Raw genomic sequence first — 230,686 nt, forward strand, 5'->3', positions numbered from 1 at the left:
TGTATTAGGTTTCCGTGCAGTAGATCAGCTTGCCGATGTATATGAGGGTCGCTTGCAACAGATGGATAAGCTCTACCTTGCAGGCATTTCTCAAACAATACGCTCCGTAGGAGCAGGTGTGCTTTTCTCAATAGTGCTGCTTTTTACTCGCAGTATGCCCGCTGCCTGCATTTCTATGATTGTTGCTGCAGTTATCTCTTTTGTACTGGTAACGCTGCCGCTTACGCTCTTTGAAACACAGCCAGCTCGTAAAGCCAGCATCGCAGAGATACGAGCCATCTTCGAAGAATGTTCCCCGCTCTTTGGTGCCATGTTTCTCTATGCTCTTATCGACTGCGTACCAAAACTCGTTATGCAATCAGTGCTTTCTTACGATAACCAGCTGTACTTTAATGCCATGTACTTCCCTACTCACTCAATCATTATGGTGGGTAGCATGCTCTATAAACCACAGCTTGTGCGTCTTGCTAACATTTGGTCAGAGCCCTCCAAACATCGCCGTTTCAGTCTGATTGTTTTTGCTTTGATCGGCGTAGTGGCACTGGTTTCGGTTGTCGTTGGTGTCTTTATGATGTGGCTCGGCATCCCCATTCTTGGTTTTATGTACGGGGTCGATTTCCAGCAATTTGCCTTCTTGATCCTGCTGATGGTGCTGGCAGGATTTCTTTCTGCTGCCGTTGATTTTCTTTATCAAATCATTACCGTTTTGCGCGCACAGGAAGGCGTAGTCACTATCTACTTCATCTCTTTCATTATTGCGCTGGTTATTTCTCTCGTACTCGTCAGCCTTTTCCAACTCACCGGCGCAGTTATCGCCTCAGCGGTTTCTATGGCGGTTCTCTTTGGTTTATTGCTTGTGAAGTACTTCTCAATTATGAAAACTGCCCGCTCATAGGCGGGCAGCTGCCATTTTTTAATCCAGCTCTTTTGCACCGGTCCAGAGCTGCCAATACTCGCCATGCTGTGCGAGCAATTCCTCGTGGGTGCCGCGCTCAATGATCCGTCCATGGTCCAACACCATAATGGCATCGGCATTGCGAACCGTGGAGAGGCGATGAGCAATAACAAAGGTTGTACGTCCCGCCATGAGAGCATCCATGCCCTTTTGGATAAGAGCTTCAGTGCGCGTATCAATACTGGACGTTGCTTCGTCCAAAATGAGTACGGGCGTATCGGCAATAACAGCGCGAGCAATTGCAATAAGCTGACGTTGTCCTTGGCTGAGGTTTGCCCCATCCGATACCACCGGTGTGTTGTAACCATGGGGCATACGCGTAATAAAACCATCAGCATTTGCAACACGGGCCGCTGCACGAACTTCTTCATCAGTAGCATCAAGCTTGCCAAACCGTATATTGTCTGCAATGGTCCCATTAAAGAGATGCATATCCTGCAAAACAATGCCGAGTGAGCGTCGCAGACTTTCTTTGGCAATATCGCGCACATCTATGCCATCGTAGGTAATAACCCCTCCGTTAACTTCGTAGAAACGAGTAATGAGATTGGTAATTGTGGTCTTGCCTGCTCCCGTAGAACCAACAAAAGCGATTTTTTGACCAGGCTTGGCATACAGTGTGAGATCAGAAAGTACCTTTTGTCCTTCGACATAGCCAAAATCAACATCATAGAAGCGCACGTCACCTTGAAGCGGCACCTGTTCGCCCGCAATTTTCCAAGCCCAGCCGGCAGCACCAGCTGCAGTGCGCAAATGATCAACACCTTCCAGTTGCCCATGAAGTCGATCGAGTGTAACAGGGCCTTCATCCACTTCAGGTTCCTCACGCATAACCGAAAAGATGCGTTCCGCTCCTGCAAGTGCCGTAAGCAAGAAGTTGCCCTGCTGGGTGAGCTGATTGAGTGGTGCAGCCGCTTGACGAACAAATACCAAGTAGCTTGCGAGTGATCCCACATCGGTAAGATTGTTCACGGCAAGCAACGCACCAGCTACGGTCACAATGGCAAAGCCAGCAAAAGTAACACATACCGTCATGGGTACCATCGTTGAAGCATATGATTGCGCCGCAGTTCCTATCACTCGTAACCTGTTATTGAGACCATTAAACTCTTTAAGGTTTTCCGGTTCACGATTGAATACCTTAACTACCTTTTGACCGGCAGTCATTTCCTGCACATACCCATCAACACGACCCAGCATATTTTGCTGGCGCGCAAAATATCGACTGCTTTTACCGCCAGAGAAGCGCACATAAAGCGCAATTATCACATCGCTTATTACCGTGATAATGGTAAGACGCCAATCGAGAATGAGCAGAAGCGCCACAGTACCCACAATCTGGATAAGTGCCTGCACTGCTGCAGCAAAACTGTTGTTGAGCGCCTCAGAAATAGTGTCCACATCGTTGGTGAAATAACTCATCACATCGCCCGAACGCGTGCGATCAAAAAAGGAAAGGGGAAGGCGTTCGATGTGGGCAAAGAGATCTCGACGAATATCAAACACCACACGTTGTGCAGCACGGACCATTACCTGGGTATAGCCCAAACTCGAAAGCACTCCCACGATATAGATAAGTGCTGTCAGCACCACCGCATGCAAAAACGCCTGATAGTCTCCCCCATCAACAGCATTTACGACGGGCTTAATCATATAGGTACCGAGCAGATTTGCTCCTCCGCTCAGAGTTACCAAGATTGCAACGCTCAAAAGGCTGAACTTTGCGTGACCCATGTAATGCAGCAAGGTGCGCAGCGTATGACGCAAATCCTTTGGACGAGCGGGTGCTGCAGATCCTCTAGCAGGCATAGTTAGACCGCCTCCCCGTGAATACCAGATCCGATTTGCGACTGATATAGCTCTTGATAGATAGGATCATGGGCAAGGAGATCGTCATGTGTTCCTGTAGCATGCACGCGACCCTCGTCGAGAATAACAATCTCGTCTGCCTGCATAACCGAAGCAACACGCTGAGCAATAACGATTTTGGTAATCTCGTCCAAGCTTTCGAGATTTTTACGAACACGTGCATCGGTTGCCATATCCAACGCACTGGTTGAATCGTCAAGAATGAGGACCTTTGGTCGCTTAAGCAGCGCACGTGCAATGCAAAGGCGTTGTTTTTGTCCGCCAGAAACATTGACGCCGCCCTGCCCAAGATCGCCATCAAGACCGCCTATGCGATCAAGAAATTCATCGGCACAAGCCAAATGGCAAGCATGGAGCATTTCTTCATCAGATGCATTTGGATTGCCCCACAGCAAATTGTCACGCACAGCGCCCGTAAACAAGACGTTGTTTTGGAGTACCACCCCTACCGCATCGCGAAGGTCGACAAGATCATAGTCGCGCACATCATGCCCGCCTACACACACCTTGCCAACACTAACGTCATAGAGACGTGCAATAAGCTGCACAAGCGTTGATTTGCCAGAACCCGTACCGCCTAAAATACCCACGGTAGCACCGGCTGGAATATCAAACGAGATATCGGTGAGCACGTTCTGCTCAGCATCCTGCCGATATTTAAACGATACGTTCTTAAATGAGACTGATCCATCAGGAACTTCTCTAAGGGCCTTTTCCGGCGATACAAGCGTTGGCTCCTCGGCAAGCACTTCTCCCACACGATGCACCGATGTAATTGCACGCGCCATAAGCAGAAAAACGTTGGAGATCATCATGAGGGAATTTACGATTTGGAAGACATAGGTCATAAAACCTGTGAGGGTACCAACCTCAAGCGTCCCTTCCAGGATCATATTGCCGCCAACCCAGAGAATACCCACGCAGGTTGCATACATACTGAGCTGAAAGATTGGAGTATTTAGCACAGCGCTGCGAAATGTGCGCGTTGCGGTTGTAGCTAAATCTCTGTTTACCTCATCAAAACGCTCAGCAACATAACCTTCTCGCACATAGGCTTTGACGGCACGAATCGCCGTAAGGTCCTCCTCAAGCGCATCGTTAAGACGATCCATAACACCCTGCAACACTTGATACAACGGTGCCACATGATGAACAACCAAAAACAGAGCAACTGCCATAAACGGCAAGCCTATACAGAATATGAGCGCCAGAGGAACACTCATAAAACAAGCAAGGAGCAGACCCATTACCAACAGAGAAGGTCCACGAAGCATAGGGCGAAATGATGCTACGAGCGCATTCTGGATGACCGTTACATCCGATGTCATGCGAGTCACAAGTGAGGATGTCTCAAAACTATCGAGATTGGAAAAGGAGAAACGCTGGACATATGCAAACTCAGCTTCACGAAGACTTGCTCCCAAACCCATCGCAGCTCTTGCTGTAGATCGGGCATAGCCCAGGCCAAATAAAAGGGCAAGGATTGCACAGGCAAACATGAGTGCACCACGCACAAAAATGAGCTGCATGTCTCTTTTCATAATGCCATCGTCGATAATGGACGACATGAGAATTGGAATAATGAGCTCAAGTGTTGTTTCAAGCAGAACAAACAAGGCGCCAACTGCCGCATCCTTTTTATAAGGACCAAAGTGATGAAGGAGAAGGCGAATATCATCCATTACGCCTCACCTCTTACGTAGTTTTCAAGATTCTCGCGTACACGCATGAGTAAGGTGGCAAAGCTCTTGCATTCGTCAGCAGAAAAGCCTTTGAGCATTGCCTCGTCGATCTCATCGCAACACGCATCCCACGCAGAACCAAGCACAACTCCACGCTGGGTAAGACGTATCTTTTTTTGTACGTCTATCACTTGCTGGTTCGGTAATAAGAAAACCACCTTGTTCAAACGCATCAAGTGCACGGCTTACCGCCGCTGGATCAACGAGAAAGTAATCTGCAAGCTCGCGCTGTGTTGCTGAACCATTGGCGGCAAGGTAAGAAAGGTATTTTGGTTGACCGCTCGCAAGACCCAGTTCTGTCATTGCAGACCTTAAACAGGAGCGTTGAGCATGAAATGCCCGATAAAGCAGCATATGAGGATCATGAAGTGAACGACCAAGCTCTTCGTTTTCCTCACGTGTCTCTTCGAATCTCTTTTGATTCATGACAAATCCTTGACTTAGCAATTATTGACGAGTCAAGGATATAGGTCTTAGTCGTGTCTCTGTCAAGCATGTTTACTGGGTAAGTACAGAGCGCATGAAAAGAGAACGAGACCCATGCTTAAAAAAAGACTGCCCGCACAGCGAGCAGTCTTTCTGAAACATATAAAGAAATAAACCTGGTTCAGAAGCGAAGACGCCTTAGAGCAGACGCAGGCCAACTTCCTTAAGCTGCTTTGAGGTAACCTCACCCGGCGCATCGCTCATGAGGTCGGAGCCGCTTGAAGTCTTGGGAAACGCCATAACTTCGCGAATGGAATCCTCACCAGCAAGCAGCATACATACACGGTCAAGACCGAGCGCAAAGCCACCCATAGGAGGCGCACCATACTCAAGGGCATCCATCAGGAAGCCAAACTTATCGCGAGCGTCTTCCTCGGTAAAGCCCATAAGCTCAAGCATCTCGAGCTGCATCTGAGCATTGTGGATACGCATACCACCACCGCCGGCCTCGTATCCATCCATAACGAAGTCATACGTCGCAGAGCCAGCTGCCAGCGGATCGGCCTTGATCTTCTCGACATCGGTCTCGGTAGGAAGCGTAAAGGGCTGATGCTCAGCTTCATAACGCTTGGTATCGTCGTCCCAATGGAACAGCGGGAAGTCTACTACCCACAGGAAATCGTGGCCCTCACGAGGCACATCTAAGGCATCGGCCATATGGCAACGCATGCCACCAAGAATTGTATCTGCCGTCAGACGATCTGCCACAGCAAACATAACGAGGTCGCCGGGGACAACATCCATCTCTTCGCGCAGGGCGGCCATTTCCTCATCTGAGAAGAACTTTACGATAGGGCTGTTAATCGAACCATCTTCTCTGAATGCAATCCAAGCGAGACCCTTGGCACCAAAGCCGGCTGCAACATCTGCGAGCTTATCAATCTGTGCACGAGGCCATGTACCAGCACCCTTTGCGTTGAGCGCTTTGACGTATTGCCCTTCGGTGGAGGCAGCACCTGCAAACAGCTTGAACTTTGAATCCGTGAAGATGGATGTTACTTCGTGCAGCTTCATGTCGTAGCGGGTGTCGGGCTTGTCGGTGCCATAGGTATCCATAGCATCCCAATAGCTCAGGCGACGAAGAGGCGTTGGCATATCCACGCCAACCTTTGCAAAAGCGCTTGCAAGAACATCCTCAAGCTCAGACATCACATCGTTTTGATCAACGAAGCTCATCTCAATATCGACCTGCGTAAACTCAGGCTGACGATCAGCGCGCAGATCCTCATCGCGGAAGCACTTAGCAACCTGGTAGTAACGCTCAACTCCGCCAACCATAAGCAGCTGCTTGAGAAGCTGAGGAGACTGCGGCAATGCATAGAAATGGCCCGGCTGCGTACGGCTTGGCACGAGGAAGTCTCGTGCGCCTTCAGGTGTTGACTTAAAGAGCGCAGGTGTTTCTACCTCCATAAACGCACGGTTATGGAGAGCATCGCGAATGGCAAACGTAAAATCGCTGCGCAGCTTGAGGTTGGACATCATATGAGGACGACGGATATCGAGATAGCGATAGCGCAAACGAACATCCTCTGCCGTATCCATATGGTCCTCAATCTGGAACGGCGGTGTTTTTGAGGTATTGAGAACCTCAATATGGTCGATAAGAACTTCGATATCGCCAGTTGCCAGCTTTGGATTGTTCATGCCTTCCGGACGCTCACGAACAACACCAGTTACCTTAAGCGGCCACTCAGGACGAATGGTCTCTGCGATATGAAATGCCTCGCCACCAGAATGTTCAGGGTCGAAAGAAATCTGTGTAACACCTTCACGATCACGAAGGTCTACAAAGATAAGACCGCCATGATCACGACGATGCCAAACCCAACCAGTAAGGGTAACTTCCTGACCAATTTGGTCGCGACGCAGCTCGCCGCAGGTGTGTGTATGCATACTGTGGGTCATGCCCATATGTATCCTCTCGTCTGTGTCACCCCGTGCCGTTACGGGCAACAAATCCGTCAGACGTTGCGGAGGTGTAGACGGCACCCATCCGCACGTAACCCCACATAGTAGCAGCTCTAAGTTGTTATTGAATGCCTCTTTGTAAAACCATTTATTTGTCGAAGCGCTCAACATGCTTTGCACACACTTGTGCTGGCTTTATTTTTGCTCTTTACCTGCACTTTTTTGGTTATCCGTTGAACTTCCGCGCAAGACACAAGCATCTTTTGAGAAATCGGATCCAAGTACCTGTGCGCAATAATCTTTTATCCACGGCAACGAAAAGTCCACTGAGCCATCAACGCCACGAATCCCGTTTGCCTGAGCAAGCTCATCGGTGTAGGCAGAGAGCGGATAGGTTGTTAGACCACTGCCAGAAAGACGTTGGGTTATCACCGGAACAAGTTCCCAAGATTCAATGGAGCTACCAAACTCGTCTTTAGCGAGCGTCACTTTTGCCATGCCGCCAACCATGGTTCCTGCGGTTGGTTGCGTAGAGACAAAGTTGCCGAGCGACCAAAAAACGAGAGTCTCTCCACCATCGGAGCGTGAAATCATCTCTACGGGCTGCAGGACATGCGGATGAGTGCCAATAACAACATCTACGCCATTATCAGCAAAAACCTGCGCCCAATGCTTTTGGCTCTCATTGGGGGCATTTTGATATTCTTCACCCCAATGTGGACAAGCAATCACAATGTCAGCACCTTGATCACGTGCGGCCTGAACATCATGAGCAATCTGACTCTCCGAAAGCATACTTACTGCGTTGGCGTTATTCTCAGGCAAAGGAATACCATTTGTTGAAAAGGTGTAGTTGAGCACTGCTATCTTCACGCCATTGCGCTCAATAACGCCCATAGAATTGAGTTGCTCACCCTGTTTTGCCACTCCAATTGCAGCTATATCAGGATGCTTTTCACGCCAATACACAAGCGCATTATCAATACCCGCCTGTCCTTTATCCAATGCATGGTTACTCGCTTGAAGAACCACATCAAAGCCCGCTGTTACTTCCGCATCGCCAATCTCCTGCGGGCTATTGAATGTTGGATACCCTGAAAATCCCAGATCAGCTCCACCTAAAACAGTTTCTTGATTAACAATTGCCACATCGGCAGAAGAAATATCAGGAGCCACCTGAGCAAAGAGGTGATCATAATTGCGAGTACCGTCGGAGTGCTCGCCACTTTCCCATACCCCTCGGTGGACAAGAACATCGCCAATCATCACAACCGAAACTTCCGTTTCTTGCGACTCTCGATCTAACACCACTGCGCCAGAATCAGAAGCATTGGCATTGTTTTCACTTACAGCAGCTGTGCTTTCGGCAGGATTTCCACCTGACAAGATGTTGGATGCTATGCCCGGAATTTGTTTGAAAAGTGTTGGCCCGCAAAAGATACAAACACAGACAAAGGCAACCGCAAAAAGTGCAGCAACAAATACTTTTCCGCGATGTTTAGGAAGAGCTTTTGCCGGTTGTGCCATATGGGACACCTGTTGGTGAGGTCTCTGTTTCACAGCTTGTCCCCCCAAAGGCTACATCAGCGCTAACACATAAGTACCACAATGAAATTAAGCATAACCTACCTGCCAATAATAGAATTTGTCTTTCCGTTCGCCGAACGATTTAGGCCCTGCATCCTTAGCTTCTCTGTCATTAGCAAAATGTAAGGGCAAAAAAGGGAAGGTAAGCAATAAACAAAGGTATGATGCCTTTATAGGAAGGTTCCCCTACGAGGAAAGGACGGGCCACCATGGGCAAGCGTGCAAACGAGGCTCTTGATTTGGATTACGACGGCCTGGTCGAGTACCTTCACAGTAATCACTCTGTGTACATGAAGGTTGGATCGGCCATGTACTATCTCACCGATGCAAATTTCCAAGCATGGCGAGCCCAAGATACCAGTAAGCGCAACCATAAAAATCACTATGTGGATTGCAGCGATCTCGTTCCCACACTTGATGAATTCTTAGCAATTCCTTTTGTAAACGGCAGCAAGATCAAGGATGTTTTCCCCTCTGCTACGTTTTATGCCTCAGTAAAAGGCGAAAAGACAGAATAGCAATTGCTTACATCTGCAATCAAAACCACCCGCACAGCGGGTGGTTTGCTCTTAGGGTATAACCCTAGGGTCCCAGGCCAGGGGCTCAAGCCCCCGGCCTGAACTGACGTTCAGGCCCGATAGCCCCTTGACTCGTGGCGGGCCGGTCAAACCGGCGGCGCGCCTAACCCTCCTTCTGCGGGCCCCTCGCGAAGGGATCCTCGTACTCCTTGACGCTCAGCCTGTCCTGGGCAATATCGGCGCGCTCCTGCTCGCGTATGTACTTCGCGATCGTGGCCTCGTTGAGGCCTACAGTGGAGACGTAGTAGCCCTCCGCCCAGAACTTCCTGTTCCCGAACTTGTACTTGAGGTTCGCGTGTCTGTCGAACATGAGTAGCGAACTCTTCCCTTTAAGGTAGCCCATAAAGCTCGACACGCTGATCTTGGGCGGGATGCTGACCAGCATGTGCACGTGGTCCGGCATCAGGTGCCCCTCTATGATCTCGACCCCCTTCCACTGGCACAGCTGCCTGAGAATCTCCCCCAGGTCCTTGCGGTATTGGTTGTAGATGACCTTCCTTCTATACTTTGGTGCGAACACGATGTGGTACTTGCAGAGCCACTTCGTGTGCGCAAGGCTGTTGGCCTTCTGGGCCACGGCAATCACCTTCCCCTCGGGGCCGGCGACCTGAACAATCACCATGCTAGAGGGGAAGGCATTTCGTTGCATAGCACCAAGTACTGTCCACCCGCACAGCGGGTGGTTTTCTATGCCGCGCGTACTGCGCGGCACGGACTAAAGTCCATGAAGAAAAAAGGCCTGAACAAACTGTTCAGGCCTTCAAACACGCTGTAACAAACACGCTATTTCGCAGCGTCATCCTTATGAGCCGTTCCCATAGCGTCTTCGGTTTCGGCGATCTCGTTGGCGCCAAGATTCTTGTAATCGTCTTCGCGCACAAGCTCAGGAATATTTCCCTCAAGACCGCTCTCATCTGCATGCTTGTGGGGAGAACGACGGGCATACATGCCAACCATTGCAGACGTCTTCTGAATGGGAGCAAGAGTACCGGCGCCGGCAATGCAGCCACCAGGACATGCCATGCCTTCCAGCAGGTAGCCGTTGAGTTTGCCCTTAGCAGCCGCCTTCATCATGACGCGACATTCCTCAAGGCCTTCCGCAGACTCAACGTTGACCTCACGATCGGGGTACTTGTCCTTAATGACATTTACAACAGCCTTGGCAACGCCACCAGAAACAGCAAAGCCACGACCATCGGCAGAGGCAACATCAAAGTCGGACTTATTGTCATCTTCAAGCTCAAGATATTCAATGTCCTTTGCAGCCATCATGCCCGCCATCTCTTCAAAGGTAAGAACAAAATCTACCTCTGAACGGACACTCTTACGCATGGCTTCAAGCTTCTTTGCCGCACAAGGGCCAACAAACACAATCTTGGCATTGGGGTGTTCACGGCGAATCATACGGGCCGTTAACGTCATTGGTGTAAGCGCCATCGAAACGCACTCTGCGTATTCAGGGAATTCCTTCTTTGCCATAACCGACCATGCGGGGCAGCAAGAAGTTGCCATGAAGGGCATCTTATCCGGCACTTCTTCTATGAAGTAATCGGCTTCCTGAACAGAGCACAAATCCGCTCCGAGCGCGACCTCTTCAACGCCAGAGAAACCAAGTAACTTGAAAGCTTCACGCAGCTTGCCCACATTGCCCTTGCCGCCAAACTGACCAACAAACGAAGGCGCTACAGCAGCAATAACCTCATCGCCCTGGTTGATGGCCTGAATGACCTGGAAGAGCTGGCTCTTATCAGCAATTGCACCAAAGGGGCAGTTAACAAGACACTGACCACAAGAGACGCACTTGTCGTAATCAATCGTGGCACGACCATGCTCATCCGAGCCAATAGCGTGCATGCCACAAGCTTTTGCACAGGGGCGCTCGTAGTGCTGAATTGCATGATAGGGACAAATAGCCATGCATCGACCACACTTAATGCACTTGCTCTGATCGATATAGGCCTTCTTGTTCACAAAGGTAATGGCACCCTTGGGGCAAATTTCACGACAAGGGTGAGCTAAGCAACCCTGGCATGCGTTGCTGACCTCATACACATTGTCTTTGCAGGCATTGCATGCAAAAGAAATGATATTGATAAGGGGCGGCTCATAGTAGGTCTCAGGTTTCCAGGCTTCTGTGAGACCTTCAGTGAGCTCAGCTGGCTTATCTACACCCTGCAAGGGCAGCCCCAGCGCCAGGCGAATACGCTCAGCAACAATTGCCCGCTCCAGAAAGACACTCTCACGGTACGTGGCGATTTCACCTGGGATAATCTCGTACGGCAGCTGTTCAAGACGTCTTGCATCATCCTCGTCGCCATAGGCAATCTCTGCAACGCCTCGGAATACTTTGCGGCGAATCTCGGTAAGATTCGTGTACACGCCGCGCATGGTGTTGCTCATCTATCCTCCTCCCAAGGCGGCCCCTCTCAGCCACCTCTCCTCTCGGATAGAGTATCAAACAAAGTAGTCCTCGTAGAAGCCCAAATGTTCGAAACGTTCTGGCCAAGCAGTTCTTATGGTAAGCGGCACGTGTGTAAGCGGATGCACAAACTCTTCACGCCAAGCATGCAACATAAGCGATTTATCGTCTGCGCAAACGCTGCCATGAGCCTTTTTCTGCTTTTGTCCTTTTCTTATCCGAGAAGATGCACTTTTCTCATTTTTGCCACTAACATCGCCAGTGCTATCTCCATAGAGCGTATCACCCAAAATGGGGTAACCCACCGATGCGAGATGCACTCGAATCTGATGGCGTCTGCCTGTTTCAATCTCAGCTTCCAGCAGTGTTAATCCATTGTGGTGAGCCAACACGCGCACATATGTCGACGCATATTTTCCCTGTCCAGGCGCACAGACACGCATGCGCTGCGCATGATGACGATCGCGTCCTATTCCAGCGGTAATATGACGCGTTTTCCACGAAGGCGTACCCCTAACTATCGCAAGATATCGTTTATGCATCGACCCCGAAGCCACCTGCTCATCCAAAGCAGGTTGAAACTCGCGCGCTGTCGAGAAGAGCACCAAACCCGTGGTAGGAACATCAATGCGTTGCACAGCCTGTGCGCGCCGATAAATACCTTGGGCTGCAAGATGAGCTTGAACTGCATCGGTAAGCGTTGCTGCAGTTTTCCCATCGCTGTGCACAAGAATGCCAGCCTGCTTGTCGCACGCAAGCACTATGCCATCTTCATACACCACCCGACACGCAGGGATCTCCGTATCGGATGGGCTTATCTCACTACACGCAAGCCTGAGTTCAAGCACCATTCCCGGTGAAACCAGATCATTGCGTTTGAGAATCCCTCCTGCACAAGTAAGGCGCTGCTCTTCAAAGATGGCATGAACCTCACGAGGCTTTATTCCAAAACCAAGCAAATAATTACGGGCGGATACCGTGTCATGTACCGGTATCTTGACGCAATTATCCTGCGCCAAAGCAACGTTTTTATGACTTGCCGTATACGACATGGCAGTGCTTCCGTACACAAGAGTATTGCCTCGATGAGGCCAACTCCTATACTTCGGCCAGGTTGGTCAAAATGTAGTTTACAAGCTCGTCTTTTGACACGCGCGTCTGCTCGTGTGTTGCCATGTTGCGCACCGTAACAACGCCCTCTGCAACCTCTTCGGCACCCACAACAACACAGAGTTTCGCCGCAAGACGATCGGCCTGCTTAAACTGGCTTTTGAGTGAACGTCCTTGGTAATCGGCTTCGGTATGAATACCGGCGTTACGAAGCATCAAACAGATATCAAACACAGCATCACGCTCTGTGACACCTGGCGTATGGGCTACATAGACGCAAGAAGACTTTTCTCCATAAGGATCAATACCCTTGGCCTGAAGCGCTAAAACGATACGCTCAAATCCAACTGCAAAGCCCAAACCAGGTGTTGGACGGCCTCCCTCAAGCTCCATAAGACCGTCGTAGCGACCGCCGCCGCCAATTGAGCCAATCCCCGCACCAAGTGCCTCAACCTCAAAAACGGTACGGGTGTAATAGTCGAGACCGCGAACAAGCGTTGGGTCTTCCACATATGCAACACCGGCAGCATCCAAATACTTCTTCACAGCATCGTAATGAGCTGCACATTCATCACAGAGATTATCGGGTGCAAGCGGTGCGGAAGCCATAATTTCACGGCAGTGATCATTTTTGCAGTCGAAGGCACGCAAGGGGTTGAGCTCTGCACGCTCACGACACTCTTCGCACATTTCATCGGCATGGTCGAGGATAAAATCGCGAACTTTGTTGCGATAAGCGGGACGGCATGCTGCATCGCCCATGGAGTTGATAGAAAGCTTTAGATCTGAATCACTAAATCCTAAGCGCTTGTAGAACTCCATAAGCATGATGATGCACTCAGCATCTGCAGCAGGATCAGAAGCTCCAAGCCACTCCACACCTATCTGATGGAACTGACGCAGACGGCCCTTCTGCGGACGCTCGCCGCGAAACATTGCTTCGGCATACCACAGTTTTGCAGGAGCAGCTCCCTGGGGCACAAAATTATGCTCAACAGCTGCGCGGACCACACCTGCAGTTCCTTCGGGACGCATAGCCATACGCTGACGCGGCTTGAGGTATTTCTCAGTACCTTTTTCAAGCATGCCTTCGAGCAGGGCGCCGGAGAACACACGGAACATTTCCTTACGCACGACATCGGTGGACTCACCAATACCGTGTACGAACGTATCAACCTGTTCAAGTGCAGGTGTTTCTATCATGTCGAAGCCGTAAGCTCCAAAGAGATCACGCGCTATATCACTCATGCGCTGCCATGCACGCATGTAATCGCCAAACAGATCTTCAGTTCCCTGCACCCTCTGCGCCATCTGTGCAATCCCTTCTCGCCAGCATACTCAACACGCAAGCACTAGCCGTCAAGTATACACAGCCCATACAGCCCAACGGGCTTTTATCTTTTGTCGCTATAAAAACAATGCGCCACGTAAACGTAGCGCATTGTAAATCTCATCGTTTCTTTGAACATCACCCTGTATTTTGCAGGCCCGCAGCAACACCAGAAACCGTGCAAAGAATAAGGTAAATGAAGCGCTCTTTTTCCTCGGACGTCAGCTTGTCGGTATGCGTACGAACGGCATCGAGTGCACGAACCTGCGCAATCGAAAGCACGTTTACAAAGGGCAGACGCATCTTAATAACCGGACCAAGCACACGGCGATGCTCAAGCGGCCAGTTATCGCCGGTAATCGCCAGAACCCACTTACGTGTGAGCTCCATTTCAGAGAGGACCTTCTCATCGAGATCGGGACGCTCTGCCAAGGCCAAGTACATACGCGCGATACGTTCGTCTGTCTTGGAGAGCGACATCTCTATGTTGTCGATAAACGTAGTGAACAGTGGCCACTCCGCATAGGCCTCACGCAAACGGTCGAGATCTCCAAAACGCTCACATGCCGTTCCCAGGCCATACCATGCGGCCAAATTGGAGCGCGCCTGCGACCACGAGAAAATCCAAGGAATGGTGCGCAGGTCATCAAGAGATTTTGCGCCCAAGCCACGCTTCGCAGGACGGCTACCAATAGGCATAAGACCAATCTCGTTGAGTGGTGTTACCTCGCTAAACCACTCTGGGAAGTTCTCGGTGTTGAGAAGATCGAGATAGCGTTCACGAGATGCCTCATCGAGCGCAGTGGCTACATCGGCAAATTTATCCATCGTCTCGGTATTAACCCACTCGATGGATGGCGCAGACTGCAGGAGCGTAGCACCTGCAACCGATTCGACATGGCGCCGCGCGAGGGTGGGATCTCCGTAGCGAGCAAAGATGACTTCGCCCTGCTCAGTAAGTTTGAAGCAGCAGTTAACCGAACCTTTCGGCTGTGAAAGCACCGCACGGTTAGCAGGGCCGCCGCCACGTCCAACAGCGCCACCACGTCCATGCATGAGCACCAAATCGATGTTGTTCTCATCGGCCCACTTTGCAATGGCTGCCTGCGCTGCATGCAGCACAAGCGTGGCAGAGGTCGGACCGGCATCTTTTGAAGAGTCCGAATAGCCAAGCATAACCTCAAGGCGACGCCCCGTCTCGGAAAGACGCTGCTGTACCTCAGGCAGAGCAATAATGCCATCAAGCGTTGTTACAGCATTTTCGAGGTCCTCTATCTGCTCAAAGAGCGGGATAACATCCAAGACAGGCACATCCTGCGCGTGAGCAAAGGCAAGGCGCGCCAACTCGTACACATTCGCAACGTCCTGTGCAGACTTTGTAAACGAAACGATATAGCGACGGGCGGCCTGAATGCCATTTTTACGCTGAATGGAGCCAATGGCACGGAACGTATCGAGCACCTCACGGGTCATGGGATCAAGTTCGCCGTGCTCGCCCCATCGCCCATGTTCGCGAATATCGGCTAAGGCACGCTCATGAACAACGGAATGCTGACGGAACTCCATCTCGACGAGATGGAAGCCAAAGGTCTGTGCCTGCCAAATGAGCTTTTGGACAGGACCATAAGCTGTGCGGACGGCACCAGCCTTTGCGAGTGAGCGCTGCACAACACGAAGGTCCTCAATATACTCATCAGCGTTGCGATACATCACGTCGGCAACGCGCGTAACGGTTGCTTCCAGGCGATTTGCAATAACGAGCATAACAGCACGATGACGCTCACTTGCAGAGATGCCTGCTGCACGATTGGTAAGCGTCTCGCTCATCTCAACCTGATGATTCCAGAGGTTTACCAACTCGTCAGACGGTTTGGTGTACTGAGCATCGAGCGTAAGGTTACGACCAGTAGTGCGTGTGCGCTCCGCCAATGCCTTCAGAACGTGGACACGATATTTCTCAGCAACTTGCCGTGATACTCGTGCGGTTACGTTGGGATTACCATCACGATCGGAGCCAATCCAAGAACCCGGGTGGAAAAACGCCGGACACATGGGCGGCACGCAGCCGGCCTTATCACCCTGCTCCCAATCGTCAAAACGACGGTATACCTCAGGCACCATATCGAAGAGGGTGTTATCGAAAATATCAATAACGGTCTCTGCTTCTTCAACAGGAGTTGGACGCTTCAAGGCAATCGGAGAAGTGCGGAACATCGCGTCAATCTCCTGCAACATACAGCGCTCATTCTCGGCCAGCGAAGCACCACCCAGGCGCGAACGCTCTTCGAGCAAATCTGATATGCGACGAATCTTGCCTTCAACCGCTTTACGGCGCGCCTCAGTGGGGTGAGCAGTAAAGACGGGACGGAACTCCAAGCGATTGAGCAAGGCAATTGCTTTGCCACGCCCGCACTCGTCAACCAAGCGATGATAGGCCACGGTGAGATCGTTGATAGGATCTTCAGGCTGATCGGTTGGCACGGTTGCCTCTCGATCGCGCAACGAAGTAACGCGATAGTTTTCTTCGCAAATATTGGCGAGATGGAAATAAACCGTAAAGGCACGCATCAGAATGGTGGCGCGCTCCACAGGCAAAGAATCGATAATACGTACCGCATCAGAAAATGCTTCACGTTCATCGTCTGTCTCGGTAGCATCTTCAGAGTTTGCACGAATTGCATCGGCGAGCAGTTCATCAAAGATCGATAACAACTCTGCGTCATATTCGTTTAATACTTTACGAACGAGTCGCAAAAACAGCAGCATATTGCCCTGAAGCTCTTCTGGAACTGCCAGAGATACCGCCTCTTCGGTAGCTGCAGCCGACGACAGGGAGTGCTCAGACAGAGAACTTACAGAGGGTTCTGACACAGTGCCTCCTTATGCGTCAACCCGCAAAGCGGGTGTACTCAACTGATATCACCATACCCCGGATGACACTAACGAAATAGATGATACCGTTTGCCGAAATATAAAATTCATTCTAGCGGAATTTAACAAGGCGACGTTTTTATCATCACGCCCCCGCATGCCACGCGATTGCCCAGGTAAACAACGGCAGATTGACCTGGCGTAGGAGCACGAACGGCAGATTCAAAGCACACTTCAAAAGTTGAAGCGCCTGTTCGTACTATGGATGCTTTATGACGGGCTCCGTGGTAGCACGTAACCACTTCTCCCTGAAACGACGCTTCAGGACACCCGGGGGCAAACACAGCATTGTCAACCGTCACACGCCTGACCATAAGTTGCTCTTCATCCCCCACGTACACGGTATTTGTTGCTGTGTCCTTGCCGACGACGTACACCCTTTTCCCTACAGAAACACCGAGACCCTTGCGCTGGCCCAGCGTAAAACGCTCGTGACCCATATGCCACCCCAGGCAGGTTCCATCCGTCGAAAGAATTTGTCCTTTATGAGGGCCAACTTTGGTGTTGCGCTCAACAAAGGCAGTGTAGTTGCCATCAGGCACAAAACAAATGTCCTGACTATCACTTTTATGCGCACTGGTGAGACCTGCTTGCTCTGCTATTGTGCGCACCCATGTTTTGTCAGGGGCTTCTCCAAGAGGTAAGACGAGATGCTCCAGCACCTCTTCAGGAACCGGATAGAGCACATAGCTCTGATCTTTTTCAACATCATCGGCCTCAACTATCCACGGGCGACCTTGGCTATCACGCTCTATCCTCGCGTAATGTCCTGTTGCAATAGCATCACAACCAAGCTCCTGAGCAACTTCCCAGAGCAGGCCAAACTTCACCAAGCGGTTGCATACAACACAAGGGTTGGGTGTAAGACCGTTAACATAATCATTTACGAAAGGCGCAACCACACGTCTTTCAAACGCATGACGCGCATCTATCACGCGATGCTCAATTCCCAGCGAACGACAAATTGAACGCGCATCTGCAACATCGGAAGGCTCGGGCACAGGAGCAAGCGGATGAGGAACCATGGGATCGGCAATGCTCCAGTCTTTATCATCCGCCGATAAAACCTCGGCAGATGGTAGCGAGCCCGTTGCTACAACATCCTCGGCAAGGAGCATGGTTGCACCGATGCATTCATACCCCTGACGCGCAAGCAAAAGAGCGGTAACTCCGGAGTCGACGCCTCCGCTCATGGCGATAAGAACACGCATCTCTACACCTCCTCGCACATTTCAAGTGTAAGTGTGCCAAGCGGAGCCTGCAGAGGATCTGCATCAAACACAGCCCTGCCTAAGCTTCCACACACGATTGGCATCGATGGAGGCAAATGTCCCAAATCGCTATCGAGAATAACGGGCACGTGGATACCAGCTTCAGAAAGTCCATCCAGAATGGCACGTTGCTGGGTAAGGCCCATTTCTTCATCATCGATGCGCAGCGGTCTACCAAAAATAAATCCTCGCGCCTGAGAAAACCACCCCGCCGCCGCCAGCTGGCAAATGGCGCGTCGTACTGAAAACGGACCAAGATCGCATGACTCAAGGAACCAGATAACGCCTTCAGATTGATAGCGCTCATTAAACTTCTGAGCACCATCAAGTGGTGTTCCACAAAGATTAGCAAGCACATCGAGGCAACCACCTATCAACCGACCGTTTAGCGTGAGATGCTCTGCTGGCTCAAATGTATTTCTTACTACATGCCATGCCGTTGTTCGAGGCTTCTCGGTCGTGTTGTAGGGAGCAAGCGGATGCTCTTCGTCTTTTAGAGCAACCAATTGCCAGGACTCATAACTCCCCACGGTAGGGGCAAAGTCATTTTTCTTACGGGGGTCCTTACCGCAGATAAGATCCCATGCATCATGGAGTGCCGGATGCCATGGCTCCATGCCAAAAGCAGGTGCACAGGGACCATAAATGCTTGCACTATCACAAAGACATGCAAGTGGAAACGTTAGATTCGTATTATCCGAGTACCCCATAAACCACTTGGGTGAAGCTGCTGCAAGCGCAGTAATATCAAGACGTTGCGCAACTTCACACATGAGCTCTCCTCCCCCACAGGAAAGCACAACATCGGAGGTGGGATCGAGCATTGCTTGCATCAGCTCATCAGCACAACGAGCTGGAGAGCTTGAGATACCAACACCATCGTCAGCGCGTACACATGGCCATTCTCGCACGGTATAACCAGCTTCTTTCCAGCGGCGTTCGGCATTGGCAAGAGCTGAACGATACGGCTCAGTCATGGCGCCAAACGCCGGAGCAACTATGTCTATTACACCGCCGGGAGCTAAAGGCTTGGGGTATCTCATATAACCTCTTCGCAACGATCCTTCAAATTCCTGAAAACATCTTTCTCGTCTAGAAAAGCAAATAAATTTGCCTATTATGATAGGTACTTTGGTAATTGTTCCCATATGCTGTAAGCGTGTGGGAAAGCTGACATTGTCAGCACAATATACACAAGGAGGAAGTAAGTGGCTGTCAATCGTTTCGTACTGAACAACATTTCTTATCACGGTGCCGGCGCCATCAAGGAGATCCCGGGAGAGATTACTCGCCGTGGCTACAAGAAGGCTTTTGTTTGCTCCGACCCCGACCTCGTAAAGTTTGGTGTTACTTCCAAGGTTACCGACCTGCTCGATGAGGCTGGCATTGCATGGAGCCTGTATTCTGAGATCAAGCCGAACCCCACCATCCAGAACGTCAAGGACGGCGTCGCCGCTTACAAGGAGTCCGGTGCAGATATGATCGTCACCATCGGTGGCGGCTCTTCTATGGACACCGCTAAGGGCATCGGCATTATCGTTGCCAACCCTGAGTTCGAGGATGTTGTTTCCCTCGAGGGTGTTGCCGACACCAAGAATCACGCAGTCTTCACCATCGCTGTTCCCACCACCGCTGGTACTGCTGCTGAGGTTACCATCAACTACGTCATCACCGACCCTGAGAAGGTCCGCAAGTTCGTGTGCGTAGACGTAAACGACATCCCCGAGGTTGCTGTTGTCGACTCCGATATGATGTCCACCATGCCTGCTGGCCTCACCGCCGCAACCGGCATGGACGCTCTCACTCACGCCATCGAGGGCTACACCACCGCTGGCGCTTGGGAGCTCTCCGACATGTTCCACATCAAGGCCATCGAGATTATCGCCAAGAACCTCCGCGACGCTGTTGCTGAGGCAAAGAGCGGCCAGCCCGGCAGCGGCCGTGAGGGCATGGCTCTTGGTCAGTACATTGCTGGCATGGGCTTCTCCAACGTTGGTCTTGGTATTGACCACGCTATGGCTCACACGCTCTCTGCTCACTATGACACTCCACACGGTGTTGCTTGCGCAATGCTGCTTCCTGTTGCCATGGAGTACAACAAGCCTGTCGTAACCAAGCGTCTTGCTGACGTTGCCGTTGCCATGGGTGTTGACACCACCGGCATGAGCGACGAAGAGGCTGCCGACGCCGCTATTGCTGCTGTTCGCCAGCTTTCCGCTGATGTAAACATCAAGCCGACCTGCGACGGCCTGGTTGAGGAGGACCTCGATCAGCTTGCAACCGACGCTATGAACGACGCTTGCTTCCCGGGCAACCCCCGCGAGGCTAACCATGACGACGTTGTGGAGCTCTTCCGCAAGATCATGGCCTAAGGTCAAAGCTACTGATAAAGCTTCGTTTGCTTTGATAAGGAAGAACCCCGGATTTGTTCCGGGGTTCTTTTTGTTTAGATATTGAGCTTTGGCGAGAGAATCTGTCTACTAACTCAGTCTGCAGATTGCTCAAATAGTTTCTAGTTATCAAGCTGGCGAGGATCTGGGGTCTGCCATACTCCATCGGCATAACGACCACCAGTAAGACCAGCATCGACAGGAATAATGGCACTTGTTATATACCGTGCCATATCGGATGCGAGGAAGAGCGCCATATAAGCAATGTCTTCAGGTTTGCCAAAGGAGTTATTTGGCACAATCGAAACACTGTAATCACGTTGCTCAGGGCTTAAATGTGAATATATCTCAGTATCAATCACACCAGGGCAAATGGCATTTACCGTAATATCGTGTTTGGCATAGTCCAAACCAGCAGTTTGTGTAAGACTTAATACCGCGCGTTTAGCAGCATCATAAAGAGCATAGTTTGCGCAGGTAACCATTCCATTTGCTGAAGATATATTAATCACTGCACAATTTGTAGACTTGGTATCCAACATAGTTTGAACGCCATATTTCATGCCCATGAATACACCGAGATAGTCGATGTCGCATACATGGCGAAAATCTTCAACTGAAAACTCGTGAATTGGATGCATGAGCGAACCGGCGCCAGCATTGTTTACTACCACGTTTAACTGACCGTAGGTATCAGCGGCAGTTTGCATAAGACGCTTAACATCTTCTTCAACAGAAACGTCGGTACGACAGAATATCGCCTCTCCGCCCTTTTCAAGAATCGCATTGACAATCTCATCGCCGCGTTCCTGTCGTCTACCAGCAAGTACAACTTTCATGCCATTATTGGCATACATCTCAGCAATGGCACGGCCAATGCCCGAAGTTGCACCAGTAACAACAGCTACTTTTCCCGCCACACTACTGAAGTCATTCATCTGACCCTCCACTCTGTACTAATTTGACCCATTATATGGAGGGATCTTCTAGTGAAATCTTTACATAATAGGGATATGTTGAAATACTAGACATATCTCTATTTTGTTATAAAACTGCAACATCTTTTGGACTATAGACTATGGCTCGGCATGAACGAACAAAACATTTATTGGCAAATACCCTGATGGATATGGCCAAAGATACGCCTATTCAAAAAATTCAGGTGAAAGATATCTGTAGCGCTTGCCGCGTTGAGCGAACAACCTTTTATTACCACTTCCACGATAAATATGAGCTTATAGCTTGGATTTTCAGTCAGTTCTACGAGCAGGAAGCAGCTCGTGCAGATAGTCCCAACAGCAAAGCTATGATCACTCGAATGCTTCAACATTTAGAGAATCATCGAGATTTCTTTCTTAATGCACTTGAAGATCCTTCGCAAAATAATTTACGTCAATATATGCTCGATTTTTATATTGAGTACGAGCGCAAAGCAGTGTGTCGTTACCTCATGATTACTGAGCTTGACGAAAAAACCGACTATATTTTGCGTCACTACTCATTTGGATGTATGGGCAACACCATCGACTGGCTCCTCGGGAAAACTCATTACACTCCAGAGCGGTTAGCCCAATATCAATACCAAGCCATGCCTGACGTACTTAAACTTGCTTGGAGCCAAAGGTGCTAGGATTTGCTACAATGCCCGCTTCTGACATGTAGTTACATCATTGAAAACTGTTAGAAGGTAATATACCTATGGCTCAAAATATCGTTCAAGAAGAGCGGCACATGAGTTTGGCAGACCTGCTCCCGCTTCTGTGCTTAGCTTTTACAGCCTTTATTTTCAATACATCAGAATTTATTCCTGTTGGCCTTCTCACCGATATAGCTTCCTCATTTGCTCTGACTGAGGCTCAAACAGGCATGATGATCTCCATCTACGCGTGGGGCGTTATGATTTTGTCAGTCCCACTTATGGTGTTCGCATCGCGCTACGATTACCGCCGCATCCTTCTTGGAGTGGTTGGGATTTTTCTCATAGGGCAAATTGGATCTGCTCTTGCACCAACATTTGCCCTTCTTATAGCAGCTCGCTTGATTGTGGCCAGTGCCCATGCCGTTTTCTGGTCTGTTGCAACTCCAGCCGCATCGCAAATTGCAGGGCCCAAGTACAGCTCATTGGCGCTCAGCATGGTTGCATCAGGTAGCTCCGTTGCAATGGTTCTTGGTATGCCATTGGGTCGTGCCATTGGCCTTGCGCTTGGTTGGCGCATGACGTTTACCAGTGTTGCCATTGCTTCGTTTGTTGCACTGATCGGACTCACCGCCACCGTTCCCAAAATGGAGAAAGGCGAACCATTTCGCGTTCGAGCGCTCCCGCAGCTCTTTCGCAACCCAGCACTCGCTGCACTGTATATCATGACCATACTTGGTGCTACCGGCTATTACGTTGGATATAGCTACATCGAGCCATTCTTACAGCAAATTGGAGGCCTTTCTGCCAATCTCATTACGATTGCACTCACTGTGTTTGGCTTAGCGGGTATTTGTGGAAGCATTCTATTCTCCCGCTGCTTCGACAGTCACCGTGTACGGTTTATTCATGTTGTGCTCGCGGGTCTTGCTGCAGCATTGCTCTTGCTTGCAACAGCATATTTTGGCTTTGTAGCTGCTCTTATTATCTGTGCACTTTGGGGCATCAGTGCAACTTGCTTCAATATATCTTTCCAGTCGGAAGTTATCCGAGACACACCACCAGATGTTTCAGCTGTTGCCATGGCTATCTTCTCAGGACTTTTTAACCTCGGTATAGGCTGCGGCAGCTTTATTGGTGGCCTTGTTACCACAGGTGTTGGCATTGGCGCTGTGGGATTTGTTGGTGCGCTCTTCGCCTTTTTCGCTTTTGTAGTGAGTTGCTTCACCATTTCGGATACGAAGGTACAGCCAACTCAGCTGAGCTAGCCTCTACCCACGAGCAAAAAGCGCACCTGTCTCTTTTCAGTTGTTACTACCCCAGTTTGCCTGCAGCTATAAGATCCCGAACTTCGCCAAGATCATGACAGCAAGCGGTATAGAGCTGAGAAATCTCTTCGTCGGGCTGAACCATATCGGGAACCATAACAGTAATAAATCCTCCGGCAGCACCAGCTCGAACACCGGCGTAGCTGTCTTCAAGCACCAACGTCTGAGCAGGATCTGTACCCAATGCCTCAGCGGCCTTGAGGAAAATCTCAGGATGCGGCTTGGAGTGCTCCATATTCATACCGCTCAATGTTGCCTCGAACTTATCGTCAATACCTGCTTCATGCAGGCAAGTTGTAATAAGTTGCGGTGTGCTGGAAGAAGCAACTGCGCAAGGAACTCCCTGCTCAGACAGGTAGTTAAGAATCTCATCGAGACAGGGTTTCTTTCTGACATCACCGGCAATCATATCCTGCGCCAAACGACGAAGGGTATTCATAATTTCTTGTCCTGGCGTATCGTCACCATAGAAGCGCTTTAACGTTGCCACACACGATTCATCCGAAGAACCACGGCAAGCATCGGCAAGCCCTTCTTTTATCTCCAGACCAAATTCGGCAAGAGCGGGAACCCAAGCCTCCGTCCAAATTGGTTCAGTATCGAACATGAGGCCGTCCATATCAAAAATTGCACCTTGGATCATTGGGTTTTTACTCCTATCGAATTGAATTCACAGACCTGAACTAGTGTATGCGATAGCTCCACTCTCGACAGCATGAAGTATGGAACAAATCGTCATCATTGCTGTAAGGGGCGTATAAAACTTTTCCTGCAGCAGCTTACTGCATAAACGAGGGCAGTCTTCCGGCCAAAGAGGCTTCTGCAATTTCGAAAAGAGCATCCGCTACAGCGTCATCCGCACTTGCTCCAATATGCCACCGAGCCGCTTTAGCTGCAGATGGCATTGAGTTTGCAACTGCAACTGAATTGGGAACTGCTTTGAGCATAGGAACATCGTTTTCCGAATCACCAAATACGCAAACCTCATCAAGAGATATGCCCATGAGGTCGCAAAGATGCTGCAGTGCCGTTGCTTTATTCCAGCCCACTGGCACCACATCGTATACTCCGGTCGTTGGTGAGAGAAGCTCAAAGTTTGGGCAGAGCTCAGCTAGATCAGAAACTATCTGTTTGTTCTTTTCTTCGTCACCCATGCATACAACGGTACACGCAACAATATCTGCTTCAGGAACTTCCTCTAAATCGGGGGTATTCTCATCGAGCACTCCCCCTTCTACCAGCTTATTCAACACGTCTGGATGAGCAGAGTAGGTATAGTCTGTTTCATTTGCGCGTAAGAGTGCAAATGAATCCTCAAAGGGATGTAGGTACTCACACAGCCGCTCTACACCCGCATGATCCAAGTAGTTCGCCTTAACCAATTCACCGTTGAGATAAACGAGCTTTCCATTAGAGATAAGACCTGTTGCATAACAATCTGCATCTCCACGGAAGAAACGCTCCATGCCATCTAAGTCGCGGCCTGTTGCAGGACCAAAATGTATTCCAGCATCAAGCAAGGCATGAACACCTGCAATAGCGTGCTCAGTTGCGCTCTCATTTCCTAGGGGCACGAGCGTATTATCAATATCGGTTAACACGAGTTTGATCATAATGTCTCTCGCCCTCATTTCTCACTTCAAGCACATTACCTGCACTGTTTACGAGTTAGCCTAGCAATCAACGGTACTGTACCAAAGCGTTTATAAATATACGAGTACAATACTTTTCTATACCACATAAAGGATGGTAATAAGCGGTAGACGGTTATGCGCCTCTACAAAAGAGCCGGACGAGAATCCAATAATTCCCGTCCGGCGTACGTAAACTATTTTCGTAAAAACTATTAGATATTAGAAATTCGCACCGTTCCAACCGAAATCAGGCGTACTTCCATAACGAATATACACTCGTGCAGGATCTATGCCCAATACACGCTTAAGCTCGTCACAAATTGATGCGGTAAGCGCCTCCCAGGCTTCACGAGCAACAGGTTCTGTTGCATAAACATCTACTGTTACAAACGCAGCTGGAGCATCATCGGTTCCGCCATGGTAGATAGCAACTTCATCCTCAAATAGACACATAAGCCATTTCTCAGTCTTTCCAGGAACTGCTTCGATAGCCTTTCCAAAAGCAGACTTGAGCTCTTCTTGTTGTTCTGAAGAGATGGGAGTAGAGGTGTAGGTATGAATTACAGGCATAGCAACTTCCTTTCCAGATACTCCTAGCAGGTTTACAGCCTTTTCTTAAAAGAGCATTAGAACCTAAGAGAGAGACAAGTAATACTGCCATCAATCTTACGGAACTCGCTCATTTCTACTTCTATAACCTTATAACCCCATGCATCGAGTTGTGTTCGAACGGCAGGATATCCGGCAGCCATAATTACGTAATCGTTAATACGCACGCAGTCTGCTCCATATGCCTCTTCATCAGGAACTTCAAATACATTAAAGCGGCCATCACGATACTGTGCGCAAGTCTTGAATTCGCCACTTACAAGAAGATTGCCATCTTCTACATAAGTGCCACCTGTCTTCAAATGCAAGATATGCTCAACAGGAACTTGTTCGGTGGTATAGCCCCATTCAGAAAGTGCCTCAGTGAATTGACGAAAGCCCTCATCATTCGTACGGCTCGAACGTCCAACGAAATAATGATCGTCAACCATCATTACGTCTCCACCTTCAAGCGTACCCGGATCTGTAATGAAGCGAATTTGATCCTCTGAGAAAAACTCACGAAGTGTAGGGAGCATCAGCTCTGCCTCATTGCGACGTGAATCTGTCGCAGGACGATCTACAACAACACCACGAGGGGTTATAACCGCTGTATCCTCCACAAACACGCTATCGGGATACTCTTCTAAAGCAGGCAAAACAGTTACTTCCACACCTGCAGTTTTGAGCGCCTCAATATAGGCATCGTGCTGTTTGCAAGCAAGTTCATAATCGGGCTTTCCAAGCTCAGGCGAGCCGGTAATTCCGTCAATAACAGAATGAGATGGGCGACGCACAATTGCATGTGTAAAGTTACTAGCCATAAAGCCTCCTCAAAAACAGACTGGTACGGAAGCCTCTTGCATTTATCGACTCCCACAAAGCTCTTATATTTTAGCGTCTGGAAGACACCGCTCGCCTTTCTCTAACAAGCTGTTGACAGTTGCCATGAATAAAAGCAACTAGCATAAGTGCGGTTCTTCAGACTGCAAAATATATGGTAAAAGCCATGATCCAATTGACTATACACACGCTATAGGGAGGCATATATGCAATACCAAATTATGGGCGGCTCATTTCCTGTAGTTTCTTGCCAGCTTACCGATGGAGAACAGATGATTACTGAGCGCGGCTCAATGGTATGGATGACTCCCAACATGGAAATGACCACCCGCGGAGGCGGCGTGGGCAAAATGTTTTCGAAAGCCCTTTCAGGCGAAAGTATGTTCCAAAACATATATACATCTCATGGCCAAGGTATGATTACCTTCGGATCCAGCTTCCCCGGAAAAATTGTTCCGATTCAAATTACACCTGGTAAAGGTTGGGTTTTGCAGAAGCGAGCATTTTTGGCTTCTGAGATAGGTGTAGAGCTGAGTATTCACTTCAATAAGCGAGTTGCCGCAGGATTTTTTGGCGGGGAAGGCTTCATCATGCAGCGTTTAAGTGGCCAAGGTCTGGCTTTTGCAGAAATTGACGGTGACCTTATTGAATATCAGCTGCAGGCCGGACAGCAGATGGTAGTCGATACTGGCAATGTTGCAGGCTTTGAAGAAACTGTCACTATTGAAGCAAAAACGGTTCATGGAGCTAAGAACGTAGTATTTGGCGGAGAAGGTCTGTTTCATACCATTCTTACAGGACCCGGAAGAATTTGGCTCCAAACGATGCCCTTATCCAGTATTGCAGCAGCACTTACCCCAGCCGGAAGCGCATAAATATTTCAACGAGGGTACGTTCAGATTAAATTTCACGCCCTTAGTACATCTGTCGACCATTTATATGCCAAATCAAGGTATAGTCGCCAACGTAAGTGGGATGCTTTTGCTCATTCAGAGCAGACCTCATAGGTCTAAGCTCCTTTCGTTATGTGCCGTTTGCCAAATGCGGCAATTGTTCAAGGAGGACACATGGGCACCATTTCCAGGCGTGGTTTTATTGAAGCAACAGGTGCAGGACTGCTTTCGTTGGGCGCTCTTGGAATTGTAGGTTGCTCCAGTTCAGAATCGTCTGGCGGCGGAGAGTGGGGCGAGGGTTCTACCCTTCGTGTAGGCTCTGACTGCGCCTATGCACCACATAGCTGGGTGCAATCTGATGACTCCAATGGGGCTCTTCCTCTCCAGGATGGCTCAGGCTATGTCGGCGGCTATGACACCAAGGTCGCTAAAATGATCGGTGATGAATACGGCTGGGATGTTGTATTCGTACGTACTGACTGGGACGGTCTTATCAACGCTTTGAATGCAGGTACCTTCGACTGCATTATCGATGGTATGGGCGTTACTGAAGAGCGTAAGCAGGCCGTAGACTTCTCCAACTACTACTGGTCAAGCGACCAGGGCATTTTACTGCTTTCCAGCTCCCCTTATGCCAATGGCACCACGCTTGAAGACTTCGCTGGCGCTAAGGTAGCTGCTCAGATTGGTTCAATCTGGGAGCCCATGGTCGATCAGATTCCTGGCGTTGATAAGCAAGACTCCATGGTTGACGTCAATACCATTCTCGCAGCTCTTCAGTCCGGCACCATCGATGCCACCATCATGGGCGAGACCGAGGCCATGAGCTGCATGATGTCCAACCCCGATCTCAAGTACATTCGCTTCCCTGAAGGCGAAGGCTTTGAGGTTGATCTGTCCGAGTGCTCTGCTGGCATTGCTGTTAAGAAGGGCAACACCGTCCTTCTCGACAAGATAAATGCTGTTGTTGACAAGATTACACGCGAAGATCAGGAAACCATGATGCAGGAAGCCTTTGACGAGCAGCCGCTTTCTGTTACCGAGGGCACCGAGTAATTACCTTAGCTAGATGTAGTCAACCGGCCGGGAGGCGTATGTGAAGGCCCTCCCGGCCGCATTTGAGAGGTATCGCATGGAATATCCGACAACCTTTGGCGGCTGGGTAGCCTTCCTCTTAGAGATGTATGGCCCCCAGTTTGTTCAGGGAACTATCACCACACTTGAACTCGCCCTTATTGGCACCATTCTAGGTTGTCTACTGGGCTTTATTGTTGGCATTATCCAGAGCCTCCACGTAGACCGCCATGCATCCATTGTTTCTCGCGTAGTTACAAAAATACTTAAAGCTGTCGTGGCGGTGTACGTTGAGGTTTTCCGCGGCACACCTATGATGGTTCAGGCCATGGTTATCTACTATGGCTCGGCTCAAATGTTCGGTCTGTACTTCAATACCTTTGCCGCCGGCATCTTGGTGTTGAGCATTAATACAGGCGCTTATATGGCAGAGTCTGTTCGTGGTGCCATTACCGGTATCGATCCTGGTCAGCTTGAAGGTGCCTATGCTATCGGATTCACACACCTGCAGGCTATGGTGCGCGTTATTATTCCTCAGGCCTTCCGCAACCTCATTCCTCAGATTGGAAATACCTTTATTTCCGCTATTAAGGATACGTCGGTGCTGAACGTTATTTCTGTTACCGAGCTTTACTTCATTGGTCGCGGTATCACCGGCACCTACTACCGATTCTTCGAGACATTCTTCATCATTTCGATGATCTATCTGTTCCTCACGTTTGTCACATCGCGTCTGCTCAAACTACTCGAGCGTAAGCTTGACGGTTCTAAGAGCTACGACCTCGTTGTCGATGACGCCGATGCCGCTCAGGAGGTGGCCTAATCATGAGTGAGAACGCATCCTCCGGTGGCGCAATTCTTCGCGTCGAACACCTTGGAAAATCTTTTGGCTCACATGAAGTCCTGAGGGATATTGATTTCTCGGTCTACAAAGGTGAAGTTATCAGCATTATTGGCGCGTCCGGCTCCGGCAAATCAACGCTTTTACGCTGCATCAATCTGCTAGAAGAGCCAAGCGCTGGCACCATCTATTTCAAAGGCAAGCCCGTATCCTACGCACCAAAGGATAAGAGCGCCCTACGCACAGAAATGGGCATGGTCTTTCAGAGCTTCAATCTCTTTAACAACATGACCGTGCTTAAAAACTGCATGATTGGCGTCCAAGTAGTAAAGAAGCGTCCTGCAGCAGAAGCTCGCGAACTCGCAGAGAAGTACCTGCGCCAGGTTGGCATGTATGCCTATCAAAATGCCAAACCCGCCCAGCTCTCCGGTGGCCAAAAACAGCGTGTGGCCATCGCACGCGCTCTCTGCATGCGCCCCGAGGTAATTCTTTTCGACGAGCCTACAAGTGCTCTTGACCCCGAGATGGTTGGCGAAGTCCTTGAGGTTATTCGACAGCTTGCCAACGAGGGCATGACCATGGTGATCGTTACTCACGAGATGATGTTCGCCCGCGATATTTCTACCCGCGTTGTCTTTATGGACGAAGGCGTCATCGTAGAAGAGGGATCCCCTGAGCAGCTCTTCTCGCACCCAGAGCACCAGCGTACGGCCGACTTCCTCAGCCGTTATCGCCAGGGCTAATGAGCCTTATACTTTGGGATAAAAAAGATCGCAATTTGTATACGATTTGATACAACGACCGTTTACAAACGATACAGGGAGGATTGATGGAAGCACGGGAAGCTGTTGCAAAGGCGATTGAGGGACACGGTCCAATTGAACAGGTCTATTGGATTGGTTGCGGCGGATCAATGATCGACCTGATGCCTGCCGACTACATGCTTCAGGCTGAATCCGCCAAAGTGGAGAGCCACGTTTATACAGCTCGTGAGTTTACGGTAGCTCCCCCGCGTAAGCTGGGTTCCCATAGCATGGTAGTTGCTCTTTCTCACTCAGGCGGTACGCCCGAGGTTGTAGAGGCATGCAAACTTGCACAGGAGCGCGGTGCTTATATCTTTACTATGACTTCCACTGCTGGCTCCATTGTGGACGCCCCTGAATGGGACACCTTTGTATACGACTGGCAAGATGACACGCCGCAGCGTGAGCTTGACGCCGCTCAGTCAATTCTTGTTGTTGCCGAGCTTCTCAAGGCACAGGAGGGTTACGACGCCTACGATGCTCTTCAAGCTGGCATTGACGAACTTGATCGCATCATCCCTGCCGCTAAGAAAAAGGTGAACGAAGAGCTTTGCAATCGCTTTGCCGAGCTCTGCCAGAAGCATGACTTCCTTTATATTCTTGGCTCTGGTGCCTGCTTTGCACAGACCTATGGTTTTGCAATTTGCTCGCTCATGGAAATGCAGTGGCAGAACTGCTGCTACATTCATTCTGCCGAGTACTTCCATGGCCCCTTTGAATGCACCGAGCCAGGTGTGTTCTATTTCTTGCAGATGAGCTCCGGTCCTTCTCGTGTTGAGGACGAGCGCGCTCTTGCATTCCTCAACACCCATACCGACACCCTTATGGTTCTCGATGCTCTCGAGTATGGTATGGATGCAGTGGATGAGCGTGTCCGCGCTTATCTGGAGCCCATCATGATGTACTACATGAACGTAGAGCTCAGAGCTGCTCGCGGTCGTGTCTTTGACCACGATCCTTCGGTACGCCGCTATATGGGCATTGAGAAGTACTAAGCAATTGTTTTGTACGCAACGCCGAGGGGATTTCCTCTCGGCGTTTACTTTTTGAGACCAGGAGTTTTCCTATGACCACTTCGGCTGAGATGCCTTTGGATGCGTTTGATACTTCTTGTGTGAGTGTTTTAGGTTTTGGTGACAATACTGCTGATGTCTATGATCACACCAACACAATGTATCCGGGCGGCAATGCCGTAAACTTTGCCGTCGCATGCAAACGCCTTGGTGTTGGTCGCAGTGCATATATGGGTATTTTTGGCAATGATCGTCCTGGTGAGCACATCATTTCATCTTTGCAGGAAGAAAATATTGAGCTTGTGAAATGCCGCCAAGTTATTGGACCTAATGGCGCATGTCATGTAACGCTCGTTGATGGCGACCGAGTTTTTGTTTCCTCCAACGAAGGTGGCATTCGTGGCGAATCACGCTATGTGCTCGATCGCTTTGATCTGGAATATGTCAAACAATTTGATGTAGTACATACCGGCAACTACTGCTTTACCGAGCGTCAGCTTCCCAAGCTTGCCAGCACGGGCGTTCCGGTATCTTTTGATTTTTCTGACGATTCGTCCGATGCCTACATCGAAGAACTTGCTCCCTACGTAGACTTTGCCTTTATGTCATGCGGGGCCTTGAGCAAGCAAGATGCAGAAGCGCGCATGCGCTGGGTTGCCGAACAAGGTCCACAAGTAGTTGTCGCCACCATGGGCTCTGAAGGCTCTCTTGCTTTTGACGGCGAACGTATTTGGCATCAGGGCATTAAGCCGGTAGAACATCTCGTGGATACCATGGCAGCAGGAGATACCTTCCTTTCCGGCTTTGTTGTCTCTTGGATTACCTCCACTAAAAGCGGCGTTACAGGCTGTGAGCGCATGGAGAGCGCACTCGATTTTGCTGCAAGTGCAGCTGCTCAGGCGTGCGGCTGGTCTGGCTCCTGGGGACATGGCGTACCCTTTTCTGTAAACACCTAGGCCTTCTTTTTAACCTACTGGGCCACATAGACGACATACAATATCGTTTGGCACAACTTGCTTTTCGACAGACGGAGTTCCTCGAACTTCGTCTGTCCTTTTGTTGTAAAGGATGAACGGTATGCCCGAAGCTACACTTGGACAACTTATCCCTTGGCCCGACGACGAATCCTACGCCAATATTCCACCAGAAGATGCACTCGATCTTTTTCTTTCTTGGGTTGAATCGCAAGGCATTGAACCGTGGCCTCACCAGGAAGAAGCGCTCCTCGACCTTGCTGCGGGTGATCACGTTATTCTTGGTACTCCCACTGGTTCTGGTAAGTCCCTCGTAGCATTGGGCATGTGCTTTTGTGCAGTTTGCACAAATAGACGTGCGTTTTATACAGCACCCATAAAAGCTTTAGTATCCGAAAAGTTCTTCGATCTTGTGCACGTGTTTGGTCGCGATAACGTGGGCATGATAACGGGCGATGCATCCATCAATGCAGGCGCCCCTATCATTTGCTGTACAGCTGAAATTCTCGCCAATGATGCTCTTCGAGAAGGCAAAAACGCAGATATAGGCTGCGTAGCTATGGATGAGTTTCACTTCTATGCCGATCCAGACCGTGGCTGGGCATGGCAAGTTCCCCTCTTAGCGCTCCCCAATGTTCAGTTTTTGCTGATGAGCGCTACACTCGGAGACATCTCAGACATTGCTCACTCACTGGAACAGCGCACCGGACGCACCGTAGACTCCATCACCGATGCACCCCGACCGGTGCCACTTACCTATCGATTTGTAGACACGTCACTTGAAGGAACCGTAGAGCTCTCACTCCGCAATGGGGAAGCACCTATCTACGTTGTGCATTTTGCACAAGACGCTGCGTTAACCAGCGCGCAGGCTCTTGCGAGTTACGGTGTCTCCACGAAAGAGCAGCGCGAAGCTATCAAAGAAGCGATTAAAGGCACGCGCTTCACCACAGGTTTTGGCAAAACGTTGAAACGGCTTCTTGGTTGTGGCGTTGGCGTACATCATGCCGGCATGCTCCCCCGCTATCGACTTCTTGTTGAGAAACTCGCGCAGCAGGGACTCCTTCCTGTCATTTGCGGAACCGACACGCTTGGTGTTGGTATTAACGTGCCAATTCATACCGTTCTGTTTACCGCACTTTCAAAGTTTGACGGCAAACGCATGCGTCACCTCAACGCCCGAGAATTTCATCAAGTTGCAGGGCGCGCTGGTCGCTCTGGTTTTGATGATGAGGGCGTCGTTCTCGCAGAAGCCACACCCTACGATATTGAAAATGCCAAAGCCCTTGCAAAAGCAGGAGGCGATCCTAAACGCGCCCGGAAAATACATACGAAGAAACCTCCTGCAGGTTATGTTGGATGGAATCAGCAAACCTTTGAGCGTCTCGTAGCGGCTACGCCAGAGAAACTTCGTTCTCGAATGCGTATTACGCACGCCATGGTGCTTGCCGAAGTTGAACAAGGTGGCGATGCTTGGTCTCGTGTCCATGAACTTATCGATGCTTCTGCACAACCAGAGGAAGAAAAAATCCAACTCTCGAGTCGTGCAGATGAAATTTTTGCCACCCTTTTGGATGCGGGTGTCATTGTGAAAACTGAAGCTGAAGATGGCACAACACAGTGGTCGTGCACTGTAGATTTGCCAGATGATTTTGCACTAGACCAGCCTTTATCACCATTCTTATTAGCGGCACTTGAATTGCTTGATCCAGAATCAGATTCCTATGCACTCGATCTCATTTCTATGATCGAGGCAACATTGGAAGACCCATGGCAAATTTTGCGAGCACAAGAGCGTGAAGCACGCGATAAAGCCATGGCGAGTATGAAAGCTGAGGGTATAGATTACGAGGAGCGGTTGGAGCGTATTCAAGAGGTAACGTATCCCAAACCGCTCGAAGAACTCCTCGATGCAGCTTTTGAACGTTACTGCGCTGAAGTACCTTGGGCAAACGATTATGAGCTCAGTCCCAAATCGGTGCTGCGCGACATGATTGAGACTGCCTCCGATTTTAAGGAATACATTCGCCGCTATGGCATTGCTCGCTCTGAAGGTACCTTGCTGCGCTATCTTTCCGATGCATGGCGCGTGTTGGATAGAACCATTCCAACAAGCAAGTACGATGAGCGCCTTGAAGATATTGCCGCATGGCTTGGTCTGATGGTACGCACAGTAGACTCCAGCCTGGTGGATGAATGGAGCGGTACTACCTCCGAAGAAATAGATGCCGGCGCTGCCCCACAAGCTACCAACCAAGTAGTAAAAGACCGTCGAGGTCTTACGCTTCTGGTGAGAAATGCTCTTTTTTTGCGAGTACGCCTGGCAGCTTTGGGACGTACCGAAGACTTAGGCCAACTTGATGCTGACTGGGGCTGGCGAGAAGGTGCGTGGAAGCGTGCGCTTGATGCATTCTACGAAGTACATGACGAAATCTTGCTCGATGGAGATGCTCGCTCGAGCGCATTTCTCCAAATTGATGAAACAGCCGAGACGTCTGCTCACATTTGGCATGTACATCAAATCTTCCATGATGCCGATGGTGATGGCGACTTTGGCATTTGGGCCGATGTAGATCTGGATGCCACCCAAGATGAAGGAGAAGCACGTTTCTCAACGTATCACGTAGGCTTCGTCGAAGATGTTCTATAAGAAGATGTTTTTAAACAAAAAAATCGCCCCGTCAGGACGGCGAGGCGACTGGAGTTGGGAGCTATGTTAGTTCTTGAACTGCTTTAGTTGAAACTATGCAGTTGCAAGCTTCTCGTTGCGCTTCTTGAAGAACTTCATCAGTGCAACGAACAGGACAACCCAAACGATGAAGCAAATAATGCCAGGCAGGTGACCGGAAAGTGCGTTGGCAACAGACCAACGGAAGTCCGGAGTTTCGAGCGTAGCCCAGGTGATCATTGCGTTCTGATCGATACCCGCAAGGGAGTCCGGCGAGAACGTACGAGCAAGCTCAGTCAGATACGGTGCGAAGCTTGAAGAAGCCAGCAGGTAGACCGGAGTGACGATAATACCCTCGATAAGCATCTTTGTGAGGTTGCCACCGGTCATCATCAGCAGCACTGGTGCGAGGCAGATGTTGACGATACCAGCGAACGGCAGCACGGTGTTGCCAAGCGGGGTAAGCAGGAAGGCAAATACGAGCTCGAACGGGATGAGCAGAACGGTGGTAACCCAAAGCTCGTTGGAACCAGCAAGAATAGGCCAGTCAAGACCAATGATGAGCTGCTTGCCGGCGAAACGCTTCTTCATGAAGTCGCCCACTGCATCGGAGATGGGGGAAAGTGCCTGCATGAAGAGCTTAGAAACCATCGGGAAGAGCGTAAGAGCAGTAGCAGCCTGAATAGCAAGGGTCAGAGCAGCCTGAAGCTCACGATAAGCAACAGCACCAAGCAGAAGGCCGATGATGAAGCCCATGACAGAGTTCTCACCGAAGATACCAATCTTGCTGCGGAGCCATTTAGCGTCAACCTTGTTGTTCTCAATAGCAGGAATACGCTGAAGAATGAGCTCAAAAGGAAGCACGATGGTGCAGGTGAGCATCAGAGCATGCGGAACCGTAACGCCAGGAATGCCGGTAACATTCTCAATGGTGGGCTGAATAGCGTCACCAATCTTGAGCTCAGCGATGATCTGAATTGCAGCAGCAATGAAGCCCATAGCAATTGCAAGACCCTCAGCCATACCAGCAGAGCTGCAGAGATAGTACGTAATAACGCAGGTGCACAGCTTGGTCCAAGCGTTCCAAAGGTCAACGTTCAGAACGTTGGTGGTGTTCGTTGTCAGCATGATTGCATTGATGGCAATGAGCAGCGGGAAGCACAGAACACCATAGGGCCATGCCCAAGCAATAGCAGAAAGTGCAGGCCAGCCCACGTCAACTGTCGGCAGAGCAATGCCGGTTGCATCGGCAAGACCCTGTGCAGCCGGAGTAATGGCACCAGTCATGAAGTTAATAACAACATTCATGCCAGTAAAAGCAATGCCCAGCGTCAGTGCTGCAATGAATGCATCCGCAAACTTCATGCGGCAGAGCAGACCGATGATGAGCATAATGAGCGGCACGAATACCGCTGCGCCGAAGCCCAGAATGTACTGGACGACGTTATAGAGGACATCCATCCTTACGCTCTCTCCTTCCATGTCCTAAAAGCGAATCACGAAACAAACATAGCTACAGAATCTTCATCAGACCAGTCAAATGTTCTTCACGCTTCTATGAAAGAAATTGCGCTAACCGACTAAAACTTCCCTTCACCGAAAGTAAGTTGCGTGTAAAAGCCACTGATATTTCGGTCAACAAGTGTTTAATTAGGCAGTGTTTTATAGAGAGCTTGTAAGGTCATTCAGAGCACTCAGCAGTTAAGAAAAATGTTGCAAAACAATTGTGCGCACCTTTTCAAGAAGGGGATCTGAAGCGCCAACTCGCTGTTCTATCACCGGCATCAATTCATTCAGGAGTGCTTCTCCATCATCATGGTGATTACTTTGGCCTTGTCCTACAACATGCTTTTGAGATGCAGCCGTTATACTCCAACCAATGCCCATCTCATCAAGTTTTTGAGCAATGAGCGCAAGATCTCGTTCATCTAACACGGGATGAACAACGGCAAGGGGAATCTTACAATTTGTAAGTGGTGTCGTACTCACTACGAGATCTGCCGATGTTGTATCAATCGATTTTGCCTCATGTACACGCAGCAGTTTCACTACGCGCACACCAAATCTTCTGCGCAGTTGTTCTGCCATAAGATGCGCTGTGGTATCACCACCCGAACACACCACTACTACCCTTGGATAGCCTCGAACAACTTTCCAACGCTCAATAGCAGCACAGAAACAAAGGGTAATACCAGCAGCTTCATCATCTCCAAGAGGGCGTCCAATAATCGGTTCCACAAAAGTGAGTTCACTTTGAACTGCCTCTAAAATCCACGATTGATTTTGAGCAATTCCTCCTGCAATTGGATCATCAGCTTTGAGGGGTTCTGCAGAAACAAAGATCATGCCAAAATAGTTTGAGAGTTGTCCTAGAAGTTCCATATCGCCTTCTAAGCCAACTTCCAATCGCTGAGAAACCCCTCGAATAAAATTCTGAGCAATCTGGGTCACATTTGCTTTATCAACTTTTATTGCGCTCTTGTTGTGATAACGAAAGGTCTGAGCAACTGCCGTAAAGAAGAGTTCATCATCACTCGAAAGACTTACGTTACATTGCTGAGCCATGAGACTCATTATCTCGTGTTCATAAGGACCTACAAACTCGCGAGAACATCCTAAAAACTCGTCCTCTAAGCCATCAAGCGAGACGCCATTTTCAACACGAATAATCGTAATGATCAGAACGCACACTGCTGTTTGATAGTTCATATCAGGAAGCGAAATGCCAAACTTTTGTGAAGCTTCCTCTAAGACTTTTTGAGCAAGACGGGTCGCTTTTTGTATCTGCAGTTTTTCAGCCGAAGAAAGCCACAAACTCGAGACTGGATCCTTGCGCACTAACAGATCAACAAGAAACAAACGACGAGCGCTCTCAGGACCAATCGCTCGCATTCCTTTTCCTGCTTTCGATTCAACTTGGAGACCCGCAGTTACCACCGCTTGTTTGATGTCGGGCAAATCGTTTAAGACGGTAGTTCTGCTCACAGAAAAGATCTTTGCCAGTTCGTTGGTTGTAAGGTAATCACGACTGGCAATAAGAAGTGCAGCGCCAAAGACAGCACGCTCTTCGGATGAAAGCCTATAGGACACTGTGTCTGAAACATGCAAAGCCTTTTGTGCATGAGAAAAATCTGGGGGCAGAACGATTGCGCCACCTAAATCAAAGGTAAGCTCACCAATCCCTGCCTGTTTGAGCATGGCATTGAGCTGAGTTATATCGTTGCGTATGGTCCGCTCTGACACTCCATAACGCTTGGAAAGTTCTGACAAGCTTAGCGTATCAACAGAGTGGGCTAGGTCTTTCAAAATGAAAGCTATCCTTCTGTTCATCGCATACCACCACTTCACAACAAGAGCCGGCCCCAGGCGCATGTACTCACCAAGGAATTCCGGCTAAATTAAGATGTATTTCCTTTAGGGATAGGCATAATAGCCTATAGGTATACTACCCTGCACTTTGTAAGTCTTGCGAAATAGGAAGTTCGGATTTGCTTTGAGCAAACGGTTGATAGAAAGGTCTACTTTCATGGCAATTAACTACCAGAAGGCCCAATTTATTGCCTCCTACGGTACTATCGACCAGCTTCCCAAACCCAATGCACCAGAAATAGCGCTCGCCGGCCGTTCCAACGTTGGCAAGTCATCGCTGCTCAACGGTCTTGTTGGCCGCAAAGCTTTAGCCAAAGTCTCGTCGCAGCCAGGGAAAACAGCAAATATCAATTTCTTCCAGGTGGATCGAATTCACCTTGTGGATCTTCCTGGCTATGGTTTTGCACGTGTCAACCAAACCGAACGTCAGCGATGGGCAGATCTTATCTCTGGTTACTTTGAATCCGATCGCCCTCTTAAGCTCGTTTGTGTTTTGGTAGATATACGCCATGAGGCGCAAAAGCTCGATATTCAAATGCTTTCCTACATTGCAGAATTACAACTGCCGCATGTTATTGTTCTGACCAAAGCAGATAAGCTCACTCGCTCCAAACAGCAAAGACAAGCCTCAGTACTTGCTCGCTCTTTTGGACTTGAGCCAGAGGATATGGTTATTACCTCATCTGCAACACATCAGGGAATTGATGAACTTAAGCAACGAATAGAACTGGCCTGTTTGTAAGAACGCTTTTGCGCTACGATGGTATGTCCATTTTTCTGCTATTGGAGGTCTCATGGACAGCCATCCCTCAGCTGTTTCTGAATCATCTGTTGTATCTGACAATGAACAGAAAGATCTTTCGACCGATCCTGTCTATAGAGAAGAACAGGCGTACCTTTCTGAGGTATATGCAAAACTTGAACGCATGCGTGACGAGATCGGCGAGGAGCTCGAAACTGGTCATGCCGGCGCTGCTCAAGACCTCAAAGACTTGAGCGAAGAGATTCGCATCGACTTTGGCGGTGCAGATGAAACTATGGAAACACTGGCTGCCATCGAGACGCTCAACAGCGTTATTGATGCGTATAACCAGTATCACGACTTTACAACCGATAAGCTCCGCCGCGTTCTTCTGCTCTTACAGCGTCCTTATTTCGCTAAGGTTCGCCTTCGTATGAGGCCAGGACGTCCCCCGCGCGATATTTATATCGGTGCTGTTGGTATTACCGATGAGAAACGCCGTCCGCTTATTGTCGACTGGCGAAGCCCCGTTGCTGAAACCTATTACAACCAGGAGATGGGTGATACCTCATATGAGGTAGATGGTCGTACACGTCACGTTACGCTTGAGCTCAGACGTCAGTTTGAGATTACCCGCGACCATCTTGACATGTACTTCGATACCACCGTAGCTATTCAAGACTCGTTACTTCTCGAGAGTCTTCGTCGGCACCACACCGAAAAGCTCCAGGCCATTACAGCAACGATTCAGCGTGAGCAGAACGAAGTTATTCGTCATAAAGATATTGACGTTCTTATCGTTAATGGTGTTGCTGGTTCCGGTAAAACCTCAGTAATGCTGCAGCGCATTGCATACCTGCTCTATCGTGAGCGAGAAACACTCAGCCCTGACCAGGTGTTTCTCTTCACTCCCAACGATGTCTTCGAGAGCTATATCGATACTGTTCTCCCCTCTTTGGGAGAAGCAAATCCACAGGTGCGTACCTGGCGTTCCTTCTTGACCGAGCTCGGTCTTTCTGAACGAGGAACGGGTGCTGATGACAATCCTCAGATATTGCTTGATCTCGATCAAGGCTTGAAAGATTTGGTACTTGAGCCCGACGACTTCCATGAAATCGCTGTTGATGGTCGCGTATTGCTTAAAACGTCCCAAGTGGTAAGTGCCGCAGAGAAATTCGAACGCTTTGGTGTATGCCCTCGCTTCTCATCGCTTGTCAAAGATGATCTGCATGAGCGTTTGGAGCGGCGCCTTACTTCATTGTCGAAAGATGCCGATCTCCAGGAAGAAGTGCTCAGCCTCAATATCGACGAACAAATCGAAGCTTTTGGTGAAACCATCAACCCGCTCGATGAGGACGAAACTATCCGTTGGACAAGGGCCTATCTCACCCCTCAATTTGAACGTGCACACGAGCTTGTTGAGCGGGGCGATTGGCTCAGGGTAGATCGTATTGGTATGCGCATCCTGGGAACACGCGGCTTATCGGCAGCAGCATGGCTGTATCTTAAGATCGCAATTACGGGAAATAGCGCTAAGAACGTTCGCTATGTCCTTATTGACGAGGTGCAAGATTACACTGAAACGCAACTGCTTGTTCTTGCACGGTATTTCTCACAAGCACACTTTATGCTCCTCGGTGATGAGTTCCAGGCAATTCGTGAAGGCACTGCATCCTTCCCCCAAATCCGTAACGTTTTTGCTGCAGATGGCAAACGCGAGGTCGAAGAAGTAGAACTGCTCACAAGCTACCGTTCTTCACCTGAGATTACCGACTTATTTGCAAGTCTTCTGCCTCAGGATAAGCAGGTGCGTCTTACCTCGGTTCATCCTTCCGGTATTGCGCCTGTTATCTCTGAGTTTGTTGATGGTTCTATCAGCGATGAAGGGCGCGCGAAATATCTGAGTGCCCTTCGCGAAGAAGTTGCTAACGCTTCAGATCAAGAAGGACTCACGGCAATTATTACGCTCGATCGAGGACGTATGGGGTGGTTGGCAAAGCAGCTCGGAGATACCGTTCGAGTAATGCACCGTGACGACACGCTTCCAGCAGATGGAGTGGTCCTGCTCGATCTCACCCTTGCTAAAGGCCTCGAGTTCGACGGAGTTATTATTCCCGATGCACAAGCAGATGTGTATCCAGATGAGCCACTCGCACGTCGACGTCTTTATACCGCCATCTCTCGCGCTATGCACCGTGTAACCATTCTTTCTCAAGGAAAGATAACGCCGCTGCTTTCTTTGTAGTTCAAAATCTATTTACAGAGCTAAGCAAGCCTGCTATTTACAATCAAAAACTTGCTACAAAAAGAGCCCGCCGATTTCTCGACGGGCTCTCATTCTTAATGCAGCTATGTGCACATACACAGACTATTCGTCAGCGTAAAGATCCTTGAGCTTGATCAGGTGTGCATAGCGTGCCATTGCGGCTTCCTCATTCTCGGCGAAGAGTTCCTTAGCGCGCTCGGGGAAGGAGCGGGTAAGCGAAGCATAGCGAGCCTCGTTCATCAGGAAGTCCTGATAGCCCTCTTTCGGCTCCTTGGAATCGAGCGAGAACTTCTTGCCGTCTGGAGCAGCCGGGTTGAAGCGGAAGAGGTTCCAGTAGCCGCACTCGACAGCCTTCTTCATCTCGGCCTGGCAGTTCTGCATACCACCCTTCTTGATGGAGTGCATCTCGCAGGGGCTGTAGCCTATGATGAGGGAAGGACCATCGTAAGCCTCGGCCTCATGGATTGCCTTGAGCGTCTGAGCGGGGTTGGCGCCCATAGCAACCTGAGCTACGTATACATAGCCATAGGTCATAGCAATCTCAGCAAGGCTCTTCTTCTTCGTGGTCTTACCAGCTGCAGCAAACTGTGCAACCTGGCCAAGGTTGGAGGACTTGGAAGCCTGGCCGCCGGTGTTGGAGTAAACCTCGGTGTCAAAGACGAAGACGTTTACATCGTTACCGGAAGCAAGAACGTGGTCGAGACCACCGAAGCCGATGTCATAAGCCCAGCCGTCGCCACCGAAGATCCAGAAGGACTTCTTGGTGAGATAAGCCTTGTCGGCCAGAACAGCCTTGGCCTTCTTGCAATCAGACTTCTCGAGCTCAGCAACGTATGCTTCGGCTGCAGCCTTGCTGGCCTTGGCGTCCTTGCGGACCTCAAGCCAAGCAGTTGCGGCGGTCTTCAGCTCATCGGAAGCCTTATCGCACTGCAGAATCTCCTCGGTCTCAGCAACAATCTTGTCCTGGACGGCCTGATAACCAAGGGCGAGACCAAGACCGTGCTCAGCGTTGTCCTCGAACAGCGAGTTATTCCATGCAGGGCCATGGCCGCAGGCATTAACGGTAAACGGTGAAGTTGCTGCTGGGTTGCCCCAAATTGAAGAGCAGCCAGTAGCGTTGGAGATAAACATACGGTCGCCGCAGACCTGTGTGATGAGACGTGCATAAGCGGTCTCAGCGCAGCCGGCGCAAGAGCCGGAGAACTCGAGATAGGGCTTAGCATACTGGCTGCCCTTAACGTTGGCAGCAACAAGCTCGCTCTTCTCGGAGACCTTGTTAACGGCGTAATCCCAAACAGGTGCCTGATCGAGCTCGGACTCCTGCGGAACCATGGTAAGGGCGTCCTTCGGGCAGACCTTGGTGCAGTTGGTGCAGCCCATGCAGTCGAGCGGGCTTACAGCCATGGTGAAGGTGTAGCCGGTGCCCTTGGGGATCGTAAGGTCGATACGACGCATGTTCTCGGGTGCAGCAGCCTGCTCCTCGGCGTTCATAACGATCGGGCGAATCGTGGCGTGCGGGCACACGAATGAGCACTGGTTGCACTGGATGCACTTGGTCTCATCCCAATGCGGAACCATAACGGCAACGCCGCGCTTCTCGTACTGAGAAGCACCGAGCTCCCACTGGCCGTCTGCGTAATCAACAAACTTGGAGACAGGCAGGGAGTCGCCGTCCATACGGTTAATGGGCTCCATGAGCTCACGGACCTGCTTGATGATTGCCTCACGGCCCTCAAGCGTAAGCTTCTTGGGCTCGTCGGTGGCGTCTGCCCAGTCTGCAGGAACTTCGAACTCACGGAATGCAGTTGCGCCAGCGTCAATAGCCTTCCAGTTGGCCTCGACGATGCTCTGGCCCTTCTTGGCGTAGGACTTCTCAGCAGCATCCTTCATGTACTGGATAGCATCCTCAGCGGGAAGCACCTGTGCCAGGGAGAAGAATGCGGACTGGAGCACCGTGTTGGTGCGCTTGCCCATGCCGACCTTCTCTGCCAGGTCAATAGCATCGATGAGGTACACCTTGATGTTGTTCTGAGCGATATAACGCTTAGCAACAGCTGGCAGGTGAGAAGCAAACTCTTCGTCAGACCACTGGCAGTTTACCAGGAAGGTACCGCCCGGCTTGACATCGCGGACCATGGGGAAGCCCTTGATGATGTAAGAGGGGTTGTGGCAAGCAACGAAGTTGGCCTTGTTGATGTAGTACGGCGAACGAATGGGGGAATCACCAAAGCGCAGGTGCGAAATGGTTACGCCGCCCGTCTTCTTTGAGTCGTACTGGAAGTAAGCCTGAACGTACTTGTCGGTATGGTCGCCGATGATCTTGATGGAGTTCTTGTTGGCACCAACGGTACCATCGCCACCAAGACCCCAGAACTTGCACTCAATGGTGCTCGGATCGGCAGTATTGGGAGCGTCAGGATCCATGGGCAGGGAGAGGTTGGTAACGTCATCCTCGATGCCGATGGTGAACTCACGCTTGGGCTCGTCAGCCTCAAGCTCCTTGTATACAGCAAAGGCTGCTGCAGGAGGCTCGTCCTTAGAACCAAGACCATAACGGCCACCAACAACGGTAATGCCGGTCTTACCACTCTCATACAGAGCAGTAATAACGTCCTCGTAGAGCGGCTCGCCAATGGAACCCGGCTCCTTGGTGCGGTCGAGAACAGCAATCTTCTTGACGGTCTCAGGAAGAGCAGCGACGAAGTCCTCAATGGACCACGGACGATACAGACGGACCTTGACCAGGCCGACCTTCTCACCATGAGCGTTGAGGTAATCGATAACCTCTTCAAGGGTGTCGCAGAACGAACCCATGCACACGACGACGCGATCAGCGTCGTCAGCGCCATAGTAGTCGAACAGGTGATAGCTGGTGCCAAGCTTCTCGTTGATCTTGTCCATGTAGGACTGAACAACGGCGGGCAGAGCGTCATAGGCCTTGTTGCAAGCCTCACGATGCTGGAAGAAGATGTCGCCGTTCTCATGGGAGCCGCGTGCATGCGGATGCTCCGGATTGAGGGCGTGATCGCGGAACGCCTGGACAGCGTCCATGTCGAGCATGTCCTTCAGATCGTCGAAGTCCCAAACAGCAACCTTCTGAATCTCGTGAGAAGTGCGGAAGCCGTCAAAGAAGTTCAGGAACGGAACCTTGCCCTCAATAGCTGCAAGGTGAGCAACGGGTGCGAGATCCATTACTTCCTGGACATTGCCCTCAGCGAGCATGGCAAAGCCGGTCTGACGGCAAGCCATAACATCGGAGTGATCGCCGAAAATGTTAAGCGCGTGGGAGGCAACCGTACGAGCCGACACATGGAAAACGCCCGGCAGGCCCTCGCCAGCGATCTTATACATATTCGGGATCATGAGGAGCAGACCCTGCGACGCTGTATAGGTGGTCGTAAGAGCACCAGCGCCAAGTGAGCCGTGAACGGTGCCAGCGGCGCCCGCCTCAGACTCCATCTCGACAACCTTTACCGGTGTGCCAAAGACGTTCTTCATGCCCTGGGCTGCCCACTGATCAACGTGGTCGGCCATGGGGCTGGATGGGGTGATCGGGTAGATGCCCGCCACCTCAGTGAACGCATACGAGACGTACGCCGCCGCCTCGTTGCCGTCCATGGACTTAAATTTCCTCTCCATTATCCCCTCTCCTTCAACGCAAGGCGTTACCGCCAGTCGGCAACTGCCCCTCGCAATGGTTTATCGACCGCCAGACACCGTTACCCTCAACGATGGATCGATCGTATACATATGTAACACGATTGTACCGCGTTCGATTGTCTCAACAACGGCAGTTCGTAAGCTTTATTGTCTGTAAGCACGATTGTCCGTTGAGGACTCACATTATTATCCCTGTTCGTTGACAAAATTCGTTACCTTTCAAAAGCGTAACCATGTCGTAAGACAATTCGATGGCTGTTGAGAAGAGCGGGCGCGAGGATATAAACGTACTGCTCACACGGGTCACACATTGACCCTGAAAGGAGGCTGTTATGTCCAACCATTTCGCACCCAGTCCGGCACAGGGGGCATCCTACGCGCCGGAATCTGGGGCTGGTTCTTCTCAACATTTACATGTCGTACCTACGAGTTCTACATCACACCAACAAAAAGCTGCAGAGCCCCCAATTCTTTCGGTAAGTCACCTTGAGAAGATCTATGGTGGCCGTGGAAATATCACCCATGCCCTTACGGATGTTTCATTCAATGTGTGCCGCGGAGAGTTTATTGCCATTATGGGAGCATCGGGATCAGGAAAATCCACCTTGCTCAACTGCATTTCTACGATTGATACGGCAACCAGTGGTCATGTTTGGCTTAACGGGGCCGATGTGACTGCTCTCAAAAGTCGACAGCTTGCAAGATTCCGTCGTGAACAGCTCGGGTTTGTCTTTCAAGACTCAAACCTTCTCGACACCCTTACAGCGCGTGAGAATATAGCGCTTCCCCTTACCATTGGTCATGTTCCTGCTGCTCAATGCCTTGAGCGCGTCAACGCAGTTGCACGGCGGCTCAATATAGAAAATACCCTTGATAAATTCCCCTATCAGTTATCCGGTGGACAGCAGCAACGTGTTTCGGCGGCGCGCGCCCTTGTTACCGACCCTGCCATAATTATGGCAGACGAGCCAACTGGAGCTTTAGATTCGAAAAACGCTCGCTTGCTCTTGGAGTGCTTCGAAACGCTCAACACGCGTGATAATGCTACGGTTCTTATGGTGACACACGACTCTTTTGCCGCCAGCTATGCTCAGCGAGTCATTTTTATTCGTGACGGTAAGATTTTCACTGAGATCCGTCGTGGAGATACTCCCAGACGCACATTCTTCGATCGCATTATCGAGGTCGTTGCCATGATGGGTGGTGAAGGCTCCGATGCTCTTTAGGATTGCACTTTCTAACATCCGTCGAGCAGGCCGCGATTATCTGGTGTATTTCCTCACCCTCGCCCTTGCTGTAACGGTGTTTTACGCTTTTAATACCATTTCTTTCCAGGTTGATATTGCCGGTGTGGGCAGTAAAAATCCCGGTATGGGCACGCTTTTAGGCTCTATTATTTCTGGCCTCACCATATTTCTCGCTTTTGTAATGGGTTTTCTGTTGGTCTATGCCAACAACTACATCATGAGAAGGCGTAAGCGCGAATTTGGCTTATATCAAGTCTTAGGTATGAGTCGTGGACAAGTTGCTCGCATCATGACACTTGAAACAATCTTCGTTTCTTTTGCAGCACTGATTGTGGGCATCGTTTTAGGTATTGCTCTTTCGCAGATAATGGTGTTTTTCACCGCCTCGATCTTTAAAACTCAAATAGCAAACTTTCACTTCTTCATCTCCTTTCAAGCGCTTATCACCACAGTTGGATGCATGATTGCGATTTTTCTTGTTACGCTCGTTTTTAATTTGCGCGTTGTAAGGAAAGCCAAAGTCATCGATCTTATGAGCGCAGATCGCAGAAACGAAACTATTAAGGTTCGTAATGCTTGGGTTTCTGCAGTTATTTTTATTATTGGTGCTGTGGCAATAGGAATTGCCTACGCGCGCTTACTCAAAGATGGACTCCCGGTAAATGGCGCAGCCGAAGAAATGAATGCGTTTTTCCTTACTACCGGCATTGTGGTTGTTGGCACCATTCTGTTCTTCTACGGCTTTTCGGGGTTTCTTCTCAAAGCACTTCAGGCAACAAAGGGGCTGTATTGGCGTGGTCTCAATATGGTCACCCTGCGGCAGCTGTCAGCTCGTGTGAACACCGTCAGCCTCTCTATGGCCGTTATCTCTATGATTCTCTTTTTGGCACTCACAGCAGTAAGCACCGGCATGTCTCTGGCAGACGTGATGAATAACTCTGTTGAGAGAGGCACGCCCGTAGACTATTCTCGTACGCTCGTTTATCTCGGCGATGATTCGGCTGCAGAAATGAATGAAATGGCAGCCGCAGATCCCGATGGATCCCCAACCTATGCAGTTGCCAACACTCCCATAGATATGATGGAAGCCAGCAAGAACGACGTAGTCAATCCCGACACACCGGATGCCCATCCGTTTGATCTTTCAAAAATTGTCGGAAGCTATGTACAAGTAAATGCCTATGACTCCACGCCTCGCGGTGCCACTATGCCTCTCATTACCCTTAAAGATCTCTGCGATATGACAGGTTCTCCTCTGCCAGCAGGAACAGAGAGTTCTGATGTCACATCACTTGGCTTGATGGTCGTGAAAGAGAGTAACTACAACGAGTATTTGCGCTTCCGCGGAATGGACGAGATTAACCTCCACGGCAATGGCTATCTCATTCTTTCTGACATGGGAGGGGATCTCCAAAACATATATAACAAGATCTTGAGCCAGCATACTGAGCTCACCCTAGGTGGACATACGCTTACACCCATTGCGGATAGCGTACCTGCAGAGGCCAGCGTTTTTATCAATGCCATGATGGGCATGAACTCAGGAACTATCGTATTGCCCGATGCCTTAGTGGACGATCTCAATCTCCCTCTCTATAACAGCTATTTGCTGCTCAACTACGCCGATAACGTTTCCACTGAAGAGGGCGACGAATATATATCTGAATATCGGGACTACGGCGAAGGTGTCAAAGACACATCTGGCAACGTTGTTGGAACATGGGGAACAGAAGCCAGCCGCACACAAACCTATGAGAGCGTAGACTCCATGAATGGTCTTATCAGCTACCTGGCAATTTATATTGGATTTGTCCTGGTTCTTGCATGCGCAGCAATTCTAACCATTCAGCAACTTTCTGGCGTTGCAGAAGCGAGCTCCAATTATCGCATCCTTGCAGAATTGGGAACTGCAACATCTCAGATGCATCACTCAATCTTTGCTCAGCAAACCATTTTCTTCCTTTTCCCACTTGTTATCGGAGCAGCTCACAGTGCCATTGCTCTATCGGTAATTGTTAAGTTAGTTTCGCTGTTTGGCGGACTCACTATTGCCGGATCCGCCGGCATGACCGTTGCGATTTTCTTGGTTGCTTACGGCGGATACTTCCTGCTCACCTATGCAATGAGCAAAGGCATCGTCCGTGATGCTGTGCACCTGCGGCATAGCCTGTAGTAACAACTGCTAAATAAGGCGCAAGTCTTTTCAAAGAGACCTGCGCCTTTCTTTTTACTCTTCGAAGTAATGCATCTTATTTGTTGGGAACTCAATCGTGACGCTGAAACCCTCACCTTCAACTGAATGAGCACGTACCCCTAAGCCCATCTTGTTACATAAACGAGCAACTAACCAAAGCCCTAATCCAGTAGAGCGCTTATGTGTTCGACCATTCTCGCCGGTAAAACCTCGCTCGAACACACGTGAGAGATCTGCTGGAGAAGTTCCGCATCCATTATCTGCAATCGTAAGATCAACACGCTCAGAAGCAGTCCCCTCCCCGAGCAAGCAAGCCGAAAAACTAATGTATGGCCCCTCGGGAGTATCTGGCTCAGCATAACGAACACTATTCTGCAGCACCTGTCCGATGATAAATTCGAGCCACTTATCATCGCAAAAGACCGCCAGATCAAGACCGTCTTCGAGCTTGGGTGTTATGTGAGCTGTTATCAACTCGTGAGCATTGGTACGCAAAGCTGATGACACAATATCGCGCAGCACATATCGTCTCACCAAATAATCGCGTTCAACTGACTCTGACCGTGCATAATACAGTGCCTGCTCAACGTAGTTCTCTACACGGGAAAGTTCATCTTTAAGGGCAATCAAACGATCTGGATCCTCGGCTGCAAGCAGCGGATCATCGTGCAAGTTATCAACCATAAGATGCGCAGCGGCCAACGGTGACTTTGCCTCATGAACCCATGTCTCAACATATGAGCGATAGTCTTCGATTTGCCGACGAACTTCTGCGGCTTCATCACTTGTTACTTTTGCCATTGCATTCAACGCTTCGAGCGCAATACGACCTTCGGGAAAATCGGGTTCCTCAATGAGCGTTGGAATCATACGCGGATTATCGAGCAGTCGTCTCATATCTACTAAGTCATCGTAAAAACGCCGTTCACGAGCGTATTCGATACCTAATAAGCAACACCATGCTGCACCAATAAGCAAACAAATAAAAACAACAAGCTGATCATTCGCGCCTATTGCGCATAGCACCAGCACTACCAACGCTTCCAGTAGTGCAAGGAGCATTAAAGCCCATAAACGAGAACGAAGGTACTCAGTGATACTCATGGACACACCTGCAGTCGATAGTTACACGGAATAACCCATACCACGATGTGTAGTAAGAAACCCCTGCAACCCAATTTTAGTAAGCGTATTGCGCAGTCGATTTACATTGACCGTAAGGGTATTGTCATCAATAAAGACGTCGGAATCCCAAAGATCTCTCATAAGCTCTTCTCGAGAAACAATCGCACCTGCGCGTTTCATAAGCAACGATAAGATCTTCAGTTCATTTTTTGTAAGCTCAACCGTTGCGCCATTGAAAGACACCTCGGAACGAGAGAGATTGAGACGCACACCCTTATATTCCACAGTTGCCTTAGCCAAAGCTGCGCCAGAGCGACGCAAAGCTGCGCTGATGTGTGCAAGTAAGACGCGGGAGCTATATGGCTTCGCAATAAAGTCATCGGCTCCCAGCGTCATACTCATGACCTCATCAACTTCAGTTGTACGAGAAGTAAGTACGATGATTGGCACCTCAGAAGACTGGCGTATTTCTCGGCAAATAAGCTGACCATCGGTTTGTGGCAGCGATAAGTCCAGCAGGACAAGATCACTAGCCGAGGCAAGTGCCTCGGCTGCGGCGTTATCAAATGACTCACACCAAGCCACCTCATATCCCTCACGGTTAAGTAAGGTGATGAGTTCGCCTCTAATTGCTTCGTCATCTTCAACAATGTAAATACGCGCCAAAAGGAGTTCTCCTACTCGCTACAAGAAAAGCCAACCGCTCCTTCAAGAAAAGCTTTTGCTACCAGGACAACAACTCGCATCCCTTATCGGTTACCACGAGCTGAACCTCCCACTGAGCGGAGTCTGATCCATCAGCTGTGCGAACGGTCCATCCATTGGGATCGCTCATATCAATTGACGCTCCACCAGCATTGACCATAGGCTCAATCGTAAAGCACATGCCTGGAACAAGCACGACGCCGGTATCTGGCTCACCAACAAAACCAACAAAGGGCTCTTCGTGGAATTCAAGACCAATGCCGTGTCCGCCAAACTCACGTACGACGTTATATCCATGGGACTCGACTACCGTTTGCACCGCATGGGCAACATCACCCATATGGCCCCATGGACGCACTGCATCAATACCTGCTTGCATTGCCTCACGGGTTACCTCGACCAGCCGACGCCGCTCTTCAGAAACTTCGCCGATGCAAAACATGCGCGATGAGTCTGAATAGAAGCCATCTAGGATGGTCGAACAGTCCACATTTACAATATCGCCCTCACGAAGGACTACCTCAGACGATGGAATGCCATGGCACACCTCATCGTTTACCGACGTACACACACTCTTTGGATAGCCTTCGTAATTCAAATCTGCAGGGACACCGCCATGTTCAACGGTGTAGTCGTAAATCCATTGGTCAATCTCAGCTGTGGTAACGCCAGGTCCAATTTTCTCTCCCACATAATCCAGCACGCCAATATTGATAGCAGCACTGCGCTTAATACTCTCAATATCTGCAGCCGTTTTGAGTAGGCTTCTGTGTGGCACTTCCTCACCCTGCTCAAAGAGCTCTTGCAGACGCTCGTCACACGCCCAATGACACTTCTTATACTTCTTGCCACTGCCACACCAACATGGATCATTACGTCCAGGTTCTGGTCCGCCATCATACATAGTCATGAAAAAGTGCCTCTTTCCGAAAAGAAATTATCCCTCTATGGCATCAATAGCACGAATGAAAGCCGACCGCATACCAGCCGCTTCCAGCTCGGCAACACCTTTTATTGTCGTACCCCCCGGAGAACATACGGCATCCTTCATAACGCCTGGATGACGCCCTGTTTCCAGCTGCAGCTTTGCTGTTCCTACAAATACCTGACTCACCATACGATAGGCTGTTGCACGAGGAATACCATGCTTTACCGCCGCATCTGCCAAAGCTTCAATTGCCATAGCCACAAATGCCGGTGAACAGCCACCAACGGTACCTGCCACCGAAAGCAATGAGCTATCAACCTCTACCACTTCGCCCAATGTGCTGAGAAGAGCATGGATAGAACCTCTCTCATCATCTGTAAGCGTATCTTGTGTCTCGCAAGCCACCACACCTTCGCAAATTGCCACAGGTGTATTAGGTACTGTTGAAATATGATGAGCCCCCGGAACAATACGTTCATAATCTGCACAAGACCAGCCAGCAGCAACAGACAGGATGATCTTATCTGACAGCTCGGACGCAAGTGGAGCGATTACCCCTTCAATAACATGCGGTTTTATCGCCACTACGACTACATCAACCGCATCTATAAGCTCAGCAGCTGTTGCATGGGCTTGCATGCCTCGCGCACTGGTACGCTCGACAAGTGAATCAAAGTGAGCCGCACATGCATGCATATGATCCGATGGAATTGCTTTGGCGCGAAGCCAACCATCCGCCATCGCTTGGGCCATATTCCCAAAACCAATAAACCCAACATGTTTATTTCCAAGCATGCAGGCTCCTCTCTTCTTACACCACGCGCCATCGTCCTCTTCATCAGTTTCGCCAAAAGACAGGACGTAGCTTCATACAGATTATTGTATGTACCCTTTTAAAGTACATGAACCGCGTACGACATTGTTTAATGAAGCTGGTATTCCTTTAACAAACCAGCGGTATACTTTTATTGTGCTGAAGCAGGCCATACATGAGATGGTAATTTCAGCTTGTGATATCGATACTGCTCTTTGTTGTCGACAAACCGGAAGGGGTTATTGTGGCACTTCTTACTGTCGATTACTTTTCTCCGTCACTCATGAGAACCACCACGCTCGAAGTCATCCTTCCTTTTGACTCAGTGGGCGATGCCATGGCAACGGATTCAGCTCTTGTCCACGATCCGGAACATGGCTGGGAACAACATCCCTATCCCGCAGGGCAATCAGCCTTCAAGACGCTCTACTTACTCCATGGCATCTCTGGTAATCATGGCGATTGGATAAGTGAATCGCGCATTCGTTCTTGGGCCGAAGAACGCCATCTCGCCGTTGTTATGCCATCGGGCTACAACGCCTTCTACCTCGATAACCCTGATTCGCACAACTACTATGGTCGATTTGTAGGCAAAGAATTGGTTGCCGTTACCCGTCGGATGTTTCCCCTTTCCCACCGCCGCGAGGATACCTTTATTGGCGGCATCTCGATGGGAGCCTACGGTGCCATGAGAAACGGTCTTAAGTATTGCGAGACATTTGGCAACATCATTTCGCTCTCCACGGCTATGGCCATAGATAATCTCGAATACCTTGTTTCCGATAACCTCTTTTTCTTAAGAAGATCGTTTTTGGAAAGCAATTTTGGTGACTTACACAAAGTTGCAAACAGCGATAAAGACCCTGTGCGTCTTGCTGCAGATCTTGTTTACTGTGACCGACCGCGGCCTCGCCTCTATGTTGCCTGCGGCAATCAAGATCCCCTCCTCGAAGCCAACCGTATCATGGTAGATAGAATCCGTGGTATTGGGCTTGATGTAACGTATTCCGAGGATCAGGGCGGACACGACTGGAACTACTGGAATGAAGCGCTTCCACGCGCATTAGATTGGCTTCCGAAAGACTAGCAAGGGCACGGAGGTGTGAACCTCATGGCACTCCTCAGAATTGACTTCCACTCCAATTACCTCGATCGCAATGTGATTGTCACAGCGGTGATCCCTGCAGATAAAATGGATGGCGATCGCCTGGCCAAAGGGAGACGAGGGCCGTATCGCACGGTCTACCTTCTCCATGGGCTGTTCGGGCAGGACTACGACTGGATTGATAAAACCCATGTCGTAGAAACGGCAGAAGCCCGCGATATCGCTCTTATTATGCCTTCGGGTGAAGACGGCCTTTATCTCAACAAGCCCGAGATAGATGAGTACCATGGCAAATTTATCTCAGAAGAGCTCGTCGACTTTACACGCCGCCTGCTGCCGCTTTCCTCTAAACGACAAGATACTGCGCTTGCAGGCATTTCTATTGGTGCATACACCGCTGTAATAAACGGCCTGCTCAGGCCCGATCGTTTTGGCAGTATCATCGCGCTTTCCGGTGCATTTATGCGCGACAGAGTCCTGGAGGCAGTAGAATCGCACTCCCCTCACAAGAAACGCTATTACGAGCGATTCTTTGGAGACATCGATACTGTTTTGGGCTCGGAGAAAGATTATGCCGCTATGGCAGAACGCTTCCGCGAAGACCCCGACTTACCCAAGCCCAATTTTTACGTTGCGTGTGGCGCACATGACAGCCTCTGCCAATGCAATCGCGACTTTGTAGAGCTGCTTCGTAGTTGCAACTTCGATGTCACCTACTGGGAGCCTGACATTGGAGCACACGAATGGCCCTTCTGGAATGCTTGGATTGATTGTGCGTTGGATTGGTTTGCTCCTGGTGAGATGAAACCCTCTACCGCCCCTGTGGACTATAGTGCACTCACAAGCCTGCGTTTCCCACAGAAACAGTAAACACCTCAGATGTTTTAGGTTGTACAACAAAACCCACCGCACGCCTTTCAACGTGTGGTGGGTTTTATCTTGCCTGTATACTCTTGGCGCCCTTTGTTCTACTCGCGTTCATCACCCATAAAGAACAGCGCAACAGTACCCGGACCAGTATGGGAACCAATAACCGTTCCAATATCGTTAATAAGGACCTTGTCCTTAAGAGCTGGGAACTGCTCTTCGATCATGTCGCGCACATCTTCGGCATCGGAGCGGCAGTCGCTCTGTGAAATAGCGCACTTACCGCTATAGCCTGTGCCGTTCTGGGCATGTTCAACCATGCGCGCAAGCATTTCTTTTTCGACTCTTTTTTTCGTACGAATCTTCTCGCGCGGCACCAACTTGCCCTCTCTATCCACGCTGAGCAGCGGGCAAATTTTGAGCGCAGTACCGAAGAAGCCGCTCACTTTTGAAACACGACCGCCGCGAATAAAGCTGGTAAGATCGGTCGAGAAGAACCAATGGTGCACCTTAAGGCGGTTCTCATACACCCAAGCTTCCGCCTCTTCGAGCGTTGCCCCTGCATCGCGCATGTCGGCAACATAATCCACAAGCAGGCCAAAACCAGCACTTGCAGCAAGCGAGTCGATAACCACTACTTTACGATCGGGGAACTCTTGAGCCATCTCTTGTGCCGCAAGAACCGCACTGCCATAAGTGCCCGAAATGCCGCTCGAAAGAGTGAGATGTAAAATATCGGAGCCGTTTTCAAGCATCGGACGCCAAAGGGCGACATACTCACCGATACCCACCTGTGAGGTAGTTGGCATTGCACCAGCAGAAATATTTGCAAAGAACTCTTCGGGCGAAATGGATTGATAGAGATCATCCAGATGATCTACGCCCGACTCATTCCAATGAAAACATGCGTAACCGATCTGACGCTCATCGAAGAAGGACTTTGGGTAATCTGCTGTCGAACAGCAGGTAAGGGCAAAGTTTGCCATAGACATTCCCCTTTCAACCAACCGATAGGAATGCATAAGCAGCCTATCGATCGCGAGATGTTGGTTCCAAACCTTTTTGATTGTAGCTTTTGAAACCCTGCTCACAGCAAGAGCTATGGGTTAGCGGATTTATTTTCTTAGCGAGAAAGTGCCTTGCTCGGGTGGTTGCTCTGTCCGGTCATGGTTATCCCATAAGCCCGGTTATCACGCTCGCCAACGCGATAATGACGCCAACGATTGATTCTCCACCCAAGACACCTGAAGCGACAACGACGCCTGTTTCTTCAGCGGAGTCTTTCTCAACACCGCGAGCTGCGGCAATACGGTCGTATGCAAATCGAATAAGCGCACCTAAGGCCGTGGAAAAAGTCATATAAAACGGCAGATAAACACCGAGGCCCAACATCATAGATGGAATACCCAGGCAATAGAGAACCATGCCTACAACAAGACCAATGATAAACGCTGGGACGCTTGGAATACCGGACACCATTGTTGCCACAACATTTGCTTGCGCAGAAACAAAGAGCGCATCGGGACCAAAGGCATCAGGACCGTAGGCGGCAAGCAGTGCTACAAGCACCACAACTGATACTACCGTTCCAAGAAAGGCACCAATGACCTGGCCAATCCACATCATTCTTGGAGGGGTTCCGATTATTTCGCCCGTTTTGAAGTCGCTCATTACGTCGCCCGCAAGACCACAAGCAACCGCGATAATGCCTGCCACGTAAAACAACCTCACCTGTGAGACATCTGAGAAAGCGGCTACAAAGAGCAGCACGATAAGACCGAATATCTCCATCGGGTCGATGCCAGACTGGCCCACCGATTGGGCACTCATCACAGCTGTTACAAAAGAGAGCACCACAATAACTATGCTCACGGCAGGGCCCAAATTCAGCCATATGCAAGCAATCAGAGCCGCTGCAGCGGTCATAAGAGCCAAAACGCCCGCATCAAAACGGGAGGTAATATCGGCAAAGAAACCTTTTTTCTGCGTGGTGCTTTTCTCATGAGAAGAACTCAGACGTTTGAAAACTGGAATCGCAATATCGCGTACCACAACGCCCGCGCCAGATCCCATCATCAGGCCCATACCCAAGCTACTCACAATACCTTGCGCGGTAGAAACATCCCAAACACCTAACAGGGATCCACCAAACACCAGGCCAAACCAACCAAGCAGAGCACCTGCCATCCAATAGATCATCGAGCGGCGACCAGCGAGAAAACCCACCGCGAGTCGCATAGGTGAATTTTGAATTGCGAACGCAACGCCTGGAATGGGCAGTGAACACACAAGGGAAGGCATGAGACCAAAAACATCTCTTACAACACACCAAAGACCAGCAAGTCCCATGGCACCAAAGAGCCTTTGGCCAGTGCGTCCACGCTCACGACTTGCAAGGAGTGTTTCAGCTGCCGCCGTACCAATGGGATATTCGAGATCAGATTCCTCTACAAAACGATGGCGGATAAGCGCCGTGCATACCAAGCCAAGCAACGTTCCTGCAAGGGCAACACCTAGCATTTCTATCCAGGAAACCTCTTCGGTCATTCCCAGAATCCAAATACCGGGAATAGTAAACGCCAGACCGCCAGCGACCATCGATCCGGCAGACATAATTACCTGTGTAACATTTGCCTCGTTAAGACTTGTGCGCCCAAAAGCACGAAGTAACACAAGCGCAGTAATAGAGGTGAAGATGGTAGGCCACGGCAATGAACCCATTTTAAGAGCGGTATACACCGATGATGCCGTGATAATGACGCAGCCTATACAGCCGATAAGAATACCGGCACCAGAAAGCTGGCCACGTAAAGCCGTAGGCTTGCTTGCATGATTCATATAGTTGCCCCTTCGTATATCCGCTCCCTCTTTAAGCCCAACAAAACGTGGCTTAGGGAGTCGGGTTACGCCTTGAGTAGGAAAAGTATAATTCAAAAAGAAAGCATTGTAGGGACGATTAAGTGTAAAAAAATCAGTTCATCGGGAGGCACACTGTGCAGCAACAGCAATCTGCCACAGCCAACGCACAGACGATACTCGCCGTTGACGTGGGAAACACTATTACACGCTTCGGTGTGCTCACCATACAACATGCCACAACAACACAGCAGATAAAGCCTCTTCTACAAGGCTCTTGTGAGCTTTCCACTCCTTCCCGCCTCACAGCAGATGATGCGAGAATCCAACTTCAACAAGCTCTGTCTCTACTGCCCGGCAACGCACTGGCTGGCTGCATACTCTCTTGCGTTGTGCCAACGCTTGCCCAACCATGGCGCACCGCACTTGCTCAGATAAGTCCCACGCGACCTTTAGTGGTTGGCCCTGGTCTTAAATCGGGAATACGCATGCGCTTTGATGATCCTTCCGAAGTCGGAGCCGACCGTGTTGCCGATGTCGTAGCTGCACGCCATTCCTACCAAACCCCTGTTGTCGTAGTTGATCTTGGTACGACAACCAACTTGGAAGTCATTGATAAAAACGGCACTTTTATAGGCGGTGTTATCGCCCCTGGTATTGAACTTGGAGCCCGTTCACTCTCGCAAGCAGCTGCCCGTCTCCCCGAAATTGAACTTCAAGCTCCTCAAGAAGTTATAGGGCGCAATACGCAAGCTGCCATGCGATCTGGTGTCGTTTTAGGTGAAGCCGCGCGAGTCGACGGATTGCTCGAGGCTGTTATTGCCGAATTGGGGAACACTGATACTGTCACTATTGTTGTAACCGGAACATATGCCCAAGAGATGGCATGCCTTGTGCATCATGATGTCATTGTTGATGAGACACTCATTCTTCGAGGCTTGGCTTTGCTCTGGCATAACAATCGGCCAAAACGCAGGGAGGACTCATGTCCGACATCTTCAATATGATTCAAGAAATCCTTGCCAAGCCCTGGGTACGCACCCTCATATGGTTTGTCATCCTTGTTCTCGCAACAAAGATACTTGCAAACCTGGTTGCTAAACTTCTACGTCACATGCTGAGAAGTGAAGAGAATCCGCTGCCATCCTCTTCAATCATTGTCAATATCGCCCGCGGAACGGTATGGGCCCTTGGAGCTAGTGTTATTTTGGACACCTGCTTCAACGTAAATGTCAGCGCTTTTATTGCAGCTCTTGGCGTTGGCGGTATCGCTCTTTCGCTTGGTTTTCAGGATACGCTCTCAAATCTTATTGGTGGCCTGCAGCTCACGTTTATGCGTGTGGTTGTTCCCGGAGATCTTATTGAGGTAGGAAACGCAAAGGGACGCGTACACGATGTTGGTTGGCGCCACACCACTATTGACACCGCAACAGACGGTACGGTCATAATCCCAAACTCAGTTCTCTCAAAGACATCTTTTTCTAAGCTTTCTGACGACGCTGCTGTAAGCGTTCCCATCGCAGGAACTTTTGCGGATGAAACCCTCGACACCTACGCCAAATCAATCGAGGGGTCTGCACAAAAGGCCGCTGAAAGCATATGTGCCATTACCTCAAATCCAAAAGTACAAGTTCGGTTTACAGAAATAACCGAATCAGGATTTAAGGGACAAATCGACCTGCGCGTCGCCGACCCTCAGGCGGTTTCTGCTGTTACCGACAGCATTGTGCGTGCTGTTGCTCCCTTCACGCGCGCATAAGCTACTCGTCTCCTATTTTGTCGTCCTCATTCAATTCCCTTATCACACGACAAGGATTTCCAAAGGCTATTACACCTTCCGGAATAGAACGGGTAATAAGACTGCCTGCACCAATAACACTTCCACGTCCAATAGAAACGCCTGCGAGCACTTTGACGTCGGCGCCTATCCATACGTCATCGCCAATTTCAATAGGGTGCGCAATCTCGAGACCGCGATTGCGATCCTGAGCAAGAAGCGGATGTTGCGCAGTATATGCGCCAAAATTTGGGCCGATAAATACATGGGAACCAATGGTGATGGACGCACCATCCATCAGATACGCTCCATGGTTGATGAACGACCAATCGCCAACAGAAACGTTATAGCCATAATCCACGAAAAAAGGTGTCAGTATTTCTACGTGCTCACCAAGGGAGCCAAGTAATTGTTTGAGCAAGGCATTGCGACGCTCGGCATCTTGTGGTGCCGTTCTGTTGAGTTCAAAAGTAAGTTCTTCAGCATCGAGACGCTCTTTTACAAGACTCTCATCATAATTTGCGTCATACCAAAGACCTGTATCACGGCGCTGTCGCTCATTCATAGACACTTCCCTTCATGCGGTAGAACTATTCGAACATACCTACAATGATTGTATTGGTCATTTGCCAAGAAGGAGTAAGACCATGCCTACCATTGCTATTGTTACAGGTGCTTCTTCAGGACTTGGAGCGGCATTTACCCATCAACTCGATAAAGGCGCCTTTGGACGTCTGGATGAAATTTGGGCCGTTGCTCGCCATGCCGACAAACTCGAAGCGCTTGCCCAGTCTCTGTCAACACCTCTCCGTCCTTTTGCGCTTGACCTAACACAAGAAGATGCCTGCGAGCAGATTGCTCATGCACTCGCACAAGAAACAAACCTCACGGTAGCACTCCTCATTAACAACGCAGGTTTTGGTGCTTTTGGCAGGTTTTCATCTGTCCCCTTAGAGCACAATGCCGCAATGGTACGTCTTCTTGCACTTGCTCCAGTGGAGCTTTCTTATCACGTGCTCCCCTACATGCTGGCTGGCTCACGCATATTAAACGTTTCAAGCGCAGCTGCTTTTATGCCGCAGCCCCGTCTTTCGGTCTACTCAGCTGCTAAACGTTTCATATTGGATTTTTCTCGTGCCCTTGATGCTGAACTTGGAGGTGTTGGCATTCATGTAACTGCTGTGTGCCCCCGCTTTATGCAGACAGCATTTCTCGACCACACCCTCGATTCTGCTGAAGCAATGCGCATGGCCCGTCTAACAGGATTTGAAAAACCAGAAAGGGTTGCCGCAAAAGCCTTGAGAGCCGCACGGCTTGGACGTGCGCTTTGTATACCTTCCCCGTATATGCGCACTCTTTATGCAGCAACAAAGATCCTGCCCTATCCCATCGCTTTGAGCCTTGAGCAAGCTGTTATGGGAAGAAGTAATTCATAAGGCTTTTGCTCACTCTTTATACTGGCCTATCATACAGAATGCATTTGCAATACACAGAGCATCCAACGCGTGTGAGAAGAGAGGTTTATGTCTGATACAACTCCCCAGCATAAACAGCCTGCCACCAACACATCAAACAATGTAGAAGGGCAAACAGCTCCTTTTGAATATGATTTTCACGTTCGCTACAGCGAGGTAGATCATCGTGGCCTTATGACGCTTCCTGCTGTTGTAAATGCTTTCCAAGACTGCAGTACATTTCAATCTGAGGTGCTCGGCGTCGGAATGCGATGGCTTAAACAAGAACGTCATGCATGGGTGCTTACTCACTGGCACATTGCAATCGATCGCTATCCAGCCCTTTGTGAACATATAACTGTAGGTACGTTTGCAAGCCGTTTTCGAGGTGTTACAGCAGAGCGCTTCTTTTATCTGCGCGACGATGAGGATAATTTCGTCGCAAAAGGCAAATCATCCTGGGTTTTTCTCAATATGGAAACTGGAAAACCAGCGCGAATTGAACCGCGTTTTGTAGAGCCATATGGCACGCATGAGCCTTTACCCATGCCGCCGGAGTCAAGGCGTGTTGTGATTCCTGAGTCGCGAGAATTCCGCGATCCTCTTACCATTCGTCGTGGGCAAATAGATACGAACGAGCATGTTAATAATGCCGAGTATGTTCAAATGGCATTAGAACAGCTCGATCGTGAGATCGATCCACACGTCCTTCGTGTGGATTATCGCCGCGCTGCCGTTTTGGGAGATTTAGTTCGCCCGGGTATTGGTCGAAATAAAGAAGGCAACCTCGTTATTACACTCGACGATACAAACGACACGATGTTTGCTTCTATTGAACTCATATAAACTGCTTCAGTCGGCGGATGTTTTATGCAATTCACCGATGAACTGTAAAGATTCTGAAAAGCAGATCTTGAGATTGGGCATTCTCATCTCACCCGTTTTAGCAACTGTTTACAAATAAACAGCAGTTACCTCGATGAAAAGGAGCCCGACATGAGATCTGCTTTACGCCGTTCCCGCGTCCAGCTCATAAGCTCCATGCTTCTCATAGGAGCCCTCGCTCTTGTTGGCTGCTCAAATCCGAGTGATCAACAGCGCATAGAAGAACTGGAAGAACAGGTTGCTGAGCTACAAGCAACGCAAGGGAACACCTCAACCGAAAACCAACAGTCATCGCAAAACAAACAGGACGCTACGCAGGATTCGTCTACAACTGATACTTCTCAGCAAGCTTCCTCAGATGATCTTGCAGACTTCGAAGCACGCATCAGTGAATTGGAAACAACCTTCCAAAACACCACTGCTTCAGGCGACTACGAAGCAGATTATCAGACCTACCTCGATATTCAGAGCCAGCTTGATGCCCTTGATCGTGAGATTGATGCCTTTGAAAATGCCCGTGAACGCGAGGCACGTGACGGCACTATAACGCGTGAAGAATTCCGCGAAATTGACCGCGAGACCGATCGCTTAGAAGACCGTCTTGATCATGCTGAGGAAACCCTTGAATACAATTTAAGAATCGACGACTAAAAATCGTTTGGCGGTTACCGAAGCAATATGATCGTCGTACTATAAGGCCGATATACTCATGTTTTACGAGTATATCGGCCTTTGACGCTTGTATTACTTTGAACTGGAGAAGCAATGGCACGACGAGGCACCAGGCGCTCCGAGCAAGACGAAAAAGTTATAGATCCCTTTAATGCACCGGACCCCATCATGCCCCATGATGAACCAGACCTTGCCAGTGTTTATGATCCTATTGTTTCGCCTGATGAAGATACGGACAATGCGTTTAGGTCCTCCAAAGATCGTACCGTTGGCACCAAAAAAGATACGCACACCTGGCATGATCCTTCATATACCGCGCCTACCTATGAAGCGCCAGAAGTTCAAGAAACGCCCGCTTCCAAACCTTTACCTCGACGTCGTCACCGTAAAAGGTATGCAAATCCTTCTCCTGTGCCACAACATCGGAGAAAAACAGCCAACCGCATCTTAGGTCTGTTCTTCATCATCATTGTGATATCACAAGCCTTAACAATTATTCCTTCGTGTATAGATTCGATCTCATCGTCGTTTTCCGACGATGACGAGTATGACTACACATTCGACTATGCATATATCGATCCATTTGAAGACTTGGATTACTCCTACACGCTCCAACCTGCTACGGCATCGATCGATCCTGCTCTTTCTTGGTACGACAACGAAACCACGGCCGATAACCTTGCTTCTGATGTATTGCGTACAGAAATGGATAAAATGGCTGCCGGCGAAAGCCCCTATTCAGAGCAAGCCTCGGCTGCTTTCTCCTATGAATTCACAGATTCCTGTGGCTTTGAGCTCGATGAAGTTGGTTTGGACAGCCAAACTATAAGCTCTGACATTACCTCAAAAATAACCTATAAAGTCTCAAGTGTAAGCATCTATACGTCGGGAGACGAAAGTTCTCAAGCAGGCTACGATGTATCCGGCATTATTTTCTTCTATGCGAACTGCCCCGATGTAGATTCCATTGCATGGGATCTAGCATCCTATATAACGTATGACCTCGACCTCGAACCAGGCGATGAGATTGATGATAAGGACCTTGATCTTATCGCAGAAGAATACAATCGCCTTATTGCTGAGACACCTATTCGCGAGTGCTTTGTAACAGCCGATGTTTCTGGTGAAGTTATCCCAGGTGGCTCGAATCTCACGCTTTCGCTTAATGAAACCACCTGGGATGATACGGTCCGAACTATTTTTGGAGCCTAAGCTTTCGTAGGTTGTTTAACTGTCTGTTCAGCGAGGCTTACCTCATCCTCAGTTTTCTTGTGGTGGAACGGGAGGAACATTTGCCTGCTCATTTGTTTCTTCTGCTGCCACCATCTGCTCAAAGACGGAGGCAGTTTCCTTAAAGCTTGCAGGCAAGACAACCGTTGAACTCTTTCCGGTGCGGGCAAACTCAGTCATCATCTCGGTCCACTGCGTATACATGAAGAGCTTATTTGCCTCATCATTAGTAACGCCTGTCTCCTGAATAGTTTCAAGAGAATCTTTGATGCCTACAGCGATGGCCTTACGCTGGTTTGCAATACCTTCGCCAGACTTCTCCATTGCTTCAGCTTCTGCCTGAGCCTCGGTAACACGACGAATGCGATCTGCTTCAGCCAAATCCTGAGCTGCTGCTTTTGTACGCTGAGCAGCGTTGATCTGATTCATGGAGTCCTCAACTTCGCGTGGCAAAGCAATACGCGTAATGAGTGTTGAAACGAGCGTAAAACCGTACGCAGCCATTTGTTCCGATACTGTCGCGTTTACATCTTTAGCAATATCGTCTTTTTTGGCAAAAACATCATCGAGCGTATAGACCGGAATAGAAGAACGCAAAGCGTCGGTAATAAAATCACGCATCTGTGCCACTGGCTGCTGAAGCATGTAATAGCTCTTGTAAACACCAGAGTCGGCGGGACCACGCCCCATTTCATAGGAAACATGATATTGAGCTGAGACTTCAAGACCGATGGTAACGTTATCCTCTGTCTTTGCATCAATATCAAACCCATTTTTCATCGTACGCAAGCTTACAGTAGCTGCCTTACGATCAATGATAGGAATTTTTGCATGCAAGCCCGATCCAACAATTTTTTGGAATCGACCCAGTCGCTCGATAATGACCGCATGCTGCTGCTTAACGACAAACAACGTGTTAAAGAGCACAACTACAACAATTACCACAAACACAATGAGCCAAAAGATAGGCACTAAAGAGCTCATCGTCCCTCCTCCTTCGCAGGCGAAATGGGGATATATTGCTACGAAGAATACCAGGTTTAAGGTAAAGAACAATCTAAACGTGCAAGCGGTCTAAATCAGGTCGTAAGGCATCTTGTGAGAAAACAGCCAAAAGATAATAAGGATCGGCCAAGCTATAGGAATGTAGAGCCATGACAGCATGAGTACTACTACACGCACGACATAGAAGATAAAGCGCTTCCCCGCCGTACGCTCGTGAGTCTCAAAGCTCATACGCACGAAGCCGCCACCTGGAGTAGAACCTTCATGAAACCACGGCATGATGACCTCTACCAGCACAAAAGCGGCTACCCCAATCCATGAAGAAAGCATCTGAGCTACTGCTGTTATCCACTGAGAGATTTCTGATACCGATGAAGGATCTGCAAATGCCCCTGAATCTAAAAGATTGGTAAGCGCCCAAACTCCCAGTTGCAAAAGGCCTTCAGCAACGATCGAGATAAGGCCTACAAGCAACATGTCGAGCCAGAACGCAACAGAGCGTCTCACAAATCCCGGTGTATGGGTAATCTCACCCTCTTCAGCAAGAGCCCCAGACGGCAAAATTTTATTCAGCAGCCTTGCTCCCAGCCACCCAAGCAAAGCACCAGAAGTGTTGTAAATAAGATCGTCGACATCGGCGGTTCTATAGGCAAATGGATAAATACCAAACAGGCCACTGCCCTGCGCGACTTCAATAAGGAGCGAGACGGCAAAACCCAACAAAAGAGACGGAACAAGGCGTAAACGCAACATCCGTCCAGCTATAAACCCTAATGGAACAAAGAAAATTACATTGAAAAGAATCTGTGGAATAGCAGCAAATCCTAAACGAGCAATGTCTGACAAGGGTGCCAGCGGGTTCAATTGCCACGGGATTCCGTATGTGATTCCCAGTCCCGATGACCCGCTGGGAAGTGGGTAGAGCGTAAAACAGCCAAGTCCAACAAGATATAAGACAGCGAGATACGTTGAAACAATTGATCCAAATTTCAGTCTTCCATCTCGGTGATAAAGGTACGCGAGAATAGGCAATGTCAGCACAATGGAAGCAATCGGCCAAAGATAGAGTGCCGCCATAAAATTGCCGCTATAGCCGCCAAGAGCTTTCAATAAGCGCCTCACAACCACCTTGTTTCTCCGCCCTTCTCCCTGTCGTTATCCTTACTAACTTGAAACTTTCCAAAGCATGACAAGAGCCACAACCGTTATTACCGTCATGATGGCAACGTAGGCAATGAGGCTCCCAAGCCCACGAAATGCTTCCCGCAAGCGATGACGCTGCGGTAACTGACGTGGTGCCGGCGTCCAAATACCATCCGAGTCGCCAGATGGTACATACCCACCCTTGTGCCGTGTCATAGTACCAACCTCAATCCCAGATGCCATTACGCTCACTCCTTTTCAACCAAACTCTGATGCTTTACCTGTTCTGTAAGACCATCCTCTCAAGTAAGAATTTGAAGTGCCATCGATTTGGCTTACGTGAACGTGACGCTTTGGTAAGGAAAGCAGGTCTGCACAAATAATGCGGTCTACCAGGTAAAACGATCTGAGTGATATGACGTAAAAACCTATTTATGAGGAAAGCACTGCAACACTTCACAAACTCTACGCTTACGAAGAGCGCCTCATACATGCTAGGGTCATTGAGGATTTTGGATAGATCCACTCTGGCGTTGCCGCGCGAAACGGCACGCCTTTTTTATGCACAAACCATCGTCGAGAAAGGCCTGAACTTCATGCCCCAGAACAAACGAGAAAGTCTTATCTTCACCATCATCATGTGTTTCTGCATGGTTCTCTGGATGTCCGTTTACAACGTTGCGCGCACGCATGGCTGGGCTTTTGACATGAATGTAATTGTGGAAGCTTGGGACGGGTTCCCACCGGCATATATTGTTGCAATGCTCTTAGATGTTTTTGTTGCGAGCCGTTTTGCCAAGTGGTTTGCCTTCCGCTTCCTCGTAACACCAAAGAAAAGCTCTCGACTCGCAATTACGCTCTCCATTAGCACCATGATGGTATTCCCCATGGTATTTTTCATGTCGCTCTATGGTGCTGTTGAAGCTGCTTTCCATATCGGCTCTCCCGCTGCCATTCCCATGATGTGGATGGCAAATATTCCTTGGAACTTTATTGCAGCACTTCCTTGGAACCTTCTTATTGCTGGACCTTTTTCACGGTGGATCTTCCGTCGTGTATTTCCTGAAGGAACAGTTCTTGAACAACCTATGGTGCAGGAAGCAGCCTAACACCACACTCCTTTATATGTAAAAATACGAACACAGAGCTCGGTTTTTACCCTACAAAAGGAGGAGCACATGGAGTGCCAAGCCGAACGTGATGCCGTAAGGTATTTTGATGAGTCAGGCAACATGCTCGCCGAGGTTACTTTTCCTCAGGTCGAGCCAGGCATCGTTGAGATTAATCACACATTTGTGGATGAGTCATTACGTGGCCAAGGTATAGCAAGTCAGCTCCTCACACGTGCTGTAAGCGTTATTGCTGCAAGCGGATTCCATGCACGTCCAACGTGCTCCTACGCTGTAAGCTGGTTCAAGAAGCACACTGAACACGCTGACCTTCTTGCATAGCTTCGCCTCACTACGTGCAGATATGGTGCTTATAAGAGCTCGTATCTGCACTTTTTTCATTTATCTCCAAACATTTGGCAAGCTGCCCTTTCTCGCAGGCTATCCTGATATTCATTAGTATCTGCGAGAGGAAATATCATGACAGCAAACCTCACCCAAGCTTTACTGTGGGCTGCACTCGGCTGTGGGTTTACTTGGCTTATGACAACCGCTGGTTCAGCTGTTGTCTTTTTCTTTAATACTTCGCGAAAGCTCATGCACCACATCTTTTTGGGCTTCGCGGCAGGCGTTATGGTTGCAGCAAGCGTATGGTCGCTGCTCAATCCTGCTATTGAACAAGCTGAAGCACAAAATATTCCTGGCTGGATTCCAGCAGCCGGCGGCTTTTTGCTTGGCGTGGCCTTTCTTATTGCACTGGACACTTTCCTACCTCACCTTCATGCAGGTGAAGATAATCCTGAAGGCATCTCTTCTAACTGGAAGCGCACAACACTACTTGTTTCTGCCGTAACCCTGCATAACATCCCCGAGGGTATGTCGGTAGGTCTTTTATTTGCTATGGCAGCACAGACGGCAGGCGCTGCGGGAGATACGTATTTAGGTTTGGCAATTGCCCTGGCCATGGGCATTGGCCTGCAAAACTTCCCCGAAGGAGCAGCTATCTCTCTGCCCCTTACCCGCGAAGGTATGTCTAAGAAACGTGCGTTTGTACTGGGCAGCCTTTCAGGCATTGTTGAGCCCATCTTTGGTATTGCAGTCGTGCTTATCAGCGCTTGGATTACACCCTTTATGCCGTGGCTTCTCGCTTTTGCTGCAGGAGCCATGATCTACGTTGTGGTAGAAGAGCTCATTCCTGAAGCACATCTTGGTGAACACTCCAACATTGGAACCCTGGGATTCATAGTTGGTTTTGTAATCATGATGGTTCTTGACGTGGCGTTAGGATGACGCACATACACAAGCAAGAAAGGCCTTAAGCCCAGGTGTGAGCAGCTTGCGGCGATGATGAATAACTAAAAGCTCACGATCGAGCTTAAGGCCAGGCACGTTAATGCATCGAATCTTATTGCGCCTGAGAGCCTCTTGCACGAGCGCCAATGGGAGCACGGACAGACCGAGTCCCGCTTCAACGGCAGCGATAAGAGCTTGGGTACTCACGCTCTCCCAAAGTGGTGTACAAGGAAGCCCTTGTGTCCGCAAGGCAGCTTCAAATAAATCGCGCACACCCGATCCTTGTTCTCGTAAAACCAAAGGCAGATGGGCTAGTTCAACGGGCGTAAGCGAGTTCTTGTCGCCCAATGCTGGTAAGCAAGACGCATCGTCTGGCGCTACAACGACCAATCTGTCACGAGCAAAGGCATGAGCAACGATGTCAGAACTCCGTATCATGCCTTCCACCAATCCAACATCGGCCTCACCAGCCACTACCGCACGCTCAACGCTGGCAGAATCTTCTATCATCACCTGAGCTTTAAGGCGTACTGCTTCAGAAAAATCATCGTCTACATGGCCTGTTATTTGCACAGGGGAAAATCCTTGCGAGAGCTTCCTGAGAAATTCCGGCAGATAACAGGTTCCTGTTGTAATGCTTGCAGCAATACGAAGTGTTTCGGTACCACCAGCTCGCATTTCCTGTTCAAGCGAACTAAAACCATCGAGTAACTCTCGTGCATGGGTAAGAAGCTTTCTTCCTGCATCTGTTGGAAGCATGCATCGAGGTCTGCGCTCAAACAGATCAGCATGAAAATGATGCTCTAAATCTCGAATCGCCTGGCTTACCGAGGGTTGTGCTACATGAAGGTGCTGTGCCGCAGCCGTACCCCCGCCATACTCGCACACTGCCACAAAGAGCTCTAGGTTGCGCAGGGTAAGACGATCAGACACTTTTATCCTCCGGTAATACATAGATAATTACCTATGGTTTTAATATCAATAATAATATTTTACATATGAATAGGAGTGGACTACGGTCGTTTTATGGCAGAACGTAGGTGAAACGGATGGTTATGGACACCCTATTCAATCAAGATTACAAAGGCCATCTTCAAACAGCAGGCCTTACGTCGGCAGAAGCGGCTCGGCGCCTGTTGCAATACGGTCCCAATGAAGTTGCAGAACCCAAGCATCATCCTTTCCTTGCATTCCTCAAACGATACTGGGGCCCCATGCCGTGGTTGCTTGAGATAGCCGCCGTACTTGCACTGCTTGTTGGACATATAACCGAAGCTCTTATCATCGTTGTTCTTCTCACCATCAATGCTGTTATAGGCAGTGTGCAATCGAATAGCGCTGCTCGATCAGTGCGCATGCTTAAACAGAACCTTCAGGTACAGCTTCCTGTTCTGAGGGATGGAGTTTGGCAAGATATTGCTGCTCGAGAACTTGTTCCGGGGGATGTCATTACCCTCTCTCTCGGCTGCATCGTCCCTGCTGACGCTTCTGTTTTGAAGGGAACCGGTGATGTTGATCTCTCTTCACTCACAGGTGAATCTCTCCCTAAAACAGTAGGTTCAGGAGATCTCGTACCTTCGGGCAGCGTGGTAGTTCGTGGCAAACTCCAAGCGCGCGTGGACGCAACCGGCGAAAACACTACCTACGGCAAAACCATCTCTCTTGTTCGCGATGCTCAACCACGCTCACACCAACAAGATCTACTTTTTGAGATCGTTCGAATCATGATGTATGTTGGCGTTGCAGCCTCTGGTGTCGTTGGTATTTATGCCCTCATTACTGGCAAGAGCTTGCTTTCTATAGCATCCCTTGTCGTAACGTTTTTAATGGGAGCAGTTCCTGTGGCGCTGCCAGCTGTTCTCTCCATTGTTCAAGCAGCCGGAGCTACCACACTTTCCCACGAAGGTGTGCTGGTTACGCGTCTAGACTCCGTCGAAGATGCCGCTTCAATTGATGTATTTTGCCTTGATAAAACCGGCACGCTCACCAAAAATCAGCTCGAAGTTCAAACACTAATTCCGCTTACGGCGGCATCTACTCCAGATGAGATAAAACAGCTTGCCGCAATCTCTTGCGATCAGACAGGTTCTGAACCTATCGATGCCGCCTGTCTAAAACTTGCAGTCTCTCAAGACCTCAACGCACATCAGATAGCTTTTTCTCCCTTTGACCCTGTCACCAAGTGCACCGAGGCGCGCGTACGCTTTTCAGACGGACAAGAACTTACGCTTGTTAAAGGTGCACCGCGCGTTATTCTTGCTCGCTGCACACAGCTCTCCCCCGACGAGCAAGCGCATATTCTTAACCTCGTTGGCAAGCTCTCACATAAAGGACTCCGCGCCATCCTCCTTGCGAGCAAAACAGGAACAACAATGCCTCTTCAGCCAGTCGGTTTGCTCGGTCTTGCCGATCCACCACGAGAAGATGCTTCGCGACTTATTGGACAACTTCAGGCGCTTCAGATTCGTTGTGTCATGCTCACCGGGGATGACAGAGCCATTGCACAAGAAATAGCCGCACAAGTTGGCATAGGTTCCACAATTATTCGTGCGAGTGATCTGCGTAAACTCTCGCATACCGAACAGCTCTCCACGGTTGAAACTGCCGATGGTTTTGCTGAGGTGCTTCCAGAAGACAAGCACCGTATTGTGAGCTTGCTGCAGGAAAATGGACATAGTGTTGGCATGACAGGCGATGGCGTTAACGACGCACCAGCTCTTCGCCAAGCAGAACTCGGGTGTGCTGTTGAAGGCGCAAGTGATATTGCCCGCTCTTCAGCCAGTGCAGTACTTACAACACCTGGACTTATCGGGCTTGTGCGAGCAGTAACAGAGAGCCGACGTGCCTACCAACGCATGCTCACATGGGTAATAAACAAAGTTACAAAAGTTATCGAGACGGTAGTTCTCTTTACGCTGGCTTACTTTCTTACAGGATCAATGCCTATTACCCTGCTTGGAATGTCGCTTTTGGTATTTGCTAATGACTTTGCCACAATGTCCATCGCAACTGACAATGTCAAAGCCACCAACTCCCCCAATGCGTGGCAACTACGCTCTCTTGTTGCAGCAGCAAGCGGCCTCGGTGCGCTCTTCGCACTTGAGGATCTTCTCATCTGGGTATTGTCCACAACGGTATTTGGTTTAGATCAGAATGCGGCCTGTACACTTGTCGTGTTTGCGCTTGTCGTAAATTCTCAAATACGTATTCTGTGCGTCAGAGAACGAAATCATTTTTGGGCTTCACGCCCCGGTATTGGCATGCTCGTCGTTGCTCTTCTCACAACTGCCTTGTTCTTAGGTATGGTTCTCTTTGGGTGGATTGTTCCCGCCGTAAGCTGTGGAGCAGTACTTACAACAGGCGTTATTTGCCTTGTGGGTGGCATAGGAATTGATTTTGCAAAAGTGGCTCTTTTCCATGCGTTCAGAGTAAAGTAGCAGCAATATTTCTTCGTGTTACAGGAGCTGACATGCGCGCATTTATTGCTCTTGAAATTCCACCGGCATTTTCGTTAGAGGTACTCAAGATTTCTCAGCACCTTCAGGAAAAGCTTAAAGGGCGCTTCGTGCCTCAAGCAAATTACCACCTTACGCTGGCGTTTTTAGGGGACATACCGGAAGAGCAGTTCCTGGTTGCACAAGATGCTTTGCAAACTGCCTGTGCCTCGTGTGGACAAGTCATGCTTAAACCCACCAAACTTGCCCACTTTGGCAACAAGAAGAGAGCAACCCTGGTACTCGCAATGGATGGAACAGCTCATAATCCTGCTTCATCAGCGTCAAGCTCTCCCAATGAGCTGGCACAGTCCGTGCGCTCTGCTCTCACACTCGCATCTCTTACCTTTGACGAGAAGGACTTTTATCCTCACATCACACTCGCACGCAAAGCGGCTTTGGAAGAGATTGATTGTGACACCTTGTCCACACCGCTTCCAAAAGCTTGTTGTGCCACAAAGGTCACACTCTTCCAGAGCCACCTATCCTCAACGGGAGCTCGCTACGAGCCGCGCTTCTCAGTTGCGCTTAACGAGGATCAATCTCAATGCTCTCCGCACCAGTAATGATCACATTTGCCGAAAGGAATGCCTCAAGAGCACGACGTGCAAACGCAACATCGCGTACGTCTGCGGTTTCACTAAACGAATGCATAGCAAGCTGGGGACAACCAACATCCACTGCATGCATGCTTGCCTGAATATTTGAGAGGTTACCCAGTGTAGAGCCGCCTGCCATATCAGATCGGTTAGCAAAGCTTTGATACGGAATACCAGCACGCTCAAGAATGGCAATAAGTGCTGCACGACTAAATGCATCGGTGCAGTAGTGTTGATTTGCCGCCTCTTTGATGACAATACCCTCATTCAGATGGCAGCGATTATGTGGATCGTACAGTCCTGAGCGATTGGGGTGCACCGCATGAGCATTGTCACAACTCACCAGCATTGAACATGCAAGTGCCCTCAGGTAGTCCTCTTTCGAAGCGCCCAAACTCAGGCTCAAGCGCTGGAGCGTATCAGCCAAAAACGTTGACATGGCACCTTGCTTGGTATTGGAACCTACCTCTTCATTATCAAAGCAACAGGTAACCAAAATGGCATTTGGATTTGTAGCAGCTAAAAATGCCTCAAGAGCCACATAGGCACACATCAAATCATCCAAACGAGGGCCTGAAATAAACTCATGCGCCATGCCCCATATCGATGCTTTTTCACTGCTCACCAAAAACAAATCGCGTGCGAGAATATCGTTCTCAGAAACTCCTGCCACATGTGCAAGACATGCCTCAAACGAACCAGGAGCACATAAACCGGCAGAAACTATCGGCATCAAGTCACGCTCACGATGGGGAGAAAAGCTCTCATTTTGAGAGCGATCCAGATGTATTGCTAAGCTCGGAATTCTTGCAACATGATCGAGTTGTACCAGACGGCTCGATACGCGATTCTCATGGCGAACAAGGAGCCTGCCAGCCACCGAGAGTGGCCTATCAAACCAGGTGTAGTCAAGCATGCCACCATATGGCTCAGCATCCAGTTGCACATACGATTCGCAGCCGGCAACCTCAGAGGTTGCCTTAAGTTTGAGCGCTGGCGAATCCCCATGCGCAGCAAGCACCTGAAAGTGATAGGGCTGCTCTTCGGATACCTGCGCTCCTACTTTAAACGCAATGATGCTGGAATTATTGCGTACGGTATAGCACTTCGATCCGGGCTCGACGTGCCATGCTGCACCCTCAGGGAGATACACAAACCCTGCGTTATCAAGACGTGCGCGTATAGAAGAGACACTATGAAATGCAGTGGGGCTGTCATTTACAAAATGGCAGAGCCCTTGAGCTTCTTCGATTTCTTCCGCTGTAGGAACCCTTTTACTATCTGCCTTCTCCTGCATGGATCCTCCGATATCATCCGGTGTTTATCCACGCTTAAATGTAGCCGATTTTTATCCCTCAGAGACGAGTTTCAGCCCTATCACGCATCCAACAAGCCCCACGATAAGAGCTATTCGAACAAAAGATACCGGTTCGGCACCCGTAATCATGCCCCAGATAACCGTAAGCGCTGCCCCAATACCAACCCAAACGGCATAAGCAGTTCCCGTAGGAAGCGTACGCACAGCAAACGAAAGACCTGCCATGCTGGCAAGTAAGCCAACAAAAAATACTATAGTGGGAAGTGGTTTACTAAAACCTTCGGAAGCACCAAGAGCTGTTGCCCAAACCGCTTCCATAGCACCTGAAACGATGAGTACTATCCAATCCATGAGGTTCCCTTTCTATGATGCGCCGTCTTTGCGATCCTGGTACGGCTGCCCTCGTCAGGGGCCCTCACGGGTCAAAGCGGAACTATATCAGTAATGTAGTATGAGTTCAATTTTTGTTCCCCTTGTGAAAGGAACACTATGTTGCATATTGGACACGGCTACGACGTACATCGCCTGGTAGAAGGACGTCCTTGCATCATCGGCGGTGTAACCATTCCTTATGAACGTGGTCTTTTGGGACACTCTGATGCAGATGTACTTGCTCATGCACTCACCGATGCTCTTCTCGGCGCTGCACGTCTCGATGATATTGGAAGCCTCTTTCCTGACACTGATCCAGCATTTGAAAACGCTAACTCTCTCATACTGCTCTCCCGCGTCATGGAGCTTGTACGCTCTCAGGGTTTTGAGCTCATAGATGCAGATTGCACCATTGCTTGTCAGGCTCCAAAAATTGGCCCACATCGTCAGGCCATGCGTGAAAACTTGGCTCATGCCATGGGAGTAACGGTTGCTCAAATTGGCGTTAAAGCAACCACCACAGAACGCTTAGGCTGGGAAGGTGAAGGAAAAGGCATTGGGGCTTGGGCCGTATGCCTTCTTACCACCACAGATAGCCCTGAACAAAATGCAGATAAAGCACTATAAGAACTTTGAAAAACGAGGGTGGAAGGGAGTTTTGACATTACGTATTGAGAACAGCATGGAAAGGACGACCTATGTTTTCCGTTAGTGCTCTTGGCGAGCTTTTAATTGATTTTACTGACGCAGGTATCTCTGCAAGTGGGCAGCGCCTCTTTGAACGCAACCCGGGAGGTGCACCAGCAAATGTTTTGGTAGCACTTGAACGTTTGGGTCACAAAACAGCTTTTCTTGGAAAAGTTGGATGCGATATGCACGGAGATTTTCTCCGCAAAACCCTTGAAGAGCAGGGCGTGGATACCACCGGCCTCATTTCTGATCCCGATACGTTTACCACCCTTGCCTTTGTCGCTCTCTCCGAAGATGGTGAGCGCACATTCTCATTTGCACGTAAACCCGGTGCCGACACACGCCTTACCACAGACGAACTCGCTTATAACGTCATCGAAGATTCCCACGTATTTCATGTGGGATCGCTCTCTCTTACCAACGAACCAGTACGCTCTGCAACACATGCTGCTCTGGCATATGCCCGCGACCATGACTGCGTTCTCTCGTATGACCCCAACTACCGTGCAAACCTGTGGTCATCAGTAGAAGAAGCCTGTGAGCAAATGCGCTCGGTCGTGCCCTACATGAACCTCATGAAGCTTTCAGATGAGGAGTGTGTCCTGCTCACCGATAAGAGCGACCCTCAGGAAGCAGCAGCAAGTCTGCTTGCGCAAGGTCCGTCTGTTGTGGCGGTTACCCTTGGCGAAGGCGGCGCCTATGTCTGCTGTGCCGATGGTGGTATGGAAGTTCCCGCTTTCCCAGCAGTTGCGGTTGATGCAACAGGAGCAGGCGACTCCTTCTGGGGAGGATTCCTTGCGGCGTTTTGCGAAAGCAGCAAGAAGCCTGAGGAGCTTACCCTGGATGATATTGCGCAGTTTGCACGTAAGGGCAATGCCGTCGCCTCGCTCTGTGTACGCAAACGTGGTGCTATTCCCGCAATGCCCACCCGCGCTGAGGTGGAAGAATTGCTCAACCAGTAGCACTTCACCTCTTGATGTTTAACTCCTCTGCGATATAACGTCCTGTAATACTTTCCGGGCACGCCGCTACCTCTTCCGGCGTGCCCGCACAAACAATGCGCCCACCGGCATCGCCACCACCAGGACCCATATCAATAACCCAATCGGCGTTGGCGATCATATCCAGATCATGTTCAATAACTACAACCGTTGCACCATTATCGATAAGACGCTGCAAAACTTGCAGCAGCACTTCAACATCAAGTGGGTGCAAACCAATAGTCGGTTCATCAAACACAAAGAGTGCATCGGCCTGATTACGTGTGAGCTCACTCGCCAGTTTTAACCGCTGTGCTTCTCCACCCGAGAGCGCCGGCGTTGCCTCTCCTAACGTCAGATATCCCAGGCCCAAATCAGAAAGTACCTGCAGTTTTGTCTTGGCAGACTTCAAGTTTGTATCGATAAGCACTTCTCGTGCTTCATCCACCGTACAGGCAAGCAACTCAGGCAAGCTCATGCCAGCAAGCACTATGTCGTAAGCACTTCGTGCATAACGCACACCGCCACAATCGGGACAAGGGATATCAACATCGGGCAAAAACTGTATGTCCAGCGAGATTTGCCCTGTGCCATCGCAGGTAGGACACCGCAATGATCCGGTGTTATAAGAAAAAGCCCCTGCTTTAAGACCTTGCTCTTTGGCCTCAGGTGTTTTTGCATAGGCACGACGTAAATCGTCCAGCACTCCCGAATATGTTCCCACCGTCGAACGAACATTAGCTCCGATAGGTGTTGCATCAATGAGGTTAACGCGACGAAGATCTGAAGAATCTACTGCATGAACATGCTGCGGAAGAGCAACCCCAGCAATTGCAGCTTTAAGACCAGGAATGAGACTCTCCAGCACCAGCGTTGTTTTACCCGAACCCGAAACACCTGTTACTGCGGTGAGACGTCCCCGGGGAATATCCACTGAGAGAGGCTGCACAGTATGGAGTGCGCCTGTATCAAGATGTATATGCCCCTGGTCAAAAACCTCGTTTTTATCTGACCGTTTTCTTACACGAACCTGGCATGTGCCCGTAAGAAAAGGACCGATCCTCGTAGCTGGATTCTTTTCCACCTCTTCAGGTGTGCCCTGACAGATTACTTCGCCCCCATGAGCACCAGATCCTGGACCTATCTCAATGAGATGATCGGCATGACGTAAAACACGCACATCGTGATCGACCAGCACCACTGAGTTTCCATCGGCAAGAAGATCATCAACAACGCCCAGCAAGCCTTCAACATTGGAAGGATGGAGTCCAATCGAAGGCTCATCCAACACATACAACACGCCACAGGTACGGTTGCGAACGGCACGGGCAAGCTGCACACGCTGACGCTCTCCTGTTGAAAGCGTAGCCGAAGCTCGATCAAGCGTGAGGTATCCCAAGCCCAATTGTTGCAAGCGCATACAAGGTTCAACCATCTCATTGCAGATAGTCTCTGCCATAGGACGCATATCATCTGGCATAAGAGCTGGTACGGTGGGCACCCATGAGGCAAGTTCATCAAGGGTAAGCGCTGTTGCATCAGCCAGTGTCATACCATCAATTACCGGGCCATGCGCTGCTGCTGATAAACGTGTGCCTCCACAATCGGGGCAAACAACCTCTCGCAGAAAGCGAGCTACGCGCGCAAGCCCCTTCTCATCTTTCGCTTTTGCCAAGGCATTTTTAACCGTATTAACTGCACTGTAATAGGTGAAATCCATCTCGGCAAAAGTGTCAGTCTTTTTGGCTTTATAGATGATATGACGCTTTTCCATTGGTCCATGGAAAACTATTTCACGCTCTTCAGGGGTTAATTCACAGAAGGGGACGTTGGTGCGTACACCCATCTCGCCGCAGACCTGTTTCATAAGATCCCACATCAGGGTACCCCATGGAAGCACGGCACCATCGTCTATTGAAAGAGATTCGTCAGGCACGAGCGTTGTCTCATCAACTGTACGCACCACTCCTGTACCACCACATGTTGGACAGGCACCACCGCTATTAAAAGCAAGGTCTTCTGCACCAGGGCCATAAAACTCTGCACCGCATATCGGACAGGTAGTTGGACGCATAAGAGCAACATCCATATTGGGTGGTACATGGTGGCCGTTGGGGCAAACATAACTCCCTAAACGTGAAAACATAAGGCGAAGATAATTAAGCAGCTCTGTAGAAGTACCAAAGGTGGAGTGAACATCGGGTACACCAGGTCGCTGACGAAGCGCCAATGCAGCAGGTACATGCAATACTTCGTCCACCGTCGCCCTACCGGTTTGTGCAATCCGACGGCGTGTATAAGTAGAGAGTGCATCGAGATACCGTCGGCTTCCCTCGGCATAGAGGGTGCCCAAGGCGAGCGAACTCTTTCCAGAACCCGATACACCAGCAATACCTACTAAACAACCCAACGGTATATCTATATCTATGTTTTTGAGATTATGAACACGAGCGCCACGAACTTGTATGCAACTGGGTCGATCGTATACCTGTGATGCCATCGTGTCATCCCTTCTATCTTCGCGTGAAAGGGCAAGATGATCCACCCGCTTACCCAATGTTTCTCGATATAAGGAAATCCTCTAAGCCCAATGGGTACCATAAGACAAATTTGCAGCATCGGATCGGCTGAACGCTGCTTAATCGGGATTGGAGCCCGTATGTCTACTGCTCCGCACGACCTTGCCAATAATCAAGACTCTTGTCCAACAGCCAACACGACTGCTGATAACAACTCCTCTGGTAATGGACAACAACCTCATGATGAGCGTAAAGCACGGCGTGAGAAACGCATACACTTCGTGCTGTGTCTCTATGGTTTGTACAACTTGATATCAGGGGTCTTTGTTCTTGGCATAGCCGCTTTCCTGGGATTTATTTTAGCGACCGACGGAAAGCATGTTCTCATCAGTTCGAATGATGTGACACTTACAACGGTTCTATCTGTCTTTCAAATTGTTCTACTTATTGTAAATGCAGCAATGGCCGTTGGTCTTGGTATAGCACTTATACGTAATAAGCGTCGTCATGCAGCACAGGCGGCCTATGCCCTTATTGCCCTTAATATTGCCTCACTTGTAGTCGACATTATGTTGCATGGTGCTGTGAATAATGTCCTGGCTTCCATGGTGCATTTTGCCATTCTCATCATTATTGCAACCACGATTGACCCCACCCTTATCTCAGAACGCCGCCTTCAAAGGCACTTGCGTGAGATGGAAACCGAACAGGAAGCTGAAGAGGGTACCTTAGGCAGAGCCAAAGGTGACAGGGGTTTCATTGAGCTCGACTTCTTCAATCTCTTTTGGGTGTTTGTTGTCTGTTGTTTCTTAGGCCTTGCTATCGAAACGATTTATCACTTTGTCATTGTTGATCCAGGACACTATCAGGATCGCGCCGGTCTGTTGTTTGGCCCCTTCTCCCCCATCTATGGGTTTGGTGCCGTTCTTATGACCGTTGCACTCAATCGTTTTTATAAGGCCAATCCCATCATTATCTTTTTAGTCTCCGCTGTCATTGGCGGAATGTTCGAAGCAGCAGTGTCTTGGTTTATGCAAGTAGGCTTTGGCGCTGTTGCCTGGAGCTATTCAGGCGCTAAAGTATTTGGTCTTTTCCCCGACCCCATCGCCCAGCTTACAGGGGGGAGAACCTGCATCAATTTTATGTGTATGTGGGGAGCATTGGGATTTGTTTGGATAAAAGCCTGCCTCCCGTGGCTCCTGCGGCTCATCAATAAAATCCCCTGGAAACTGCGGTACTCATTCACAACGTTTTGCGCCATTCTGATGATCATCGATGGTGTTATGACCCTACAAGCGCTTGAATGCTGGTACGACCGAGAAAGCGGCATACAGCCAAATTCTCCTATCGAAGAGTTTTATGCCGATCACTTTGATAATGAGTACATGGCACATCGCTTCCAGTCTATGACCATTACACCTTCTGATTCCGCACGTGTTCCATCACAGAAAGCATAGGCTGTTTTACGCAGCTGCTACGGGATACTCCACCTGAGCCAAGCGTGCCATGAGCTCACTCGGACTCATGTGGAGTACCGCCGCAATACTGCGGACCATTCGAATTTGTTGCTCGCGAATAAATGCCACTGAGGTACGGCGTTTTGATTCATCGCGCACATTTGCACGCGCCAGCATGCCAACCGTTCCGCCTACGGCGTATTCCAGCTGCGATATCACCTCATTGGGAAGTTCATTCGCATCGGGCTGCAATACACGGCACCAGAGATCTACCAACGCATCAAGTGAGACGTCGAACACAATGTTCATTCCGCCTCTATCAAGCAGCAAACACACACGACTAATGCTGCGTTTGAGCTCATGCGTTTCCTGGGGCAAAGCTGTTTTTGTTGCAAGAAGAAAGAACGGATGTCCCTGGCGATCGGAATCGAAGACTTCTCGCAATAAAGCCCAACGAACCAACGTATCTAGATCGGCGAAATGATAGTAAAACGAACCCCTGCTCACAGATGCCGCTTCAATAACATCGCCAACCGAAATGGTTGATAAACACTGTGTCTTCAGCAGACTCCAAAGAGCATCGGCCAGCTTGCTCTTCATATGGATGCCTGCCCGAGCATTTCGCGCACTCATCGTGACTCCCTGGCAGCACGACGAGAAACAACAGGTGTTGGTGCCATAGCCGCCACAGAAGCAGCCACATCATCCAAAGCGTGACCCGCATCATCAATTGCCTGACCAGCGTCGTCGAGCGCACGGCCAGCTGCATCAACCACCATCTTGCCCCAGCGATATACCGTTTCCTCAGAAGCACGCATGCTCTCATCTGTCTTTGAAACAGCCTCGGTATTCTCAGGCTCAACATCAGGGCGAGCATCCATGACGAGCATTTGTAAACGATTCTCAATGTTGGCAAAGCTGACATCAGGATCGTAGTCAAGCGGCAAAACTTGCGCATCAGGATAAAGCTCTTTAATACGTTTGATAATGCCACGTCCAACCACATGGTTCGGTAAGCACCCAAACGGTTGGAGCACCACAAAGTTACGCACGCCATGAGAGGCATGGTGCAAAATCTCGCCAGGGATAAGAACACCTTCACCCGCATCAAACGTGTGATGAATAATGGTGTCGCTCTTGCCAACCAACTCGGGCAACGTTGTTGCAGGTTCATGCAACGGGAAGTTGCGTGCAATGGTGTCGGTAAGAGCACAAGACGCCGAGAAAATCTCATCTGCCGTAGCATTCCAAGCGCGTTCTACCAGTGGGAGCGAAACATGGTATTCACGCGATTGCGCATGGCGGTTGAAATATATCTTGCGAATGACATCGGTCATGCGCGCTTCGATAATTTCTAGTCCATTATCTTCAAGATAGCGCTCGATCTCATGATTGGCGCCTGGATGGAAGTTAAGCAAATACTCGCCAACGATGAGAACGCGTGGGCGTCGAGGAGCATCAGACATCTCTACTGAAGACAACAGCTCCATACCATGACGGAATGCTACCGGAGCCGCCAGAGCACCATGCGAAGCAATAGCATCTATCAGCTCATCAAGCGCCTGTTCAAAGGCCTTATCGGCACTGCCCGGGTCGATTTCATACGGGCGAACACGCCTGAGCATTGCCTCCAGCTCATCAATCATCGGTAAGCCCGTAGCAATATCTATTGAAGCGCCCAGCCCCAAACGGAAACCGGGATGCATATTATGAGCATCCTCACCATCATTGGTAATTATCGGTACCTGAGCATAGCCAGCATCGTCCAATGCCTTACGTAAAAGGGCACCATAATGCGTAAGGCGACAATCACCCACGTACTTAGCCATCATAACGGCAGTGGTATTTAGGTCATATGTGCCGCTTTCCAGAGCAGCAAGGCACTCGCCAATGACCACCTGTGCCGGGAAACAAATGTCGTTATGAACGTATTGTTTTCCAAGTTCAATAGCACGATCACGGCCTATGGGGAGCGAGACCATCGTAAGGCCCTGGCGAGAGGCTGCCGCAGCCATCAAGCGACTAAATGCATGCGAGGTATTGGGCACCAAAACGGTGTAGCGGTTTTTATCGCCACGGCGGAACTTCTGTGGATATGGATCAGGTAGCTCGTGAGGCTCAGGAATCACGCCTTCTGCCAGCTCATGAGCACGACGCTCATGAACGGTTGCCACAAAGGAACGTACACGGATACTTAGAGGACCCGTAGCATCAGATTCGTCGAGCTTGAGAATAAGCGGGGCCTTCTCGCCTGTTTCGTGCATCAAACGAACAATCTCATCGGAGAGATAGGCATCGTGGCCGCACCCAAAGCTTACAAGCTGGACAAACTCCAGACGAGGATCGCGAGCGGCGATAAGAGCCGAGCCAAGCATGCGCTCGTGGAAGTTATTAACCACGTCAATACGACTGCGTGAAAGATCAACCTCGTGTACGCCAGGCACCGCATCGGCTGTGAGCACAGGAATTCCTGCTTGTGCAAACAGCGCAGGCAACCCATGGTTTACCAATTCATCAGTCTGGTATGGGCGTGCCGCCAGCACAACAGCCCAGCCCGACCCTTCAATCGAGTTGAGCACTTCGCGGCCACGACGTTGCATTGTCTGCTCAAAAGAATCCTGTGCAGCCTGCGCCTGATGTATGGCATCACGTGCCTGTGCGGTATCAAGCTGTGCCCATGAGCGTAAGAATTGTACGAGCTGCTCTTCTCGATCTTCATCGGAATACCAGTGGAACAGCGGTGCATCAAATGGAATGCCCCAGCGCTGAGAAGGGTCATCGGAATTGGCAACAACCAGCGGATAGCCCTTTACAACAGCACACATAGACTGACTCGTTTTGGCAGCATTGTCGGATGGGACCGTCGTAATGGAAGGCATAAGGATACGATCGACACCAGAGTCGGCCAAATCCCTCAGATGGCCATGGACAAGCTTGGCCGGAAAACAAACAGTATCCGAAGTAACTGCTGGTAAACCACGCTCATACATTGCACGCGTGCTCTTTCGTGAGAGCCTTACGCGATATCCCGCAGCGCGCACAAGCGTTGTCCAAAATGGCGCCCATTCCCATGCAGCCAGCACTCGAGGCAGACCAATAGTAGGAGCAGCATCGCCCAAATCACGAACTGGCTTTACTGGATAGCTCTTGAAGAGGAGCTTCTCACGCTCTTCAAACAAATTAGGAACAGCGGCTACACGTTTACGCACAGCAGCCACACGCTCACGAACAGCATCGTCTTTTGGATCGCCAACAACTTCACCGCGTGGACAACGATTGCCCGTTACCCATGATGCGCCATTGGAGAATGTCACACGGGTACGATTGCAATGGTTGGAACAGAAAGGACAGCGCAAGTTGTTTTCTGTTTGATATGAGAAGGCATCGAGTGCGTCAAAGCCGATAAAGGAGCTCACAGGCAACGGCTCTCCTGCGGTAACAGATGCTAGGGCATGTTCGCGGGTTAGCTGAGCAACGCCGATAGCTCCCATCAGCCCAGCATGAGGAGCGCGGGTAACGTTATGACCAACGCGTTGTTCAAAAGCGCGCAAAACAGCATCATTGAGGAAGGTACCGCCCTGCACCACGATTTTGTCACCGAGCACATCCATGCTGGGAATGCGAACAACTTTTGTAAAGACGTTTTCTATGATGGAACGGCACAGGCCTGCCATGATGTCGTCAGGCGACTTGCCGTTGCGCTGCTCTGTCACAATGCTGCTGGTCATAAAAACAGTGCAGCGGCTTCCCAGGCGAGCCGGTGCATCCGAGCGAAATGCCGCCTCGGCTATGCTCGTAACAGGAATTCCCAGTGTACGGGCAAACGTCTCGAGGAATGATCCGCAGCCAGATGAACATGCCTCGTTGACCACTACATCGGTAATAACACCGTGGTCAAGCCACATGGCCTTCATGTCCTGACCACCAATATCCAAGACAAATGTGGCATCGGGCACTACATTGCGCACCGCACGCGCATGCGACACAGTTTCCACGGCATGGTAATCGGCACCGAGGGCACTTGCGAACATGTTCTCACCGTAGCCCGTCGTGCCTACACCAAGTACCTCGAGTTTCTCACCGGCCGCCTCATGGCGATTGTACATTTCGCGGAGAGCAGCTACCGCTACATCCAGAGGCGCCCCCTCATTGGAGGCATAAAACGAATCGACAAGCACGCCATGTTCATCGAGCAGGGCAAATTTCGTGGTTGTACTTCCTGAATCTATGCCTAACCACACACGGCGAACCCCATCCACACAGGGCACTGGCTCGGGATCTTGAGACACCGTATGGCGCTGTGTAAATTCGGCACGCTCTTCCTCTGATGAGAAAAACGGTGGTGCCGGCTTTTCCTCTTCATGAGGGCGCTTCTCGTAAGCACGTAAGATCTCAGCAGCACGCGACACATCCATCGAACAGTCTCTGTCGGAGAAGAGCTCTTCGACCGATAATGCAGCACCAAGCGCCATCATGGTTTCTGCTCGCTCAGGCACAATAGTCTCATTGGCAGACAACCCCAAACGCTCACCAAACACGCGCACCAGCGTGGGGTCAAACGTAAGGGGACCACCCTCAAACACCACAGGCGCTTCGATGTCTAAGCCCTGAGCAAGACCGCCTATCGTCTGTTTTGCCACAGCATGCAGAGAAGAAAGTGCAATATCCTCTTTGGAAACACCCTGGTTTATGAGGGGCTGAATATCGGTTTTAGCGTATACGCCGCAGCGTCCTGAAATGTCATGCACAGCCGTGCCAGCGGCTGCAAGACCATCAAAATCTTCAGGCGCCACCTCAAGCAGAGAGGCAATTTCATCCAAAAATGCGCCGGTACCTCCTGCACACGATCCATTCATGCGCATATTTGAAACAGTAAGCTCACCGGTTCGCGGATCACGCTCAAAGAAAACAATCTTTGCGTCCTGTCCGCCCAACTCGATGGCAGTTTTTGCCTGTGGAAAAAGACGGCGTACTGCTATGGAGTTCGCAACAACTTCCTGAACAAAGGGAAGCTGCAATGCTTCTGCAAGCCCCGTAGCTCCAGAGCCCGTAAGTGCTGCATAAATAGTGCTTTGAGGGAAGGTTTGAGCAAGTTCTTCCAAAAGCTTTGCCGCTGTCTCTGCCTGACGAGCACCATGTCGTACATACCGAGAAATAAGCGGCTCGCACTCTTGAGACTGAACATCCAACGCAACCAGTTTTACGGTTGTAGAACCAACATCAATACCCACATACAACTCACGGGGCGCAGCTTGCGAACACACAGATTCTTCCACGCCATCCTGTGCATTCACCTGAATTTTGCTGTCGATACCCATCTTCATGTAGTTGTCTCCCGCTTCACACAGAACATCAAATACGCGTGATACCTTATATATCACCCTGGTTAGTCTAGCTATTTCAAGATGATTTTAGACAGTCTGTATAAAAAACTTACGAGAACTTGCAAAGCTCGAAACAACTTACAGCTGATCTATTGGTTGCTATGCAGCATGTCTCCCTGAGTTACCTCGCCAATTGTCCATTTCCTATACAAAGACAAATCGAATAAGCGCCATATAAAGAAAGGTGCCCACAGCAATAGAGATAAGCATATTGCGCCATTTCACATGCACACCAACAACCGCAAGCATCGCAATGGCTTCCGGCAAGCCATGAAAACCTGAGAGAATATCTACGTTTCGAAGGGCATAGATAACCAGCAATGCCATGGCAGCACCAGGTAAAACCTTACCGAGATACGTTACAAATGCAGGCGGTGTTTTTTTATCAGGAAACGCTATAAAGGGGAGAAAGCGTGTCACCATTGTCCCGGCAACAACTGCTGCAATGGTTATAGCCTGTTCAATTCCGGTCATGAGCGAGCACCCCTTTTCTGCTTACGAAACGAAAGAGGCACTTCAAAGCGCCACATAATAAAGAACGCAACAACCATGACAAGCATTGCAGGAATCATAAAGTTGTCAGGGCCAAAAAGAACAAGACAGATGAGTGCCAGTACCCCACCAACAACTGCAGGAACATGATCATGTGTAGCAAGCCACTGTTCCAAAAAGAGCACGATAAAGAGGGCGGTTAAGACAAAGTCCAGGCCCGTCGTATCAAAGGTAACAATATTGCCCAATATGCCACCCAGGGTGGCACCGCTTACCCACCACAACTGATTAAGCAGCGTTACAAAGAACATGAACCACCCGCGATCAACATCCTCGGGAGGTTCAACCGTGCTATTTATTGCGAAGCTTTCGTCACACATGCCAAAAATGAGATAAAGACGTTTAAGCCCCAGACCTCTAAAGCGATCAAGCATAACTATGCCGTAAAACAAATGGCGTGCATTCACAATGAGCGCCAACAAAAACGCTGCAAGCGGATTAAAGGGAGCAAGCAGCAAATTGACGGTTACAAACTCCATTGATCCAGCAAAAATGAACAGCGCCATAAGCATGGGATAGAAAAATGGGAAACCGCGTGTTCCCATCAGAAAGCCGTAGGAAATACCTAAAAAGAGAAAGCCTGCACAAATCGGCAAGGTATAGGGAAACGCGCACACAAATGCACGCCGCAGCACACCCTTTTTTGTCTCTTGCACGGAGTCTTGGTTGGACATAGACGATCTTCTCACTTCGAATGTATCCGAATATGCAAAAGATCATTGTAAAGAGATGTCACACCAACAGAATGAAGATGTTCATGAATTTTGTGGCAAGTATTTATGCCATATCACAAGCTTTGACAGGAATAATTTCGATGGTAAGGGTGGATTGGTCAAGCCAGGCTTGCACCTCGCCACCCATCGCATCAACAAGATGAGCAACAATAGCAAGGCCCAATCCAGACCCTTCACCAGATCGAGCAGTTTCAGCACGATAAAAACGGTCAAACAGTTTGTTGGTATCAAGTGCACTTGCATCAGGCACATCATTGGAAACGCACAGAGCGACTCTGTCTTCTTTTGTTTGAGAAACAATGCGTGGAGCAGATATGCCATAGCGCAAAGCATTTGTCATGAGGTTCTCAAGTACACGAGTAAGTGCACGTTCATCCGCCAACACCGCCACTGTTTCATCGTCAATACTGATGTGAGGTTCCCATTCACGAGCAATAAATCTCGGATACATGTCCGCGAGTACTTCCGATAAAACAGGCATAAGTGCCACCGGAACACACTCAGGGCTAAACGAGGGGTCAGTGGCTTGCGCATACTCAAACAACCCATCCACCAGGGTTCTCATAGAACTCAGCCGCTCCTCAGCACGGACAATATCATTGCTGTGCTCTTGAGCATTATCTGTCATACGAGCAAGCTGCAAATATCCTTGTGCTCCTGCTAGAGGGGTGCGAATATCATGCGAAAGTGCCGCGAGATCTTCTTGAAAAGCTTCACGAGAACGTCTATGAGCTATCGCACGCTCCTGCTCGGCTTCCAGCAGTGCATTTATTGCTTGTGCCAATGCTTCTAACGCTGGAGTGTGGACATGTAAAAGAATACGAGCATTACTTGCTATGTCATGGTTAAGCAACTCGCGCGCAATCCGAGAGACCTCACGTTCGCGCCGTGCCACGTCGACCAGCACCATAGCAAGCACGCCACCTACGCCGCAAAGCACAATTAGCAGTGCTGTTTCTAAAGACATGTCCACCTCCCACTCTCTCTTATAATGCCCTGCGCCTAAATATCACCATTGAGGCAATACCGCTCACAATAATCCAAGCAAGACAAACAAGAATGAAATGTTGCAGATCGAAGCTTTGTATAAATACATCCAAACCCCGGTCCATAAAAGCACATTGCGCTACAGGCAAGCATCCTGATATCGCATGAACAATCTCTGTGCTTCCTGGTAATACCAACGGGATGAGATTGAGGCCTGCCATTACAGCAGCACCAGCAAGACCGAGCACGAGCAACATATTGCACACCCATGCCATAGTCTCATTCGCAACTAAAATCGCGAAGAAGATGCAGATAGCGCTGTACATACTATTAACCAGTAGAGCGAGCACTCCCCAACCTATGATTTGTTGCACACGAGGGACTAACTCAAATTGAAGTCCAAAAACAATCGGCATAAAAGCGCTGCATACAAGCATAAAGATGATAACTACTGCGGACAAAAAGACAGAGAGAGCTAGCTTAGAAAGAATGTAGTCGCGACGAGCATGTGGAGTGGCAAACAAACTCTTAAACGAATGAGCTTTATAGTCGCTTGCAATAAGCCAAACGGCAAACCATGTTGTTGGAACTAAGAGCAAACCACTTGTAGAACCTATCGCGAGATAATCAAGAAACGATCGAGCTATTACTGATGATTCCGCAGGACTTAATCCAAACATCCCTTTAACAGTAATCCACTCAAACAGATAGCGCATAAGGAGAAAAGCGAAGCAAAAGAGCATCATGCCCCACAGTGTTCCTGACTTGCGCAAACGATACAGATCAGAGTGAACAAAATTCATCATCATCGTGCATCGCCACCTTTAACAAAATGATTTGGAATATGCCCTGAAGTACTTACATGAGCTGCTTGCTTAGAATCATCGCCGCCCATAAGTTGAACAAAGAAGTCCTCAATATCACCTTCGGTGCGGTGAAGCTCTTGTATGACAATGCCCTCTTCTGCAAGCACACATCCAACATCGCTTGCTTCAATATCGCCTGTAATATGTAAAGAGTTGTCAGGTAAAACTGAAGCGGTAAATTGCGGAAAACGCTCAGTAAGAATTGCAAAGGCACGTTCGGGCTCGAAACAGGACAGCGCAAGATAGCTGGCACATTCTTGTTCAACCTCTTGAGCTGTAAGTTCACGTACCATACGTCCGCCACAAATAACGCCATAACAGGTGCACATGCGCTCAAGTTGATCCAGCACATGCGAGCTCACCAACACAGTTATGCCACGATCTCTATTGAGACGCGAAAGAAGTTGCCGTATTTCACGTGCACCCTCGGGATCTAGGCCATTTAATGGCTCATCCAAAATGAGGATTTCAGGGTTTCCAAGCAATGCCATGGCAACACCAAGTCTTTGGCGCATACCCATTGAAAAGCCCTTGACACGTTTCTTACTCCCATCCAGTCCGACAAGATTTAAGAGTTCGCGACAACGTTGGGGTGCGTTAACAACTCCCAGAACAAGTGCTTTTGTCATCAAGTTGTCGAACGCAGAGAGGTTGGGATAGAGGCCAGGATTCTCAATAAGGGTTCCAAGCGCCGGATTGGCTTCGCAAGGCGTGAGCGTTTGTCCAAAGATACGAATCTGTCCAGCCTGTGGTGCAAGCAAACCAGCAATCATGCGCATGGTTGTTGATTTACCAGCCCCATTCCGCCCAATAAACCCGTATATTTCACCTTTACCAACATGCAAATTAAGACCATCAATTACACGGTGACCTCGAAAGCTGCGCTCAAGATCTGCCGTTTCTAGTGCATACATGACGCTCCTTCCGTACTCTGCTTTGTTTCTAAGAAGCACAATACGGAGCACACTTTTAGAAACTTCCAGGTAGGTTATAAGAAAGTTGCAAGATTTGAGAGTGAGGCACAGCCCCACCTATGACTGACTTGCACTATTCAACTTAAAGCCTATTCCCCATACGGTTTGAATCATGTTGTCGGTACCAGAGTCTTTGAGCTTTGCACGTAAGTTTGCAATATGTGTACTCACGGTCTTCTCATCGGCAAGCGTTACCCCCGATGCAGCTATATCAGCAATTTCTGTATCATGACAAGCTGCGAGATAGAGGTCGCGCTTTGTAAAGACACGGGTTGGCTGTCGCATCATTGCCGCCAACATATCAAACTCAGTTCTCGTGAGACGAAGGCTTCTTCCATTAACAATAAACTCGCGGGTTGCTGGGGAAAGCTTCCAAGGGCCGATGCAAAGCACCTGTTCTGAGCTTTCATGTTGTGGGCTTGCTGCTGTTTTATCAGAGTTATTTAACGGGGACTCGGCACGCAGACGTAACTGAACTTCAATTCGTGCCAGCAACTCTTCCAAATCAAAAGGTTTTACCAAATAGTCATCGGCTCCACAGCGCAAAAGAGCAATGCGCCTATCCACCTCACTACGTGCTGAAGTAACCAGCACTGGTATATTTCCCAATGATTCTCGTACTGCTGCCACAACCTCTTCTCCCGAAACGCCTGGGAGCATAAGGTCACAAATCACAACGTCAAAACGCCTCTGTGAAACGGTATTTCCGGTAGCTCTATCAGTCTTGTTTTCCGCACGATCCAGCAGGAGAAGTGCCTCAGAACCTGAGAAGGCTGGCGTGCATACCATCTGATGCTTTCCAAGAAATGTGCATACCACATCACTTAAAGAAGCATCATCTTCAACCACAAGCACACGTATATCTTGTTGAGTGCCAGTGTTCTGCATGCAACATTCCTCTCGCGTTTGAAGTTTCTATCAACGCAATGAGCCTACCGCATAACAGTACTGTTTTTACATGAGAGATCTACCGTTTTGCTGTATTCGAAAAGAACGCTGCATCAGCAGGCACATATGGACGAAGCTGTGCCTTATTGACCTGTGTGTGAGCATGCTCTGGAACATCGCGCCATTTTACGGTATGACCCGCACCGTGGCTACAAAAGACAGAGTCGGGTGTGTTAGAAAGATCCGCCTCAGGGTTATAAGCAATTTCCGTCATTACATCCTCGGCATTATGGCATGTACGATAACCCGCAAACTCGAGGGATAGTCTGCCTCGGCCAGCAGTGTAACGCGCAACCTCCAAGGCATATTCCCCCACCTCAGACGCTGGAACTACGCCAGTAATTCGTGCTGTCTCATCGGCAGTAGGAGCGGAGAACTCAGCAGCCATACGCTGGAGATCGGCAAGAGCACGGCCCAAACGATCTGCAGGTACCACCAAACAGAACTGGTACCAGGGCTCCAACAACATACATGCTCCTTGCTCTCGAGCATTCATAAGGGCTTGTCGCACAGCACGATACGTCGCCTGTCGAAAATCTCCACCCTCGGTATGTTTTACATGGGCACGACCCGCCAGAAGTGTGATGCGTACATCAGTCAGTGGAGCTCCCACAAGTACTCCAAGATGGTCTCGTTCCATTGCATTGGTAAGGATGAGGCGCTGCCAGTTAAGATCCAAATCATCCGTTGAACAACGTGTCCCAAACTCTACCCCGGAGCCGCAAGGTAAGGGCTCTACTAAAAGACGCACTTCAGCATAGTGACGAAGTGGTTCAAAATGACCAACACCTTCCACGGGTGTTGTTACTGTCTCTTTATAGAGAATACCTCCCGCACCAAAACTCACATCCATGCCATAGCGGTCGTGCAATAGTTCTCGCACGACATCCTGCTGAACCTCACCCATAAGCTGCACATGCACTTCTTGTAATTGTTCTTGCCAGTTCACCGCAAGCAGAGGATCTTCATCAGCAAGCTCACGCAACGCGCGCACAAGAGCAGAAATGTCAGTATTAGGAGCAGGAATCACTTGATAGGACAAAACAGGTGCAAGCCGAGGAGGCATCACACGCGGAGCTGCTCCTAAGCTGGTACCAGGCATCACATGGGTAAGGCCTGTTACCGCACAAATTTGTCCAGCCTTTACCTCTTGTACTGTCGTGTAATTTGCACCTTGGTACAGGCGCACCTCATTGATCTTCTCAGCCCAAGATTCACCGCGACCATCCACTCCTTCAAGCTGCATCTTTGCCTGTAGGGTGCCGCCAAGAATCTTGAGCCAGGAGAGTCGCTCACCCTTATCGCTTCTGCTGACGCGATATACCAGTGCTGCAAATTCATGTGGATACACCCGGTCGGGAGTTACGTTCGCCACCATATCAAGCAGATCTGCAATCCCGTCGTTGCGCAAAGCTGCACCAAAAAGTACCGGGAAGAAGGATCTATGAGAAAAGAGTTGCGAAATCGTGTCAGAAGCGAGCGCACCCGTTTCAAGATATTCCTCAAGAGCTGCCTCATCGGTGGAAGCCATATCTTCAAGTGCAGTTGCTTTGTCCGCCGACATGTCCACACAATTTGGCGAAAGTCGATCCTTCAGCTCAGTGAGCAGAGCATCATGGCCGGGATTTTCCAAATCGCACTTGTTGATAAAGACAAGGGTTGGAACGCCTTGGCGTTCAAGAAGATCCCAAAGCACTTCCGTATGACCCTGCACACCATCATTTGCACCTATTACGACAAGAGCCATATCGAGCGCCGCTATCGTGCGCTCTGCCTCTGCAGAAAAGTCCACGTGACCAGGGGTGTCCACCAACATAAGGTGGACACCATTCCAGTCTATCGACGCCTGTGATGAGAAAATCGTAATGCCGCGCTCGCGCTCCATTGAGTTGGTATCGAGATGCGAAGCCCCGTCATCGACACGACCAGCAGCGCGAATAGCACCTGAAGCTGCAAGCATTGCTTCAGCAAGCGTGGTTTTGCCCGCATCTACATGCGCTAAAAGACCCACAACTGCCTGTCGCACAGCACTCCTCTCATCGTTATATCCGTCGATCATTCTAACGATAGATAAGGACTGGTTCCTCAGAACAGCTGTCAATTACTCCATCTTTATGCAGCTTCTCACTGAGTTGTATGAGAGCAACACTGTCCCCTTATGCCACGCCTTGGGCCCACGAAGCAGCATTCTTGTTGTTGAGCAGGGCTCCAGACTGCCAATCAATTGCAGGATAAAGCTCACGTAAGCGCTTCTCTGCACCTGAAATACCACTGCTTCCCGAAGTGGCGAATGGAACCACCTTTACACCGGAAAGATCAACTGCATCAAGGAAGGTATCAATGATGCGCGGCTCCACATACCACCAGATTGGAAAACCAAAAAATACCGTGCTTACGCCAGAAAAGTCTGGCGTATCTTCTACCAATGCCGGACGGCTTGCCGGATCATCCATTTCAACAGAGCTGCGGCTCTTTTTATTTTGCCAATTTAAATCTGCTGAGGTATAGGGAGAAGCAGAACGAATTTCATACAGTTCCGCTCCCGTTGCCTCGGCAATTTCAGCTGCTTTACGAGCAGTAACACCACTTGCAGAAAAATACGCTACAACCGTCTGTGCCATGATTATTCCCTTCTCTCAAACTGTTGGAAAGATTCAAACGATTTGAATAACGTTATGTACGCAGGAATGAAGCATCCTTCAATTTCTCTTGCCATTTTGTTCGCACTCGTTGTGGCAAAAGAGTTACTCGTTCGTATATCTACTAGTCCTTAGATTAAGCGACGTTACGTATATTGTAAATAGATAAGTGACATGAGTTTTTTTATTTACGAGTTTAGTTGCGATATACTACAGGAAGTCAAACAACGGAGAGTACCATGCAGGAATTTATTCGAGCACGAAGTCCTGAACAAAAGGAACAGCGCTTAAGCCAGATAAAGGATGTTGTAAAACACCAATTTGCATCGCATCCTTATCATGAGATAACGCTCACCACCATTGCAGAAGAGCTTGGCTGGTCGCGCGCGAATCTTTATAAGTATGTAAGCACCAAAGAAGAAATCTTCTTACTGCTCACCGCAGATGAATGTAGCGCCTACTACGATGCTCTGCTCACTGCATTACCCATAGGATGCGAGTTCTCTATTCCCACTATTGCTGAGGTTTGGGCTGGCATTGCGAATGCCCACAAGGAATTTTTCCGTTTAAGCGACTTGCTTTCTACCATTATTGAGACAAACGTCACCGTAGAACGTCTCAAGGATTTCAAACGCTGTTACTACGATTGTTTGGCGAAGATGCAGGAGCGGCTGCCGCAAATCATGTCCCTCGAGCGTGATGCAGTCGAGCCACTTATGCTGGCAATTTATTACCATGCTATTGGTTATGTAAATGGCTTCTGCAGCAATCCGCTCGTCGCTGAAGCACTTGAGCAGCTGAATATTCAGCGCCCACAAATAGATTTTCGCTCCGAGATGGGCGACTTCATTAGCATGTGTCTTACTCATTACATAGAGTAACAATCATCTTGCAACGCACGGGAACACTCTCTGAAACACTCGGTTTGTAACCTTACATAGGTTACCGTCGTATTTTCAGAGAGCGAGGTTCCCATGGTCGATACCTCTGCCGAACATTTAGCTACTAACCTTGTTGGTTATCAAACAGCCATCAATCGTGAACTTGCACGCAACGGTGTGCGTTTTGGTGTTTATAAAGATGGAACCTATCAAGATCGACTCTTCCCCTACGATCCCATACCTCGCATTCTTACTTCCGACGACTTTGATCTGCTTGAAGCTGGCCTTAAGCAGCGTGTTGGCGCGCTCAATGCATTCTTACGCGACATCTATTCCGACAAGCGCATCATCCACGATGGTGTTATCCCTGAGGAATTTGTCTACAGCTCCTCAGGCTATCTCCCACAGGTTAATGGCGTAACTCCTCCAGCAGGAATCTACACGCATATTGCTGGCGAGGACTTGGTACAGGATAACGACGGTCGTTGGTGGGTCCTTGAAGATAATTTACGCATTCCTTCGGGTGCGAGCTATCCTCTTTTTGTTCGCGATATCGAACGACATGCTGATCCTCGCTTTTTTCGCGATCATTCCATTCGAGATAATCGCGATTATCCACGGTTATTGCGCAAAACCATGGATTTTGTCTCCACGCAAGGTGTTGCAGTGATTCTTTCACCTGGGCGTCTTAATTCAGCCTTCTTTGAACATGCGTATCTTGCAGAGAAAACAGGTGCCACGCTGGCATTTCCCGAAGACCTTGAAGTTGTAAACAATAAGGTTTACCTGCGCGATTATGCTGGAAATCCTCATCGAGTTGGAGTTATTTATCGGCGTTTATCCGATGAATATCTCGATCCATTTGCTTTTAACCCACAGTCTGTAATAGGCGTACCAGGTGTTTTAGCCGCATATCGATCAGGCAACGTTGCTATTGTAAACGCACCAGGAAATGGCATAGCGGACGACAAGGGCATTTATTATTTCGTGCCTGAAATGGTGCGCTATTATCTGCACGAAGAACCCCTGCTTCACAATGCGCCAACATACTTGCCTTATTTCAAAACAGATCGCAAGCTCGTGCTCGATAGACTTGGCGAATTGGTTATTAAGGACGTTTCAGAAGCAGGCGGTTACGGCGTTGTGTTTGGCTCATCCCTTTCCGCTACTGAGCGCGCCTCCCTGGCAGAGCGCATTACAGCAGAGCCACGACGCTTTATCGCGCAAGAAGTGATTAACTTTCGTGATATAGCGGTTGTTGACGGCAAAGAAGGCAAAACGAGCTTACGTAAATATGACTTACGAGCTTTTGTATTAACCGGTGCCCATACGCACGTATGGTACTCCGGCCTCACTCGTTACTCATCAGTTCCAGGAGAGATGATTGTGAACTCCTCTCAAGGAGGAGGATTTAAAGACACCTGGGTTTTGGCACCGGAAAATCGCGCTACCCGGGACACTACGCCTGGTCCCGTTTTGGGAGAAGCACTTCATTTGCGTTCTCATGCACTTTCTTTGGTAACAGCTTCTAAGGCAGATTATCTTTATTGGCTTGGACGTTACACCGAGCGTGTATACACCACGCTCAACTTTTTTGTTCCATATTACGATCGCATGATGGATGCTGGCCCTGATGCCTTTAGGCCGCTCGCACATGCGCTCGATCTTCCAGAAAACTTTGATAACCTCGATGAAATGGTTCACAACCTGCTCTATAACGAGCAGGATCCAGGGTCGGTCATAAGTGCGGTAAGGGCAGCATTTAATAATGCCACCATCCTGCGCCCTGAACTTGGCACCCGTCTTATGCAGTATCTCGAACTTGCCATGGCACACATTGAGGATGCAGCTCGACATAACGAAAATACAAGTGATAGATATAGCGATCTGTTTGATTATCGAGACATAAGCGATGATCTTCTTGCCTTCTGGGGTGGAATTGAAAACTCTCCAGCAGATCCGGCTTTTAAAGCGCTGCTCTTCTTAAGTAAGTATGTTGAGCGCATTGATTTGTACACACGCTTCGCTCTTTCAGAAGATTATCTCGACGCTCCTCTACGGAAGCTGGCAACGTATACCACCTCACTTGCAACAGCCACTTTACCCGAAAGTATTGCCGAAGGAATGCGCCAACTCGCAAGCGAACTTCCTCTGCGAGGCTATACCGCGGTCGAAGATCACCTCTGCCAGATTCTTGGTGAGCCGGGAGTATGATCTGTATATTCTGATCGTGAGATACTGATTGTGCTGCAAGGGTTTGTAGTTATAGAGACTGTTCATGCTGCTGAGGAGCCGTATTCATCGTGAGGAAATTATCGTTTAATTACGAAATGAAGCTCACTTTTAGTGGTCCTGTAACTGAGCATCGATTTCAATTACGTTGTATTCCTGCTACACGAGCACGCCAGCAAGTCATAGACGTTCTCCTTAAAGTAGAACCCACCTGCCACCTGGATATGATGGTTGACTCTTTTGGCTCAGTAGTTGCCACAGGATACTTGCCCGAGCCTCACAATTCATTTTCTTATTCAGTGACTGGCATCGCATTTGTTGATGTAGCAAATGCTAAATCTGATTCTTCTAAACCTCTGTACCGCTATGATACGGAGCTTACCTCTCCTGGCCCTTCTTTACATGCACTCATAAAGACCTGCAAAGAAAGAGTTGATGCTCTTGGCCCCAATGCACGTGTTTTAGCGCGTGCACAAGAAGTTATGCATTGCGTATTTGCTGCTTTTACTTATAAACCTGGAACTACCAGCATAGATACCACAGCCGAAGAAGCTTTGACGCAAGGTTGCGGCGTTTGTCAGGACTATGCCCACGTTATGCTTACTGTCTGCAGACATGTTGGACTTACAGCACGTTATATTGCAGGAATGCTCGACGGGGAGGGCGCGACCCATGCGTGGGTAGAAGTTTATGACGAACGCGGTGTTTGGGTTGGCTTAGATCCTACACATGATCGTTTAGCTGGTGATACGTACATTGTTATAGCCCATGGACGCGATTACCGGGATACTAAGATTGATATTGGAATCTTTACGGGAGCGGGCGTAAACCAAACTCAATGGGTTAATGCCTCTGTACACGAACTTGGAGAATAGTCTTGTCGTCTATACGCAGTGAACTCGCTACACTGGCAGATCCAACATATCGAGACTTTACCGCTCCGCTAGTTCCCACTGTGGACCCTCATCGGATTCTTGGTGTACGAACACCTGCATTAAGAAAATACGCACGCACACTTGTACGTAAAGACCCTGATGAAGCCCGTGCTTTTATCAGTGAGCCACTTCCCCATGACACCTACGATGAGATGAATCTTCATGGCATGCTCATTGGTCTTCTTGCACAAACACCTGAAGAAGCGTTTGAGATGCTTGAGGCATTTCTTCCTGCAATAGACAACTGGGCAACATGCGATCTTATTCGAGTACCCGTGTTAAAGCATGACCTCAGCTCCACGCTGTCGCATATCGAAAAATGGACATCTGCAGAACCGGAGTATATGGTTCGTTTTGCGGTTATTCAGCTCATGACACTCTTCTTAGACGAGGCATTTCATCCTGAGCAGTTAGAGACAGTAGCTCGCATCAACCGCCCTGAGTATTACATCAATATGGCACGAGCTTGGTACTTTGCTACCGCGTTGGCAAAACAGCCTCAAGCGACTCTGCCGCTGTTTGAAACAAAGCCGCCTATGCTGGATAACTGGACACACAACAAAGCCCTGCAAAAAGCTCGAGAAAGCAGACGCATTACCCCTGAGCAGAAGGCATATTTCCAGAGCCTCAAGGTTTAATAGTTATATGGGGGAGTTTATACTGCGCATAATGAAAAGAGGCTTACACAACCAATGTGCAAGCCTCTCACGCTACCTATAAGTTGATGTAACAGTTATTCCCCACCAAAGATCTCAAGAATATCGCTTAGAGCCGAAGCGGGACTCTTCTTGCGCCTACCCTTCTTATCGTAATCGTAGGCGCTTTCCCGATGTTCACGAGACTTTTGATCATAGCGATCATCACTTCTATGGGTATGAAATTCCTCGTCATAAGAATCTCGCACACCGCGTGCGCGATCCATTATTTTATCGAGCTCCCCTCGATCAAGCCAAATTCCACGACACTCTGGACAGTAGTCAATTTCAACGCCATTTTTTTCGCTCATGAGCAGCGTGACATCTTTGCATACAGGACACTTCAACGTGGCTCCTTTCATTGGGGTCAACGCTTGTTCTGTACCCTATTACAGCGCAAGAAAATGCATTGGCTAAGTAAAGACTCGACAAACGGAAGAAGCCTTTACATTTCTGCGTAGAACGCCTCCATGTCTTTGCTCATCTGTTTAAGTGTTGGCTCATCAACATATGCCATGTGTCCACAACTATACAGATGGAACGTTATGCGCTCTTTGAGCTCTGGCGGCAAGAACATGCATGAGAAATCATGTAGAGCGTTCCAATAGGTCGTTGCAGCATCGTAGCGACCTCCCAATACAGCAATTCGCATAGTGGGATTACGCTTTAAGGCAACGGCGATGTCATACGTTACATTTGGAGCTGGAACAACTTGGTCGATACCTGGCTCCATGTGTTGCCACTTCCAAGAGCGGTTAACAACTGCATAGTTTTGTGAAAGATATATCGGCGCGCCCTTATAACCAATCTCGTGCAAGAAGGCACGGAACGCAGTGGCCCAAACAGATTCCACCGCATCATCCGCTGGATCTTCGCTGGCAAAGAATCCTGCAGAATTCTGCACCGGAAGAGGTGCTGCTGTCGTAAATCGTGTATCCAAACGGCCCGCAACAAGCCCTTTATCAGCAACAATATTACGGCGGAACGTAACCAGATCGATGCGTAAGTTATGCTGCTCAATCAGCTCTGCAGGAAGTCCGATAAGCTCTGACATTTGCTCGGCAACCTCAGACTTTTTCTCAGCAGAAAGTCTATCGCCACGCAGCAGGGCCGTTGCATATACGGTCTCGGTAAACTCCATGGCATCGTTAAACCAGGTTTCTTCATCTACCTCTGCTCCAGCACGCCCAAAATACTTTGCTGTTGCAGCAAAGGTGGGCAGCATGCCCAAATAGTAGAGATCCTCACCGGGCAGTGTCTGTACCCAATCGAACAGAGCAGACAACATGACAACACCACGTACCGGGACGCCCTTTTCTCCTAAAAGGCGCATAAGAACAGAATTGCGGATGGTGCCATATGACTCACCAAACAGATAAACTGGAGAACCCCAGCGATTGTTTGCATCGAGCCAAGCAATAATGGCACGGCAAAATGCATCTGCATCCCCGTCGATATTCCACAGTGTGGCAGGATCTACGTCGCGCGCTATGGTCGAATACCCTGTTCCCAATGCATCGAGAAAGACAAGATCGCTCTGGCAAAGCAGCGTGAACGGGTTGTCTTCTGTTACAGCTGGCAGGCTCAGATGCTTGGTTCCATCAGTCTTTACTCGACGTGGTCCAATACCGCCAAAGTTAATAGGAACCGAAGAGCTACCCGGCCCTCCGTTATAGCAAAACGTTACGGGACGTTGCGCAACATCCTGAGGCCCACCGTCCTTCACATAGGCCACCGAAAACATTTTGCCGAGCAAGCTGCCCGTATCGCTCAAAACATCGATATGAGAAGCCGTAGCGGTATAGTTCATAGATTTTGAGCCAACACACCACGTCAAGTCTTTACTCGAAGGGGCGGGTGTCGCAAGGCAGGAGTCAGATGAATCCGAAATAGGAGAAACCTCAGGTGTCACACCCTGTTGAGCCTTTACGTTTGTCTCTTGAGCATCCATCGTTTTTCTCTCTCCTTGCATCTCGATCAACGCAATTTTTAATCAGCTTGCAGGCTTATGCTTCTGGCTCAAATTCATCAAGCGGTTGCCAATCAAGGGTAGCACGAGGAGCATTCTGAATCTCCTGAAACGCGGTCTGTGGATCTTCCTGAACAGACGGATCTGAATTCCACGAAAGGAATTCACCATCTTGCATATAAGCAGATCGATCTGGAGTAAGCTGGCCATTCACTACGGTATAAACGAGAAGATTGACGGTATAAACGAGAAGATTGTTATTAGATGCGCCATAAGATCCACTGTTGAGAATAGTCCCGTCATCGAGAACATACCACCATGACCGCGCCGTAATATCACCATTCATCAGAGATGTTGTGGTGGTCCCATCGGTTGAGAAGAGCCCTATTACCTGATAGTTCCCATCATCTTGCACAACACCAATTACCAGATCGAGCACACCATCATTGCCGAGGTCGGTATAGGCATAGCTAACTGTTCCACTCTCAAGCGTGTCGTAGCTAAGACCTGTATTCATATCTTGCTGCGTATCCACAATGAGACCGAGAGATGAGAGATCGGAAAGGCTAGACTCTGATGCATTTGACCATCCCTGTGCCTGCGAATCCTGGTATTCATTCAGAATCCCATCATAGACAGCGCGCTGTTCTTGCTCCTCCGATGTGGTATCAGGCTCCTCTGGTTCCTCTGCTGGCTCTTCCACCGGTTCTTCTGCTGTTTCGTTGTTTTCATCAGCCTCCGGCTCTACCTGAGCAGGCTGTTCTTCCTGGGCTGGAGCGATATAGGTGGTGTAGATGTAGACCGCAGCAAATGCAGCGCTGGCAAGAGCAAGCGTAACGAGGATGATGATGAGCACCATTGGCATGCGTCTACGACTGTGTTGTTTAGAACTGTTTACCTGCTCAGCAATGCCACCCAACATTGGAGTGGTGCTCGGCGCATCACTCGCAATCTGTTCGACGCTGGCACGAGATGTGGCGTTTGCTTCATTCGTGCCCACGCCCACAGCAGCGCCGCACCTGGGACAGAATTTCACATCATCAGATATTTGTTTCCCACATTGCTTGCAGTACATGAGCTCTCCTTGTTAGTTTGCTCATCTTTGTTGAACAGATGTGCGATTACTGGACGTTTCTCGGCATTTGTAATTGACTCGAACGTTGTTGCACTTCTCGCGTAACACGCTCCTGCGGACGTAAAGGATCTCCAGGTAACGCTTGCATTTCTAGAGCTTCCTTTGAACGTACGTCCTCGCCAACTACTTCAAGCTTTGCCCCACATACCGAGCAGAACGTGCAGTAATCTGGCGATACTTTACCGCAGATACTGCATTTCATAAAAGCCTCCACTTGCCTTTCAGTGCTACCCTGAGGTACACACCGTTCGTTGTATGATTGCGGTGTTTAAAGAGCGTCCAGGTGAAAGGTCAGAGCGTGGATCCATTCGCACAGACCAGAACATCACGTGGGAAAATACCCTGCTCGGCTGTAGTGCCCATATCAAACAACACGCCATGCCCGCTTGAATCCTGCACGGCTTTTCGCTTTGATCCTCTTCCTCCTACGGCAATCTCACTGTTTTCTGACGAGAACACCGCCAGTGAAGATGACCTTGATCTGCTTGGTCTAACCATGTGTGTCTCACAACAGCAGGGACGCATTGAGGTATTCCGTAACGCCCTTTTGGATTTCGCGCTAAAGTCTGGGCCACTCTTTGGGACATCAACTGTCGAATCTTTGTTTGCCTGGAGTTCGGCTGCCCTCATCGCAAACTTAGCACTGGTATTGCAGGAATTCGTAAATGGCAGCATGCCTGTGCAAGCATCGGTAGTGCTGGGGAATTTGGTAAAACGCACCGTATCAAACCCTCGAACTGGTGCAACATTCGACCTTCTCACCATCTCTCGCCTGGTTGAATCCCACTACGCAAAAGAGATGTGTGGTGCCGCCTTTGTACGTCGAGAAATCCGCGGTGGTCGCATCAACTATTCCTTCCTTATGTGTGATGACCTTGAAGATGGCTCCAGTGTGGTCGATCTTATCGTCGCCTCATTTGAACAAGAAATGTCTCTTTCGGACTATCTTTTACTTTCCCGTGTGCTTGAATTTGGCGAGGAAGTTGATGCTGAGGCCGCAGTGCGCTTTGGACTGTCACGTACGAGCACAGCAGAAAAAAGTGCCTACGAGTTTTCCTCTGATGTAGATCTTCTCAGCACCGAACAACCCATAGATGAAAATGACCTGCCTTCACTCGCCTCTGCTGTTCACACCCTCGTTGCTGCCCATCTGCAAAATGCACGTGTGGATGTTTTTGCCGCTGATGAGAAAACTGGCCATTTAAGCTTTGGTAATTATCTCAGTTGGCTTTGGTATGACTTCTCGTGCAAGCTCGATGTGGCACGTATTGGGTATTGTGCTCGTTGCCGTAAGCCTTTTTCGCTTGTAGGACACCGCGGCATCGACCGACGTTTTTGTAGCGAAGCATGCAAAACTGCAGCTAAAAATGAACGTTCTCGCCGTCGTCGTGATGCTTTGCGTCAGGACTTTCTATCGGGTGACGACGTTACTATCTTGGCCCATCGTTACTTTGAACAGGACACACCATCAACAGGACAGGCAAAGGTTCGCAGAGACCTTGAGTCTTGGCCAGCACTTAAACACACGGTTGATGATGCCATTGAGCAGGAGGGATGGCATGCTCAGCTGCTTATGCGCTGCAGAAAAGAAGGGCTGAATATTCAGAAACTTCTTACCGTTAAAAGGCGCGAGCAGCTCAAACAGATGGCTCAACAAAGGCACTAGACTCCAGATTTGTCTGCTTTGCAACGCCATCCCACATTTACGTTAGATAAAGGCTTTGCGCATCGGAATAGCAAAGAAAATGATAGAGATAATGGCAAATGACATGTTGGCCTGAGATAAACTGAAGAAGAGCAGGCAGATAAGCGAAAAGAGAATGCAGAGAAACGCTCCCAGTGGATTTCCTCCATTATGGACGCTGGATACAATGGCAAAAATACCTGCGACAAAGCCGAGACCAACCGCCATTAACACATTTCCAATAGCAGCGAATGAGGCACTGGAATCTCCGGATACAGCCGCTGCTTGGGGTGCAACTTGTGCAGCAACAAAGAAGGCAATAATCTCAAGAATGATAGGGATAGCAACAGAAACGATACGCTTATTCATTGTTTATCCTTTCCTCAAGGCAAGTTATGAGAACGATGTTGGAGCTACCAAAAACAGTTGAGGTGTTTTGCTCCTACTGGCACATGAGATCGCGTGCAATCTGAATCATTGCTTCGTAGAAGTTTTTCTCTTCCTCAAAGGCACGCTTATTTGCCAGAAGTTTGCGCTGAACAACACGCTGATAATTTCCTGATACGGGTCCATATTGGCAAATCTGGAAATCGCACACCCGACCCATAGGCTTAAACACCACGATAACTCGTGCATACTCCTTATGATCGTTGGAGCTTATGACTATGGTGGGCATCATGTTCTCTGACCCGTCGGATACCTTTGCAAGCTTCTTAAGTCCACCCATAAGTCCACCAGCGTCAATATCATCACGTCGAACCGTTATTGGAATGCCCCACTCCTCCTCAGCGATTCTGGGAATTTCCACGAGAAAACGTGCAACGAGTGATTCAACCATCTCAGGGGAACTACCAGTGAATTTTTGCTCAAAAAACTGGTATTCAGGCTTGAAATCGTATCTCATAGTCGGTCCTTTCTCATCTACACCCAGCTTGTAATTCCTTGTCTGAGCTGCTTTGCTCTTGGTGCCTTTCGACACTTTTGAGTATAGAAATTTGAATAATCCTAAATAGAGATTTTGAAGGGGTAAAAAAATTTGAGAAAGGCGTTAGGGTTTAGACTCTGAAGATAAGCAGACAATTTTGACGCTGAAATACGCCGCGGGTATCATACGGTCCAACAGAGAAGTCCCATTCCCGAATGGGACAACGCAAACGCGTGCAAGCCGACATCGTAGGGCATAGAAGATGGTCGGTATGCACGCGTTTTGCGTTTCTCAAGCTCCTCAAGGAATGCTGCATCGACTACAGGTCATATGCATAGAAAGGAACATCTCATGAAACAGTTCACTGCTGAGAATTCGTTCTGGCAGCTCTTTCCCGATGCTGCAATCGGCATCGTGGTAGCTGAAGGCATGAAACCCACAGATGAAGTGTCTCCAGAAGACGCTGCTGAGATAGAACAATTACTCGACCGCGCTAACGAACTTGCCAAGCGTCATCTTACGAGTGACACCATCTCCGAGAACGCACCGGTAAAAGCTTGGCGTGAGGCATACCGAAAATTCAAGACAAAGAAGAGCGTCCGAAGCTCTATCGAAAACCTCTTAAAGCGTGTGCTTAAGGGCAATCCTGTAGGTCACATTACGCCATCAGTTGATATCTATAACGCTGTCTCACTCAAGTATGCCCTCCCCGTGGGCGGAGAAGACATCGATACATTTGAGGGTGATTTGCGCCTGGGAATTACCGAAGGTGGCGACACCTTCTTGCCGCTCGGCGAGAACGAACATGATGATCCCACACTCCCTGGTGAGCTGTGTTATTGCGACAATGCTGGGGCAGTATGCCGTTGCTGGAACTGGCGCGATGGCGCACGAACAGCGCTCACGGACACTTCGAAGAATGCGTTGAACCGGAGCGTATAGAGGATTGCCAAGCCGCCATTGATGAGCTTGCAGATCTTGTAGAGCAGTATTTAGGTGCCACAATCACAGTAAAGCAGCTCATTACCTCTGAATCACGCTCAGCTGTTATTTCGGCTTAAGCGACTGTTGATACATGCAACAGTGAATGAAATAGAGACAGAAAATAGCCCTCGCACTTGCGAGGGCTATTGCGCGTTAATACCGTCGTCCTACGCTCCAAAATACGAAGCAATCTCGTGCATGCGAGCAACCTGATCCACACCAAAGGGGCACCGAGAATTGCAATGGCCACAACTTACGCAATCTCCGGCTTTGCGCTCCAGCTTTGCATAATGTTCCTGAGCGAGCACATCACCAGCAAGTGTAAGGTCGTAGTACTTGTTCACCAATCCAATATGTATCCCCTGCGGACAAGGTGCACAATGATTGCAGTACACGCATCTCCCAGCAGCGTTTTCTGGCGCAAGGTCCGATAAGACTGAGTAATCACGCTCTTTATCTGAAGCTTCAAAGAATCCGAGTAACTCATGTAAATCTTTTCTATCGCACACGCCAGGAACTACGCAAACAACACCAGGAGTATCGAGCGCGTACTGCAAGCACTGGTAGCGTGTAAGTGCCTGGTGGAATGGTGAACGTGTTGCATCAAGCAGCTGACCTCCAGCAAAGGCCTTCATAACCGAAATACCCACGCCCTCATCAACACACCGCTGATAAAGCGCTTGTCGCTCAGCAGACGTGCCCAAGCCATAGATGCCTTTGCCATAGTCATACACCGGATTGATACTAAACATCATGAGATCGATTATCCCAAGATCAAGCACACGATTCGCAAGCTCGGGATTGTGGATCGAAAGACCAATATGATGAATAATTCCCTGGTCATGTAGGGTGCGAACATAATCGAGTGCGCCTGAAGCAACGTATTGATTCAAATCTGATGTCTCATCAATGCAGTGAATGAGGCCGAAATCAATATAGACAGTTCCAAGTACCGATAATTCCCAATCTATTGAGCGCTTCATAGCGTCCAAATTGGTTGTCCAGCCGTATTCAACCTGAGGCGAAACATAGTTCGCGCCAAAATGCATCTGAAAATACAGCTGCTCACGAGCGGTAGGACCAACTTCACGCATTGCCTCAGCAAGTGCTGAAAACAGAGGAGCATGTCCAGCCGCCAAATCAACGAAGTTAATTCCCGATTGAAATGATTCCACATAGGTTGCTACTGCCTCATGATGCTCGGTTGCTCCCAGCTGAGCGCCACCAAGTCATAGAAGGTGGTCCGGCAAAATCTCTCGAACCACAACACAAAACTGTTCTGCCCAAGAGCGTTAGACTTACGATGCACTCGTGCCTGTACGTACTATCCGTTTATGCCGGATAAAATCTGGAGCCTCTCATGCGTTTTACCTCATCACAACTGCACGTTATTGTCACGCTTGGATTCTGCGGACTTGTTTCAGCAGCTGACAATTGGTTTGTATCACCAGCACTTCCTGCTATTGCCAGCGGGCTGAACGTTGCCGCCTCAGCTGCCGCCGTTATTCTCAGCGCATATCTTGTGCCATACGGTGTATTGCAGCCCGTATGCGGAACAATTGGAGATAGACTCGGTCGTCTGAGAGTATTACGCGTGATAGTTGCTGGTTTAGCTATTGGCACCTTTCTTTGCGCTCTCTGTCCAACACTCCCCTTTCTTATAGCTGCCAGAATTCTTACCGGCTGTTTTGCAGCAGGCATTATTTCTGTTGCGCAAGCTTTTGTGGGCAACGTTGTTGGTCATGAGAATCGCGGAGCTGCTGTTGGCTTACTGATGGGCATTACCTTTACGGGACAAGGACTCTCATCTGGCCTAGGTGGCATCATTACTGATCTTATTAGCTGGCGCGCTGCTTTTTGCTGCTTTGGTGTTCTAGCACTTATTGCCCTCGCCGGTCTTTTTACGCTGCGCGAACCTGTCCTGACGTTGAAAACTAAATCGCGGGATGCCCTCAACAACCCAACAATGCCCACCAAAAGTAGTTCTCACATTTCTGAAGCGCAGAAGCCTTTTCTCACTCGTGCGCTTCGACTCTTTTTTGGTCCCCATCGTGCAGTTTTTCTCACCGCCTGTACGACAGGCATTGCTTTTCTCGGCATCTACGGCTTTATGGGAACCTTTCTCTCTGAACGCTGCGGCCTCGGCTCCACCGAAGCTGGCCTTATCATGATGCTTTATGGCGTCATGTGCCTGGTGGGAGGCGCCCTTTCTGGAAAGATTGGAGCTTCTGGTGGACCATTGCGCGTTATTGCCGTGGGCGAAACTTCTGGCCTTATTGCTGTAGGAGCACTCATTGCGGTATCGCTCGTAGGAGCATGGCCCGTAGCACTACTCGCCGCCGGAGCACTTGGTATGGGCTATATCCTTGTCCAGCCCACCTTGGTGTCTCTCTCAATGGATGCTGATCCTACTCAGGCGGGACTCTGCACCGGACTTGTGGGTCTTGGTGTGTTTGCAGGAGGAGGCGTCGGTAGCTCGATTGGCAGCATCATTGTTGCCGCAGGTGGCTACCTGGGCCTTTGGATCGCCGGTGGCGTGTTAATGATTTTGCAAGTAGTCCTTGGCGGGATTGCACTCCGTCGGTTTATGCGTAAGAACTAGCTGCGCATATGGCTGCCACCACTGCTCGACTTCGTTCCTTTCTTAGGAGAAGAAGCCGCGCTGTGGCTGCCAGCGTTGCGACGACGAATATGGCGCCATACGCACAGCGATACCACCAAAACCACGAGCGCCACTACACCGCCTGCCACGCCAATCATCAAATTCCTGTTGGAGAGCACGCCGTGCAGTGTGTTTCGCACAAGCGCAATGGGAGAAATTTCCACATCGTTGCCAGCAACAAGATCAACTTCACCGAGCACCTCGTCGTTATATGTATAGGTGACTGTTCCTAAATAGGTGCCCTGCTCGATAGGGGCTACATATTCATCTGGGAGATCATACGTAGCGACAATATCGTCAGTATTGATATCTGACGGCAGAGGTTCTACGAGAGAATTATTAGCAACAATGCTCAGGGTCTGATTATCTGCAGAGTCAGTAACAAGCTGAACCTTAACCTCTTCGCCTTCCTCTACAACAGTTGTGTTTGCATAGTTGGCAAAGCCCCACTCCAAAAGGCGCTTAGATTCCGTCATGCTCGGAGGCGTTTCGCCGTAGGGCACATCTGCACAGCCCATAACGACCGAGTAGAGCTTCATATTGTCTGTTGCTGCTGAAGCAGCTAAGCATCTGCCAGCCTCATACGTGTTGCCACTTTTAATACCATTGGCAGAAGCCAGATACGCCGAAGATTCCTTGTCGAGAAGCTCATTGGAGTTTTTAATTTCTCGAGCTTGCTGAAGATTCGTTGCAGGCATGTTGTAAACCGGCGTAGCGACAATCTTTGCAAATGTCTCATTTTCCATAGCGGCAGACATAATGCGATAGAGGTCGCGAGCGGTCGTGTAATGATTTGGATCATGCAAACCGCACGGGTTAACAAAGTGTGTATGATCACAGCCGAGCTCTGCTGCTTTGTCATTCATCATCTGAACAAAGGTGTCTACAGAACCACCGCCCACATAGCGCGCAAGTGCGTATGATGCTTCATTGCCCGACGGCAAGAGCAGGCCATAGAGCAGCTCTTCAACCGTGAGCGTTTCTCCCGGCTCAAAACCTGCCATCGAACTATCCACAGGCAGACCTGCAAAATCAGCATCGGTCATAGTAACTTGGTCAGTGAGCTGTGCATTTTCAAGTACCACCAATGCTGTCATGATCTTTGTCATCGAGGCGGGATAGCGCTGCTCATCGGCATTTTTCTCATACAGCACCGTGCCTGTTTCAGGCTCGACTAACAAAGCCGCCGTGCCTTGAATTTGGGGGTCATCGGCTGCAAGTGCCGTAACGGGTAAGCAGAGGGCACATACCACAATCAACAGCGAGAAAAGCCACGGCAGAACCCGCGCATCAGCGCGCCGTTCCTTCAAAACAGTCTTGCTTGCGGGCGTAGAGTCCGAGACATGATGCTTGGCTATAGCCGTACGCCATTCCATAGTGCTCTCCCTGGTAAACCGCCTTGGGTCTAACGAAGTGTGATTAGTGTTCATTTATCTACGGCTCAAACCTGTGCGGCCGACCGAAGGTTCCTTCGAGAGTAACATCTCAGAACTCTTTTGGCAGGCGAGATAAACACATCGTTATAAAGATGAAGCATGATAAAAGAGTATTTGAGGCATGGTTATACAACACGTAAAGCAATTCATACCACCTGGCATGTCTGCCCTTTTAAGCTTGCAATGCATCAACAATTGGGCGATATGCTTCCACTAAATCGTCCAGCCGCATCCGTGCGTTTGCAGGGCTTGTAGAAGGAAGTGGCGTAGCGCTCATACCCACCCGCTGCTCACATAACTTTCGATAGAGATGGTACGCAGTCGTTCCTGTTGTAAAAATGTGCGCAATTGGCGCTTGCGAGACAATGCGCACAAGGTCATTTGGTTGTGGGTTGGCAATACTAGCATCAGAAGCACCAGCGATCTGGCATGCGTGCAATACATCCCAAAGCGCAATGTGATGTGCAAGCAAAAACTCACAACGAGCTTTGTTTTCTGATAATGCCTGATCCCTGAGAGAGAAAAGCTGCTCCATGACACGCCAAAAACGGTTTCGAGGATTGGCATAATAGAAGTGCTGTTCACGGGACTTTGGAGAGGGCATAGTGCCCAGAACAAGTACCCGTGAGTTGTTATCAAACACGGGATCTAACGTATGAATTACAAGCTCTGATTCCATAGTCCCTCTCTTGTGAGTTGGACAACTCATATGGGTAAAACATACTGCATTGTGTTAGCCACAGACCAACCTATCTTGTGAAAGGAGTGAAGCTCATGCATGCTACTCAGGTTGCCCTTACATGCATCGATGGTAAAGAGAGCCATAGGGCACTTCACTGGCTCCTTTCCGACTTTGTTGAGGCAACGCTTGCCTACTCCCAACTGGCTGCACAAACAATTAAGGGTGCTGAAATGCCACCTCCAGAGATACTCACCTTTAACTGGTCTGGCAAAGCCCCTGATAATACTACGAGCACTCAAACACTTCAAACATGTGACTGCCTTGTTGTGGGTTGCACCAACCAAGATATGCAAACAGCTTTTGACGATACAAACAGACAGTTCGCTTCACTTCTCGAACAGCTGCCGCCTCATGCTCGCGTCTATACCATTTGCAGCACCGATGGACCAGATCCCACCCTTGCCACACCTTATCTCGCCTCTTTAGCTCGTATTGCTCAGGAGCGTTGGATGGGCGGGGTTGCCATAGGCGGAGCAGAATTCACAACCTATCTCGCACATCAACCCCGCATGGGAATTCTTCGTCGCCCCATATCAGAAACGCTCGATACGCTTATTGCGGCTGTCAGATCTCAAACAGCACTCAAAGGACAAGCCGACTCACATCTTCTCTATGCACATCCTGGCATTCCCAAAGTGCTCTGGGGTTTAGCTTGTAAGTTGCTCTTGTCTTAAGCACTCGGTGAGGTCTGCTTGCTCACAACCTCATCTCGGGCAGGCAACCTCATATTCTTTACTGGCACATTCAGCATATTTGCTATACCGTACTGCCATAAATCACAATGTTTTATCTCATAAGGGGTTTTTGTTATGGCAATCGAGAAGGTCAGAACATTCATGGCAGAACGCGGTATGGCCGATCGTATTATGGAGTTCGAAACCTCAAGCGCAACCGTAGAACTTGCGGCTCAAGCCGTTGGCTGCGAGCCTGCTCGCATTGCAAAGACCCTTTCGTTTTATGTGGGCGATCGCGTAGCGTTAGTCGTTGCCGCAGGTGATGCACGCATTGATAACCCCAAGTTCAAAGCACAATTTCACACCAAGGCAAAAATGCTCAAAGCCGAAGATGCTGAGAAGCTCATTGGCCACGCGGTTGGAGGCGTTTGTCCCTTTGCTGTGAACGATGGATGCGATATCTATCTCGACGAATCCCTCAAACGCTTCCCAACGGTATATCCAGCCTGTGGCAGCTCCAACAGTGCCATTGAGCTCAGCTGTTCTGAACTCGAAGAACTTTGCGCTCCTTGTAGCTGGATTGATGTGTGCAAGCTTCCTCAGGCTGAGTAATAGCCCTCGTTTGGGTGCTTTTACGGTAAAAGCTGTGCTTCCCATTCTTTCTCACGGAAGCCAACCAAAACGAAGGTATCACCTACAACAAGCGGACGCTTTACCAACATGCCATCACTTGCGAGAAGCTCAAACGCTTCTTCGTCTGACATACCAGCATCCAACAGTGCCTTAACACCGAGCGCGCGATATTTTTGTCCACTCGTATTGAAGAAGCGGCGAAGAGGCAAACCAGAACGCTTCTGCCAAAGGGCTAGCTCCTCTGCGGAAGGGTTCTGCTCGACAATATGACGATCTTCATATGCAATGCCATGCTCATCGAGCCATGCTTTTGCTTTTTTGCACGTAGAACACTTGGGGTATTCAACAAAAAGCACTGTCATTGGTCTGCCTTTCCGTGAAAAGAGACTCTTATCAGCTCTTGCTCTGAGGTGAGAAAAGTCTAAGCTTTCTCACCTCAACAAAGAAGCGGCTAAAATGGCGCTCTTCCTTGTGCAAGAGCGCCATTACCTCACTGTGTGTTTTATTCAACCTCGAGAAGCTCGATATTGAAGTTAAGAGCCTTACCTGCCATCTCGTGATTGAGGTCGAACGTAATGTTTGTATCGTCCTTAGCGACGACTGAAGCAGGCAGTGGCTGACCCATTGGACCGGAAAGCATGACACGCTGGCCCACGGAAAGCTCTTCAGCACCGGGAAGCTGATCGAGCGGAATTGTCTGCACCAGACGCTCGTCTCGCTCACCGTAAGCCTCTGCAGGCTCGAGATGAACATCAACCACCTGGCCAACTTCCATATCGCGCACAGCCTCATCGAAGCCCTTAATCATCTGACCTGCCATGCAGGTAAATGCCAGTGGCTCACCGCGATCACGCGAAGAATCGAACTTTGTTCCGTCGTCGAGCGTGCCTACATAGTGGACTTTAACCTTCTTGCCCTCGTTACTCATATGATTTCCTTCGGTTGGGGTCTGTAATGTCTGATTGTGACAGATGGGACTAGCAGACGCATCCCTTAATGTTTACCCATGACACGTGTCATCCAGTCGAGATTATCCTTCACACCTGCGGTGTTGGCGTTGATTTGCTGTGCCTGATTGAGAATTCTGCCCTGCATAAACAAGTTGCCAATTTGCAGCATATTGCCAATGCGCTGTTGGTTGATCATCTGTTGCTGCCCAGCCTCCATGCGACGCTGATGCATCTCACTCTCATAGAGGTTAACCATCTCCTGAACGGTCGTCGCTCGGTGGTTGCGGACGGCGGAGAGAAAGAAATCAACGGCGGCGATATTGTCGTAGTCCATCGGATACCACGGAGCAACCTCATGTGCCCAACGACGTTGCACGGCAAATATTTGCTGTTTGGTTTGCTCGATATTTTGCGTGATAGCCTGGTTGTTAGCCTCTATACGAGCATTATTCCTATCGATATTTGCGTTTACCTGACTGCGGCTCTTATCAGCTGAGCGAGCAATGACACCATACAGCACAGCTCCAATAATGGCCGAAACACAGAGGTTGATGATATTCCACACGGTCACCTGGCTGCCCGTGCCTCCCATAGCAAAAAATGGGATGGTAAGAGGGTAGGTAATTACTTTGAGCGGCGTGCTGGTAATTGCCGTAAATGCAATCAAGAAACCGAGCACCGCATATAAAACGGGGTGTCTCTTTGTTTTTCTTTCTTCTTTAACTGCATAGCGCGAAGTCATCTGGTTAATACGATTTTGAAGTCCAACTATTTGATGCATTAAATCATGTGCGGTTGTAATTCCAGCAAGTAAATCTGTTGGCTGCGTTCCCATGTGTGCCACCTTCCCCTATTTACATGCACAGTGCTTGTTGGTACGTCTTTTGCAACGTGTTGCAGTGCCTGTGCATAGTTATGGCACGGGAAAATTACTTGAATAAGTGTTTTTGAATAGATAAAAAAATTTGCACTGCTTGTCTTTACAGTAGTTCGAACGACACAGCAATGAGATTGGCCAGAGTCATACCGTGCAACCCCCCAATGATACAAATTATGTAATCCTGCTCAGCGAGCTTTGCCATAGCTCAAGCGCGGAGCACCATGCTCACGCAAGTACTTGACGAGTGCATGAGCGGCAGGAGCAGCAGCAAGCAGAAGTACAAGCATAACAACAGAGCCAACACAAGAAATAACCCACATGGGAATAAACGACTGGAATGCGTCGAAGATAGCGCCGGAAAGCATCGTTCCAAACGCATATCCAAGCATTTCGAGACTTGTAAGCCAGCCGGTAATACGCCCTACATCCTTCGGACCATAGCAACGAACCGCCACCAGCGACGGAGCAACCGTACCCATGCAGGTTCCAAAGCCAAAGAAAATTGCCGAGACCACGGGTCCCCAATTTGTTGCCGCAAAGCACAAACCCACTGAACCGATAAGACACGCCGCACTTCCCACAATAATGCCTGTACGTACACCAAAACGGTCATACAGCCATCCCGTAAGAATCTTAGAAACAAGCACTACGATCATGTTGAAAGAATAAATGGCGCTTGCGAAGGACATGTCATGTCCGCCCGTAATAATCTGCTGTCCATCTACCGTAACGGCGGTCATGTTGGTAATGGAATTAGGAATAGCCGCACCATTAATAACGCCCATCACCATAAAGCCAGCAACCATAAGCCAGAATGATGGATGACGCCACACATGACTCCAATTCACTTCGATATCAACGGGCGTATCTTTCGCACGCTTACCCTTTGCTGAGTCCTGGTTGGCCATATCAGCGCCATAGGGGACAAGGCCCAAATCCGAAGGACGACTGTGAAACACAATGACCGTAATTGGAAATGCAATCACAAAGCACACAACGGCAAGCACCAAAAACGATGAGCGCCAACCAATGGAGGCAATGAGTGAACTTACAACTGGAGAGAAAATAGCCCCACCAAAGCCCGAACCACTGAGTGCTACTGCCACCGCCAGGCCTTGTTTAAGTGTGAACCAATTCGTTAGTACGATAGAAATAAGCAGGCGAGTTCCTGCAACGATAACCAAACCATCAATGGCAAACAGGACAAACAATTGCCACGCAGCAGATGTACTTGCAAAACCAACAAGAGCGGCTGCGGTAATAGCAACTGATAATCCACCCAAAATACGACCATCAACGTGGTCTACAACATTGCCAATTACAAGCGATCCCACAATTGAGACGAGTGTTGACATGGAATTTGCCAGGTTATAGGTGCCCACGGTAATGTCAAGATCCTGAACAATGTGAGGCTGGAAGAGCGACATGCCACTTACCATCGTGGTATAGCATGTCCCCATAATAAGAAAACCGGCAATAACAAGCAGCCAGCCATAGTAAGGTCGCCGCTGAGAAGCAGCTGGAGTAGTCGAAAACATTGAGGACTTCCCTTCTCTCTGGAGCGGCAATATATACACTCTCAAAAACTCAGTTGCTATGACAAGCAAGCCAAGAGACAGCAACTACAGCATGTAAAGCAGCGCCCATCCATAAGACGCTCTCATCGATCTTCATATGAGGATTGTGATGTGGCGCCCAATCGGGACCGCCAGCGCCCAAAATAGCAAAGAAGCTCGGCACCGCTTTAGATACATAGGAAAAGTCTTCGGTAGCTGCCATAGGCGCAGTTTCATGCACCTTCCCCGGTCCAGCAACAAACTCAAGCGCAGGCAAGACATTTGCAGCTAGCATAGGATCGGTAATAACACTCGGACAATTAAACATTGCTACTTTTGCCGAAGCGCGCCATGCATGTGCATAGGCATCAACAAGCTCCGGAATGCGCTTAAGCACATGTTCGCGAGCTGCCACATTGAGACTCCGTATTCCAAACTTAAGGTCAGCAGTATCAGGCAATATATTGGGAACTGTACCTGCCTGAAGTGCACCACAGGAAAGCGTTATTGCGGCTGCAGGATCAACTTCACGAGTCATCAGCAAATTAAGTGCCTGATAGATTTGGTTTGCTACCATAAGCGGATCAACACACTGCTGCGGTGCTGATGTGTGGCCACCGTGCCCCTGAATTGTCACCGTAAAGGTATCCAATGATGTGCTTGATACTCCGGGAGCATAAGAAATCTGACCAACTGGTTCGGTTGCCATAATATGCAGGCCAAAAGCAGCATCTACATGCGGGTTCTCTAAAAGGCCGTCTTCGATCATGGTGCGCGATCCAGCGCCAAGCTCCTCACCCGGCTGGAACATAAGTTTTACCGTACCCTGAAGCTCATTCTCATGTTGCTTGAGAATCTTCGCTGCCGCGAGCAGCATGGCTGTGTGTGCATCATGTCCGCACATATGACTACATGTACGATCAGAGCAAAACGGCAGGTCATTTTCCTCAACAATCGGAAGAGCATCCATATCGGCGCGAAGTAAGATGCAAGGACCAACATTGCCAATGGTGCCCACTACGCCCGTTGAAGTTGTTATATTTGGATACCCCAATGCCTCGTATACCTGCGTGAGCTCGGGTGCCACTTTACCGCAAGGAGTCCAAGGTATCTCCAGCTCATCCAGGCGTTGCTCAACATATGAAGCGGTCTCGGGTATATTCATGCCTACTTCAGGTTGCTGATGCAAACAGCGGCGGTCTGCCAGGATGTTTTCCTGCAAACTTCGAGCCTCGTCCAAAAGCTGCTGAGCAAGACGATGCACCTTGCTAATGCCGTCCGCGCTCATATGGTTTGCCTCCAAATCTTGGTTCGACCTCAGCGCACAGGATTTAATTCAATGAATCCTGTGCGCAATCTTGTCGTACTGTCCTTGCACGAATAGCCTATAAGCAAACTATAAGTGCAATACACCCTACCAGCTTCTTTGCACTGCCAAGAGCAATACACCGAGTTCTGTTTGAAAAATCAACTTTATGGCAACTACTTTGCAATATAGCGACAACCTCGGTGTACGGTATTCCATATAGAGTGCGTTATGCTGAACAACAGTACAAGAGAGTCCCAGGTACCGTTAAAAGAATCGAAGCAGCGCAACCATGCTATCGAATACTGCAAACGGTATGGAAGTTGGGGTTGGGAGGAATGATGACAAGCACGCATCATGACACAGATTCAAATCATTCAGTAACACGATTCGAACACGGTCGGTTTTGGACTGCCAATCCTTCCCAGCCAGAAGCAGATACCATGGTTGTGAACGAACAGGGTCGTATTGCCTGGATTGGGCAGGCTACCGAGCTTCCAGAGATTTATACGGGAAGTGCTTGTCGTGTTGTCAATCTTGAAGGTGCTCGTGTTATTCCAGGATTTGTAGATGCCCACATGCATGCTGTTATGCTCGCCAACTTTGCCCCGCAAATCTCAGCACTACCGCCAGCGGTAAACTCCATTGAAGATCTTGTTAATGCCATTGCCGCCCGCCGTGCCCAGCAGGGTCCTGATGCTTGGATTGAGGGTTGGGGCTATGACGAGGGGCTCTTTGCAGAGAAACGCTCTCCCACTCGTTGGGACTTAGACCGTGGATGTGCCGATGCACCCGTGTGCATAATGCGTACCTGTGGACATATTCGCTGTGTGAATAGCCGTGCGCTTGAGCTTGCTGGTATTACTCGCGATACACCCGATCCTGCTGGTGGTGAAATCGAACGTAATGCTAACGGTGAGCCAACAGGCGTTCTCAAGGAAACTGCTCGTAACCTTGTAACACCGGTAATTCCCAAGCCCAGCCGAGAAGACGCTGTACACAACATTGTGGCGCTTGGACAGCTTCTGGCATCGCAAGGCGTTGTTGCTGGTACAGATATGTGCAGCGTCGATGGTACCGATACTCACCCGCTTCTTGTCGATGCAGCACGCCATGGGCTGCCGCAAGATATTGCCAGCTACATGCTGTGGGACTATATCAAGGCAAATCCCGATGCATACATACTTGGTCCGGACGAAATGGATCGTTCGCAGCAGATATTCTCTGCTGGAATAAAAATTCTCACTGATGGCAGCGTTTCAGGTCGCACGGCATGGTTCTATGAGCCTTACCTTCCCTCTGACCGAGATCTTGGCGCAGAGAACTGCGGCATTCCTACCTGCACCGATGAAGATATTGATGCCGCCATTGCCTTTTGCCAAGCTCATCACTGCCAGCTCTCACTTCATGCTATGGGTACCCACGCTATCGATCGTGTACTCGATCGTGTCACGGCTGCCGGACTTTGGGACGCAGGTTCTGTACCGCCGGTGCGTGTGGAGCATGTAACAGCTCCCTCTGCCCACGCAATAAAAACTTTTGCTCAAACAGGCATTGCAGTTGTAACTCAACCCATCTTTCCTTACGCAGAAATTGATACGTACCGCACTAACCTCGGCGATACGCGCACCCGCAGTTGCTATCCTTTCCGCACTATGGCTGACGCTGGAGTACGAGTAGCTTTATCTACTGACGCTCCTGCCACTTCGTGGGCCGTACCATCCGACCCATTCCCCAACCTGAAGAGTGCCATTACACGCCGTGCACATACAGGCTTTGATTTTGGTCAAGATGAGCGCCTCAGTCGCGAGGAAGCGCTGAGCCGATACACACGTGAAGCTGCTTCAGTGGTTGGATTTGAGGGTCTTGGTATGCTTTGTGCGGGCTATAAGGCAAGCTTTGCTGTTCTTGACCGAGACTTGCTCACAATCCCCGAAGACGAGATTGATAAGGTGCAGGTTACTGCAACATATATTCGTGGCAAGAAGGTTTTTGAAGCTTAGACTTTGTGTGCCTCGCAAGCTATGAGCCTGACGTGATACCAAACTGACACTGAGTGAAAGAGAGGTGTAGCTAAATGGTCTCCACCAGCAAGGTTATGAGCGACGCTATGCGTACTGACTTTTCGAGCAACTGCCGTTAATGCCAGGAGTAAACTGTAGTGGTAAATTGTGTTTGTAATAGCGGTGGTAGCCTTCGGGCGACACCTAGAAGGACCCGACAGGCTCGGGTCCTTCTTTTTAATATGAGAAAGCCATTGTCAAGAGGCATGACGTTGCAGACTCAGGTTTTAATGCCCGAGTCTGCAACTATTTCTGGCCAGCTTCTGTCGCATTGATGATCGTTAGTCGTCGCTTGCCTGGCAAGCTAATATCCGCGGGCTTGTACGCTGTATACCAGCGGGTAGCTCAGATATATGTTTGAGATTGCGTACGTACCGCATTTCGATTCTCCGTCCGAGACCGTCATTCGAAAAAACCTATAGTCTTTCTTATCGGGTACTGCCTTTTGGTTGCCCATAAAAGCCTCGTAAACCGGTCTCGACAATGCGTCGATATGCAACTCTCACTGGCAAGAAATTTTTTGAGTAGTGTCGTCTAGCTGAGTGTTCCCTCAGCACGTCTACCAATTTCCCACACCCAACAAGCAAGCTCTCGTGCAACTGCTGTATTGGCAACACAAGTACGTTTGCCAGCTGATCTCAGTGCTTTGTGTCGATATACAAGACGGGCTGTAGCATCATCTGCTCTGCGTTTGATTCCTCGCGAAACATCAAAGCCATCAGGTATTGGCTTTGGTTTTGGAGAACATGTTATGTAGTGCCAAGCAGATTCGATAAGGGTACGGCGAGAAGCTGAATTGCCATTTTTGGTAATGCCTCCGTATATCTTCTTCTCACCACTTGAGTGTTCAGAAGGTGTGATACCAACCCAAGAGGCATACGATCTTGCTGTTGGAAAACGGCTGAAGACGCCGACTTCGGTAGCTAAGCAAAAAGCAGAGATGATATCGATACCCTTAATGGATGCAAGTGCTCCGACAACAGGGCTCCATCGTTGGGTTTGAGCCTCACAAAGAACTTGCTTTTCCAGCGCGCGTTTGTCCGACTCGGCACAGCGCACACAGGTAACGTAGTGATTAAACGCTGTTGCTGCTGCAACCTCATCTGGTCTCAATCCCTCAACCCATCTCCAAAATGAGCGTGTCCAGGCGCTTTTCCTACGCCCAAGTGCATCAACTTCATCAAATACATGTCCACGTTTTAGCAAAAACTTTGAGAGGCGCTGCCGGGCACGCTGCAAGTCTTCCCGCGCATCATCAAGTGCACGCGACAGATCACGGCTCGCTTCAACCTCAACAGGAGGAACCCATACCTCAACAATGTTGTGTGTTGCAAGCAAACGTGCAAGAAATGCTGCATCGCGCTTGTCATTCTTTTGTCTTCTATCACTGGCGGGTTTTTGCATCTTTGATACAGCTCCGACAACACAGTCTATGCCGTGAGCACGGAGTGTGCGACAAAGCGTAAAGCCAGTAGGTCCACTCTCATAGACAACCTTAGGGTCTTCAAAGTGGCAAATCCAGGAAGTTATTTCCTCTGTATTGGTGCCAAACGATTTCTGTATTATCTCTCCTGTGAAAGGATTGAACGCGCAGGCGGCAACCGAGCGAGCATGTACGTCGAGGCCGATGGAGGTAACATGTGACATGGGAAGCCTCCTCCCATACGTGCGGTATGGCGAGCACCGCAGGTTGACGATATACAGCCATTGTCCTCGCCCAGCCCGCGAGTAGGGTATGTCGCGGGGAGGCTTTCTTTCCAATGGCTTTCTCATATCGTCTTACTGAATTCCAGCCACTCCAACTGTTGAGAATCGAACACAAAGCAGACGGATAATCCCTGCTAGCCGCCATGACAACCAGTGGTTGTCAACTTATCCTAAAAAAGCAACTTGAAAGTGGTTGAGTCGTCGCCGGCCTCGAGCCAAAAATGATTTCAACGGATGCGGCTCAACGGGGCGAGGGGGTGTGCGATGTCCAACCTAAGGGAGAACCTGCTGTATCTGCGCGAGCAGAGGGGGATGAGCCAGTCCCAGCTAGCGGCACGGCTCGACGTAAGTCGTCAGTCAGTGGCAAAGTGGGAGGCCGAGAAAAGCTATCCAGAAATGGAAAAGCTAATAAAGATTTGCGACATATTCGGCTGCTCAATGGATGACTTGGTGAGGGGAGACCTGACAGCGTCGGCGGGCGAGGCAGCCGAGGAGGAGTACGTTGATGCCGCTTCCGGGGCTTCCGATCCGGAGCTTTCTCATCAGGATGATACCGCAAGGAGCGACTCTACTACACTTCCAATCGATGCGGCCAAGGAGGGGGTTACGCCCGTCTATGCCGTCGCGGGGTCTCCTGCTCCAAAGGCCGTTCATTGCCAACCGAAGACCGCGGCACAAGCTGAGGGCTGTTCTTGGGTGGACTTTGATGCGTATATGAAGAGGCGTGCACGCACGCTCTCGCTCTCTGCCCTTTTCCTCGCCGGTGGATTCTCGGCTGAGTTTTTCGCCGAGGCTGTTCAATTGGACTTGACGGGCGAGATCAACCAGCTTGGGCCAGTTTTGCTGATGATATGCGTTGCACTCTCAGCAGTGTTAGGGCTCGCTACGCATCGCTCCCGCGTGGCCTTTATCGCAAGGAACGGGAGTGTTCGGGATTCGGCGCCCGAGGAGGAAGCGCTACGCGGCCACCGGAGAAGGTCGGTTTATCTTTCCCTCTTGTTGACTGTCGCCATCGTGATAGCGCCGAGCTTTGTCCCTGGTCTGGACGGGAAATCAGCCTACGCATCTGCGGCATATTGGCTGGCCATCGCGGTTGCCGCCGGGCTACTCGTTAATAGCTTGGTCTGCGCCAGCGCGCTTGACACGGATCGATACAACAGAACAGCAAGGCGATTTTTGGCCAAAAAAGATAGAGGATACGGAAGGGAGACGTAATGGAGAGCAGCGAGGCTCAGGACGTCGTGTTTAGGGCATCGGGGCTCACCAAGAGATACGGGAGCTTCACCGTCCTTGACAAGTTGGACATGGAACTCCGACGTGGAAGGATTTACGGGTTCATTGGTGAGAATGGTGCGGGCAAGACGACCACAATGAGGATAATCGCCGGGCTCTCTAGGCCGACGGCGGGCGCTATTTCCCTGCTCGGGGAGAGCGGTGAGCGCGGTCTGCGCTCGGCTCGGGCGAAGACTGGGTTTCTCATCGAGGCTCCGGCGGTCTACGAGAGCATGACTGCCTCGCAGAACTTGGAGGTTCAGTGCCTGCTTCGAGGTCTTGACGCCGCCTCACATATCGGGGTGACGCTCGATCTGGTGGGGCTGCGTCCCGACGAAAGACGTTCGGTCAAGCATTACTCTCTCGGCATGAAGCAGCGACTGGGGTTGGCAGTAGCCTTGCTAGGAGATCCTGAGTTTCTGGTGCTGGATGAGCCGATAAACGGCCTCGATCCAGCAGGGGTACGCGAGATTAGGGGACTCCTTGAAACTCTGAATCGTGAGCGGGGGACGACGATTCTGATCTCGAGTCACATCCTGGCCGAGCTATCTCATACGGCAACCGACTACATCTTCCTGCGCCAAGGTCATGTGGCTGACCAATTCAGCAGGGAGGAGTTTTCTCGCCAGAGGGGACGAACTTTCCGAATCATCACAAGCGACCAGGGGACTGCGATTCGATTCCTCTCGGCCCGCTTCCCGGACGCGGTAATTGAGCGCGATGTCGAAGGCGCCATCGTTCTGAATGCCCGTCCGGCCCCCGCTGCTGACGAGGTGAGGGCGGAGGTTGAGTCGCGCGGTCTGGAGATTGACACGCTTGAGTATTCGGATGAGTCCCTAGAAGACTACTTTCTGGCTGCAGTGGAAGGCGGGCGATGATGTGATGGGGAGGTTGCTTCGCGCTGAGCTTGTGCGATATCTATACGATCGGACGTTCTGGATTGCGCTCCTTGTGATTGTCCTGGCGAATATGGTGGTCCTGACCGGGGGGCATCAGCTGGAGGCACCCGGTCGCGAGGTGTTGGGGAAGATTATGATGAAATCTGTTGCCACCATGATGATTGTCGGTGTCTACGCGGGACTAAGCTTCGGCGGAGACTTCGAAAGGGGGACGTTCTCCTATCCGATTCGATGCGGCTGGACGATGGGGAAGGCGCTTTTGTCCAAGATCCTGGTATTTGTTGTGTTCATGGCCTTTGCGATTATCCTTTTCCCCATTTGTGCGGTTGCCTGGTGCACGCTCACCAACGGCTGGGGGGCTTCATTCACGCCGGCCGAGGCGGCGAGTTTCTTTGTCATGTTGGTGTCTCTGATGGTGTTGGCAGCGTCGACGGCGATGGTGCCAGTCTTGGTCTCGGTAGCCACCCGGAGTTCTGCGGCTGCAATTGCCATTTCTCTGGGCGTGACTCTCCTGCAGATGCCCGTTCTCAACGGAGCGTCTGGCCTCGCTGCAGCGCACTTTCTTCCTTTCGGAGCAATGTGGTTCGTTGCAAAAGGAGACATGTCTCCATTATACGGCGTCATGCTCGGTGTCGTGTGGTCGATAGTGCTGTATGCGGTTTGTACGGCCATTCTTGAAAAGACTGACATGAAATAGACGGGCCACATCTCGGAGCGACTCTAAATGAGAAGAGGTGCAGTGGAAAAGTCGCGCCGAAAACGATAAATCCTTCATAAGGAAAGGAGTACTCATGGTTGACACAAGGGATGGCGTTGCGATCGAGGAGCAAATTGATTGCTTCGAGATGAAGGAGGTCGACCTCGAAGGCGTGGAGGAGCTGGAGAAGGCAATCGCTCCCGGTATTATCGGATTCGGCTGCGGCTGCAACGTGGGAAACATCGGAATCTTCTGCGGCTAGTCCTAGATTGGGAGTGTTCGGGTGAGTTGGAGCTGGCATGAGAATAGTTAAGGCCTCACTCTGGAGAATTGCGAGGGAGCGCGTTTACCTTGCGGCAATCGCCCTGTCTTGGGCACTTGCATTTGTCCTTGCTGTTCTAGTTCCGTCGGGCGATGCGTCTGCGGGTACCCTGGCAGTTATTTCAGAGAACATACCGGACTATATGGGGGTCTTTCTTCTCGTCTCGGTTCCTGCCTGCTCATATGTGTTTGGCAGGGGTCTGCAATCACGGACAGTAGGTGGCGAGATATGCGCTGGTAACAGCAGGTCGTCAGTGTTCACAGCCCATATCGCAGAGTTCCTTGTGATGGTGCTGTTTATCTGCCTAAGCTCGTCGGCCCTTGCGTGTTTTGGGCTACTTGGCTCCGAGCTCGGGCGTTTCGACGGATATGCGTGCAGGGTGATCGCGCTTGCCTGCGCGTGCGTGGCGATGGCCTCCCCGGCGTGTTTGGCCATTGTGCTGCTTCGAGATGTGCTTCGGGCCGTCACCGCATCCGCCTTAGTGATTTTCGCAGAACTCTGGAGCATGGCGCTGCTCGTTCACCCTTACATCTCCCCATCCGGGAATCTTGTCCAGGGACTTCCACCGCAGTTTCTTGTACATCCGGCGGTGGCGCTCAAGATGGCCGTTCTTCCAGGAGCGACGATGGGTCAGATGCTGCTCATTGTGTGCTCCTGCATCGGAGCTTCCGCGGTCGTTCTCCTGGTTGCGAAGGCGATTTGGAGCAGAGCGGAGCTTCGATAGAGGGCGGGTGAACAATCAATCTAGGAAGGACGATGGGAGGTGCGGGTAAAGGATAAGGAGAACGATTTCAGCCTGGAGATGAACGAGGTCAACGTTGACGACGTCGAAGAGCTCGAGGCTGCGGTTGCGCTCGGAGGCCTCGGCATTTTCTGTGGCTGCGGAGCAGGGAACTTCGGAATCTGGTGCGGCTAGCATGCTAGCCCATGGGGGCATCGAGTAACGATGCCCCCATGGGCTGTTTCTTTGCCATATTTAGTTGAATTCGGTGCGGCAAATTGATGGATATAGATGGGGCGAAGCCGATGACGAGAGTCCACGTATTACCGCTCGACGGTGAGCGCAAGATTGTTTATTGCCCGGATGCTATGCGCTTTTTTGTTGTGAAAGCGGGTCTGATTCCCCTCATTCGCCAAGTTGCGAATGGCGCCGATCTGGACGATCTGAATGCGAAGGGCTTCAGCATCACGGACCGGCAGCTAAATGGGCTGCGCGAAAAGCTGGGTGGCGTACACGTTCGCTCGGTTGGATGCCCGCCCGCCGGTCAGCTCCCACGTCTCGTTCTGAACATAAGCAACGATTGCAACATGCGCTGCAAGTACTGCTATGCAAACTGCGGGGATTACGGAGGCCAAAGAGGCTTGATGAGCGTGGATACGCTCACGCGCGCGCTAGATTATTTCTGCAGCAGATATCAGGAGATTGCCGTTATCCAATTGTTTGGCGGGGAGCCGACGCTGAACATGCCGGCAATCAGACTGGCCTGCGAGTACTTTATTGACAAGCGACAGAATCCTAAAATCGGATTCGTGACCAATGGCGTGATTGTCAACGACGAGCTCTTATCCCTGATAAAGAGATTCGACCTTAATGTGACCGTGAGTATTGACGGAAAATCCTTTCAGGACCGGTTGCGTCCATTTCCGGGGGACTCTGCGTCGTGGGATAGGGTCCACCACAACGTCTTGCGTCTCCTCGAAGCCACGGGGCAGCCTTCTCAATTTGAGCTGACGTATACCCAAGCACACGAGGATGAACAGTGCTCTATTGTCGAGCTGATTGAGAAGCTGAGAAAGGAATTCGGTGATATCCCCGTTTATGTTACCCCAGTTTGCTCGACCGACCCCCAGTTCGAGCTCAATTCTACACAGGCGTTCGTCGATGCAGTTGACGATGTATACGACGCGCGTAAGGATGGAAAGAATGACAGCTTTGCTCTTCTTGCGGGGCTTGAGTCATGTCTGAAATACAAGGTCGCCTCTGAATATCTGTGCAACGCAGGGTTCGGGACGCTGTCCGTCTCCACTTTTGGGGACATCTACCCCTGCTTCTACTTCACCGATCGAGCCGGCTATCGTGCCGCAAACGTGCACGACGAGTTCGATTCGATTGACCTCGCCCTGCGTAGAATGAGGGAGAAGTATTCCGCAATGAGGAAGAGGGCTCTCCCCGAGTGCGCCCGCTGTTTCGCAAACACGTGTGCCACAGCTGTTTAGGTGCGAATTTGGACACAACCGGCGATCCTTTCCGCAGTTCTGTTTCTAGCTGCGCAATGACAAGAAAAATGCTTGAGAGGCTGCTCGTTCGCCTCGCTCTGCGTGTCGAAAAAGAGGGATAGGCTTGCCAGACAATCCCAGAATAGACGGGGAGCTTGAGTGCCACCTGCTCTTTCGCAAAAGGTCAGGAGACATCTACTGTATTGGCTCCAAGGACAGCGATAGGTACATCGCCGTGCGGGCGGATGATGCTCCGGTTGTCTACAAAGCGCTTCTCCTCTTGGACGGAAGCAGGAGTGTCGAGGACGCCCAGAACAAGTTTGACAAGGAGCTGGCGTCCGGGCGCTCGTTGGACATCGGTCGGCTGTACGAAGTGGCGCGCAAGGCCGGCATTGTGAGCGATGGGTCGGAACGGGGTTTCGAAACGCATGACGAGACGGACTTGATGCTCGTAGACATTAAAACTGTCCGCCTCGACTACATAATGCCAGACTTAGAGTTTGTGGCGAGACATCTGCCAGCTTTGTCCATTGTGGGAATCCTCCTTGTGTCCTGTGCCATTTTCGTTGCCCCCCATGTGGATTACTCCCTCTTCTACTCCTTGTTTTCCGACTCCAAGGTGCTGATTTTCGCATGGATCGTTCAGGTGCCGTCGATTATCCTGCACGAGCTTTCTCACGCAGTGGTGGCGGTCAGAATGGGGGCGCGTCCCAAAGAGCTGTCGATTTGCTTCTTCTACTACGTGAGCCTCGCCTTGTACGTTAAAATTCCGGGAATATACTTCCTGCCACCACGGAGGCGAATTGCGATATGGTGTGCTGACGTCGTCGCTAACCTGCTCTTGTCCGCCGGCTTCTTAATCCTAAGTGTAGTCTGTCCTGCCGACCATCGCTTGTTTCTTCTTGTCGGTATGTTCGTTAATCTAATGATGGCTGTAAACAATCTCATGCCGTTCATGTATTCGGATGGATACTATGTGCTGTCAACCCTTCTTAAGATGCCCAACCTTAGAAAGAAATCGCTCTTTGGACTAAAGGACCTTATCGGGAAGGGCGTGACGGCTGAGACGCTTCCGTATTGGGCATACCTTCTCTCTATGGCGTGTGTCCTGGTTCTTGTGTTTGGCGGACAGCTGCTCCTGTTCTTACAGATGCTGACTAAGGATATTTCAGTGGGAGCACCAGTTATTGAAATGATTGACCATTATAAAAATATAATCATAATAATTATACTTGGCATCTCTCTCAAGTTAATCAAAGTGCGGAAGCGCGCGAAAAGAGAGGCGTAGTTTTTGCGTCTGCGCATATCGAACCACCAGATGCGTTTTCGAGCCCGAGGGCATGCCTGCGATTCGTGCCTTATTACCACCATAGATGTTGGGAAAGCATCATTATGACAATGCGCCACAACGGTCCTATTCTCCTGCGCCCGCGCTTTTTTGGTTCGGAGAGAAGGACGTTAAGCGACGCGCACGGTTAGTGCTGGCATCCCGTGCTTACGGCTCCGACGTCCGCGTAATAAAGCCTTTCAGCGAGACGGACATCATATGGGTGTTCCCGCCCGTATAGAGGAGGTCGGCACACCGCGCATTGGGCGCGGCCAAGAACGCGCTGGCCGCGCGCCTCTGCGCGGTATAGTTCGCCTATGCGACTGGCGTATCTCGCTCGGCCTCGATGAAGATTGGCATCTTCGGCATGAGTGTGGTGGCGGACGAGAAGCTCGAGGCGACAATCGAGAAAGTTTCGACTTGCGCTTGAGTAGATCGCACCTGCCACCACGGGAGGCTCCTCCAATTCCGCGGGGAGTTGTACGGGGTCCGCTACGCGTTCATGCGCGGCGGCCCAAAAGATGTTATTGGTCGACCGTTGTCTACGGGAGTGGGAGCGACAGCAGGGCCGTAGGGGGTGCCTCCGACATTTCCCGATCAGTCGCTTGTCGCCTCGGCCTGTTTTCAGTGGTATTATTCCCGGGTCTTCGCGCGGGGGTCTCTATGGTTTTGTCAACCATAGAGACACCTCCCCCGCTGCGATAGCCCGGGCTGTTGTCGGTCATGACGCCCTCGACGGGTGTGCCGAGCGCGCCGAAGAAGGAGGGGCGGCGTCCCGTGAGGGCCGCGCGGGTGTTGCCGAGCAGCGGCACCGGCGCCCCGGCCCTGAACGAGGCCGCGCACGCTGCGCTCACACGACCCTATCCGTCGCGCCGCTACTCCCAAATCCTCTTGGCTGCCTCGGCAACCCACGAGGTGAGCCCCCTCGACTCCTCCAGGAAGGTCTCCGCGTCCTCGTCGGTGAGGTTCCGCGCGAGGGCGGACAGGGTTTCGTCGCTCGCCCCGCCCCTCCCGAGCGCCTTGAGCGCCTGGACTATGGTGCGGGTGGCGGGCGAGCAGCCGAGGAGGTCGCGGTTTGCGCGGTGCCTCAGCTCGATCTCGTGCGGCCCGTAGGAATAGGTCTTGTAGGGGCCGCTGCTCACGTAGACGTGGCGCGCGGGGACCTGGGTGTCGAGCCCCAGCGCGTTGAGCGCCGCGTCCCCCGCCGACGTGACGACCCACTTGTTCGCGCGCGCCACCGCGCGGACCACCTCGTCCACGCTTGCGGGGACCTCGGCGCCGAGCAGCTCGCTTCTCTCCGGGACGTAGTAGACGCCGCGGAGGAGTTCTGGGCGCAGGCGGTCGCACGGGCCCGGCGGCAGGAACGCCGGAGGCAAGCGCGCTTGCATCCGGCGGGCGCGGACGCGAGAGAGGAGAACGAGATGCAGGAGAGACTCATCCCCGACGAGGTGGCGGTGACCATCCCCGCGCTGGGCGCGACGGAGGAGTGCGAGACGCCGCTCGCCGCCGTCCACCTGTTCCCCCCGGCGGGCCGGTCGGGGAGGCGTCGGGAGGTTGCATTTCGAATGTGGGAGGAAGGCCCCGCCAGTCGTCCCGCGGATCGCGCGGAGGGAGGGCGGTGGAGCCGAGATAACAAAAAAGTCAGAAGCGATTAGGCTTCTGACCTGGGCTTTTGGTCGCGGGGGCAGGATTTGAACCTACGACCTCCGGGTTATGAGCCCGGCGAGCTACCAGACTGCTCCACCCCGCAATATGTACGCGCCTTTGCGCAACTGAATACATTACAGATCTCAAACACTAAAGTCAACATGAACCTCAGAATGTGGAGAGATCTTCACATCAAACCAACATCAAACAAGTGTGCTCATACGCCTTGCATTAAAACGCACTATACGCGCTCCAACACATAGGTATCGGTAAACGTGGTATAGCCAAAGGGCAACAACCCATCACTTCCTGCAACACCACTCGTTATAATCACACGCCACACACCATCGGTATTACGGAATTGCACACGGTATGCTCCCTGAGAACGATCTCCCGTAGGCGGTGTCCACGAGCCTGTAAGAGTATCTGGATCAAGCATGATTGTCGCATCGGATATCTCTACCACAGCATCGCCATCGGTAGTATCTGCGTCTGATCCAAGCCCACCATGATTATGCGATACAAAGGAAAGATTGCATGTCATCTGACCGCTATCGGGATCAAAAGCCGTTACCTCTAAGGAAAGTGGAGTGCTACCCCCTGCCCAACAACGGCCTATATCCAGAATGAAATTGGATGTTTCAGTTGACTCCAGCGTTCCCTCCCAAGTTCCCAGGATGGAAGCTTGAGACCGAGCATAGGCGTTATCGCTCACATCAACCGACACAAGTTTCCAAGAGCCTGCATCACTTGAGGCTTTGCCTGGAACAAACTCAAAATGAGCTGTTAAGGTTCCAGAATACTTATAGAGTGACCGCACACGTTCAGCAGCAATCTCAACTGTCGATGTCGTTGTATCATCGCCCACATCAAGCGTGCTTTTATCAACAGTAAAAGATCCGCCCGTATAAATGCTTTCAAGTGTCACGCCATCCTGTGAGCCCGCGGCGGAGAGGATCGTATCTATATCTGCTAAAACCGCATCGTCATTTACTCCAGCAATGGGCGTGGCCTTTACTTCGGTAATAGTTGGCTGATGCTCCATCCAACTTCTGTCAGACAACTCATAGTCGATGATCGCAGATACCTCAACCTCAAAACTCTCATTTACAAAAGTGGCTTTAACGGTAGCAACGCGCGCTTCTGCACCATTGTTGCTTACAGAAACCACCTTTTCGTCCTTAAGGCGATAGCCAGTGTTAGAGGCATAAACAGAATTTGTGAGACCCTTAGCAGCAACTGATGGCGCATCAAAATCTGACAGGATCCGGTCCTGTGTAAGCGATGGCGGCAGCACAAGCGTAGCGACAATTGCGACAATTGCCACAACACCAATAAGCGTAAGGCCCGCTATTGGCACCCAATTCGGAAGACGCTCAAACAACGCCTTAATGCGATTGATTAGTTGGGCCGAGGCTGCTGGTTTTTCTTGAGCAGCTGCTTTATCTGCAGCAGCCGCCAATTTCTCTTCGTCTCCCAAAACTACTGTGGCGCGAGCCTGTGTATGACCAGGCTCGTCATCAACGCTTTCCTCAGGAACGGCCTCTTCCGCCTCAACTGAGGAGTCCTTCTCATCATGAAGGTCTTCTTCTACTGGATTTTGTCCCTCATCCAGATTGTTGTGCTCCTCAGTTGTCATGGGCAGCCTTTCCTGTTTTATCTTCCGTCAAACACGCTATGAGAGCGACTCCAGCAAGCGACGCATTTCTTGCTGAACACCATGTTCGACGTTTGTTCCAACAACACGGTTAGAGATTTGTCGGATCGCATAACGCGCATTACCCATGGCGCAAGCATCGCCCACCATACGAAGAATCTCGTAATCGTTCATGGCGTCACCAAATGCCATAACTTCGTCGGCAGTAATGTTATGCGCGTGCATTACTTGTTGGATGCCTGTTGCTTTTGTAACACCCAGCTGCATAACATCAATCCATTTAGAACCCGAAGGTGCAAACACAAACTTATCGGAAAGCTCGCGACTCAGCGCATATGCCATATCCATGGTCTTGTCATGGTCATCGCAATAGATAGAAGCCTTGAGAATATTAACTTCTGGACCAGGGGTTTTGTAGACACGGCATGCGCGTGGCAAGTCTTTATCAATCTCGCGCTCGTATATCTCAGTGTCATCAAACAAAAAGCTGCTGGTACGATCAAAAAGCACCAGGTGCAGGCAGTCGAAGAAGCGAATAATTTCTTCCAAGCGCAAAATGGCGCTATGGCTAAACACTTCTCGATCTACCATTCGTCCATCAACATACACTTGCGCGCCATTGGAGGCGACAAAATCCATCTGATCAATCACTGGAGCAAAGAACTCGCACAGTGTGTCATAACGACGTCCTGAACTCACAGCAAAACGAACACCATGCTCACGAAGGCCAAGAATAAGATCGTATGTCTCAGGTGGCACCTGAGAATGTTCGTCAAGAAGCGTACCGTCCATATCGGAAGCAATGAGTTTAATCACAGTTCCTCCTCTGAATGAAACCAAGTCTTATCGCATAAAACGTGGCATTGAACCTTCGGCAGCCGCAGCGGCAATTTCCTCCATGGCTTTTGCAACAGCATCATCAGAAGAAGCCCCTATATGATACCGAGCAGCAGCTGCCGCCTCAGGCACCGCATTGGATACAGCTACGGAATGAGGAACAAGCTGCAGCATTTCGAGATCATTGAGGTTGTCGCCAAAGACCACCACATCATCTAGCGATATACCCAATGATGCCGCCAAAGCACGCACACCGTTAGCCTTACTCCATCCTTTCGGCGCAACATCAAACCAATCATTGATGGACTTGCGCGGATCAAGATCGGGATAAACCGCTGCAAGAATTGCTTCCATCTCTTCGCGTGTTACATATGCTGCGTCATAGCAGAATGAGACTTTCGTCAAACGCCAATCATCTGGTATGTCATCCGAAACCTCATAGCCATAGGGAAAGACAAGCGAATTGTCCATGAGAGCACAGGGGACAGACCCCAAGCCAACCAAAACGGGCGGCGTCGCTTCATCGTCGGGATTCTCAACAACAAGTGCAGCTGAAGGCACATCACGCAAAGCTTCTACCGTTTTTTCAAGAATATCTCTATCAAATTCCCAGGCTGCTACCAGCTGCCCATCGGCATAAACTTCCAGACCATTTGAAGCCACTGCAGTTTGTGTGCACACATCATCAAATCGGAAGAAGCGTCGCAAGCTGCCCAAAGCCCTGCCGCTTGCTGGTCCAAATCGAATACCCTGATCGGCAAGCGCATGGATAGCCTGCATTCCACGATCGCTTACTTCCTCCGCTCCGAATGGCACAATGGTATTGTCGAGGTCAGTCAGAACGAGTTTTATCATGCTTCCTCCGTAGGTTAGCCTCGTGCTTGCTGCGGATTTTTACTGCTGTGGCACGGTGAACTTTGCTACCAGGTGTTCGAGAATATCGACGGTCTTCTCCAAGCTGGCAACCGGCACAAACTCCCGAACTGAATGAGCGTTATACCCACCGGTAGCAATATTGGGGCATGGAAGGCCGCGGAAAGTGAGGCGAGCACCATCAGTGCCGCCACGCACCGCCACGATAAACGGCTCAACGCCCACCTCGCGATTGGCTTCAAGTGCGTTTGTAATAAGAAACTCGCGATCCTTAAAATGGTTCCCCATGTTCCGGTACTGCTCGTGCAGTTCAATCTCAAACGTACCGGCACCATATTTGTTATTGAGAAACGCGACAACATCGCGCATTGTCTGCTGACGCTCTTCAAAGCGCTGGTCGTCAAAATCGCGAATGATATATGAGATGGTTGCCTCACCAGCGGTGCCATTAAGTTCGGTGGCGTGATAATACCCTTCACGCCCTTCTGTGTGCTCCGGACGCTCCCATTCTGGCAGCAACGAATCAAACTCTCTTAAAAGTGTGAGAGCATTTACCATAATATTCTTTGCGCTGCCCGGATGAACCATTGTTCCGTGAGCCGTTATCTGCGCAGATGCCGCAGAAAAACACTCATAGTTAAACTCACCCAACGCCTCGCCATCTACAGTGTATGCCCAAGGCGCACCAAAGCTGTCCAGATCGAGCAGGCTTGCACCATGACCAATCTCCTCGTCGGGCACAAAGGCAATCGCAAGCCGAGGATGCTTGAGCGAAGAGTCTTTCGCCAGTCGGGCGATAAGGGCAACAATGGCAGCAACGCCGGCCTTATCATCTGCTCCCAAGAGCGTCGATCCGTCTGAGCACACAATGTCCAAGCCAACAAACTGTTTGAGGTCTGGCACCTCTTCTGGTGTGGTTTGAATGGTTGTGCCATTTACCACACCTGCAACCAAAGGGCCTCCCTCATAGTGCACCACATGCGGGCGCACACCTGAGGCTGGAGCATCGGGCGAGGTATCTATGTGGGCACAGAGTCCAAGTGCCGGGAGATCTTCTAAACCTTCGCTTGCCGGAAAATGAGCAGTAACGTAGGCATGCTCATCTGCTTGTGCATCGGCGCAACCAAGATCGCGCAGCTCCTCTGCAAGTAGACGTGCCATATCATGCTGGCAAGCAGTTGAAGGTGTCTGATTTTCTTGGTGTTCATCAGATTGAGAATCCACCTGAACATACCGAAGGAATCTCTCTAAAACATCGCTTCTGGACCCATCTTCCATAGCTGCTGCCCTTTCGTATTGGGATTAATTGTCTATCACCCCGATGGTACCGCGATATATGCAGCATTCAAAAGATGGTTTTAAAGTTGTGTATATGCTTACAACTTATACGTATCGTTACAATTCTCGTCTTTCATACAGTTTGATAGAAACAGCAATAGAAAGCGTAAGAACAAGAGCTGCAATTACAATTGCTGCCACACACCACATAGCAAGACCCTGCGGTGTCTCCAAAAATGCAAAGAACTGCCTTAATGATTCCATTGAAATGGCACCGCTTTCGAACAAACCGCTTCCACCAAAGAGAAGAAACGGCGCGATAAAAAGCACAATAGTAATAAGCGGAACCCATTGCGTCGCTTTTGTCTGCCCAAAACGAACGTAAATGGGGGTTTCTACACTCGCAACAACAACCCCCATGAGCATGCAAAACATCATCGTGAATATCACCGTCATCACATGCTCTTGCGTAAGAGCAAACAATGACTGAATATCCAAAGATACGTTAAGAACGGAAACAACAATACTCAATCCAAGGGTGCCGATAAGCCCAACAAGCATCCCGGAAATGCCCAGGGTAACTATTACGGCATACCGACCAAGAATGACATCGCGGCGGCTGACCGGCAAGGTAAGCCGGTAAAGCCCCCAGTTGTTTTGCTCGTCATAGGCGGCCGTAGAGAGTGCCCCCATAATGAAATACAGCATGCAGAGAAGACCTGGTACAGCCACAATCGAGTGCATACCCACGCTAAGACAAATAGCAATAAATAAGCCAAGACCCAGCAGCTGACGAGCATAGTCGCGCAGAACAGTCATTTCAATCAAGTAGGCACGCCTCATTGACGCACACCACCTTTCAAGATGAATGTCATATATTCATCAATCGTCATACGATCACAGGGGATTTCTGGATAGCGCCGCAAAAAGTCGTATCTATGAGGAACACAGAGGTCAATACCGTAGTCTCGACGCAGATAGCGCACCTGCTCCCCTTCGTTTTGTGCTGCAAGCACGCGTTCAAAATCTGTAAGGCGACAATGAGCTATGCCCATCTCGTCGGTAATGGCGTCTTTTTCCATATCAAAAAGAATGCGGCCTTTATCAATACACACCACCCTATCTGCAATTCTTTCTAGATCGCTCGTTATGTGGCTGGAGAGAAGCACACCATGATCATCTTGGGCAACATACTCAAGGAGCAAGTCGAGTATTTCATCGCGAGCCATCGGATCGAGGCCCGCCGTTGCTTCATCGAGCACCAGCACGCGCGTTTGATGGCTCAGCGCACAAGCAAGGCTGAGCTTCATTCCCATTCCTCGGGACAGCTCTTTTACCGCTTTTGACTCATCCAGATCGAATAGCTTGGTAAACTCGGCAAACCTTTGCGCGTTCCAGTTGCTATAGGCACGAGAACAAACTCGACCGACATCCGATACTTTCAAATGTCCCGGCACCGAGACAGTATCAAATACAACGCCAACTTCCTCTTTTACCTGCGCGTTATTCTTTGAGAGTGTTGAGGAGTTACAACCAAGCAGTGTTGCCTTACCTCCATCAAGGGTGATAAGACCAAGTATCGCTTTAATAGTCGTGGACTTACCGGCGCCATTTTGCCCGATAAAACCTACAACTTCACCTTCATGAACCTCAAGCGAAACGCCATCCAACCGAAAGCCGTCATACTGTTTCGAAATATCGTGTGCTGAAATGAGCACCTCATCCCCAAAGGCAGCGACACTCATACTTACTCGCTTTCCATCATGGTAGATAACATCTCAAGAAGCTCTTCATCAGAAAGCCCAAGAGCACGGCCTTCGTTTACAGCCTGCTCCAAGAGCGCCTCCACTGCGCGCAAATGCTCTTCTCGTATGAGCTCTGCATTGCCACCTGCAACAAAACAACCCTTGCCGCGAACCGTCTCTATAAGACCCGCCGCTTCAAGATCGGCATAAGCACGCTTCGTGGTAATAACACTCACGCGCAAGCCATTTGCAAGGGCACGAATACTTGGCAGTTGCTCTCCCTCTTTAAGTTCACTCGAGAGGATAAGGGCTTTTATCTGCGAAGCTATTTGCTCATAAATGGGCTTATCGCTCGAATTTGAGATGACAATATCCACCCGACCATTTCCTCCTGCACTTATAAAATCATGCAAGCAAATTTGCTTTGAACCGGTAAGGCGTCCCTTATATCCGGCCTGGCTTCAGAGCGTCCTCCTCTGCTTAATCTGAGCATACTGTATATGCTGTATATACACAATATATTTTTTAAGATTTCTTATCTACTCGGTGGCTGGACATATTGAAAAAAAGCGCCTGTGCAGTTCTTTTGCACAGGCGCTTTCTTACTCAAATAGCAAAATGCTGGTATGGAGAACCCTACTTCTTGCTGTCTATAACTCCAGAAGCACGCTTGGCAGCAGCACGCTTAGCGGCCTCAATGCGAGCAAGCTGCTCATCAGAAAGATTGAGGGCAGGTTCCTCACCAGATCCACAGCCATGAGCAGAGCAGGATGTGCCTGCCCCTTCTTGGGCTGCAAAAGGCTCTTCAACGTACGGAGAAACTACGTGCAAGGTAGGATCGGCAGGGTTTTCGATACGGAAGCCATCATTGGGGTCTGCACCATATGCATTCAATTCGTTTGCAGATCGTGCATCGTCAGCAAAAGCCTCCGCAAGGCCCTTGCCGCCTCCCTGCTGCTCGTGCAAACGCCGGTAGTTTTCCTTCGCAACAGAGATCATCAGCTTAATACGGTTCAGCTGGTTTACCTCAGAGGCACCCGGGTCATAGTCAACAGCAACAATATTGCTCTCGGGATGCATCTGACGCAGACGCTTGATCACCGATTTGCCAACAACGTGGTTTGGCAAGCAGGCAAAGGGTGAGCAGCACACGATGTTGGGTGTTCCGTGCTCAATCAGATCGATCATCTCGGCAGTGAGCAACCAGCCCTCACCCATCGTGTTGCACAGCGAAAGCACGCGCTCGGCCTTCTCTGCCAATTCATGAATGGGCTCATAGGGCTCAAAACGCTCGCTCGCCTCGAGCATTTTGTCAATCGGTCGACGCATCGACTGGACAAGATCAATGCCCGCCTTGTGTGTCAGACGGCTTGTGAACTTAGTTCCCAGCTCGCGCTTCATATTTATCTGGTTGCTCATGCCAAACAGGAAGAAGTCGAGCAGTCCCGGAACATTGGCTTCGCAGCCTTCGGACTCAATAACCTGAACAGCCTGGTTGTTTGCGGTTGGATGGAACTTTACAAGGATCTCTCCAACAACACCAACGCGAGGCTTGGAACGGTCATTTACCAGCGGCAACGCATCAAATGCCTCAACGGTTTCACGGCAGAAGTTATAGAAGCCACTGCGCTCGACGGTGGGGAGCAAATCGCGTGCACGCGCCATGAAGGTGTCGTACAGAGCATTGGCTGAGCCCTCTTCTGCCTCGTACGGACGCACGCGATAGAGCAGCTGCATAATAAGGTCGCCATACAGCAAGGCATATACTGCGCGAAGGATAAGGCCCGGCTTCTTGATGTCAAAACCGGAGTTCTTCTCATCAAGCGTCTTTGCAACAGAAAGTGAAATAACCGGAATTTCGGGATGTCCAGAATCCTTTAAGGCCTTGCGGATAAGAGCAATGTAGTTGGTTGCACGGCATCCGCCACCCGTCTGAGAAATAATAACGGCAGTCTTGGAGAGATCGTATTTACCACTCTCGATAGCCTCCATAATCTGGCCGGTTACCAGAATAGACGGATAGCAAATATCGTTGTTTACATACTTCAGGCCCGCCTCAACTGCACCGTGGTCAACCGAAGGCAGCAACACCATGTTGTAGCCGTAGGCATGCATAATGGGCTCAACCAGGTCGAAGTGAATGGGTGCCATCTGCGGACAAAGGATGGTGTAGCCCTCTTCACGCATTGCCTCGGTAAACTCGACCTTATCCCACGCAGCGCTCTCGGATTCACGATACACCGGCACCTGAGCGTCTTCGCCAGGCTCGGACGCCGGACGCACATGCTCAAGCGAACCGTCAGCCATGCGCACATCAACCGGTGCAGCTTCGTGCAAACGGCCAGCTTTTGCCTCTTCCTCAAGCTCTTCGCGCTGCTCGTTTAAGGCTGCCATCAGAGAACGGATACGAATACGTGCTGCACCAAGGTTGGAAACCTCATCGATCTTGAGCACGGTATAAATCTTTCCAGAGGCCTCAAGAATCTCCTGTACCTGGTCGGTTGTCAGAGCATCGAGACCACAGCCAAACGAGTTGAGCTGGATAAGATCGAGGTCATTACGTGTGGCAACAAAACGTGCTGCACGATACAGGCGGGAATGATACATCCACTGGTCTACCACGCGAATAGGACGCTCGGGACGCATCTTATGCGCGACGGAATCCTCGGTAAGCACCGCAAAGCCGAACGAATTAACGAGCTCAGGAATGGCATGGTTAATTTCAGGATCGTTATGATATGGACGACCTGCAAGCACGATACCATGTGCATGGTGCTCTTCGATCCAAGCGAGTGTTTCGTCACCCTTCTCCTGCATGGTGCGCTTAAACTCGAGATCTGCTTCCCAGGCAATATTGACCGCGCGATCAACCTCGGCACGCGTAATGTGCTCGCCACGGAACCTACCGCGTCCCTTAGCTGCATCTTTCTCGCGGCGCACGCTTACCAACTCATAGAGACGACGCTTAAGCTCGCGTTTCTTGTCATAAGGAATGAACTCGTCGATAAACTCAACCGAAGGATCGGCAAGCTCGTCAACATTCAGACCAAGTGCCTGCGGATAGCTCATAACAATGGGGCAGTTGTAATGGTTGCCTGCAGTCTCATCCTCCTGGCGCTCCCAACGAATGCAGGGCATCCAGATAAAGTCAGGATCTTTTCCGAGCAGGTTCATAATGTGGCCGTGAGAGAGCTTGGCAGGATAGCACACACTCTCAGATGGCATGGACTCAATACCAGCCTCATAGGTCTTTTTGCTGGAATTGTCGGAAAGCACCACCGAGAAGCCAAGTTCCGTAAAGAATGCGTGCCAGAACGGATAGTTCTCGTACATGTTAAGGGCACGCGGAATACCCACCGTACCACGAGGAGCACTATCGGGATCAAGCACTGGTCTATCAAACAGCAGCTGATTCTTAAAGGCAAAGAGATTGGGTGCCTCAGTTTTACGACCCTTACTACCAGCGCCCTTCTCACAGCGGTTGCCGGTAATAAAGCGATGTCCGCCACCAAAGTCATTGATCGTGAGCAGGCAGTTGTTTGAGCAACGGCCGCAATGCACATTGGTGTGCTTAACTTTCAGATTGTCGATCTCTTCACGAGAGAGCAGTGTAGAGGTGCCATTTTCACCAGCACGATCACGAGCGAGCAGAGCTGCACCATACGCGCCCATGCAGCCAGCAATGTCTGGACGAATGACATCGCGGCCCGTAAGCAGCTCAAAAGCACGCAGTGTTGCATCAGACATAAACGTGCCGCCCTGTACAACAACATATTTGCCGATCTCGTCAAAGTCGCGCAGCTTAATAACCTTAAACAGGGCGTTCTTAATAACGGAATAGGAAAGTCCCGCAGCAATATCGCCGACGGTTGCTCCCTCTTTTTGCGCCTGCTTAACACGGCTGTTCATAAAGACCGTGCAGCGGCTGCCCAAATCAACCGGTTTGCGAGCATGCACGGCTTCTTTCGCAAATTCAATAACATCCATGTTCATGGACTTAGCAAAGCTCTCGATAAAGCTACCGCAGCCAGAAGAGCAGGCCTCATTGAGCATGATGTGTTCGATCACGCCATTGCGGACCTGCAAACACTTCATGTCCTGGCCACCAATATCCAGGATGAACTCAACATCTGGCACAAATGCCTTTGCACCACGCAGGTGCGCTACGGTTTCGATTTCTCCAGAGTCTGCACGAAGTGCCTCAATCAGCAGTGCTTCACCGTAGCCAGTTGTTGTTACATGGCCAATGGTGCAGCCTTCAGGAATGTGAACGTAAAAATCATCCATGATCACGCGCGCGGTGCCCAAAATGTCACCATTGTTTGAGCCATACCACGTGTGCAGAAGCTGGCCGTCTTCACCCACCATTGCAGCTTTCATAGTGGTAGAGCCAGCATCAATGCCGATAAACACGCGACCCTTATAGCCGGCAAGATCGCCTCTTGGTACCACCTGAGCGTTATGGCGCTCTTTAAACTCGTCATAGGCCTCAGCGTCTTCGAAAAGCGGCTGGAGACGCTCCACCTCAGAACCCTGGGTATCACCCAGATTCTCAAGAGCTTCAATAACACTTGCAAACGTCACGATCTTGTCAGACTCACCAGCAAGTGCCGCGCCAGTCGCTACAAACAAGTGGGCATTCTCAGGAACAATGCGGTGCTCTTCATCCAAATCAAGCGTCTCATAAAAACGATGGCGCAGCTCAGAGAGGTACTGTAACGGACCGCCGAGAAACGCGACATAGCCACGAATTGGGTGACCACAGGCAAGGCCGGAGACCGTCTGGTTAGCCACCGATTGGAAAATGGAAGCGGCAACATCTGCCGGTGCAGCGCCCTCATTCAGAAGAGGCTGGACGTCAGACTTTGCAAATACGCCGCAGCGGCTTGCAATGGGATAGATATGGGTTGCATTTTTCGCAAGCTCATTCAAACCGGAAGCATCGGTATGAAGCAGGGTTGCCATCTGATCGATAAACGCACCGGTACCACCTGCGCATGTGCCGTTCATGCGCTGCTCAATGCCATTATCAAAATAGATGATCTTGGCATCCTCGCCACCAAGCTCAATTGCACAATCGGTCTGAGGAATAATGGTTTCAACGGCTCGCTTAGACGCGATAACTTCCTGCACAAACTCAAGATCCAGCCATTTGGCCAGCAAAAGACCGCCAGAGCCAGTAATGGATACGCGCATGGGAGCATCGCCCAAAACACCGCGAGCTCGCTCAAACAGAGCCTTTGCGGTTGCACGAACATCGGTATGATGGCGCTCATAATTGGCGTAGACAAGATGATTTGCTTCATCAATAACAGCGAGCTTTACCGTTGTGGAACCAACATCAATTCCCAAACGCAGATGTGCATGGGAAAAATCAACGGGGTTGGCAGGTTTAAGCTCTGCGCCGTCAGCAACCAGCTTTAACGGGTGAGCAGCAGTTGATTGCTCCATATTTGAAAGTTTGTGGTTAGTCATCGGTTTCCTCCCTAGCGCCACGAAAGCAACGCTGTTCTCCGAATGGCCTTCGGTAAATTACAACGTGATAAAAGACAGGCGTTACTCGGGTTGCGGACGAGCACGTTCTGAACGATCGTGCTTTGCCCAAGGCGGACGAATTGAACGTCGGGCAAGTGCAAGCCCAATACCATGTACATCAAAATCAATGCTTTTCCCGTAGAGGTCGCCCGGTCGGACAAACATAAGCGCTGTCATAACGCGTGCCATTGTGCGAGCACTTTCACGTCTACCGGTTGTAAGCCATCGAACGAGAACGCCAACTTCGGCAGAAATGGCATACGTCAAGTAATAATCAAAGAACGCGCCAACAGCCTCTGAATCCAAACCTTCAAGCGCACGCGCAGAGACAACTTCGCGGACAAGAGCCTCTAAACGCTTGGCGAATGCCGGATCTCCCCCATCGCCCAGAAGCGGCCCCAGATACGAACCGCGCTCGCCCAAAAACTCAAGCAGTTCTACAGAACCAGGACAAGGCTCCAGATGACGGATAGCCCGACTCAACTCATCAAGATGTACGGCAGCAATTTGCGCCACGTAAGGACGAAGCGCTTCCACCGTTTCGTTTTCTACTTGTGAAACAAGATCAGGGATATCTCGAAAATGCGAATAAAACGTACGACGCGTGAGGCCAGCACGATCGCTTACCGCCGTAACGGTGACACGAGAAAGGTCCCCCGTTAAATCTATTTCCGCTGCAAGAGCATCTCGTAATAGCTCACGAGAACGAGCTGTTCTCGGGTCTATGTGCTCCGTAACGTGTGTACTTCCTTGCATGTACCTCCCTTTGCACACCCTGCCTCATGGCAACGTGTGACTTTCTACACAGCATGGGAAGTATTGCACAGTGTGAGAAAAACTTCAGCGAAAGTGGGTTGCAGACATGATTCTTCCTCATATCACCATGAATAAACAATGGCTCATAACAGGCACGCTGTTTTTTATTAACTTATATTTTTACTCAAATTATTACTTTTATTCAAAATCTATCTTATTTAATTCGAATTTTTGCAAAATTGAGTCATAAATGCGAAATGTATGTAACGAATTCACGTTTAGATACATACCGCTCTCTCAATTGGCACAAACTGCTTGGACATGTTTTGCCCAGATGACTTAGAACCACGAGTTATTGAAGCAAACATACATACCCTGCTATGGAGGTAATGGCAATAAGGATGGTGAGCCCCCATGAAACTAAAGCACATGAAAAAGGGTTTGTTAGGCAGTGTCGCTTTACTTGCTGCTCTTGGTATTGCGGCAGTACTCTCAATTTCAGGATGCTCAGACTCCACAACATCAAACTCAAACACTTCTGATGCATCCGGTTACAACCTGGTAGAAGATGGCAAACTTACTATGATTTCCAACTTCTACTTTCCTCCGTTTGTTTATATGGATGATCAAACCGGGCAACAGATGGGTTTTGACGTAGATCTGTACTACGCAATTTGCGACAAGCTTGGTCTCGAGCCCAATATTTTGCCAACCGTACAGTTTGACACCATTGTTCCCACCATCCGACAGGGCGGCAAAGCTGATGTATCCCTTGGTGCTATCACCATTACCGACGATCGTCTTGACGAAGTTAATATGAGTGACCCCTACATGGATTCCAATCAGGCAATCGTGGTACCTGCGTCCGCTGGTGACATTACCGCTGAGGATCTTAATGTTGCAGGTACTCAAATCGCTGTGCAGGCAGGAACAACTGGCGAGGCGTGGGCTCGTGAAAATCTTCCTAACGCTACCGTAGTTCCACTCGACGATATTATTCAGTGCCTCACAGGTGTTCAGACAGGCCTTTACACTGCTTCTGTTTGCGATCTGCCTGTTGCTCAGTATGAGATCCAGGTTGGTTACTCCGATTTGAAAGTCACGCAAGAAATTGCCACAGGCGAACAGTACGGCGTTGTTATTTCTAAGGACAATCCCGAACTCACCGCCGCCATCAATAAGGCCCTTCAGGAGCTCGAAGACGATGGCACCATCGACCAACTCGAACAGAAGTGGTTTGGCACGACGCTTTAAGATTTCATTCATCAGGAGATGGTTTTCGTGAAGATATCTAGCCCTCTTTCTCGTCGTGTCTTTCTTGGCACCTGCGGGCTCGGTATAGAAGCAACGCTTGCAGGTTGTTCGGGATCAAATCAAACAAGCGGCAACAGCTCCGCTGCCAGCGGCGATTCCTATTCGCTTGTCGAACCCGGTAAACTCACACTTGTATCAGAGTTTTACTACCCGCCGTTTGAAATGCTGAACGACGATAATCAGCCAGAAGGCTTTGATATAGATGTGTATGGCGCAATTTGCGACAAAATGGGTCTTGAGCAGAACATCCTGCCCAACATGAAGTTTGATGCCATTATTCCGACCATCAAACAGGGTGGTAAAGCAGATGTTGCACTGGGTTGCATCATTATTACCGACGAGCGCCTTGAGCAGGTGGACTTCTCCGACCCATATATGGATTCCAATCAGGCACTTGTGGTCCCCGCTACATCTGACATCTCTAATACAGAACAGATCGATGTTGAAAACAACAAAGTCGCTGTTCAGTCGGGTACTACAAGTGAGGCTTGGGCAGAGGAAAACATTTCTAAAGCCACTATCGTGCCGCTCGACGATATTGTTCAAGGTCTTACTGGTGTTCAAACCGGTCTTTACAATGGTATTTTGCTTGATCTTCCTGTAGCAAATTACGAGATTCGAATTGCCTATAACGACCTTAAAATTGCCCAGGAAATTCCCACTGGTGAACAGTGTGGTGTGGCTATTTCTAAAGATAACCCCAACCTCACCAAAGCAGTAAACAAAGCTATTGAAGAAATAAAGGCCGACGGAACGCTCGACCAACTCGAACAAAAGTGGTTTGGCACGACGCTTTAAGATCTCTTTTTTTACGACACTCCCGCATGGCGCTTCTCATAGTGCGCTATGTGGGAGTATTTTTTACAGCTACTTGCCATTTATTTGCAGTAAACCTCACATCAATTGCAATTTCTTGTCTATGGTTGTGTAATGCAGGGCCTACGATAGCCATACGATGTCGAATCAATCCCACGAAAGAGCAGCAATGAGCGAAGGCAAGCACGCAAGCACAGCATCACACCACTCAAACAAACACAATAAACGTGTACTTGTTATTTGTGGTCTCCTATTGGCTGCAGCTCTTGTATGTGTTATTGCATTTCCCGCCCCGCGCACCGCACTTCTCAGCGCATTCGGTATTTCCTCAAACAACAGTCAAACAGAAACCTCGCAAGACTCCAACGCACAAGATAATGCAGAGGTGCTTGACCGCACCAGCAATAACACCTCGAATGAGGCGGCTTCTGACAACCAAACTTCTACCAACAAGGATGCCGGGGATACCACCCCGCTCGATACCAGTGCTTCCGCCTCTGTAGTAACCGTCACTACACCGGAGCAAATAACCGTCAATGCACCTGATGGATTTGTAGAAACACCGAGCTATGCGCAGGTAGCGAGTGCACTTTCGGACATTCAAGCACAGAATTACAACCTCAGCTTTGTGATGCTCGATCTCTCCAGCGGCAGAAGCATGTCATACAACGCCGATGAACGTCTTTACCCTGCAAGTTCCATTAAGGCTGCCTATTGCACCATGGTGATGGAGAATAACGGCGGTTCGGCAGGCATGGCTTCAACTATTGAGGATTGCCTGGTCAATTCATCCAATGATGCGTTTCATACCCTCATAGACACCTTTGGACTTTCTTCCTACGGTGCTTGGCTCGAAGCACATGGCGCACCTCAAGCCGGAAGTGACGCCTATGTGTATTACTACCCCTGGATCTCTGCTAATGAGTTTTCTGCCATCTGGCAGGAGATATGGCGCTATGGCACATCCGAAGAAGCTGGAGGTGCTGAGCTTGGCTCATATTTAGCGCAAACCAACCATACTGCTATGGGAGATCTTCTTCGCGACTCGTATGAAGTGTGGAGCAAACCCGGTTGGTATCCCGCCGATGGCAACGGATTAGAAGCCACCGTGGATGCCGGCGTAGTCTTTTCCGACTGTGGCCCCTACGTTCTTATCGTCATGAGCAATGCAAGCGAAGATTTTGATGCTCTTTTGCCGCTTATTGATGCTCTCAATGCTGCTCATGGCAAAATGTGCGGGGGCAGTTCGGTACTCTTTATACGGTAGAATGCATGCGTTTGAAGGACAAACCCCTTTTACTGAGCATTTCTTGCAATGAGCTCTAAGCCTGAGGAGGTCTTGTGGCTATCACGTTTGAAGAGGTTACCGAGACACTAAGCATGGTGTCGCGTCAGCACCTCGATATTCGCACCATCACAATGGGAATCAATCTCTCGAGCTGTGCGGATTCTGATCTCTCCAAAATGTGCGACAAGGTATACGAGAAAATCGTCACTACCGCTAAAGACCTTGTTCCAGTAGCGGAAGCGCTTGAGCGCGAATACGGTATTCCTATCGTAAACAAGCGCATTTCAGTTACACCCATTGCTCAAATTGCTGCCGCATGCTCAGACAACGATCTCACACCGCTTGCGCATGCTATGGATCGTGCTGCCGAAACTTTGGGCATCGATTTTATGGGCGGTTTTTCCGCTCTTGTCCATAAAGGAATTGGCAATGCAGATAAACGCCTGATTGCGTGCATCCCTGAAGCATTGGCTTCCACCGATCGCGTTTGCTCCAGCGTAAATGTTGCAAGCTTGCGCGCAGGCATCAACATGGATGCCGTTTTGCTTATGGCCCAAACGGTGCGTAAGGCAGCAGAGCTCACTGTCGATCAGCAGTGTTACGGTGCAGCCAAACTCGTTGTTTTCTCGAACATGGTGGAAGATTCACCCTTTATGGCCGGAGCCATTCATGGAACTGGTGAAGCAGACGCCGTAATCAATGTTGGTGTTTCTGGCCCTGGTGTTATGGCAGCTGCTCTTGAAGATTTGCCAAAAACAGCCAACATGATGGAAGTTGCCGAGCGCATCAAACAAACAGCCTTTAAGATCACCCGCGCCGGTGAACTTATGAGCCGTGAAGCAGCTCGCCGTCTCAACGTTGAGAAAGGCATTGTCGATCTTTCGCTCGCCCCAACCCCTGCTGTCGGCGACTCCGTTGCACGCATTCTTGAAATAATGGGTGTGGGCGTTTGTGGAGGACCAGGCACTACCTGCGCGCTTGCCATGCTCAACGACGCTGTTAAAAAAGGCGGTGTCATGGCAAGCTCAAGTGTGGGTGGCCTTTCGGGTGCCTTTATCCCCGTTTCAGAAGATGCTGGTATGATTGCCGCTGCAGAATCGGGAGCGCTCTCACTTGAGAAGCTCGAAGCTATGACCTGTGTGTGCTCCGTGGGCCTCGATATGATCGCGGTTCCTGGCGATACCTCTGTGGAGACTTTGGCCGGCATTATTGCAGATGAGATGGCAATTGGTGTTATTAACAATAAGACCACGGCAGTTCGTCTGATTCCGGCTATTGGCCATGGAGAAGGCGAGATGTTGGAATTTGGCGGCCTTTTTGGTTCAGCTCCGGTTATGCATGTTAATCCAAATGCTGGTACCATACTTGCACATCGTGGAGGGCGTTTCCCTGCACCGCTCAATTCACTCAAAAATTAGCTTTCTGTGCCCGTAACGGGTACGAGAGCTTTCAAAAAAACACACCACTACAATGCCTCGTGAGGAGGTGACCTCAGTTTGAAGCAAAAGCGCAGCCATACACACAAAAACGAGCATCGCCTTGCCCGTCTTAGCAGCTCATCTCATGCTGCTTATTCCAAAATGAAGCATTCATTTACATCTGGATCACAGTCACAAAGGCTGCACGTACTTCATAACAAGAGGTCCCTGCGCATTGTCTTGGTCGTTTTTGGGTTTGTGCTCATACTGGGGATTATTCTCATTGTGCGCACGTGCACGAGCGCGCCTTCTCAGGCCACCGAAAGCAACAATGCTGCATCGGAGGAAAGTGCTTCCGACAGCTCCTCTGAAAACGAGATAGTTACGACAACCACACCTGAAGGTATTACCTTCACAGGTCCCGCATCGTTTCCCGACTCTGATGCGTATGCCACGTTAGTTGCAGCTATCGATACGTTCGAATCGAACGGTTTTTCGCTCGGGTTTACTCTTACGGATATCGATTCTGGCAATTCTATTTCATATAACGCTGATCAGACCTTCTATAGTGCCAGCACAATCAAAGCGCCTTATGTCATTGCGCTTTACGAGTCAAACGAGCACTCAATGAATTATCTTGGCTCAAGCGAAACCGTTCAGAACTGTTTGGTGTATTCAGATAATGAAGCCTACGAGTCTCTCCGCAATTCTTATGGCTCCACTTTTATGTACGACTGGCTCGTAGCTGCAGGTTTTTCTGAAGAGGACGCACAGGCACTTTATGGCAGGGGATATGCCGATATCACACCCAACCAACTGGCTGCTATGTGGCTCCATGCCTACGACTACCTCACCAGTGGATCTGCCAATGCATTACAGCTTCAAGAATATCTCGAAGTATCTGAGAACTCATGCATCCATGCACTTACAACAGATACCTATACTGCCTGGACAAAGCCCGGCTGGTATCCCAGCAGCGATTTAGCGGCTACCAACGATGCCGGTATTGTTCAATCAGATTCTGGTACCTACGTAGTGGCCATCATGTCAAATGCACCACAAGATTTTGCAGCTCTTATACCTGTCGTAGATGCGGTAAACATGGCCCATGGAGAGCTTACCGGTGGAAGCACCAGCTCACTCATAACACCACAAACACAGATCCCATCTGATAGTTAGCGCTTAAAACTCGCCCACAAAACGAACTTCCGGCTGCAAGCGCACGCCATTAAGGCGCTCTACCTCATCTTGTACATGCGTGATAACCGCGCGCACATCCGCTGCTGTGGCATTATCAACATTTACAACGAAACCGGCATGTTTTTGTGAGACTTCAGCGCCACCCACACGATAGCCCTGTAAGCCAGCATCAGAAATGAGTTTGCCCGCAAAGTAGCCCTCTGGACGCTTAAAGGTCGATCCCGCGCTTGGTAATTCCAAAGGCTGACGGTTTTCTCGACGAGCTGTTAAATCATCCATCCGAGCACGAATGGCTTCTTCGTCGCCACGGGTAAGGCGGAAGGTGGCAGAAAGCACCACAAGACCGTCGGTGTTAACACGGCTCGTGCGGTATCCAAGTTCAAGCTCATCATTCTTGAGATCGAGCACTTCGCCGTCGGGCGTAAGCACACGCGCCTCTTCAAGCACATCGGAAATTTGACCATCATAGGCCCCGGCATTCATAAAGACAGCACCACCAACAGTGCCAGGAATACCACAAGCAAACTCAAGCCCGGTAAGACTAAGGGCGCACGCCATCTCTGCAGCATCGGAAAGCGTAACCCCCGACTGGCATACCATGCGCTCGCCATCTACCAAAAGATCATCAAAGGCATCAGCCATGCAGATAATAACGCCTCGATAGCCCTTATCTCCCACAAGCAGATCTGAGCCGCGCCCTAAAATAAAATAAGGCACGCCTAAATCCCGGCATATGTTTACAGCCGAAACAACGCGGTCGGGTGAATCGGGCGTTACATAGACATCTGCAGGGCCACCAATTTTAAACGTGGTGTGATTGCACATAGGCTCATCGAGAAGTACATCGCCAGGCCCCATTGCACGTTCAAGCCGTGCCACAAGAGCAGAACGAGAAAGATCGGGCGTATCACTGCCATGGTCGTCGGCCATGATGAGGTTCACTCCTTCAATATCTGTGCAAGTGAAACTTTATAAGACGTATCGTTTCACTCCTTACATGCTCCATAAAGTATACCCGCCATGTCCACAAAGCTCATCTTTATCTACTTTCTGACATATAAGCGTGCTATAGTTCCGTATCAGTTTCAGGGCGGGGTGCAATTCCCCACTGGCGGTAACGGCACTAGAGCACAAGGCTCTACAAAGCCGAAGTCCGCGAGCCGCAAATGCGGTTGATCCGGTGAGATTCCGGAACCAACGGTAACAGTCCGGACGGAAGAAACGGAGGCCATGTATGGCAACCACTACCCCTATGCGGCACGACACTCATTCAACTACGGCTCAAGGCACCTGGTCGACCAAGCGCATTGCCGTAACAGCTCTTTTGTGTGCTGTTTCTCTTGTCTGCACCCTTATGCTGGAATTCCCCATTATTCCTGGCATCAATTGGTTGCAGTATGACCCATCGGCTATCATCGCCCTGCTCGCTGGATTTGCCTTTGGCCCAGCCACAGGAGCCGTCGTTTCCATTCTGCCTTACTTAGTACACCTGGCCACTATGAGCGGTGTATATGGAACCATCATGGCTATCTTGGCTACTTTTACACTCGTTATGCCAGCATCACTCATATACAGCCACAACAGAAGCCTGCGTGGCGCTATCTTAGGCCTTGTTGTGGGTGCTGTCGTATGCCTCGTAGCTTGTATCGTAGGCAATATCCTTATTACCCCGCTGTATATGGATATCTCTGTGCAGGGCGTGATTGACACAATCGTGCCTATACTTCTTCCTTTTAACCTTGCAAAAATTGCCATCAACTGCGTGGTAACTGTCCTGATCTACAAGCCTGTTACCAAGGTTCTTTCGGCATAAATCGCATCTAAAACTGTACTCCATACCATGACACACACTAAAAACGATAAACCCTTAGCACGTCTCTCACATATAAAGTTTCAATATGAGCATGGCACCATTGCATTGGATGATGTTTCTTTTGAGCTCATGCCTGGAGAGTGCGTCTGTATACTCGGCGCAAACGGGTCCGGTAAGTCTACGCTTGCTTCAGTGCTTACCGGGCTTGCTGCTCCCGATACGGGAACCGTAGAACTGGTTGGACAAACAGTCTGTAAAGACGGACAAGCCGATTTTGAGGCATATCGACAGGCACGAAAAGCGCTTGGTCTTGTCTTTCAAAACCCCGACGATCAGCTCGTAACGTCGGTGGTTGCAGACGATATAGCCTTTGGTCCAGAAAATCTCGGCGTTCCCCCCGAGGTTATTGGCGCTCGTGTTGAGCGTGAACTCAAACGCGTGGCTATGAGCGATTATGCTCAGGCCGACCCGGCGCATCTTTCCGGAGGACAAAAACAACGTGTTGCCATTGCAGGAGCACTTGCCATGGAGCCGCAACTTCTTGTTCTTGATGAGCCCGGTGCGTTGCTTGACGTACGCGGACGCAATTCAATCATGCGCGTCATTAAACGTCTGCATGACGCTGGTGTTGCAATTGTTCATGTAACGCATTTCATGGATGAAGCGCTTGCAGCCGACCGTGTGCTCGTTATGTCCCATGGCCATATTGTGCGCGAAGGTACCCCTCAAGAGGTTTTTTCTGAGCCTCTCAACTCTTTTGGTCTTGAGGCACCCTTCGCCGCACGCCTTGCCGAGCATTTGCAGCATAGAGGCCTTCCTGTTGCATGGACATGCAGAGAAGATGTTCTTGTTCAAGAGCTTGCTGGAATCGCCACTTTGCAGGCATCTACAGCAAATCCTATTCATAATCCAGTCTCATTGCCTATCTCTTCAAAGCGCGTCTCTTCAACGCCTGTGCAAAATAACACCAACACTGAAATGGCTATTCTTTGCGATCATGTCTCGTACTCATATGCCCCCCAGGGCAATCAGAATTACCACGTCGCACTTGATGATGTTTCTTTTGCTGTGCCCACAGGTACTACTTGCGCCATAGTGGGACAAACAGGCTCAGGAAAATCTACCCTCCTTCGCCTTTTGTGCGCACTTGAGAAACCGGATAAGGGCCATGTGGTAGTGCTCGGCATTGATACCGCACGCAAGCGAAATCGCCGTCAGCTCTATGGACGTATTGGCTATGTTATGCAGCGTCCTGAACGCCAACTCTTTGCTCAAACTGTCTTTGAAGATGTCGCTTTTGGCCCCAGCAACCTCAAGCTCACCCATGAAGAAGTTAGGCAAAAGACAGAACGCGCTCTTAAACTTGTTGGTCTCTCTGAGCGAAAAGATGCTTCACCCTTCGAGCTTTCGGGTGGACAAAAACGTCTCTGTGCACTTGCAGGCATCCTTGCGATGGAACCCACCATTCTGCTGCTTGACGAGCCAACTGCAGGACTTGATCCCCATGGTCGCCATGAGCTGGAAACTATTCTTAAACGCGTGCATGAGCAGGGCGTTACACTCATTACTGTCACCCATTCCATGGATGATGCCGCACAGGCAGATCAGGTCGTGGTACTCGATCGTTCACACATCCTTATGAACGGAACTCCAGAACAAGTCTTCTCGGTAGAGAATCGTGCGTTACTCAAAGACTCTGGATTGGGACTCCCCCACGCTCTAACCTACAATCTCGCTCTACAAGCCGCCGGCATACACAACCTGGGCAATCCGCTCGATATGGACACGCTGGTTACCCGCATTGTGAGCAATTATTCATACCAAGGGGTGAGCTAACGTGGCATTTCGTATCTCCCTTGGCCAATACTGTGCAGGTAATTCTTTTGTTCACCGACTGGATCCACGCGCCAAACTTGCTATTGCGCTTATTGGCATGATTTCGGTCTTTTTTATATCCAATACGGCTCAGCTGCTTTTTGCCTTCATTGTTTCGCTTGGCATTATTGTGGCCGCACAAGCAGAGCCGAGCAAAGTGCTCAGATCTATCCGCCCTGTGGTAATTATGCTGTTGGTCTTGAGCCTTTTTAATTTGCTTCTTGCTCGCGGCGGCCAGCCCCTCTGGACCTGCGGTCCGTTTGAAATTACTACTGGCAGCATACGCGCCGCACTTCTCTATCCTTTGAGGATGATTCCTGCCGTTATTATCATGGCAGTTCTGCTGCTCACAACAACGCCAACGCAGCTTACCGATGCTTTTGAAGCAGCACTCTCGCCCTTAACGCGCTTTGGGCTGCCAGGTCATGAGCTGGCACTAGTCTTTTCTCTTATGCTGCGCTTTGTTCCGCTGCTGGCTGACGAGACTCAAGCTATTATCGATGCTCAAACAGTGCGTGGTGCATCCTTTAAGCATGGCTCAAATCGGCTGCGCGCCATCAGTTCAATCCTCATCGCGCTGCTTGCAAGCTCTCTTCATCATGCCGATGGACTTTCTCGTGCACTTGACGCTCGTTGCTATGAGGGTGGTAGCGGAAGAACTCATTGGCATCCGTTGGCGTATACGCGCAGAGATTTCATCGCAGCCGTACTGTGCGCCACCTACCTTGTTCTTCTCGCGTTCTTATCAACGATAGGTATGCCAGGACCCTTAGGATAACTTCCCAAGGGTCCTGCGAAACTGTTATATATCTATGAAGCGACGCTTACAGGCGATCTGCGATCTCAAGCACAAGGCGCTCGGTCTTATCCCAGCCTAAGCAAGCATCGGTGATGGACTTGCCGTATACGCCACCATCAACGGGCTGATTGCCGTCCTCAATATACGACTCAACCATAAAGCCACGGAACAGGCGAGCGATTTTGCTTGAACGCGCCACACTATCGAGCACCTCGTTGCAAATACGCACCTGCTCCAAAGGACGCTTGCCCGAATTGTCGTGGTTGCAGTCGATAATAACCGCCGGGTTGGCATATTTCTCGGGCAGATAATTGTCGGCCAAGCGCTCAAGATACTCATAGTGATAGTTCGGGTAGTTAATACCATCCAAACCGACATAGCCTCTGAGCACTGCATGCGCAAGCTCGTTGCCCGAACTCTGGACTTCCCAGTTACGGAAAATGAACGTCTGTGGCTGCTGAGCTGCATAAATCGAATTGAGCATAACCGTTGCGCTGCCACCGGTTGGGTTCTTCATGCCAACTGGATAGGGAACACCACCTGCAACCAAGCGATGCTCTTGATTTTCTACTGATCGAGCACCCACTGCAATGTATGAAAGCAGATCGATAAGATATTGATAATTGTCGGGATACAGCATCTCATCGGCTGTAAAAAGCCCCGTTTCTTCCACCACACGAAGATGCATATGGCGAATAGCCTTAACGCCCTCAAGCAGATCGGGAGCTGCCTCAGGATCGGGATTGTGCAGCAAACCCTTATAGCCCGTACCGTTTGTGCGTGGTTTGTTTGTATACACCCTCGGAATAACAATGAGCTTGTCAGAAACACGCTCAGCCAGAGCTGCAAGGCGTGTTACATAGTCGAGCACCGAGTCTTCACGGTCTGCTGAGCACGGACCGATAATGAGAAGATGCTTGTCAGATTCGCCTTTGATAACTGCGGCTACCTCGGCATCAAATGCAGGCTTGCGAGCTGCCATCTCAGGGGAAAGCGGCATATCCTCACGTATCTCTTTTGGAATGGGCAGCTTTCTCTTGAAATCAAGTGACATACTTCTCCTTCCAGACGCACGGTATACTCGCAGTTACACCCGAGATTGCCAGAGCGTCTCTGTATCTTTTTCCTTGCACCAGCGCGGGGCAAGAAATTAAACGTGCCAAGTTGGAATCCTAGCATCTGTTGGCACTATCAATAACCCGCAATAAAACTGATAACAAATTGTCCTCACGCTATGGATAACTCGCGAGCAACACCTTAGGGTCGTATACTTTTCTGAGATGGGAGTAAATTCTCTCAGACGACGCATCCGCAAGGCGCAGAATTTCTCTTGCGCACTCCCAAAAGGAGGCATCATGTCTCAGAAAAAAGATCCGAAGGATACTTACGTACTTGTTACTGGTGGCGCTGGTTTTATTGGTAGCCACACGGTTGTTGAACTTTTGCAAAGCGGCTATCACGTTGTTATTGTCGACGACCTCTCTAATTCATCAGAGCGTGTTATCGACCGTATTGGCCAAATTGTCGGAGAAGAAGCCGCTTCTCGTCTCGCTTTCCGCAAGTTGGATGTAAACGATAAGGCGGCACTGGAAAAGGTATTCGAAGAGTTCCCCATTGATAGGGTTATTCATTTTGCAGGCTATAAAGCCGTCGGAGAATCGGTACAGAAGCCTATTGAGTACTACAGCAACAACTTGGGCAATACGCTCACCCTTGTTGATGTGATGCGCAATCACAATTGCAAATCGATTGTTTTCTCAAGCTCAGCCACGGTCTATGGAGATCCCGACTCGCTGCCTCTTACCGAGGAGAGCCCTAAAAAACCCGCAACGAATCCTTACGGCTGGACTAAATGGATGATTGAGCAGATTTTGTCCGATCTTACCGTTGCCGATGATGAGTGGAACGTTGTACTTCTGCGCTACTTCAACCCCATTGGAGCTCACCCCTCAGGCCTTATTGGCGAAGATCCAAAGGGTATTCCCAATAATCTCGTTCCATATGTTGCGCAAGTGGCTGTTGGAAAGCGCGATGCCGTACATGTGTATGGCGACGATTATGACACGCCCGATGGCACTGGTGTGCGCGACTACATTCACGTAATGGATCTCGCCTCTGGCCACGTGGCTGCACTGGCTTGGATGAATGGCCGCACCGGCGTAGAGATCTTTAACTTGGGTACCGGCAAAGGCAGCTCAGTGCTTGATATTATCAAGGCCTTCTCCGCTGCTTGTGGCCGTGATCTCCCCTACGTTATTGAGCCGCGTCGCGCTGGCGATGTAACGGCAAACTACGCCGATTGCTCCAAGGCTAAACGCGAGCTTGGCTGGGAGGCGCGTTACGACATTAACGATATGTGCCGCGATTCATGGAACTGGCAGTCTCACAACCCTAATGGCTACGAGGACTAGTGATGACAACATCTTCCCCCAAAACAGAGCAGAATCCTTTTGTTGTCTATTTGCATGAGAAACTGCCGCTTGTTGAGCAGGCACTTACTGATGCACAGACTCATCCTTTAACGGATTCTGCTTCTGCTGCCGATCTTGCGAACTATCTTTATAGTCCGCTTGCACGCTTTACCGCTTCTGGCGGCAAGCGCGTTCGACCTGTTCTCGCTCTCTTGGGTGCTGAGGCAGTTGGAGGTAAGGCTGAACAGGCACTCTCTGCAGCAGTCGCAATTGAATTGTTTCAGAGCGCCGCTCTTATCCATGACGACATTGCCGACGAAGGAGAGTTGCGTCGCGGTGAGCCCTGCCTGTACAGAACAGAAGGTATTGGACTTGCAATCAATGCTGGAGATCTAGCCCTTACCAACGTGATTGAAATCGTTCTTAACGATAACAGCCTCGATGAAGCGCATCGTCTCAACGTTGCCCAGGCACTTATCGAAATGGAACGACACACGTTGGAAGGGCAAGCGTTGGATCTTGGTTGGGTCCGTGATGGTCGCTGGGACCTTACAACACAGGATTATCTCTACATGGTCACGAGCAAAACAGCTTGGTATACCGCTGCAAGCCCTCTTTATATTGGCGCTCTTGCTGCTGGGGCCTCAAAAGAGGCAGCTCAGGGTCTTATTGAGGTGGGTCTTCCTGCGGGTATTGCCTTCCAGGTGCAAGATGACTTGCTTAATTTAATAGGTGATCCCACCAGCCAAGGGAAAGATTTTCGCTCGGATATTACCGAAGGTAAGCGCACGCTTGCAGTGGTATGGGCGCTCAGCCATTTGGGTTCTCCCGATCGCGAGGAGCTTATTACTATTCTTGAATCATCAACTAACGATTCAGAGCAGCTTGCGCGAGCTGTCGAGCTTATTGAGATCGGCGGCGGTATAGCATATTGTCAGGAAGTTGCTCAAAAAAATGTCGATAAGGCCATACAGGCAGCAGAAAGCCTTGCCCACAAGGGGCTTATTTCTGACACAGCATGCAAAATGCTTCAAGCTATGGCGGATTTTTTTGTTGAGCGAGCCAAGTAAGCATTTGGTTTGACTCACTTACGAGGAGGTACGATGGATCCCATTCGCGAAGGCGCGAGCGGAGTCGCAGTAGAAGATATACAGGATCGTTTGAAGAAGCTTGGATACGAAATATCCGAGGCAGAGCAGACGGCCTGCTCCTTTGGATCTTCCACAGCTGAAGCAGTCACACGCTTTAGGCTTGACCATGATTTGCCTTTAGGCTCTGAGATTGACTCCGCTACCTGGGCTGCCCTGGTTGATGAGTGCTATGAACTCGGTGACCGCACGCTCTATTTGCGCCTTCCCAATCTCCATGGCAACGATGTACGCGAATTGCAAACACGTCTCAATATTTTGGGTTTCTCCTGTGGTGTTGAAGATGGATATTATGGCGTTCATACCGAAGCTGCCGTAAAGCAGTTCCAAGAAAACGTTGGCGTTCTTGCTGATGGCATGGCCTTTGCAGATACGTTTGACGCCATTGATCGACTGCATCATGTATGGGGTGGCAAACCCGCGTCAGGCCCACACCCACAAGGGCCCATGGGCTATGCACGCGCCTCTGATGTACTCGAAGACATCCGCTTGGGATTTGCTGCAGATGATCCTATTTCACGCAACGTTGCTGGGCGTATATGGAATCTTGCCTACGCCACCACTGAGCGCGCAAGTGTGACACTTATCGACCGTCTTGAGGAAGCAAATACAGAAGACCGCATTGTCTTTCTCATCTCTCCTGGCGAGCGTCCTTCAGACTGCAAGCTTGCTAACGTCGAGATTGATGATCCTGACACACTGCCCCGTCGCATTCATACCGCATGTGAGGCCTCAATACCCAAACATGCACCCGTACGACTTGAGCTTCCTGTTGCGCATTCTTACGACGGAACCTTTTCCGCAAACGATGCGCAAACCTTGGCAGTCATGCTTCTCGATGCAATCTGCGGTGCATTTAGCGACCGTATCTAGTAGGCGGTTTCAAGTTTTTGTCCTGAAAGCCTGCTTACATTCTGAGCCTAGAATTAAGCAGGCTTAAATACGAGCGTATCGATTATTAGTGAATGCTGTAAGAAGAATTCTCTCAATCTCTGTGCAAATCCAGGCTCACCCTGATACAATCGGCAAGGCTTACTAAACCTGTTATACTTTGTTTCGGTTTAGTTTGTGCAATTGGGGCATCGTCCAATGGTTAGGACACGGGATTTTGGTTCCCGTGATGGGGGTTCGACTCCCTCTGCCCCAGCCACCTGAGAGTTAAGCGAACCCCTAGATTCGGTTTCCGAACTGGGGGTTTGTTCGTTTTCTAATGCCTCCAAAGAGTCGGACTACCCCTCACCATCCCATGAAACTCTGCCCTCAATATCAGCCCGAATAAGTTCCTTGATGTATTTGGCCTTGTTTGGCTGAGCATCAAGTTTTGCAAGGAGGACGCACTGCGCCATTTCCTCATCTTTTTGGAACTATACAATGTCCCCAGGCGCGTCAAACAGAACGCACACTCGATGAATATCTTCGTCTGTTGAAGGAGGCGAATTACGATAAAGGTGATTGATTGCAGCCATGTCGCAGGACTGACTCTCCTTGCGCTTTCGGAGGAGCTGCCAAAGAAGTCATGGCGGCACGTCATAATAGGCGGCAAGATCTACGAACCTCTAATTCCCATGTATGCAGGCGACATCTCCCGCGCAAAGAACAACTCGATCGGAATTCGCGGGGAGCACGACTTCATAGGTAAGGAAGTTGAATTCGTATAACAGGAGTAATGAGCCGCCTTCGGGCGGCTTTTTTCATATCCCCGTTTTAAGCGACATCTTATGTATCTTCTCTACATCGCCTGGACATGCGCAAAAGACCCACCTATCCCACGCAGAGAAAACGTTGTAGTCAAGCTACGCAAAGCAGATAAAGGTGGCAACCCAAACACCAACGACCGTGCATTGAATAGGCGGGACGAGGTCTTTACGAGTGCGAGCTTTAAACAATACGCCGGCACTGGGCGTGAGGATTGCGAAAGTTTATGAAACAGTGGGAAGACGGTACGCATGTCGAGGTATTTGTTGCGTGGTCTAAAACAGACAGTGCCCATGTGTTCGTTGCCGAGAATAGAGACAGGAAGAGTTAGCATATCGATCCTCAAACCAGCAGGGATGGCGTAAGTAGCTATTTCGATATGGCACGTGAAGATCGTACAATGATTGCAAGAATTAATAATCTTGATCCGTCTAGCCTCATAGACGGCTGTTGCACGTCCAGAAACGGAGCGGCATCATGAGCGTGGCGCTGGCGCAGGCATACGAGACCGCACTTCAGTCCATCGGAGACGACATGCACATCACGTCCGCCGCCGAGGGAGCCAACCATTGGTTCTTCGGCGTGGGCGACGTGCTCGTCGATGTAGTTCCCGGAGGCTCACCCATCGTCATAGACAAGCAGAGCGGCGAGGCGGACTACTCCATGCCGCCCATCCCATCCGACCTGCTCGGAATGGAGCTGCTGCCCATCGAAATCGAGGCGAGGGACGCAGTCGACGTACCGCTGCCCGCGTAGCAGAGCAACGCAAACAGAAAGCAGCAAGCCGCCTTCGGGTGGCTTTTTTCATAACCACGTTTCAAACAAGATCTTTTGCCCCTTCTCCATATTGCTTGGATATACACAAAAGCTCATCTGCCCTCGCAGAGAAACATGCAGATAAACCCAGATAAGGAGAAGGACATAACAAACAGGAAGTACAATTATCAGAATACGCTGGAAGATTGGATCTCAGAGAGCGGTGTGGGCTTCTAATGCTCGACTACAGAAAAATTGAAGAAACCGATACAACCGTGGAATACGAATACTCGATCGAAGGGGATCCCAACAATACTGGCCGCATTCGTCTAGATGTATCAACCGGCAACGGATATCCCATCAATCACACTGACTCCATTAACCACATTCGCTACGCCAGTAAGCTAATCTCCTATCTCGAAAAGTGCATCAGCTCAGGGTCTATCCCAGAATCAGGAACGTACATGTGGTACTAATTCGAAAATCGATACACGATGCCGTATAGCTATATACCAGTCGAAAACAGCACCAAGGGTTCAATTTTTATATGTTCACAATCTTTGTCCCATGAACTTCCGAAACACCCAACTCATTCGCCACAGCTTCGGCGTTTTTCCAAGTAATACCTCCTCCAGGAAGCACAATAATGCGCCCTGAAGCATAGGATACGTACTCTTGCAAGCGGCCAATGTTTTCCTCGATGGGCGTTCCAGCTGCCCCTCCATGGGTAAGAATGCGCTCTACACCCTCATGAGCCAGCCAATCGATAGCAACAAGCTGTTTGTCTGGATCAATCGCATCGAATGCCATATGAAACGTCACTGCTATCCCCTGTGGCGCCGTATCAGTTGGTTCATGAGCTAAACGGATAAGCTCACGTGTAAGCTCCTGATCAATTGAGGAATTATGTAAGCAACCAAAGACAACACCATGAACGCCCAAGTTTTTAGCGCAGAGCAAATCATCGCGCATCATGGCTGCCTCATCATTAGTATATGCAAAGTTGCCCCCGCGAGGCCGCACCATGCACATAACCTCAACCCCCTGTTCGCGCGCAAAGGCAACTGCTGCACGAATAACACCATAACTAGGAGTAGTGCCCCCTACCGCAAGGTTGTCGCAGAGTTCAATACGTTGCGCTCCGGCAGCCACAGCCTGAGCAACATGTTCCATGTTCTCCGCACAAAACTCCTTAATCAAAGCGTTTCATCCTTCCTTACTAATTCGTCACTCGTCACCAACAAACTTCTGAATCACAATGGAGTATGAAGGAAGAGAGGTATGTAATGGCGCGTATTCTGCTGGTTGAAGATGATCCTATTATCACATCTTCACTCTCAGAGCTTCTCGGAACAGAGGGGCATAGTGTACAGGCTTGCACCACACAAGATGAAGCGATTCAGCTCGCTTGTTCGTCTTCTGCCTCCAATCCCTATGACCTGGTGCTACTTGACATCGCCTTAGCTTCTGGCAATGGTTTTACCGTCTGTGGCGCAATTAAGCAAAAGCACCCTTCCCTACCAGTAATCTTTCTTACCGCATCGGGAGATGAATACAGCACCGTTGCTGGTCTTGGAATGGGTGCTGACGACTACATTGCCAAGCCCTTCCGCCCAAATGAGCTTTTAGCTCGTATTGGCGCAGCTCTTCGCCGATCTCATCCCGAACATCGTCTTGTACAGCTTGGATCGGTCTCCATAGATCCAGAGAGAGCCTACGTTTGTCGCGAAGGCAAAGAGCTTATCCTCTCAGCCTTGGAATATCGACTACTTCTCCTTCTTGCAACTCATAAAGGTCATCTGGTCACACGCGACATGATCCGTGAGGCCCTTTGGGATGATGCTGGTGCTTATATCGAAGAAAACACTATTAGCGTTTATATAAAGCGGCTCCGCAATAAGATTGAGAAAGATCCCGCTCATCCCCAGTGCATCGTTACTATTCGTGGTCTGGGCTACAAAATATATGGATAGGAACGTGGCTTCTTCCATCAACCACAAGTCCCTTGCTACATTTTCAACCTCTCAGGAGACAAACATGCTATTGAGAAATAACGAGCTGAAAATATCGCTCGGTATAGCAGGAGGCGTCGTTCTTGTCAGCACAGCTGGATTGGGAATCTATCTCTCACAGCTGACTTCTGCCTATGGGCTCGACAGTGGTTTAGTTACTACAGGTTGTGCCTGGTTACTTCTTACCTCAGCAATTCTTATAAGCATATTTGGTCTCTTTACCATCTGGCGCTACCGCCAACTGAGAAATCTCGCTGCCCGTATTGATGAAGCACTTCATTCTGATAGGTCAATTAGTTTTGCAAGCATGAGCGAAGGAGAGTTGGCGATTCTTGCCAACGAGATTGATAAAGCCTTCACGCGCCTACACAGGACAAACGAAACCCTCGCACAGGAGCGCACCTTCTTAGCCAATTCGCTTGCCGATATTTCCCACCAGCTCCGCACTCCTTTAACTTCGCTAGGCCTTATGCTTGCGTTGGCTCGCAAAGATCTCAAGGGGTTGTCGGAGACTTCGTGCACGCCTTCCCAGCTCGCACTGAACGCAAACCACACCTCAGAGGATTCCTGCTACTCCAACCTTGCCAAACATGTAAACATCGCGCGTCAGCTTGTTGATCAGATCCAATGGCTGGTGGAATCTTTACTCACCCTTGCGAGAACCGACGCAGGTGCTATTGCTTTACAGCATGAGCAGGTAAACGTTGAGGCGCTTGTTAAGGCAGCAGCGTCTCCGTTTGAAGTTGTTTGCGAGCTTTCTCAAATACAACTGGAATACAACATCGATCCAACCATACATTTTGTTGGTGATGAGAGATGGACCAGCGAGGCACTCAAGAACATTCTTAAAAATTGTCTGGAACACACGAAACCAGGTGGCTCGATATCGATACGTGCGTCGCAAGATACCCTTGCCTGCCGCCTGTGCATTACCGACACTGGATCCGGCTTTGATCCTGAAGACTTGCCACATATTTTTGAGCGATTCTATCGAGGCAAGCAGAGAAGTTCCTGTCAAACAACAGGAGAAACGTCTCAACCACATTCTGTTTCTATCGGTGTAGGCATTGGGCTTGCATTGGCACAAAGCCTTATTGTGGCCCAGGGTGGACGCATAACAGCTTCCAATAACACGAATCCCGACGGATCAGTAGCTGGGGCCCGTTTTGACATAACCTTTTTCAAAGCCATTGTTTGATCGCAAGCAATACACAGAGAATTGACCGTCTTTCAATCTGTATGACAGATCTGTCATATTGCCGACATGGCCGTGCAAGCTACGGTCCTCATCATCATGATTGGCATAGCCGCATGATAATGGAGGCGTTATGGATCTACTTACCACACGCAATTTAAGCAAAACGTATGGCTCGGGAAAGAGTGCAGTCCACGCAATCAGTGACATAAACCTCTCGATACAGGAGGGGGAATTCATTGCTATTGTCGGCTCATCGGGGTCGGGCAAATCAACCCTCATGCACCTATTAGGTGGCGTGGACCGTCCCACCGACGGCACGGTATATCTCAACGGGGAAGACATCTACGCTCGCTCTGACGAAAAACTTGCAGTATTTCGCCGCCGCGAGGTTGGTCTGGTCTATCAGTTTTACAACCTTATCCCCGTGCTTAACGTCGTAGAGAATATGACACTGCCCGTTCGGCTAGACGGCAGAGAGATAAACAAAGAACGGCTGGATGCCCTTATCCATGAACTGGGTCTCACTGGCCTTGAACAACACCTTCCCAACCAACTGTCTGGCGGTCAGCAACAGCGCGTCGCCATTGGACGAGCCCTCATGAATGCACCTGCCATTGTTCTTGCAGATGAACCAACAGGCAATCTCGACACACGCAACACTGCCGAGATTATGAATCTGCTGTGCGCATCAAATCGCAAATACGGCCAAACACTCGTTGTTATTACTCATGATGAGGATGTTGCCCTTATGGCCGACCGCGTTATCTCCATAGAAGACGGTCACATCGCTTCAGACGAGCGACAAACACCCTCAAAAACGAGCGACATCATCTCCTCTTTAGCCACCGAAACGCGCTAGGAGGAGACCATGGGCATTATTACAAGCTTTACTCTTCGCTCGCTTAAGCGCAATTCATTCCGCACGGTAGTTTCAATCATTGGCATTGCCCTTGCTTGCGCATTACTAACAGCCGTATGCACCAGCGTTGTCACCTTTCAAACCCTGTTGGAACAAAGAACACGCGCAGACGAAGGGTCTTGGCAGGTTCTCGTAGAAAATGTCACACCGGACCAGTTGCAGAAGCTTGCTGATTCTCCTCGTCTTGATACCGCTCAAACCGTAACTGAACTTGGAGCAGTTAAGCTTGGTGACAAAAACGCCAAGTACTACGGCGATTATCTCTATCTCAAAACATGGCCGGAAGAGCTCTCACGCCAATCAGACCAATCTTTTGAGCAAACCTCTTCAGCACTCGCTTTACCAGCGCTCGTAAGCGGACGAGCACCGCAATCCCCTAACGAAATTGTTCTGCCGAGCTATCTGGAGGATGTTGAACTCGCCCCCTGTGGCCTTTCGACCTCGGGGAAACTCTCACTTGGCAGTACCGTTACACTCAATCTTGGTACGCGTTTATCATTTGATATAACTAAGCCAAACGACACTCCAAAAACAATCGTTTCTTCACAAGGCACCTGGCTTCGTGAGCCCAGTGACGGTCAGCCTTATTCAGAGCAATTCTTGCCAGACTTAGGAACTCACACGTTCACTGTTGTTGGATTTGTGAGAGAAAATGCCCTCGGATCAAATCTTTTGCTCAGCCAATCTGCCTACACCTATGATCCAGATGCCCTTTTGTTGGCTGCAACAGATACCTCCGATGCAACACGCACATCGGTTGCCTTCTCTCTTGTCGATGCAAAGTCATACGACGACCTAACCGATTTCTCAACCAGTTTGTTTGGAGAGAAAAGCTCAGCTAATGATGGCTTGCAGGATGGCAATACCTACGACTTGCATAGCAGCTTGCTCCGTTGGCAGGGCATATTTGATAACCGCTCTATCTGGGATTCACTCTGGGGTCTCGCGCTTGTCCTTGGGATAGTCATTATTGTTGCGGGGTTATCAGTTATTTACAACGCTTTTGCCATTTCGGTAGCAGAAAGAACGCAGCAGTTTGGACTGTTGGCCTCGCTTGGCGCAAGCCGTCGTCAACTGAGAAGAGCAGTGCTCACTGAAGGAATGTTGTTGGGTTGCATCGCCATTCCTGTTGGATTGGTGTTAGGCATTGTTGGATGCGAGGTTGTATTTTCGACAAGTGCAGAAAGCATCCTTATTATTGTTGGCGCAGAAACGCTGCAAGGGGCCGCTGTTCATGCCATTATTTCGTGGCCAGTCCTTATTCTTACAGCCCTTGTTTCTTTGGCTGTCATATTAATAAGCGCCTGGATTCCCGCCATCCGCGCGAGCAGAGTCTCAGCTGTTGACGCTATTCGTCAAAACCAGACGTACCGCATTTCTCGTCGGGCACTTCGAAGGGGAGCAAAATCGCACGGCACGTACCACCAAAGTCTTATTGAAAAGCTGTTTGGAACACCGGGTTATATTGCACATTGCAATCTCACACGAGGAGCGAGCCGCCATCGTGTAGCAGTGGCTTCACTCTCGGTTTCGGTAGCTTTAATTGTTATTGCTGGTCTTCTTGCAATGTTGCTCACCTATGCGTCCAACGCAAGTGGAATCTCTGAGGGACGAGACGGAGAGATCTCTCAAGACATTATGGTGTCGCTTCCCACAAGCTCCTTTGAGGATAATGCCTCTGCTGCATCAGATACCATTCGTCAGCTTTATAGCGAAAGTTGCGACAAGACCGACCTTGAAGGACTTGGATGGAGTATTGGGCGCCTCAGCTATTGTGTCATTCCAAACGCTATGCTCAGCAGTAGCGCTCAAGACTACTTTGCCTCTTCTCACCAGCTGCAAAACAATACGTATAGCAGCGATATCTCAATACAGCTAGTAGACGAGACAACGTGGCATACCTATATCTCCTCGCTTGGCTTGGATGAAAGTCTCTTTTGCGATAAAAGCCATCCGCGTGGTGTTCTTATCAATACCTATCAAACCACCTATGATGGAAAATATGCAGAGGTAGAGCTTTTTTCAGGCATCGGGACCATACAAATTGCTGCTCCAAACACCTCAGATGATGCCTCCTCGCTCAACCCATTTGAGAGTGGTGAGCCCGTTAACACCCAAGCACTTGAAATTGGTGCACTTGAAAAAACATTACCTCCGTGTGTAAACCAGTCAGGCATACCACAGGTCATCTTGCCCGAATGGGCTTCTGACGTCGTCGCTGCAAGCACGTTGAGTAACATTTCCGCATCGTTTACCTGCAACAACAATGCCGAGATCGCCAACAAGGCAGTTGACTCACTCGAGAAAATCTACGAAGAGGACTTCGGCGACATAGCAGATGATATTGGAATCTATAACCTTGCAGACAGCCGAGCACAAACACGTTTAATAGCTCAAACAATGCAGCTCTTTATCTATTGCTTCGCTGTTATAACCGGTCTCATTGCTATTGCAAATGCCTTTAATACGCTCGTTAACTCACTCATACTCAGAAAGCGAGAGTTTGCCGTTTTGAAATCTGTGGGCATGGGTCCACGCGCATTCCGCGCCATGCTTATTTATGAGTGCATGAGCTATGCATTACGCGGGTTTGTTATTGGCCTCATACTTGCAGCACTTGCCGGATTTGGCATGTTTGTTGTTATGCAATCATCCTTTGTTGGTATGGATTTCTTGGGCCTTATACCATGGCAACAAATCGGACTAGCCGCTCTACTTGTGTTGTTTGTCATCGTAATTAGTGTGAGATTCGCATTACGAAGAAGTCGGTCTGAAAACATTGTAGAATCGCTCCGGGCAGACGCTTTGTAAGCGCACGGTAATCTCTGCGGTCACGAGCCGTCGGCGGCACTGCCGTCTACATCGCCCCGCAAGGCCTTACTCCTGCGCTATGATGGTACCGGTCCTTTATGGGCCAGCCATTATTTTGTGTTATGCCCATAGATATGGGTTAAACGCTATTCAGGAGGAGGCGTAAGCTTGCCATCCACTGCTATCGTCCTCGCAGCGGGCGAAGGGACGCGCATGAAATCAAATCATGCGAAAGTAGCCCACATAATTCTTGGCAAAGAAATGATTTGCTGGGTGGTAGACGCAGCAGCCGCTGGCGGTTGTGACCAAATCGTCGTAGTAGTTGGCAGCCATGCCGATGAAGTGCGCGCTATTATCAGCGACCATTATGGCACCCAAGCAAACAACGATTCATTCACCCCTCAGGTTATATGTGTAGAGCAAAAAGAGCGCCTCGGTACTGCACATGCAGTTCGCGTAGCGCTTGACGAACTAGGCTCCGTTAGCGGACCTGTTGTGGTGCTCAATGGAGATCTTCCCCTTATCGAGAGCGCCACAATTGCTCAGTTCGTGGAAGCAGTTGCAGATAAGTCGCATGCTGCTGCAGTTCTCACCATGGTGCCGCCTGATCCATTTGGATATGGGCGCGTGGAGCTTGCCGAAGACGGCAGCGTCCTGCGCATTATCGAGCAAAAGGACTGCACCGCCGAGCAGGCCGCCACACTTACCGAATGCAATGCCGGCTGCTACGCCTTTGATGGAGAGACTCTCACCGCTCATATTGGAGAAGTTGGCTGCAACAACGCTCAGAGCGAGTACTACTTGCCCGATATGGTGCAGATTCTTCGCAATGCCGGAGAGACTATCACCTCTGTTTGCTGCAAAGATTACCGCGAGGGACTTGGCATCAATAGCCGTGCGCAGCTTGCAGAACTCACAGCGCTTGCTCGAGATCGCATTAACCTGAGCCTTATGGATGAAGGGGTAACATTCCTCGATCCAACACAAGCTTGGATAGGCCCCGACTGCACGGTTGGTCGCGATACCATCATTTGGCCGCAAACACATCTTATTGGCTCCACCCACATTGGCGAAGATTGCCAGATTGGCCCTAACTCTCGCCTCACCGATACGTCTGTTGCAGATAATTGCAAAGTGGAAGAAACCGTTGCTCTCTCTGTTTGCATTGAAGAGGGTGTTACCGTTGGTCCCCGTGCATATCTGCGCCCCGGCACCCACCTATTGGCCGGTGCTCATGTGGGAACTCACGTAGAAATTAAGAACTCCACCATTGGTGAGGGGTCAAAAATACCACATTTGTCTTATATTGGCGATACTACCATGGGTTCAGGTGTTAACATTGGCGCAGGCTCCATTACCTGCAATTACGATGGTGTACACAAGCATCGCACCACCATTGGCAACGATGTCTTCGTGGGTTCTGACACCATGATGGTAGCGCCAGTTTCTATAGGCGATGGCGCATTGGTAGGCGCCAGCAGTTGCATTACAAAGGACATTCCCGCTGGGGCACTCGCTCTCGAGCGCTCAAACCAGCGGATCGTGGAGGGGTATGCAGCCAAGCGGCTGGAGCGACTAAAGAAAGGCCAGGAATAGATGTACGAGAACCTGAGCAAGCCCATCAACTACCAGAAGGAAATCAAACTCTATTCAGGAACAGGTAACCCTAAGCTCGCCCAGGAGATCGCCGATATTTTGCACCTGGAGCTCCAGGGTCTCAAAATTGAGAAGTTTGCCAACGGCGAACTCTATGCCCGCTTTGAGGAGTCCGTTCGCGGCGATGAAGTCTTCTTCGTTCAGACCCTTGCCGGTAAAAATCTGAACGACCTTATCATGGAAACGCTCATTGTTGCCGATGCCGCCAGCCGTGCATCCGCACAGAGCGTCACAGTTGTGCTGCCGCACTTCGCATATGCTCGCCAAGACCGCAAAGCAGCGTCTCGTGAGCCTATTACCGCTCGTCTTGTTGCTAACCTTCTTGAGGCCGCTGGCGTCGATCGCATTATTACGCTCGACCTCCATCAGGGACAAATTCAGGGCTTCTTTGATATTCCAGTAACGCATCTCACTGCCCTCTATTTGATTGGTGACTATTTCAAGGCTAAAAATTTTGACTGGTCAAACACCGTGGTTGTCTCCCCTGACATGGGTCGTGCAAAGCATGCAAAGAAGCTGGCCGATTATCTTGGGTGCGAGGTTGCCATTGCTCATAAGAGTCGCCCCAAGCACAATGCAGCAGAAGTCATGGGTATCATCGGCGACATTAAGGGAAAGACCTGTATTGTCAATGACGATATGATCGACACCGCCGGCACGCTTTGCAACTCCGTACGTAAGCTTAAGGAGATGGGCGCCGGCGATATTTATGTCTCTGCTACCCACGGCATTTTCTCAGAGCCCGCTATTCAACGTTTGCAGGAAGCACCGCTGGTTGAATGTGTCGTAACCGACGGCATTCCTTGTGAAGCAGCCAATAAGCCTGGCTCTAAGATCAAGACCATCTCCATTGCACAAGAAATGGCCGACGCTATCTATGCAGTCTATGCCAATAACTCTGTAAGTGATCTGTTTGGCGGAAGCGCCGAGCTGTAAAAAGCACGAATGCCGAGCAGTTCTATGGCTAAAGTAACTGGTCCTGCCCAGGTTCGCCTTGTGTGCGGCCTGGGCAATCCGGGCAATGAGTATGTTCACACCCGCCACAATGCAGGGTTTGCCTGTATAGATGCTCTTGCCGAAAGAGCGCGGGTTCATTATTGGAAAACCGATGCTGGTTGCTTAGTTGCACCTGCTCGCATTGGTTCTCATGAGGTACTTCTCGCTAAACCACAAGGTTATATGAATACAAGTGGCGGCCCTCTTTCCAAACTCATGCGTGCTCACGGAATTTCTCCTGCAGAAATTCTTGTCATTCATGACGAGGTCGATCTTCCCGCTGGAGAGGTGCGCACCAAGTTTGGCGGAGGCCTCAATGCCCATAATGGGCTTCGCTCGATAGCCAACAAGCTAGGTACTCGCGACTTTTCTCGTGTGCTCTGTGGTATCGGTCGACCGCCGGGAAAGATGTCGGTTGCCGATTGGGCTCTCCGTCAGCTCAAAGGCACATTTCTGGATGATTTTGAGCTGATGGTGCAAGATGCAGCATCCGTTGCTGAGCAGTGCATTATTTCAAATGCTTTTATTCAGTCCTCATCTAATCACAAGAAAGGCGCGAGAAGTCGCTAGAATAGAACAGTCTATGACCCCGCTCAGTAAAAGCGGTGCCACAAGGAGGGATTGTCGGAGGCGTCTCTGTACTCCGACACGACAGGGAGTAGCGGAGAGGAGATCGTTGTATGTACAAGATCCTCGAAAAAACGCAGTTCTCTGAGAAGGTGTTTAAGTTCCGCATTGAGGCCCCAGAGATGGCCAAGCATGCCCATGCTGGTCAGTTCCTGATGGTCCGTGCAAACGAAACAGGCGAGCGCGTGCCTTTCACCTTCGCAGATTGGAACGGCGAAGAGGGCTGGGTTGAGTTCATCTTCATGGTAATTGGTAAAACTACCACGATGCTCTCCACCTATGAGGTGGGCGACTATCTGCAGGATGTAACTGGTCCGCTCGGCCAGCCCACAGAGATGGGCGACGGTACCTGGGCAGTTATCGGCGGTGGCGTTGGTCTTGCTATCGCATTTCCTGTTGCACGCCAACTTGCAGCTACCGGCCATGAAGTTCACGCCATTATGGGTGCTCGCACCAAGGACCTGCTGCTGCTGGAAGATCAGTTCCGCGAGATTTTCCCGGAGGATCACATCCATATCACCACAGACGATGGTTCCTACGGTGAAAAAGGCGTCGTAACTGCACCGCTCGAGCGTCTGCTTCAGGACAAGGCTGTAGATCACGTCTTCTGCGTTGGTCCTGTTCCCATGATGAAGTTCGCTGCTCTCACTGCCGAGAAGTACGACACCCCCGTTATTGCATCGCTCAACCCCATCATGGTTGATGGCACAGGAATGTGCGGCTGCTGCCGTGTCGAGATCGATGGCGAGACCAAGTTCGCTTGTGTAGACGGCCCCGATTTCGATGCAACAAAGGTCAACTGGGACGACCTTCGTATGCGTCAGGCAGCCTATCGCACTGAAGAAGGTCAGGCTATGAAGGCTTACGAGGAGGCGACCTGCGCATGCCACAGGTAAACGGTAAGTACGTTCCCAACGCAAAGGCACCCCGCACGCCCGACAACGAAGAGCCGGCCGCTGAGCGCGCATGCGATTTCCGTCCGGTTGATAAGGGCTTCACTAAGGAGATGGCACTTGCTGAGGCCAATCGCTGCCTCGACTGCAAGAAGCCGCTCTGCGTAACGGGCTGCCCCGTAAACATTAAGATTCCTCAGTTCATTGAGGCCATTCGCGCTGAAGAGTTCGGTCGTGCACTGGATATTATCCGCGAGGATTCCATGCTGCCTGCCATCTGTGGTCGTGTTTGCCCACAGGAGAACCAGTGCGAAGGCAAGTGCATTTTGGGCAAGAAGGGCGATCCTATTGCCATTGGTCAGCTGGAGCGCTTCGTAGGCGACCAGCCCGAGCTTGGTTCGAAACCTAAGGTTGCCCCGAGCAACGGCAAGAAGGTTGCCGTTATTGGCTCTGGCCCCTCTGGCATTACCTGCGCAGGCGAGCTTGCACGCAATGGCTTTGAGGTCACTGTCTTTGAGGCATTTTTCACCGGCGGCGGCGTTCTTGTCTACGGCATTCCTGAGTTCCGTCTGCCCAAGGCAGTTGTTAAGCGCGAGATCGATGGTCTTGAGGATCTCGGCGTTCACTTTGAGTACAACTCAGTCGCAGGCCGTATTACCAATGCTCAAGAGCTGTTCGACAAGGGCTTTGATGCCATCTACATTGCTACGGGCGCTGGCCTTCCCAAGTTCCTGAACGTTCCCGGCGAGAACTTGCCCAATGTCTTCTTTGCAAACGAGTACCTCACGCGCGTAAACCTGATGAAGGCAAATCAGTTCCCCGAGTACGACACGCCCACCAAGCATGGGCAGCGCGTTGTTGTCTTTGGTGGCGGCAACGTTGCTATGGACGCCGTGCGTACCGCCAAGCGTCTGGGCGCAGAGCACGCAATTATCTGCTACCGCCGTACCGAGGCCGAAATGCCCGCTCGTCGTGCCGAGCTGCATCACGCCAAGGCCGAAGGCGTTGAGGTTCGCGAGCTCGTTGCACCGCTTGAGTTCCTTGCTGGCGAAGATGGCAACGTCTGCGCTGTCCGCGTTCAGAAGATGGAGCTCGGTGAGCCCGATGCTTCTGGCCGTCGTCGTCCTGTTCCTATCGAGGGTGCTATCGAGGAAATTCCTTGTGACGTAGCTATTTCTGCTATTGGCACCAACGCCAACCCTCTGGCTGGCATGATCAGCGATGTCAAGCTCAACAAGTGGGGCTACATTGAGGCTGACGAGAACGGCCGCACTTCTGACCCGCGCATTTGGGCCGGTGGCGACATTGTAACGGGCGCCGCTACTGTTATTCTTGCCATGGGTGCCGGTAAGACAGCTGCTGCTTCCATTACTGAAGCGCTCACACAAGCATAGAGTCTTGTGGTGCATTAAAACACCAAGCCCGGGCTGCCTGCGTGCTCCCGGGCTTTTTTGAACTACAAGATCTTTACGTGGCAAGGAGTGTCATGCGCGAGCTTGAAGAACGAATGAGACATGATGGGGCGGTTCGTCCCGGCAATGTTCTTAAAGTCGATTCATTTCTCAATCATGGCTGCGATATGCAGCTTTACCAGCACATGGCCGATGAATGGGCACGTCGGCTTGCAGGAGAAAAGGTTGATAAAGTCCTCACCATCGAGACTTCAGGCATTGGCCTTGCCTGCGTAACAGCCCTTGCTCTGGGGTGTCCCACCGTTGTTTTTGCCCGCAAGAAGGAGTCACAGAACCTCCAGGGGTCGCAGTGGCGCACCTCTGTTCACTCCTATACTCACAACCGTGATTACACCGTTGTCGTAGAGAAGAAACTCCTCAACCCCAATGAACGTATTGTTATTGTTGACGATTTTCTTGCCAACGGATCGGCCGCAGAAGGACTTCTCGATTTGTGTAAACAGGCTCATGCCGAAGTGGTGGCCATGTGTTTTGCTATTGAAAAATCCTTCCAACCGGGCAGAAATATCTTATGCGAACAGGGCATTCGTGTGGAATCACTCGCACGTATTAGCTCAATGGATGCTACAACAGGTGAAATTACATTTATCTCTGATGAGAGCGAGGCATAGATGGCAGAAGCCACTACAACGTCCAGCACCATCCCTCAGTCACCCGATTGCCGTGGATGCTACGAGAAGCAAGTTCGCCGTATTGCAACCTTTTGCAATTTGAGTGACTACGTGCTGTCCCAAATGCTTGATATTAAGGACAGTCTTCTTGAAGAGATTGGCGGCGAGCGTGTAAAACCCACACATATGGGCACCTTGTTGGAGCGCATCATGCCGCTTGTTGGCACGAATGATCCCTATCACGATATAAAAATCCAGTACAACCAGCTCCTGCTGGACCGCGAGCCAGAATGCTTGGAGCAAATTGCTGCTGCCGATAATCCTTTCCAGCTTGCCTTGCGCTATGCAGCAGCAGGTAATCTCATTGATTTTGGTTCCAAAAACACCTTTACCCAAGACGATGTAACCGCTCTGCTTGACCGCGTGCCTGATATCACCTTTGCTCTTGATGATTCAGCAGAGCTTCTCGAGCAGATCCGTTCAGCACAGAACATCATGTATTTAGGTGATAACTGCGGCGAGATTGTTCTGGACAAAATCCTTATCGAGCAAATCTTGCAGGAAAACCCGAATGTACAGGTTACCTTTGGCGTTCGCGGTGGCCCCATTATTAACGATGTTACGGTAGAAGACGCTCAGCAAGTTGGCATGGATCGTGTTGCTCGCGTTCTACCGAGCGGCGTAGCCATTCCGACCACCATTGTTGAAGACAGTACTGAAGAGTTCCAGCGCACCTTCTACAATGCTGACGTTGTTATCAGTAAGGGCATGGGTAACTTTGAGACGCTTGGCGACGGCTGTGGTCGCGGCAATGTGTTCTTCCTTCTTATGACAAAGTGCGACCTCGTAGCCGATATTATTGGCGCACCACTTATGACGCTCGTTTGCAAGCAAAACGAAGCTGCATAAAGCTTTACCAGAGTAGCAAGCTATACAAAATGCGCAGCCCTGACACTTGTCACGAGCTGCGCATTTGAGTCTTCCTGGAATTTTTTATCCCGCTATTTCTTTGTGACCTCTATCTCAATGCCACTTTGATCGATGACAAGTGCATCGCCATCGCGTTCAAATTCCGTCCAGTCATCTTTATCCTCAGTAGCAACTTCTATACCATCATCAGTAGCACGCCACTGGAGGTTATCCATTGTTTGAGACTGACCCGCAAAGCTCATCTCCATTTCTGCAGACTTATCCTCATTGAGCTGAAGGGTGCAGTCAACAGAAATGCCCTGATATGTAGCGGTGCCCTCCCAGGTTCCAACATAGCTATCCTTACCACCGCCAAGACAGCCTGTAAAGAACAAAATGAGCGCAATAACAATAGCTACTGCTGCCACACCAAGACCGATAAACAGGCCTTTGTTGTTTTTCTTTGGCTGTATAGGAGACGGAGTATAGTTAACCCCTTGGGGCTGAGGAACTCCTTGTCCATTATTAAATTGATTGGGAGCTCCAGATGCTGGAGTGCCTACATTATTTCCAAGTGCAGCACCGCACTTGGGACAAAACTTTGTCCCATCTGCAAGCTGTGAACCGCATTTTGGACAGAACATGAGTCCTCCCTTATACCAGGACGAATTAATGTAATTCGTAGCCGTTGTCCTTATATCACTCCTCTAGGATACCTATTTGGCGTTTGTTTGTTGATTACAGTTTGTTAAAGAGCTGTTTGGAATTACGGGCTTTTCGATAAAAGGCTTCCGTTGGCTCAGTAGTGAAAATCATTTAAAACCACCCCCTTTGAAATATCTTCTTCGAAATCCGAATAAGATTAGATATCATCTTATTCAGATTTCGAAGAAGATGGAGGTACGCTCATGTACGAATCGCTTGTCGCGGAGTATCTCGGCTTTCAGATTCCTACGTTTATCCCTCGAAAATCTCTGCTCAAACAACTTCCCAAGCCCAAGCAGCGGAATATGATCACAACGCTCATTGGGGTTCGGAGATGCGGGAAAACCTTCCACCTGTTTCAGACCATGAGTGAACTGTTGCGGGCAGGTATACCGCGCAACCGGTTGTTTTACTTTCCCTTTGACGACGATCGGCTGGGGGAACTCGACGGATTGACGGCATCGAAGGTGCTTGATGCGTACTACGCCCTGGTGCCAGATGCCATCGAAGGATGCTACCTGTTCTTCGACGAGATTCAGGATATGCCGAACTGGGAGGCATTCGCTCGACGTGTATCAGAGCAATACAACGTGACTATGGTTCTTACTGGATCATCGTCCAAACTCCTTTCATCAGACATTCCAACCAAGCTACGCGGACGAGCACTCACTCATGAAGTATGGCCTCTCGGTTTTTCCGAGTTCTGTACCTTTTCGAGTATAGAGACGCACTGTATAGGAGGCGCATACGAGCCGCGCAACGCCGCCGCGCTTGCGCATACCTTCCGGCAATATCTCGATATTGGGGGTTTCCCCGCCGTGCACGACATGGATGTGACAACGCGAGCACAAACCCTCCAGGCGTACGCCGATGAAATCATGACGAAAGACGTACTTGAGCGCTTTGGAAGCGCATCGTATCGCGCAGGACGCAGGATGGCGCTCACCGTGCTTCGGTCGACTGGCCTCCAGCTCTCGGTCAACAAACAGATCAAGGCGATGCGGAGCGCGGGGATCTCGATATCGAACGAGTCTGCCTACGGCCTACTCGACGACTTCGAAGACGCGCACCTGGCGTTCAAGGTGTCCGATTACAGCCTGTCGATACGTGACAATCCCAAATCAGTGTATAAGGTCTATGCCGTCGACCACGGTCTCTCGGCCGCCGTTGCGCTGGCGAACCACATCGATATGGGACAGCGGCTTGAAACAGCTGTGTTCATTGAGCTCAAGCGGCGATACGGCATGAACCGAGATCAGGTGATCTCTCGCTATCGGTCCACCGCGTGCCCCGAGGTGGACTTCGTGGTCGGCGATGTCATGCTCAGCGCAGAATATGAACTCATTCAAGTCGCCGTGGAAAGCGGTGTGCAACGCGTGGCGGAACAGAACAACGCAAGAAAATATCGCAGCGAAGTGGATAACCTCGAGCAGGCGATGGCAGAGACGGGTCTTGCAGAATCTACACTCATCACGCTTGATGAGGAAAGCGACATCCCCGTCAGTTCGGGCACCGTGCACGTTGTACCTGCTTGGAGGTGGTTTCTCGATGGCGCCGAGGCATGAAGGAGCATAGGGCGATATGATCCATGCCGGGGCTTGGGTTCGCATTCTACCATCACATCGTGAAGCTGCACGGCGACACCATCTCGGTGGAGAGTGCGCCGGGAAAGGGCAGCATCTTCGAGATGCGCCTGCTCCTCACTTAAGTGTCATTTACAACATAGCTAGCTATAACATCTATTCCTGATACTTTAGGAACAAATCTCGCTCTGAATACGTTTAGGGAGTTTCGCAAATACAAGTTCGTAGCTCTGATCACAGAGATCAAAGATAAGGTTCTCAGGAAGATCAGCATCTATATCAACTGAAATCCAAGTACGGCCATCTGAATAGTATCCTGGCAAAACAGCTTCTGGATATTCAGCCCGTAGCTCTAAAATACGATCAGGATCACACTTAAGTGAAAGTAAGTGACGTCCAGCATAAGGCGCTTTAGCATCCACCTTGGTAATAAACTCACAAGCAAACTGCTTACCACCGACCCAGTAAATCATCCAGCCCCACTTTTCATGGAAAGCCTTGCTTGCGCCTGCACGGGAGAGCAGCCTTGCATCTATATCAGAGAAGTCCATGAGCTAATCTCTCGTCCAGCGTTCAAGCGTGGGCAGAATTGCGCCCAACAGCGACGCTGCTTCATCCACCGACCAACCCATCGCTTCAGACATGCGTGGAGCACATTCCTCAATCATGTCCTCCATAGTGGTTTCGTAGGTATACTTGCCTTCGTCATAGCACCAGCGGCAGTATCTGTTGGTTTCTGTACCATCTGCCTCGTGACCATGTTGGTTAGGTCCAGTAAACATCATCCCGCAGCTTTGACAATACTCCTCCGGCATGTCGAGAAGCATTGTTATAGGCACTTCAAGCTCTCGAGCAATGAGCTTAATCATATCGATACCAGGTTCAGTCTCACCGCGCTCCCAGCGACTAACCGCCTGACGAGTGATAAAGAGTTTTTGAGCAAGGTCCTCTTGAGTAAGTCCACGCTCGCGGCGTAGGCGAGACAGCTCATCCTTTTTAAGCAGCATATTATCTCCTCGTGAGATGAAGTCGATATTCACATCTTTATTCTCCGAGAGGCAAGCAGTAACTACAAGCAACAAAGAGTTGCACAAAAGAACAGGACCCCGCAATATACGCGAGGTCCTGGAGAAGGGCTCCAATGGCTCTATTTGATATTTATTCAGATAAATCCTTTCTGAAATCGAAATTATCGGTATTCCCTAGACCTCTTTTCCATAGGTATGGGTATAGCGATACCGCTCTGAGACAACAAATTGCTCAGGAATCTTGTTGTAATCACTATGCATCACAGATAAATACAGCTCGCAGGCACGTTCAACCACTTTTACAGACAAGAGCGCTTCTTCGAGAGTTGTTGCACAACTTACCGGCCCATGATTGCGAAGTAGTATGGCGCCGCGATCTCCTATAACCTCAGCGGCAGCCATCCCTAGCTTCTCATGTTGCTCTGCAGGAACATACCTCTTTGTTAAGGGAATGCCACCTCCTAACAACTGAGACATCTCCTCAACAAGACAAGGCACTTCTACGATTGGCAACGTGGATACAGCCATTGCATGAAGCGTATGTGCATGAACAACCGACGTTATATCTTTACGAGCGAGATAAAGTTGCCTGTGTACTTCTCGTTCAGAAGTTGGAACCCTACCTCGAGGCGACTCTAATATTTCTCCCTCAAGTGACATAACAACCATGTCTTCAACCGTAAGATCATCGTATGCAACGCGGCTGGGCGTCAGCACTATCTTGTCGTCGCAAAGCACTGAGACGTTTCCCCAGGTCCCAATTACACTTCCTTCACGCTGAAGCTGTTTACAAGCATCTATTACGTTTTGCTTTTCTTCCTCAAACACTATTGACCTCCAAACAATTCAGCTCGAAGGCTCCATGATTCACGCAATGCCTTATAGGTAACCTGGTAGAGCCCATACAGTCGCTCATAACGCTTGTGGTTTTCAGCGTTGGGCACATATGTTCCTGCTGGCCGTACTATCGCTTCCACGGCGTCCACATAAGAGGGATAAAAACCCTGCACTACCGCATTATTGATTACCACACCAAGAGCGCCTAGCTCATTGCCGTGCACACGACCTACTTCTTGCCCAAGGGCATCAGCAAACATCTGGCACCAGAAGGCGCTTTTTGCTCCACCGCCGCAGAGTGTGACTGATGCAATCTCACGTGGCATATGCCTATAACAATCCAACATGGCAAGTGCTACACCCTCATATGTTGCATGCAAAATATCGGCAATGGTATTCCTAGAGGATATTCCTGTGTAGCTTGCACGCGCATGTGGTGCAGAGAAGGGGGCACGCTCGCCGCCGGACAAAAGATATGGATGATACATAACGCCATTTGATCCAACGGGAACCTCAGACAGCTCTTTTTCCACAATAGAAAAGATGTCTTCTTCATTTTGTTCCGCTTGCATTACGAGCCCGCCAGCAAGCGTTCGAATAGCCCAATCGGTATTTGGAGCTCCAGCATATGAGGCCATAAGCCTTAACCAGCGATCCTTTGGGGCGTGCGCAACAGTCATACCAGCTTGGACAGTGTCATCGAGTGGCTTATCCACCACCATCTCATGCAAAGCCGCAGTTCCCATAATGGAGCAGCACTGACCTGCTTCCACTACGCCAGCCCCTAAAGCACACGCTGCAACATCCATCGGACCAGACGTAATTACACACTCATTTGAAACACCAAGAGCTTTTGCAAGTTCTGGACGAATAGTAAAAGCATTTTCCGATGCTGTAAGCACAGGTGGCCACTTCTCTGCATATTGAGAGATACCGCAGAGCTCAAAGGTTTCTGGAAGATAGGCACGGGAATTTTGATCGAGAAATACCAGTGACTGATCACTTGCATCAGTTGTTATCTGACCCGTAAGACACCAGAACAGATAGTCTTTGAGATGCATAAACCAACGGGCTTGTTTTAAAGCATCTGGATCATTTTCGTCCATCCACTTTACAATACCGTTCTGGTTTCCAACACAAAGCCAAGTACCAGTGATATCGAACAAACGCCTGACGGTACCATCGGATTCCCAGCGCTCTACTATATTTGCCGCTCTTCCATCACAGAAACAAATACCAGGTCGAACAGGGTTCATACCTTCGTCAAACAACCAAAGACCATCGCCTTGGGCTGTAATTCCCATTCCTATTACTCCATCGCGATCAACAGATGAGGTAACCGTTTTTACACACTGCTGGCACTTTTCCCAAATCTCGAGAGGATCTTCCTCGTATCGATCCTCAGTGGGGCAACTTGCAGTTAACGGCAAACCACACTGAGAAAGCTCTTGCCCTTGTAAATCAAACAGGACTGCCTTGATGCCTGTCGTTCCAGAGTCAATGCCGACAAAATATTGGCTCACTGCTCCCTCGCCTCCTCGATAAGGCCCTTCATGAAACCGAGAGCTTCAGTAGCCATACGGTCTAAATCATCATCTGTTGCATCATTTGGAAGCATCTCACGCCAGACATGGCCGCCCTGTAAAGCCACTGTTCCACCGCTGCGGACAAGAGGCTCAAAAGAAATTGTTTTGTCATAACCTACGTCCACCAGCGCACGAGCAACGTCTTTCCATGGCAAGAAGCAGGGGCCAGGCAGTCTGCGATTATTTGTACCTACGTGATAATGGCCTAGCTTATCTCCAGCAATACGAATTGCGTTTGCCAGATCATCTTCTTCAATCATGCCGTGGAAAATATCAAGCAAGATATTGATGTTTGAACTATCCACTTCATCAGTAAGTGCCCGAGCTTCTGCAGCTGTATTTAGCAAATAGCTTTCAAAGCGATTTACTACTTCCATGTTCCAGCTAATACCTAAGTCGCCAGCAGCTGCCCCTATTTCGCGCAATGATCTTGCTGCAGCCTCAAGATTCTTTTGCTTATTCTCCGGATGAGAAAAATCGCACCAACAGCCGTAGTTAATGCCCGAAAAGTTATGAGCGTCAACACGAGCAATCGCAGCTAAAAGCTCTTTTGCTTTTTCTACAGCATGTTTTCTGCCCGGCTCATCAAGCTGTGATAAATCTTCTTCAGCACCGAAACCACCGCATATGTATAGCTCAACATCATTTGCTTTACATGCGGCCTTAATGTCATCCACTTCTGTTTGAGCCATATCCAAAAGACGACCGTAAAAAATTTCTAATACGTCAAATCCGCATTTGCGAGCACGCTCAATCGTTTGGGGATAGTTCGTGCCTTCCCAATCTTTACTCCAATAGCAGTAACACATCCCATACTTCATTTTTTCCTCCTCATTAACCTATTTTCAGTCTCAGTTTTATCTTTATTTACCGCTTTTTATCTACTTTTTATAGCTTATTATCTGTTTAAAATTGGAAAAGAGAGATATATTCTTTATCGATGAATGGAATGATGTACCGTCTGAATGGACAACTTCTTGCCATATTTCGATATGTAGCAAGATAGGATTGAATAGCTCAAGACGCTTCAAGGGCAGATATGCCAGAATTGTTTTTACGCTATGGGGCGCTGATGAAAGGTGTAGGTATGCAGGACAAGCAGGCCTCAAAGAAATTGTTTCCTGAAGAACGTCGTTCAAAAATTTTGGAAAAACTGAACGTCGAACCAAAAGTTCTCGTAAGCAATTTAACGCAGGAGTTTGATGTGTCTGCTTTTACCATTCGAGCAGACCTAGATGAACTGGAAGCCGAGGGTAAGCTACGCCGTTGCCATGGTGGAGCTATTCCTCTTTCTAAGCCAACAGATGCCATACGCTACGAACAGCGTCTGGCGCAGCACAGCGAATCCAAGCAACGCATAGGTGAACTTGCATCAGAACTCGTAAACGATGGCGACTGCATTATTGTGGACACGGGAACGACCACAATAGAGCTCGTACGCAATCTTACAGAGCTTCAGGGTCTAACGATTATTACCAGCGACCTTGAAATTGCATCCTTGGCAGAACGAACTCTTCCAAACTCTCAAACTTTCTTCTTAGGCGGCTATATTAGGCCTGGTCATCGATATAGCAATGGAATCACTGTCCTGCGTGCTCTTTCAGAGCTTAATGCAGATAAAGCCTTTATTTCCACAACGGGCTTCTCACCGGAAGGCGGCTTTACTACAGAAACCTTTGATCAGGCGGAAATAAAGGCTACTTACGCACGACGTGCTTCAACAAGCTATGTTTTGATGGATCTAAGCAAAACAGCTGTTGTTGCGCTTTCTTCTTTCTTAGGTGTTGATGATGTAGACGGCATTGTTACTGAACGGCCATTCCCTGCTGAAATGGCCGATCGTATAAAAAAGGCAAATCCAGAAATAGAGCTTATTTCCTAATAAGTGTTTTTAGCACCAAGGCCAGGGCTCTTTTCCGCACCTACGAACGTCTATCTCATCAATAACTGCATTCCCGCGGTGCGTAAGAAGGAATTCAACAATATCGGCAATGTCTTCTGGTGTCATAAGTTTTTGCTCACGCAAATCATCTCGCACACCAGAAAGCATGCCTGTTGCAATTCCACCTGGGCATAGGACGTGCACCCGCACATCATCTTTTGCAAGTTCACGAGCAAGAGACTTAGACATGCCAAGAAGTGCATGTTTAGACGCCCCGTAGGCTGTTTGATTTGGATAAGCATTATGAGAGGCTGCAGAACCAATATTGATAATCGTTCCGTGCTCACTTGAACGAAGCTGCGGAAGGAATGTTTTGCACATGAGGAAGGGGCCTCGTACATTTGTGCGCATTACCGCATCAAACTCATCTATGCTCGTTTCATCTATCGAAGTGTTTACCAGCGCGCCTGCATTATTAATGATGATGTCTACCCCACCCATTTCCTGAAGATGTGTTGCCAGGCGAACAACATCAGTGGGTTCCCCAACATCCATAGGAAATGACTGTATGCTTCCAGCGCCTGATGCTTCATTACACACTGCATCAAGCCTCTCTTTAGTTCTTCCGGTAATAACAACATTGCAACCCAAATCTACAAGTCTCAGTGCCAACGACCTGCCGATTCCCGAGCCTGCTCCTGTTACCACAGCACGATATCCTGCAATGGAATTACAACCCATAAGCCCTCCTCATTCCTTTACGCATAAATCACCCCTAACAATCCGTTAGGGGTGATTTCTAAATTGCTTACGAATGGTGAACGTCGTTAGCGGCCTCAGCTTGTGTCATTTTCTGAGCGCTTCCATTATCAAACATCTCATCTGTAACACCTTTGCCACGATAGACATCGGCTATTGAGACAAGATCGGTATTGCGTTTCAGTGCCCACACAAGAATCACCAGCGCAATGGTAAGCATAAGGTTTCTGGTAAGAAAAGCTAGAACTGTGAGTACTGCAGCAAACAGAACACCTATGTACCAGGCCATTCGCCGTATTTTATGATTTGAAGCACGCATGTCTAGCTTTTCTCCTTTCATAACAAACTTTTACTTTTCCTCAACAACAGAAGCGGTTGCTGTATCGTCCGTTTCTTTCGTTTCAGGCTCGTCAGAAATCCAACCCATACGAACTGCTGCAGCATGCTCTTCTTGATTCATCCAGCGGAAGTAGAAGAATGCCAGCACTGCAAACAGAACGAGCACTGCAATACCGATAGGATTGAGCTGTACAGCTTCAATGAGTGCCAGACGCAAACCGGAGTCGTCCATGCCCCACCAGCCAATCATTTGGCCAGCCGGAAGTGCTGCGCCTGTCTCTGCCTGGAGAGCGGTAACCATCGGAGAGAACACTGTAGCTGCATAGCAGAATACTGGAACCCAGAGGAAGCTGATAATAAGCATCTTGCGAAGGTCACCCTTGCAAGCAACATATGCAGGAGCAGCGACTGCAACTGTCATCAAGTTGCCAAATGGCAGAACCGTGTTACCCGGGAGGATAACGGAAACAGCAAGAGCAACAGGAATCGTAAGGATAATGGTTACCCAGATTTCTGGAGCACCAGCAAGGATGGGCCAGTCCAGACCAATGACCATTTCGCGGCCAGGGAAATGCTTTTTAACAAATCCATTAGCTACTTCAGAAATGGGAGAAAGTGCCTGCATAAAGAGCTTGGATACCATGGGGAACAATGTGAGTGCGCAACCCGCCTGCACACCGGTCATAAGAGCTGCAACACCCTGATTTCCAAGCAAACCAATTGCAGTACCGATAATAAAGCCCAGGATATGGTTCTCGCCAAAGATGCCGATCTTACGCCTTAAGGCTGCTGCATCGATCTTGCTCGACTCAGGCATTACCTTATCGAGAAGACGGGCGATCGGATAGAAAAAGACATTCTCCAAGAAAATTGGGTGAGGCAGGCCTACACCAGGAATTCCCGTAAGCTCAGTAACCTGATTCTTCATATGGTCAGAGTTCTTAAGCTCAAGAACTACCTCAATGGAAGCAAAGACAAAGCCAAGAAGTACGTTATTAGTAACGTATGTAACGATAAAAGCAGTGAAAATCTTGTTTACAACGTTCCACATGTCAACGTTGAGGGTATCGGTCTGCTTAATGAAGAGCATTATCATGTTGATTCCAATTTGAATTGGGAACATGAGGAATGCATAAGGCCATGCCCAACAAGGTGTAACCGCTGGAGCCCAGCCCATATCAAGTGCCGTAAGTTGAATGCCTGTATTCTCGACAAATGCTTGGGCGGCAACACCAACCGTATTGCTCATGAAGGTTTGTACTTCGTTAACACCTACAAGAGCAACACCCAGAATCAGGCCAGCTGAGATAGCCTCTCCGGGCTTCATTCCCACAATTATGCCAATAATGAACATAACGATGGGCAAAAACACCGCCGCACCAAGGTCAAGCACGCTCTGAAATACTGTAGCAAGAACGTCCATCTACCGACTCCCTTCCTTTGTTCTAGATATCCGCTACAAGACCAAAGTGATCAGCCAAACTGCGCAGTTCTTCATTGGTAATGCAATGTTTTGGGGCGCCATTAACACTCACATAGACCTGCGCACACTTCTCAATTGTTTCGATAAGGCCAATGACCTCATCAAAGCCTTTTCCCGCGGCAAAAATGCCGTGATATGGCCAGATAACAACGCGCTTATCAGACATTTTTTCTGCAGTAGCAGGACCAATTGGCCCATCGCCACAAACCATCCAAGGAAGAACTGCTACACCTTCAGGGAAAACAACAATGCCTTCTGAATTGAGCGACCACAGCGCTCGAGTAAATTCATGGCTATCAAGTGGTGCAAGCGTGGTCATCGCATTGATGTATGTCGGATGAACATGCATCACAATGCGGTTCTCGGGATTAGATGCTAGTCGTGCGACGTGGCAAAGAAGATGTGACGGCAACTCGCTCGTTGGCCTACCCTCTCCATTGTCATAACCCCAAAGAATCTCGTAATAACCTGCACCCAAACGAATAATGCCCATATCACGCGCAACACGCTGTGGCAACGTACGGAATGACCCCCCGGTACGCGTGGCAAGAAAATATCTGCCCTCAAGACCACAGGTATCAAACTCAACAGGTACTTTTACTGGGTTATGAGAAAAATACTTTGAGAGCTCGGCAACTTCATCATCATCAAGAAGGTAGGTGAGATTGCCGGCGTGAAATTCACCCCATCCCGCCTGCCAAAAATAATGGCAGGAGGTTATCGCCTCCTCGAACAGTGGACTCTGTTCAATCTCGTCCATCTCGTTTTCCTTTCTTCATATATCTCTTTTTAACTAGGTATCATCCTAATTTAATCTCGAGTTTTATCTAGCTTAGTATCTACTTTTATCTATTTTTAGAGACAAACGGATGATTTTCGTAGGTGAATGGAGATATAGGAGAAGAAGAAAGGAGGGACATCTTCTTTACCATGCAAATAGAAAAAGGCCCAGACAAGAAGTCTGGGCCCAACAAACAAAACGATAGATAACAGTTGTGATAAACCGTTCTGCTTTGAAGTTCTGTTAATTAGAAATCAAAGTTATCTGGGTCTGCACCAGTGCGGGTACCACGCTCCAGTGCAAACATAGCAGCCATATCCTCGTCAGACAGCTCGAAGTCAAATACATCAAGGTTGGAAACAATGCGCTCCTGATGCGTAGACTTGGGCAGGCAAATGGTGCCACGCTGCAAGTGCCAGCGAATGACTACCTGTGCGGGGCTCTTGCCATAGCGCTCTGCAATTGGCGCAATGCGCTCGTCATCGAGAATGCTTCCGCCAGTACCACCAAGCGGGCTCCAGACCTCAACCTGAATGCCCTTCTCAAGGCAGTAATCAACCAGCGGCTGGTTGTTGAAGTAGGGATTGGACTCAATCTGATTGACGGCAGGCACAATATCAGAAACTTCAGCAAGCTCCTCAAGATGATGCTGCTGGAAGTTACTTACGCCAATAGCGCGGATCTTACCCTCTTCATACAGGCGTGTCATCTCTGCCCATGCCTCAAGACGGCGATCCACAGGCCAATGAATGAGATACAGGTCTACATAGTCGGTATCAAGACGAGCCAGGCTCTCCTCGAATGCCTCGCGGAAACGACCAGCGCGAATATCATCGTTCCACAGCTTAGTAGTCAGGAAGATGTCTTCGCGAGCCACACCACTCTGGCGAATACCCTCAGCAACACTTGCCTCATTGCCATATACCTTAGCGGTATCGATATGGCGATAGCCTGCCTCGAGTGCCCAGCGAACAGCATTTGCAGTTTCTTCGCCATCAGGTGTCTGGAATACACCAAGACCAACTTGCGGAATCGTAACGCCGTTATTGAAGGTTACAAACTCCATGCTCATCCTCTCATTCCTCTACCGAGCTAACCAAAACTTGCTGCTGTGTGAACACGTCTAAACACAGGATTCTTTCGATAAAACCAACTGAACATTCTCCTGTTTTATTCCGCGTTCTCTATCTATGACTCTAGCGTGAGTTGCCGATAAAAGCATTCTGCCAAATGTTCTATTTAAGCCAAATATTGCTCTAATTATCTCCTGTGCTCACTGATTCAACAACAGCCGCAGCATCGGGTGAGGCGGTGTTTTCTGCTGTTTGTGCAGCGCTTACGTCCTTATCACCACGCTTCTCCGCCTCTTCACGATGAAGATCACGGATAAGCAGGAAGTATCCAAAGGCAAAGTAGACACACATAATCAGTGGCAAGAAATTGCCCTGTGTTATTTGGCTTAGGAACGAGAATGCGTAGGTGAAGAGCGGGCAATCGATACCGGAGTTGGAAATAAAACCGCTCTGAATAATACCTGCGTTGAGCGCCAAATCGCTCACCACGGGCGCAACGGCATTTCCGCACCACAAATACAGAGGAGCCGAAACGCCTGCCATAAGAAGAACCATGCGCAGAAGGTTGCCATTGCACACGTAATAAGCAACCAGACCGCAGCCATAGTTAACAATTCCTGCAAAGGGCAGCATGTTGTTCCAAGGCATGATAACAGCCCAAAGCAGCGTGAACGGTACCGACACCATAGAGGCTGCCCAGATCTCCGTATTGCCCAAAAGAATAGGAATATCGAGACCAATAAGAACCTCACGTCCCTTGGCATGGCGCTCCATAAATGAGCGACAGGCATCCGAGATGGGCGTAAGCGCATTGCCAAAGAGCCCGGTAGCAATGGGCAGCATGGTCATAGCGCATGCCGCAGAAAAGCCCAATACCAACGCTTGAGCAAAGCTATAGCGCGCCATCAAACCAAAAAGGATGCCCAAAATAAAGCCCATGATGTGGTTCTCGGCAAAAATGCCAATCTTTGAACGCAGGTACTCTGCATCAAAGCTTTCTCGGTTAAGAAGAGGAATTTTACGCAACAACAAATCAATCGGATAAAGCGTTGCCATATGGAGCAATCCTGAGTGGGGGCAGGTTACACCAGGCAGTCCCGTGTGCTTAAAAATGCGCGGCTGAATCGCATCGCCCAATACAAGTTCCAGCACAATACGCAGGGATGCCACTATCATGCCTGCAATAAACGATCCTGTGACGTATTCAACGACAAGTGCCATAAAGGCCTTGCCCCATACATTCCAAAGGTCGACATTGAGCGTCTTTGTCCGTCCCATCGCAAACATGATGGCATTTATCGCTATTTGCAGTGGGAATAGCAAAAACGCCGACCGCCACGTCCAGGTAATAAGTGCCAGTGTGGGCCAGCCGCCATCTACAATCTCAAACGACTTTCCAACACTTTCTGTCATGGCCTCAGCGGCAGGGCTAATGGCATTTGTCATGTACTCGATAACGAGCGACATGGCCGAAAAACCCACGCCAAACATGACGGCAGCAGAAATTGCCTTAACAGGCTTCATGCCAACAATGAGGCCGAGCAGAAGCATGAGTATAGAAAGAGTTACGGTAGAGCCCAGATCGTTAAGAACGTAGTCGATAACGCCACTCAGGATATCCATGTTGTCCCCTTACAGCGCCGACATATAAATGTTGCGAGCGTCCTCCATGGTTAGACGCTTAAACTCTCCGAATTCAGCCCCTTTGTTCTGCTCAAGTGTCTGAATTAAAGCGTCAATATCAGCCTCAGTAATGCCAAGCTCGCCCAGCGTCGAAGGCATACCCATTGATACAAAGAACTCTTGCAGTGCATCGATGGTCGCTTCAACCGCGTCGGCAACCGCTTGCTCGGCAGTAATATCTACGCCATCCTCTTCCGGATTGACGGGCTCAATATCAAAGACATCGCGGCCAAACGCCAAGAATCTTTCTGGATTCTCACGCCACACATAGCGCATCCAAGCTGGGAAAATAACAGCAAGACCAGCACCATGAGCGATCTTTGGATCATGGGCTGAGAGTTCGTGTTCCAGACCGTGGCTCTCCCATCCACCAGCACGCGAGGTTGGCACCAAATTGCGCCCAACACCAGCAATGCCGTTGTGAGCAAGCATGCCTACCCACATGATATTGGCACGCGCGTCGTAGTCCTCAGGATTCGCAAGCGCGCGAGGAGCTTCAGCAATCAGCGTGCGCAGCAATGAACAGGCAATACCATCGGTAACAGGAACAGCATCGGCGCCGGAGAAATAGCGCTCCATAATGTGAGCGCACATGTCGGTAACGCCTGCGGCTGTTTGATAAGGCGGAAGTGTAAAGGTGAGCTCGGGGTCCATAATGGCAAGCTCAGGACGATTCAGGTCTGTTGAAAGTCCCTTTTTCAGGCACTTCTCATCATTGGTAATAACGCAGGAATCAGATGCCTCGGAACCAGCCGCCGGAATTGTCAGCACACAGGCAACAGGAGGCTTACCCTCTGCAATTGGCTGTGCTGCACGGCTAAATAAATCCCAGGTATCGCCCGTATAGGGAACACCAAGCGAAATAGCCTTAGCAGTATCAATAGTAGAACCACCACCAACACCCAGAATAACATCGACCTTCTCGTTGCGGGCAAGCTCCACGCCCTTACGAACAAGCTCTATCTCGGGATTAGGACGTGCTCCGGAAAGTTCAACATAGCTCACGCCAGCCTCATCTAACGAAGCCAGCACGCGCCCCAACGTGCCTGTGCGCACAACAGAACCTTGGCCATATACGACAAGCGCATGACGATGACCCAGCGCTGCTAACTGAGCACCAGTCTGGTCGGTTGTGCCGCGCCCAAATACAAACTTTGTTGGACAATTGAAAGAAAAGTTATTCATAGGTTCCCTTTCTTCATGAAGCTAACGAGTTCTTCGGTGTGTGCTACTCCCCCAGTGCATGGGCAAGATTTTCACGGATAATAGAGCACGAAGAACGCATAGCCTTACGCTCCTCATAAGACAAATCAATTTCAAGAACTGACTCTACGCCATCATCGCCAATAACGCAGGGAACACCAACTGAAATGCCAGACTCGCCGTATTCGCCATCAAGGTGTACCGAAAGCGGAATAACGCGCTTCTCATCATGAAGAACAGCCGTTACAAGCGTGGCAATGACTGAACCAATACCAAACTCAGTGCACCCCTTGCCACTCACAATGGTCGAACCGCTCTCACGCACGCGTTTCATAACTTCGTCGTAGTCCACACGCCCAACAATGTCTGGCCTGAGTGAAAGATATTCACGCAGTGCCATACCTTCCACTGCAATACGCGAGGTCGGCACAAACATGGAGTCACCATGCTCACCCATACAAAATGCCTGAATTTGGCGACTATTCACATCAAGAATCTCGGAGAGCACACGCCTTAAACGAGCAGAATCGAGTGCTGTGCCCGTACCAAAAATTTGACCGCGTGGCAGATTCAGATTGCGATACAAATACTCCGTCACAATGTCTGCGGGGTTTGACACACTAATCAGAATTCCGTGGAAGCCCGATTCACGAATGGGGCCAACAATGTTCTTGAGAACCTTAACGGTGCCATCGAGCATTTGCAGGCGCGTCTCGCCCGGATGACGAGAGCGCCCTGCTGTAAGAATGACGAAATGTGCATCGGCACAATCTGAGTAGTCACCAACGCGAATGCGGAACGAATCGCCCAACGATGATGCCAGGTCATCCAAGTCGAGTGCCTGTGCGTAGGCAGCTTCTTTATTTACATCAAGAAAGACAATCTCATTCACCAAATGTTGAAACATGAGACACAATGCCGCATGAGACCCCACGCGACCCGCGCCAATAATGACGGCTTTTCTTGTTCTCAAATCACCGGTATGCATAAACTGCGCTCCCTTCAATCAACATCCCGTCAGTCATAGTAGGACGTGCGCCGCAAAATGACGTCAAATTGATAGCGCAACGCACAACGAACGCGGCAGACGGTAGACGGAAGCGGGAATTCGGTGGTGGTTTGTAAGTGGAATGAAAAATCACGCCAGTACGTGGCAAAATGAGAAGCAATATGTACGTAACGACGTATGTCCTCACAACGCATCAAGGAGTTTCTATGGCCGAGGCTATTCGCAAAGTTAATGTAATTGGTCATCTGCATCCTGACACCGATAGTATTTGCTCTGCTATCTCATACGCTTATCTCAAAAATCAGATTAGCGAGCCCATTTACGAAGCACGCCGCGCCGGTGCAATCAACCGTGAGACCGCTTTTGTACTCAAGCACTTTGGCTTCGAAGAGCCACCCCTTATCACCACGGTTACCCCGCAGATTAAAGACATTAAAATCACCCCCCTTCCCGGCATTGATGCCGAAACAAGCTTGTTCACTGCCTGGAATCTTATGCGTGACGAAAAGGCTGGAACGCTTTGTATTGTTGACGATAGGCGCGACCTCAAGGGCCTTATTGCTGTGCGCGATATCGCCAATGCCAACATGGATATTCTCGATACTGAGGTTTTAGCCACCTCACGAACCAGATACGAGAACATCCTCTCTACGCTCGATGCCACCATGGTGCTTGGCGATCCTGAGCAGGTTATTACAAGCGGCAAAATGTGCGTCGGCACCACCCCTGAAATGATGGAGGACATGGTCGAAGAGGGCGATATCGTTCTCTGCACCAACCGCTACGAAACACAGCAGTTTGCCGTGGATTGCGGTGCTCAGTGCCTCATCATTTGCTGCGATGCACACGTTTCTCCGCGTGTCGTTGCTTCCGCCGAGCGCAATGGCTGCGCCATTATCGCAACCCCATACGACACCTATGCAGCAGCTCGCTTGGTTACCATGTCTATTCCGGTACGCGCAAAGATGCTTCCGAGCGATAAAATCTTGCGCTTCTCTGTTAACACCTCTATTGACGACGCACAGAAGTCCATGGCTGCCACGCAGCATCGTGTATTCCCTGTTACCGATGAGAATGGCCTGTACTGTGGTGTCGTAAGCTCGGCAAACATGATCGATGTCAGACGTAAGCACGTTATCCTCGTAGACCACAACGAGCGCAGCCAAGCGGTTGATGGTCTTGAGCAGGCGGAGATCATGGAGATTGTTGACCACCACCGCATTGGTTCTATCGAAACCGATGGACCGGTTGTCTTCCGCAATGAGCCAGTTGGATGCACTTGCACCATCATTTACAGCATTTTCAAAGAGAACGACGTTGAGATCCCCGCTAACATCGCCGGCCTTATGATGTCGGCAATTCTGTCTGATACGCTGTGCTTCCGCTCCCCCACCTGCACGCCACGCGATGTCCGCGCTGGCAAGGCACTCGCTGAGATTTGCGGCGAGGATATTGAGACCTATGCCGACGCCATGTTTGATGCTGGCGCAGATTTGACCGGCCGTACCGCAGAGGAAGTCTTTAACTCCGACTTCAAGGTATTCTCCCGTGGCAATGTTCGATTTGGTGTCGGACAGGGCAGCTTCATGACGGAGAATAGCCGCCGCGCAGCCGAGAAGCTCGTTGGCCCCTACCTCAGCGAAGGTGCTGCCGCCAATGAAATTCCGCTCGTCTTCTATCTGTTCACCGATGTTAAGACACAGACCTCCGACCTTCTCTACTGGGGCGATAATGCCGAGGAGGTTATCGAGCATGCCTTTGGCGTTCAGCCAGAAGATGGCATCGCTGTGCTCGAGGGTGTTGTAAGCCGTAAGAAGCAGGTAACACCGCCGCTTATGTCTACACTTCAGAGCTTCTCTGAGGAAGAGTAAGTGTGAAGAAGCGGATAACTATATAGTCCTCATTAATAAGGAAGAAGAGGTGTTGTTGAAAAAACAACGCCTCTTCTTTAAGAAAGCTTTTGCTTCACGGACCTAGGCAATCGGTCCTGCTCCGTTAGCAAATACCTGCATAACGTGTTCAAATGTTTTACACAGCTCATCATAAGCAGCCATGGTCATATCATGCCAATATACTATGGCACCATCTTCCTTTTCTTCGTAGTCTTTAATAACTTTACGCACACGTTCGCCAGCAAACTTAGCACCATAAGTGTAGTAGTTCACCTTACGAATACCTACATCGATTGCCTTATGGTAATCTTCATCCGACACGCCCGAGCCACCATGCATAACAAGCGGCGTATGGGTACGCTTGCGAATTTCACTTAATACGTTGAAGTCTAGATGCGGCTCACCTTTATAGATACCATGCACAGTACCGAAAGACACTGCAAGAATATCGCAGTTAGTAGCTTCGATAAAATCGACTGCATCATCAGGATTGGTGTAGATTGCATCTGGAGTGTCGACATTCTCGTCCTCATGGCCAGCGCCATTTTCACGCTTTCCCATGGACCCAAGTTCACACTCTAGCCCACAATCAAAATCGTGGCACATCTCGGCTGCTCGTGCACCAAGTTCAACATTTCGATCATATGGAAGCATGGAGCCATCAAACATGGCACCCGTAAATCCCATTTCAAGAGCACGACGCATATATGAAAGATGCTCACAGTGATCAAGATGCACGCAAACCGGAGCACTTGACCGCTCTGCAAGTGCCACCATTACAGGCCCGATTGAATCAAGCGGAACAAAACTTTCGTGTCCTTCTGCGTGGTCAATAATAACGGGATACCCGAGCTTCTCAGCGACATCAATTGCAGCTCGTACCGCCTCTAAACTTGGAGAGTTGAAGGCTCCAATAGCCATATTGTTTTGCTCTGCAATTGCTGTTATATCTCTGAGATTTACTAACACGGTATACTTCCTTTCCAAAGGGTGTCCTAACACCCTTTTTATTACTGCCTTGCAAATTCCAGTCAGTACTAAATTTTGTTTAGGCTGACTGGAATTTAATGTCAAATTATCTATTCTTTCTTGTTCTCCGCAGATGAAACCTTAGAAGTATCGCGACGCTTGCCACTGATAAGGTCAATATCTGGAGCTCCCTCAGGAATTGTGGGATCAGGAGACTTCTTTTTCGAAAGCGCGGTTGCCACAAAGGGGAAGAGAATTACAACAGCAGTAAGAACGTAGATAAGCATTGGGCCCATCTGGGCAAGAGCACCCAAGATGATTGAAACCACATTAAAGTCTGCATCTGAGAAGAATGTCGTAGCATACTCTGGGAACTGTGCACCCAAGAATGTAATCGTCAGAATTGGTGCCCATGTCATAGCAAAACCTATAATAAATGGACCAATTAATGCACCTCGACGACCACCAGTAACATTTCCGAAGATGGCAGCTATGCCACCACAGAAGAAGTGAAACACGATACCAGAAGCAAAAAGCACCACTGGCAAGCCGCAGACAATTTGTATACCCATGGCTATGGCACCACCGAGCATAGAAAGCAGGAAACCGGCAATCAAAGCATTGCTTGTACCCTTGAAAAGAACAGCAAATGGATAGGCTGGGACTGCATTTGGAACAATCTTTTCGGAGAAGCCACGGAATGCTGGAGTAATTTCTTCAAGAAGTACATTCACGCCAGCAACCAGCACATAGATACCTGCAGCGAAATTAATTGCCTGGAAAAATGCCCATACCCACTGATCTTGTCCATTCGCAAGCTCCGCTACGGTATCAGCGGGAGCAAACCCAGTAACCAAGAAGAACATGATTGCCATAACGAGAGACACAGACACATTGGAATCGGAGAGAAAGTTAAGTGCTGTTGGAAAATGTATCTCTTCAATTGAGGAAGAATTCTTGCCAACAATTTTTCCAAGTTTGGCACTAAACCAATACCCAATAGTGCCAAAGTGCGCAAACGAACAATTATCACCAGTAATTTTCTTCATAGGCTCGTAGACCATTGCGGGAAATGTCGCCAAGATAACACCCAGGATAAGCGATCCACAAATAATTGCAGGAACGGTGTCAAGACCGGCAAGCATAAGGAATGGAGCAATGGCACACGCCATATATAGGGCATGATCACTCGAAAGGAAGATGAACTTAAACTTTGTAAAACGAGCAAGAACAATATCAAGTACCAAGCCAAATACAAAGATAAAGGTAGCTACCGTACCAAACTTACCCAGTGTTATACCCATACCTGCTTCATTTGAAGGAACAATTCCCTTCATATTGAACGCGCCTTCAAATAGCGCTGAGAAGTTGGTAAGAGCGCCGGTAATGAGCGTAGCACCTGCTGAGAGAATTACCATGCCCAAAATAGCTTTTACTGTACCAGTTACAACCTCAGTTGCTGGCTTCTTCAGCGCCAACAAGCCGATAAGAACAACTATGCCAGCAATTACAGCAGGCTGACTCAGTAAGTCCTTTAAAAACTCCATCTCAACCCCTCCCATGGGGATTTATATTGATTAATTTGATAAGCAAGCAGTTACGTGCGAAGCGCTCTACAAAAAGCTATGCTGTCTCGCCAAGAATTTCTTTCTGCATCTTGTAGAGCTTCCGGTACTTCTCGTATTGCTCCGCATAGAAAGACACGTTTCTCGGATCGGGATAGAATGTCTTAACTGGAGTATTCATTGCATGCATTGCTTCGTGGTAGTCCTTAAAAATGCCACATGCAACACCGCCCATGATGATGAGGCCGAGGGTGCCTGCATTTTTAATCTTCATGACTTCAATTGGACGGTTCCAAACATCTGCTTTAATTTGCATACCCAGATCAGAAGCAGCACCGCCACCCGTTGCACGCAAACTGGTTACCTTAATACCGCCCTTTTCCAAAAGATCAAGGTTTACTTTGAGTTCGTACGCTTGACCTTCTCTCAGTCCGCGGAACAAAGTTCCTCTATCGGTATTGCGGTCAAGTCCCAAAATGGCACCTTTGGAGAATGGATCCATGTACGGAAGAGCAGCACCGGAAAGATGTGGCAAAAACAAGAGCTGTGTGGGCTCTTCGGGTGCTTCTTTATCAAGAATGTCAAATACGCTATAGCCTGTTACTTCAGCAGCATGACTCTCAGAACGTCCGAGTACATCTTTAAACCAGGTTGTAAGCGCTCCACCATCGAAAATATATGCATAGGTAGTAAACAAATCACCCATGTAAGGTACAAGCGGATAGTTATGTGAAGCGTTCTCTGCGACATCCACATCCCCAAGAGTATAAATAGGAAGAATGTTGTCGACTGTTCCTATACCATTGCATGCAACGCCCGGCTCATCTACAGCCCCACCAATGCCTGCAGCTATTTGATCATGAGTGCCAATAACAATTTTAATATCGTGATAATTAATGCCCAGCTCTTCAGCAAGGGCGGGATCCATCTCACCTACGACAGAGCCCATTGGCACAAGATCGGGAAAAATATCGCGAGTAAGACCGGCGGCTGAAATAATGTCATCGTCCCAATCTTTGGTATGAACATTAAAACAAAGCGTACGAGCTGAAAGTGCATAATCTGCACTCGCAACGCCACCAGTTAAACGATATGTAATGAAAGCACCACCAGGCAAAATTTTATAGACATGCTCATATATTTCAGGGGCTTCTTCATGTAGCCACATGAGTTTAGAGAGCGAGTAAGTAAGCGCGGGCTTAAGTGAGGTTTTTTCGGTTATTGTCTCATCTGAAATACGATTTTTCAGACGCTCCATTTCTTCTGTTCCACGAATATCAGTCATTGTCATAAAATTCGTAAGAACATTCTGATGTTCGTCAACCGTAGTAAATGCTTCACCAAACGAAGAGGCTGCAATAGCAAGAACTTTCTCAGAGGTGCCCGCAAGAGCCTCCTTCATTGTTTCTTTTGTTTTATCCCAAATCTCATTTGCATTTAGCTCGAAATACCCTGGCCGAGGCATAAGCGTGTCGTATGGACGGTATGCTTCCGTAATAACAGTTCCTCGATCATCAGCAATAGTGCATTTCACACCAGATGTGCCAACATCAAGACCCATCAGTGCCATGGTAATCCCTTCTCCTTAGGATTCATTTCCCTTTCGTTCAAAAGCCCAGTCGACTTGCTTTCATATCATTATTGTTATCTTTTGTTTATTTTCATATGTTCTTATTTTCAGTTTTGTGAGTGGTTATTTTTCATCCTTAAATGGTATTAAATGAAAGCATTCGAAAATGTTTAAAAATCGAAGAGACCGGTACAATAGAGATGTCAGCAGCAAAATCTTAATTCGAAGGGTCAATATGGCTTCTCAAGAACGTGGCCTATTTGCAGAAGAACGACAACAGCGTATCCTTGCGATATTGTCTGAGAGATCACGTGTGCTTGTGAACGAACTTTCAGAGTATTTTGGTGTGTCTACTGCAACACTGCGTAATGACTTACGAGAACTCGAGCAAGAAGGTAAATTAAGACGGACGCACGGCGGTGCTGTTGCCATTGAATCTAGAATTCCTGAACAACTAGCTGAGGCTGCCATTTCTGAACACCACAATGCAAAGCAAGCAATTGGTAAAGCTGCTGCAGAACTTGTACATGATGATGATGTCTTGTTCTGCGACTCAGGATCTACAACTCTTGAATTTATTCGAGCTCTTGCCGGGCGACGCAATCTTACGATTATCACAAATGATTTCTTAATTGCCTCTGAATCAGAGCGAGTGATAACTCAAAGCAATATCATTTTTTTGGGAGGATCTGTTCGTACGGGATTTCATTACACCGTTGGCTCTGCAACAATAGACGCACTCTCTTGTCTTTCGGCTCCAACAGCATTTTTAGCAACAAGTGCCTTTTCTTTTGAACGCGGTTTTTCTATTCATACGCTAGATCTTGCACTCTTTAAGCAAATGCTCATAGACCGCTCTGAACAGCACATTATGCTTTTAGACTCTTCAAAAATTGGTGCATTCACTACTGTGAATTTTGCACAATTATCCGACATATCCACGCTTATCGTTGATGATTTTATAAGTGAAAAAGACCGTATCCGTCTAGAAGACACAGAAGATGGGCCAAACATTATTATTGCCCCAAGTAAATAGTGGATGAACAGTTGTTCTTACTGTTCATCCACTGGCTTTTTAATACAGAGGTAAATCACCTGTCAGCGGATCTATTTGCTCTGGAAAAAGTGGCTCGAATGCTAAACAGGTATAGGTCGGCTCGCCATGAAACTCAGTCAGGCCTGCATCACGAATAAGAGAGTATGCAAACCCTTTTTCGCGCCCCTGTTCGGCGAGGTCGAGAAGTGCCTCTTCTGAATCAACATACACACATACCTTGGCTACACCCGCTTCAAACCACGCAGAGAGTGGCGACGGCTCTACGCCTTCATCCTCTAAATACACCCAACCATCTTCAGTTGCACGCACCTGCGTAAGACGGTTTTCGCGAACGAGTGCAGTCAGTGTTGCCTCAACACAGGCGTGACCTGCCTGAGCAGCGATTTTTCCTTTGCGCATCTTAAGATCACGGCGCATAACGATCATCTGTTTTGCCTTATAGGCCACGTCTTAACTCCCTTTGCTTAATAAGGTGTATGTGCTTCTTAGTCGCGCGTAAGCTTGCGATGCAGGCGATGCGGACGAGCAGCCTCGGCACCCAAACGTGCAACACGATCGGCCTGGTAGGCTTCAAAATTGCCTTCAAACCAGTGCCAGCGGCCCGGCTCTTCGTCGGTGCCTTCCCATGCAAGGATATGAGTAGCCACACGATCGAGGAACCAGCGGTCATGGCTTACCACCACTGAGCAGCCCGGGAAAGCCTCCAGCGCCTCTTCCAAGCTTTCGAGGGTCTCAACATCTAAGTCGTTTGTAGGCTCGTCGAGCAGCAGCAGATTGCCGCCCTGTTTGAGCGTCAAAGCCAAGTTGAGTCGATTTCGCTCGCCACCAGAAAGAACACCGGACGGCTTTTGCTGATCAGTTCCTTTAAATCCAAAGCTTGCCACATACGCACGGCTTGGTATTTCTTCATCGCCAACACGAATGTAATCGTTACCATCGGAAACAACTTCCCAAACTGTCTTCTTGGGGTCGATACCGCCACGCAGCTGATCGACATAAGAAATCTTGACTGTCTCGCCTACTTCAAGCGTGCCAGATGTCAGAGATTCTTGTCCAACAATCGTCTTGAAAAGAGTCGTTTTTCCTACGCCGTTAGGACCAATGACGCCAACAATGCCATTGCGCGGCAGCGTAAAGGAAAGATCGTCGATAAGAACGCGATCGCCGAAAGCCTTATGCACATGCTCGGCTACCAGCACTTTGTTTCCAAGTCGGGGACCTGCAGGGATATGAATCTCTGTAAAGTCGGGCTTTGCCGATGCTTTAGCCTCAGACAACATTTGCTCATAGCGCTCCAAACGCGCACGGTTCTTTGCCTGACGCGCCTTGGGAGAACTTCTCACCCACGCAAGCTCACTCTTCAGTTTCTTCGCGCGCTTAGCATCTTGTTGGCTCTGTGCTTCCAAACGAGCTGCCTTAGTTTCCAGGTAGGTGGAATAGTTTCCCTCATAGGGATAAAGGCGACCGCGGTCAACCTCACAAATCCACTCTGCAACATCATCGAGGAAGTATCGGTCATGCGTTACAGCTAACACAGCGCCGGGGTAATCATGAAGGAATTGTTCGAGCCAAAGCACACTCTCGGCATCAAGGTGGTTGGTCGGCTCGTCGAGCAACAGCAAGTCGGGAGCTTCGAGCAAAAGACGACACAAAGCTACACGCCTGCGCTCACCACCGGAAAGCACTGAAATCGGTGCATCAGGATCTGGGCACTGCAGCGCATCCATAGCCTGCGAGAGCTTGCTATCAAGATCCCAACCGCCAGCAGCATCAATCTCATCCTGAAGAGAGCCCATTTCCGCCATTAATGCGTCAAAGTCCGCATCGGGCTCAGCCATCAGTTCACCAATCTCATTGAAGCGAGCAACTTTGGCAATCACATCGCCAAAGGCCTGTTCAATGTTTTGAAGCACCGTCTTATCTTCATCAAGCTGAGGCTCTTGCTCAAGAATGCCCACGGTATAACCTGGACTCAGACGTGCTTCGCCATTGGAAATATCTTCAAGACCAGCCATTACACGCAAAAGCGTAGACTTACCCATACCATTAGGACCCACAACGCCGATCTTTGCTCCCGGGTAAAATCCCATGGTCACATCGTCAAGAATGACTTTGTCGCCGTGAGTCTTACGAACCTGATACATCTGGTAGATGAACTCGGCCACGTGTCCGCCTTTCGCTCTTTATTAGGTCTACTTCGTCTTATCTGAAAAGATATGGTACTCAGGATGTACAAAAACAGCGAGATACCTCATCTGAAGTGTTAAGACCTCCACAAGCACTTCACCAGAATAGAAAGCCAAACGGCATTAGCGCACCACGAACGCGGAATCTTTTTGCAGGTCTAGGCTTTACGACAAATCCGTAGGATAAAAGCTCTACAGTGTCATACTTACGAACGCATAACATGAGCAATCCGTAACATTACACCACGATTTGTATTAAAGGACGCATTCCAAGATTATGACCGCCACAGATAAGATCGAACCAAGTCTTCCATCTGCAAGCCCAGCACTTCCCGGCATAGCAGCACTTATTCCGCTTCTTGCAATTGCCGCACTCATTGTTGGCTGCTTTTATTTCGTGAAAAAACACCGCGAAGCAAATGCTCCTATTCCTCGCTCAGTATTTGTATGGGTGGCACCTCAATTTGCCCTCCTTGTGCTTGCAGCCGTAAGCTGTTTTCTGCAGGCAGCCGGCACCTCGCCAGTTGTGTTTGTGGTTGTCTGCCTTATTACGCTTGTTTGTGGAATTCTCACCTTATATGTACATCTACCACATGCATCTAAGGCAGAGCCCGAGGATACGCCTGCCAAAGACGCTAAACCTGAACAGAATTCCTCATCAGAGCAGACTTCAGCAAAGGCTTCGCCTATCAATCTGCGTGCACTTGGCATAGATGTGCTCGTCATTATTGGTGCTGCAGCACTTGCTTTTATGGCAATAGATCTGCCTTGGAGTGAGTGGCTCTTCCCCACCAACCCACTTTCTATTGCCATCCAGGCTGCCGTTCTTATTGGCGCCATGGTAATCATGCTGTCCCTTTGTCAAGGACACGGCGGCGGTATGGCAGTACTGGTACTTGTCTGTGCAATTATCGGCATGGTGCAATACTTCACCGCACAATTCCGCGGACAGACACTGCTACCTGGCGATATTCTAGCAGCGCCCACCGCAGCGGCTGTTTCTACTGGTTATCGCTATGTGTTTACGAATAACTGCATGATTGCGCTCGCCTGCGCATCCTTGGCTTTCTTTATCTGCTCATTTGCTCGCCCTGTGCTTCGTGGCGGAAAAAGTTGGATGCGTGTACTTGGCAGACTGGCCGTATCTGCTCTTATCGTCGCGCTCGGTGTTCAGGGATACACCTCGGTAAACCTGCGCCTCGACTACGACATTGTTATGGATTACTGGAATAATTCTCGCCTGCTGCTCTCTTATTGCGAACAAGGCTTTATTCCTACCTTCCTTTCTGGCATGCAATCTATGCCCATCGAAAAGCCCGAGGGCTATAGCGCAGAAGATGCCGAGCGCATTGAAGCAGAGGCTGCCAGTGCTTATGATGAAGCCGCAAGTCAAGATCAAAACCGCAAAGCTGCAGAAGAGCAGTTTGAAGCCATACAACCAAATGTTGTCGTAGTAATGAACGAGTCGTTTGCCGACCTCTCCACCTTTGAAGATCTCTGGGCTGGATACGAAGGTCCTACCTACTTTAATTCTGGGCTTACCGGCACCGCGCAGCGCGGCAATCTTACCGTTTCTGTTAATGGCGGTGGCACATGCAACAGCGAATTTGAGTTCCTCACGGGCAATTCTTGCGCTTTTATTGGCTATGGCAAACACCCCTATGCTACGTATGACCTTGAGGGTGTTCCCAACATGGCGCAGGATTTTTCAGATATTGGCTATGCCACAACCGCTATTCACCCCAATCTTGCAAGCAACTGGAATCGCGAAACTGTCTATGAACAGTTTGGTTTTGATCAATTCATAGATATCACCGGCTTTGAGGGCGCCGAGACTCTTCACAGTGGCGTTACCGATGCTGCTACCTATGAAAAAGTAATCGATGTTCTTGAGCAGAGCGATCAGCCTCAGTTCATCTTTGACGTAACCATGCAAAACCACAGCGGTTATGACCAGAACAACATTTCTGCTGACCAACTGACGACGTACCACTCCGATGCACTTGATGACGAGGGCAATCGTCAGATGAATGAATATCTGAGCTGCATTCAAGCGTCTGATGAGGACTTGGAATATCTTGTCAGCATGCTTTCGGAGCTGGATGAGCCAACAGTACTCGTATTCTTTGGTGACCATCAGCCCTATTTAACCGACTGGTTCAACCACAATATCTACGGTGGAGACACCGATGAGATCCTGCATCAGCAGAGAATGTTCCACACAGCCTATGTCGTGTGGGCCAACTACGACATTGCAGGCAACGAGCAGAACGACATGCAGTCCAACATGAGCCTAAATTACCTCGGTGCCTCGGTTAAACAGATCATCGGAGCTCCTTTAACCGAACGCGACAAAGCAAATCTGACATACTTCAGCAAGGTTCCTGCCCTCAACCCCTTTGGTTATCAAACGCCTGATGGCGCTTGGTACGATCTCGAAGGCGGCCCAGAAGTCGAAGTCATAGACGATATGGCAAAAGTGCAATACCTCCGGTTTGCTACATACGTACAGTAAAACGGTCATGAACGGAGCTTTCTTACAATGACCAATCAAACTTCAACGTTTCTCGCCATTCTCTCGCGTTTGAAATATATCGACCGCTGGGCACTTATGCGCAATGCTCGCCCTGAAAACCTTGCTGAGCACTCACTTGAGGTTGCCCTTATTGCCCATGCTCTTGTCACGCTTGGCAATGTACGGCACAACCGCAATCTCGATGCAAATGCTGCGGCAGTTCTCGGGCTTTTCCACGATGCCTCTGAGACCCTTACGGGCGACATGCCCACACCGGTAAAGTATGCAAATGGCCAGATTCGAGATGCCTATAAAGACGTGGAGTCGAGCGCAGCCGAACAGTTGCTTGCAACACTTCCTGAGGATCTGCGCAGCTCATATGCCCCGCTGCTCAATCCGCAGCACACGGAAGATAACCAGTATCTCTTGCGTCTGGTAAAAGCTGCTGATAAGCTTTCCGCGCTCATAAAGTGCCTTGAGGAGGCACAAGCTGGCAATGCAGAGTTTCGCACCGCCGAGGTTTCTACGCGTCAAGCTGTAGAACAGATGGCTTCTGAGTTGCCAGAAGTTGCCGACTTCCTCGAGGATTTTCTTCCAGCATACGGTTCTACCTTAGACGAGCTTCTCGGACGGTAACATGCACGGTCTTCACGCACGCATTCCCAAACATTTTGTTCTTGAAGAGCGCCTTGAGCGCTATGCGACTGCCATTGAGATTCTGCCAAGCCACCTTGCAGGGCAATGGGCAGAGGCATGCTATCCCCTTTCTTGCCAGGGTCTTGGACACTTTTCTCAAGTGTGGCTCGATCTTGGGTGTGGAAAAGGAGCTTTTACGTGTGACTTGGCTCGTTTGTACCCCGATGTGCTTGTTGTAGGAATTGATTCAGAGCCAGTATGCATTGCCTATGCTGCTCAAAAAGCTTGCGAAGCCCAGCTGCACAACGCTGTATTTGTTGGAGGAAATGTCAGCAAACTTTCCGACTATTTTGCTCAAGGGGAACTTTCACGCATCTATCTCAACTACCCCACACCTTTCCCGAGAAAGCGCGATGCGCTCGCACGCCTCACCCATGCTGAAAAGCTCATGAGCTATCGAGAAGTTCTTGCAGAGCATGGGACGGTCATTTTCCGCACCGATAGTCAACCGCTCTTTGATTTCTCACTCACGCAGGTTAAAGCCGCGGGATATACAACCTTGTGGGTCACTGATGATGTGCGCTCGCAACTTCCTGACGAGCCTCCAACAGGCTACGAGTTGCGCTTAACCGCGCAGGGAGCTCATGTCTACGGATTTGAGATAGCACCTGGCCCGGCACCTGAAAAGATTGAACAGACTGCCAAGATGAGCCTCGTTGATTATCTGCCTGAGGATCTTGACCATCTTTCCTATATCCCTCACGGCATGGAAGGCACTGTTATCAACATAAGAAACCGCCGCGCCCGCATGCGGAACGCGACGGCACATGCATAATCTGTAGGATATCCGCCTTATTTCATAAAGCGCTTACCTGCATTCCAGGCATCGGCAACATGCTCGCCAATGACATAGTAACCATTGCGGAACTGATCAAACGCAATGGCATTCATACGAGTCACATCGGGCTTACCATCTTCTGCGAGCACCGCCTCATCAGCAGATGCGTTAACAATACGCCCTACCACGCGGAAGCCCCACTCACATTTATGGAGCTCAATTGCTTCACACTCAATTGCAACAGGGAATTCTTGGATAACCGGAGCGTCTACAAATTCGCTTTTAACTGCTGTAAGGCCTGAACGTTCAAACTTATCGGCTACCTTATTACCGGAAACAATTCCCAGATAATCCGCCTCGTCAACATGGGCTACATCTGCAACCGATACGGTAAAGGCCCGGCGCGCAATAATATTCTGAGAAGTCTTGTGACCTTCAGAAATATTGAGCGCCACTTTATCCGTATCGCAAATTCCTCCCCATGCCATATTCATAACATCGACGGAGCCATCTTCGTTATACGTGGCAATCATAAGTACCGGCATAGGAAAGAGATACGGTTTGGGCCCAAAGTCTTTGCGCATAAGCGCTCCCTTCTAAGCTGTTTGAACTATTACTTGCAACGCAATAGATCAATCCGAGTCTTGCTCTTCATACCCTTCTCCGTATCCATCCTGAAATATGAACAAAGCTTTAGCGGTAAAAACGAACGCTCCTCCGGCGAGCGGCATAAAGAAAAATCATCTTGCTGACAGATCAGCAGCCCCATTACCTCATCGCAGTTTTTTAATCAATAAATTCACTGAATGGATTATTTCTTCGGTATCCGGGTGAGCGGTATGTTTCAGGCTGGTTATCGGTTGTAAAACGTGGTGAAAGTATGAACAAAAAAGGAGCAGGATAGATAAGCTTCGCTATTTTATCTAAAGGGGGACCAATGAACGGAATTGTAATCGTACTCATTGCAGCCGTTTTGCTGGTTGCAGGGTACGTACTCTATGGCCGCTGGTTGGCAAAGAGCTGGGGCATCGATCCCAAGGCTCTGACACCTGCCAAGCGCATGGAGGACGACAAGAACTTTACACCCGCATCTCGCTTTACAACATTTGCCCACCAATTCAGCTCGATTTGTGGCGCTGGCCCTGTTACGGGTACCATTGCAGCCATGATGTTTGGCTGGCTGCCGGTACTGCTTTGGGTACTTGTCGGCGGTATTTTCTTTGGTGCTGTTCACGACTTTGGCGCTCTGTACGCTTCTGTAAAGAACAACGGCAAGTCACTTGCTCAGCTTATTGAGAAGTACATTGGCCGTACTGGCCGTCGTCTGTTCCTGCTGTTCAGCTGGTTGTTCACTATTATTGTTATCGCTGCTTTTGTCGATATGGTGGCAAATACCTTCCAGGCTGTATACACACCTGAAGGAGCCGTTGATGTAGCCAAGTCCTACGCCGGTGGAGCCGCAGGTACTATCTCTATTCTCTTTACCTTTGTTGCCATCCTGTTTGGTTGGATTAACCGTCGCTTCAAGCTTGAAGGCTGGAAAGAGCTCGTACTGGCTATCGTGCTCTTCGTGCTTATGTTTGCCATTGGCATGCAGATTCCTGTCTATCTGCCCAAGCTTGGCTGGTTTGCAGTTATCGCGGTTTATCTGCTGTTTGCTGCCGCTATGCCTATTCAGACACTCAAACAGCCGCGCGACTATCTCACTTCCATCATGATGATCGTCATGATTGTTTGTGCAGTTATCGGCATCTTTGTTCTTGGCGTACAGGGCCAAGCTCAGATGAATGCTCCCATGGTTGCCGATAGCGCTATGCTCGATTCACTTGCTCAGAACGGCAAGCATATGTTCCCGCTGCTGTTTGTCTCCGTTGCCTGTGGTGCACTCTCTGGTTTCCACAGCCTTGTATCGACAAACACCTCCTCCAAGCAGGTTTCCAACGAAACTGACATGCTTCCGGTTGGTTATGGCGCCATGGTTGCCGAGTCTTTCGTTGGTGTACTCGCTATTGTTGTTGCTGCCATTATGTATGGTTCGTTCTTCACCTTTGATGCAACGGGCGCTTCTTCTGCAACGCCATTCCAGATTTTCTCTACTGGTGTAGCTCAAGGCATGACCGCTTTTGGCGTGAACAACACCCTGGCAACTGTCTTTATGACCATGTGTGTTTCCGCTCTTGCACTCACCTCTGTTGACGCTGTCGCTCGTATTGGCCGTCTCTCCTTCCAGGAGTTCTTTACCAAGACTAACGACGCAGCTGAGCAAGCTGGCGACAATGCGACTGGTGTTGCCAAGGCTGCATCTAACACCTGGGTTGCTACCATCCTGACACTTCTTTTGGGCTTTGCTCTTGCCTTTGGTGGCTACAACAACATTTGGGCACTCTTTGGCGCTTCAAACCAGCTGCTCGGCGGCATGACTATGATCATGTTGGCAGTGTTCTGCAAGTGCACTGGCCGCAAGGGTTTCATGCTGTATGTGCCTGTTGCCTTCCTGCTGGTGTGCACCTTCACCTCACTTGTCCAGAGCATCATGGGCTGCATTAACGCTCTCTCGCTCAAGGGCGCTGCCGTCATCGCCACCTCTGGACTTCAGCTTGTCTTTGCAATTTTGCTGGTCATTCTCGGCCTCATTGTTGCCTACAACTGCTTGAAGGAGCTCTTTACTAAAAAGGCTGGCTCTCTTCCCGACGAAGAACCTGAGTGGAGCGAGCTTGGCCGTGAGAAGTACGGCGCATAGTTTCGTCTCTCTTGCGTAAAGCGCCCGCACAGGCATGTCTTCAAACATGTCTGTGCGGGTTTTTCTATACCTCTTTGCTTTGCAGGCTGAAGAAGTTTTTGACAATGGCTTATTGGATTCCCGGAATGTGCGGAATGGTATTAAAGCCAATTTCCAACTCTTCATCGGTGGGAATATGATCTTCCATTTCACCGCGGTTATAGCGGTCGTAGGCCACCATATCGAAGTATCCCGTCCCTGTAAGTCCGAAAAGAATTGTCTTCTCCTCGCCCGTCTCTCGGCACTTCTCTGCTTCTTGCATTGCCACTAAAATGGCATGAGCACTTTCAGGTGCAGGCAAAATGGTTTCCAGCTTGGCAAACTGCTCAGCCGCTCCAAACACATCTGTCTGCTTTACCGCCACCGCATCGAGGTAGCCATCGTGCTTGAGCTTAGAAACAATAGGGCTCATGCCGTGGTAACGCAGGCCTCCCGCATGATCAGGACTGGGGATAAAGCCATTGCCGAGGGTATACATCTTGCACAGTGGGCAGGTTTGGCCGGTATCAGCAAAGTCATAGGCATACACGCCGCGTGTAAGAGAAGGACAGCTTGCCGGTTCAACTGCAATAAACTGCGTGTTGGGCTTTTCGCCTTTGAGCTTATCGCGCATGAAGGGTGCGATTAATCCACCGAGGTTTGATCCGCCTCCCGCACATCCAATGACGATATCGGGGTACTCACCAAGCTCACGCAGAGCCTCATAGCTCTCCAAACCAATAATCGATTGATGGAGCACTACCTGGTTAAGCACGCTTCCCAACTGATACCTGCCGCGATTTTCGGGTACATGAAGTGCTCGCTCTACTGCCTCAGAAATGGCCGTACCCAGCGAACCTGAGGAGTCCGGATGCTCCGCCAAAATACGACGGCCCACTTCAGTGGTATTAGAAGGCGAAGGAGTAACCGTTGCACCAAACGTCTCCATAATGTTGCGGCGAAACGGCTTTTGCTCATAGGAGCACTTAACCATAAATACGTCGAGATCAAGATGATAATGAGCGGCTGCCTCTGCCAGGGCAGTACCCCACTGACCTGCGCCTGTCTCTGTCGTAATGTTGGTCAGACCCTGTGCGTAGGCATAGTAGGCCTGTGCCAAAGCGGAGTTGAGCTTATGAGAACCGCTGGTATTGTTACCTTCAAACTTGTAATAAATCTTCGCAGGTGTGTTGAGCGCGCGCTCAAGATTGTAGGCACGACACAACGGGCTCGGTCGATACACCTTATACATCTCAAGCACCGGATCAGGAATATCAATCAATGCTGTGTTGTCATCAAGCTCCTGGTCGACAAGAGCATCGGCAAACACCGGTGCTAAGTCCTCATGTGTGGCAATTTTGCCATTGGGCAAGCGCATGGGTTCCGGCTTTTCAGGCATATCGGCACGCAGGTTATACCAAGCGGTAGGAATCTGATTTTCACGAAGATAGAGGCGGTAAGGGTTGGTGTTTGTAGCTGTCATGGTAGGTGTCCTTTCTCGCGTGCTTTTTATTGCATCTGCCTGAGTGCGTCTTCTGTTTTGGATAAAACCTTGTTTCCAAACAAAAAGAGGACCCCCGGATACTTCCGAGGGCCCTCTATAAGCGTGCACGTATGGCCGACGTCAGTCCGGAAGAGAGTTAGTCCTTGTCCACCACCATGCACCGCACATAACTGTGCGCTCAGACACGCAAGTTGTGAGGTGTGAGTAAGACATGCTCTCTCCTATCGGTCTAACGTTGGGGTGAAGCCTAACAAAGAATGGACTGATGTCATCCTCTCAAAAGTAAATTAGAGAGCGACCTTGCCGCTTACGGCAGATTTGATACCGCTCAGAACCGTTTCAACATGATTTTTTACGAGCAAGCACGGAGGGATTCGCCCGCAATAAAGCACGGACATCTTTTTCATCGGGAACAACACGCCGGAGCAGTTCATGAAAACGCGCATTATGGCTCGGTTCTGCAAGGTGTGTGAGCTCATGCGCTACCACGTAAGCCAAACATTTGGGTGGATATGCTGCTAGACGAAGATTGATGCGTATGTTGCCGGTTTGCGGTGTGCACGATCCCCAACGGCTTGTCATAGCACGCAGTTGCCACCCCGCAGCATGGAGGCCTGTGGCGTACTCCATACGAGAAATAACAGCTGGCAAACGCTTTTCCATCTCTTGACGGTACAGCTCATCAACACCCAAGCCCTCGGGAAGCGGCACCAGCTCACCCCAAAGCGGCACCTTGCCTTCGTTGTTCAAAGACGCCTCTTGCTCCTGTGCAGCACGTTTTGTGCGCTCTACCGCATTTCTCAACCACTCGGCATGCGCATCGAGAAAAGCGTAGGCCTGACAAAAGTTTGCACGTCTAGGGATACTTAGATGCGCTGTTCCGTCTCTGCGAACACGCAGATTGAAGCGGCGAACCTTCTTGCGTTCTATCTCCACAGGGATGCCATTCACCACATACTTTTCAGACTGTTTGGACAAAACACTCCCTCGTTCTTTTGCGCAATTGAGCCATACGCTTTGGTGCATGCTTTCAGACTTGTCGTGTATTGTTGTACCTCTTCGCAGTATTTTGCAGTCCAATTGAAGCAGTCCTTGGTAGTACCCTAGAACGTAATAACTAAGGAAGGAACCATGATGGCACATATCTCCGCAGGTAATAGCATTTATCTCTATCGTCTCTTAAAGAATGAGCTCGGAGTTGGCCACCAGGCTTCGCTGACGCGAGTTGAAGAAGCGCTTGCATCAGACCAGATTGCTCCAGAAGATCTCGACTGCACAGACACAACAGAGCTGTTAGAAAATCTTTCGGAGTTTATCCGTATTACGCGCTTTAAAGGCGGCCGCATCTTTGCCACAGTTGTTGCAAATGCTGAATATGACACTGCTCTAGAAAAGAGCGAATCTTCCTCTGAGGATAAGGCTGCCAAAAAGGGCAAACCTTGGAAACGCGCTCGTGGGGCCAAAGCTCTTAAACCCGTACGACCACGCCATAAGGCTACCCACGCTACTAAAACCGAACCATCAGAAACCTCTCAAGAATCCAACACAGAAACAACAGCTCCTGCGCCTGAACAGCAGGAGTCTGATGAGCCGGAAATCGAACAGCCGTCCCACACTGCTCTCACACTAAAAGAGCTCCTTGCTGTTGATACAGACGACACGCAAGAAGAGCCTGCAGCACCTTCTGAAGAGCCAGAATCTTCCCCTGAAACTTCATTCACACCCTCAGAAGAACCGACTTCTGAAATATCAGCTGAAGAGACAATCATTTCTACAGAAGAACCTGTTTCTGAAGTGGTTTCCACTTCTGTAGAGCAGCCTGTCCCTGAAGTACCAACTGCTCCTGTAGAGGAACCAGCAAAGCCTGCCGTTTACCTTGATGTACATAGCTCTCCTGCGGGCACACCACCGGTACAGCTGCAATCAGATTTACCGCAGTTCTTCTCGACAGATGTGCACTGCAAAGACGCCACCCTTGCGCTTCTGTACCGCGTGCTGCCACTCAATGAGGATATCATGGCGCTTCTCGACGAAGATTGGCGTGTTGCACGATCCACCGGCATGCTTTCCGGCACGCGAAGCAAAGTTACCTTCCCCCTGCGCTACCTGCGCGAAGACGGATCGGCACCGGTTGAAGTTACCTTACGACGCACCGCTCGACCTGTTGCAGGCAAGCGCTGGAGTCTCGCCTACATAGATGGCGACGATGGCACAGGTGGAACCCACGAAGCCATTGGCCTCGAAGGACTTCCAAATTCCGACGATGGAGCCTGGACAGATTTTGCTCCTTTGCAACCGCTTGGCTCTCCTGCAGCGCCCAGTCCCGTACGTGAATTTGCTCAATTTGCCATTATCGGCTCGTGGGATGCCCTGCTTGGCCGGCTTGCTGCCATGGTTGCGCCAGAGCGCTGGAACTATCCAGGTCAAACAGCGAGCACTTCAGGACGTTACGGTATTTTGCGCGACTATCTGTGCGCGACTTTTCATCGAGCACAATTAAGTGGTGCTCTCGGGGTAGCCCCGGATAAGTCTTTAGCTGCATTTAATACCGGCTTACTAACTCCATTTGGCACCGATGTATACGCCTGCTTTGAGCCGCACGCTGGTGATATTGCATGGCAGTTTGCAGGGTTTGCCTGTGTTGGCTCGGGTGAGCTAGGCATGCGTCTCGCCGCATCCCTCGATCCAGTTCCTTTGCCGCCCACCTATCTTTCCACCCTCAGCGATGTCTGTCCTGAACAGGGCAAACTTGTTGTTATCGATTCAGAGCGCATCGTTAACGAACAGCTTGGACGTCTTCCTCGCGCATTCCTGAACGAACAGCTTGAAGGCAACAGTTCTCTCACAGAGCTTCTTATCAACACCGAAAAAGTAAGCTCTGAGCAGGAGCGCACCAAGGCACTTCATACGCTGTCTCACGCCATAAAGTCCGATCCGGGTACCTATCGCCGTCTCGTTCATGCGCTTGACGATGCCTGCAATGCAGCATTGCTCCGCTGTCGTGTGAGCTATCGAACAGCAGCACCAGCCTATGACCCCATCAGAAATGTCATCTGCCTGCTTTTGCCTATCTGTTTGATCGATGACAAAAACGCTGACTGTGCACTGGTACTTATCCGTCAACCATCTGGCAACTACCAGGGCGTTTCCGTAATCTCGCTTGCAAAGGCCTATGCTTGCGCTCGTGTGATAAGCGCCGAACAGCCCGCATGGCTCTCCCCAGAAAAGGTTCTCTAACCTTTCTAGTTTATTTCTGCCTTGCTCGACAGCCGAGCAAGGCAGCTACAATTGACGGTATTGGCGCAGCTTCCCCAAAGCATGCGTAAACACTTATCGAGCAAGGAGGCCCTCATGGCCAGAATCGCAATGACGACGCCGCTCGTAGAGATGGACGGCGACGAAATGACCCGCATTATCTGGCAAATGATCAAGGATGACTTGCTTTTGCCCTATATTGACCTCAAGACCGAATACTATGACTTAGGTCTTGAGAACCGCGATCGCACTGACGATGCCGTTACCGTCGAATCCGCAGAAGCAACCCGTCGTTTGGGCGTAGCGGTCAAATGCGCAACCATCACTCCCAATGCCGCACGCGTTGAAGAGTATGGGCTGAAGCAGATGTGGAAAAGCCCGAATGGCACCATTCGTGCCATGCTCGATGGTACGGTTTTTCGCACGCCCATCATAGTTCGCGGCATTGAGCCGGTAGTTACCTCTTGGAAGAAGCCTATTACCATCGCACGTCATGCCTATGGCGACGTATATCGCAATACCGAGATGCGCATCGATCGCCCCGGTAAAGTTGAACTTGTTTACACAGCCGAAGATGGAACCGAGCAGCGTGAGCTCATCCACCAGTTCACCGAACCCGGCATTGTACAGGGCACTCACAACCTCGATTCTTCAATTGAAAGCTTTGCGCGAAGCTGTTTTGACTATGCCCTCTCCACAAAGCAAGATCTGTGGTTCGCCACGAAAGACACCATTTCAAAAACGTATGATCATCGCTTTAAGGACATCTTTGCCGACACCTATGAAAATGAATATCGCAGCCGTTTTGAAGAGGCTGGCATTGAATACTTCTACACGCTTATTGACGATGCTGTCGCACGTGTTGTCAAAGCTGAGGGTGGCTTTATTTGGGCCTGCAAGAACTACGATGGTGACGTCATGAGCGACATGCTCTCATCGGCCTTCGGCAGCCTCGCCATGATGACATCTGTACTCGTAGCGCCAGATGGTACGCGTGAATATGAGGCTGCTCACGGAACAGTACAGCGCCATTACTACAAACACCTCAAGGGTGAGTCCACTTCCACCAATTCAGTCGCAACTATTTTTGCTTGGACAGGTGCTTTGCGTAAGCGCGGTGAACTTGACCAGCTGCCCGACCTAGTAGACTTTGCCAATCGCCTGGAGCAAGCCACACGTAAGACCATTGAATCTGGGCGAATGACGGGAGATTTAGCGCGCATCACTACGCTGCCCAATCCCACCACGCTCGACACTGAAGGATTTATTCTTGCAATTCGCGACACGCTGGAGACAGGCGTCGAGTAATTCGCATGGGTATTTTTCTTATCCTCATTGGCATACTCTCGGTGGCATACGGCGCAACCGTTATGGCCATACATTCTGGTGTGCACTTCTTTGTCGTTTGGTATGGCATCGGTGCGGCATGTATCGCCTTGGGCTGCTCCATCTATCTGGGTTTTTGGGAGATGCTTCCAGCATGGATTGGCGGAGCTGTAGCTCTGGGTTTAGCGGTTATTTGCATCTTTTTCGTCGTGCTTGGTCTCAAAATTATGCACGCCGCCCATCAAGACGTGCCTGCTGGTCTGGACTTTCTCATCGTGCTTGGGGCACAAGTACGCGCCTCTGGCGAACCAAGTTATGCACTGCGCTATCGTTTGGATAGTGCAGTGCACTATCTCAAACAAAACCCATCTACACGCTGTGTTGTCTCTGGAGGACAAGGTGCAAACGAGCCTTGCAGCGAAGCTGCCTGCATGCATGCCTTCCTCACTCAGCAGGGCATAGCCTCTTCACGAATCTTAGATGAAAGCACCTCAACAACCACGGTTGAGAATCTTCGTTTCTCTATGCAGACTATCCTGGAACAGACGTCTGACAAAGACCACGCTTGCCCTTATCGAGATTTCTCTTTCGGCATCGTGACAAATGATTTTCACGTCTATCGTGCACTCGCCATTGCACGCAAACAGGGCATTGAACATGCTTTCGGAATCGCAGCATATTCAACGCCCTGGTATTTACCAAACAATGTTTTTCGTGAGTGCTTGGGCATTGTGAAAAACAAACTTACGGGCAATATTTAGCAAGCTCTTTGCAGTTTTTACCTAGCGCTCAAGCTCTATATGCTTAATATCTTTGCGCGAACTTTCACGATACAACACAAATTTACGACCTATGACCTGCACAAGATCAGCTCCCAGGCGCTCGGCGAGAATCTCGCCTGCTTCACGGGCAGTAAGCCCGCTTCCATCCTGCACGTCACACTTTACGAGCTCATGTGCCTCAAGACTTTCTGCCGCCAGATGCACGGTTCCCTCTACAACGCCGTTCTTGCCGATAAGCACCGCTGGATCAAGATGATGTGCAAGACTCCTGAGCTGTCTAACTTGTTTACCTGTGAGCGCCATAACTTCTCGCTTTCTTATTTCAGAGCTGAAAAAGCGTTTCTCAAAAGAACCTCTGGGTTGCAGAGTACACTTCGTCAACTATCGTCTGCATTCGAGCTGGCATTATACAATGTTGCTTTTCTACTCTGCCCTGCGAAAACACGTTGCTGTCATACGAGCAACCTGGGTGCCCAACTCATCAGTTATATCCACGGTATAAAAACCGAGCGATCGGCCCGATTTGTCTACATCAGCGCGAGCAATGAGTCGTGTGCCTCGGCAACCAGACATGAATTCAATGGAGTTACTCACCGAAACCGTGGGCGTCTCCCCCATATTGCAAGCCACGGCAAGCGCAAAATCCGCCAACGTAAAAATAGCTCCGCCCATAACACCTCCTGAGGCATTTTTATGAACGGGCGCTACCTCAAACGAACAAACGGCATGACCATATGATGCCTCTTCAATCTGGCAGCCACATGCCTGCGTTGCAAAGAGGTCGTGCGCAAAGGTCTCTCGAACTTCATCCAATGAAGCATCTGCCGCAACAAGCCCCTTTTTTGTCATATCGCTTCCTCTTTTCCTCAGTTCGCAACAATGTCTTTCAAAGGCCAGACACAAAGCCAACACAAATTTACACCGACTATCAGGCGCTTGTCGAAATCTACCGGCTTTGCTCTCGACGAGAGCATCAGAGGATACCAAGATACGATAAAGTAAAACGAATAGCGCAGGGCATTTGGAAGGGAGCACAATGGTCGTCACACGAGACGAACGCTTCTGGCCACCAAATGACACATGTCAGATCCAGGTGTACTTACCAAATGACTACTGGGATTCAAACGAGCGCTATCCGGTAACCTATGTGCTCGATGGCACAAATCTCTTTTCACCGGTACAGGAAGTATCTCTTCCTCAAGCAGACGGTGCAAAAGCATCCGAAGATGCTTTGCCTGCAAATAACGCACCTGTAGACGAAGAGAAACCAAAAAAGCGCGCTGGTACCAAACCTGCAAAAGCTCAGCAAAGTACCAAAGAACCCGAAAACAAAACAAAGGTTCAACCGTTTAAAACACTTCCCAACTGGCGCCTTGAGCAGTTTTTGGATAACTGGAGCAAACGCATGATTGTTGTTGCTCTTGAACGTCAGACAGGCATTCCTGCAACTACCGCCGACAATTCAGATCCGGTTGACCTCATCGAAAAAAGGATCAAACCACATATCGACGCAAAACTGCGCACGTGGTCTCACCGTGAAGCTACGGCTATTGTGGGGGCGGGCAGCACAGGCATTCTTGCCCTTCACGCCGTTTTTGGCCATAACGAAGTCTTTTCAAAGGCGGGTTGCCTTTCTTGCGACCTGCGCGACAGCAACCACCTGCTAACCAAAGAGCTTTTATCTCAAGAAATTAGCCCCGATACCCGTGTTTTTCTCTCTTGGGGCGAGCGTGATCTGGCTGCAACTGCCACGAGTTCTCACATTGTGCGCGATAGCCCCGAAACACGCGCTGCTACTAAAATCGCTCAGCTGCTTTCTGCGCGAAATGCCAGCATCTATGTAACCATTCAAAAAAATGGTGGATCAGATGAAGAGAGCTGGGGCGCTCTTGCTCCAAGCCTTATGAATTTTCTCTGGCTCGATCAGCGTATGTAAGGAACAGCTATGTTGAGCTCCTCCGATTCTCAAGAGTTATATGCCACTCTCACCTCAGAAGAAGGCTGGATAGGCACGGTCAGTTCTGAGTCGATTGCCTTGCAAACGCGCGCACGCCGTCTTTGCCAGCGTTACGATTCCACCGATTGCGCTGATATGGAGGGGCGCACAGCCATTCTTCAGGAGCTCTTTGCCCCAGGAGGTAAACCCATTATCCAGCCGCCTTTTCGCTGCGACTACGGCTTTAATATTCATTTCGAAGGGTTTGCCTTTCTCAATTATGGCGTCACCATTCTTGATTCATCCCCTGTAACCATTGGAGATCGCGTCATGATTGCGCCGGGCGTCGTTATTGCATCCGTATCCCATGCGCTCGACCCTGCTCAGAGAGAAGCAGGTGTTTCATGCGCCGCTCCCATTCACATAGGGCGCAATGTGTGGATTGGTGCAAATGCCACCATCTGCAAAGGTGTGAGCATTGGCGAGAACAGCGTCATTGGAGCAGGCAGCGTTGTCACTCATGACATACCAGCTAATGTAGTTGCTTTTGGAGCACCTTGTCGTGTTCATCGCTCAATTGATGAGAAGGACCGCGAAGAGCTTAATCTCTTTGTTTAATCCTCTAAATAGCGATCGCGCAGCGCCGATAACCGCTCTGCCGTAAGGCCATACTCCGCTTCAAAGAAGCGTTCGAGCGTTCCATATGCGTGTACGATTTCGCGAATCATGCGATGGCCGCATTCTTCTATCACACCCTCATTAGCACACAGAATAAAGTTGCCAAGCGGCAGACGTGCAAGAAGCGGGTGCGATTGAAGTGCCCCCATAATATTTGAAGCTCGGTAAGCATTTGACAGTGCAAAATCGGATACAACATCTTTTGGCGATACACCAAGGGCAAGCAGGATAAGCATTGCTGCTACGCCAGACCGGTCTTTACCTGCCGAACAGTGAAAAAGAAGCGGCACGTCGTCATCTTCAAGCAGCGTAAACAGCTCACGGAAGGCAACATTATCGAAGGCAAGCGATGCGTACACGCCTGCCACCATCGACGCTTCCCAACTTGCCTCAGGATTGCGCGTTGTTGATGAGCAACGATGTCGAGGCTTCAGAATAAGACGCCACGCACGACCAGGAGAAAGATCGACTTCCTTACCATTGCGATCTAAATAGCCACTAATACGAACCGAAGTAACGCCGGGCAATCGGGGGTCGGGAGCTGCGGCGGCCTCCGCCTTGGTGCGCAGATCGACCACGTATTTCAAGCCTATACAGCTTATTACCAGCATTTCGTTGTGATCGGCACGAGCAAGCTCACCAGAGCGAAAAAGCAGCCCATGTTTTACACGCCGGCCATCAACCGTTGCATGACCACCCAAATCGCGCATATTAAAGGAAACATCGAATCCGGAAACCCGGCCAGGGTCAGCTTCAACAAGTTCGCGGGCTCTTTGCAAAAAGACTTCTGGGGCTGTCTGGGCGCTCGCAGGCATGCACTCGCCTTACCCCTCAACCGTCATACTACGAAACGCTATGCCACAAGACTCAAAAATCCTTTTTGAGATTCGGTTGTCGTCGGTCCCTTCGTACTTATCATCCAGATAAACCACTTCGCCAATACCTGCCTGAGCAAGGATCTTGGCACACTCATGACAAGGGAACAGCGTAACGTACACCGTGGCCCCACTTAAATCTTTGAGAGAGCCGCGGTAATTGAGCACGGCATTTGCCTCTGCATGCACCACATAGCTGTGCTTATCATTAAGCGGATCATCCGAAACGCCCCAGGGGAAATCGTCGTCATTCAAAGCGGATGGCGTGCCGTTGTAGCCCACCGATAAAATACGATGATTTGTGTCTGCTATACAGGCGCCCACCTGCGTATTTGGATCTTTGCTCCGAAGCTGTGCTGCAATTGCAACACGCATAAAGAACTCATCCCAGGTGATTACATTTGTACGCTTATCGGGCATAGTTACTCCAGTCAGGCTCGGTATGCGCCTTTTTGGCGCTGGGAGCACAACGACCTATTATCCAACAATGGCGCAACCAGCAGCAACTCGCAAGCAAGGACTCCGAAAAGCTCGCGTAAGCAGTTTGTTATGAGCGCAATGACGCATACCCTGCACAAAGCTTAATTATTCCTGACGATAGTATGCAAAGAAATCGGCCAGATCATCCATTGCTTCATGCAAAACTTCCATACGCGGAAGATACACGATACGAAAATGATCAGGTGCACCCCAGTTAAATCCGCCACCACGAGTAATAAGAATGCGCTTGTCGTGGAGCAAATCGAGTGCAAACTGTTCGTCATCAGTAATGTTAAAGCGCTTAACATCCATCTTGGGGAAGATGTAAAACGCCGCCTTGGGCTTCACCGCACTAATGCCCGGAATGCTATTCAGCGCCTCGTACACATAGTTGCGCTGCTCATAAATCCTGCCATGAGGCTTTACATAGCGCTCTACGCTCTGATAGCCCCACAGGGCTGTTTGCACAATGGACTGTGCGGGAACATTCGAGCAAAGACGCATGTTAGAGAGCATGGTCACGCCATATTCAAAATCGCGCATGCTGCGCCTATTGCCCGAAAGCACCATCCAACCAATACGATAGCCAGCAATCATATGGCTCTTTGACAGGCCGGAGAATGTGACACAAGGCAGATCTGGCGCAAGCGACGCAATTGAAATGTGCTCTGCCCCATCCATACACAGACGATCGTAAATCTCGTCTGAGAAAATCATAAGCTGATGACGACGAGCAAGCTCAACGATCTCCTCAAGAAGCTCGCGTGGATAGACCGCACCCGTTGGATTATTGGGATTAATGATGACAAGAGCCTTGGTACGCGGGGTAATTTTAGACTCCATGTCCGCAATATCAGGGTTCCACTCAGCCTCTTCATCGCAGACATAATGAACTGGCGTACCACCCGCAAGGGTGGTGCATGCCGTCCAAAGTGGATAGTCGGGGCTGGGGATGAGCACCTCATCGCCCGTATCCAACAAGGCGTTCATGCAGAGCTGAATGAGTTCGGAAACGCCATTACCGGTGTAGATGCCATCCATCGTTACATTGGGCAAATTCTTAATCTGTGCATACTGCATTATTGCTTTGCGAGCAGAGAAAAGACCTCGAGAGTCGGAGTAGCCCTCACAGTCGGGCAACTGTTGGCGCATATCGGTAATAACCTCATCTGGTGTTCTAAAACCAAATGGCGCAGGATTGCCAATATTGAGCTTGAGAATACGCAGGCCTTCGCTCTCCATGCGAGCCGCCTCATCGGCCACAGGTCCACGGACGTCATAGAGCACATTGTCGAGCTTGGAAGACTTCTTAAAGGTACGCATAGCTGGCTTACTTTCTCTTGGAGTGGAAGTGGAAGGGATTGTTTGTGCGGTCTCAAGCCGCTCGTGTGCTCGTTTATCTCTAGCAGCGGGTTTCTCTCCGTTGAGAAGCCATTCTGGGCTTACCTCTAAAAGGCTTGCAAGCAACTTGAGCGAGTCTGGACGCGGCAGCACCTTTCCACTGAGATATTGACTCACCTGGCTTTTCCCCAGATGAGCATTTCGTTGTGATGCAATCCGAATGAGATCAGACTGTTTCAAATCTCGTTTGGTCATAGCCTGGCGCATGCGGTCAGCAAATGTCTTATGCTTCTCTTGCTCCATAGACGCCTCGGTTCAAATTGAATTCTTCATACCAAAGAGCCGGTTCAAATTGAACTTCTCTCTATCAGTTCAATTTCTGGAAACTCTAGCACAGTTTTCTCATGATTTATTTTGAACTTCTGAACAAATTGAACTCTTCTGGTGAGCGGTCTTCTTGCGCTGACGTACATCCCTAGCTCAAAAAAGAGGGAGCCAGAAGCCCCCTCCTCTCAGAAAAGCATTTCTAACACGAGGTTACATATAAAGATCGAAGTCGACGAAGGTACCTCCAAGCTCATCTCCGCCCATAATGCTTATTGACCAGTCAGAGCCGGAGAGATAGAGCACATCTCCGACATAGCTGCTTTCTATGTGGGCGTTTTCGGAGCTCAGCTTAAACTCATCTACCGCTTCATCAAGCAACTCATCATCACTTGCAGAAGCATACGAGGGCTTATCAAACGAGCATGTATCAATAATATCGCTCATGATAGAAACAAACTCATCTTTCGATACATCTGACTCATAGGCAAAAACCACGTTGCTTACCGTACATTTGTCAGAAAGCTCATCAAGTGAATCAACCGGATTGTCTGCAAGTCCATAGGAATCGTATGAAAACTGTTCGTCGTCAGTCAGATTTATTCCAACGGTAATTTCAATTTCATCGCCCTTAAGGCCTGGTAAATCCTCAGATGCTTCCCCTGTAAAGGTTGCAAAGAGTGTTCCAGGATTATCGTTACTACCATCAGAAGGTCCAACAGCAGAAACGTCGCTTAATTCGAGACCAAGGTCCTCAAGCGAGCTCTGAAGTTCTTCGGGGTCACAATCATAAAAATCTGCCTCGAGGTAGGAGTCGGAAGATGAACGCTTCTTGCTTGACTCCTTTTCTTCATCCTTCGACTTCTCGGATGCATCGTCCGATGTAGCTGCCTCTTCTACTGCAACCTCTTCTGTTGCGTTATCCCCAAAAGAAATAATGCCGGCCATAGTAAGGCCAACCACCGTGGCGATAACCACGAGAATAACTATCACAATCGCTACGATAATCGCAGTCTTTTTTGATTTCTTTCCGTTTGAGTTTTGATGAGAATCGCCCTTGTCCGGCCAGGACTGAGGCGGCTCTTGAGAACCAGAGGTTTGCGACGAACTAGCAGCGGCATTCGATGGCGAAGAGACATCATAGGAGATGGTTTGAACAGATGTCTTATCGCCCTCAATAGGAGGCTGCGATGCTTCAGTGCTAGGCTGAGGCGTTGCAGCAGTTTCAGAATTTCCAAGCGGTGCACCGCACGTTGTACAGAACTTTGCACCATCCGCATTTTGGGCGCCACATTTTGTACAGAACATCCAGCCTCCTTTATTCACTTAGTAAAAAATACTTACACGAGCACACCTGCACAGTGATCAATACCATGCTGAATAATCTCAGCGGTCCAACCCGTAAACTTGCGTGTCTGCGAAACCAACTTACCGTCAACAATGGTGTCATAGCTCACACGAATGAGCTGGAAACGCTTAACAGGTGTCTCTCGCTTCAAGCTGAGACAACCCTCCATAGCCATGTAAGGCTTCACCATCGCAACAAGCTTGGGATTGAGCATTACATGAGGATGTTTGTCGGTTTGATACACAATGACCGCCTTGGCAACACCAATCTGGTTGGCTGCAAGACAAGCGCAATCATCAAGGGATGCCATAGTATCAAGCAGGTCTTGTACAAGATCTGCATCTTCCACGCCTGCAGGCTCAGCAGGCTTGCTCAAAACTTCCTCGTCGGAGATAAGCTCCTTGATCATTACTGACCTTTCTTTCGAACTCTCAAAAGAGAAAACGTACAAGGGATGGGACAAACGGTACCATAGCAAACGCTCCATTCAGCTTCGCAATAGCCCAAACGGAAAGCTATTTACCGTAGCGAGCTGCATTTTCAGGGTTGCATAATATCGTCAGGCTCCACAGCTTCATCTAAATCAGGGGCGACTTCTGAAGAAACGCTCTTTTGCTGCGCATCTCTCGCCTCATCAAATGCCGCTTTCATGGTTGGATTGCCCCATGTGAGCTTTCGGATAGTAAGTCCATCGGCCTTATCGTTTGCAAAGCGCAGCTGGCGATCGGACGCTAAAAGATTCTCTTTTACCTTGTTGAGATGGTCAATCGTCTTGTCTATCTCAGAAATTGCTGTTTCAAAACGACGGTGTGCTGCGTCATAGTTCTTCGCAAAACCCGTTTTGAACTCATTCATCTTCTCTTCGAAGTTGGTAACGTCAATGTTTTGACGACGCGCCTCTGCAAGCTCCTGTCGATAAGAAAGGGCATTCATAGCCGAATTTCTCAGAAGCGTAATCATAGGGATAAAGAACTGTGGACGAATCACATACATCTTGGGATAGCGGTAGCTCACATCCACAATACCGGTGTTGTACAGCTCACTCTCTGGCTCAAGCAAGGTAACGAGCACTGCATATTCGCATCCTTTTTGCCTACGGTCATGGTCGAGCTTCTTAAAAAAGTCCTCGTTTTTATGCTTTGAAGCCGTAGTGTCGTTCTCGTTTTTCATTTCAAACATGATAGAGATAACTTCAGTGCCATCTTCGGTGGCTTCGCGGAAAATATAATCGCCTTTCGTTCCAGAAGATGCGTCGTTATCTTTCTCAAAATAAGCGCGCGGAAATGCCGTCATGCGGAGACGATTAAACTCTGTTTCGCAATGCTGCTCTAACGTTTCTCCCACCATCTTGGTTGAGAGACGTGCTTTCATATCGCGCAGGCGTTCAATCTCCTCGTCCTTATATCGAACAAGCGCTGCATTGTTTTTGCGCTCCTGTTCAATTTCTAATGCATGGGCGGTTTGAAGCTGCTTTCGCTCCGATTCGTGGACGGCACGCTCTTGAGCCAGCTGAGAGCGTGCCTCATCGCGCTCTTGTTCAATCTGATGCGTTGCTCGAACAACAGCTAGTTCAACTTCAGTGGATTGTTGTGAGGTAAGCGTCTCAATCTTGGCAGAGAGCTCAGCTATTTTTGCATCGCGCTCAGTGAGCTCTGTTTCATAAGTATGACGGGTTGTCTCTACGCTTGTTTGCAGCTCATGCGCAGCCCGCTCGTGCTCCAACTTCAGCGCTGCTTCATGTTCACGCTTGAGCGCCTGTTCACGTTCATGCACTTCACGAACGAATTGCTCATCGCGCACTTGGCGAACAATTTCGGCGTAGCTCGTTTCATCAACTTTAAATACGGCTCCGCATTGGGGACAAGTAATTTCGCCCATAGCATGCCTCCAAACCCTTGACTTTGCATCCAAGGGTACTATCCTGCTTTGCAATTCGTCTACAGCAAGTCTTGACCTGTCAAAAGGACAAAGATATGAAATATGTCTTTATGGTCTTGGTGATGTTGTTCATTGTCGGTCTCGGCATATACATGCTGGTAACAGGCAATTATCACCTCTTACACTCCTACCATTACGCCACCACACCAGAGGCAGAACGACCACAATTGGCAAAAGAAACCGGAGTATGCCTCATCGTATGCGGATTGAGCACAGGACTGCTTATTACCAACTACTCCGTTCTTACCATCCTGGGACTCATTTTCTTTATTGCCAGTATTGGCGCCATGCTTGCCTGCATCGTGCACCACAACGGAGCGCTTTTCTCCTTTGCAACAACACCTTCTATCCAGAACAAGCATCATTCCACTCGCTTTTCATTCCGCACGGCTTTAGTGGGCATCGTGCTCGTTGTTGTTTTTGTAGCACTCTCGGCCCCAGCGGTGTACATGATGGCAACGGGAGATCCCCGCTTATTGCATTACTACCACTACGAGCACGTATCTGCTCAGGCCATGCCGGCTTTTACTTTTTGGGAAGGCTTTTGCATGCTTGGTCTGAGTATCGGCGGGGCTATAACAGCTCTTGGAGGCATTGTTTTATATGCAGCTCCTCACAAGCATGCAGGAAAAATACTTTGCGGTCTTGGCGTGCTTATCTTTGTGGCGAGTCTTGCCGGTATGCTGCTGGTAATTCAATACTTCAATGGCTCAATCATGGGGTCCGCCTAAATCCCTATAGTAAGTAGCGTGCTGTCTTATGGATGTTCTAATTCCAAAAAACAGTTTGTGAGGTTTACTGCATGAAGATTCTCGTAACTGGTTTTGCGCCTTTTGGTGGCGAAGCGATAAACCCTTCTTATGAAGCTGTTCGGCAGCTTCCCGATGCGCTTGGTGATGCGCACATTATCAAGATGGAAATACCTGTTGCTTTCGGAAAAGACATCGATTGTATTGCCGCAGCGTTAGAAAAATACAACCCCGATGCTGTTGTATGCGTAGGCCAGGCCGGTGGCCGCACGCAAATCACACCCGAATTTGTTGGCATCAATTATATGAACGCTCGTATCCCCGATAATGACGGCAATCAGCCAACCGGGCGCATCGTAGAAGATGGCCCCGATGCATATTTTTCTACGCTTCCGGTATTTGCTATGACAGAAGCTGCCCGGGAAGCGGGCATACCTGCGGGAGTTTCATACACTGCCGGAACATACTGCTGCAATGAAGTTATGTATGGTTTGCTCCATCTGCTCGCAACGAAACACACCAACGCGCGCGGCGGGTTTATCCATGTGCCTTACCTTTCAACACAACCAGATGCGCTTTCAGGTAAAGCGCCTTCCATGCCACTTTCTATGATGGTGGAGGGTCTCACTGCCATGATTGACGCCCTTATCAAGAATCCTGTTGATAGAGCCCCTGTCGACGGAACGGAAGCATAAACAAACGAACAATGCTCGGCTTATCCAACCTCTGTTTTGTCTCTGTATCGCCAGCAAATAGTAAATAATTTCAACAAGCCTGCATGGATTGAAGCCTCTCACTCGTATCTATAACAAGTGGCCACGATTTTTACTTCAAGGCACCGTGAGAAAGAGGCTTCGTATGTTTCATAAGCATGGCTCCCCTACCAACCAACCTAAGAAAAACCTCATCAAACGTATTGTTGGCGCGTGTGCAATGCTTGCTGTTTTGCTTGCCCTTGTAGCCACGCCTGCTCTTGCTAGAGGTTGGGGTCGCACAAACGGAGGAAGCGGCACTACTTCCGGAGCATATTGCACCACTCCCGGCACCCACTGTAAAAATGCCGGTTGTACCGGGTTTATTGACAACGACAATGACGGCATCTGCGACCAGTGCAACAGCTCTTCTTGCCCGCAAAACAACAAAGCAAATAACAGCTCCAAGAACAGTCAAGACACCACAAGCACCAATGTCAGGCGCCATGGAAACCACCAGTCTGGCGTTCGGCATGGGCAAGCTCAGCGACAGCATCATAATTGTCGATAGAAGCAAACAGTTTTATTACTAAGCCAAGCGAGAATGGCCCACGGTGCGAGAGTCTCATGACATAGAACAAGCTATAGCTACTTTTGGAGATGCAGTATGGCGAGCATGCTTGGTATATATATCACCGAGCGAGGCCGAAGATGTTTTCCAAAACACCTTCATAAGCTATGCCATGCATGATGCGGATTTTTCAAATGCTGAACATGCGCGCGCATGGCTACTTCGCGTTGCAATTAATAACTGTAAAGACATTCTCAAATCCGCACAGAAGCAAAACACCTCGTTGGACGAGCTGATAGAAACAGGCGGCGCATCCTCCTTTGGCACCACTGACGACAATATCCACGCTTTGCGAGAGGCGCTTGATGCCCTCAATGCGCTGGATGATCCGCCCAAAACACAGCTGTATCTCTCACTCTGCGAGGGGTATTCAGCACCAGAAATAGCAAAGATGCTCGATATGCCTCTTGGAACTGTCTATTCATGGATCTCACGCGGAAAGCGCAAGCTCAGGGAGGTGCTTTCATGACCGACGAAAAGCATGTACATGACGCATTTCTCGCTGTCCATGTACCTCCCGAGGTAGCACAGAAAACACGGGAGCGCATTGAGCGTTTGCGGGCCGAAGAAGCCAACACTTCTAAACCTCATCTTGTTGTTACTCAGACGAAGCGACCTCCGAGGCATCGTTCTCGCTTGATAGGCGCTCTTGCAGCATGTTTGATAGTGGTTGCTCTTGTCGTGAGCGGAGGCTTTTACTTTCTAGCCCCAGCCGCCTACGTAGCCATTGATGTCAATCCTTCTTTAGAGTTGGGAGTCAATCGTCTGGGTCTTGTGAGTGATACTCAGGCTCTTAATGCCGACGGCGAAGCCATTCTTGCTCAGACAGATGTCCGCTGGATGAGCTACGAAGATGCCCTGAACAGCATCAAGACAGAGATGGATAGCTACACGTCCTCCGATGCAGTAATAGAAATAACCGTTGTGTGTGATGAGCAAGCATGGTCCAACGAACTTGCAGATGAGGGAATGCGATGCTTTGAAACCGGCAACGGACGGGTCGTTTGCTCTCATGCATCGTCACACGAACGCACCGAAGCTCACAACGCTGGCATGGGCATCGCAAAATGGCGCATCTATACACAGCTTGTTGAGGCAGGCGTTGCCATTTCTCCTGAGGAAGCTTCCGAGATGACTATGCGTGAGCTCTACGATTTGGCGGCTCGGGAAAATGTTTCGCTTAGCAACGACACAGATACAACAAGCTCCGGCAGCAGCGAGGCTACCGGAGCACAAGAATTGCGCGGCAAACACAGTCATTCAAACTCAAAACAGCGCGGCAAACATCACGCGCAATAAAACTGACAGGCCTTAGGACTGGGATGCAAGGGCCTCGTCAATAGTGCGTATCTCACGTGCAGGCACACCGCCAACAACGGTTCGCGGCGCTACATCGCACGTCACAACAGCACCTGCTGCAATAATAGCTCCGTCACCGATAGTAACGCCCCGCGTTATTGTTGCACTTGCACCTATCCAAACGTCATTTCCAATAGTAACTGGCGCACAATGAAGCACTGCTCGCTTGTGAGGATCAATATCATGGTCAAGCGTAGCGATTACTACGTTATGACCTATCAATGCGCCGTCACCAATAGAGATCCCACCTTGGTCTTGAAAATGACAACCACTGTTGATAAACACGCCGTTACCAACCTGAATATTCAGACCAAAGTCAGTATGAAACGGTGGAAACATGCTAAAGCCGTTGCACGATGCCGTACCAATGAGATCTGCAAAAAGTTCGCCCACCTCATCGGGCGTATGATATGCCCCATTCAATTGCACAGTAAGACGCAGCGCTCGTTGTGCCCCAGCATGGAGCACCTCAGCGTCTGCTGTGCCTGGCACTATAGACTCTCTTGCTGTACGGTGGGCAAGAAACGCTCTTAACACAGCTTCACTTACCCCAATTTCCTCCGCAGCTTTTGCGCATAATGTGTTATCCAAGATACCTCTCAAAGAACGACTGCATGTGATCCCAAGGAATAGCGTTATTGCTGCCACCGTCATAGAGGTCGGTATGCACCGCACCATGGACTACCTCGAAATATTTATTGTCGCCTGTGAGTTGTTCGAAAGCATCTTTGCCCATATAGAACGAGTGGGCCTTATCTCCATGCATCACCATAACAGCGCTTTCAATCTCGCTGGCATAGCAAAGAATCGGCTGGTTAAGAAAACTCATGCAGCCAATAATATTCCAACCGTCGTTTGAGTTGAGTGAGCGTGGATGATAGCCGCGAGGTGTCTTGTAGTAATCGTAGTAATCCTTAACAAAGAAGGGCGCATCCTCAGGCAGCGGATCAACCACGCCACCTGCACGCTTATAGCTTCCCGATTGATAATCAGATGTGCGCTGAGCAGCTAAAGCGCGCCTGCTCTCCATGCGTTTCTCTACACTATCGTCCGCATCAAAGTAACCTTTTGCATTGACACGGCTCATATCGTACATGGTGCTTGCAACCGTAGCTTTAATACGCGGATCAAGCGCTGCAGCATTGAGTGCAAGTCCACCCCAACCACAAATACCGATGATGCCAATCTTCTCTGCGTCGACATCTTCACGGCAGCTGAGATAATCAACCGCCGCCATAAAGTCTTCTGTGTTGATATCCGGAGAAGCCATATAGCGCGGCTCTCCACCCGACTCGCCACAATATGAAGGATCAAACGCAAGCGTAAGAAACCCACGTTCAGCCATAGTTTGTGCATATAGACCAGAACACTGTTCTTTTACGGCACCAAAAGGCCCACAGACCGCAATCGCAGCCATACGAGCATCCTTCGCGGCATTGGCAGGGCGATACAAATCTGCCGCTAACGTGATGCCATAGCGGTTATGAAACGTCACCTTTGAATGATCAACTCTGTCAGATTTTGGAAAGGTCTTATCCCAATCTTGCGTGAGATTAAGCTGTGCCTCCTGCATAGTGCACTCCTTTCATAAGTTTATCTGCAAACGGAAAAGCGATGTATCAAACACAACATCACTCAATGTGCTCTTTTACCTTATGACGCTCTGCAGCTATAGTGAATGTCCTAAAATGCAAATAGCTTATTGCCTTTTAGGCAACGCTCTCATTTTTTGAGATATAACATGACGATCTTTTACTGGGAGTTTTGGCCATGGAGTTGCGCACACTTCATTACTTTCACGTGCTTGCCCGCGAAGGAAGTATTACAGGTGCTGCTCAAGCGCTGCATATTACAGCTCCCACACTTTCCCGTCAGTTAGCATCGCTTGAGCGAGAGTTTGGCCGCGAGCTCTACCGACGCACTTCTCGTGGCATTGTCCTAACCGAACATGGACTTATCCTCGATCGATATGCCGAAACATTTACTGATCTGGCTGATAAGGTCCGAGACGAGCTTGCACTTCCTGCCAACACTGTTTCAGGTCCCATGCATGTTGCTGCTGGAGAGACGCACATGACCAGCCTGCTAGCCCGCACCTTTGCTGCTGTAAGACAGAGCTACCCTGATGTAACTTTTCAGCTCTACAGCGGCAGTTCAACTGACTTACTTGAGAACTTGGCGCGTGGAGCCTATGACTTTATGTTGGAATGCGAAGTACGCCCTCATGTTGATATGAATGTACTTGAGTTGCCAGGCGGTGACACCTGGGGTGTACTTGTACCTGCCGCCGATTCCCTTGCTCAAAAGAAAGCTGTGCGGCCAAACGACTTACTGAACAGACCTCTTATTTGTTCTCGTCAAGCAATGGCATCGAAGATGTTTCATGATTGGGCAAAAGAGTTGGCAGAGCAGATGGATGTTGTTGCTTATTACAATCTCCCCTGCAATGGGCGCTACTTTGTAGAGCAGGGCGTGGGAATAATGCTTACCTATGACGGGATCTTTGAAACACATACTGGCGGATCGATTGCATTTGTTCCTCTGGATCCACCGCTCATTTCCCGACAAGGTATTATTTGGCGTAAGGTTATTCCAACACCGCCAGCTCAAGTATTCCTCGATGAACTACGGCGTCAAATTGGATTTGAGGAGTTTGCTGCAGCATCAAAAACTGGACAGCCCCAAGGCGACTAGCAGCATCGAAACTCGCAAAAAAGCCGCCGGCATAGAGCCGACGGCCATTACGTCCTGGTCGGGTTGACTGGATTTGAACCAGCGACCTCTCGGTCCCGAACCGAGCGCTCTACCAAGCTGAGCCACAACCCGTTTTGCAACAATATATCCTATCAGATTCGACGCGCGCCTTGCCAAGAAACCTTACTTTTCTTGGTCAATTAATTAATAGAAAGCAGTTCATTGACCGTCTATCCGATAATGATTGTGCTAATCCCTCTGAAAACGTCGTGAAGAGACAATACATAGAGCACCAGCAATGCCCGCAACAAGTCCAGAGACTACCGAAACAGTGTCATCGCTTGTTGCAGGAAGGGCGTCGGCTTCATTCTCTTCAGATGAATCTGTCTGGATGTCAGAAGACTCCTCATCGGTAGATGTTTGCACGTCTGAAATCTTTTCAAGATTATTGATCGCCTCATTGATGGCTGCCGCCATAGCATCCACTTCACCCTGATGTGAAATATCTAACCCTTCACGAACCTCGCTAAGCGCTTTATCTAGGACTGCAAGAGAGTCGGCAGTATAGAGCGTTCTGTCGATCTTATCGGCCGACGTACGCGCAGCATCAACAGCCGAATAATCCGCAGGGAGGTATTCAAGGTTATCGAGTGCTTCGTTTATGGCCGCCGCCATGGCATCGACTTCGTCCTGATGAGTAATGTCTAACCCCTCATGTACTCCATCGAGCGCTTTGTCCAACGCTGCAAGGGAGTTGTCAGTATAAAGAGTTCGATCAAGATTATCGGCCGACGTACGTGCAGCATCGACAGCCGAATAGTTTGCGGGCAGATATTCGAGGTTATTGAGCGCCTCGTTGATGGTATCCGCCATAGCATCAACTTCGTCCTGCTCTAAGATAGTTTTATTGCTGTCGATTTTTGCAACCGCCTCATCGACCGCTTTGAGGGAAGGTTCGGTGTACAGGCTTCGATCAATCGCATCGGCATTAGCTTTCGCAGTATTGACGGCAGCATAATCAGCCGGCGCAATATCAATAACAGTGTTGTTATATTTGTAATACAGACCATAGGCTGAGTCTTCAGCCCATGTAATAGAGCTCTCTGGTCCAATTTCTGCAATCGTAAGACTTCCGACAGGGTCGCCCGGATCATAGATTCCAAACGGTGCAGCAGTGCCATACAACACAACATTATTCTTCGTGTTCACATCAATATAGCGTGCAATAACAGCAGCGGCGTAACTACTGGCTTCACCAGTGGCACGGATACTTACATTGCCTCCTGTAATAGCCACCTTGAGCATGTTGAAATCACTCGCGCCTATACCAGAGATGTATACACCTGCATGCTGTCCTGTCAGATCAACCACACCACCTGAGAAAACAACAGGACCCAGGTTGCTATAGATCACATCAGATCCGCCAATACGGGAAGCATCTGCAGTCACTGATCCTCCGGATATTTCTACCCGATGGTCAACAAATGCAAGCTGTGCGTTGCATTCAATATTCCCGGATTGAAACGAAATGCCATCTGCATATATACCGTACAAATATGTATTGTTATTTTCCTCAGAAGTCACAAGGTGTAGATATGCATCGTCATTGCCAGTGAACGTGATTGTTGCGTCGGTACTAATCAGATAAATGGAGCCAGTTTGGTTGGTGGCTTCCAAGGTATTGTCACCCTCAAGATGAATGGTGACGTTTGTCAATCCGCTCCCAAAATGAAGAACATTTGAATTTTGCGGTAGCTCGGTCTGAATATAACAGTCTCGAAGCGTGAGAGTGCCGCTGGTACCATCGCCTGAGGGCTCCCACTTCCACCCTTCACTATTCAGCTGATCAGTGGGCTGTGTTGTCGAATCAATATCAAGAGGTGTAGCTCGTGTTGGAGTACCGTTTGCTGCATAGACATGAACAGGAAAACCAAGAATGACCGCCATCACAGCAGCTATGCAAAAAATCCTAGAAATACCGCTGATTAATTTACGTGTAAGCAAGGAGGGGGGGGGGTAACAACCTTTTCATGGCTCTCCTTTGTACAAAGAGTGGACTGAGTAATTGTACTTCATCTGAAAACCAGTTGAAATTTATCCGCTCTATGAACCGTTAGCCGGAGGAGTTCTCAGCTAGATGCGACAAATACCATGATCGCGTACTTTCGTTGCACACGACCACCAGCCATGTATTTGGGCTGCCTGCGCAATACGCGTTGCATTATCTGAACTATCACAGAGGGCAAAGACACAGCTGCCTGAACCGCTCACCTGTGCGACAAGTGCGTGGTCCTGGTTGCTCAACCACTTCAAGACTTGAGCACACCCTTCATGTAGGCGACATGCCACAGGACCGAGATTGTTTGTTACTGCGCACACCATCTTATCGGTGTCACCTGCACGCAATGCACTCAGCATCTCATCGAGCGAACCAGCTTCAACAGGGCAGCGATCAAAGTCTGCATAAGCGGCCGGCGTGGAAACACCGTGTCCAGGCGGACGCACAAGCGCAACGGGAAGAGCATCGAGCGCAGCAAACTCCTCCGCCAGCACATCGCCCGCTCCAGCAAAATAACAGGGCTTTCCAGATAGGAAAAACGGTACGTCTGCCCCTACCTGACGCGCTACCTCGCTCACACGCACATCTGCAGTATCAATTCCCGATAGCTCGCAAAGAGCACACAATACGGCAGCTGCATCCGCAGAAGCACCGCCTAATCCAGCTTGGGATGGAATGTGCTTTTCAATATGAATTTCTACGGATGCGTCATAGGAAAACATGCTTGCAAATGCCTGCGCTGCTTTCCAGCAAGTATTTTTCTCCTGTGGTACATGTGCCGAGGGATCGCAGCTCACTGACAGGTCTTTTGCAGGCCGAACAAACACTTTGTCGGATATATCCACCGCGGTCATTACTGAATCAACGCGGTGGTATCCACGTTCATCTTTTTCTGTATAAACACCAAGATACAGATTGATTTTTGCAGGCGCCTCAAATGCAAGCCAACCATCAGAAGCAGCATATGACAACGCCGAAGCCATGCTTACTCCTGAGGCTGAATCTCGAAATCAAACAGGCGCTCGCCCGTTTCATAATTAAACAGTTCTACCGTACCGGTAAGCACATCAACATATTGGTAAGACTGGCGAGCAGTACGACCACGACGCTCCTCTACCTCAACAACAAAAAGCGACGGATGTGCATGTAAAAGGGTGCCAGAACGCTCAACAATACGACTGCGGCCCATGTTAGCCCGCACTTTAATACGATGTCCTTGAAGAGTAAGGAGCTCGTCACGGATTTGGTCTACCCGGTTAACGGGCGGCATCTCATTTTCCATTACTACCCTCCAAATACCACCGGCAAAGTCACCTATACGCCGATGGAAAGGTCATAGTTAGCCAAACAAGCATCTTACAAAGTTGTTTGCCACGTCTCAACGGATTTTGAGATTCCCCACGCCAATATCACGAACACCGTCCATCCCGTTGTACACTCCCAACTGAAAAGAATCTACACTGAGCCATATCTCCTCAAACGGAAGATGAAAGGCCACAAGGAGGAACCATGCATCAAGCACGGGTTACGCATGTTTTAGACAATCTCGACAAGCTCGGCTTGTCACAAATGCTTATAAACGATCCGCTTGCCATCTTTTGGCTTACGGGATACTACACCGAGCCATATGAGCGGTTTTTCGGCCTCTACCTTTCCCAAAATTCTGAACCCATCATGTTCTGCAACCGTCTCTTTCCGGATGCCTCCAGCGCTTGTGACAAGGTCATTACCTTCACAGACACCGACAACCCCATAGCTCTTGTTGCGGAGGCATGCGACCACACCGCTCCTCTCGGCATTGATAGAACACTCAATGCCGGTTGGCTCTTGCCGCTTATGGATTCGGGTGCAGCCCAGAGCTACCGCTTGGGATCTCCTGCAGTAGATGCAGCACGTTCTATCAAAGATGCCGACGAATGTGACGCTATGCGACGCGCGTCTCAGATCAATGATCAAGCCATGGATTGGCTTGCTTCTCAGCTCCATGAAGGCGTAACGGAAAGAGAAATTGCCGAAGGCCTTCTTGGAGAATATCGTCGTCTTGGTGCAGATGGTTTTTCGTTCTCCCCTATTGTGAGTTTCGGCGCAAATGCCGCAGATCCGCATCATGAGCCGGATGATACGCAACTGGTTGCTGGAGAAATGGCTTTGTTTGATGTGGGATGCAAACTCGATGCCTATTGCTCAGACATGACTCGAACTTTCTGGTTTGCCGGCAAAGAAGGAAAAGAACCTGACGAGCTCTCCCGCCGCGTCTACGAAACAGTTCGTGCAGCCAACGAAGCTGCTGAACGCATCATTGCCCCTGGTATCACGTTTGCCGAAATAGATCATGCCGCACGTTCCGTCATCGAAGACGCTGGCTGGGGCCCTAACTTTACTCATCGTCTTGGCCATCAAATTGGACTCAAGGAACACGAACCGGGCGACGTGTCAGCTTCACACAATGAGCCGGTACAGCCGGGCCAGATTTTCTCCATTGAACCAGGCATTTATCTTGAAGGATCCATCGGTGTACGCATTGAGGATCTTGTTATTGTTACAGACGATGGCTGCGAGATTATCAACTCTTATCCAAAAGAACTCACCATCGTACGGTAGCAATTTCATGGTGTAGTTTCTATCGCTCCGGGTATAAGGAACAGGCTGGGTAGATCGAAAAGAGCGGAGGCAGTATGAAAAACAGTATTGCAGGAGAACTCGCCCTTGTCACCGGTTCTGGAAGTGGCATTGGTCAGGCCCTTGCATTGCGTTTGGCTCAGCTTGGAGCTGATGTCATTTTGGTTGGCAGAACCGCTGCAAAATTAGAGCAAACTGCCAACAGCATCGCTCAACTTTCTGCAACAGACGATGTTACCCCCGGTAAAGCTCATATTATGGCGTGCGATATTACGGACGCAGATGCTATTACCGACCTGGTAAAAACTGTTGAGAAGGATTTCGGACATCTCGATATTCTGGTTAACAACGCAGGCGTATTGGTGAGCAAAACGCTCGAAGAAACAACAACGGAGGAGCTTGACGCCATCCTTAGCACCAATATCCGTGCACCGTATCTTTTGTGTCGCGAGTTTTTGCCCCTGCTGCGCAAGTCCAAAGCCGCCGAAATTATCAATATCTGCTCGACGGTTGCCCACGTTGGATATGCTCAGCAATCTGCCTATGCAGCAAGTAAGCATGCACTGCTTGGCATGAGTCAATCGCTTGCCCGTGAGGTTTACGAAGAGGGCATTCGCGTGCATGTTATTTCGCCCGGCGGCGTTCTTACCGACATGATTGCCGAGGCACGTCCCGATCTCGCAGGCGTACCCATGATTGTGCCCGATGATATTGCTGATGCACTTGAGTTCTTTGTCACCCATCGTACCGACGGTGTGATAGACGAAATTCGCCTACATCGCTCAACAAAAGAGCCGTTCTAATAAGAACTGTTCTTATAAAAAAGGAATGCCCACCGAGAAATCGGTGGGCATTTTACGTTTACAGAAGTGCGAGGGCTTCCTCATCTGCTACCACTACACAGTTGGTATGCAGCTGCAAAATGGAAGCAGGACAGCTTGGCGTAACAGGACCAGCACACATGTCATGCACGGCCTGAGCTTTGGCTGCACCACTGGCAATAACAAGAATCATACGCGCATACATAATGGTCTGAACGCCCATGGTGTAAGCCTGTCGTGGCACATCCTCAATACGGTCAAACAAACGGCTATTAGCCTGAATGGTTGACTCAGTTAAATTGACGCAATGCGTGCCTTTGGAAAAATGGTCGTCCGGCTCATTAAAACCAATGTGACCGTTATTGCCGATACCGAGAAGTTGCAGATCGGGGTAGCCCGCAGCAGCCACGATCTTATCGTATTCTGAGCATGCTTCCTCTGCATTGGGATTTGATCCGTCAGGAACATGGGTATTAGCAACATTAATGTTGATGTGATCAAAGAAGTTCTCACGCATGAAATGATGATAGCTCTGAGGATCGTCATGAGAGAGGCCGCGATATTCATCGAGGTTATAGGTGCTCACCTGTGAAAAGTCAATGTCGCCCTTCTTGAACCAGTCAATCAACTGATGGTAGGCACCAATAGGAGTGGTTCCTGTTGCAAGGCCAAGAACAGAGTTAGGCTTAAGAATCACCTGAGCCGAGATGATGTTAGCAGCCTTACGGCTCATATCGTTGTAATCCTTAGCATGGATAACCTTCACGGCATGTCCTTTCACCTAGGGAACTAATTAACCACGCGTCTCCACAATGCGCTTGGAAAGCTCTTGCAGCGCATGGAATCGGTGAGAGATAGCGTTTTTCTCCTCAGGGGTGAGCTCGGCCATGGTACGACCCGGCGTGTCATCGGGTAAGAACAAGGGATCATAGCCAAAACCATGAGTTCCCTTAGGCTCAAAGCCAATACGCCCCTCACAGTTACCTTCACCTGTTAGATAGCTGCCATCTGGCCATACCAGCACCACGCTGGAATGGAAACGAGCAGTGCGCTTCTCCTCAGGCACTTCTGCCATAAGGCGCATAAGCTTTTCATTATTGCGCGCGTCATCTCCATGAACACCCGCCCAACGAGCACTCATAATGCCCGGCTCACCATCCAAAGCATCAACCACAAGACCAGAGTCGTCAGCAACCGCCGCAAGACCCGTCTCTTCGAGGGCGGCACGTGCCTTAATCAGCGCATTTGCCACAAAAGTGTCGCCATCTTCCACAGGATCAGGAAAATCTCCCAGCTCTCCCAAGGCAACAAATCTCACATCCGAAAGAACCGGAGCAAGAATAGCCTCAATTTCTGTGACCTTATGAGCATTGCCAGTAGCTACAACCACAGTTTTCTGCGGGTCAAGTTCCGCCTTATCGATATGTGCCATAGTCTCACTCCGTCCCATTAAGCCCGAAAGCCCGTAACTTCGTTCTGTAAAGCGACAAGGCGCGCGATTGCATCCTGCCCCATATCGAGAAGCGCATTGAGACGCTCTCTATCAAAAGGCGTACGCTCTCCCGTACCTTGAATTTCAACGATGCGCCCATCATCAGTGCCCACAAGATTCATGTCTACTTCAGCCTGCGAATCTTCTGGATAATCGAGGTCAAGCAAGAGTCGACCGTCCACCATGCCCATAGAAATAGCTGCTACCTGGCCTGTTAAAGGCAGACGAGCAATACGGCCAGCTTGCACCCAGGCAAGGAGCGCGTCGT

General features: G+C 49.7%; 202 protein-coding genes, 3 tRNA genes, 3 pseudogenes and 1 riboswitch (2 of these 209 only partly in view). Of the genes and pseudogenes, 95 read left to right on the forward strand and 113 right to left on the reverse strand.

Annotation, left to right across the window (positions count from 1 at the left end):
* Positions 1-895, forward strand: partial view of a lipopolysaccharide biosynthesis protein gene (locus ACQY6Y_RS01570; protein ID WP_428378553.1) — the 3' portion only. Its footprint begins 572 nt before the window's first position; the window shows 895 of its 1,467 coding nt (coding positions 573-1,467); the start codon falls outside the window, past its left edge; its stop codon occupies positions 893-895.
* 18 nt (positions 896-913) lie between these two features.
* Here ACQY6Y_RS01570 and ACQY6Y_RS01575 read toward each other — a convergent pair whose 3' ends face one another.
* From ACQY6Y_RS01575 to ACQY6Y_RS01595, 5 genes are all read right to left on the reverse strand, one after another.
* Positions 914-2,764 carry an ABC transporter ATP-binding protein gene (locus ACQY6Y_RS01575; RefSeq protein ID WP_428378554.1) on the reverse strand — a complete coding sequence of 617 codons (1,851 nt, stop codon included), beginning with the start codon at positions 2,762-2,764 and terminating at the stop codon, positions 914-916.
* A 2-nt stretch (positions 2,765-2,766) separates the two neighbouring features.
* The gene (locus ACQY6Y_RS01580; protein WP_428378555.1) at positions 2,767-4,506 is read right to left on the reverse strand and encodes an ABC transporter ATP-binding protein; all 1,740 of its coding nucleotides are present in this window, start codon (positions 4,504-4,506) and stop codon (positions 2,767-2,769) included.
* A gap of 111 nt (positions 4,507-4,617) precedes the next feature.
* Entirely contained in the window at positions 4,618-4,992 is a 375-nt protein-coding gene (locus tag ACQY6Y_RS01585) for a MarR family winged helix-turn-helix transcriptional regulator (RefSeq protein ID WP_428378556.1), read from the reverse strand.
* A 198-nt stretch (positions 4,993-5,190) separates the two neighbouring features.
* Positions 5,191-6,963, reverse strand: coding sequence for an aspartate--tRNA ligase (aspS, locus tag ACQY6Y_RS01590; protein ID WP_428378557.1), 1,773 nt, complete (start codon positions 6,961-6,963; stop codon positions 5,191-5,193).
* 192 nt (positions 6,964-7,155) lie between these two features.
* Positions 7,156-8,487, reverse strand: a complete 1,332-nt coding sequence (locus tag ACQY6Y_RS01595; protein WP_428378558.1) for a CapA family protein — start codon at positions 8,485-8,487, stop codon at positions 7,156-7,158.
* A 269-nt stretch (positions 8,488-8,756) separates the two neighbouring features.
* Here ACQY6Y_RS01595 and ACQY6Y_RS01600 point away from each other — a divergent pair, with 269 nt between their 5' ends.
* The gene (locus ACQY6Y_RS01600) at positions 8,757-9,065 is read left to right on the forward strand and encodes a CDP-alcohol phosphatidyltransferase (RefSeq protein WP_428378559.1); all 309 of its coding nucleotides are present in this window, start codon (positions 8,757-8,759) and stop codon (positions 9,063-9,065) included.
* 163 nt (positions 9,066-9,228) lie between these two features.
* Here the strand turns inward: ACQY6Y_RS01600 and tnpA are convergent, their stop codons facing one another.
* The 7 genes from tnpA to ACQY6Y_RS01635 form a co-directional block, all read right to left on the reverse strand.
* On the reverse strand, positions 9,229-9,702 hold the full coding sequence (gene tnpA / locus ACQY6Y_RS01605; protein WP_428378560.1) for an IS200/IS605 family transposase: 474 nt from the start codon (positions 9,700-9,702) through the stop codon (positions 9,229-9,231).
* A gap of 206 nt (positions 9,703-9,908) precedes the next feature.
* Positions 9,909-11,525 carry a 4Fe-4S dicluster domain-containing protein gene (locus ACQY6Y_RS01610; RefSeq protein WP_428378561.1) on the reverse strand — a complete coding sequence of 539 codons (1,617 nt, stop codon included), beginning with the start codon at positions 11,523-11,525 and terminating at the stop codon, positions 9,909-9,911.
* 54 nt (positions 11,526-11,579) lie between these two features.
* Positions 11,580-12,596 carry an RluA family pseudouridine synthase gene (locus tag ACQY6Y_RS01615; protein ID WP_428378562.1) on the reverse strand — a complete coding sequence of 339 codons (1,017 nt, stop codon included), beginning with the start codon at positions 12,594-12,596 and terminating at the stop codon, positions 11,580-11,582.
* A 46-nt stretch (positions 12,597-12,642) separates the two neighbouring features.
* A complete protein-coding gene (gene hisS, locus ACQY6Y_RS01620) occupies positions 12,643-13,965 on the reverse strand; it encodes a histidine--tRNA ligase (protein WP_428378563.1) in 1,323 nt (440 codons plus the stop codon).
* 157 nt (positions 13,966-14,122) lie between these two features.
* Complete coding sequence (locus ACQY6Y_RS01625) at positions 14,123-16,816, reverse strand: phosphoenolpyruvate carboxylase (RefSeq protein ID WP_428379936.1); 2,694 nt, start codon at positions 16,814-16,816, stop codon at positions 14,123-14,125.
* Positions 16,817-16,977: 161 nt separating this feature from the next.
* Positions 16,978-18,126, reverse strand: coding sequence for a tRNA 2-thiouridine(34) synthase MnmA (mnmA, locus tag ACQY6Y_RS01630; RefSeq protein WP_428378564.1), 1,149 nt, complete (start codon positions 18,124-18,126; stop codon positions 16,978-16,980).
* 2 nt (positions 18,127-18,128) lie between these two features.
* Positions 18,129-19,229, reverse strand: coding sequence for a S66 family peptidase (locus ACQY6Y_RS01635; protein WP_428378565.1), 1,101 nt, complete (start codon positions 19,227-19,229; stop codon positions 18,129-18,131).
* A 165-nt stretch (positions 19,230-19,394) separates the two neighbouring features.
* Between ACQY6Y_RS01635 and fucO the strand changes: the two genes are divergently transcribed.
* Entirely contained in the window at positions 19,395-20,558 is a 1,164-nt protein-coding gene (gene fucO / locus ACQY6Y_RS01640) for a lactaldehyde reductase (RefSeq protein WP_428378566.1), read from the forward strand.
* A gap of 140 nt (positions 20,559-20,698) precedes the next feature.
* Here the strand turns inward: fucO and ACQY6Y_RS01645 are convergent, their stop codons facing one another.
* Complete coding sequence (locus ACQY6Y_RS01645; RefSeq protein WP_428378567.1) at positions 20,699-21,514, reverse strand: SDR family NAD(P)-dependent oxidoreductase; 816 nt, start codon at positions 21,512-21,514, stop codon at positions 20,699-20,701.
* A gap of 140 nt (positions 21,515-21,654) precedes the next feature.
* Between ACQY6Y_RS01645 and ACQY6Y_RS01650 the strand changes: the two genes are divergently transcribed.
* Positions 21,655-22,206, forward strand: a complete 552-nt coding sequence (locus tag ACQY6Y_RS01650; protein ID WP_428378568.1) for a TetR/AcrR family transcriptional regulator C-terminal domain-containing protein — start codon at positions 21,655-21,657, stop codon at positions 22,204-22,206.
* Positions 22,207-22,274: 68 nt separating this feature from the next.
* On the forward strand, positions 22,275-23,480 hold the full coding sequence (locus tag ACQY6Y_RS01655; protein WP_428378569.1) for an MFS transporter: 1,206 nt from the start codon (positions 22,275-22,277) through the stop codon (positions 23,478-23,480).
* A gap of 46 nt (positions 23,481-23,526) precedes the next feature.
* Here the strand turns inward: ACQY6Y_RS01655 and ACQY6Y_RS01660 are convergent, their stop codons facing one another.
* The 4 genes from ACQY6Y_RS01660 to ACQY6Y_RS01675 form a co-directional block, all read right to left on the reverse strand.
* Entirely contained in the window at positions 23,527-24,183 is a 657-nt protein-coding gene (locus tag ACQY6Y_RS01660; RefSeq protein WP_428378570.1) for an HAD family hydrolase, read from the reverse strand.
* Between the two features lie 136 nt (positions 24,184-24,319).
* Positions 24,320-25,153 carry an HAD-IIB family hydrolase gene (locus ACQY6Y_RS01665; protein WP_428378571.1) on the reverse strand — a complete coding sequence of 278 codons (834 nt, stop codon included), beginning with the start codon at positions 25,151-25,153 and terminating at the stop codon, positions 24,320-24,322.
* A 240-nt stretch (positions 25,154-25,393) separates the two neighbouring features.
* Entirely contained in the window at positions 25,394-25,744 is a 351-nt protein-coding gene (locus ACQY6Y_RS01670; RefSeq protein WP_428378572.1) for a hypothetical protein, read from the reverse strand.
* Positions 25,745-25,800: 56 nt separating this feature from the next.
* Positions 25,801-26,586 (reverse strand): dimethylarginine dimethylaminohydrolase family protein, encoded by a 786-nt coding sequence (locus ACQY6Y_RS01675; protein ID WP_428378573.1) that lies wholly within the window; start codon positions 26,584-26,586, stop codon positions 25,801-25,803.
* 225 nt (positions 26,587-26,811) lie between these two features.
* Between ACQY6Y_RS01675 and ACQY6Y_RS01680 the strand changes: the two genes are divergently transcribed.
* From ACQY6Y_RS01680 to ACQY6Y_RS01710, 7 genes are all read left to right on the forward strand, one after another.
* A complete protein-coding gene (locus tag ACQY6Y_RS01680; protein ID WP_428378574.1) occupies positions 26,812-27,480 on the forward strand; it encodes a TIGR00266 family protein in 669 nt (222 codons plus the stop codon).
* Between the two features lie 192 nt (positions 27,481-27,672).
* Positions 27,673-28,554, forward strand: a complete 882-nt coding sequence (locus ACQY6Y_RS01685) for a transporter substrate-binding domain-containing protein (protein ID WP_428378575.1) — start codon at positions 27,673-27,675, stop codon at positions 28,552-28,554.
* 76 nt (positions 28,555-28,630) lie between these two features.
* A complete protein-coding gene (locus tag ACQY6Y_RS01690; RefSeq protein WP_428378576.1) occupies positions 28,631-29,395 on the forward strand; it encodes an amino acid ABC transporter permease in 765 nt (254 codons plus the stop codon).
* 2 nt (positions 29,396-29,397) lie between these two features.
* Positions 29,398-30,156 carry an amino acid ABC transporter ATP-binding protein gene (locus ACQY6Y_RS01695; protein ID WP_428378577.1) on the forward strand — a complete coding sequence of 253 codons (759 nt, stop codon included), beginning with the start codon at positions 29,398-29,400 and terminating at the stop codon, positions 30,154-30,156.
* 86 nt (positions 30,157-30,242) lie between these two features.
* The gene (locus ACQY6Y_RS01700) at positions 30,243-31,211 is read left to right on the forward strand and encodes an SIS domain-containing protein (RefSeq protein ID WP_428378578.1); all 969 of its coding nucleotides are present in this window, start codon (positions 30,243-30,245) and stop codon (positions 31,209-31,211) included.
* 71 nt (positions 31,212-31,282) lie between these two features.
* The gene (locus tag ACQY6Y_RS01705) at positions 31,283-32,185 is read left to right on the forward strand and encodes a PfkB family carbohydrate kinase (protein WP_428378579.1); all 903 of its coding nucleotides are present in this window, start codon (positions 31,283-31,285) and stop codon (positions 32,183-32,185) included.
* Positions 32,186-32,306: 121 nt separating this feature from the next.
* Positions 32,307-34,853 carry a DEAD/DEAH box helicase gene (locus ACQY6Y_RS01710; RefSeq protein ID WP_428378580.1) on the forward strand — a complete coding sequence of 849 codons (2,547 nt, stop codon included), beginning with the start codon at positions 32,307-32,309 and terminating at the stop codon, positions 34,851-34,853.
* Between the two features lie 93 nt (positions 34,854-34,946).
* On the opposite strand, the gene ACQY6Y_RS01715 is transcribed toward ACQY6Y_RS01710, so the two are convergent.
* On the reverse strand, positions 34,947-36,332 hold the full coding sequence (locus ACQY6Y_RS01715; RefSeq protein ID WP_428378581.1) for a PTS galactitol transporter subunit IIC: 1,386 nt from the start codon (positions 36,330-36,332) through the stop codon (positions 34,947-34,949).
* Positions 36,333-36,572: 240 nt separating this feature from the next.
* Positions 36,573-38,243, reverse strand: coding sequence for a BglG family transcription antiterminator (locus tag ACQY6Y_RS01720; RefSeq protein WP_428378582.1), 1,671 nt, complete (start codon positions 38,241-38,243; stop codon positions 36,573-36,575).
* Between the two features lie 154 nt (positions 38,244-38,397).
* Here ACQY6Y_RS01720 and yihA point away from each other — a divergent pair, with 154 nt between their 5' ends.
* Together yihA and ACQY6Y_RS01730 are read left to right on the forward strand one after the other, a co-directional pair.
* Positions 38,398-38,982: a ribosome biogenesis GTP-binding protein YihA/YsxC gene (gene yihA / locus ACQY6Y_RS01725; RefSeq protein WP_428378583.1), complete on the forward strand. Its 585-nt coding sequence runs from the start codon at positions 38,398-38,400 to the stop codon at positions 38,980-38,982.
* Between the two features lie 52 nt (positions 38,983-39,034).
* Positions 39,035-41,227, forward strand: a complete 2,193-nt coding sequence (locus tag ACQY6Y_RS01730; protein ID WP_428378584.1) for a HelD family protein — start codon at positions 39,035-39,037, stop codon at positions 41,225-41,227.
* Between the two features lie 123 nt (positions 41,228-41,350).
* Here ACQY6Y_RS01730 and nifJ read toward each other — a convergent pair whose 3' ends face one another.
* Positions 41,351-44,887: a pyruvate:ferredoxin (flavodoxin) oxidoreductase gene (gene nifJ / locus ACQY6Y_RS01735; RefSeq protein ID WP_428378585.1), complete on the reverse strand. Its 3,537-nt coding sequence runs from the start codon at positions 44,885-44,887 to the stop codon at positions 41,351-41,353.
* 353 nt (positions 44,888-45,240) lie between these two features.
* On the opposite strand from nifJ, the gene ACQY6Y_RS01740 reads away from it, so the two are divergent.
* Positions 45,241-46,134 (forward strand): ABC transporter ATP-binding protein, encoded by an 894-nt coding sequence (locus ACQY6Y_RS01740; protein ID WP_428378586.1) that lies wholly within the window; start codon positions 45,241-45,243, stop codon positions 46,132-46,134.
* Entirely contained in the window at positions 46,124-48,328 is a 2,205-nt protein-coding gene (locus ACQY6Y_RS01745) for an ABC transporter permease (RefSeq protein WP_428378587.1), read from the forward strand. The genes ACQY6Y_RS01740 and ACQY6Y_RS01745 overlap by 11 nt, the downstream gene beginning before the upstream one ends.
* 54 nt (positions 48,329-48,382) lie before the next feature.
* On the opposite strand, the gene ACQY6Y_RS01750 is transcribed toward ACQY6Y_RS01745, so the two are convergent.
* Genes ACQY6Y_RS01750 through proC form a run of 4 tightly spaced genes read right to left on the reverse strand, consistent with a single transcriptional unit; the run spans position 48,383 to position 51,902 of the window.
* Entirely contained in the window at positions 48,383-49,453 is a 1,071-nt protein-coding gene (locus tag ACQY6Y_RS01750) for a sensor histidine kinase (RefSeq protein ID WP_428378588.1), read from the reverse strand.
* A gap of 21 nt (positions 49,454-49,474) precedes the next feature.
* The gene (locus tag ACQY6Y_RS01755) at positions 49,475-50,140 is read right to left on the reverse strand and encodes a response regulator transcription factor (RefSeq protein WP_428378589.1); all 666 of its coding nucleotides are present in this window, start codon (positions 50,138-50,140) and stop codon (positions 49,475-49,477) included.
* A gap of 58 nt (positions 50,141-50,198) precedes the next feature.
* The gene (locus tag ACQY6Y_RS01760) at positions 50,199-51,089 is read right to left on the reverse strand and encodes a methionyl aminopeptidase (protein ID WP_428378590.1); all 891 of its coding nucleotides are present in this window, start codon (positions 51,087-51,089) and stop codon (positions 50,199-50,201) included.
* Between the two features lie 27 nt (positions 51,090-51,116).
* On the reverse strand, positions 51,117-51,902 hold the full coding sequence (gene proC, locus ACQY6Y_RS01765; RefSeq protein WP_428378591.1) for a pyrroline-5-carboxylate reductase: 786 nt from the start codon (positions 51,900-51,902) through the stop codon (positions 51,117-51,119).
* Positions 51,903-52,165: 263 nt separating this feature from the next.
* Between proC and ACQY6Y_RS01770 the strand changes: the two genes are divergently transcribed.
* Both ACQY6Y_RS01770 and ACQY6Y_RS01775 read left to right on the forward strand, forming a co-directional pair.
* Entirely contained in the window at positions 52,166-53,008 is an 843-nt protein-coding gene (locus tag ACQY6Y_RS01770) for an alpha/beta hydrolase (RefSeq protein WP_428378592.1), read from the forward strand.
* 24 nt (positions 53,009-53,032) lie between these two features.
* On the forward strand, positions 53,033-53,896 hold the full coding sequence (locus ACQY6Y_RS01775; protein ID WP_428378593.1) for an alpha/beta hydrolase: 864 nt from the start codon (positions 53,033-53,035) through the stop codon (positions 53,894-53,896).
* A 98-nt stretch (positions 53,897-53,994) separates the two neighbouring features.
* On the opposite strand, the gene ACQY6Y_RS01780 is transcribed toward ACQY6Y_RS01775, so the two are convergent.
* Together ACQY6Y_RS01780 and ACQY6Y_RS01785 are read right to left on the reverse strand one after the other, a co-directional pair.
* Positions 53,995-54,879, reverse strand: coding sequence for a DegV family protein (locus ACQY6Y_RS01780; protein WP_428378594.1), 885 nt, complete (start codon positions 54,877-54,879; stop codon positions 53,995-53,997).
* 184 nt (positions 54,880-55,063) lie between these two features.
* Positions 55,064-56,731 (reverse strand): OPT/YSL family transporter, encoded by a 1,668-nt coding sequence (locus tag ACQY6Y_RS01785; RefSeq protein ID WP_428378595.1) that lies wholly within the window; start codon positions 56,729-56,731, stop codon positions 55,064-55,066.
* A gap of 155 nt (positions 56,732-56,886) precedes the next feature.
* Here ACQY6Y_RS01785 and ACQY6Y_RS01790 point away from each other — a divergent pair, with 155 nt between their 5' ends.
* Positions 56,887-57,756, forward strand: a complete 870-nt coding sequence (locus tag ACQY6Y_RS01790; RefSeq protein WP_428378596.1) for a type III pantothenate kinase — start codon at positions 56,887-56,889, stop codon at positions 57,754-57,756.
* Positions 57,735-58,508 carry a mechanosensitive ion channel family protein gene (locus tag ACQY6Y_RS01795; RefSeq protein ID WP_428378597.1) on the forward strand — a complete coding sequence of 258 codons (774 nt, stop codon included), beginning with the start codon at positions 57,735-57,737 and terminating at the stop codon, positions 58,506-58,508. Before ACQY6Y_RS01790 ends, ACQY6Y_RS01795 begins: the two co-directional genes overlap by 22 nt.
* A gap of 1 nt (position 58,509) precedes the next feature.
* Here ACQY6Y_RS01795 and ACQY6Y_RS01800 read toward each other — a convergent pair whose 3' ends face one another.
* Complete coding sequence (locus ACQY6Y_RS01800) at positions 58,510-59,091, reverse strand: sugar O-acetyltransferase (RefSeq protein WP_428378598.1); 582 nt, start codon at positions 59,089-59,091, stop codon at positions 58,510-58,512.
* Between the two features lie 82 nt (positions 59,092-59,173).
* Between ACQY6Y_RS01800 and ACQY6Y_RS01805 the strand changes: the two genes are divergently transcribed.
* From ACQY6Y_RS01805 to ACQY6Y_RS01820, 4 genes are all read left to right on the forward strand, one after another.
* Complete coding sequence (locus ACQY6Y_RS01805) at positions 59,174-59,962, forward strand: SDR family NAD(P)-dependent oxidoreductase (RefSeq protein ID WP_428378599.1); 789 nt, start codon at positions 59,174-59,176, stop codon at positions 59,960-59,962.
* Positions 59,963-60,049: 87 nt separating this feature from the next.
* The gene (locus tag ACQY6Y_RS01810; protein ID WP_428378600.1) at positions 60,050-60,826 is read left to right on the forward strand and encodes an acyl-[acyl-carrier-protein] thioesterase; all 777 of its coding nucleotides are present in this window, start codon (positions 60,050-60,052) and stop codon (positions 60,824-60,826) included.
* A 150-nt stretch (positions 60,827-60,976) separates the two neighbouring features.
* Positions 60,977-61,516, forward strand: coding sequence for a hypothetical protein (locus ACQY6Y_RS01815; protein WP_428378601.1), 540 nt, complete (start codon positions 60,977-60,979; stop codon positions 61,514-61,516).
* 114 nt (positions 61,517-61,630) lie between these two features.
* Entirely contained in the window at positions 61,631-62,749 is a 1,119-nt protein-coding gene (locus ACQY6Y_RS01820; protein WP_428378602.1) for a hypothetical protein, read from the forward strand.
* 48 nt (positions 62,750-62,797) lie between these two features.
* On the opposite strand, the gene ACQY6Y_RS01825 is transcribed toward ACQY6Y_RS01820, so the two are convergent.
* From ACQY6Y_RS01825 to ACQY6Y_RS01835, 3 genes are all read right to left on the reverse strand, one after another.
* Positions 62,798-63,751: an SPFH domain-containing protein gene (locus ACQY6Y_RS01825; RefSeq protein ID WP_428378603.1), complete on the reverse strand. Its 954-nt coding sequence runs from the start codon at positions 63,749-63,751 to the stop codon at positions 62,798-62,800.
* A 90-nt stretch (positions 63,752-63,841) separates the two neighbouring features.
* Entirely contained in the window at positions 63,842-64,900 is a 1,059-nt protein-coding gene (locus ACQY6Y_RS01830; protein ID WP_428378604.1) for a VanZ family protein, read from the reverse strand.
* A 36-nt stretch (positions 64,901-64,936) separates the two neighbouring features.
* On the reverse strand, positions 64,937-65,158 hold the full coding sequence (locus tag ACQY6Y_RS01835) for a hypothetical protein (RefSeq protein WP_428378605.1): 222 nt from the start codon (positions 65,156-65,158) through the stop codon (positions 64,937-64,939).
* A gap of 269 nt (positions 65,159-65,427) precedes the next feature.
* On the opposite strand from ACQY6Y_RS01835, the gene ACQY6Y_RS01840 reads away from it, so the two are divergent.
* The 3 genes from ACQY6Y_RS01840 to ACQY6Y_RS01850 all read left to right on the forward strand — a co-directional run bounded on the left by ACQY6Y_RS01840 (position 65,428) and on the right by ACQY6Y_RS01850 (position 67,314).
* A complete protein-coding gene (locus ACQY6Y_RS01840) occupies positions 65,428-66,024 on the forward strand; it encodes a DUF2798 domain-containing protein (protein WP_428378606.1) in 597 nt (198 codons plus the stop codon).
* Positions 66,025-66,093: 69 nt separating this feature from the next.
* Positions 66,094-66,366 carry a GNAT family N-acetyltransferase gene (locus tag ACQY6Y_RS01845; RefSeq protein WP_428378607.1) on the forward strand — a complete coding sequence of 91 codons (273 nt, stop codon included), beginning with the start codon at positions 66,094-66,096 and terminating at the stop codon, positions 66,364-66,366.
* 138 nt (positions 66,367-66,504) lie between these two features.
* Entirely contained in the window at positions 66,505-67,314 is an 810-nt protein-coding gene (locus ACQY6Y_RS01850) for a ZIP family metal transporter (RefSeq protein WP_428378608.1), read from the forward strand.
* Here the strand turns inward: ACQY6Y_RS01850 and ACQY6Y_RS01855 are convergent.
* On the reverse strand, positions 67,306-68,250 hold the full coding sequence (locus tag ACQY6Y_RS01855) for a LysR substrate-binding domain-containing protein (protein WP_428378609.1): 945 nt from the start codon (positions 68,248-68,250) through the stop codon (positions 67,306-67,308). The two genes, ACQY6Y_RS01850 and ACQY6Y_RS01855, sit on opposite strands and share 9 nt — an antisense overlap.
* A gap of 122 nt (positions 68,251-68,372) precedes the next feature.
* Here ACQY6Y_RS01855 and ACQY6Y_RS01860 point away from each other — a divergent pair, with 122 nt between their 5' ends.
* Positions 68,373-70,754 (forward strand): plasma-membrane proton-efflux P-type ATPase, encoded by a 2,382-nt coding sequence (locus tag ACQY6Y_RS01860; RefSeq protein ID WP_428378611.1) that lies wholly within the window; start codon positions 68,373-68,375, stop codon positions 70,752-70,754.
* Between the two features lie 32 nt (positions 70,755-70,786).
* Positions 70,787-71,377 (forward strand): RNA 2',3'-cyclic phosphodiesterase, encoded by a 591-nt coding sequence (gene thpR / locus ACQY6Y_RS01865; RefSeq protein ID WP_428378612.1) that lies wholly within the window; start codon positions 70,787-70,789, stop codon positions 71,375-71,377.
* Here thpR and ACQY6Y_RS01870 read toward each other — a convergent pair.
* Positions 71,340-72,707, reverse strand: a complete 1,368-nt coding sequence (locus ACQY6Y_RS01870) for a M18 family aminopeptidase (protein WP_428378613.1) — start codon at positions 72,705-72,707, stop codon at positions 71,340-71,342. The genes thpR and ACQY6Y_RS01870 overlap by 38 nt on opposite strands.
* 51 nt (positions 72,708-72,758) lie before the next feature.
* The gene (locus tag ACQY6Y_RS01875; RefSeq protein ID WP_428378614.1) at positions 72,759-73,079 is read right to left on the reverse strand and encodes a DMT family transporter; all 321 of its coding nucleotides are present in this window, start codon (positions 73,077-73,079) and stop codon (positions 72,759-72,761) included.
* 138 nt (positions 73,080-73,217) lie between these two features.
* Between ACQY6Y_RS01875 and ispF the strand changes: the two genes are divergently transcribed.
* Positions 73,218-73,727 (forward strand): 2-C-methyl-D-erythritol 2,4-cyclodiphosphate synthase, encoded by a 510-nt coding sequence (gene ispF / locus ACQY6Y_RS01880; RefSeq protein WP_428378615.1) that lies wholly within the window; start codon positions 73,218-73,220, stop codon positions 73,725-73,727.
* 71 nt (positions 73,728-73,798) lie between these two features.
* Positions 73,799-74,752: a carbohydrate kinase family protein gene (locus tag ACQY6Y_RS01885; RefSeq protein ID WP_428378616.1), complete on the forward strand. Its 954-nt coding sequence runs from the start codon at positions 73,799-73,801 to the stop codon at positions 74,750-74,752.
* Positions 74,753-74,756: 4 nt separating this feature from the next.
* Here ACQY6Y_RS01885 and ACQY6Y_RS01890 read toward each other — a convergent pair whose 3' ends face one another.
* Positions 74,757-77,270 carry an excinuclease ABC subunit UvrA gene (locus tag ACQY6Y_RS01890; protein ID WP_428378617.1) on the reverse strand — a complete coding sequence of 838 codons (2,514 nt, stop codon included), beginning with the start codon at positions 77,268-77,270 and terminating at the stop codon, positions 74,757-74,759.
* Positions 77,271-77,429: 159 nt separating this feature from the next.
* Here ACQY6Y_RS01890 and ACQY6Y_RS01895 point away from each other — a divergent pair, with 159 nt between their 5' ends.
* On the forward strand, positions 77,430-78,746 hold the full coding sequence (locus ACQY6Y_RS01895; RefSeq protein WP_428378618.1) for a putative ABC transporter permease: 1,317 nt from the start codon (positions 77,430-77,432) through the stop codon (positions 78,744-78,746).
* A 6-nt stretch (positions 78,747-78,752) separates the two neighbouring features.
* On the opposite strand, the gene ACQY6Y_RS01900 is transcribed toward ACQY6Y_RS01895, so the two are convergent.
* The 10 genes from ACQY6Y_RS01900 to ACQY6Y_RS01945 form a co-directional block, all read right to left on the reverse strand.
* On the reverse strand, positions 78,753-79,379 hold the full coding sequence (locus ACQY6Y_RS01900) for a TetR/AcrR family transcriptional regulator (RefSeq protein ID WP_428378619.1): 627 nt from the start codon (positions 79,377-79,379) through the stop codon (positions 78,753-78,755).
* A complete protein-coding gene (locus ACQY6Y_RS01905; protein WP_428378621.1) occupies positions 79,376-84,070 on the reverse strand; it encodes an acyl-CoA dehydratase activase in 4,695 nt (1,564 codons plus the stop codon). The genes ACQY6Y_RS01900 and ACQY6Y_RS01905 overlap by 4 nt, the downstream gene beginning before the upstream one ends.
* A gap of 204 nt (positions 84,071-84,274) precedes the next feature.
* On the reverse strand, positions 84,275-84,604 hold the full coding sequence (locus ACQY6Y_RS01910; RefSeq protein ID WP_428378622.1) for a branched-chain amino acid transporter permease: 330 nt from the start codon (positions 84,602-84,604) through the stop codon (positions 84,275-84,277).
* Positions 84,601-85,356, reverse strand: a complete 756-nt coding sequence (locus tag ACQY6Y_RS01915; RefSeq protein ID WP_428378623.1) for an AzlC family ABC transporter permease — start codon at positions 85,354-85,356, stop codon at positions 84,601-84,603. The genes ACQY6Y_RS01910 and ACQY6Y_RS01915 overlap by 4 nt, the downstream gene beginning before the upstream one ends.
* 103 nt (positions 85,357-85,459) lie before the next feature.
* Positions 85,460-86,383: a sensor histidine kinase gene (locus ACQY6Y_RS01920; RefSeq protein ID WP_428378624.1), complete on the reverse strand. Its 924-nt coding sequence runs from the start codon at positions 86,381-86,383 to the stop codon at positions 85,460-85,462.
* 19 nt (positions 86,384-86,402) lie between these two features.
* Positions 86,403-87,212 carry a hypothetical protein gene (locus tag ACQY6Y_RS01925; protein ID WP_428378625.1) on the reverse strand — a complete coding sequence of 270 codons (810 nt, stop codon included), beginning with the start codon at positions 87,210-87,212 and terminating at the stop codon, positions 86,403-86,405.
* Entirely contained in the window at positions 87,209-88,183 is a 975-nt protein-coding gene (locus ACQY6Y_RS01930) for an ATP-binding cassette domain-containing protein (protein WP_428378626.1), read from the reverse strand. Before ACQY6Y_RS01930 ends, ACQY6Y_RS01925 begins: the two co-directional genes overlap by 4 nt.
* Before the next feature lie 117 nt (positions 88,184-88,300).
* Positions 88,301-89,131 carry a response regulator transcription factor gene (locus tag ACQY6Y_RS01935; RefSeq protein WP_428378628.1) on the reverse strand — a complete coding sequence of 277 codons (831 nt, stop codon included), beginning with the start codon at positions 89,129-89,131 and terminating at the stop codon, positions 88,301-88,303.
* Positions 89,132-89,210: 79 nt separating this feature from the next.
* Positions 89,211-91,217 carry a GTP-binding protein gene (locus ACQY6Y_RS01940; protein WP_428378629.1) on the reverse strand — a complete coding sequence of 669 codons (2,007 nt, stop codon included), beginning with the start codon at positions 91,215-91,217 and terminating at the stop codon, positions 89,211-89,213.
* Positions 91,218-91,347: 130 nt separating this feature from the next.
* The gene (locus tag ACQY6Y_RS01945) at positions 91,348-91,812 is read right to left on the reverse strand and encodes a flavodoxin (RefSeq protein ID WP_428378630.1); all 465 of its coding nucleotides are present in this window, start codon (positions 91,810-91,812) and stop codon (positions 91,348-91,350) included.
* A gap of 257 nt (positions 91,813-92,069) precedes the next feature.
* On the opposite strand from ACQY6Y_RS01945, the gene ACQY6Y_RS01950 reads away from it, so the two are divergent.
* From ACQY6Y_RS01950 to ACQY6Y_RS01965, 4 genes are all read left to right on the forward strand, one after another.
* On the forward strand, positions 92,070-92,711 hold the full coding sequence (locus tag ACQY6Y_RS01950; RefSeq protein ID WP_428378631.1) for a TetR family transcriptional regulator: 642 nt from the start codon (positions 92,070-92,072) through the stop codon (positions 92,709-92,711).
* Positions 92,712-92,804: 93 nt separating this feature from the next.
* Complete coding sequence (locus ACQY6Y_RS01955; RefSeq protein ID WP_428378632.1) at positions 92,805-94,925, forward strand: circularly permuted type 2 ATP-grasp protein; 2,121 nt, start codon at positions 92,805-92,807, stop codon at positions 94,923-94,925.
* A gap of 89 nt (positions 94,926-95,014) precedes the next feature.
* The gene (locus ACQY6Y_RS01960; RefSeq protein ID WP_428378633.1) at positions 95,015-95,818 is read left to right on the forward strand and encodes a transglutaminase family protein; all 804 of its coding nucleotides are present in this window, start codon (positions 95,015-95,017) and stop codon (positions 95,816-95,818) included.
* Positions 95,819-95,820: 2 nt separating this feature from the next.
* Positions 95,821-96,516 (forward strand): DNA alkylation repair protein, encoded by a 696-nt coding sequence (locus tag ACQY6Y_RS01965; RefSeq protein ID WP_428378634.1) that lies wholly within the window; start codon positions 95,821-95,823, stop codon positions 96,514-96,516.
* A 95-nt stretch (positions 96,517-96,611) separates the two neighbouring features.
* On the opposite strand, the gene ACQY6Y_RS01970 is transcribed toward ACQY6Y_RS01965, so the two are convergent.
* From ACQY6Y_RS01970 to ACQY6Y_RS01985, 4 genes are all read right to left on the reverse strand, one after another.
* A complete protein-coding gene (locus tag ACQY6Y_RS01970; RefSeq protein WP_428378635.1) occupies positions 96,612-96,920 on the reverse strand; it encodes a zf-TFIIB domain-containing protein in 309 nt (102 codons plus the stop codon).
* 98 nt (positions 96,921-97,018) lie between these two features.
* Complete coding sequence (locus ACQY6Y_RS01975; protein ID WP_428378636.1) at positions 97,019-98,524, reverse strand: S10 family peptidase; 1,506 nt, start codon at positions 98,522-98,524, stop codon at positions 97,019-97,021.
* A gap of 55 nt (positions 98,525-98,579) precedes the next feature.
* The gene (locus tag ACQY6Y_RS01980; RefSeq protein WP_428378637.1) at positions 98,580-99,617 is read right to left on the reverse strand and encodes a zinc-ribbon domain-containing protein; all 1,038 of its coding nucleotides are present in this window, start codon (positions 99,615-99,617) and stop codon (positions 98,580-98,582) included.
* 46 nt (positions 99,618-99,663) lie between these two features.
* A complete protein-coding gene (locus tag ACQY6Y_RS01985; RefSeq protein ID WP_428378638.1) occupies positions 99,664-99,879 on the reverse strand; it encodes a hypothetical protein in 216 nt (71 codons plus the stop codon).
* A gap of 81 nt (positions 99,880-99,960) precedes the next feature.
* On the opposite strand from ACQY6Y_RS01985, the gene ACQY6Y_RS01990 reads away from it, so the two are divergent.
* Positions 99,961-101,343: a hypothetical protein gene (locus ACQY6Y_RS01990; RefSeq protein ID WP_428378639.1), complete on the forward strand. Its 1,383-nt coding sequence runs from the start codon at positions 99,961-99,963 to the stop codon at positions 101,341-101,343.
* Positions 101,344-101,385: 42 nt separating this feature from the next.
* On the opposite strand, the gene ACQY6Y_RS01995 is transcribed toward ACQY6Y_RS01990, so the two are convergent.
* Together ACQY6Y_RS01995 and ACQY6Y_RS02000 are read right to left on the reverse strand one after the other, a co-directional pair.
* A complete protein-coding gene (locus ACQY6Y_RS01995; protein WP_428378640.1) occupies positions 101,386-101,730 on the reverse strand; it encodes a hypothetical protein in 345 nt (114 codons plus the stop codon).
* A 73-nt stretch (positions 101,731-101,803) separates the two neighbouring features.
* On the reverse strand, positions 101,804-102,265 hold the full coding sequence (locus ACQY6Y_RS02000; RefSeq protein WP_428378641.1) for a hypothetical protein: 462 nt from the start codon (positions 102,263-102,265) through the stop codon (positions 101,804-101,806).
* 372 nt (positions 102,266-102,637) lie between these two features.
* Here ACQY6Y_RS02000 and ACQY6Y_RS02005 point away from each other — a divergent pair.
* Positions 102,638-103,347 (forward strand): annotated as a pseudogene (locus ACQY6Y_RS02005) (B3/B4 domain-containing protein).
* A 90-nt stretch (positions 103,348-103,437) separates the two neighbouring features.
* Here the strand turns inward: ACQY6Y_RS02005 and ACQY6Y_RS02010 are convergent.
* Both ACQY6Y_RS02010 and ACQY6Y_RS02015 read right to left on the reverse strand, forming a co-directional pair.
* Complete coding sequence (locus tag ACQY6Y_RS02010; RefSeq protein WP_428379937.1) at positions 103,438-103,779, reverse strand: 4Fe-4S dicluster domain-containing protein; 342 nt, start codon at positions 103,777-103,779, stop codon at positions 103,438-103,440.
* Positions 103,780-103,875: 96 nt separating this feature from the next.
* Positions 103,876-104,487 (reverse strand): annotated as a pseudogene (locus ACQY6Y_RS02015) (aldo/keto reductase); the annotation flags it as partial.
* A 143-nt stretch (positions 104,488-104,630) separates the two neighbouring features.
* Here ACQY6Y_RS02015 and ACQY6Y_RS02020 point away from each other — a divergent pair.
* Positions 104,631-105,872, forward strand: a complete 1,242-nt coding sequence (locus ACQY6Y_RS02020) for an MFS transporter (protein WP_428378642.1) — start codon at positions 104,631-104,633, stop codon at positions 105,870-105,872.
* On the opposite strand, the gene ACQY6Y_RS02025 is transcribed toward ACQY6Y_RS02020, so the two are convergent.
* Together ACQY6Y_RS02025 and ACQY6Y_RS02030 are read right to left on the reverse strand one after the other, a co-directional pair.
* On the reverse strand, positions 105,869-107,308 hold the full coding sequence (locus ACQY6Y_RS02025; protein ID WP_428378643.1) for a D-alanyl-D-alanine carboxypeptidase family protein: 1,440 nt from the start codon (positions 107,306-107,308) through the stop codon (positions 105,869-105,871). The genes ACQY6Y_RS02020 and ACQY6Y_RS02025 overlap by 4 nt on opposite strands.
* Positions 107,309-107,540: 232 nt before the next feature.
* Positions 107,541-108,047 (reverse strand): DNA-deoxyinosine glycosylase, encoded by a 507-nt coding sequence (locus ACQY6Y_RS02030; protein ID WP_428378644.1) that lies wholly within the window; start codon positions 108,045-108,047, stop codon positions 107,541-107,543.
* A gap of 95 nt (positions 108,048-108,142) precedes the next feature.
* Between ACQY6Y_RS02030 and ACQY6Y_RS02035 the strand changes: the two genes are divergently transcribed.
* Both ACQY6Y_RS02035 and ACQY6Y_RS02040 read left to right on the forward strand, forming a co-directional pair.
* Positions 108,143-108,784, forward strand: a complete 642-nt coding sequence (locus ACQY6Y_RS02035) for a hypothetical protein (RefSeq protein WP_428378645.1) — start codon at positions 108,143-108,145, stop codon at positions 108,782-108,784.
* Positions 108,785-108,919: 135 nt separating this feature from the next.
* Positions 108,920-109,396 carry a YbaK/EbsC family protein gene (locus tag ACQY6Y_RS02040; RefSeq protein WP_428378646.1) on the forward strand — a complete coding sequence of 159 codons (477 nt, stop codon included), beginning with the start codon at positions 108,920-108,922 and terminating at the stop codon, positions 109,394-109,396.
* Between the two features lie 20 nt (positions 109,397-109,416).
* Here the strand turns inward: ACQY6Y_RS02040 and ACQY6Y_RS02045 are convergent, their stop codons facing one another.
* From ACQY6Y_RS02045 to ACQY6Y_RS02065, 5 genes are all read right to left on the reverse strand, one after another.
* Entirely contained in the window at positions 109,417-109,779 is a 363-nt protein-coding gene (locus tag ACQY6Y_RS02045; protein ID WP_428378647.1) for an arsenate reductase family protein, read from the reverse strand.
* A gap of 140 nt (positions 109,780-109,919) precedes the next feature.
* Complete coding sequence (locus tag ACQY6Y_RS02050) at positions 109,920-110,345, reverse strand: FKBP-type peptidyl-prolyl cis-trans isomerase (RefSeq protein ID WP_428378648.1); 426 nt, start codon at positions 110,343-110,345, stop codon at positions 109,920-109,922.
* 65 nt (positions 110,346-110,410) lie between these two features.
* Positions 110,411-111,202, reverse strand: a complete 792-nt coding sequence (locus tag ACQY6Y_RS02055) for a hypothetical protein (RefSeq protein WP_428378649.1) — start codon at positions 111,200-111,202, stop codon at positions 110,411-110,413.
* A 230-nt stretch (positions 111,203-111,432) separates the two neighbouring features.
* Positions 111,433-112,785 carry an MFS transporter gene (locus ACQY6Y_RS02060; RefSeq protein WP_428378650.1) on the reverse strand — a complete coding sequence of 451 codons (1,353 nt, stop codon included), beginning with the start codon at positions 112,783-112,785 and terminating at the stop codon, positions 111,433-111,435.
* A gap of 49 nt (positions 112,786-112,834) precedes the next feature.
* Positions 112,835-114,091 carry a M20 metallopeptidase family protein gene (locus ACQY6Y_RS02065; protein ID WP_428378651.1) on the reverse strand — a complete coding sequence of 419 codons (1,257 nt, stop codon included), beginning with the start codon at positions 114,089-114,091 and terminating at the stop codon, positions 112,835-112,837.
* Between the two features lie 359 nt (positions 114,092-114,450).
* Between ACQY6Y_RS02065 and ACQY6Y_RS02070 the strand changes: the two genes are divergently transcribed.
* A complete protein-coding gene (locus ACQY6Y_RS02070; protein ID WP_428378652.1) occupies positions 114,451-116,112 on the forward strand; it encodes an amidohydrolase in 1,662 nt (553 codons plus the stop codon).
* A gap of 594 nt (positions 116,113-116,706) precedes the next feature.
* Here the strand turns inward: ACQY6Y_RS02070 and ACQY6Y_RS02075 are convergent.
* Complete coding sequence (locus ACQY6Y_RS02075) at positions 116,707-117,819, reverse strand: IS110 family transposase (protein ID WP_428378653.1); 1,113 nt, start codon at positions 117,817-117,819, stop codon at positions 116,707-116,709.
* A gap of 324 nt (positions 117,820-118,143) precedes the next feature.
* Between ACQY6Y_RS02075 and ACQY6Y_RS02080 the strand changes: the two genes are divergently transcribed.
* The 8 genes from ACQY6Y_RS02080 (at position 118,144) to ACQY6Y_RS02115 (ending at position 124,574) form a co-directional block, all read left to right on the forward strand.
* Complete coding sequence (locus ACQY6Y_RS02080) at positions 118,144-119,094, forward strand: helix-turn-helix transcriptional regulator (RefSeq protein WP_428378654.1); 951 nt, start codon at positions 118,144-118,146, stop codon at positions 119,092-119,094.
* A complete protein-coding gene (locus tag ACQY6Y_RS02085) occupies positions 119,094-120,029 on the forward strand; it encodes an ABC transporter ATP-binding protein (RefSeq protein ID WP_428378655.1) in 936 nt (311 codons plus the stop codon). The genes ACQY6Y_RS02080 and ACQY6Y_RS02085 overlap by 1 nt, the downstream gene beginning before the upstream one ends.
* 154 nt (positions 120,030-120,183) lie before the next feature.
* Positions 120,184-120,747 carry a hypothetical protein gene (locus ACQY6Y_RS02090; protein WP_428378656.1) on the forward strand — a complete coding sequence of 188 codons (564 nt, stop codon included), beginning with the start codon at positions 120,184-120,186 and terminating at the stop codon, positions 120,745-120,747.
* A gap of 94 nt (positions 120,748-120,841) precedes the next feature.
* On the forward strand, positions 120,842-121,009 hold the full coding sequence (locus ACQY6Y_RS02095) for a hypothetical protein (RefSeq protein ID WP_428378657.1): 168 nt from the start codon (positions 120,842-120,844) through the stop codon (positions 121,007-121,009).
* Positions 121,010-121,046: 37 nt separating this feature from the next.
* Complete coding sequence (locus ACQY6Y_RS02100) at positions 121,047-121,793, forward strand: hypothetical protein (protein WP_428378658.1); 747 nt, start codon at positions 121,047-121,049, stop codon at positions 121,791-121,793.
* A 39-nt stretch (positions 121,794-121,832) separates the two neighbouring features.
* The gene (locus ACQY6Y_RS02105; RefSeq protein ID WP_428378659.1) at positions 121,833-121,985 is read left to right on the forward strand and encodes a hypothetical protein; all 153 of its coding nucleotides are present in this window, start codon (positions 121,833-121,835) and stop codon (positions 121,983-121,985) included.
* An 86-nt stretch (positions 121,986-122,071) separates the two neighbouring features.
* On the forward strand, positions 122,072-123,286 hold the full coding sequence (locus tag ACQY6Y_RS02110; protein WP_428378660.1) for a radical SAM protein: 1,215 nt from the start codon (positions 122,072-122,074) through the stop codon (positions 123,284-123,286).
* Between the two features lie 124 nt (positions 123,287-123,410).
* On the forward strand, positions 123,411-124,574 hold the full coding sequence (locus ACQY6Y_RS02115; protein ID WP_428378661.1) for a hypothetical protein: 1,164 nt from the start codon (positions 123,411-123,413) through the stop codon (positions 124,572-124,574).
* A gap of 914 nt (positions 124,575-125,488) precedes the next feature.
* On the opposite strand, the gene ACQY6Y_RS02120 is transcribed toward ACQY6Y_RS02115, so the two are convergent.
* From ACQY6Y_RS02120 to ACQY6Y_RS02170, 11 genes are all read right to left on the reverse strand, one after another.
* The gene (locus ACQY6Y_RS02120) at positions 125,489-126,127 is read right to left on the reverse strand and encodes a DUF6088 family protein (protein WP_428378662.1); all 639 of its coding nucleotides are present in this window, start codon (positions 126,125-126,127) and stop codon (positions 125,489-125,491) included.
* 159 nt (positions 126,128-126,286) lie between these two features.
* Positions 126,287-126,363: transfer RNA gene (locus ACQY6Y_RS02125), tRNA-Met, on the reverse strand.
* 138 nt (positions 126,364-126,501) lie between these two features.
* A complete protein-coding gene (locus ACQY6Y_RS02130) occupies positions 126,502-127,899 on the reverse strand; it encodes a hypothetical protein (protein WP_428378663.1) in 1,398 nt (465 codons plus the stop codon).
* Between the two features lie 36 nt (positions 127,900-127,935).
* Positions 127,936-128,733 (reverse strand): HAD family hydrolase, encoded by a 798-nt coding sequence (locus ACQY6Y_RS02135; RefSeq protein ID WP_428378664.1) that lies wholly within the window; start codon positions 128,731-128,733, stop codon positions 127,936-127,938.
* A gap of 27 nt (positions 128,734-128,760) precedes the next feature.
* Positions 128,761-129,609 (reverse strand): HAD family hydrolase, encoded by an 849-nt coding sequence (locus tag ACQY6Y_RS02140; protein WP_428378665.1) that lies wholly within the window; start codon positions 129,607-129,609, stop codon positions 128,761-128,763.
* A gap of 39 nt (positions 129,610-129,648) precedes the next feature.
* Entirely contained in the window at positions 129,649-130,905 is a 1,257-nt protein-coding gene (gene pepT / locus ACQY6Y_RS02145; protein WP_428378666.1) for a peptidase T, read from the reverse strand.
* A 117-nt stretch (positions 130,906-131,022) separates the two neighbouring features.
* Positions 131,023-131,748, reverse strand: a complete 726-nt coding sequence (locus ACQY6Y_RS02150) for an ABC-2 transporter permease (RefSeq protein WP_428378667.1) — start codon at positions 131,746-131,748, stop codon at positions 131,023-131,025.
* Positions 131,745-132,650, reverse strand: a complete 906-nt coding sequence (locus tag ACQY6Y_RS02155; protein ID WP_428378668.1) for an ABC transporter ATP-binding protein — start codon at positions 132,648-132,650, stop codon at positions 131,745-131,747. The genes ACQY6Y_RS02150 and ACQY6Y_RS02155 overlap by 4 nt, the downstream gene beginning before the upstream one ends.
* Positions 132,651-132,652: 2 nt before the next feature.
* On the reverse strand, positions 132,653-133,027 hold the full coding sequence (locus tag ACQY6Y_RS02160) for a GntR family transcriptional regulator (protein WP_428378669.1): 375 nt from the start codon (positions 133,025-133,027) through the stop codon (positions 132,653-132,655).
* A 259-nt stretch (positions 133,028-133,286) separates the two neighbouring features.
* Positions 133,287-138,125: an acyl-CoA dehydratase activase-related protein gene (locus ACQY6Y_RS02165; protein ID WP_428378670.1), complete on the reverse strand. Its 4,839-nt coding sequence runs from the start codon at positions 138,123-138,125 to the stop codon at positions 133,287-133,289.
* Between the two features lie 81 nt (positions 138,126-138,206).
* Entirely contained in the window at positions 138,207-138,941 is a 735-nt protein-coding gene (locus tag ACQY6Y_RS02170) for a TetR/AcrR family transcriptional regulator C-terminal domain-containing protein (RefSeq protein WP_428378671.1), read from the reverse strand.
* A 414-nt stretch (positions 138,942-139,355) separates the two neighbouring features.
* Between ACQY6Y_RS02170 and ACQY6Y_RS02175 the strand changes: the two genes are divergently transcribed.
* The 5 genes from ACQY6Y_RS02175 to ACQY6Y_RS02195 all read left to right on the forward strand — a co-directional run bounded on the left by ACQY6Y_RS02175 (position 139,356) and on the right by ACQY6Y_RS02195 (position 144,956).
* Positions 139,356-140,195: an ABC transporter substrate-binding protein gene (locus ACQY6Y_RS02175; protein ID WP_428378672.1), complete on the forward strand. Its 840-nt coding sequence runs from the start codon at positions 139,356-139,358 to the stop codon at positions 140,193-140,195.
* A 27-nt stretch (positions 140,196-140,222) separates the two neighbouring features.
* Positions 140,223-141,053 carry an ABC transporter substrate-binding protein gene (locus ACQY6Y_RS02180; protein WP_428378673.1) on the forward strand — a complete coding sequence of 277 codons (831 nt, stop codon included), beginning with the start codon at positions 140,223-140,225 and terminating at the stop codon, positions 141,051-141,053.
* Between the two features lie 187 nt (positions 141,054-141,240).
* Positions 141,241-142,338 (forward strand): serine hydrolase, encoded by a 1,098-nt coding sequence (locus ACQY6Y_RS02185; RefSeq protein WP_428378674.1) that lies wholly within the window; start codon positions 141,241-141,243, stop codon positions 142,336-142,338.
* Positions 142,339-142,412: 74 nt separating this feature from the next.
* Positions 142,413-143,777: a PFL family protein gene (locus ACQY6Y_RS02190; protein ID WP_428378675.1), complete on the forward strand. Its 1,365-nt coding sequence runs from the start codon at positions 142,413-142,415 to the stop codon at positions 143,775-143,777.
* 78 nt (positions 143,778-143,855) lie between these two features.
* The gene (locus ACQY6Y_RS02195; RefSeq protein WP_428378676.1) at positions 143,856-144,956 is read left to right on the forward strand and encodes a serine hydrolase; all 1,101 of its coding nucleotides are present in this window, start codon (positions 143,856-143,858) and stop codon (positions 144,954-144,956) included.
* A 3-nt stretch (positions 144,957-144,959) separates the two neighbouring features.
* Here the strand turns inward: ACQY6Y_RS02195 and murB are convergent, their stop codons facing one another.
* Positions 144,960-145,907 (reverse strand): UDP-N-acetylmuramate dehydrogenase, encoded by a 948-nt coding sequence (murB, locus tag ACQY6Y_RS02200; RefSeq protein WP_428378677.1) that lies wholly within the window; start codon positions 145,905-145,907, stop codon positions 144,960-144,962.
* Positions 145,908-146,054: 147 nt separating this feature from the next.
* Positions 146,055-146,205: riboswitch (FMN riboswitch) on the forward strand.
* Positions 146,206-146,211: 6 nt separating this feature from the next.
* Between murB and ACQY6Y_RS02205 the strand changes: the two genes are divergently transcribed.
* From ACQY6Y_RS02205 to ACQY6Y_RS02215, 3 genes are read left to right on the forward strand one after another with little or no spacing between them, the layout of a single operon-like run.
* Positions 146,212-146,790, forward strand: a complete 579-nt coding sequence (locus ACQY6Y_RS02205) for an ECF transporter S component (protein ID WP_428378678.1) — start codon at positions 146,212-146,214, stop codon at positions 146,788-146,790.
* Positions 146,791-146,817: 27 nt separating this feature from the next.
* Positions 146,818-148,626, forward strand: a complete 1,809-nt coding sequence (locus ACQY6Y_RS02210; protein ID WP_428378679.1) for an ABC transporter ATP-binding protein — start codon at positions 146,818-146,820, stop codon at positions 148,624-148,626.
* Position 148,627: 1 nt separating this feature from the next.
* Complete coding sequence (locus ACQY6Y_RS02215) at positions 148,628-149,443, forward strand: energy-coupling factor transporter transmembrane component T family protein (RefSeq protein ID WP_428378680.1); 816 nt, start codon at positions 148,628-148,630, stop codon at positions 149,441-149,443.
* Positions 149,444-149,489: 46 nt separating this feature from the next.
* On the opposite strand, the gene ACQY6Y_RS02220 is transcribed toward ACQY6Y_RS02215, so the two are convergent.
* Complete coding sequence (locus tag ACQY6Y_RS02220) at positions 149,490-150,518, reverse strand: 3-deoxy-7-phosphoheptulonate synthase (RefSeq protein WP_428378681.1); 1,029 nt, start codon at positions 150,516-150,518, stop codon at positions 149,490-149,492.
* 301 nt (positions 150,519-150,819) lie between these two features.
* Between ACQY6Y_RS02220 and galE the strand changes: the two genes are divergently transcribed.
* The 5 genes from galE (at position 150,820) to ACQY6Y_RS02245 (ending at position 155,474) form a co-directional block, all read left to right on the forward strand.
* Positions 150,820-151,875 carry a UDP-glucose 4-epimerase GalE gene (gene galE, locus ACQY6Y_RS02225; RefSeq protein WP_428378682.1) on the forward strand — a complete coding sequence of 352 codons (1,056 nt, stop codon included), beginning with the start codon at positions 150,820-150,822 and terminating at the stop codon, positions 151,873-151,875.
* A 2-nt stretch (positions 151,876-151,877) separates the two neighbouring features.
* On the forward strand, positions 151,878-152,945 hold the full coding sequence (locus tag ACQY6Y_RS02230) for a polyprenyl synthetase family protein (protein WP_428378683.1): 1,068 nt from the start codon (positions 151,878-151,880) through the stop codon (positions 152,943-152,945).
* A gap of 33 nt (positions 152,946-152,978) precedes the next feature.
* Positions 152,979-153,896 carry a peptidoglycan-binding domain-containing protein gene (locus ACQY6Y_RS02235; protein ID WP_428378684.1) on the forward strand — a complete coding sequence of 306 codons (918 nt, stop codon included), beginning with the start codon at positions 152,979-152,981 and terminating at the stop codon, positions 153,894-153,896.
* A gap of 202 nt (positions 153,897-154,098) precedes the next feature.
* A tRNA-Gln gene (locus ACQY6Y_RS02240) sits at positions 154,099-154,173 on the forward strand.
* A 1,022-nt stretch (positions 154,174-155,195) separates the two neighbouring features.
* Positions 155,196-155,474: a hypothetical protein gene (locus ACQY6Y_RS02245; RefSeq protein ID WP_428378685.1), complete on the forward strand. Its 279-nt coding sequence runs from the start codon at positions 155,196-155,198 to the stop codon at positions 155,472-155,474.
* Positions 155,475-156,017: 543 nt separating this feature from the next.
* On the opposite strand, the gene ACQY6Y_RS02250 is transcribed toward ACQY6Y_RS02245, so the two are convergent.
* A complete protein-coding gene (locus ACQY6Y_RS02250) occupies positions 156,018-156,674 on the reverse strand; it encodes a copper homeostasis protein CutC (protein ID WP_428378686.1) in 657 nt (218 codons plus the stop codon).
* A gap of 65 nt (positions 156,675-156,739) precedes the next feature.
* Between ACQY6Y_RS02250 and ACQY6Y_RS02255 the strand changes: the two genes are divergently transcribed.
* From ACQY6Y_RS02255 to ACQY6Y_RS02305, 11 genes are all read left to right on the forward strand, one after another.
* On the forward strand, positions 156,740-157,447 hold the full coding sequence (locus ACQY6Y_RS02255) for a response regulator transcription factor (protein ID WP_428378687.1): 708 nt from the start codon (positions 156,740-156,742) through the stop codon (positions 157,445-157,447).
* 4 nt (positions 157,448-157,451) lie between these two features.
* On the forward strand, positions 157,452-158,684 hold the full coding sequence (locus tag ACQY6Y_RS02260; RefSeq protein ID WP_428378688.1) for a sensor histidine kinase: 1,233 nt from the start codon (positions 157,452-157,454) through the stop codon (positions 158,682-158,684).
* A 130-nt stretch (positions 158,685-158,814) separates the two neighbouring features.
* Complete coding sequence (locus tag ACQY6Y_RS02265; protein ID WP_428378689.1) at positions 158,815-159,543, forward strand: ABC transporter ATP-binding protein; 729 nt, start codon at positions 158,815-158,817, stop codon at positions 159,541-159,543.
* A gap of 9 nt (positions 159,544-159,552) precedes the next feature.
* Positions 159,553-162,414 (forward strand): ABC transporter permease, encoded by a 2,862-nt coding sequence (locus ACQY6Y_RS02270; protein WP_428378690.1) that lies wholly within the window; start codon positions 159,553-159,555, stop codon positions 162,412-162,414.
* Positions 162,415-162,582: 168 nt separating this feature from the next.
* Positions 162,583-164,010, forward strand: coding sequence for a bifunctional UDP-N-acetylglucosamine diphosphorylase/glucosamine-1-phosphate N-acetyltransferase GlmU (gene glmU / locus ACQY6Y_RS02275; RefSeq protein ID WP_428378691.1), 1,428 nt, complete (start codon positions 162,583-162,585; stop codon positions 164,008-164,010).
* Complete coding sequence (locus ACQY6Y_RS02280; protein ID WP_428378692.1) at positions 164,011-165,006, forward strand: ribose-phosphate diphosphokinase; 996 nt, start codon at positions 164,011-164,013, stop codon at positions 165,004-165,006.
* Between the two features lie 24 nt (positions 165,007-165,030).
* Complete coding sequence (pth, locus tag ACQY6Y_RS02285) at positions 165,031-165,636, forward strand: aminoacyl-tRNA hydrolase (protein ID WP_428378693.1); 606 nt, start codon at positions 165,031-165,033, stop codon at positions 165,634-165,636.
* A gap of 110 nt (positions 165,637-165,746) precedes the next feature.
* Complete coding sequence (locus ACQY6Y_RS02290) at positions 165,747-166,589, forward strand: sulfide/dihydroorotate dehydrogenase-like FAD/NAD-binding protein (RefSeq protein WP_428378694.1); 843 nt, start codon at positions 165,747-165,749, stop codon at positions 166,587-166,589.
* Entirely contained in the window at positions 166,577-167,980 is a 1,404-nt protein-coding gene (gene gltA, locus ACQY6Y_RS02295) for an NADPH-dependent glutamate synthase (protein ID WP_428378695.1), read from the forward strand. The genes ACQY6Y_RS02290 and gltA overlap by 13 nt, the downstream gene beginning before the upstream one ends.
* Positions 167,981-168,072: 92 nt before the next feature.
* Entirely contained in the window at positions 168,073-168,669 is a 597-nt protein-coding gene (locus tag ACQY6Y_RS02300; RefSeq protein WP_428378696.1) for a xanthine phosphoribosyltransferase, read from the forward strand.
* Positions 168,670-169,578 carry a damage-control phosphatase ARMT1 family protein gene (locus ACQY6Y_RS02305; protein WP_428378697.1) on the forward strand — a complete coding sequence of 303 codons (909 nt, stop codon included), beginning with the start codon at positions 168,670-168,672 and terminating at the stop codon, positions 169,576-169,578.
* Positions 169,579-169,670: 92 nt separating this feature from the next.
* On the opposite strand, the gene ACQY6Y_RS02310 is transcribed toward ACQY6Y_RS02305, so the two are convergent.
* The gene (locus ACQY6Y_RS02310) at positions 169,671-170,222 is read right to left on the reverse strand and encodes a zinc-ribbon domain-containing protein (protein WP_428378698.1); all 552 of its coding nucleotides are present in this window, start codon (positions 170,220-170,222) and stop codon (positions 169,671-169,673) included.
* Between the two features lie 264 nt (positions 170,223-170,486).
* Between ACQY6Y_RS02310 and ACQY6Y_RS02315 the strand changes: the two genes are divergently transcribed.
* The gene (locus ACQY6Y_RS02315; protein ID WP_428378699.1) at positions 170,487-171,848 is read left to right on the forward strand and encodes an ATP-binding protein; all 1,362 of its coding nucleotides are present in this window, start codon (positions 170,487-170,489) and stop codon (positions 171,846-171,848) included.
* A gap of 188 nt (positions 171,849-172,036) precedes the next feature.
* Here the strand turns inward: ACQY6Y_RS02315 and ACQY6Y_RS02320 are convergent, their stop codons facing one another.
* The 5 genes from ACQY6Y_RS02320 to ACQY6Y_RS02340 all read right to left on the reverse strand — a co-directional run bounded on the left by ACQY6Y_RS02320 (position 172,037) and on the right by ACQY6Y_RS02340 (position 176,138).
* Positions 172,037-172,417, reverse strand: coding sequence for an MmcQ/YjbR family DNA-binding protein (locus ACQY6Y_RS02320; RefSeq protein WP_428378700.1), 381 nt, complete (start codon positions 172,415-172,417; stop codon positions 172,037-172,039).
* A 3-nt stretch (positions 172,418-172,420) separates the two neighbouring features.
* A complete protein-coding gene (locus ACQY6Y_RS02325) occupies positions 172,421-172,873 on the reverse strand; it encodes a zinc ribbon domain-containing protein (RefSeq protein ID WP_428378701.1) in 453 nt (150 codons plus the stop codon).
* Positions 172,874-173,068: 195 nt separating this feature from the next.
* Entirely contained in the window at positions 173,069-173,722 is a 654-nt protein-coding gene (locus ACQY6Y_RS02330; RefSeq protein ID WP_428378702.1) for a class II aldolase/adducin family protein, read from the reverse strand.
* Positions 173,722-175,254: an FGGY-family carbohydrate kinase gene (locus ACQY6Y_RS02335; RefSeq protein ID WP_428378703.1), complete on the reverse strand. Its 1,533-nt coding sequence runs from the start codon at positions 175,252-175,254 to the stop codon at positions 173,722-173,724. The genes ACQY6Y_RS02330 and ACQY6Y_RS02335 overlap by 1 nt, the downstream gene beginning before the upstream one ends.
* Positions 175,251-176,138, reverse strand: coding sequence for a sugar phosphate isomerase/epimerase family protein (locus ACQY6Y_RS02340; protein WP_428378704.1), 888 nt, complete (start codon positions 176,136-176,138; stop codon positions 175,251-175,253). The genes ACQY6Y_RS02335 and ACQY6Y_RS02340 overlap by 4 nt, the downstream gene beginning before the upstream one ends.
* A 266-nt stretch (positions 176,139-176,404) precedes the next feature.
* Between ACQY6Y_RS02340 and ACQY6Y_RS02345 the strand changes: the two genes are divergently transcribed.
* Positions 176,405-177,199 carry a DeoR/GlpR family DNA-binding transcription regulator gene (locus tag ACQY6Y_RS02345; protein ID WP_428378705.1) on the forward strand — a complete coding sequence of 265 codons (795 nt, stop codon included), beginning with the start codon at positions 176,405-176,407 and terminating at the stop codon, positions 177,197-177,199.
* A gap of 9 nt (positions 177,200-177,208) precedes the next feature.
* Here ACQY6Y_RS02345 and ACQY6Y_RS02350 read toward each other — a convergent pair whose 3' ends face one another.
* The 8 genes from ACQY6Y_RS02350 to ACQY6Y_RS02385 form a co-directional block, all read right to left on the reverse strand.
* The gene (locus ACQY6Y_RS02350; protein WP_428378706.1) at positions 177,209-177,940 is read right to left on the reverse strand and encodes an SDR family oxidoreductase; all 732 of its coding nucleotides are present in this window, start codon (positions 177,938-177,940) and stop codon (positions 177,209-177,211) included.
* Between the two features lie 67 nt (positions 177,941-178,007).
* Positions 178,008-178,277, reverse strand: coding sequence for a hypothetical protein (locus tag ACQY6Y_RS02355; RefSeq protein WP_428378707.1), 270 nt, complete (start codon positions 178,275-178,277; stop codon positions 178,008-178,010).
* A 30-nt stretch (positions 178,278-178,307) separates the two neighbouring features.
* Complete coding sequence (locus tag ACQY6Y_RS02360) at positions 178,308-179,720, reverse strand: PTS galactitol transporter subunit IIC (protein WP_428378708.1); 1,413 nt, start codon at positions 179,718-179,720, stop codon at positions 178,308-178,310.
* A 22-nt stretch (positions 179,721-179,742) separates the two neighbouring features.
* Positions 179,743-180,540, reverse strand: coding sequence for a rhamnulose-1-phosphate aldolase (gene rhaD / locus ACQY6Y_RS02365; RefSeq protein ID WP_428378709.1), 798 nt, complete (start codon positions 180,538-180,540; stop codon positions 179,743-179,745).
* A 268-nt stretch (positions 180,541-180,808) separates the two neighbouring features.
* Entirely contained in the window at positions 180,809-181,627 is an 819-nt protein-coding gene (locus tag ACQY6Y_RS02370) for an aldo/keto reductase (RefSeq protein WP_428378710.1), read from the reverse strand.
* Positions 181,628-181,817: 190 nt separating this feature from the next.
* The gene (locus ACQY6Y_RS02375) at positions 181,818-183,257 is read right to left on the reverse strand and encodes a PTS galactitol transporter subunit IIC (protein WP_428378711.1); all 1,440 of its coding nucleotides are present in this window, start codon (positions 183,255-183,257) and stop codon (positions 181,818-181,820) included.
* 9 nt (positions 183,258-183,266) lie between these two features.
* Complete coding sequence (locus ACQY6Y_RS02380) at positions 183,267-184,502, reverse strand: iron-containing alcohol dehydrogenase (protein ID WP_428378712.1); 1,236 nt, start codon at positions 184,500-184,502, stop codon at positions 183,267-183,269.
* 43 nt (positions 184,503-184,545) lie between these two features.
* Entirely contained in the window at positions 184,546-185,508 is a 963-nt protein-coding gene (locus tag ACQY6Y_RS02385; protein WP_428378713.1) for an L-lactate dehydrogenase, read from the reverse strand.
* Between the two features lie 227 nt (positions 185,509-185,735).
* Here ACQY6Y_RS02385 and ACQY6Y_RS02390 point away from each other — a divergent pair, with 227 nt between their 5' ends.
* On the forward strand, positions 185,736-187,400 hold the full coding sequence (locus ACQY6Y_RS02390) for a putative manganese-dependent inorganic diphosphatase (RefSeq protein ID WP_428378714.1): 1,665 nt from the start codon (positions 185,736-185,738) through the stop codon (positions 187,398-187,400).
* 102 nt (positions 187,401-187,502) lie between these two features.
* Here ACQY6Y_RS02390 and ACQY6Y_RS02395 read toward each other — a convergent pair whose 3' ends face one another.
* The 3 genes from ACQY6Y_RS02395 to ACQY6Y_RS02405 all read right to left on the reverse strand — a co-directional run bounded on the left by ACQY6Y_RS02395 (position 187,503) and on the right by ACQY6Y_RS02405 (position 191,525).
* Entirely contained in the window at positions 187,503-188,390 is an 888-nt protein-coding gene (locus ACQY6Y_RS02395; protein WP_428379938.1) for a class II fructose-bisphosphate aldolase, read from the reverse strand.
* Positions 188,391-188,500: 110 nt separating this feature from the next.
* Entirely contained in the window at positions 188,501-189,937 is a 1,437-nt protein-coding gene (locus tag ACQY6Y_RS02400; RefSeq protein ID WP_428378715.1) for a PTS ascorbate transporter subunit IIC, read from the reverse strand.
* Between the two features lie 76 nt (positions 189,938-190,013).
* A complete protein-coding gene (locus tag ACQY6Y_RS02405) occupies positions 190,014-191,525 on the reverse strand; it encodes an FGGY-family carbohydrate kinase (RefSeq protein ID WP_428378716.1) in 1,512 nt (503 codons plus the stop codon).
* Positions 191,526-191,691: 166 nt separating this feature from the next.
* Here ACQY6Y_RS02405 and ACQY6Y_RS02410 point away from each other — a divergent pair, with 166 nt between their 5' ends.
* On the forward strand, positions 191,692-192,561 hold the full coding sequence (locus ACQY6Y_RS02410) for a DeoR/GlpR family DNA-binding transcription regulator (RefSeq protein WP_428378717.1): 870 nt from the start codon (positions 191,692-191,694) through the stop codon (positions 192,559-192,561).
* A gap of 39 nt (positions 192,562-192,600) precedes the next feature.
* Here ACQY6Y_RS02410 and pth2 read toward each other — a convergent pair whose 3' ends face one another.
* Positions 192,601-193,008: an aminoacyl-tRNA hydrolase gene (gene pth2, locus ACQY6Y_RS02415; protein ID WP_428379939.1), complete on the reverse strand. Its 408-nt coding sequence runs from the start codon at positions 193,006-193,008 to the stop codon at positions 192,601-192,603.
* Positions 193,009-193,067: 59 nt separating this feature from the next.
* Complete coding sequence (gene ettA / locus ACQY6Y_RS02420) at positions 193,068-194,747, reverse strand: energy-dependent translational throttle protein EttA (protein ID WP_428378718.1); 1,680 nt, start codon at positions 194,745-194,747, stop codon at positions 193,068-193,070.
* Positions 194,748-195,045: 298 nt separating this feature from the next.
* Between ettA and ACQY6Y_RS02425 the strand changes: the two genes are divergently transcribed.
* The 3 genes from ACQY6Y_RS02425 to trmB are packed head-to-tail and all read left to right on the forward strand — an operon-like array spanning position 195,046 to position 198,754.
* On the forward strand, positions 195,046-197,283 hold the full coding sequence (locus ACQY6Y_RS02425) for an LTA synthase family protein (protein ID WP_428378719.1): 2,238 nt from the start codon (positions 195,046-195,048) through the stop codon (positions 197,281-197,283).
* A gap of 27 nt (positions 197,284-197,310) precedes the next feature.
* Positions 197,311-197,919 carry a 5'-deoxynucleotidase gene (gene yfbR / locus ACQY6Y_RS02430; protein ID WP_428378720.1) on the forward strand — a complete coding sequence of 203 codons (609 nt, stop codon included), beginning with the start codon at positions 197,311-197,313 and terminating at the stop codon, positions 197,917-197,919.
* 1 nt (position 197,920) lies between these two features.
* A complete protein-coding gene (gene trmB / locus ACQY6Y_RS02435; protein ID WP_428378721.1) occupies positions 197,921-198,754 on the forward strand; it encodes a tRNA (guanine(46)-N(7))-methyltransferase TrmB in 834 nt (277 codons plus the stop codon).
* 17 nt (positions 198,755-198,771) lie between these two features.
* Here trmB and ACQY6Y_RS02440 read toward each other — a convergent pair whose 3' ends face one another.
* On the reverse strand, positions 198,772-199,341 hold the full coding sequence (locus tag ACQY6Y_RS02440; RefSeq protein ID WP_428378722.1) for a flavin reductase family protein: 570 nt from the start codon (positions 199,339-199,341) through the stop codon (positions 198,772-198,774).
* A 353-nt stretch (positions 199,342-199,694) separates the two neighbouring features.
* Between ACQY6Y_RS02440 and ACQY6Y_RS02445 the strand changes: the two genes are divergently transcribed.
* Entirely contained in the window at positions 199,695-201,497 is a 1,803-nt protein-coding gene (locus ACQY6Y_RS02445) for a carbon starvation CstA family protein (protein WP_428378723.1), read from the forward strand.
* Between the two features lie 109 nt (positions 201,498-201,606).
* Here the strand turns inward: ACQY6Y_RS02445 and ACQY6Y_RS02450 are convergent, their stop codons facing one another.
* Positions 201,607-202,998, reverse strand: coding sequence for a TrpB-like pyridoxal phosphate-dependent enzyme (locus ACQY6Y_RS02450; RefSeq protein ID WP_428378724.1), 1,392 nt, complete (start codon positions 202,996-202,998; stop codon positions 201,607-201,609).
* Positions 202,999-203,358: 360 nt separating this feature from the next.
* Positions 203,359-203,997, reverse strand: a complete 639-nt coding sequence (locus ACQY6Y_RS02455; RefSeq protein ID WP_428378725.1) for a M48 family metallopeptidase — start codon at positions 203,995-203,997, stop codon at positions 203,359-203,361.
* A 156-nt stretch (positions 203,998-204,153) separates the two neighbouring features.
* Between ACQY6Y_RS02455 and ACQY6Y_RS02460 the strand changes: the two genes are divergently transcribed.
* From ACQY6Y_RS02460 to ACQY6Y_RS02470, 3 genes are all read left to right on the forward strand, one after another.
* Positions 204,154-206,256, forward strand: coding sequence for a DUF3825 domain-containing protein (locus ACQY6Y_RS02460; protein WP_428378726.1), 2,103 nt, complete (start codon positions 204,154-204,156; stop codon positions 206,254-206,256).
* A 114-nt stretch (positions 206,257-206,370) separates the two neighbouring features.
* A complete protein-coding gene (locus tag ACQY6Y_RS02465) occupies positions 206,371-207,582 on the forward strand; it encodes an NADP-dependent isocitrate dehydrogenase (protein WP_428378727.1) in 1,212 nt (403 codons plus the stop codon).
* 5 nt (positions 207,583-207,587) lie between these two features.
* On the forward strand, positions 207,588-208,361 hold the full coding sequence (locus tag ACQY6Y_RS02470; RefSeq protein ID WP_428378728.1) for a YdcF family protein: 774 nt from the start codon (positions 207,588-207,590) through the stop codon (positions 208,359-208,361).
* A gap of 21 nt (positions 208,362-208,382) precedes the next feature.
* Here the strand turns inward: ACQY6Y_RS02470 and yhbY are convergent, their stop codons facing one another.
* Together yhbY and ACQY6Y_RS02480 are read right to left on the reverse strand one after the other, a co-directional pair.
* Positions 208,383-208,685: a ribosome assembly RNA-binding protein YhbY gene (gene yhbY / locus ACQY6Y_RS02475; RefSeq protein ID WP_428378729.1), complete on the reverse strand. Its 303-nt coding sequence runs from the start codon at positions 208,683-208,685 to the stop codon at positions 208,383-208,385.
* Between the two features lie 120 nt (positions 208,686-208,805).
* Complete coding sequence (locus ACQY6Y_RS02480; RefSeq protein ID WP_428378730.1) at positions 208,806-209,231, reverse strand: PaaI family thioesterase; 426 nt, start codon at positions 209,229-209,231, stop codon at positions 208,806-208,808.
* A gap of 187 nt (positions 209,232-209,418) precedes the next feature.
* Between ACQY6Y_RS02480 and ACQY6Y_RS02485 the strand changes: the two genes are divergently transcribed.
* Positions 209,419-210,318 (forward strand): alpha/beta hydrolase-fold protein, encoded by a 900-nt coding sequence (locus ACQY6Y_RS02485; RefSeq protein WP_428378731.1) that lies wholly within the window; start codon positions 209,419-209,421, stop codon positions 210,316-210,318.
* A 9-nt stretch (positions 210,319-210,327) separates the two neighbouring features.
* Positions 210,328-210,936 (forward strand): sugar O-acetyltransferase, encoded by a 609-nt coding sequence (locus ACQY6Y_RS02490; RefSeq protein WP_428378732.1) that lies wholly within the window; start codon positions 210,328-210,330, stop codon positions 210,934-210,936.
* On the opposite strand, the gene ACQY6Y_RS02495 is transcribed toward ACQY6Y_RS02490, so the two are convergent.
* From ACQY6Y_RS02495 to ACQY6Y_RS02520, 6 genes are all read right to left on the reverse strand, one after another.
* The gene (locus tag ACQY6Y_RS02495) at positions 210,933-211,811 is read right to left on the reverse strand and encodes a tyrosine-protein phosphatase (protein WP_428378733.1); all 879 of its coding nucleotides are present in this window, start codon (positions 211,809-211,811) and stop codon (positions 210,933-210,935) included. The two genes, ACQY6Y_RS02490 and ACQY6Y_RS02495, sit on opposite strands and share 4 nt — an antisense overlap.
* 9 nt (positions 211,812-211,820) lie before the next feature.
* Complete coding sequence (locus tag ACQY6Y_RS02500; RefSeq protein WP_428378734.1) at positions 211,821-212,291, reverse strand: deoxycytidylate deaminase; 471 nt, start codon at positions 212,289-212,291, stop codon at positions 211,821-211,823.
* Between the two features lie 165 nt (positions 212,292-212,456).
* On the reverse strand, positions 212,457-213,995 hold the full coding sequence (locus ACQY6Y_RS02505; protein ID WP_428378735.1) for an aminotransferase class I/II-fold pyridoxal phosphate-dependent enzyme: 1,539 nt from the start codon (positions 213,993-213,995) through the stop codon (positions 212,457-212,459).
* A 234-nt stretch (positions 213,996-214,229) separates the two neighbouring features.
* Positions 214,230-215,324 (reverse strand): zinc-ribbon domain-containing protein, encoded by a 1,095-nt coding sequence (locus ACQY6Y_RS02510; protein ID WP_428378736.1) that lies wholly within the window; start codon positions 215,322-215,324, stop codon positions 214,230-214,232.
* Positions 215,325-215,356: 32 nt separating this feature from the next.
* Complete coding sequence (locus ACQY6Y_RS02515) at positions 215,357-215,773, reverse strand: peptide deformylase (RefSeq protein WP_428378737.1); 417 nt, start codon at positions 215,771-215,773, stop codon at positions 215,357-215,359.
* Between the two features lie 131 nt (positions 215,774-215,904).
* Positions 215,905-217,242, reverse strand: coding sequence for a DUF2130 domain-containing protein (locus ACQY6Y_RS02520; protein ID WP_428378738.1), 1,338 nt, complete (start codon positions 217,240-217,242; stop codon positions 215,905-215,907).
* Between the two features lie 95 nt (positions 217,243-217,337).
* Here ACQY6Y_RS02520 and ACQY6Y_RS02525 point away from each other — a divergent pair, with 95 nt between their 5' ends.
* The 5 genes from ACQY6Y_RS02525 (at position 217,338) to ACQY6Y_RS02545 (ending at position 220,673) form a co-directional block, all read left to right on the forward strand.
* The gene (locus tag ACQY6Y_RS02525; protein ID WP_428378739.1) at positions 217,338-218,033 is read left to right on the forward strand and encodes a hypothetical protein; all 696 of its coding nucleotides are present in this window, start codon (positions 217,338-217,340) and stop codon (positions 218,031-218,033) included.
* A gap of 71 nt (positions 218,034-218,104) precedes the next feature.
* Positions 218,105-218,746, forward strand: a complete 642-nt coding sequence (pcp, locus tag ACQY6Y_RS02530) for a pyroglutamyl-peptidase I (protein ID WP_428378740.1) — start codon at positions 218,105-218,107, stop codon at positions 218,744-218,746.
* A gap of 163 nt (positions 218,747-218,909) precedes the next feature.
* The gene (locus ACQY6Y_RS02535) at positions 218,910-219,314 is read left to right on the forward strand and encodes a hypothetical protein (protein WP_428378741.1); all 405 of its coding nucleotides are present in this window, start codon (positions 218,910-218,912) and stop codon (positions 219,312-219,314) included.
* A 43-nt stretch (positions 219,315-219,357) separates the two neighbouring features.
* A complete protein-coding gene (locus ACQY6Y_RS02540; protein ID WP_428378742.1) occupies positions 219,358-219,843 on the forward strand; it encodes an RNA polymerase sigma factor in 486 nt (161 codons plus the stop codon).
* Positions 219,840-220,673: an anti-sigma-I factor RsgI family protein gene (locus tag ACQY6Y_RS02545; RefSeq protein ID WP_428378743.1), complete on the forward strand. Its 834-nt coding sequence runs from the start codon at positions 219,840-219,842 to the stop codon at positions 220,671-220,673. Before ACQY6Y_RS02540 ends, ACQY6Y_RS02545 begins: the two co-directional genes overlap by 4 nt.
* A 45-nt stretch (positions 220,674-220,718) precedes the next feature.
* Here ACQY6Y_RS02545 and ACQY6Y_RS02550 read toward each other — a convergent pair.
* Together ACQY6Y_RS02550 and ACQY6Y_RS02555 are read right to left on the reverse strand one after the other, a co-directional pair.
* Positions 220,719-220,868 (reverse strand): annotated as a pseudogene (locus tag ACQY6Y_RS02550) (DapH/DapD/GlmU-related protein); the annotation flags it as partial.
* Between the two features lie 448 nt (positions 220,869-221,316).
* The gene (locus ACQY6Y_RS02555) at positions 221,317-222,306 is read right to left on the reverse strand and encodes an alpha/beta hydrolase (protein WP_428378744.1); all 990 of its coding nucleotides are present in this window, start codon (positions 222,304-222,306) and stop codon (positions 221,317-221,319) included.
* 197 nt (positions 222,307-222,503) lie between these two features.
* Here ACQY6Y_RS02555 and ACQY6Y_RS02560 point away from each other — a divergent pair, with 197 nt between their 5' ends.
* Positions 222,504-223,427: a LysR family transcriptional regulator gene (locus ACQY6Y_RS02560; protein ID WP_428378745.1), complete on the forward strand. Its 924-nt coding sequence runs from the start codon at positions 222,504-222,506 to the stop codon at positions 223,425-223,427.
* A 55-nt stretch (positions 223,428-223,482) separates the two neighbouring features.
* Here the strand turns inward: ACQY6Y_RS02560 and ACQY6Y_RS02565 are convergent.
* The 4 genes from ACQY6Y_RS02565 to ACQY6Y_RS02580 all read right to left on the reverse strand — a co-directional run bounded on the left by ACQY6Y_RS02565 (position 223,483) and on the right by ACQY6Y_RS02580 (position 226,768).
* Positions 223,483-223,559, reverse strand: a tRNA-Pro gene (locus ACQY6Y_RS02565).
* Positions 223,560-223,676: 117 nt separating this feature from the next.
* Positions 223,677-225,374 (reverse strand): hypothetical protein, encoded by a 1,698-nt coding sequence (locus ACQY6Y_RS02570; protein WP_428378746.1) that lies wholly within the window; start codon positions 225,372-225,374, stop codon positions 223,677-223,679.
* Between the two features lie 186 nt (positions 225,375-225,560).
* Positions 225,561-226,469: a 4-(cytidine 5'-diphospho)-2-C-methyl-D-erythritol kinase gene (gene ispE / locus ACQY6Y_RS02575; RefSeq protein ID WP_428378747.1), complete on the reverse strand. Its 909-nt coding sequence runs from the start codon at positions 226,467-226,469 to the stop codon at positions 225,561-225,563.
* Positions 226,470-226,471: 2 nt separating this feature from the next.
* A complete protein-coding gene (locus tag ACQY6Y_RS02580) occupies positions 226,472-226,768 on the reverse strand; it encodes a Veg family protein (protein WP_428378748.1) in 297 nt (98 codons plus the stop codon).
* A gap of 227 nt (positions 226,769-226,995) precedes the next feature.
* Here ACQY6Y_RS02580 and ACQY6Y_RS02585 point away from each other — a divergent pair, with 227 nt between their 5' ends.
* Positions 226,996-228,087 (forward strand): M24 family metallopeptidase, encoded by a 1,092-nt coding sequence (locus ACQY6Y_RS02585; RefSeq protein ID WP_428378749.1) that lies wholly within the window; start codon positions 226,996-226,998, stop codon positions 228,085-228,087.
* Between the two features lie 74 nt (positions 228,088-228,161).
* The gene (locus ACQY6Y_RS02590; RefSeq protein WP_428378750.1) at positions 228,162-228,908 is read left to right on the forward strand and encodes an SDR family oxidoreductase; all 747 of its coding nucleotides are present in this window, start codon (positions 228,162-228,164) and stop codon (positions 228,906-228,908) included.
* Between the two features lie 58 nt (positions 228,909-228,966).
* Here the strand turns inward: ACQY6Y_RS02590 and nagB are convergent, their stop codons facing one another.
* The 3 genes in view from nagB to rph are tightly spaced (at most 27 nt apart) and all read right to left on the reverse strand, a layout consistent with a single transcriptional unit that may run on beyond the window.
* Positions 228,967-229,692 carry a glucosamine-6-phosphate deaminase gene (gene nagB / locus ACQY6Y_RS02595; RefSeq protein ID WP_428378751.1) on the reverse strand — a complete coding sequence of 242 codons (726 nt, stop codon included), beginning with the start codon at positions 229,690-229,692 and terminating at the stop codon, positions 228,967-228,969.
* 27 nt (positions 229,693-229,719) lie between these two features.
* Positions 229,720-230,358, reverse strand: a complete 639-nt coding sequence (gene rdgB / locus ACQY6Y_RS02600; protein WP_428378752.1) for an RdgB/HAM1 family non-canonical purine NTP pyrophosphatase — start codon at positions 230,356-230,358, stop codon at positions 229,720-229,722.
* 17 nt (positions 230,359-230,375) lie between these two features.
* Positions 230,376-230,686 carry the 3' end of a ribonuclease PH gene (gene rph / locus ACQY6Y_RS02605; protein WP_428378753.1) on the reverse strand. It continues 427 nt past the right edge of the window, so 311 of the gene's 738 nt are visible here — the last part of the coding sequence; its start codon lies off the right edge, out of view — the gene reads right to left on this strand; its stop codon occupies positions 230,376-230,378.

Origin of the sequence: Olsenella sp. Marseille-QA0557, from assembly GCF_965119725.1 — a bacterium.
GTDB classification, from domain to species: Bacteria; Actinomycetota; Coriobacteriia; order Coriobacteriales; family Atopobiaceae; genus Coprovicinus; species Coprovicinus avistercoris.

Excerpts from the sequence above, each read along its gene's own strand:
- ACQY6Y_RS01975 (WP_428378636.1), bottom strand. The coding sequence starts at position 98,524 with ATGGATGCTCAAGAGACAAACGTAAAGGCTCAACAGGGTGTGACACCT.
- ACQY6Y_RS01910 (WP_428378622.1), bottom strand. The coding sequence starts at position 84,604 with ATGACCGGAATTGAACAGGCTATAACCATTGCAGCAGTTGTTGCCGGG.
- ACQY6Y_RS01685 (WP_428378575.1), top strand. The coding sequence starts at position 27,673 with ATGGGCACCATTTCCAGGCGTGGTTTTATTGAAGCAACAGGTGCAGGA.
- ACQY6Y_RS02150 (WP_428378667.1), bottom strand. The coding sequence starts at position 131,748 with ATGAGGCGTGCCTACTTGATTGAAATGACTGTTCTGCGCGACTATGCT.
- galE (WP_428378682.1), top strand. The coding sequence starts at position 150,820 with ATGTCTCAGAAAAAAGATCCGAAGGATACTTACGTACTTGTTACTGGT.
- ACQY6Y_RS01805 (WP_428378599.1), top strand. The coding sequence starts at position 59,174 with ATGCCTACCATTGCTATTGTTACAGGTGCTTCTTCAGGACTTGGAGCG.
- ACQY6Y_RS02245 (WP_428378685.1), top strand. The coding sequence starts at position 155,196 with ATGAGCGTGGCGCTGGCGCAGGCATACGAGACCGCACTTCAGTCCATC.
- ACQY6Y_RS02385 (WP_428378713.1), bottom strand. The coding sequence starts at position 185,508 with ATGCATACCGGTGATTTGAGAACAAGAAAAGCCGTCATTATTGGCGCG.
- ACQY6Y_RS01995 (WP_428378640.1), bottom strand. The coding sequence starts at position 101,730 with ATGAATAAGCGTATCGTTTCTGTTGCTATCCCTATCATTCTTGAGATT.
- ACQY6Y_RS02490 (WP_428378732.1), top strand. The coding sequence starts at position 210,328 with ATGTTGAGCTCCTCCGATTCTCAAGAGTTATATGCCACTCTCACCTCA.
- ACQY6Y_RS02075 (WP_428378653.1), bottom strand. The coding sequence starts at position 117,819 with ATGTCACATGTTACCTCCATCGGCCTCGACGTACATGCTCGCTCGGTT.
- ACQY6Y_RS02480 (WP_428378730.1), bottom strand. The coding sequence starts at position 209,231 with ATGACAAAAAAGGGGCTTGTTGCGGCAGATGCTTCATTGGATGAAGTT.
- ACQY6Y_RS01895 (WP_428378618.1), top strand. The coding sequence starts at position 77,430 with ATGTCTACTGCTCCGCACGACCTTGCCAATAATCAAGACTCTTGTCCA.
- ACQY6Y_RS02020 (WP_428378642.1), top strand. The coding sequence starts at position 104,631 with ATGCGTTTTACCTCATCACAACTGCACGTTATTGTCACGCTTGGATTC.
- ACQY6Y_RS01575 (WP_428378554.1), bottom strand. The coding sequence starts at position 2,764 with ATGCCTGCTAGAGGATCTGCAGCACCCGCTCGTCCAAAGGATTTGCGT.
- ACQY6Y_RS01845 (WP_428378607.1), top strand. The coding sequence starts at position 66,094 with ATGGAGTGCCAAGCCGAACGTGATGCCGTAAGGTATTTTGATGAGTCA.
- ACQY6Y_RS02110 (WP_428378660.1), top strand. The coding sequence starts at position 122,072 with ATGGATATAGATGGGGCGAAGCCGATGACGAGAGTCCACGTATTACCG.
- rdgB (WP_428378752.1), bottom strand. The coding sequence starts at position 230,358 with ATGGCACATATCGATAAGGCGGAACTTGACCCGCAGAAAACTGTGGTT.
- ACQY6Y_RS01915 (WP_428378623.1), bottom strand. The coding sequence starts at position 85,356 with ATGTCCAACCAAGACTCCGTGCAAGAGACAAAAAAGGGTGTGCTGCGG.
- ACQY6Y_RS01750 (WP_428378588.1), bottom strand. The coding sequence starts at position 49,453 with ATGAGTATCACTGAGTACCTTCGTTCTCGTTTATGGGCTTTAATGCTC.
- ACQY6Y_RS02095 (WP_428378657.1), top strand. The coding sequence starts at position 120,842 with ATGGTTGACACAAGGGATGGCGTTGCGATCGAGGAGCAAATTGATTGC.
- ACQY6Y_RS02025 (WP_428378643.1), bottom strand. The coding sequence starts at position 107,308 with ATGGAATGGCGTACGGCTATAGCCAAGCATCATGTCTCGGACTCTACG.
- ACQY6Y_RS02555 (WP_428378744.1), bottom strand. The coding sequence starts at position 222,306 with ATGCAGGAGGCACAGCTTAATCTCACGCAAGATTGGGATAAGACCTTT.
- ACQY6Y_RS01615 (WP_428378562.1), bottom strand. The coding sequence starts at position 12,596 with ATGTCGTATACGGCAAGTCATAAAAACGTTGCTTTGGCGCAGGATAAT.
- ACQY6Y_RS01665 (WP_428378571.1), bottom strand. The coding sequence starts at position 25,153 with ATGATCAAACTCGTGTTAACCGATATTGATAATACGCTCGTGCCCCTA.
- ACQY6Y_RS01825 (WP_428378603.1), bottom strand. The coding sequence starts at position 63,751 with ATGAGCTCTTTAGTGCCTATCTTTTGGCTCATTGTGTTTGTGGTAATT.
- ACQY6Y_RS02100 (WP_428378658.1), top strand. The coding sequence starts at position 121,047 with ATGAGAATAGTTAAGGCCTCACTCTGGAGAATTGCGAGGGAGCGCGTT.
- pth (WP_428378693.1), top strand. The coding sequence starts at position 165,031 with ATGGCTAAAGTAACTGGTCCTGCCCAGGTTCGCCTTGTGTGCGGCCTG.
- ACQY6Y_RS01595 (WP_428378558.1), bottom strand. The coding sequence starts at position 8,487 with ATGGCACAACCGGCAAAAGCTCTTCCTAAACATCGCGGAAAAGTATTT.
- ACQY6Y_RS01905 (WP_428378621.1), bottom strand. The coding sequence starts at position 84,070 with ATGAAGATGGGTATCGACAGCAAAATTCAGGTGAATGCACAGGATGGC.
- ACQY6Y_RS01705 (WP_428378579.1), top strand. The coding sequence starts at position 31,283 with ATGACCACTTCGGCTGAGATGCCTTTGGATGCGTTTGATACTTCTTGT.
- ACQY6Y_RS02255 (WP_428378687.1), top strand. The coding sequence starts at position 156,740 with ATGAAGGAAGAGAGGTATGTAATGGCGCGTATTCTGCTGGTTGAAGAT.
- ACQY6Y_RS01950 (WP_428378631.1), top strand. The coding sequence starts at position 92,070 with ATGCAGGAATTTATTCGAGCACGAAGTCCTGAACAAAAGGAACAGCGC.
- ACQY6Y_RS02355 (WP_428378707.1), bottom strand. The coding sequence starts at position 178,277 with ATGCGTGCTTCAAATCATAAAATACGGCGAATGGCCTGGTACATAGGT.
- ACQY6Y_RS02460 (WP_428378726.1), top strand. The coding sequence starts at position 204,154 with ATGGCACATATCTCCGCAGGTAATAGCATTTATCTCTATCGTCTCTTA.
- ACQY6Y_RS01835 (WP_428378605.1), bottom strand. The coding sequence starts at position 65,158 with ATGGCATCTGGGATTGAGGTTGGTACTATGACACGGCACAAGGGTGGG.
- ACQY6Y_RS01645 (WP_428378567.1), bottom strand. The coding sequence starts at position 21,514 with ATGAATGACTTCAGTAGTGTGGCGGGAAAAGTAGCTGTTGTTACTGGT.
- proC (WP_428378591.1), bottom strand. The coding sequence starts at position 51,902 with ATGCTTGGAAATAAACATGTTGGGTTTATTGGTTTTGGGAATATGGCC.
- ACQY6Y_RS02325 (WP_428378701.1), bottom strand. The coding sequence starts at position 172,873 with ATGCTGCTTAAAAAGGATGAGCTGTCTCGCCTACGCCGCGAGCGTGGA.
- ACQY6Y_RS02570 (WP_428378746.1), bottom strand. The coding sequence starts at position 225,374 with ATGGCGGTCATTCTTGGTTTTCCTGTTCATGTCTATGCAGCAAACGGT.
- ACQY6Y_RS02535 (WP_428378741.1), top strand. The coding sequence starts at position 218,910 with ATGTTTCATAAGCATGGCTCCCCTACCAACCAACCTAAGAAAAACCTC.
- ACQY6Y_RS02440 (WP_428378722.1), bottom strand. The coding sequence starts at position 199,341 with ATGCGCAAAGACTTTGGGCCCAAACCGTATCTCTTTCCTATGCCGGTA.
- ACQY6Y_RS02000 (WP_428378641.1), bottom strand. The coding sequence starts at position 102,265 with ATGAGATACGATTTCAAGCCTGAATACCAGTTTTTTGAGCAAAAATTC.
- ACQY6Y_RS01695 (WP_428378577.1), top strand. The coding sequence starts at position 29,398 with ATGAGTGAGAACGCATCCTCCGGTGGCGCAATTCTTCGCGTCGAACAC.
- ACQY6Y_RS02090 (WP_428378656.1), top strand. The coding sequence starts at position 120,184 with ATGATGAAATCTGTTGCCACCATGATGATTGTCGGTGTCTACGCGGGA.
- ACQY6Y_RS01635 (WP_428378565.1), bottom strand. The coding sequence starts at position 19,229 with ATGAGATACCCCAAGCCTTTAGCTCCCGGCGGTGTAATAGACATAGTT.
- ACQY6Y_RS02450 (WP_428378724.1), bottom strand. The coding sequence starts at position 202,998 with ATGACAGCTACAAACACCAACCCTTACCGCCTCTATCTTCGTGAAAAT.
- ACQY6Y_RS01795 (WP_428378597.1), top strand. The coding sequence starts at position 57,735 with ATGTCCGACATCTTCAATATGATTCAAGAAATCCTTGCCAAGCCCTGG.
- ACQY6Y_RS01610 (WP_428378561.1), bottom strand. The coding sequence starts at position 11,525 with ATGAGCAACACCATGCGCGGCGTGTACACGAATCTTACCGAGATTCGC.
- ACQY6Y_RS01920 (WP_428378624.1), bottom strand. The coding sequence starts at position 86,383 with ATGTCTTTAGAAACAGCACTGCTAATTGTGCTTTGCGGCGTAGGTGGC.
- ACQY6Y_RS02520 (WP_428378738.1), bottom strand. The coding sequence starts at position 217,242 with ATGGGCGAAATTACTTGTCCCCAATGCGGAGCCGTATTTAAAGTTGAT.
- yihA (WP_428378583.1), top strand. The coding sequence starts at position 38,398 with ATGGCAATTAACTACCAGAAGGCCCAATTTATTGCCTCCTACGGTACT.
- ACQY6Y_RS01760 (WP_428378590.1), bottom strand. The coding sequence starts at position 51,089 with ATGACTATGTATGATGGCGGACCAGAACCTGGACGTAATGATCCATGT.
- ACQY6Y_RS01650 (WP_428378568.1), top strand. The coding sequence starts at position 21,655 with ATGGCTCGGCATGAACGAACAAAACATTTATTGGCAAATACCCTGATG.
- ACQY6Y_RS02170 (WP_428378671.1), bottom strand. The coding sequence starts at position 138,941 with ATGCAAGGAAGTACACACGTTACGGAGCACATAGACCCGAGAACAGCT.
- trmB (WP_428378721.1), top strand. The coding sequence starts at position 197,921 with ATGCACGGTCTTCACGCACGCATTCCCAAACATTTTGTTCTTGAAGAG.
- ACQY6Y_RS01850 (WP_428378608.1), top strand. The coding sequence starts at position 66,505 with ATGACAGCAAACCTCACCCAAGCTTTACTGTGGGCTGCACTCGGCTGT.
- ACQY6Y_RS01600 (WP_428378559.1), top strand. The coding sequence starts at position 8,757 with ATGGGCAAGCGTGCAAACGAGGCTCTTGATTTGGATTACGACGGCCTG.
- ACQY6Y_RS01720 (WP_428378582.1), bottom strand. The coding sequence starts at position 38,243 with ATGCGCCTGGGGCCGGCTCTTGTTGTGAAGTGGTGGTATGCGATGAAC.
- ACQY6Y_RS02465 (WP_428378727.1), top strand. The coding sequence starts at position 206,371 with ATGGCCAGAATCGCAATGACGACGCCGCTCGTAGAGATGGACGGCGAC.
- ACQY6Y_RS02035 (WP_428378645.1), top strand. The coding sequence starts at position 108,143 with ATGCATGCTACTCAGGTTGCCCTTACATGCATCGATGGTAAAGAGAGC.
- ACQY6Y_RS02080 (WP_428378654.1), top strand. The coding sequence starts at position 118,144 with ATGTCCAACCTAAGGGAGAACCTGCTGTATCTGCGCGAGCAGAGGGGG.
- ACQY6Y_RS01655 (WP_428378569.1), top strand. The coding sequence starts at position 22,275 with ATGGCTCAAAATATCGTTCAAGAAGAGCGGCACATGAGTTTGGCAGAC.
- murB (WP_428378677.1), bottom strand. The coding sequence starts at position 145,907 with ATGGCCGACGACCATGGCAGTGATACGCCCGATCTTTCTCGTTCTGCT.
- ACQY6Y_RS01955 (WP_428378632.1), top strand. The coding sequence starts at position 92,805 with ATGGTCGATACCTCTGCCGAACATTTAGCTACTAACCTTGTTGGTTAT.
- ACQY6Y_RS02375 (WP_428378711.1), bottom strand. The coding sequence starts at position 183,257 with ATGGATATCCTGAGTGGCGTTATCGACTACGTTCTTAACGATCTGGGC.
- ACQY6Y_RS02405 (WP_428378716.1), bottom strand. The coding sequence starts at position 191,525 with ATGGCACTGATGGGTCTTGATGTTGGCACATCTGGTGTGAAATGCACT.
- ACQY6Y_RS02270 (WP_428378690.1), top strand. The coding sequence starts at position 159,553 with ATGGGCATTATTACAAGCTTTACTCTTCGCTCGCTTAAGCGCAATTCA.
- ACQY6Y_RS02525 (WP_428378739.1), top strand. The coding sequence starts at position 217,338 with ATGAAATATGTCTTTATGGTCTTGGTGATGTTGTTCATTGTCGGTCTC.
- ACQY6Y_RS01785 (WP_428378595.1), bottom strand. The coding sequence starts at position 56,731 with ATGAATCATGCAAGCAAGCCTACGGCTTTACGTGGCCAGCTTTCTGGT.
- ACQY6Y_RS01740 (WP_428378586.1), top strand. The coding sequence starts at position 45,241 with ATGTCCAACCATTTCGCACCCAGTCCGGCACAGGGGGCATCCTACGCG.
- ACQY6Y_RS01925 (WP_428378625.1), bottom strand. The coding sequence starts at position 87,212 with ATGATGATGAATTTTGTTCACTCTGATCTGTATCGTTTGCGCAAGTCA.
- ACQY6Y_RS02130 (WP_428378663.1), bottom strand. The coding sequence starts at position 127,899 with ATGACAACTGAGGAGCACAACAATCTGGATGAGGGACAAAATCCAGTA.
- yhbY (WP_428378729.1), bottom strand. The coding sequence starts at position 208,685 with ATGGCGCTCACAGGTAAACAAGTTAGACAGCTCAGGAGTCTTGCACAT.
- ACQY6Y_RS01660 (WP_428378570.1), bottom strand. The coding sequence starts at position 24,183 with ATGATCCAAGGTGCAATTTTTGATATGGACGGCCTCATGTTCGATACT.
- ACQY6Y_RS02425 (WP_428378719.1), top strand. The coding sequence starts at position 195,046 with ATGACCGCCACAGATAAGATCGAACCAAGTCTTCCATCTGCAAGCCCA.
- ACQY6Y_RS01690 (WP_428378576.1), top strand. The coding sequence starts at position 28,631 with ATGGAATATCCGACAACCTTTGGCGGCTGGGTAGCCTTCCTCTTAGAG.
- ACQY6Y_RS02185 (WP_428378674.1), top strand. The coding sequence starts at position 141,241 with ATGAGCGAAGGCAAGCACGCAAGCACAGCATCACACCACTCAAACAAA.
- ACQY6Y_RS02345 (WP_428378705.1), top strand. The coding sequence starts at position 176,405 with ATGCAGGACAAGCAGGCCTCAAAGAAATTGTTTCCTGAAGAACGTCGT.
- ACQY6Y_RS01710 (WP_428378580.1), top strand. The coding sequence starts at position 32,307 with ATGCCCGAAGCTACACTTGGACAACTTATCCCTTGGCCCGACGACGAA.
- gltA (WP_428378695.1), top strand. The coding sequence starts at position 166,577 with ATGCCACAGGTAAACGGTAAGTACGTTCCCAACGCAAAGGCACCCCGC.
- ACQY6Y_RS02175 (WP_428378672.1), top strand. The coding sequence starts at position 139,356 with ATGAAACTAAAGCACATGAAAAAGGGTTTGTTAGGCAGTGTCGCTTTA.
- ACQY6Y_RS02560 (WP_428378745.1), top strand. The coding sequence starts at position 222,504 with ATGGAGTTGCGCACACTTCATTACTTTCACGTGCTTGCCCGCGAAGGA.
- ACQY6Y_RS01680 (WP_428378574.1), top strand. The coding sequence starts at position 26,812 with ATGCAATACCAAATTATGGGCGGCTCATTTCCTGTAGTTTCTTGCCAG.
- ACQY6Y_RS02370 (WP_428378710.1), bottom strand. The coding sequence starts at position 181,627 with ATGGAGTTTGTAACCTTCAATAACGGCGTTACGATTCCGCAAGTTGGT.
- ACQY6Y_RS01815 (WP_428378601.1), top strand. The coding sequence starts at position 60,977 with ATGAGATCTGCTTTACGCCGTTCCCGCGTCCAGCTCATAAGCTCCATG.
- ACQY6Y_RS02085 (WP_428378655.1), top strand. The coding sequence starts at position 119,094 with ATGGAGAGCAGCGAGGCTCAGGACGTCGTGTTTAGGGCATCGGGGCTC.
- ACQY6Y_RS02280 (WP_428378692.1), top strand. The coding sequence starts at position 164,011 with ATGTACGAGAACCTGAGCAAGCCCATCAACTACCAGAAGGAAATCAAA.
- aspS (WP_428378557.1), bottom strand. The coding sequence starts at position 6,963 with ATGGGCATGACCCACAGTATGCATACACACACCTGCGGCGAGCTGCGT.
- ispE (WP_428378747.1), bottom strand. The coding sequence starts at position 226,469 with ATGGCTTCGGCGTTGTCATATGCTGCTTCTGATGGTTGGCTTGCATTT.
- ACQY6Y_RS02065 (WP_428378651.1), bottom strand. The coding sequence starts at position 114,091 with ATGAGCGCGGACGGCATTAGCAAGGTGCATCGTCTTGCTCAGCAGCTT.
- ACQY6Y_RS01715 (WP_428378581.1), bottom strand. The coding sequence starts at position 36,332 with ATGGATGTCCTCTATAACGTCGTCCAGTACATTCTGGGCTTCGGCGCA.
- pepT (WP_428378666.1), bottom strand. The coding sequence starts at position 130,905 with ATGGAAGATGGGTCCAGAAGCGATGTTTTAGAGAGATTCCTTCGGTAT.
- ACQY6Y_RS02505 (WP_428378735.1), bottom strand. The coding sequence starts at position 213,995 with ATGGAGCAAGAGAAGCATAAGACATTTGCTGACCGCATGCGCCAGGCT.
- pth2 (WP_428379939.1), bottom strand. The coding sequence starts at position 193,008 with ATGATCGTTATGCGCCGTGATCTTAAGATGCGCAAAGGAAAAATCGCT.
- ACQY6Y_RS02360 (WP_428378708.1), bottom strand. The coding sequence starts at position 179,720 with ATGGACGTTCTTGCTACAGTATTTCAGAGCGTGCTTGACCTTGGTGCG.
- ACQY6Y_RS02045 (WP_428378647.1), bottom strand. The coding sequence starts at position 109,779 with ATGACAGTGCTTTTTGTTGAATACCCCAAGTGTTCTACGTGCAAAAAA.
- ACQY6Y_RS02390 (WP_428378714.1), top strand. The coding sequence starts at position 185,736 with ATGGCCGAGGCTATTCGCAAAGTTAATGTAATTGGTCATCTGCATCCT.
- ACQY6Y_RS02590 (WP_428378750.1), top strand. The coding sequence starts at position 228,162 with ATGAAAAACAGTATTGCAGGAGAACTCGCCCTTGTCACCGGTTCTGGA.
- ACQY6Y_RS02205 (WP_428378678.1), top strand. The coding sequence starts at position 146,212 with ATGGCAACCACTACCCCTATGCGGCACGACACTCATTCAACTACGGCT.
- ACQY6Y_RS02300 (WP_428378696.1), top strand. The coding sequence starts at position 168,073 with ATGCGCGAGCTTGAAGAACGAATGAGACATGATGGGGCGGTTCGTCCC.
- ACQY6Y_RS02510 (WP_428378736.1), bottom strand. The coding sequence starts at position 215,324 with ATGTTCTGTACAAAATGTGGCGCCCAAAATGCGGATGGTGCAAAGTTC.
- ACQY6Y_RS02380 (WP_428378712.1), bottom strand. The coding sequence starts at position 184,502 with ATGAATAACTTTTCTTTCAATTGTCCAACAAAGTTTGTATTTGGGCGC.
- ACQY6Y_RS02040 (WP_428378646.1), top strand. The coding sequence starts at position 108,920 with ATGGCAATCGAGAAGGTCAGAACATTCATGGCAGAACGCGGTATGGCC.
- ACQY6Y_RS02305 (WP_428378697.1), top strand. The coding sequence starts at position 168,670 with ATGGCAGAAGCCACTACAACGTCCAGCACCATCCCTCAGTCACCCGAT.
- ACQY6Y_RS01670 (WP_428378572.1), bottom strand. The coding sequence starts at position 25,744 with ATGCCTGTAATTCATACCTACACCTCTACTCCCATCTCTTCAGAACAA.
- ACQY6Y_RS01675 (WP_428378573.1), bottom strand. The coding sequence starts at position 26,586 with ATGGCTAGTAACTTTACACATGCAATTGTGCGTCGCCCATCTCATTCT.
- ACQY6Y_RS02485 (WP_428378731.1), top strand. The coding sequence starts at position 209,419 with ATGGTCGTCACACGAGACGAACGCTTCTGGCCACCAAATGACACATGT.
- ACQY6Y_RS01585 (WP_428378556.1), bottom strand. The coding sequence starts at position 4,992 with ATGAATCAAAAGAGATTCGAAGAGACACGTGAGGAAAACGAAGAGCTT.
- ACQY6Y_RS02235 (WP_428378684.1), top strand. The coding sequence starts at position 152,979 with ATGGATCCCATTCGCGAAGGCGCGAGCGGAGTCGCAGTAGAAGATATA.
- ACQY6Y_RS02410 (WP_428378717.1), top strand. The coding sequence starts at position 191,692 with ATGTTTAAAAATCGAAGAGACCGGTACAATAGAGATGTCAGCAGCAAA.
- rhaD (WP_428378709.1), bottom strand. The coding sequence starts at position 180,540 with ATGGACGAGATTGAACAGAGTCCACTGTTCGAGGAGGCGATAACCTCC.
- ACQY6Y_RS01700 (WP_428378578.1), top strand. The coding sequence starts at position 30,243 with ATGGAAGCACGGGAAGCTGTTGCAAAGGCGATTGAGGGACACGGTCCA.
- ACQY6Y_RS02400 (WP_428378715.1), bottom strand. The coding sequence starts at position 189,937 with ATGGAGTTTTTAAAGGACTTACTGAGTCAGCCTGCTGTAATTGCTGGC.
- ACQY6Y_RS02310 (WP_428378698.1), bottom strand. The coding sequence starts at position 170,222 with ATGTTCTGTCCAAAATGCGGTTCACAGCTTGCAGATGGGACAAAGTTT.
- thpR (WP_428378612.1), top strand. The coding sequence starts at position 70,787 with ATGCGCGCATTTATTGCTCTTGAAATTCCACCGGCATTTTCGTTAGAG.
- ACQY6Y_RS02155 (WP_428378668.1), bottom strand. The coding sequence starts at position 132,650 with ATGAGTGTCGCTGCCTTTGGGGATGAGGTGCTCATTTCAGCACACGAT.
- ACQY6Y_RS02545 (WP_428378743.1), top strand. The coding sequence starts at position 219,840 with ATGACCGACGAAAAGCATGTACATGACGCATTTCTCGCTGTCCATGTA.
- ACQY6Y_RS02050 (WP_428378648.1), bottom strand. The coding sequence starts at position 110,345 with ATGAGTAACGAGGGCAAGAAGGTTAAAGTCCACTATGTAGGCACGCTC.
- ACQY6Y_RS02220 (WP_428378681.1), bottom strand. The coding sequence starts at position 150,518 with ATGTCACTTGATTTCAAGAGAAAGCTGCCCATTCCAAAAGAGATACGT.
- ACQY6Y_RS02070 (WP_428378652.1), top strand. The coding sequence starts at position 114,451 with ATGACAAGCACGCATCATGACACAGATTCAAATCATTCAGTAACACGA.
- ACQY6Y_RS01580 (WP_428378555.1), bottom strand. The coding sequence starts at position 4,506 with ATGGATGATATTCGCCTTCTCCTTCATCACTTTGGTCCTTATAAAAAG.
- ACQY6Y_RS02265 (WP_428378689.1), top strand. The coding sequence starts at position 158,815 with ATGGATCTACTTACCACACGCAATTTAAGCAAAACGTATGGCTCGGGA.
- yfbR (WP_428378720.1), top strand. The coding sequence starts at position 197,311 with ATGACCAATCAAACTTCAACGTTTCTCGCCATTCTCTCGCGTTTGAAA.
- pcp (WP_428378740.1), top strand. The coding sequence starts at position 218,105 with ATGAAGATTCTCGTAACTGGTTTTGCGCCTTTTGGTGGCGAAGCGATA.
- ACQY6Y_RS02230 (WP_428378683.1), top strand. The coding sequence starts at position 151,878 with ATGACAACATCTTCCCCCAAAACAGAGCAGAATCCTTTTGTTGTCTAT.
- ACQY6Y_RS01870 (WP_428378613.1), bottom strand. The coding sequence starts at position 72,707 with ATGCAGGAGAAGGCAGATAGTAAAAGGGTTCCTACAGCGGAAGAAATC.
- ACQY6Y_RS01890 (WP_428378617.1), bottom strand. The coding sequence starts at position 77,270 with ATGGCATCACAGGTATACGATCGACCCAGTTGCATACAAGTTCGTGGC.
- ACQY6Y_RS02165 (WP_428378670.1), bottom strand. The coding sequence starts at position 138,125 with ATGACTAACCACAAACTTTCAAATATGGAGCAATCAACTGCTGCTCAC.
- ACQY6Y_RS02320 (WP_428378700.1), bottom strand. The coding sequence starts at position 172,417 with ATGGACTTCTCTGATATAGATGCAAGGCTGCTCTCCCGTGCAGGCGCA.
- ACQY6Y_RS02495 (WP_428378733.1), bottom strand. The coding sequence starts at position 211,811 with ATGCCTGCGAGCGCCCAGACAGCCCCAGAAGTCTTTTTGCAAAGAGCC.
- ACQY6Y_RS02140 (WP_428378665.1), bottom strand. The coding sequence starts at position 129,609 with ATGATAAAACTCGTTCTGACTGACCTCGACAATACCATTGTGCCATTC.
- ACQY6Y_RS01985 (WP_428378638.1), bottom strand. The coding sequence starts at position 99,879 with ATGAAATGCAGTATCTGCGGTAAAGTATCGCCAGATTACTGCACGTTC.
- ACQY6Y_RS02340 (WP_428378704.1), bottom strand. The coding sequence starts at position 176,138 with ATGAAGTATGGGATGTGTTACTGCTATTGGAGTAAAGATTGGGAAGGC.
- ACQY6Y_RS01945 (WP_428378630.1), bottom strand. The coding sequence starts at position 91,812 with ATGGCACAGACGGTTGTAGCGTATTTTTCTGCAAGTGGTGTTACTGCT.
- ACQY6Y_RS02500 (WP_428378734.1), bottom strand. The coding sequence starts at position 212,291 with ATGCCCGATAAGCGTACAAATGTAATCACCTGGGATGAGTTCTTTATG.
- ACQY6Y_RS01800 (WP_428378598.1), bottom strand. The coding sequence starts at position 59,091 with ATGAATGAGCGACAGCGCCGTGATACAGGTCTTTGGTATGACGCAAAT.
- hisS (WP_428378563.1), bottom strand. The coding sequence starts at position 13,965 with ATGGCGCAGAGGGTGCAGGGAACTGAAGATCTGTTTGGCGATTACATG.
- ACQY6Y_RS01810 (WP_428378600.1), top strand. The coding sequence starts at position 60,050 with ATGTCTGATACAACTCCCCAGCATAAACAGCCTGCCACCAACACATCA.
- ACQY6Y_RS01780 (WP_428378594.1), bottom strand. The coding sequence starts at position 54,879 with ATGGCAAACTTTGCCCTTACCTGCTGTTCGACAGCAGATTACCCAAAG.
- ACQY6Y_RS02210 (WP_428378679.1), top strand. The coding sequence starts at position 146,818 with ATGACACACACTAAAAACGATAAACCCTTAGCACGTCTCTCACATATA.
- ACQY6Y_RS02515 (WP_428378737.1), bottom strand. The coding sequence starts at position 215,773 with ATGATCAAGGAGCTTATCTCCGACGAGGAAGTTTTGAGCAAGCCTGCT.
- ACQY6Y_RS01730 (WP_428378584.1), top strand. The coding sequence starts at position 39,035 with ATGGACAGCCATCCCTCAGCTGTTTCTGAATCATCTGTTGTATCTGAC.
- ACQY6Y_RS01885 (WP_428378616.1), top strand. The coding sequence starts at position 73,799 with ATGTTTTCCGTTAGTGCTCTTGGCGAGCTTTTAATTGATTTTACTGAC.
- ACQY6Y_RS02580 (WP_428378748.1), bottom strand. The coding sequence starts at position 226,768 with ATGGAAAATGAGATGCCGCCCGTTAACCGGGTAGACCAAATCCGTGAC.
- ACQY6Y_RS01875 (WP_428378614.1), bottom strand. The coding sequence starts at position 73,079 with ATGGATTGGATAGTACTCATCGTTTCAGGTGCTATGGAAGCGGTTTGG.
- ACQY6Y_RS01900 (WP_428378619.1), bottom strand. The coding sequence starts at position 79,379 with ATGAGTGCGCGAAATGCTCGGGCAGGCATCCATATGAAGAGCAAGCTG.
- ACQY6Y_RS01775 (WP_428378593.1), top strand. The coding sequence starts at position 53,033 with ATGGCACTCCTCAGAATTGACTTCCACTCCAATTACCTCGATCGCAAT.
- ACQY6Y_RS01935 (WP_428378628.1), bottom strand. The coding sequence starts at position 89,131 with ATGCAGAACACTGGCACTCAACAAGATATACGTGTGCTTGTGGTTGAA.
- ACQY6Y_RS01820 (WP_428378602.1), top strand. The coding sequence starts at position 61,631 with ATGGCACGACGAGGCACCAGGCGCTCCGAGCAAGACGAAAAAGTTATA.
- ACQY6Y_RS02055 (WP_428378649.1), bottom strand. The coding sequence starts at position 111,202 with ATGGGAACGCAGCCAACAGATTTACTTGCTGGAATTACAACCGCACAT.
- ACQY6Y_RS02585 (WP_428378749.1), top strand. The coding sequence starts at position 226,996 with ATGCATCAAGCACGGGTTACGCATGTTTTAGACAATCTCGACAAGCTC.
- nifJ (WP_428378585.1), bottom strand. The coding sequence starts at position 44,887 with ATGGAGAGGAAATTTAAGTCCATGGACGGCAACGAGGCGGCGGCGTAC.
- ACQY6Y_RS02350 (WP_428378706.1), bottom strand. The coding sequence starts at position 177,940 with ATGGGTTGTAATTCCATTGCAGGATATCGTGCTGTGGTAACAGGAGCA.
- ACQY6Y_RS01860 (WP_428378611.1), top strand. The coding sequence starts at position 68,373 with ATGGACACCCTATTCAATCAAGATTACAAAGGCCATCTTCAAACAGCA.
- ACQY6Y_RS01930 (WP_428378626.1), bottom strand. The coding sequence starts at position 88,183 with ATGTATGCACTAGAAACGGCAGATCTTGAGCGCAGCTTTCGAGGTCAC.
- ACQY6Y_RS01745 (WP_428378587.1), top strand. The coding sequence starts at position 46,124 with ATGCTCTTTAGGATTGCACTTTCTAACATCCGTCGAGCAGGCCGCGAT.
- ACQY6Y_RS02445 (WP_428378723.1), top strand. The coding sequence starts at position 199,695 with ATGAACGGAATTGTAATCGTACTCATTGCAGCCGTTTTGCTGGTTGCA.
- ACQY6Y_RS02470 (WP_428378728.1), top strand. The coding sequence starts at position 207,588 with ATGGGTATTTTTCTTATCCTCATTGGCATACTCTCGGTGGCATACGGC.
- ACQY6Y_RS02030 (WP_428378644.1), bottom strand. The coding sequence starts at position 108,047 with ATGGAATCAGAGCTTGTAATTCATACGTTAGATCCCGTGTTTGATAAC.
- ACQY6Y_RS01980 (WP_428378637.1), bottom strand. The coding sequence starts at position 99,617 with ATGTACTGCAAGCAATGTGGGAAACAAATATCTGATGATGTGAAATTC.
- ACQY6Y_RS02290 (WP_428378694.1), top strand. The coding sequence starts at position 165,747 with ATGTACAAGATCCTCGAAAAAACGCAGTTCTCTGAGAAGGTGTTTAAG.
- ACQY6Y_RS02060 (WP_428378650.1), bottom strand. The coding sequence starts at position 112,785 with ATGTTTTCGACTACTCCAGCTGCTTCTCAGCGGCGACCTTACTATGGC.
- mnmA (WP_428378564.1), bottom strand. The coding sequence starts at position 18,126 with ATGCGTGTTCTTATCGCCATGAGCGGAGGCGTCGACTCCGGAGTTACC.
- ACQY6Y_RS02315 (WP_428378699.1), top strand. The coding sequence starts at position 170,487 with ATGTACGAATCGCTTGTCGCGGAGTATCTCGGCTTTCAGATTCCTACG.
- ispF (WP_428378615.1), top strand. The coding sequence starts at position 73,218 with ATGTTGCATATTGGACACGGCTACGACGTACATCGCCTGGTAGAAGGA.